The sequence below is a fragment of the Vibrio sp. Y2-5 genome, from assembly GCF_014596725.1.
Classification (GTDB): Bacteria; Pseudomonadota; Gammaproteobacteria; order Enterobacterales; family Vibrionaceae; genus Vibrio.
Window position 1 is genome coordinate 574,947 of record NZ_JACVEG010000002.1, and the last position, 230,686, is coordinate 805,632.

At 42.7% G+C, this 230,686-nt stretch carries 218 protein-coding genes and 6 pseudogenes (2 of these 224 only partly in view); 140 read left to right on the forward strand and 84 right to left on the reverse strand.

Annotated elements, in window-relative coordinates:
• Both HUO09_RS07710 and HUO09_RS07715 read right to left on the reverse strand, forming a co-directional pair.
• Positions 1-814 carry the 5' portion of a DUF3541 domain-containing protein gene (locus HUO09_RS07710; protein WP_188233551.1) on the reverse strand. Its footprint begins 296 nt before the window's first position, so 814 of the gene's 1,110 nt are visible here — the first part of the coding sequence; it begins with the start codon at positions 812-814; its stop codon lies off the left edge, out of view.
• 119 nt (positions 815-933) lie between these two features.
• Positions 934-1,539 (reverse strand): alpha-ketoglutarate-dependent dioxygenase AlkB, encoded by a 606-nt coding sequence (locus HUO09_RS07715; RefSeq protein ID WP_188233552.1) that lies wholly within the window; start codon positions 1,537-1,539, stop codon positions 934-936.
• A gap of 149 nt (positions 1,540-1,688) precedes the next feature.
• Between HUO09_RS07715 and HUO09_RS07720 the strand changes: the two genes are divergently transcribed.
• Positions 1,689-3,047 carry a diguanylate cyclase gene (locus HUO09_RS07720; protein WP_188233553.1) on the forward strand — a complete coding sequence of 453 codons (1,359 nt, stop codon included), beginning with the start codon at positions 1,689-1,691 and terminating at the stop codon, positions 3,045-3,047.
• Positions 3,048-3,357: 310 nt separating this feature from the next.
• Here HUO09_RS07720 and HUO09_RS07725 read toward each other — a convergent pair whose 3' ends face one another.
• On the reverse strand, positions 3,358-4,890 hold the full coding sequence (locus HUO09_RS07725) for a DUF3612 domain-containing protein (protein WP_167410314.1): 1,533 nt from the start codon (positions 4,888-4,890) through the stop codon (positions 3,358-3,360).
• Between the two features lie 226 nt (positions 4,891-5,116).
• On the opposite strand from HUO09_RS07725, the gene HUO09_RS07730 reads away from it, so the two are divergent.
• Positions 5,117-5,695 carry a hypothetical protein gene (locus tag HUO09_RS07730; protein WP_188233554.1) on the forward strand — a complete coding sequence of 193 codons (579 nt, stop codon included), beginning with the start codon at positions 5,117-5,119 and terminating at the stop codon, positions 5,693-5,695.
• 99 nt (positions 5,696-5,794) lie between these two features.
• On the opposite strand, the gene HUO09_RS07735 is transcribed toward HUO09_RS07730, so the two are convergent.
• Positions 5,795-6,811 carry a GGDEF domain-containing protein gene (locus HUO09_RS07735; protein ID WP_167410315.1) on the reverse strand — a complete coding sequence of 339 codons (1,017 nt, stop codon included), beginning with the start codon at positions 6,809-6,811 and terminating at the stop codon, positions 5,795-5,797.
• 199 nt (positions 6,812-7,010) lie between these two features.
• Positions 7,011-7,907 carry a DMT family transporter gene (locus HUO09_RS07740; protein WP_188233555.1) on the reverse strand — a complete coding sequence of 299 codons (897 nt, stop codon included), beginning with the start codon at positions 7,905-7,907 and terminating at the stop codon, positions 7,011-7,013.
• A gap of 118 nt (positions 7,908-8,025) precedes the next feature.
• Here HUO09_RS07740 and HUO09_RS07745 point away from each other — a divergent pair, with 118 nt between their 5' ends.
• Together HUO09_RS07745 and HUO09_RS07750 are read left to right on the forward strand one after the other, a co-directional pair.
• Complete coding sequence (locus HUO09_RS07745; protein ID WP_167410317.1) at positions 8,026-8,511, forward strand: MarR family winged helix-turn-helix transcriptional regulator; 486 nt, start codon at positions 8,026-8,028, stop codon at positions 8,509-8,511.
• 15 nt (positions 8,512-8,526) lie between these two features.
• Positions 8,527-8,889 carry an MmcQ/YjbR family DNA-binding protein gene (locus HUO09_RS07750; RefSeq protein WP_188233556.1) on the forward strand — a complete coding sequence of 121 codons (363 nt, stop codon included), beginning with the start codon at positions 8,527-8,529 and terminating at the stop codon, positions 8,887-8,889.
• Positions 8,890-8,976: 87 nt separating this feature from the next.
• Here HUO09_RS07750 and HUO09_RS07755 read toward each other — a convergent pair whose 3' ends face one another.
• Positions 8,977-9,888: a chemotaxis protein gene (locus HUO09_RS07755; RefSeq protein ID WP_188233557.1), complete on the reverse strand. Its 912-nt coding sequence runs from the start codon at positions 9,886-9,888 to the stop codon at positions 8,977-8,979.
• 172 nt (positions 9,889-10,060) lie between these two features.
• On the opposite strand from HUO09_RS07755, the gene ppiC reads away from it, so the two are divergent.
• A complete protein-coding gene (ppiC, locus tag HUO09_RS07760) occupies positions 10,061-10,339 on the forward strand; it encodes a peptidylprolyl isomerase PpiC (protein ID WP_102962430.1) in 279 nt (92 codons plus the stop codon).
• A gap of 168 nt (positions 10,340-10,507) precedes the next feature.
• Here ppiC and HUO09_RS07765 read toward each other — a convergent pair whose 3' ends face one another.
• Positions 10,508-11,290, reverse strand: coding sequence for a hypothetical protein (locus HUO09_RS07765; protein WP_167410320.1), 783 nt, complete (start codon positions 11,288-11,290; stop codon positions 10,508-10,510).
• Between the two features lie 437 nt (positions 11,291-11,727).
• Here HUO09_RS07765 and HUO09_RS07770 point away from each other — a divergent pair, with 437 nt between their 5' ends.
• The gene (locus HUO09_RS07770) at positions 11,728-12,402 is read left to right on the forward strand and encodes a LuxR C-terminal-related transcriptional regulator (protein ID WP_167410321.1); all 675 of its coding nucleotides are present in this window, start codon (positions 11,728-11,730) and stop codon (positions 12,400-12,402) included.
• A 91-nt stretch (positions 12,403-12,493) separates the two neighbouring features.
• Here HUO09_RS07770 and HUO09_RS07775 read toward each other — a convergent pair whose 3' ends face one another.
• Positions 12,494-12,814 carry a heavy metal-binding domain-containing protein gene (locus HUO09_RS07775; protein WP_167410322.1) on the reverse strand — a complete coding sequence of 107 codons (321 nt, stop codon included), beginning with the start codon at positions 12,812-12,814 and terminating at the stop codon, positions 12,494-12,496.
• Between the two features lie 211 nt (positions 12,815-13,025).
• Between HUO09_RS07775 and HUO09_RS07780 the strand changes: the two genes are divergently transcribed.
• Positions 13,026-13,634 (forward strand): 2OG-Fe(II) oxygenase, encoded by a 609-nt coding sequence (locus HUO09_RS07780; RefSeq protein ID WP_188233558.1) that lies wholly within the window; start codon positions 13,026-13,028, stop codon positions 13,632-13,634.
• 57 nt (positions 13,635-13,691) lie between these two features.
• Here the strand turns inward: HUO09_RS07780 and speG are convergent, their stop codons facing one another.
• Positions 13,692-14,210, reverse strand: a complete 519-nt coding sequence (speG, locus tag HUO09_RS07785) for a spermidine N1-acetyltransferase (protein WP_167410324.1) — start codon at positions 14,208-14,210, stop codon at positions 13,692-13,694.
• A gap of 59 nt (positions 14,211-14,269) precedes the next feature.
• On the reverse strand, positions 14,270-14,665 hold the full coding sequence (locus tag HUO09_RS07790) for a DUF2391 family protein (RefSeq protein WP_167410346.1): 396 nt from the start codon (positions 14,663-14,665) through the stop codon (positions 14,270-14,272).
• Between the two features lie 181 nt (positions 14,666-14,846).
• Here HUO09_RS07790 and HUO09_RS07795 point away from each other — a divergent pair, with 181 nt between their 5' ends.
• The gene (locus tag HUO09_RS07795) at positions 14,847-16,208 is read left to right on the forward strand and encodes a UDP-glucose/GDP-mannose dehydrogenase family protein (protein WP_188233559.1); all 1,362 of its coding nucleotides are present in this window, start codon (positions 14,847-14,849) and stop codon (positions 16,206-16,208) included.
• 26 nt (positions 16,209-16,234) lie between these two features.
• Here HUO09_RS07795 and HUO09_RS07800 read toward each other — a convergent pair whose 3' ends face one another.
• From HUO09_RS07800 to HUO09_RS07810, 3 genes are read right to left on the reverse strand one after another with little or no spacing between them, the layout of a single operon-like run.
• Positions 16,235-17,077, reverse strand: coding sequence for a CsgG/HfaB family protein (locus HUO09_RS07800; protein ID WP_188233560.1), 843 nt, complete (start codon positions 17,075-17,077; stop codon positions 16,235-16,237).
• A 16-nt stretch (positions 17,078-17,093) separates the two neighbouring features.
• Positions 17,094-17,537 (reverse strand): curli assembly protein CsgF, encoded by a 444-nt coding sequence (locus HUO09_RS07805; protein ID WP_188233561.1) that lies wholly within the window; start codon positions 17,535-17,537, stop codon positions 17,094-17,096.
• A gap of 22 nt (positions 17,538-17,559) precedes the next feature.
• Entirely contained in the window at positions 17,560-18,033 is a 474-nt protein-coding gene (locus tag HUO09_RS07810; protein ID WP_223159342.1) for a curli production assembly/transport protein CsgE, read from the reverse strand.
• Between the two features lie 244 nt (positions 18,034-18,277).
• Between HUO09_RS07810 and HUO09_RS07815 the strand changes: the two genes are divergently transcribed.
• The 3 genes from HUO09_RS07815 to HUO09_RS07825 all read left to right on the forward strand — a co-directional run bounded on the left by HUO09_RS07815 (position 18,278) and on the right by HUO09_RS07825 (position 20,157).
• Positions 18,278-18,955, forward strand: a complete 678-nt coding sequence (locus HUO09_RS07815) for a curlin subunit CsgB (protein WP_223159343.1) — start codon at positions 18,278-18,280, stop codon at positions 18,953-18,955.
• 62 nt (positions 18,956-19,017) lie between these two features.
• Positions 19,018-19,791, forward strand: coding sequence for a curlin (locus HUO09_RS07820; RefSeq protein WP_188233562.1), 774 nt, complete (start codon positions 19,018-19,020; stop codon positions 19,789-19,791).
• A gap of 9 nt (positions 19,792-19,800) precedes the next feature.
• Positions 19,801-20,157: a hypothetical protein gene (locus HUO09_RS07825; RefSeq protein ID WP_188233563.1), complete on the forward strand. Its 357-nt coding sequence runs from the start codon at positions 19,801-19,803 to the stop codon at positions 20,155-20,157.
• Positions 20,158-20,589: 432 nt separating this feature from the next.
• Here the strand turns inward: HUO09_RS07825 and malK are convergent, their stop codons facing one another.
• The gene (malK, locus tag HUO09_RS07830; RefSeq protein WP_188233564.1) at positions 20,590-21,714 is read right to left on the reverse strand and encodes a maltose/maltodextrin ABC transporter ATP-binding protein MalK; all 1,125 of its coding nucleotides are present in this window, start codon (positions 21,712-21,714) and stop codon (positions 20,590-20,592) included.
• A gap of 750 nt (positions 21,715-22,464) precedes the next feature.
• Here malK and malE point away from each other — a divergent pair.
• The 3 genes from malE to malG all read left to right on the forward strand — a co-directional run bounded on the left by malE (position 22,465) and on the right by malG (position 26,197).
• The gene (malE, locus tag HUO09_RS07835) at positions 22,465-23,646 is read left to right on the forward strand and encodes a maltose/maltodextrin ABC transporter substrate-binding protein MalE (protein WP_167410331.1); all 1,182 of its coding nucleotides are present in this window, start codon (positions 22,465-22,467) and stop codon (positions 23,644-23,646) included.
• 74 nt (positions 23,647-23,720) lie between these two features.
• Entirely contained in the window at positions 23,721-25,295 is a 1,575-nt protein-coding gene (gene malF / locus HUO09_RS07840; protein ID WP_188233565.1) for a maltose ABC transporter permease MalF, read from the forward strand.
• Positions 25,296-25,306: 11 nt separating this feature from the next.
• Complete coding sequence (malG, locus tag HUO09_RS07845; RefSeq protein WP_188233566.1) at positions 25,307-26,197, forward strand: maltose ABC transporter permease MalG; 891 nt, start codon at positions 25,307-25,309, stop codon at positions 26,195-26,197.
• A gap of 323 nt (positions 26,198-26,520) precedes the next feature.
• On the opposite strand, the gene HUO09_RS07850 is transcribed toward malG, so the two are convergent.
• Positions 26,521-26,772: a hypothetical protein gene (locus tag HUO09_RS07850; RefSeq protein WP_102941821.1), complete on the reverse strand. Its 252-nt coding sequence runs from the start codon at positions 26,770-26,772 to the stop codon at positions 26,521-26,523.
• A 170-nt stretch (positions 26,773-26,942) separates the two neighbouring features.
• Positions 26,943-28,022 carry an alanine racemase gene (gene alr / locus HUO09_RS07855; protein ID WP_167410334.1) on the reverse strand — a complete coding sequence of 360 codons (1,080 nt, stop codon included), beginning with the start codon at positions 28,020-28,022 and terminating at the stop codon, positions 26,943-26,945.
• 898 nt (positions 28,023-28,920) lie between these two features.
• Here alr and dgcN point away from each other — a divergent pair.
• Genes dgcN through HUO09_RS07870 form a run of 3 tightly spaced genes read left to right on the forward strand, consistent with a single transcriptional unit; the run spans position 28,921 to position 31,766 of the window.
• A complete protein-coding gene (gene dgcN / locus HUO09_RS07860; RefSeq protein WP_188233567.1) occupies positions 28,921-29,925 on the forward strand; it encodes an N-acetyltransferase DgcN in 1,005 nt (334 codons plus the stop codon).
• On the forward strand, positions 29,925-30,899 hold the full coding sequence (gene dgcA / locus HUO09_RS07865) for an N-acetyl-D-Glu racemase DgcA (RefSeq protein WP_188233568.1): 975 nt from the start codon (positions 29,925-29,927) through the stop codon (positions 30,897-30,899). The genes dgcN and dgcA overlap by 1 nt, the downstream gene beginning before the upstream one ends.
• A gap of 9 nt (positions 30,900-30,908) precedes the next feature.
• On the forward strand, positions 30,909-31,766 hold the full coding sequence (locus tag HUO09_RS07870) for a D-amino-acid transaminase (protein ID WP_188233569.1): 858 nt from the start codon (positions 30,909-30,911) through the stop codon (positions 31,764-31,766).
• 134 nt (positions 31,767-31,900) lie between these two features.
• Here HUO09_RS07870 and HUO09_RS07875 read toward each other — a convergent pair whose 3' ends face one another.
• Positions 31,901-32,395, reverse strand: a complete 495-nt coding sequence (locus HUO09_RS07875; protein WP_188233570.1) for an acyl-CoA thioesterase — start codon at positions 32,393-32,395, stop codon at positions 31,901-31,903.
• A 263-nt stretch (positions 32,396-32,658) separates the two neighbouring features.
• On the opposite strand from HUO09_RS07875, the gene HUO09_RS07880 reads away from it, so the two are divergent.
• The gene (locus HUO09_RS07880) at positions 32,659-33,882 is read left to right on the forward strand and encodes an MFS transporter (RefSeq protein WP_188233571.1); all 1,224 of its coding nucleotides are present in this window, start codon (positions 32,659-32,661) and stop codon (positions 33,880-33,882) included.
• A gap of 191 nt (positions 33,883-34,073) precedes the next feature.
• Here the strand turns inward: HUO09_RS07880 and HUO09_RS07885 are convergent, their stop codons facing one another.
• Positions 34,074-34,652 carry an isochorismatase family protein gene (locus HUO09_RS07885; protein WP_188233572.1) on the reverse strand — a complete coding sequence of 193 codons (579 nt, stop codon included), beginning with the start codon at positions 34,650-34,652 and terminating at the stop codon, positions 34,074-34,076.
• Between the two features lie 238 nt (positions 34,653-34,890).
• Between HUO09_RS07885 and HUO09_RS07890 the strand changes: the two genes are divergently transcribed.
• The 3 genes from HUO09_RS07890 to HUO09_RS07900 all read left to right on the forward strand — a co-directional run bounded on the left by HUO09_RS07890 (position 34,891) and on the right by HUO09_RS07900 (position 38,823).
• Positions 34,891-35,679 carry a helix-turn-helix domain-containing protein gene (locus HUO09_RS07890; protein WP_188233573.1) on the forward strand — a complete coding sequence of 263 codons (789 nt, stop codon included), beginning with the start codon at positions 34,891-34,893 and terminating at the stop codon, positions 35,677-35,679.
• Between the two features lie 154 nt (positions 35,680-35,833).
• Entirely contained in the window at positions 35,834-37,393 is a 1,560-nt protein-coding gene (locus HUO09_RS07895; protein WP_188233574.1) for a bifunctional UDP-sugar hydrolase/5'-nucleotidase, read from the forward strand.
• A 20-nt stretch (positions 37,394-37,413) separates the two neighbouring features.
• Positions 37,414-38,823 carry a hypothetical protein gene (locus HUO09_RS07900; protein WP_188233575.1) on the forward strand — a complete coding sequence of 470 codons (1,410 nt, stop codon included), beginning with the start codon at positions 37,414-37,416 and terminating at the stop codon, positions 38,821-38,823.
• 61 nt (positions 38,824-38,884) lie between these two features.
• Here the strand turns inward: HUO09_RS07900 and HUO09_RS07905 are convergent, their stop codons facing one another.
• Positions 38,885-39,538, reverse strand: a complete 654-nt coding sequence (locus tag HUO09_RS07905; RefSeq protein WP_188233576.1) for a glutathione S-transferase family protein — start codon at positions 39,536-39,538, stop codon at positions 38,885-38,887.
• Positions 39,539-39,882: 344 nt separating this feature from the next.
• Here HUO09_RS07905 and HUO09_RS07910 point away from each other — a divergent pair, with 344 nt between their 5' ends.
• Entirely contained in the window at positions 39,883-41,421 is a 1,539-nt protein-coding gene (locus HUO09_RS07910; protein WP_188233577.1) for a histidine-type phosphatase, read from the forward strand.
• A 90-nt stretch (positions 41,422-41,511) separates the two neighbouring features.
• Here HUO09_RS07910 and HUO09_RS07915 read toward each other — a convergent pair whose 3' ends face one another.
• The gene (locus tag HUO09_RS07915) at positions 41,512-42,438 is read right to left on the reverse strand and encodes a M14 family metallocarboxypeptidase (RefSeq protein WP_188233578.1); all 927 of its coding nucleotides are present in this window, start codon (positions 42,436-42,438) and stop codon (positions 41,512-41,514) included.
• Positions 42,439-42,558: 120 nt separating this feature from the next.
• Here HUO09_RS07915 and HUO09_RS07920 point away from each other — a divergent pair, with 120 nt between their 5' ends.
• The 3 genes and pseudogenes from HUO09_RS07920 (at position 42,559) to HUO09_RS07930 (ending at position 44,516) form a co-directional block, all read left to right on the forward strand.
• On the forward strand, positions 42,559-43,467 hold the full coding sequence (locus tag HUO09_RS07920) for a DUF808 domain-containing protein (protein WP_188233579.1): 909 nt from the start codon (positions 42,559-42,561) through the stop codon (positions 43,465-43,467).
• A 63-nt stretch (positions 43,468-43,530) separates the two neighbouring features.
• Positions 43,531-43,788, forward strand: a pseudogene (rumB, locus tag HUO09_RS07925) (23S rRNA (uracil(747)-C(5))-methyltransferase); the annotation flags it as partial.
• 284 nt (positions 43,789-44,072) lie between these two features.
• A complete protein-coding gene (locus HUO09_RS07930; RefSeq protein WP_188233580.1) occupies positions 44,073-44,516 on the forward strand; it encodes a murein L,D-transpeptidase family protein in 444 nt (147 codons plus the stop codon).
• A gap of 98 nt (positions 44,517-44,614) precedes the next feature.
• Here HUO09_RS07930 and HUO09_RS07935 read toward each other — a convergent pair whose 3' ends face one another.
• From HUO09_RS07935 to HUO09_RS07950, 4 genes are all read right to left on the reverse strand, one after another.
• Entirely contained in the window at positions 44,615-45,391 is a 777-nt protein-coding gene (locus tag HUO09_RS07935) for a phosphotransferase family protein (protein WP_188233581.1), read from the reverse strand.
• 25 nt (positions 45,392-45,416) lie between these two features.
• Entirely contained in the window at positions 45,417-45,737 is a 321-nt protein-coding gene (locus HUO09_RS07940; protein ID WP_188233582.1) for an antibiotic biosynthesis monooxygenase, read from the reverse strand.
• A 90-nt stretch (positions 45,738-45,827) separates the two neighbouring features.
• On the reverse strand, positions 45,828-46,196 hold the full coding sequence (locus HUO09_RS07945) for a VOC family protein (RefSeq protein ID WP_188233583.1): 369 nt from the start codon (positions 46,194-46,196) through the stop codon (positions 45,828-45,830).
• A 66-nt stretch (positions 46,197-46,262) separates the two neighbouring features.
• The gene (locus tag HUO09_RS07950) at positions 46,263-46,964 is read right to left on the reverse strand and encodes a YafY family protein (protein WP_188233584.1); all 702 of its coding nucleotides are present in this window, start codon (positions 46,962-46,964) and stop codon (positions 46,263-46,265) included.
• 309 nt (positions 46,965-47,273) lie between these two features.
• Between HUO09_RS07950 and HUO09_RS07955 the strand changes: the two genes are divergently transcribed.
• The 4 genes from HUO09_RS07955 (at position 47,274) to HUO09_RS07970 (ending at position 53,593) form a co-directional block, all read left to right on the forward strand.
• Positions 47,274-50,288 (forward strand): NADH-dependent flavin oxidoreductase, encoded by a 3,015-nt coding sequence (locus HUO09_RS07955; protein WP_188233585.1) that lies wholly within the window; start codon positions 47,274-47,276, stop codon positions 50,286-50,288.
• A 74-nt stretch (positions 50,289-50,362) separates the two neighbouring features.
• Complete coding sequence (locus HUO09_RS07960) at positions 50,363-51,310, forward strand: FAD:protein FMN transferase (RefSeq protein ID WP_188233586.1); 948 nt, start codon at positions 50,363-50,365, stop codon at positions 51,308-51,310.
• Positions 51,311-51,555: 245 nt separating this feature from the next.
• Complete coding sequence (locus tag HUO09_RS07965; RefSeq protein ID WP_188233587.1) at positions 51,556-52,530, forward strand: DUF1852 domain-containing protein; 975 nt, start codon at positions 51,556-51,558, stop codon at positions 52,528-52,530.
• A 31-nt stretch (positions 52,531-52,561) separates the two neighbouring features.
• Positions 52,562-53,593, forward strand: coding sequence for a methionine synthase (locus HUO09_RS07970; protein ID WP_188233588.1), 1,032 nt, complete (start codon positions 52,562-52,564; stop codon positions 53,591-53,593).
• Between the two features lie 227 nt (positions 53,594-53,820).
• On the opposite strand, the gene HUO09_RS07975 is transcribed toward HUO09_RS07970, so the two are convergent.
• Positions 53,821-54,441 (reverse strand): hypothetical protein, encoded by a 621-nt coding sequence (locus HUO09_RS07975; RefSeq protein WP_188233589.1) that lies wholly within the window; start codon positions 54,439-54,441, stop codon positions 53,821-53,823.
• Positions 54,442-54,711: 270 nt separating this feature from the next.
• Here HUO09_RS07975 and HUO09_RS07980 point away from each other — a divergent pair, with 270 nt between their 5' ends.
• From HUO09_RS07980 to HUO09_RS07990, 3 genes are all read left to right on the forward strand, one after another.
• Positions 54,712-56,451 carry a hypothetical protein gene (locus HUO09_RS07980; RefSeq protein WP_188233590.1) on the forward strand — a complete coding sequence of 580 codons (1,740 nt, stop codon included), beginning with the start codon at positions 54,712-54,714 and terminating at the stop codon, positions 56,449-56,451.
• The gene (locus tag HUO09_RS07985; protein ID WP_188233591.1) at positions 56,444-57,076 is read left to right on the forward strand and encodes a hypothetical protein; all 633 of its coding nucleotides are present in this window, start codon (positions 56,444-56,446) and stop codon (positions 57,074-57,076) included. The genes HUO09_RS07980 and HUO09_RS07985 overlap by 8 nt, the downstream gene beginning before the upstream one ends.
• A gap of 167 nt (positions 57,077-57,243) precedes the next feature.
• Positions 57,244-57,858: a PolC-type DNA polymerase III gene (locus tag HUO09_RS07990; RefSeq protein ID WP_188233592.1), complete on the forward strand. Its 615-nt coding sequence runs from the start codon at positions 57,244-57,246 to the stop codon at positions 57,856-57,858.
• A gap of 86 nt (positions 57,859-57,944) precedes the next feature.
• On the opposite strand, the gene HUO09_RS07995 is transcribed toward HUO09_RS07990, so the two are convergent.
• The 6 genes from HUO09_RS07995 to HUO09_RS08020 form a co-directional block, all read right to left on the reverse strand.
• A complete protein-coding gene (locus HUO09_RS07995) occupies positions 57,945-58,313 on the reverse strand; it encodes a hypothetical protein (RefSeq protein WP_188233593.1) in 369 nt (122 codons plus the stop codon).
• A gap of 442 nt (positions 58,314-58,755) precedes the next feature.
• Positions 58,756-60,480, reverse strand: coding sequence for a ubiquinone-dependent pyruvate dehydrogenase (gene poxB / locus HUO09_RS08000; RefSeq protein WP_188233594.1), 1,725 nt, complete (start codon positions 60,478-60,480; stop codon positions 58,756-58,758).
• A gap of 765 nt (positions 60,481-61,245) precedes the next feature.
• Positions 61,246-61,989 carry an NUDIX domain-containing protein gene (locus HUO09_RS08005; RefSeq protein WP_188233595.1) on the reverse strand — a complete coding sequence of 248 codons (744 nt, stop codon included), beginning with the start codon at positions 61,987-61,989 and terminating at the stop codon, positions 61,246-61,248.
• A 75-nt stretch (positions 61,990-62,064) separates the two neighbouring features.
• Entirely contained in the window at positions 62,065-63,255 is a 1,191-nt protein-coding gene (locus tag HUO09_RS08010; protein ID WP_188233596.1) for a sugar efflux transporter, read from the reverse strand.
• 160 nt (positions 63,256-63,415) lie between these two features.
• A complete protein-coding gene (locus HUO09_RS08015; RefSeq protein ID WP_188233597.1) occupies positions 63,416-63,724 on the reverse strand; it encodes an NIPSNAP family protein in 309 nt (102 codons plus the stop codon).
• Positions 63,725-64,014: 290 nt separating this feature from the next.
• Positions 64,015-64,305 (reverse strand): DUF1330 domain-containing protein, encoded by a 291-nt coding sequence (locus HUO09_RS08020; protein ID WP_188233598.1) that lies wholly within the window; start codon positions 64,303-64,305, stop codon positions 64,015-64,017.
• 184 nt (positions 64,306-64,489) lie between these two features.
• Here HUO09_RS08020 and HUO09_RS08025 point away from each other — a divergent pair, with 184 nt between their 5' ends.
• On the forward strand, positions 64,490-65,395 hold the full coding sequence (locus HUO09_RS08025) for a LysR family transcriptional regulator (RefSeq protein WP_188233599.1): 906 nt from the start codon (positions 64,490-64,492) through the stop codon (positions 65,393-65,395).
• A gap of 87 nt (positions 65,396-65,482) precedes the next feature.
• Here HUO09_RS08025 and HUO09_RS08030 read toward each other — a convergent pair whose 3' ends face one another.
• The 8 genes from HUO09_RS08030 to HUO09_RS08065 form a co-directional block, all read right to left on the reverse strand.
• A complete protein-coding gene (locus tag HUO09_RS08030) occupies positions 65,483-67,867 on the reverse strand; it encodes an arylsulfatase (RefSeq protein ID WP_188233600.1) in 2,385 nt (794 codons plus the stop codon).
• 9 nt (positions 67,868-67,876) lie between these two features.
• A complete protein-coding gene (locus HUO09_RS08035) occupies positions 67,877-69,148 on the reverse strand; it encodes an anaerobic sulfatase maturase (RefSeq protein ID WP_188233601.1) in 1,272 nt (423 codons plus the stop codon).
• Positions 69,149-69,726: 578 nt separating this feature from the next.
• Positions 69,727-70,728 (reverse strand): succinylglutamate desuccinylase, encoded by a 1,002-nt coding sequence (gene astE / locus HUO09_RS08040; protein ID WP_188233602.1) that lies wholly within the window; start codon positions 70,726-70,728, stop codon positions 69,727-69,729.
• A 17-nt stretch (positions 70,729-70,745) separates the two neighbouring features.
• Complete coding sequence (gene astB, locus HUO09_RS08045; RefSeq protein ID WP_188233603.1) at positions 70,746-72,086, reverse strand: N-succinylarginine dihydrolase; 1,341 nt, start codon at positions 72,084-72,086, stop codon at positions 70,746-70,748.
• A gap of 163 nt (positions 72,087-72,249) precedes the next feature.
• The gene (astA, locus tag HUO09_RS08050; protein ID WP_188233604.1) at positions 72,250-73,305 is read right to left on the reverse strand and encodes an arginine N-succinyltransferase; all 1,056 of its coding nucleotides are present in this window, start codon (positions 73,303-73,305) and stop codon (positions 72,250-72,252) included.
• A gap of 42 nt (positions 73,306-73,347) precedes the next feature.
• On the reverse strand, positions 73,348-74,361 hold the full coding sequence (locus HUO09_RS08055; protein ID WP_167411581.1) for an arginine N-succinyltransferase: 1,014 nt from the start codon (positions 74,359-74,361) through the stop codon (positions 73,348-73,350).
• A 242-nt stretch (positions 74,362-74,603) separates the two neighbouring features.
• On the reverse strand, positions 74,604-75,629 hold the full coding sequence (locus HUO09_RS08060; RefSeq protein WP_188233605.1) for a GlxA family transcriptional regulator: 1,026 nt from the start codon (positions 75,627-75,629) through the stop codon (positions 74,604-74,606).
• 557 nt (positions 75,630-76,186) lie between these two features.
• Positions 76,187-78,103, reverse strand: a complete 1,917-nt coding sequence (locus HUO09_RS08065; RefSeq protein ID WP_188233606.1) for a diguanylate cyclase — start codon at positions 78,101-78,103, stop codon at positions 76,187-76,189.
• Positions 78,104-78,408: 305 nt separating this feature from the next.
• On the opposite strand from HUO09_RS08065, the gene HUO09_RS08070 reads away from it, so the two are divergent.
• On the forward strand, positions 78,409-80,124 hold the full coding sequence (locus HUO09_RS08070; RefSeq protein ID WP_188233607.1) for a GGDEF domain-containing protein: 1,716 nt from the start codon (positions 78,409-78,411) through the stop codon (positions 80,122-80,124).
• 55 nt (positions 80,125-80,179) lie between these two features.
• Here the strand turns inward: HUO09_RS08070 and HUO09_RS08075 are convergent, their stop codons facing one another.
• The 3 genes from HUO09_RS08075 to HUO09_RS08085 form a co-directional block, all read right to left on the reverse strand.
• Positions 80,180-80,491 carry a hypothetical protein gene (locus tag HUO09_RS08075; protein WP_167411585.1) on the reverse strand — a complete coding sequence of 104 codons (312 nt, stop codon included), beginning with the start codon at positions 80,489-80,491 and terminating at the stop codon, positions 80,180-80,182.
• 218 nt (positions 80,492-80,709) lie between these two features.
• Positions 80,710-80,985, reverse strand: a complete 276-nt coding sequence (locus tag HUO09_RS08080) for a D-fructose-6-phosphate amidotransferase (RefSeq protein WP_167411586.1) — start codon at positions 80,983-80,985, stop codon at positions 80,710-80,712.
• A gap of 149 nt (positions 80,986-81,134) precedes the next feature.
• Positions 81,135-82,034 carry a LysR family transcriptional regulator gene (locus HUO09_RS08085; RefSeq protein WP_167411587.1) on the reverse strand — a complete coding sequence of 300 codons (900 nt, stop codon included), beginning with the start codon at positions 82,032-82,034 and terminating at the stop codon, positions 81,135-81,137.
• A 103-nt stretch (positions 82,035-82,137) separates the two neighbouring features.
• Between HUO09_RS08085 and HUO09_RS08090 the strand changes: the two genes are divergently transcribed.
• The 12 genes from HUO09_RS08090 to HUO09_RS08145 all read left to right on the forward strand — a co-directional run bounded on the left by HUO09_RS08090 (position 82,138) and on the right by HUO09_RS08145 (position 97,841).
• Positions 82,138-84,036 carry an alkyl sulfatase dimerization domain-containing protein gene (locus HUO09_RS08090; RefSeq protein WP_167411588.1) on the forward strand — a complete coding sequence of 633 codons (1,899 nt, stop codon included), beginning with the start codon at positions 82,138-82,140 and terminating at the stop codon, positions 84,034-84,036.
• 60 nt (positions 84,037-84,096) lie between these two features.
• Positions 84,097-84,954, forward strand: coding sequence for an alpha/beta fold hydrolase (locus HUO09_RS08095; protein WP_188233608.1), 858 nt, complete (start codon positions 84,097-84,099; stop codon positions 84,952-84,954).
• Between the two features lie 347 nt (positions 84,955-85,301).
• Positions 85,302-85,613, forward strand: a complete 312-nt coding sequence (locus HUO09_RS08100; RefSeq protein WP_188233609.1) for a DUF1840 domain-containing protein — start codon at positions 85,302-85,304, stop codon at positions 85,611-85,613.
• A 365-nt stretch (positions 85,614-85,978) separates the two neighbouring features.
• Positions 85,979-88,141, forward strand: coding sequence for an ATP-dependent endonuclease (locus tag HUO09_RS08105; protein ID WP_188233610.1), 2,163 nt, complete (start codon positions 85,979-85,981; stop codon positions 88,139-88,141).
• Positions 88,142-88,150: 9 nt separating this feature from the next.
• On the forward strand, positions 88,151-90,070 hold the full coding sequence (locus tag HUO09_RS08110; RefSeq protein WP_188233611.1) for a UvrD-helicase domain-containing protein: 1,920 nt from the start codon (positions 88,151-88,153) through the stop codon (positions 90,068-90,070).
• A 639-nt stretch (positions 90,071-90,709) separates the two neighbouring features.
• Positions 90,710-92,269, forward strand: a complete 1,560-nt coding sequence (locus HUO09_RS08115) for a PTS transporter subunit EIIC (RefSeq protein ID WP_188233612.1) — start codon at positions 90,710-90,712, stop codon at positions 92,267-92,269.
• Between the two features lie 57 nt (positions 92,270-92,326).
• Positions 92,327-94,090, forward strand: coding sequence for a sulfatase (locus tag HUO09_RS08120; protein WP_188233613.1), 1,764 nt, complete (start codon positions 92,327-92,329; stop codon positions 94,088-94,090).
• Complete coding sequence (locus tag HUO09_RS08125) at positions 94,090-94,932, forward strand: hypothetical protein (RefSeq protein WP_188233614.1); 843 nt, start codon at positions 94,090-94,092, stop codon at positions 94,930-94,932. Before HUO09_RS08120 ends, HUO09_RS08125 begins: the two co-directional genes overlap by 1 nt.
• 57 nt (positions 94,933-94,989) lie before the next feature.
• A complete protein-coding gene (locus tag HUO09_RS08130; RefSeq protein WP_188233615.1) occupies positions 94,990-95,838 on the forward strand; it encodes a MurR/RpiR family transcriptional regulator in 849 nt (282 codons plus the stop codon).
• A gap of 2 nt (positions 95,839-95,840) precedes the next feature.
• A complete protein-coding gene (locus tag HUO09_RS08135; RefSeq protein ID WP_188233616.1) occupies positions 95,841-96,185 on the forward strand; it encodes a YidH family protein in 345 nt (114 codons plus the stop codon).
• A 5-nt stretch (positions 96,186-96,190) separates the two neighbouring features.
• Complete coding sequence (locus HUO09_RS22580) at positions 96,191-96,514, forward strand: DUF202 domain-containing protein (RefSeq protein ID WP_188233617.1); 324 nt, start codon at positions 96,191-96,193, stop codon at positions 96,512-96,514.
• Between the two features lie 13 nt (positions 96,515-96,527).
• Entirely contained in the window at positions 96,528-97,841 is a 1,314-nt protein-coding gene (locus tag HUO09_RS08145; protein WP_188233618.1) for an anaerobic sulfatase maturase, read from the forward strand.
• Between the two features lie 246 nt (positions 97,842-98,087).
• On the opposite strand, the gene ileS is transcribed toward HUO09_RS08145, so the two are convergent.
• Positions 98,088-101,234, reverse strand: a complete 3,147-nt coding sequence (gene ileS / locus HUO09_RS08150; RefSeq protein ID WP_188233619.1) for an isoleucine--tRNA ligase — start codon at positions 101,232-101,234, stop codon at positions 98,088-98,090.
• 594 nt (positions 101,235-101,828) lie between these two features.
• Here ileS and HUO09_RS08155 point away from each other — a divergent pair.
• Positions 101,829-102,917 carry a Gfo/Idh/MocA family oxidoreductase gene (locus HUO09_RS08155; RefSeq protein ID WP_373563686.1) on the forward strand — a complete coding sequence of 363 codons (1,089 nt, stop codon included), beginning with the start codon at positions 101,829-101,831 and terminating at the stop codon, positions 102,915-102,917.
• A 306-nt stretch (positions 102,918-103,223) separates the two neighbouring features.
• Here HUO09_RS08155 and HUO09_RS08160 read toward each other — a convergent pair whose 3' ends face one another.
• Positions 103,224-104,138 carry a LysR family transcriptional regulator gene (locus HUO09_RS08160; RefSeq protein ID WP_167411593.1) on the reverse strand — a complete coding sequence of 305 codons (915 nt, stop codon included), beginning with the start codon at positions 104,136-104,138 and terminating at the stop codon, positions 103,224-103,226.
• Between the two features lie 141 nt (positions 104,139-104,279).
• Between HUO09_RS08160 and HUO09_RS08165 the strand changes: the two genes are divergently transcribed.
• The 3 genes from HUO09_RS08165 (at position 104,280) to HUO09_RS08175 (ending at position 108,648) form a co-directional block, all read left to right on the forward strand.
• Complete coding sequence (locus HUO09_RS08165) at positions 104,280-105,506, forward strand: anaerobic sulfatase maturase (protein WP_167411594.1); 1,227 nt, start codon at positions 104,280-104,282, stop codon at positions 105,504-105,506.
• 15 nt (positions 105,507-105,521) lie between these two features.
• Positions 105,522-107,894: an arylsulfatase gene (locus tag HUO09_RS08170; protein ID WP_188233621.1), complete on the forward strand. Its 2,373-nt coding sequence runs from the start codon at positions 105,522-105,524 to the stop codon at positions 107,892-107,894.
• Positions 107,895-108,078: 184 nt separating this feature from the next.
• On the forward strand, positions 108,079-108,648 hold the full coding sequence (locus HUO09_RS08175) for an NnrU family protein (protein ID WP_167411596.1): 570 nt from the start codon (positions 108,079-108,081) through the stop codon (positions 108,646-108,648).
• A 404-nt stretch (positions 108,649-109,052) separates the two neighbouring features.
• Here HUO09_RS08175 and HUO09_RS08180 read toward each other — a convergent pair whose 3' ends face one another.
• Positions 109,053-109,532, reverse strand: a complete 480-nt coding sequence (locus HUO09_RS08180) for a hypothetical protein (protein ID WP_167411597.1) — start codon at positions 109,530-109,532, stop codon at positions 109,053-109,055.
• Entirely contained in the window at positions 109,529-109,864 is a 336-nt protein-coding gene (locus HUO09_RS08185; RefSeq protein WP_167411598.1) for a DUF805 domain-containing protein, read from the reverse strand. Before HUO09_RS08185 ends, HUO09_RS08180 begins: the two co-directional genes overlap by 4 nt.
• A 186-nt stretch (positions 109,865-110,050) precedes the next feature.
• Between HUO09_RS08185 and HUO09_RS08190 the strand changes: the two genes are divergently transcribed.
• Positions 110,051-111,088, forward strand: coding sequence for an AraC family transcriptional regulator (locus tag HUO09_RS08190; protein ID WP_167411599.1), 1,038 nt, complete (start codon positions 110,051-110,053; stop codon positions 111,086-111,088).
• Positions 111,089-111,274: 186 nt separating this feature from the next.
• On the opposite strand, the gene HUO09_RS08195 is transcribed toward HUO09_RS08190, so the two are convergent.
• The 8 genes from HUO09_RS08195 to HUO09_RS08230 form a co-directional block, all read right to left on the reverse strand.
• On the reverse strand, positions 111,275-111,526 hold the full coding sequence (locus tag HUO09_RS08195) for a hypothetical protein (RefSeq protein ID WP_167411600.1): 252 nt from the start codon (positions 111,524-111,526) through the stop codon (positions 111,275-111,277).
• A 104-nt stretch (positions 111,527-111,630) separates the two neighbouring features.
• Positions 111,631-111,846 carry a DUF3820 family protein gene (locus HUO09_RS08200; RefSeq protein ID WP_042481593.1) on the reverse strand — a complete coding sequence of 72 codons (216 nt, stop codon included), beginning with the start codon at positions 111,844-111,846 and terminating at the stop codon, positions 111,631-111,633.
• Positions 111,847-111,965: 119 nt separating this feature from the next.
• On the reverse strand, positions 111,966-113,648 hold the full coding sequence (locus HUO09_RS08205) for a BatD family protein (RefSeq protein ID WP_167411601.1): 1,683 nt from the start codon (positions 113,646-113,648) through the stop codon (positions 111,966-111,968).
• A 2-nt stretch (positions 113,649-113,650) separates the two neighbouring features.
• Entirely contained in the window at positions 113,651-115,549 is a 1,899-nt protein-coding gene (locus HUO09_RS08210; protein ID WP_188233622.1) for a VWA domain-containing protein, read from the reverse strand.
• Positions 115,542-116,510 carry a VWA domain-containing protein gene (locus HUO09_RS08215; protein ID WP_188233623.1) on the reverse strand — a complete coding sequence of 323 codons (969 nt, stop codon included), beginning with the start codon at positions 116,508-116,510 and terminating at the stop codon, positions 115,542-115,544. Before HUO09_RS08215 ends, HUO09_RS08210 begins: the two co-directional genes overlap by 8 nt.
• Entirely contained in the window at positions 116,497-116,982 is a 486-nt protein-coding gene (locus HUO09_RS08220; RefSeq protein ID WP_167411604.1) for a DUF4381 domain-containing protein, read from the reverse strand. Before HUO09_RS08220 ends, HUO09_RS08215 begins: the two co-directional genes overlap by 14 nt.
• A gap of 10 nt (positions 116,983-116,992) precedes the next feature.
• Positions 116,993-117,916, reverse strand: coding sequence for a DUF58 domain-containing protein (locus HUO09_RS08225; RefSeq protein WP_188233624.1), 924 nt, complete (start codon positions 117,914-117,916; stop codon positions 116,993-116,995).
• A 10-nt stretch (positions 117,917-117,926) separates the two neighbouring features.
• On the reverse strand, positions 117,927-118,883 hold the full coding sequence (locus HUO09_RS08230) for a MoxR family ATPase (RefSeq protein WP_167411606.1): 957 nt from the start codon (positions 118,881-118,883) through the stop codon (positions 117,927-117,929).
• Positions 118,884-119,196: 313 nt separating this feature from the next.
• On the opposite strand from HUO09_RS08230, the gene HUO09_RS08235 reads away from it, so the two are divergent.
• A complete protein-coding gene (locus HUO09_RS08235) occupies positions 119,197-121,113 on the forward strand; it encodes a methyl-accepting chemotaxis protein (protein WP_188233625.1) in 1,917 nt (638 codons plus the stop codon).
• Positions 121,114-121,186: 73 nt separating this feature from the next.
• The gene (locus tag HUO09_RS08240) at positions 121,187-121,387 is read left to right on the forward strand and encodes a restriction endonuclease subunit S (RefSeq protein ID WP_167413356.1); all 201 of its coding nucleotides are present in this window, start codon (positions 121,187-121,189) and stop codon (positions 121,385-121,387) included.
• A gap of 233 nt (positions 121,388-121,620) precedes the next feature.
• Here the strand turns inward: HUO09_RS08240 and HUO09_RS22585 are convergent, their stop codons facing one another.
• Together HUO09_RS22585 and HUO09_RS22590 are read right to left on the reverse strand one after the other, a co-directional pair.
• Positions 121,621-122,148, reverse strand: a complete 528-nt coding sequence (locus tag HUO09_RS22585; protein ID WP_262926942.1) for a methyl-accepting chemotaxis protein — start codon at positions 122,146-122,148, stop codon at positions 121,621-121,623.
• Between the two features lie 12 nt (positions 122,149-122,160).
• Positions 122,161-122,934 (reverse strand): annotated as a pseudogene (locus HUO09_RS22590) (PAS domain-containing protein); the annotation flags it as partial.
• Positions 122,935-123,216: 282 nt separating this feature from the next.
• On the opposite strand from HUO09_RS22590, the gene HUO09_RS08250 reads away from it, so the two are divergent.
• Entirely contained in the window at positions 123,217-123,693 is a 477-nt protein-coding gene (locus HUO09_RS08250; protein WP_188233788.1) for an N-acetyltransferase, read from the forward strand.
• Positions 123,694-123,770: 77 nt separating this feature from the next.
• Here HUO09_RS08250 and HUO09_RS08255 read toward each other — a convergent pair whose 3' ends face one another.
• Positions 123,771-125,477, reverse strand: coding sequence for a phospho-sugar mutase (locus HUO09_RS08255; protein ID WP_188233626.1), 1,707 nt, complete (start codon positions 125,475-125,477; stop codon positions 123,771-123,773).
• Positions 125,478-125,821: 344 nt separating this feature from the next.
• Between HUO09_RS08255 and coxB the strand changes: the two genes are divergently transcribed.
• Genes coxB through HUO09_RS08275 form a run of 4 tightly spaced genes read left to right on the forward strand, consistent with a single transcriptional unit; the run spans position 125,822 to position 130,152 of the window.
• Positions 125,822-127,000 (forward strand): cytochrome c oxidase subunit II, encoded by a 1,179-nt coding sequence (gene coxB, locus HUO09_RS08260; RefSeq protein ID WP_223159344.1) that lies wholly within the window; start codon positions 125,822-125,824, stop codon positions 126,998-127,000.
• 32 nt (positions 127,001-127,032) lie between these two features.
• Positions 127,033-128,637 carry a cytochrome c oxidase subunit I gene (gene ctaD / locus HUO09_RS08265; protein ID WP_223159345.1) on the forward strand — a complete coding sequence of 535 codons (1,605 nt, stop codon included), beginning with the start codon at positions 127,033-127,035 and terminating at the stop codon, positions 128,635-128,637.
• 22 nt (positions 128,638-128,659) lie between these two features.
• Entirely contained in the window at positions 128,660-129,271 is a 612-nt protein-coding gene (locus tag HUO09_RS08270; protein WP_167413361.1) for a cytochrome c oxidase assembly protein, read from the forward strand.
• On the forward strand, positions 129,268-130,152 hold the full coding sequence (locus tag HUO09_RS08275; RefSeq protein ID WP_167413362.1) for a cytochrome c oxidase subunit 3: 885 nt from the start codon (positions 129,268-129,270) through the stop codon (positions 130,150-130,152). Before HUO09_RS08270 ends, HUO09_RS08275 begins: the two co-directional genes overlap by 4 nt.
• A gap of 16 nt (positions 130,153-130,168) precedes the next feature.
• Here HUO09_RS08275 and HUO09_RS08280 read toward each other — a convergent pair whose 3' ends face one another.
• Positions 130,169-130,393 (reverse strand): DUF2909 domain-containing protein, encoded by a 225-nt coding sequence (locus HUO09_RS08280; protein WP_042481210.1) that lies wholly within the window; start codon positions 130,391-130,393, stop codon positions 130,169-130,171.
• Here HUO09_RS08280 and HUO09_RS08285 point away from each other — a divergent pair.
• The 4 genes from HUO09_RS08285 to cyoE are packed head-to-tail and all read left to right on the forward strand — an operon-like array spanning position 130,392 to position 133,654.
• Entirely contained in the window at positions 130,392-131,129 is a 738-nt protein-coding gene (locus HUO09_RS08285) for an SURF1 family protein (RefSeq protein ID WP_223159346.1), read from the forward strand. The two genes, HUO09_RS08280 and HUO09_RS08285, sit on opposite strands and share 2 nt — an antisense overlap.
• Positions 131,126-131,671, forward strand: coding sequence for a hypothetical protein (locus tag HUO09_RS08290; protein WP_188233629.1), 546 nt, complete (start codon positions 131,126-131,128; stop codon positions 131,669-131,671). Before HUO09_RS08285 ends, HUO09_RS08290 begins: the two co-directional genes overlap by 4 nt.
• An 8-nt stretch (positions 131,672-131,679) precedes the next feature.
• Positions 131,680-132,759: a heme A synthase gene (locus tag HUO09_RS08295; RefSeq protein ID WP_188233630.1), complete on the forward strand. Its 1,080-nt coding sequence runs from the start codon at positions 131,680-131,682 to the stop codon at positions 132,757-132,759.
• Positions 132,752-133,654 (forward strand): heme o synthase, encoded by a 903-nt coding sequence (gene cyoE / locus HUO09_RS08300; protein WP_188233631.1) that lies wholly within the window; start codon positions 132,752-132,754, stop codon positions 133,652-133,654. The genes HUO09_RS08295 and cyoE overlap by 8 nt, the downstream gene beginning before the upstream one ends.
• Positions 133,655-133,671: 17 nt before the next feature.
• Here cyoE and HUO09_RS08305 read toward each other — a convergent pair whose 3' ends face one another.
• On the reverse strand, positions 133,672-134,733 hold the full coding sequence (locus tag HUO09_RS08305; protein ID WP_188233632.1) for an MBL fold metallo-hydrolase: 1,062 nt from the start codon (positions 134,731-134,733) through the stop codon (positions 133,672-133,674).
• Between the two features lie 199 nt (positions 134,734-134,932).
• Between HUO09_RS08305 and HUO09_RS08310 the strand changes: the two genes are divergently transcribed.
• Complete coding sequence (locus HUO09_RS08310; RefSeq protein WP_188233633.1) at positions 134,933-135,541, forward strand: TetR/AcrR family transcriptional regulator; 609 nt, start codon at positions 134,933-134,935, stop codon at positions 135,539-135,541.
• Between the two features lie 177 nt (positions 135,542-135,718).
• On the forward strand, positions 135,719-136,771 hold the full coding sequence (aroG, locus tag HUO09_RS08315; RefSeq protein WP_188233634.1) for a 3-deoxy-7-phosphoheptulonate synthase AroG: 1,053 nt from the start codon (positions 135,719-135,721) through the stop codon (positions 136,769-136,771).
• 43 nt (positions 136,772-136,814) lie between these two features.
• Here the strand turns inward: aroG and HUO09_RS08320 are convergent, their stop codons facing one another.
• The 5 genes from HUO09_RS08320 to HUO09_RS08340 all read right to left on the reverse strand — a co-directional run bounded on the left by HUO09_RS08320 (position 136,815) and on the right by HUO09_RS08340 (position 141,383).
• Positions 136,815-138,140: an MATE family efflux transporter gene (locus tag HUO09_RS08320; protein WP_167411657.1), complete on the reverse strand. Its 1,326-nt coding sequence runs from the start codon at positions 138,138-138,140 to the stop codon at positions 136,815-136,817.
• Positions 138,141-138,287: 147 nt separating this feature from the next.
• The gene (locus HUO09_RS08325) at positions 138,288-139,844 is read right to left on the reverse strand and encodes a PAS domain-containing methyl-accepting chemotaxis protein (protein ID WP_188233635.1); all 1,557 of its coding nucleotides are present in this window, start codon (positions 139,842-139,844) and stop codon (positions 138,288-138,290) included.
• Positions 139,845-140,085: 241 nt separating this feature from the next.
• Entirely contained in the window at positions 140,086-140,469 is a 384-nt protein-coding gene (locus HUO09_RS08330; RefSeq protein ID WP_223159347.1) for a GFA family protein, read from the reverse strand.
• Between the two features lie 9 nt (positions 140,470-140,478).
• The gene (trmY, locus tag HUO09_RS08335; protein ID WP_188233636.1) at positions 140,479-141,075 is read right to left on the reverse strand and encodes a tRNA (pseudouridine(54)-N(1))-methyltransferase TrmY; all 597 of its coding nucleotides are present in this window, start codon (positions 141,073-141,075) and stop codon (positions 140,479-140,481) included.
• A 98-nt stretch (positions 141,076-141,173) separates the two neighbouring features.
• A complete protein-coding gene (locus HUO09_RS08340; RefSeq protein WP_042481174.1) occupies positions 141,174-141,383 on the reverse strand; it encodes a cold-shock protein in 210 nt (69 codons plus the stop codon).
• Between the two features lie 425 nt (positions 141,384-141,808).
• On the opposite strand from HUO09_RS08340, the gene HUO09_RS08345 reads away from it, so the two are divergent.
• Entirely contained in the window at positions 141,809-142,228 is a 420-nt protein-coding gene (locus tag HUO09_RS08345) for a PaaI family thioesterase (RefSeq protein WP_167411659.1), read from the forward strand.
• A 96-nt stretch (positions 142,229-142,324) separates the two neighbouring features.
• Here the strand turns inward: HUO09_RS08345 and HUO09_RS08350 are convergent, their stop codons facing one another.
• The 4 genes from HUO09_RS08350 to HUO09_RS08365 form a co-directional block, all read right to left on the reverse strand.
• A complete protein-coding gene (locus HUO09_RS08350) occupies positions 142,325-145,153 on the reverse strand; it encodes an FAD-binding and (Fe-S)-binding domain-containing protein (RefSeq protein WP_188233637.1) in 2,829 nt (942 codons plus the stop codon).
• Between the two features lie 61 nt (positions 145,154-145,214).
• A complete protein-coding gene (locus tag HUO09_RS08355; protein ID WP_188233638.1) occupies positions 145,215-145,874 on the reverse strand; it encodes a lactate utilization protein in 660 nt (219 codons plus the stop codon).
• Positions 145,874-147,334: a LutB/LldF family L-lactate oxidation iron-sulfur protein gene (locus tag HUO09_RS08360; protein WP_188233639.1), complete on the reverse strand. Its 1,461-nt coding sequence runs from the start codon at positions 147,332-147,334 to the stop codon at positions 145,874-145,876. Before HUO09_RS08360 ends, HUO09_RS08355 begins: the two co-directional genes overlap by 1 nt.
• Positions 147,331-148,089 (reverse strand): (Fe-S)-binding protein, encoded by a 759-nt coding sequence (locus tag HUO09_RS08365; protein WP_188233640.1) that lies wholly within the window; start codon positions 148,087-148,089, stop codon positions 147,331-147,333. Before HUO09_RS08365 ends, HUO09_RS08360 begins: the two co-directional genes overlap by 4 nt.
• Before the next feature lie 120 nt (positions 148,090-148,209).
• Here HUO09_RS08365 and HUO09_RS08370 point away from each other — a divergent pair, with 120 nt between their 5' ends.
• Positions 148,210-149,109 carry a LysR family transcriptional regulator gene (locus tag HUO09_RS08370; protein WP_167411664.1) on the forward strand — a complete coding sequence of 300 codons (900 nt, stop codon included), beginning with the start codon at positions 148,210-148,212 and terminating at the stop codon, positions 149,107-149,109.
• Between the two features lie 144 nt (positions 149,110-149,253).
• Positions 149,254-151,614: a Lon protease family protein gene (locus HUO09_RS08375; protein ID WP_188233641.1), complete on the forward strand. Its 2,361-nt coding sequence runs from the start codon at positions 149,254-149,256 to the stop codon at positions 151,612-151,614.
• A gap of 67 nt (positions 151,615-151,681) precedes the next feature.
• Here the strand turns inward: HUO09_RS08375 and HUO09_RS08380 are convergent, their stop codons facing one another.
• Entirely contained in the window at positions 151,682-152,338 is a 657-nt protein-coding gene (locus HUO09_RS08380) for a DsbA family oxidoreductase (protein WP_188233642.1), read from the reverse strand.
• 312 nt (positions 152,339-152,650) lie between these two features.
• Between HUO09_RS08380 and HUO09_RS08385 the strand changes: the two genes are divergently transcribed.
• The 3 genes from HUO09_RS08385 to HUO09_RS08395 all read left to right on the forward strand — a co-directional run bounded on the left by HUO09_RS08385 (position 152,651) and on the right by HUO09_RS08395 (position 156,975).
• On the forward strand, positions 152,651-154,018 hold the full coding sequence (locus HUO09_RS08385) for an alpha-amylase family protein (RefSeq protein WP_188233643.1): 1,368 nt from the start codon (positions 152,651-152,653) through the stop codon (positions 154,016-154,018).
• Between the two features lie 700 nt (positions 154,019-154,718).
• Positions 154,719-155,951, forward strand: coding sequence for a peptidase T (gene pepT / locus HUO09_RS08390; protein ID WP_188233644.1), 1,233 nt, complete (start codon positions 154,719-154,721; stop codon positions 155,949-155,951).
• Between the two features lie 148 nt (positions 155,952-156,099).
• A complete protein-coding gene (locus tag HUO09_RS08395; protein ID WP_188233645.1) occupies positions 156,100-156,975 on the forward strand; it encodes a mechanosensitive ion channel family protein in 876 nt (291 codons plus the stop codon).
• Between the two features lie 49 nt (positions 156,976-157,024).
• Here HUO09_RS08395 and HUO09_RS08400 read toward each other — a convergent pair whose 3' ends face one another.
• Positions 157,025-157,567: a YaeQ family protein gene (locus tag HUO09_RS08400; RefSeq protein WP_167411670.1), complete on the reverse strand. Its 543-nt coding sequence runs from the start codon at positions 157,565-157,567 to the stop codon at positions 157,025-157,027.
• Between the two features lie 275 nt (positions 157,568-157,842).
• Between HUO09_RS08400 and HUO09_RS08405 the strand changes: the two genes are divergently transcribed.
• Positions 157,843-158,340, forward strand: coding sequence for a hypothetical protein (locus HUO09_RS08405; protein WP_167411671.1), 498 nt, complete (start codon positions 157,843-157,845; stop codon positions 158,338-158,340).
• Between the two features lie 112 nt (positions 158,341-158,452).
• On the opposite strand, the gene HUO09_RS08410 is transcribed toward HUO09_RS08405, so the two are convergent.
• Positions 158,453-158,662: a cold-shock protein gene (locus HUO09_RS08410; RefSeq protein WP_042481129.1), complete on the reverse strand. Its 210-nt coding sequence runs from the start codon at positions 158,660-158,662 to the stop codon at positions 158,453-158,455.
• A gap of 349 nt (positions 158,663-159,011) precedes the next feature.
• On the opposite strand from HUO09_RS08410, the gene HUO09_RS08415 reads away from it, so the two are divergent.
• A complete protein-coding gene (locus HUO09_RS08415; protein ID WP_042481127.1) occupies positions 159,012-159,215 on the forward strand; it encodes an alternative ribosome-rescue factor A in 204 nt (67 codons plus the stop codon).
• A gap of 51 nt (positions 159,216-159,266) precedes the next feature.
• Here the strand turns inward: HUO09_RS08415 and HUO09_RS08420 are convergent, their stop codons facing one another.
• The gene (locus tag HUO09_RS08420) at positions 159,267-160,430 is read right to left on the reverse strand and encodes a threonine/serine exporter family protein (RefSeq protein ID WP_188233646.1); all 1,164 of its coding nucleotides are present in this window, start codon (positions 160,428-160,430) and stop codon (positions 159,267-159,269) included.
• On the opposite strand from HUO09_RS08420, the gene HUO09_RS08425 reads away from it, so the two are divergent.
• The 6 genes from HUO09_RS08425 (at position 160,429) to HUO09_RS08450 (ending at position 164,732) form a co-directional block, all read left to right on the forward strand.
• Entirely contained in the window at positions 160,429-160,665 is a 237-nt protein-coding gene (locus HUO09_RS08425; protein WP_188233647.1) for a hypothetical protein, read from the forward strand. The genes HUO09_RS08420 and HUO09_RS08425 overlap by 2 nt on opposite strands.
• A gap of 233 nt (positions 160,666-160,898) precedes the next feature.
• Positions 160,899-161,267, forward strand: coding sequence for an NADH:ubiquinone oxidoreductase (locus HUO09_RS08430; protein ID WP_167411674.1), 369 nt, complete (start codon positions 160,899-160,901; stop codon positions 161,265-161,267).
• 147 nt (positions 161,268-161,414) lie between these two features.
• Entirely contained in the window at positions 161,415-161,648 is a 234-nt protein-coding gene (locus HUO09_RS08435) for a hypothetical protein (protein ID WP_167411675.1), read from the forward strand.
• A gap of 101 nt (positions 161,649-161,749) precedes the next feature.
• Positions 161,750-162,754: a response regulator gene (locus HUO09_RS08440; RefSeq protein ID WP_167411676.1), complete on the forward strand. Its 1,005-nt coding sequence runs from the start codon at positions 161,750-161,752 to the stop codon at positions 162,752-162,754.
• A complete protein-coding gene (locus tag HUO09_RS08445; protein WP_167411677.1) occupies positions 162,754-163,200 on the forward strand; it encodes a PAS domain-containing protein in 447 nt (148 codons plus the stop codon). Before HUO09_RS08440 ends, HUO09_RS08445 begins: the two co-directional genes overlap by 1 nt.
• A gap of 59 nt (positions 163,201-163,259) precedes the next feature.
• The gene (locus HUO09_RS08450; RefSeq protein WP_188233648.1) at positions 163,260-164,732 is read left to right on the forward strand and encodes an NAD(P)H-hydrate dehydratase; all 1,473 of its coding nucleotides are present in this window, start codon (positions 163,260-163,262) and stop codon (positions 164,730-164,732) included.
• Between the two features lie 22 nt (positions 164,733-164,754).
• On the opposite strand, the gene HUO09_RS08455 is transcribed toward HUO09_RS08450, so the two are convergent.
• A complete protein-coding gene (locus tag HUO09_RS08455; RefSeq protein WP_188233649.1) occupies positions 164,755-165,309 on the reverse strand; it encodes an outer membrane beta-barrel protein in 555 nt (184 codons plus the stop codon).
• A 572-nt stretch (positions 165,310-165,881) separates the two neighbouring features.
• On the opposite strand from HUO09_RS08455, the gene HUO09_RS08460 reads away from it, so the two are divergent.
• Complete coding sequence (locus HUO09_RS08460) at positions 165,882-166,925, forward strand: GMP reductase (protein WP_188233650.1); 1,044 nt, start codon at positions 165,882-165,884, stop codon at positions 166,923-166,925.
• Positions 166,926-167,048: 123 nt separating this feature from the next.
• Here the strand turns inward: HUO09_RS08460 and HUO09_RS08465 are convergent, their stop codons facing one another.
• Entirely contained in the window at positions 167,049-168,080 is a 1,032-nt protein-coding gene (locus HUO09_RS08465) for a tyrosine-type recombinase/integrase (protein ID WP_188233651.1), read from the reverse strand.
• A 298-nt stretch (positions 168,081-168,378) separates the two neighbouring features.
• On the opposite strand from HUO09_RS08465, the pseudogene HUO09_RS08470 reads away from it, so the two are divergent.
• The 4 genes and pseudogenes from HUO09_RS08470 to HUO09_RS08485 all read left to right on the forward strand — a co-directional run.
• A pseudogene (locus HUO09_RS08470) lies at positions 168,379-170,073 on the forward strand (class I SAM-dependent DNA methyltransferase); the annotation flags it as partial.
• Entirely contained in the window at positions 170,066-172,435 is a 2,370-nt protein-coding gene (locus tag HUO09_RS08475; RefSeq protein ID WP_188233653.1) for a sensor histidine kinase, read from the forward strand. The pseudogene HUO09_RS08470 and the gene HUO09_RS08475, both read left to right, overlap by 8 nt.
• Entirely contained in the window at positions 172,425-173,579 is a 1,155-nt protein-coding gene (locus tag HUO09_RS08480; RefSeq protein WP_188233654.1) for a protein-PII uridylyltransferase, read from the forward strand. Before HUO09_RS08475 ends, HUO09_RS08480 begins: the two co-directional genes overlap by 11 nt.
• Positions 173,566-174,300 (forward strand): hypothetical protein, encoded by a 735-nt coding sequence (locus HUO09_RS08485; RefSeq protein WP_188233655.1) that lies wholly within the window; start codon positions 173,566-173,568, stop codon positions 174,298-174,300. Before HUO09_RS08480 ends, HUO09_RS08485 begins: the two co-directional genes overlap by 14 nt.
• On the opposite strand, the gene HUO09_RS08490 is transcribed toward HUO09_RS08485, so the two are convergent.
• On the reverse strand, positions 174,295-174,789 hold the full coding sequence (locus tag HUO09_RS08490; RefSeq protein WP_188233656.1) for a hypothetical protein: 495 nt from the start codon (positions 174,787-174,789) through the stop codon (positions 174,295-174,297). The two genes, HUO09_RS08485 and HUO09_RS08490, sit on opposite strands and share 6 nt — an antisense overlap.
• Positions 174,790-175,416, reverse strand: coding sequence for a phage repressor protein CI (locus HUO09_RS08495; RefSeq protein ID WP_188233657.1), 627 nt, complete (start codon positions 175,414-175,416; stop codon positions 174,790-174,792).
• 89 nt (positions 175,417-175,505) lie between these two features.
• Between HUO09_RS08495 and HUO09_RS08500 the strand changes: the two genes are divergently transcribed.
• The 24 genes from HUO09_RS08500 (at position 175,506) to HUO09_RS08615 (ending at position 190,420) form a co-directional block, all read left to right on the forward strand.
• Complete coding sequence (locus tag HUO09_RS08500) at positions 175,506-175,718, forward strand: hypothetical protein (protein WP_188233658.1); 213 nt, start codon at positions 175,506-175,508, stop codon at positions 175,716-175,718.
• Between the two features lie 113 nt (positions 175,719-175,831).
• Positions 175,832-176,371 (forward strand): phage regulatory CII family protein, encoded by a 540-nt coding sequence (locus HUO09_RS08505; RefSeq protein ID WP_102954709.1) that lies wholly within the window; start codon positions 175,832-175,834, stop codon positions 176,369-176,371.
• A 12-nt stretch (positions 176,372-176,383) separates the two neighbouring features.
• A complete protein-coding gene (locus HUO09_RS08510; protein ID WP_102954710.1) occupies positions 176,384-176,599 on the forward strand; it encodes a hypothetical protein in 216 nt (71 codons plus the stop codon).
• Positions 176,599-176,826, forward strand: a complete 228-nt coding sequence (locus tag HUO09_RS08515) for a hypothetical protein (RefSeq protein WP_188233791.1) — start codon at positions 176,599-176,601, stop codon at positions 176,824-176,826. The genes HUO09_RS08510 and HUO09_RS08515 overlap by 1 nt, the downstream gene beginning before the upstream one ends.
• Before the next feature lie 24 nt (positions 176,827-176,850).
• Entirely contained in the window at positions 176,851-177,123 is a 273-nt protein-coding gene (locus HUO09_RS08520) for a hypothetical protein (protein WP_223159348.1), read from the forward strand.
• 4 nt (positions 177,124-177,127) lie between these two features.
• On the forward strand, positions 177,128-179,206 hold the full coding sequence (locus HUO09_RS08525) for a hypothetical protein (protein ID WP_188233659.1): 2,079 nt from the start codon (positions 177,128-177,130) through the stop codon (positions 179,204-179,206).
• Positions 179,207-179,309: 103 nt separating this feature from the next.
• Positions 179,310-179,543, forward strand: coding sequence for a hypothetical protein (locus tag HUO09_RS08530; protein WP_188233660.1), 234 nt, complete (start codon positions 179,310-179,312; stop codon positions 179,541-179,543).
• Between the two features lie 40 nt (positions 179,544-179,583).
• On the forward strand, positions 179,584-179,817 hold the full coding sequence (locus tag HUO09_RS08535) for an ogr/Delta-like zinc finger family protein (RefSeq protein ID WP_102940124.1): 234 nt from the start codon (positions 179,584-179,586) through the stop codon (positions 179,815-179,817).
• 9 nt (positions 179,818-179,826) lie between these two features.
• Complete coding sequence (locus HUO09_RS08540) at positions 179,827-180,183, forward strand: terminase large subunit domain-containing protein (RefSeq protein ID WP_188233661.1); 357 nt, start codon at positions 179,827-179,829, stop codon at positions 180,181-180,183.
• 19 nt (positions 180,184-180,202) lie between these two features.
• Positions 180,203-180,679 carry a hypothetical protein gene (locus HUO09_RS08545; RefSeq protein ID WP_188233662.1) on the forward strand — a complete coding sequence of 159 codons (477 nt, stop codon included), beginning with the start codon at positions 180,203-180,205 and terminating at the stop codon, positions 180,677-180,679.
• Between the two features lie 128 nt (positions 180,680-180,807).
• The gene (locus tag HUO09_RS08550) at positions 180,808-181,209 is read left to right on the forward strand and encodes a hypothetical protein (RefSeq protein WP_188233663.1); all 402 of its coding nucleotides are present in this window, start codon (positions 180,808-180,810) and stop codon (positions 181,207-181,209) included.
• A gap of 310 nt (positions 181,210-181,519) precedes the next feature.
• Positions 181,520-182,737 (forward strand): DNA circularization N-terminal domain-containing protein, encoded by a 1,218-nt coding sequence (locus tag HUO09_RS08555; RefSeq protein WP_188233664.1) that lies wholly within the window; start codon positions 181,520-181,522, stop codon positions 182,735-182,737.
• A complete protein-coding gene (locus tag HUO09_RS08560) occupies positions 182,734-183,672 on the forward strand; it encodes a phage baseplate assembly protein (RefSeq protein ID WP_188233665.1) in 939 nt (312 codons plus the stop codon). The genes HUO09_RS08555 and HUO09_RS08560 overlap by 4 nt, the downstream gene beginning before the upstream one ends.
• Positions 183,665-184,240 carry a phage baseplate assembly protein gene (locus tag HUO09_RS08565; RefSeq protein ID WP_188233666.1) on the forward strand — a complete coding sequence of 192 codons (576 nt, stop codon included), beginning with the start codon at positions 183,665-183,667 and terminating at the stop codon, positions 184,238-184,240. Before HUO09_RS08560 ends, HUO09_RS08565 begins: the two co-directional genes overlap by 8 nt.
• The gene (locus tag HUO09_RS08570) at positions 184,237-184,623 is read left to right on the forward strand and encodes a phage GP46 family protein (RefSeq protein ID WP_188233667.1); all 387 of its coding nucleotides are present in this window, start codon (positions 184,237-184,239) and stop codon (positions 184,621-184,623) included. Before HUO09_RS08565 ends, HUO09_RS08570 begins: the two co-directional genes overlap by 4 nt.
• Complete coding sequence (locus HUO09_RS08575; RefSeq protein ID WP_188233668.1) at positions 184,620-185,666, forward strand: baseplate J/gp47 family protein; 1,047 nt, start codon at positions 184,620-184,622, stop codon at positions 185,664-185,666. Before HUO09_RS08570 ends, HUO09_RS08575 begins: the two co-directional genes overlap by 4 nt.
• Entirely contained in the window at positions 185,648-186,127 is a 480-nt protein-coding gene (locus tag HUO09_RS08580) for a hypothetical protein (protein ID WP_188233669.1), read from the forward strand. Before HUO09_RS08575 ends, HUO09_RS08580 begins: the two co-directional genes overlap by 19 nt.
• Positions 186,124-187,248 (forward strand): tail fiber protein, encoded by a 1,125-nt coding sequence (locus tag HUO09_RS08585; RefSeq protein WP_188233670.1) that lies wholly within the window; start codon positions 186,124-186,126, stop codon positions 187,246-187,248. The genes HUO09_RS08580 and HUO09_RS08585 overlap by 4 nt, the downstream gene beginning before the upstream one ends.
• Positions 187,248-188,174 carry a hypothetical protein gene (locus HUO09_RS08590; RefSeq protein ID WP_188233671.1) on the forward strand — a complete coding sequence of 309 codons (927 nt, stop codon included), beginning with the start codon at positions 187,248-187,250 and terminating at the stop codon, positions 188,172-188,174. The genes HUO09_RS08585 and HUO09_RS08590 overlap by 1 nt, the downstream gene beginning before the upstream one ends.
• A 115-nt stretch (positions 188,175-188,289) precedes the next feature.
• Positions 188,290-188,706 carry a glycoside hydrolase family protein gene (locus HUO09_RS08595; RefSeq protein WP_188233672.1) on the forward strand — a complete coding sequence of 139 codons (417 nt, stop codon included), beginning with the start codon at positions 188,290-188,292 and terminating at the stop codon, positions 188,704-188,706.
• A 10-nt stretch (positions 188,707-188,716) separates the two neighbouring features.
• Positions 188,717-188,947, forward strand: a complete 231-nt coding sequence (locus HUO09_RS08600; RefSeq protein WP_102969424.1) for a hypothetical protein — start codon at positions 188,717-188,719, stop codon at positions 188,945-188,947.
• Entirely contained in the window at positions 188,938-189,183 is a 246-nt protein-coding gene (locus HUO09_RS08605; protein ID WP_188233673.1) for a hypothetical protein, read from the forward strand. The genes HUO09_RS08600 and HUO09_RS08605 overlap by 10 nt, the downstream gene beginning before the upstream one ends.
• Positions 189,184-189,305: 122 nt before the next feature.
• A complete protein-coding gene (locus HUO09_RS08610) occupies positions 189,306-189,626 on the forward strand; it encodes a tol-pal system YbgF family protein (protein ID WP_188233674.1) in 321 nt (106 codons plus the stop codon).
• Positions 189,626-190,420 (forward strand): hypothetical protein, encoded by a 795-nt coding sequence (locus tag HUO09_RS08615; RefSeq protein ID WP_188233675.1) that lies wholly within the window; start codon positions 189,626-189,628, stop codon positions 190,418-190,420. The genes HUO09_RS08610 and HUO09_RS08615 overlap by 1 nt, the downstream gene beginning before the upstream one ends.
• A gap of 6 nt (positions 190,421-190,426) precedes the next feature.
• On the opposite strand, the gene HUO09_RS08620 is transcribed toward HUO09_RS08615, so the two are convergent.
• A complete protein-coding gene (locus HUO09_RS08620; protein WP_188233676.1) occupies positions 190,427-191,386 on the reverse strand; it encodes a phage portal protein in 960 nt (319 codons plus the stop codon).
• A gap of 10 nt (positions 191,387-191,396) precedes the next feature.
• On the reverse strand, positions 191,397-193,157 hold the full coding sequence (locus tag HUO09_RS08625; RefSeq protein ID WP_188233677.1) for a terminase large subunit domain-containing protein: 1,761 nt from the start codon (positions 193,155-193,157) through the stop codon (positions 191,397-191,399).
• 134 nt (positions 193,158-193,291) lie between these two features.
• On the opposite strand from HUO09_RS08625, the gene HUO09_RS08630 reads away from it, so the two are divergent.
• The 12 genes from HUO09_RS08630 to HUO09_RS08685 all read left to right on the forward strand — a co-directional run bounded on the left by HUO09_RS08630 (position 193,292) and on the right by HUO09_RS08685 (position 201,504).
• Entirely contained in the window at positions 193,292-194,113 is an 822-nt protein-coding gene (locus HUO09_RS08630) for a GPO family capsid scaffolding protein (RefSeq protein WP_188233678.1), read from the forward strand.
• A 42-nt stretch (positions 194,114-194,155) separates the two neighbouring features.
• Positions 194,156-195,193, forward strand: a complete 1,038-nt coding sequence (locus tag HUO09_RS08635) for a phage major capsid protein, P2 family (protein ID WP_188233679.1) — start codon at positions 194,156-194,158, stop codon at positions 195,191-195,193.
• A gap of 109 nt (positions 195,194-195,302) precedes the next feature.
• Entirely contained in the window at positions 195,303-195,752 is a 450-nt protein-coding gene (locus tag HUO09_RS08640) for a head completion/stabilization protein (RefSeq protein ID WP_188233680.1), read from the forward strand.
• A complete protein-coding gene (locus HUO09_RS08645; RefSeq protein ID WP_102954732.1) occupies positions 195,752-196,216 on the forward strand; it encodes a phage tail protein in 465 nt (154 codons plus the stop codon). The genes HUO09_RS08640 and HUO09_RS08645 overlap by 1 nt, the downstream gene beginning before the upstream one ends.
• A complete protein-coding gene (locus HUO09_RS08650; protein ID WP_188233681.1) occupies positions 196,213-196,752 on the forward strand; it encodes a phage virion morphogenesis protein in 540 nt (179 codons plus the stop codon). The genes HUO09_RS08645 and HUO09_RS08650 overlap by 4 nt, the downstream gene beginning before the upstream one ends.
• Positions 196,753-196,956 carry a DUF2635 domain-containing protein gene (locus tag HUO09_RS08655; protein ID WP_188233682.1) on the forward strand — a complete coding sequence of 68 codons (204 nt, stop codon included), beginning with the start codon at positions 196,753-196,755 and terminating at the stop codon, positions 196,954-196,956.
• The gene (locus HUO09_RS08660; RefSeq protein WP_188233683.1) at positions 196,953-198,086 is read left to right on the forward strand and encodes a phage tail sheath subtilisin-like domain-containing protein; all 1,134 of its coding nucleotides are present in this window, start codon (positions 196,953-196,955) and stop codon (positions 198,084-198,086) included. Before HUO09_RS08655 ends, HUO09_RS08660 begins: the two co-directional genes overlap by 4 nt.
• Before the next feature lie 3 nt (positions 198,087-198,089).
• Positions 198,090-198,455: a phage tail tube protein gene (locus tag HUO09_RS08665; RefSeq protein WP_102954736.1), complete on the forward strand. Its 366-nt coding sequence runs from the start codon at positions 198,090-198,092 to the stop codon at positions 198,453-198,455.
• A gap of 10 nt (positions 198,456-198,465) precedes the next feature.
• Complete coding sequence (gene gpM / locus HUO09_RS08670; protein WP_188233684.1) at positions 198,466-199,176, forward strand: phage terminase small subunit; 711 nt, start codon at positions 198,466-198,468, stop codon at positions 199,174-199,176.
• Positions 199,160-199,447 carry a phage tail assembly protein gene (locus HUO09_RS08675; protein ID WP_188233685.1) on the forward strand — a complete coding sequence of 96 codons (288 nt, stop codon included), beginning with the start codon at positions 199,160-199,162 and terminating at the stop codon, positions 199,445-199,447. The genes gpM and HUO09_RS08675 overlap by 17 nt, the downstream gene beginning before the upstream one ends.
• Before the next feature lie 29 nt (positions 199,448-199,476).
• Positions 199,477-199,590, forward strand: a complete 114-nt coding sequence (locus HUO09_RS08680) for a GpE family phage tail protein (protein WP_258006829.1) — start codon at positions 199,477-199,479, stop codon at positions 199,588-199,590.
• 27 nt (positions 199,591-199,617) lie between these two features.
• Positions 199,618-201,504: a hypothetical protein gene (locus HUO09_RS08685; RefSeq protein ID WP_188233686.1), complete on the forward strand. Its 1,887-nt coding sequence runs from the start codon at positions 199,618-199,620 to the stop codon at positions 201,502-201,504.
• 473 nt (positions 201,505-201,977) lie between these two features.
• Here the strand turns inward: HUO09_RS08685 and HUO09_RS08690 are convergent, their stop codons facing one another.
• On the reverse strand, positions 201,978-202,901 hold the full coding sequence (locus HUO09_RS08690; RefSeq protein WP_188233687.1) for a hypothetical protein: 924 nt from the start codon (positions 202,899-202,901) through the stop codon (positions 201,978-201,980).
• 422 nt (positions 202,902-203,323) lie between these two features.
• On the opposite strand from HUO09_RS08690, the gene HUO09_RS08695 reads away from it, so the two are divergent.
• From HUO09_RS08695 to HUO09_RS08715, 5 genes and pseudogenes are all read left to right on the forward strand, one after another.
• Positions 203,324-203,884 carry an SOS response-associated peptidase gene (locus tag HUO09_RS08695; protein WP_188233688.1) on the forward strand — a complete coding sequence of 187 codons (561 nt, stop codon included), beginning with the start codon at positions 203,324-203,326 and terminating at the stop codon, positions 203,882-203,884.
• A gap of 133 nt (positions 203,885-204,017) precedes the next feature.
• A pseudogene (locus HUO09_RS08700) lies at positions 204,018-204,272 on the forward strand (IMP dehydrogenase); the annotation flags it as partial.
• Between the two features lie 476 nt (positions 204,273-204,748).
• Complete coding sequence (locus HUO09_RS08705; RefSeq protein ID WP_188233689.1) at positions 204,749-205,939, forward strand: DNA cytosine methyltransferase; 1,191 nt, start codon at positions 204,749-204,751, stop codon at positions 205,937-205,939.
• Positions 205,940-205,988: 49 nt separating this feature from the next.
• A complete protein-coding gene (locus HUO09_RS08710; protein ID WP_188233690.1) occupies positions 205,989-209,006 on the forward strand; it encodes a sensor histidine kinase in 3,018 nt (1,005 codons plus the stop codon).
• Positions 209,007-210,914 carry a response regulator receiver domain gene (locus tag HUO09_RS08715; protein WP_188233691.1) on the forward strand — a complete coding sequence of 636 codons (1,908 nt, stop codon included), beginning with the start codon at positions 209,007-209,009 and terminating at the stop codon, positions 210,912-210,914.
• A 9-nt stretch (positions 210,915-210,923) separates the two neighbouring features.
• Here the strand turns inward: HUO09_RS08715 and HUO09_RS22540 are convergent, their stop codons facing one another.
• From HUO09_RS22540 to HUO09_RS08725, 3 genes and pseudogenes are all read right to left on the reverse strand, one after another.
• Positions 210,924-211,916 carry an HNH endonuclease gene (locus tag HUO09_RS22540; RefSeq protein ID WP_188233692.1) on the reverse strand — a complete coding sequence of 331 codons (993 nt, stop codon included), beginning with the start codon at positions 211,914-211,916 and terminating at the stop codon, positions 210,924-210,926.
• Positions 211,917-212,045 (reverse strand): annotated as a pseudogene (locus HUO09_RS22290) (bacteriocin); the annotation flags it as partial.
• 275 nt (positions 212,046-212,320) lie between these two features.
• Positions 212,321-212,881: a hypothetical protein gene (locus HUO09_RS08725; RefSeq protein WP_223159349.1), complete on the reverse strand. Its 561-nt coding sequence runs from the start codon at positions 212,879-212,881 to the stop codon at positions 212,321-212,323.
• Positions 212,882-213,129: 248 nt separating this feature from the next.
• Between HUO09_RS08725 and rutR the strand changes: the two genes are divergently transcribed.
• From rutR to ribB, 10 genes and pseudogenes are all read left to right on the forward strand, one after another.
• Entirely contained in the window at positions 213,130-213,813 is a 684-nt protein-coding gene (gene rutR, locus HUO09_RS08730; protein WP_188233693.1) for an HTH-type transcriptional regulator RutR, read from the forward strand.
• A 419-nt stretch (positions 213,814-214,232) separates the two neighbouring features.
• Entirely contained in the window at positions 214,233-215,324 is a 1,092-nt protein-coding gene (gene rutA / locus HUO09_RS08735) for a pyrimidine utilization protein A (RefSeq protein ID WP_188233694.1), read from the forward strand.
• On the forward strand, positions 215,321-216,049 hold the full coding sequence (gene rutB, locus HUO09_RS08740; RefSeq protein ID WP_188233695.1) for a pyrimidine utilization protein B: 729 nt from the start codon (positions 215,321-215,323) through the stop codon (positions 216,047-216,049). The genes rutA and rutB overlap by 4 nt, the downstream gene beginning before the upstream one ends.
• A gap of 14 nt (positions 216,050-216,063) precedes the next feature.
• Entirely contained in the window at positions 216,064-216,453 is a 390-nt protein-coding gene (rutC, locus tag HUO09_RS08745; RefSeq protein ID WP_042481033.1) for a pyrimidine utilization protein C, read from the forward strand.
• Positions 216,454-216,492: 39 nt separating this feature from the next.
• Entirely contained in the window at positions 216,493-217,269 is a 777-nt protein-coding gene (gene rutD, locus HUO09_RS08750; RefSeq protein WP_188233696.1) for a pyrimidine utilization protein D, read from the forward strand.
• 12 nt (positions 217,270-217,281) lie between these two features.
• Positions 217,282-217,872: a malonic semialdehyde reductase gene (locus HUO09_RS08755; protein ID WP_188233697.1), complete on the forward strand. Its 591-nt coding sequence runs from the start codon at positions 217,282-217,284 to the stop codon at positions 217,870-217,872.
• Entirely contained in the window at positions 217,865-218,422 is a 558-nt protein-coding gene (locus HUO09_RS08760; protein WP_188233698.1) for a flavin reductase, read from the forward strand. Before HUO09_RS08755 ends, HUO09_RS08760 begins: the two co-directional genes overlap by 8 nt.
• A 273-nt stretch (positions 218,423-218,695) precedes the next feature.
• Positions 218,696-220,177, forward strand: coding sequence for an NCS1 family nucleobase:cation symporter-1 (locus tag HUO09_RS08765; RefSeq protein WP_188233699.1), 1,482 nt, complete (start codon positions 218,696-218,698; stop codon positions 220,175-220,177).
• A 72-nt stretch (positions 220,178-220,249) separates the two neighbouring features.
• Entirely contained in the window at positions 220,250-221,011 is a 762-nt protein-coding gene (locus tag HUO09_RS08770) for an SDR family NAD(P)-dependent oxidoreductase (protein ID WP_188233700.1), read from the forward strand.
• A gap of 48 nt (positions 221,012-221,059) precedes the next feature.
• A pseudogene (gene ribB / locus HUO09_RS08775) lies at positions 221,060-221,689 on the forward strand (3,4-dihydroxy-2-butanone-4-phosphate synthase); the annotation flags it as partial.
• A gap of 97 nt (positions 221,690-221,786) precedes the next feature.
• On the opposite strand, the gene HUO09_RS08780 reads toward ribB, so the two are convergent.
• Positions 221,787-222,698: a ZIP family metal transporter gene (locus tag HUO09_RS08780; RefSeq protein WP_167411692.1), complete on the reverse strand. Its 912-nt coding sequence runs from the start codon at positions 222,696-222,698 to the stop codon at positions 221,787-221,789.
• Between the two features lie 234 nt (positions 222,699-222,932).
• Here HUO09_RS08780 and HUO09_RS08785 point away from each other — a divergent pair, with 234 nt between their 5' ends.
• From HUO09_RS08785 to HUO09_RS08800, 4 genes are all read left to right on the forward strand, one after another.
• Positions 222,933-223,988 (forward strand): beta-propeller fold lactonase family protein, encoded by a 1,056-nt coding sequence (locus HUO09_RS08785; protein ID WP_188233702.1) that lies wholly within the window; start codon positions 222,933-222,935, stop codon positions 223,986-223,988.
• Positions 223,989-224,117: 129 nt separating this feature from the next.
• Entirely contained in the window at positions 224,118-225,035 is a 918-nt protein-coding gene (locus HUO09_RS08790; RefSeq protein ID WP_188233703.1) for an EamA family transporter, read from the forward strand.
• 378 nt (positions 225,036-225,413) lie between these two features.
• Positions 225,414-226,466 carry an iron ABC transporter permease gene (locus tag HUO09_RS08795; protein WP_167411695.1) on the forward strand — a complete coding sequence of 351 codons (1,053 nt, stop codon included), beginning with the start codon at positions 225,414-225,416 and terminating at the stop codon, positions 226,464-226,466.
• Position 226,467: 1 nt separating this feature from the next.
• Positions 226,468-227,295, forward strand: coding sequence for an ABC transporter ATP-binding protein (locus HUO09_RS08800; RefSeq protein WP_167411696.1), 828 nt, complete (start codon positions 226,468-226,470; stop codon positions 227,293-227,295).
• A 113-nt stretch (positions 227,296-227,408) separates the two neighbouring features.
• On the opposite strand, the gene HUO09_RS08805 is transcribed toward HUO09_RS08800, so the two are convergent.
• On the reverse strand, positions 227,409-228,491 hold the full coding sequence (locus HUO09_RS08805) for an ABC transporter substrate-binding protein (RefSeq protein WP_188233704.1): 1,083 nt from the start codon (positions 228,489-228,491) through the stop codon (positions 227,409-227,411).
• Between the two features lie 331 nt (positions 228,492-228,822).
• Here HUO09_RS08805 and HUO09_RS08810 point away from each other — a divergent pair, with 331 nt between their 5' ends.
• Both HUO09_RS08810 and HUO09_RS08815 read left to right on the forward strand, forming a co-directional pair.
• On the forward strand, positions 228,823-229,668 hold the full coding sequence (locus tag HUO09_RS08810; protein WP_188233705.1) for a DUF6279 family lipoprotein: 846 nt from the start codon (positions 228,823-228,825) through the stop codon (positions 229,666-229,668).
• A 226-nt stretch (positions 229,669-229,894) separates the two neighbouring features.
• Positions 229,895-230,686 carry the 5' end (the start) of a methyl-accepting chemotaxis protein gene (locus tag HUO09_RS08815; protein ID WP_188233706.1) on the forward strand. Its footprint extends 951 nt past the window's final position, so 792 of the gene's 1,743 nt are visible here — the first part of the coding sequence; the start codon lies at positions 229,895-229,897; its stop codon lies off the right edge, out of view.

The window sequence follows — 230,686 nt, forward strand, 5'->3', positions numbered from 1 at the left end:
TATCAATGTTATTGCGAAAATAATCGTAGATCCATTGATGCTCTGCTTCGCTGACAGCGTGTTGATAATACTGTGAATCAGCGAAAATAATGTGTGTCATACCATAAAGCTTATTGCCAAACTGTTGGTTGGTAAGATGTTCATCTTCACTGTCTGGATAGGTGTTTCGGAAAGCTTCAATGAATGACGCTACCACATCTTGTTCACCCAGTTGCTTCAACCAGTACACCTGATTGGCGAGCTGCGCTGCCCAAGCTTTTATCATGCCTTGGTCTGTTGCGTATTTGGTAAAGTCGTATCGGCGAATAATTTCACGCAGTTTCGCATCTTGTTTGTGTTTTAAGCCATACTCATCAGCACGAGCCATAGAGCCCAGAAGACCAACGCCTAAGTAAAGGTATTCGGGGCTATGTTTGGTGACTGTATAGCGCAGCTTGGAGCGTTCGTCAGTTTCATCTGTGTAACCCGCGAGCCTCTTTTGGCTATGCATATAGATCTGTTCAGGTGTGTGTATCTCTTCTGCATAGCGGTTCAGTCGACTTGCCACACGAGCAAGATCACTCCAAATGGCCGCTTGGTATTTGTCGTTGGAAGTCTGGCGATACATTCTCAGTGCATAGTGGCCTTCTTGAAAAGCGGGCAAAGTATAAAGCTGACTCTCGTACGTGTTTCTTATCACATCAGCGTAGTAGAGGTAGCTTTTTTCTTCTTGCTGAGCTTGAAGGGGTTTGGATTCCGTGCAGTAAGATAGAGCAGAGAGTAAGAGTAATGTGGCTCCAAGACTGATCGCAATGTATTTCTTCCGTAATAACATGATGTTGACGCTGTTGAGAAATGATGGCCGCTAGTATCTAAGGTGATTAGCTTATTTGTGTGAGCAATGAGTCAGTTATGTGTGAATTCCTGGCTCAATTTAACGACGCGGCATGAGTGCTAATTGATATGGCGAAAGGTTAAATTAATTCGTTCCTCTTTGTTCTTGGTTGTTTTCGGTACGCTGTGTTGCCAGTAGTGTTGTGTTTCACCGGCCATAATCAATAAAGAACCGTGTCCGAGTTCGACTTCATATTTCTCTTTGGTGGAGAGATGACGCAAAACAAATCGTCGAGATTCACCCAGGGTAAGTGAGGCAATAACTGGATTGGTGCCCAACTCAGTTTCATTGTCCTGATGCCACCCCATAGAGTCTTGACCATTGCGGTATAAATTGACCAACACGGAATTGAAAGTGTGTTCAGCTACAGCTTCGCAAGCCGTTTTAAGTTCTAATAATGTTGGTGTCCACGGATGAGGCTGCATGGACAATCCAGAATAGGTGTAGGGTCTATCTCCATGCCAAGCTTGCAATCGGGGTTGCAGAACTTTTTTACCGAACATTCTGATTTCTTCTTGTTGCCAATCCAGTTCATTTTTCAGAGTGAGAAAACTTTGGTCGGCTTGTGGCTTCGATAGAAAATTGGGTGCATACAAAAGGCGAGCGTTCGGCAGTTCTATCCAATCCAACTCACTTTCGTTTAGAAAAAACTGCGCAAATTCCATAAGTTATATCCATAATATTGGTATAAAGATTGACTTTTATTTGGTCTAGGATTCGCCAATAGTATTACATTTTAGAAACTCGTCGTCGTGTAAACGTACGACATATTAGTACTGTAGTTATCATCACTGCACTGTTGAAGGAACGTTGCATGGGAGCTATCTCAGGCAAGCTATGGATAGTTAGAATTCTACTACTGACATTTCTTTTGATTTTCGTTGGTCTGATTGAATCTTTTAATGTTAGCCAACGAAATTTCATGAGAGAAGGTTTGTATACGCGAGCTAAAGAAGAGCTGTTGTCGATTCGTTTTCGTCTCGAAGCTTCCATTTTGTCCGATATATACGCTGTCAGTGGGATACAGGCCTTGGTTACTTTGCGTCCAGACGCAGATATTGTCGACTGGCCAAATGTTGCTACCAATGTGGTTCGTAAAGGTAAACATGTTCAAGTGGTGGCATTGGCTCCGAACGATATCATCAAATACATATATCCATTAGAAGGTAATCAATCCGCCCTTGGTTTGGACTACAGAACGGTACCGCAACAGTGGGCTTCAATCAACACAGCCAGAGAACAACAAGAGATTTTCATTTCTGGGCCTGTAACCTTGGTACAAGGGGGAAAAGCCATCATTGCCCGGGTTCCAATATTTACTGACCCTCCTGTTAACAGACATTATTGGGGGGTGTGCAGTATTGTTATTAATTGGAATTCTCTGTTTTCCGCGTCGGGCATAGAGACTTTCGGCTACTCATACAACTTTGCCATTCGTGGATATGACAGTTCAGGTGAGCAGGGGGAAGTCTTCTTTGGCGAGCAGAGCACTTTTGATAACGCGTTTGCTAAAGAAGTTGTGTACTTCCCTTACGGGAGTTGGGTCATCGCGGCTTCAGAAAAGAGAGATCTCCTCAAGCAACTCCCTTGGTATCAAAGCAATATTGTTCGCCTACAAGGATATCCGGTGTTGCTGATATTGATTATTCTGGCATTTATTATCTATAGGCTTTATACCATCGCCAATGAACGCGCCATGTTTGACGAGCTGACTAAATTACCCAATCGGCGCTATTTTATGTTCACGCTTCAACATTTTTTTGAGCTGGCTGAACGATCCAAAGGTAAGAATAGTTTCGCTATTTTGAACATTGATCTGGATAAGTTTAAATCCATCAATGATAAATACGGACATGATGCCGGAGACAAGGTTCTTATTGCTTGTGCTGAGCGAATACTATCGGCGCTTCGCGCTTCTGATATCGTATCGCGGGTTGGGGGAGATGAGTTCTTAATACTCCTACCACGCATTAATCGCCCCTCGGATTTGGAAGCTATTAGCAAAAGCATTGAAAAGGTGATTTCTGATTCTCCGGTTATTTATGACAAAACGCTGTTGAACATTCATGCCAGCGTTGGTTTCACTCTCTATCAGTCTAAGTTTGTTGATATAGACGATATGCTTAAAGCAGCAGACGAAGCGATGTACGTCGTCAAGCATGGTTTGGTGTAATCATCCGATTCTTACATCAAATTACGCGCAAGATTACATTGCAATTTGCGAATGTTTGCATTTTGCAATTTCGTTATGATATTGGTTGTAATGAAACGGCGTGTTTTATAGGCAAAATGGGCTATTTCTGTTCAATAAAAAGTTGGCACACTACCTGCATTAGTTAGTGTGATCCTTTTAAGCCAAGGATCACCTAGCCAACTGACGTTGTTAGTGAATTTATTTTGTTCACACATATCTATAGCCAATCACCGACATTGTGATTGGCTTTTTTTTTAGCCTGCGTTTGCATGTCTAAAATGAAATATCATCACAAGTCTTCACCTGAATCTGCGCATTTGGCATAGCAGCTGGGTTTCCGCGGACACACCGCTCCTCGAGAACAGATCAGCCTCGCATCTCCCTCAATGCCTCTCTCTATCCAGTTTATATTGAGGATACGAGCGATAGTTCTTAAATCCTTTTTAATATGTGTCGGAATGAGGGTTGAACCACCTTGGCTAACGCATGAGGATTTCAACTCTTCGGCAATCGAGTTTGCATCACCGCCTTGTGCTGCAATTGCAGGGTTCAAATCAACCCCTGCACAGAGAACTCGAGTATTTCCCGCCGCATCGAGTACATTGATAGATTCGCAACAGTATATTCTTGGTTCGTCTCCCACATTGAGGATAGAGATCTGTGCAGAGCTCCCTTCCTGAGGCTCGGCTAGGCGTCTGAATACTGCCCAGTGCTGACAGGGGTCATGTACTTTACGCATGTTTCCCCAAGGCAATGGGATACCATTTCCTCGATAAACCGCTTTTAGTTTTCCTGGGCCATAAGCATCAAAGTAATGCCAGTGAGGGTATGGAGAAACAACGGTCATGCGTCGCATGGCAACAGATGGCGACACTCCCGCCTTCTTGTGTACGTCTATTTCATAGCCGTTTCTATCTAGAAGCTGGCGATACGGTACTTTCGGACAAAGCAGTGCGCCAGCGAAAAAGCTGGATTCAAAGTCTCGCCATGCCTGAAGAATATCTTGAGAGTTCAGTTCAGAACTGGATTGAGAATTTGGTTGCTCTTCCCAACTGTTTGAGTGCCCGACCGATAACACGTTTTTTAGTCCATCTTTGCTGTGCAGCACATTATGGCCGATATACACCGCTAAGTCGTACTTGAGGCGAGTGGGGTATTTTCGTAACACTTCGTTGAGGTAAATGGTATCTGGCGGCTCAAAAAATGAGGTGACAAGTTGCTTCGCGCTTACCCCAAGTTCATCCACAACATCATGGGGTGTTCTCTTCACCCAGCGAATGTTTAGCCCCAAGCTTTTAGCGATATCAAGCAGATCTTCCACGGCGAGATTAAGACGTTTCTGGCCTATCTCTTCTGCGGCTCTTTCCAAGTCAGGGAAGTGGTTTTGTAGGCTTTCCTGATGGGCACGAATGAGCAAGTGGGCAAACTGTCTGCCAGTAATGCCCGTTTGAGAGAGCATTTCAGGTATCGCGATCTGCAGAATATCGTTGGAAAACAGAAAACTAGGCTCCAATGCCATGCCACTGATCCCACCACGGTTGCCTTTCTCTGGCGTGATGTCGGTTTGCTCGGGTTCATCATCGAGAAACCATGCTGGATCTTTTTGAAAAACTTCCGCGATGACTTTCAACATTTCCACACTTGGAACACGCTTCCCTCTTTCAATCATAGAAAGGTATGAAACGGAAGGTGCGTATTCTGAATTGATGCGAATACAGCGTGCAGAAAGGTCTTCCATTGTTAAGTGGTTGCGTTTTCTCAGGTTTCTCACTTTGGTACCCAAAAAGTGAGACTGTCTAACTAAGCTTTTTGACACGGCCATTTTGTAAAATTCACATTGTAAAATTTTTGTTGTGAAATTGTAGGTAAAATTGCGCTAGTCTACAAATTAACCCAGTCACAAACTTGAATAAAAATTAAACACAAGTTTGAGAAATATGAACTGGGACTATTTTTGAACAAAGACACCCAGTCTATTGGTTATCGCTAGCGAATTGAGTCAATAGCGTCGCCAAGTAGGAAGGGCTTAATCCAATAAGGAAATGACGATGAATATGCTGACATTTGATAAAACTGACATTCAAAAACAACATAAACCATTTATCGCTGAAGCAGTGTTCGCCGTCGAAACCGTCAGTGCGCACCAGTCACGAGAGAAACAAGTGAAAGCAAAACAATTGCTTGACCGTTTGTTCCCTCTGGAGAATGGTTCACACCAAGACGTGACCAGCTACATGATCGATTACAACCATGTACTTGCGTACTTCAAAGATGGTCGTCACAGTGGCTTAAAGCATCCTAAACATTTTGTTGCTTATACTGGCAACAAGGAGCAGCCTTGCTCAATATTGTTCCGTGATGGTAGTGGTAGCCATGTAGAAGTGACGCTAGGCTGTCATCGAGGTACAGGTTGTATTGAGCTGGTGGAGATTGAAGATATTCAACTAGAAACGTGTACAACGTTTATGCAAACCGATGAGACTTCTATTCCAACCGCTGCGATGCGCCACTGGATTAGTTTAGTGAAAGGGGATGAGCGCGGTAAGCCTCAAGCGTGCAGTGAAGATAAAGAATACGTTTCGAAGAGCGGAGAAGAGTACGTGTTGAGTTATAGCTTCAATCTCTAATCACCCAACGCTACTATAGGCCATCAAGCCAGTCTTAAGCGCTGCAAAAACCTCCCGCGGTAACTCGGGAGGTTTTTACTTATTGGATGGTTGGAATATTTAGAAAGGCATCACTCGGTTTCTACCCATTTTTTTCGCTTCATAAAGCTTTCTGTCTGCGCGTTCAACCAATGATTCGACAGTATCTTTTGGCATTTTTTCAGCGACTCCGAATGAAGCTGTAATGCTACTGACTTGCTCGTTTGTTCGGCGATCTTTTACGTTAAGTTTTTCAATCGATGTTCGAAGCATCTCTGCAAACTGACGCGCTACGCGTAAAGATTTGTGAGGGACCAGTAGCGCAAATTCTTCGCCACCGTAACGATAGGCCGTAATGCCTCCCTGACAACTGGTCTGTAGCCGTTTTGCAATGGCACGAATGACTGTATCACCAAACAGATGACCGTATTCATCGTTGAATACTTTGAAATGGTCAATATCCAAAAAGATAAGACTGAGTGCTTGCTCAGACTGCATTAATGACGCTACATCATCATCAAATGCTCTGCGGTTATAAAGACCGGAGAGGCTATCAAATAAAGCTGCTTTGTGTACTTGAGCCAACTGAGATTTCAAACGAGAAATTTCTTGGCTGGCATTGTTTAGCTGCTTATTGAGAAATTGTGTCGAATGACGAATATCTTGTGATTCACTGACCAATTTGCGAATTACGCCCATCACTTCATCAATAGAAAGATTCTCGCTTTGCATGTTTTCTAGGCTGGCAAAACTTCTATCGATGACTTGAGTAAAAGCGCTGGTGTCAGACAAGGTATCATCCATTGAGCTAGAAACTTCATGCACTAGCAACTCAACGTTTTGTCTTAACTCGTGGATACTCGTTTCTGTTTTCGAAGCAATATAATCTTTGTAAAGTTGATCGCCAGTCGCCACTGGGCAAAAACCGAAACTTTCCAGAATGTAATCGAGTTCTTGGTTTAGTTCTGGAATCGTATTATCCGCATAGGTGTACCACAAGGCATAGTTTGATGGCGTCGCAGCAATGCGATGCTTCATCATAAGTGGTACTGCTTTTCTTAAGTTGGAAGTGGCTCTTTTAAACTCGTCTTCGTTCATTTTTGTATTAATAAATGCTTCGAAAGTAATACGCTAAGAGTAGCGGAAATCATCTCTTTGTGCTCTAAAAATAACACCTATTTGAGTCTTTCCGCATAGAATACTTTAAGCATAATTCACAGCGATACAGCTGATGGCTGATTGTTAAGCAATGGATTATCAAACCAATTGCAAAGTTCTGTGAATAGTTGCTTGCGATTTACTTTTGTAGTGAAAGTTGCATGGAGTGGCGCTTTTTCAGTAGAACCATCAATTGAGGTAATAAAGATACAGCGATCATTCCTCCCATAAGACTGTACTGATGCAGCGAATACAGTTCATTCATTAACAATCCGCCACAGACAATACCTGCAATTGGGTTGGCAATGCCACCAAAGGTAAAGTCAACAATCGACATACGTTGTAATAACCATACATACAAGCTATAGCTGAAAGCGGTATTGAGTAATGTTATCCAGACTAACCCACCCAAATTGGTCGTGTTGAAGGTGCTTATCGCATCAATATATGGCTGTGGATTCACTCCTGCGTGAACCAAAGTTACCAGCGTGAGTGCGACTCCACCTAAAAGGAGTTGCCATGTTAATACTGTCCACCAATCAATTTCTCCGCCCAATGTTTTTGTCAGCGATGAGCCATAAATAATGCACGAAATAGCCGCCAACATGGCAATCAACCCGATAGGGCTTAGTGCAATGGATTTAGGGTCAAACAGCAGCCACGCAAGCAACACCAGCAATATGCCGCTCATGAGCTGAACTTTGGATGGCGCCGTGCGGTTAAATAGCCAATGGTATGCCATAGCAAACACAGGTACTGAAATCATTCCGACACCAGCGATAGCGGAAGGTAAGGTTAATGCCATGACAAATATCAGGCTAAAGAAAGCCGCGATATTAACAATACCGATGGTAATCAAAGGCTTCCAGCTTGCTTTAGTCGGAAAAGTCGGTTTTATTGCAAGCAAAATAAGCCCAGCAGGCAAAGCTCGCAGGGCACCGAGTAGCAGAGGAGGCCAACCCGCTAGGGTGTATTGTGTGACAGCGTATGTGGTTCCCCAGAAGAATGCGGGAATCATGGCAAATAAAATATTCATATTAAGTATCTTTATATCAAGATATTTGTGCGGCAAATCTAAAACATAAATTAGTTATTGTAAAGTATCTTTACATTGAAGTATTTTAACGCGATGAAAAAGAAAGAGTTGTAAAACAATGGATGCAATTGATAGGGCGGTATCCCAATGGGATACAGAGAGACCGGATCTCAACACTGTGCCAATGGCTGTGATAGGACGCCTGATGCGCCTGTCCAAAATTCTCGAGGGCCGAATAGCAGAAGTACACAAGAAATATGATTTGAAGATGGGCGAGTTTGATGTTCTGGCGAGTTTGCGCAGAGCGGGTGCACCTTATCGGCTGACGCCCTCGGAATTACTGACATCTATGCTACTGACATCTGGAGCCATGACTAATCGATTGGACAAACTGGAAAGCAAGAATCTTATCCTTCGTCAGCACAGTCAAGCCGATAGACGTAGCGTTGAAGTTGAGCTAACGGAAACCGGTTTAGCATTGGTCGATGAGCTGGTTACTGAGCATGTGAAGGTTCAGGAAGAGCTTGTGGCTGGTTTATCTAAGGCAGAGCAACAACAAATCGGCCAATGTTTGAAGTTGTGGCTTAAAACGTTTGAAGAGTAAAGGATGGGCAAACCGATGGATATACGGCGTTTAGAAGAGTACTTACACAACTTACCGCAGGCTGAAGCATGTAATCCCTTCGGCCCAGATCCTTTGGTTTTTAAGATACGCGATAAGATGTTTGCGTATCTTGCTTTCGATACGGACAAACCCTTCGTTACTTTAAAATGCGAACCTCAAGATGGTGCTTTTCTTACTGACCAGTTTGATGCCATAAAGCCGGGTTATCACATGAATAAACGACATTGGATTTCTGTTGTTTTGGATGGAGATGTGGAGCCAGACATGATGGAAGATTTGTGTCTAAAATCATTCCGTTTGGTCGTCAGTAAGCTAAAAAAATCCGATAGAGAAGCTATTCAGTTGTTGCTGCCTTGAAACCACACAATTGATTTATGAACCATAAAAAATGCAGCTCATCCGCTGCATTTTTTTATCGAACATGAGGTTTTTATCCCCTCGACCTTAAGCCATTTGTGCTTCCAACCGTTTTGCGCCTCGCAACATGGCTTCAATCAGTTCAGTGGCATTAAACTTCTCAAGGGCTTCATGAGCGCCAACCTGACGAGCTCTGTCCACACAAATTTCACTCGACAGTGAAGTGTGTAGGATGATGTATGCATGACTCAGGTCTTTATCATTTTGTACTTCAAACGCTAGCTCATAGCCATCGAGCCCCGGCATCTCAATGTCACTGACGAGAAGATCGATAGCATTGTTTTCGTTCGCCATCTTCTTCATAAATTCAGCAGCTTCATTGCCATTTTTGCACACGTAGTAGGGGATATTAATTCGGTCTAAAGCATCCGACAGTTGTTTGCGGGCAATAGACGAATCATCAACCAGCAAAATATTCAGTGCTTTAAGACGCTCACGCTCTACGTCTGTCAACATTGGCACCTTGGTCGATTCATATTGCGGGTAAATTTTTGACAGCAGTAATTCGACATCAAGCAACTGAACTATGTTGTCTTCGTAGCGTGTAATGCCGGTAACAAACACATTTTTACCTGCAGTACTCGGTGCTGACTCGATAGAGCGCCAGTTACAGTCGATGATTTTTTCAATGCTGCGAACCATAAAAGCAACGACAGTACGCAAACAATCCGTGACGATCAAATAGCTTTTTTCGTATTCGTCTGGGGCTATCGGTCGAAAACCAATTGCTGCCGCCATGTCTATCACGGGTACAGTTAAATTACGAAACGTGACGGTACCTATCACATGGTGGTGTGAATAAGGGATCTGAGTCATAGGCATATAGGGCACAATTTCTCGAACTTTTAATGTTCCAATAGCGAACAACTGCTTTTGCAGGTTCAAAGTGAACATTAACATGCCTTGTGACTGATTTGCCTTGCTTATTGTCTTAGCCATAGTGGTACTACTTCAATAATTCTACTGGTAACTATACTAACGCATATTGTCATATCATCAACGGGTGACATTGATTTAGACGCGGATTTTCTATTTTAGTTTACAAAAAGTGGGGTGCGTGTCCATTTAGCATAGGGTAGACTTCGTGCTTTAGAAATGAGGAGAGAATGAAATGGCAAGAACCGCAGCAGCCCTTCACATTTTGGTTAAGCACAAAGAGCAAGCGGAAGATATCATCCAGCAGCTTAAAAAGGGCGCCAAATTTCAGGTGTTAGCGAAAAAGCACTCTTTATGTCCTTCCGGTAAAAAAGGTGGGGATCTTGGTGAATTTCGTCAGGGACAAATGGTGCCACAGTTTGATAAAGCTTGCTTTCAAGGTGAAGTCCTCACCCCTCAGCTAGTAAAAACTAAATTTGGCTGGCATGTCCTTAAGGTGCTGTATCGCACATAAGGTAAGTATGCATCGCCACTCATAATGATGTTTAGAAGCCCAGAATATTTTAGATAATGTTCTGGGCTTTTTTGGGTTAGTCATACCGTAGTTGTTTGCAAAATTAACCAAACTGTATGCCTAACCAACTCCTGCAAATCTTAGTTTTCAATAACTACAGCGCTTTGATTAAAACTGGTAGTTATATTCAATACGGTGATCGCCGTCAGCAAAATTAACCTTCTCATTCCAGTTTGCAAAGTAACGAATATTGGAGCGAGGAGTAAGCTGGTAAGAAATGGCCAATTCGTGAGTCAGGATATTGTCATCTCCGGCAAAATTTCCGTCCTTATAGGTATCTGAGCCTGACAGTGTGTGCATGTACATCGGGTTGTAGTTGACCCAAATTTTATCGGTTAAAGCTACTTTAGAGTACATACCGACGACAGTAAAAGTCCCTGGTATCTCATAGCCGTCATCTTGCGTATTTTGGACTGTCACACCCGCACCAGCTAGTGGATATAAGTTTAAGAAACCGCCAATTTGAGGAAGTGCTTGAAGAATACTGTAAGAGGCATTTAACGTTTCACTATCAACGTCATAGCTTAAGTCTAGCTGACGACCTTGCCCATTTTGGGTGTTAGCTTGGAAATTTCGCAAGCGGAAAGAATCGATGCTGTCATCTACAGAACCATATAAAGGGTCTTCGTTATCTCGAATACCTAATACATCGCCACCAATACCTTTAAGCTCGAAGACATTCATGGCCGCAACGTTTTCTTTGCCAGAATCGTAGGTTTGCCCCACTTTAAGGTTTAAGCCTTTATCCGTAATACCAACACCACCTTGGGTAAATACCGCAAGTGGATCTGACATATCTTGAACTTCTTTTGTTTGCTCTTCTGCAATTGAACCGAAAGAAATCCCTGAGATAACTAAAGTGAGTAGGGAAAGTGGTAGTGCTTTATTCATAATTAAATACTCATAATTGGGGGAGTAAAATAGTACCAACCATTGTCTTTGAGTAAGTATGCGATGGTATGGCTATTTTTTGAGTCTGTTTTATTAGAACGCCGTGCCTTTTATTATAACCTACATGTGAACTTATTAAATTAGAACGAGTGGGAAAGTTGCTCTTTCCTAATCGGAAAGAGTAGGAAAGAGCAACTTTTAATAATAATTCTTTAGGTTTTTCTAATTTAGAATACCTTTTTATTTTGGAATGTTTTCCTCGGATTAAATAACTCAAATACATTCTTAAAAATAAGACAAAAGATTAACCTCATGAATTTGTTAAAGTAATTCTTAGATTTTAATTATTATTAATCTGGCAGGATTTTGTCCCATTGACTTATTCTCTATCAACGTTAGTTTTACATAAGTCAGGTCTATGGTTAGGAGTTTTTATAATGACAGAAGGAAAAAAACTAAACGTACGATTACTTTCTGATGTCTGTATGCAATCACGTTTACTTAAAGATGCGCTTGAGTCTAAACTTCCAATAAAGATAGAAATTTCTCCTTTTTGCGATATGTGGATGCAGGAAAATAATCCTTCATGTCATGATACTCAGCTAGTCCTTATCGATTACGCGCGTCTCGACGATCATGCACTCTCTGATTATGCCTCATTCAAACACTTGTGCTGTGCAGATGCGCGAGAAGTTGTACTCAACTGCCCTAGTGATATTGAAGCAAAGGATTTGTTTAAATGGCAATGTTTGGCGGGTGTATTTTATGCTGATGATGATATCGATGTATTAGTGAAAGGTATGGGGAAAATTATAAAGGGCGAAATGTGGTTAGCTCGCCGATTGGCTCAAGAGTACATTCTCCATTATCGTTCTGGTAACTCAGTTGTTACGTCTCAAATGTTCTCAAAATTAACTAAACGGGAACAACAAATTATTAAACTTCTTGGTAGTGGTGCATCAAATATTGAGATAGCGGATCAGCTATTTGTAAGCGAGAATACGGTTAAAACGCATCTTCATAATGTATTTAAGAAAATTAATGCGAAGAATCGTCTTCAAGCATTAATTTGGGCTAAGAATAACATTGGAATTGAAGAAGTCAGTCAATAATAAAAACGTTTATTGAATTAAATACAATCTAATTAAAAAGTTTATATTTAATAAGGCAGCTTAGCTGCCTTATTTATACTACAGCTATTGTCTATTCTACAAACACGGCCGTTCCGCTAACGGAAACCATTAGCATGCCGTTCGTTTTTCCAAAAGTTTCGTAATCCAAGTCAATACCGACAACAGCATTAGCTCCAAGCTCCCTAGCGCGCTCTTCAAGTTCGGCTAATGCAATCGTTCGAGCTTTTTGTAACTCATGTTCATAGGTTGCAGAGCGTCCACCAACGATATCTCTAATGCCGGCGAACAAATCTTTAAATATGTTAGCGCCGAGAATGGCTTCGCCTGCAATCACTCCGCAATAACGGACGATACGTTTGCCTTCTACCGTAGGTGTTGTGGTTACTATCATAGAAAACTCCCAATGGATAATCGTGTGATCTGATTTTTGTTATACCACCTTTAGCGTATCAATGCTTATTCAATTAAAGCTGTATTTTAACTTATTGAATTATTTCCTATTAATTTAACAATTAATTTTGTTCTTTAAGATTAATATGTTGATTTGTTGTTATTGAAAAGGCTGGTTATAACGCTTTCTTTTTCTACGTAGTGAAAAACTTATGGCGCTAGAACAGTTGTTAGATTCCATTGCCGAAAAAGGTTGGTATGTCTGGGATGATTTTCTAACCCTTGAACAAGTTAAATTACTCAAGAGTTGCGCTTCAGATGATTGGCTGCGGGCACGTATTGGTAGAAACGAAGATACGCAAAGAGCCACTGAAATTCGTCGCGACAAAATTCAGTGGCTAGACATAGACATGGGACAGCCGGTACAGGACTACCTAGAGCGAATGGAATTTATTCGACGAGAGGTCAATCAAGCTTTATTCCTAGGTTTGTTTGAGTATGAAGCTCATTTTGCCCAATACGAAGTGGGAGATTTTTACAAAAAGCATTTAGATGCTTTTCGTAGCAATGAAAGCCGCAAGCTGACGACGGTTTTCTACATGAATGAAGGTTGGTGTGACGCCAACGGCGGTGAATTGAAAGTGTATGACCTCAACGACCAACTCATTCAAACTATTACCCCTATTGCAGGGCGTTTAGTCGTATTTCTTGCAGAACAATTTCCACATGAAGTACTTCCAGCCCACGCGAAACGCTACAGTATTGCAGGCTGGTTTAGAACCAATGGTGTCAGTGAAAATCGGCTTGATATCCTTAGCTAAAAAAACAGGCGTTCAGCCTGTTTTTTCTTCATAGAAACGACAAAATGACCGTTAATTTCAAGTTTGTTTCAAGTACTGGTGTTGAAGTATATACATGCGTTTTACATCTCGGTATTGACCGTTGATAAAGAACTCTTCGACTAGATGCCCTTCTTCAATAAAGCCACATTGTTCATAAAGGTGAAGCGCTTTTTCATTCTCAATCGCCACGTGCAAGTAAATTTTGTGAAGATTTAGGATAGTGAAAGAGTAATCTAATGCTTTGTTAATTAATGTGTTCGCGTAACCTTTCCCTTGGTGTTCGGGGGTAATAATGATCTGGAATTCAGCACTGCGGTGAATGTAGTCAATTTCGATAATTTCCACCAAACCAATCAGTGATTTGTTTTCGTCTTCAACCACGAAGCGCCTCTCCGCGTTGTCGTGAATGTGCTTGTTATAAAGTTCTTCCAGTTCATCAAAAGACTCATACGGTTCTTCGAACCAATAAGACATGATGTTTCTGTTGTTATTCAAATTGTGGATAAATCTAAGGTCGCCACGTTCTAACGCTCGAAGAGATAAATTCTGTTTCATGTGGATGTCTCATACAGGTGGTACGGATTTATATCATTGTTTTATTACAGTTTAGTCTTCTACTCTTTGTCAAAACTGTCTACGACAATTGCGCCCATAGAGGCGGGCATAGTGATAACGATGATCCGTTTGAATGCCAATATGGTGTCATCGATGATGGGCAATTTGTTTAAGGCAAATAACACCAAGCTGACGACAAAAGCAGCTAGAAGATAGGCGATAGCAATGCGAAAAACAAACACGGATATTCGATGTTTAATATCACGCTGAAACACACTTTGATAGGCGAATACACCCAGAAAGCACAAAGAAAGGCTCATAAGAAACAACAAATTGCTCGTTGGTAACGTAGTACCCAGTTGCCAGGCTTCTTCTGAGAATGAAATGGGAACCGCTAATGCGAAAGCTCCCACACATACTTGGCTGGCATCTTCCATATTGAAGCTAAAATTCATCATTCAAACTCCTTCTGTTTTTATTAACTGTACGCTTTGCTTAGAGTTTGTCTATGGGGTTGTATGTGATAGCAGCAATTTGCATATCTTCCTCTGTCACGGTACTGCCCCCAAAACGTAACGGGTCTGACATCTGCCCATTAAATACTGTTGTAAATGAACAGGAATGGTGGGCAAGTGAATGAAAGTAACCATATTTGGAACGGGATACGTGGGACTGGTGCAGGCCGCAGTGTTGAGTGGGGTTGGACACGACGTGTGTTGCGTAGATGTCGACGCAGATAAAATCAGCAAACTACAAAGAGGTGAAATCACCATTTATGAGCCGGGGCTAGAGCAACTAATCAACAACAACCTTGCTACCGGACATTTATGTTTTACCTCTGCTGCAAAAGAAGGCGTTGAGTTCGCTGACGTTATTTTCATTGCTGTAGGAACGCCACAAGACGAAGACGGTTCAGCAGATCTTCGCTATGTATTGAACGTAGCGAAAACAATCGCCACATGCTCTTGCCACAGAAAAATTGTCATCAATAAATCCACCGTTCCTGTAGGCACAGCTCAGCAAGTGAGCGATGTATTGAGGGAAACGCGAGAAGAATTGGGGCTGTCGCCAATACTATTCTCCGTTGTATCCAATCCCGAATTTCTAAAAGAGGGAAGTGCGGTGTCTGACTGTATGCGTCCAGACCGGATTGTAATTGGGTTAGATGAAATGGACGTGCATTTTGCAGACGTTAAAGATCTGATGCGGGAGTTGTATGCGCCGTTTAATCGCAATCACGAAAAAATTCTGTTCATGACAGTGAAATCGGCGGAACTCACTAAATATGCGGCAAACTGCATGTTAGCAACCAAAATCAGTTTCATGAATGAAATGGCTAACATTGCAGATAAGCTTGGTGCTGATATCGAACAAGTGCGTAAAGGCATAGGTAGTGATGAAAGAATTGGCTATCACTTTATCTATCCCGGTTGTGGATATGGTGGTTCATGTTTTCCTAAAGATGTTCAAGCTTTGATCCGTTCGGCTGAAAACATAGGCTACGAAAGTGGAATTCTAAAAGCAGTGGAAAACACAAACTTTCACCAAAAAAGAAAGCTCTTTGAGCAAATTTGTGCACATTTTGGAGGAGAGAGCAATCTAAAGGGTAGAACGTTTGCTCTTTGGGGATTAGCCTTTAAGCCTAAAACCGATGATATGAGAGAAGCGCCTAGTCGTGTATTAATGGAAGCGTTATGGGCGGCCGGATCTACTGTACAAGCCTATGACCCCAAAGCGATGGAGGAAGCTCAGAGGCTTTATTTTTTACGCAATGACCTTGTGTTAATGGGAACCAAAGAAGCGACATTAAAAGGTGCAGATGCTTTGATTATTTGCACAGAGTGGCAGAATTTTAAAGCGCCCGACTTCAATTTAATATATTCAGAGTTGAGCGAACCAGTCATATTTGATGGAAGGAACCTTTTTGAACCGATAAGAATGGCAGCGAGGGGATTTACATATTGGTCTATTGGTAGGGAAGTTGCTCGCCCAGATTAACATAGGCGAGCATAAATCAGACTGGTTTAGAGAATAGTTGTACTTTCTTGCATATAGCGTTTCAGGATAGGGCTTTCCATTTGCTTTTTGTCCGCTGGTTCCCAGAGACCTTTCTGAATGCCATCGATGATCATATGTATTACAGCGGAATCGATGGCTGACATTACCGCTATGTTGACGGGTTCGTTATTGGTATAACCTGACTCCAATTCAAGCAAATCTTGGTATGCAATGTAACGGAAAGCACTACCACTTAAAGCGTGAGAAAAAATGGTTTTGCTGGTAGTGACGCTGAGTAAAATCTGACCAGTTCGAACATCTACGGCTCGTAGGTTGACGGTCACTTGATCCATGCGATATTCGCCATAAGTTGCAAGTCCGAAATAGCCGATACCATGACCACCACTTTTCAAGTCGGACTCATAGCCAATGATGCCGCCTTCAATGACTAAGTTCGCTGATTTTAACGCAGGTAAATCATCGCCAATGTTTACTGGGGCTTCATCTTTCTTTTGCGCTGCACGAATGATTTTTCGCTCCGTAAGTAAGTTTTGTAAACCTTCACGCTCTAAAGGCAAAAACCATTTAGAATCCAATAAAGAAGAAGTCAGCATAGACGTTCCTCCTTGGGGTACCGCTGTTGCAAAGGTACTTGAAGGGTAGTCTTTGTACTGACCAGTTTGGTCGCGGAAATCATACACGGAAACCATAATCTTCCCTTTAGGAAGAGGTAGGCTAATAAGATCTTTGTATATCGCCCCTCTTGGCGCTAGTGTCGGATATTCTTCCGCATCAGGAGTATCCATAAAATTTGAGCACCCTGTAAGTGAGAGCACGAGAGCCACTGCTAGGCAAAGTCCTTTTTTCATTTTTTATCTTCCTGAACTACAAACCTGTAACTTCGATTGTGGTGGATTCACCAGTCGTCTTATCGAAAACGGTGATGGTTAAAAATCCATCATTATCGGTGATGGTTAATGTGTAATCGTCCGTTTCTAAACTTCCAGGTTCTCCGCTGGAAATTAACTGGCCTAACAGCCGTGATTGTAATGAAGAAAGCAGTGACGATACCGATGATCTATCGTTGTTTGCTCTATCTGGATCTTCATAGTCGTTAATGGCTTCTGCTCTGGCAAACAAGTGTGAAGTGTTCAGTGGGTTGCCACCGAACGTAGGATTTATGGGTTTGTAAGTCAGTTTGGATGCAAATGTTGGAGCCGCTATAAAGTTGCAGATGATTAGGCTGAGACTGATCACTAGTCCTTTCTTGAACCCAAAATTTGATTTTTCAGGTTGAGATTGCCGCTTAGTAACACCCAGAGTTTTCATATTTTTCCCTTATAAGCATTTGTTATAATTCGTCATGTGCGAGATCGAATGTGTCGGAATACATCCGTTGTATTCGCCACTTGGTTAAATAGTCTTGTACTATTCTTACTGCTTTTGCCGCCTGTTCTTTTGACTCTTTCATTTTGGGTGAAAGACTGGTGCGAAAAACCACTTTTTGCGAATGCCAAATGGTCATAATTGTTCCAAACTTGGCCGTCGTTTTTTCAGTTATTGTTAAATTCTCTTCTAAGTTTTCTTCACTCTCGTTGAGTTGTTGTGCGAACTCTGAATAAAACATGCTCCCAATTCGGGTCATCGTCCTATCTAAGATGAGGCCATTGACTTCATCCAGAGAGTCATGCTGAACATCTTCTAGTTGCTGTGTGTCTTCTATGGGAGCTTGAGCTCCTGCATTCTCTTTTGCATGCAAACAAGATGTTTGTAACGAGAAAAGCATGAATAAAACTGTGAGAAAGCTATTAATTCTAAACGTCATGTTCGAATCTTATAGAAATGATTGAGACGAATTAATAATAAGATTTAATTTCCATTAATTGTATAAACCAAAGTATTAGAATTGAACAAATAAAATAGTCTATTTGTATTTGTTGTCACATGAAATTAACAACCAAAAACTTAAAAAATAATTACCAAATTTAATTTAAAGTTGATGGTTTAAAATCTTTGCTACCTCTAACCTAATTAACGAGAACACGGTGTTCTCTCGTGAAGGAGGAATTATGTCCATCCGGAATAATGCCTGCTTCAGTATGCTTGTGATGGGTATCGTTTTGTATTTGGCAATGTCGAACCTAGCTTGGGCGAACAATGATCTACAAGGTCAGAGTTATTATCAGTCTGAGAGTAATCATGGAGGTGAGAGTCGTCACCATGATCACTCTAAAAATAGAAGACATACTCATGCAGGTGAGTTCGGTTACGATTTGGACTTAAGTGAATTCAATGAGTTAGAAGCTATTTCGACCAATGATAATTATGCTGAAGTCGTCTTGGAAAACTCGATATTAGGAAATGTTTATATCGAGCAGGGAAGTCAGATTGCAGGTAACAAAGCGAAAGTAATCCAGTCAGACAGCGTAGGGAGTGAGGCTGGAATTTGGCAATATGGCGGGGATAATACTGCTTTAATTACTCAGACAGGTAAGTTTAATGAAGCTTACATAGCACAGTATGGTTATGGAAATAATGCTTGGATTCATCAAGCTGGAAATAACAATACCGCGGCTATTATCCAGTATGGATATGGCAGTTCTTTGAGTATTAATCAAACAGGCAATAATAACCAAGCCATTATTGTTGATAACGGTGGTTCTAATTATGGCATCAGTCAAAATGGTAATGACTATGTTGCCATAATTGGGGGCTATGGTATCGATGTGTATGTTACTCAAAATTAATCAACAGCACATTTAGATACTTGTCTATTCAAATGTAACAATATGATATAAAGGAAATTGTCATGAAAACTAAATTGGCATTAGTAATTGCAGCAACGTTAACTTCAACAACTGTGTTAGCAAATAATACAGCAGACGTAAATATGTTTATGACTTCAGAATCTGACGTCACGGTATTCCAACAGTCGCCAGATGAAGGGAACACGGCGGACATTAAATCCTTCTTTGTAGAAGACTCTTCTCTGTCAATTTCTCAAGTAGGTGGTGAAAACGACGCTCAAATTTTAGCTGTAGGAGTGGACAACGGAGATTTCAGCATCGATCAAACTGGCGATCTCAACGAAGCTCTAATTAAGACTGAGCCCGTTTTCTTTGATAATTATACAAACGACACTGTTTCTATTACTCAGAATGGTGAGAGCAATAATTCTCAAGTGTTGCTTCAGGGTGGTACAGATGATGCTAATGTTGAACTTAACGTCGTTGGTACACTAAACGAAACTAGTGTTGTGCTGAACAGAGGTCATGGCAGTATTGTTACTGGCGCTGTCGATGGTAATAATAACATGGCTGATGTTTACGTTGATGATAGCTTCGACAATACGATTGCCTTTGAACAAACTGGCGACTCCAACACCATCGATGTTGATGTAACTGGATGGAGTGACAACAACAATCTTGACATCACACAAACCAGTTCAAATGCAACTGCTAATGTAGCTGTCTACTGGGGAAGTACAGAAAACACTATCAACGTTACTCAAACATATGGTGATGTTGCGAATGTAAATGTGGGTGCAAGCACAAATAACGTCGTTACAGTTACTCAATACTAACAGATTACTATGTTAGTACGTTATCTAGCGGCGCTTTGCGCCGCTTTTCTCATTTCATTGAGTGCTATAGCAATGGACAGTTCATCATTGAGCTTTTACGGTGGGGCGCTTCAATTTGAATGCTCTCAGGACGTGCAACGAGTGAAGCTTACCGCGAAAACGGCCAAGCAATTCGCTGCAAAAATCGTGGCAAGTACCGCTTCCGGTAACAAAATGAGTTATGGATTCTCTAATCGCAGTGCTTTGAGTTTGGGCTTTGGTGTTAATGATTTGCCCATTCGTATTGAAGTGATTAGTGAAAGTGAAGGAACTGAATCCTTTACGCTTGAAGCGGGATGTCAATTGAAATCAAATATGTCCTCTTAACATCTAGTAACCATAAATGAGTTTACTCATTCGATATGAGTTGTAACGAAGCTATTTAGCCATTCATTTATGGATATCCCAATAGCACTATTACATTGGATAATCGAGATGAACACACTTGAACATACATTGCAGGGCGTTGGTGCTGGCTTGATAACTCTTTCGGTGTTTCTTGAAATCAATCTGTCAGTTCACGCTTTACATTTGGTAGAGCTAATAAAGTCAGTAATGTAATCGTTGCATCTAACCTTATTAGGTAGTCGTCGACGGATGATAAGACTGATGATGGGGAAGGGTTAAGCGTTAAAGCTAGTAGGTAGTAGGCTTGTTGTATTAAATATTCATTATCCAATTCGCTCTACATGCCAAAATGAAAACGTCCTCTCAATGATTAATTAAGAGGACGCTTAATAAGTCTGTCTTTAATGGACTTTATGCTTCAGGGAGCTCAACGCCTTTTTCTTTAAACAGACGGCGGCACGCTCGGCCATCACTGTGGAACAGGTGACAACGGTGCGCTGGAATACCAATCGACAACACATCGTCCGTTTCAACATCTAGCGTATCTGGCTGACGGTAGATCACATCTGAGTCAGAGCCTTTAAGGTTCATGTAAACCTGCGTTTCATTACCCAGTTTCTCAACCATCATCACTTTACCTTCAATGACCGCATCGCCTTCACTTGCCGTGAGCAAGTGCTCTGGGCGAACCCCTAAAGACATGCGCTCACCACGGTTAACGGTTGTGCCATCTACAGGAATCCAGAATGTCGTGCCATTAGAAAGTTGCACCATTACTCGTTCTTTCTCAACAGCTTCAATGAATACACTCATAAAGTTCATTTTTGGCGAGCCGATGAAGCCTGCGACAAAACGGTTTCTAGGGTAGTGGTAGAGTTCAAGAGGTTGACCTACTTGCGATACATATCCCGCATCAAGCACAACAATTTTGTCTGCCATTGTCATTGCTTCTACTTGGTCATGGGTAACATAAATCATGGTGCAACCCAATTTGCGTTGCAGCTTAGTGATTTCAGAACGCATTTGCACGCGAAGTGCTGCATCTAGGTTTGATAAAGGTTCATCAAGCAGGAACACGTTAGGTTGAGACACCAAAGTACGACCGATCGCCACACGCTGACGTTGACCGCCTGACAGCGCTTTTGGCTGGCGGTCGAGCAAATGTGTCAACTGCAGAATATCCGCAGCATGATCAACACGCTTATGGATCTCTTCTTTACTAGCTTTTGCCAGTTTCAAGCCAAAAGACATGTTGTCATAAAGGTTTAGGTGAGGGTAAAGAGCGTAAGATTGGAACACCATACCCACACCGCGTTTAGAAGGTTCAACATCGTTCATGCGTTGGTCGCCGATGTACAAGTCACCGGACGTGATGTCTTCTAAGCCTGCAATACAGCGAAGTAACGTCGATTTACCACAACCAGATGGACCTACGAATACAACGAATTCGCCTTCTTGAATGTCTAAATCAACATTCTTAGAGATCACTACATCGCCATAAGCTTTACAAACATTTTTTAACGTGACATTCGACATCTAGCTCGTCCTCGATCAACACTTTTTAATTACTATTGCTCATCATTGTACGACATTGTTTTGTGCAATGAACTACTAAGCAATAATAGTAGGAATACGTTTAAGTTTATGATTTCTCGACTTTGAGAAGAATCATTTAAGTGGCTAATAATTTGGTGTAATCCCAATTCGTTTTTAGCCTTTATCGGTAAGAAAAGAAAGGGTGATGTATTTTAGTAATATTTGGGTAAACGCTGCTCGAAATCATACATCACCCTTCATAGCCAAAATCAGACACTTAATTCATGCAAATATGTGTTCCCCCCGGAACGACGAACTTGCGTCGTATACACATTTGCGTAAGCACTCTAACCGGCAATGTAAACACCTAATGTTCGGTGCCAATAAAAGACTCTTACCATCCACTTTGGACGTAGTTAGTCTCTAAGATGTGAAGCAGGATGACATCCTCCTAATCTATTTTTTTGTGGGGGTAGTAGACAGGGATGAGTAGGAGGAGGGGGAATAGGGCGTAGTTAGATCAAGCTCAAATAATTGATGCTTTTGATGTTGAGGTTGCTCACAACAAAACATCTTTTTGTGATCATGCTCTACCAGATGTGGCGATGCAGATCACGAAAATAGTCCATAATAGCTAGGGCGTAGTGCGCAGGAGGATGAGTAGCAGCCTGTTTTTTCTGATGATATATGTCGAAATACGGCAAAACCTCTTGGTTAGCTCTACAACATAAATATTAAAAGGATATGAACATGAAAAACGCCCTAAGTACCGTAGCGCTTAGCACATTAGTAGCTCTTGGCTCGTTTGGCGCTCACGCTGCAATCGAAGAAGGCCAATTGACTATCTGGATCAACGGAGACAAAGGCTACAATGGATTGGCAGAAGTTGGTAAGAAGTTTGAAGAAGATACGGGTATTAAAGTCACTGTTGCTCACCCAGATGCACTTCAAGATAAATTCCCTCAAACTGCTTCAACTGGCGACGGTCCTGATATCGTATTTTGGGCGCACGACCGTTTTGGTGGTTATGCTGAAGCTGGTTTGCTTGCAGAAATTAAACCATCTCAACAAATTAAAGATGGCATTATCGATTTCGCTTGGGATGCAGTTAACTACAACGGCAAGCTGATTGGTTACCCAATCGCAGTAGAATCACTATCTCTTATCTACAACAAAGATCTTGTTCCAAATCCACCAAAATCTTGGGAAGAAGTTGCGGCGTTAAATGCTGAGCTTAAGAAACAAGGTAAGTCTGCAATCATGTGGAACCTAAAAGAACCGTACTTCACTTGGCCTCTAATGGCTGCTGATGGTGGTTACGCGTTTAAGTACACAGCTCAAGGTTACGATGTTAAAGACGCTGGTATCGCGAACAAAGGCGTTTCTGAAGCAATGAATTTTGTTAAAGGTCTTGTTGATAAAGGCGTAATTTCTTCTGATATGGATTACTCAGTTTCTGAAGCTGAATTCAACAAAGGCAATACAGCAATGACTATCAATGGCCCATGGTCATGGGGCAACATTGAGAAGTCTGGTATCAACTACGGTGTGACGACTCTGCCTAAATTTAACGGTCACTCATCTAAGCCATTCGTTGGTGTATTAACAGCAGGTATTAGTACTGCTTCTCCAAACAAAGACCTAGCAGTAGAGTTCCTAGAGAACTACCTACTAACCAACGAAGGTCTACGTAAGATGAATGATGACAAGCCACTGGGTGCAGTTGCATTGAACTCGTTCCAAAAAGAATTGGGTAATGATCCTCGTATTGCAGCAACAATGGATAACGCAATGAACGGTGAAATTATGCCAAATATCCCACAGATGAATGCTTTCTGGGGCGCAGCTAAGAACGCAATCGTCAACATCGTTGATGGTCGTCAAACTGTAGATGCAGCACTTGCAGATGCAGAAAAGCAAATGGTTAAGTAATTTTTTAGTTCTACTTTTGGGGAGGGGGTAACTCCTCCCTACTTTCTCAGTTTATTTCGCTAGCAGGTTGTACTATGCAGTCAGTTCAAGGTTCAGAAGCGATGCCAACACCATCAACACCGTCATCTTCTAATAAGCGCGCACTACTTAAGTGGGCAGCGTTAGGGACTGTTGGTGTGGTTAATGGTTATGCATCCATTCTTATGTATTCGCGCGGTGAGTCTGCCTTTGCGTTACTTACACTCTTTCTTACCGCATTAGCACTTTATATTTTTGGCAGTAAGAAAACTTACGCCCATCGCTATATCTACCCAGGTGTCGCTGGGATGATTCTGTTCATCCTTTTCCCATTGGCGTACACCGTTAACTTGGCTTTCACCAACTATAGCGCTAAGAATCAACTCTCTTTAGAACGTGCTCAGTCTGTATTGATGGATCGAACATTCCAGAGCGGTCAGAGTTACTCATTTGATCTGTATGAGACCGACGCAGGTTTTCAGATCACGATTAAAGATGGTGACACTCAATATGTGACAGAAGCATTTTCATTGAATGCTGCAAGTCGTGAGTTAAACCTTACGCCTGCTGAACAGTCTGTATCAGGTAAAAAAGCACCAATTAAAACCATTATCAGTAACCGCTCTGCTTTGAGTGAGTTCGATCTCCATTTCCCTGATGGTAATGACATTCGCATGAGTGGATTGCGTAAGTTCGCTGCGGTATTACCGCTATACAAAATGCAGGAAGATGGTGTCACTCTAACGAACCAAGAAACAGGTGAAGTACTGCGTCCAAACATGGATGTCGGTTTCTACCAACCTGTAGATGAGAATGGTCAGTTTGTTGGCTCAACGGTATCACCAGGCTTTGTTGTTTCCATCGGTACTCATAACTTTGAACGTGTATGGAAAGATGATGGTATTAAAGAACCCTTTATCAGCATCTTCATTTGGACAGTTATTTTCTCTTTGTTGACTGTCGTGTTCACTCTGCTTATCGGTTTGGTGCTGGCGAGTGTTGTGCAGTGGGAAGCGTTGAAAGGTAGAGCAATTTACCGAGTATTGTTGATTCTTCCATACGCAGTACCAGCATTCATTTCGATTCTGATCTTTAAGGGTTTGTTTAACCAAAGCTTCGGTGAAATCAATATGGTGCTTCAAGCTATGTTTGGTATTAGCCCATCTTGGTTCTCAGATCCGCTGCTCGCAAAAACCATGGTGCTAGTAGTAAACACATGGCTAGGTTTTCCTTACATGATGATTCTTTGTATGGGGCTTCTAAAAGCGATACCAGATGATTTATACGAAGCATCGGCCATTGATGGTTCAAACTTTATGAGCAACTTCACTCGCATCACATTGCCTTTGATGATTAAGCCAATGACGCCGCTTTTGATTGCGAGTTTTGCTTTTAACTTCAATAACTTTGTGATGATTCAGCTCTTGACGCAAGGTGGCCCGAATATGATTGGCACTTCAGAGCCTGCGGGTTATACCGACCTATTGGTAAGCTATACATACCGTATCGCGTTTGAAGGTGGTGGCGGTCAAGATTTCGGTCTGGCAAGTGCAATCGCAACACTGATCTTCTTGTTAGTGGGTGGTTTAGCACTACTCAACCTTCGTTTCACTAAGCTAGAACAAGATTAAGGAGTCGCACAATGGCTATGGTACAAGGTAAAACCTTAAAATACAGAGTGTTGGCGACGCACATCGCGCTGTGGGCATTTCTAGCTTTAATCATCTTCCCATTACTGATGATTGTGGCGATTTCTTTCCGTGAAGGTAACTTCGCAACGGGTAGCTTAATTCCGGAAAATCCGTCACTAGAGCACTGGAAACTGGCGTTAGGTATTGCCGTTGAGAATGCTGACGGTTCAGTCACTCCGCCTCCATTCCCTGTTCTTACATGGTTATGGAACTCAGTGAAAGTGGCAGCCATCAGTTCAGTGTTGATCGTCGCGCTTTCCACCACTTCTGCCTACGCTTTTGCTCGTATGAAGTTCAAAGGCAAGAGCACTATTTTGAAAGCGATGATGATTTTCCAGATGTTCCCTGCGGTATTGGCGCTGGTGGCTCTATACGCATTGTTTGATAAGTTAGGTCAGTACATTCCATTCCTTGGTTTGAACACTCACGGCGGTTTGATTTTCTCTTACTTGGGCGGTATCGCGCTGCATGTGTGGACAATCAAAGGTTACTTTGAAACGATTGACCTTTCATTGGAAGAGGCCGCGGCGCTTGATGGTGCGACACCATGGCAAGCATTCCGTTTAGTACTGTTACCTCTTTCGGTACCGATTTTGGCAGTTGTGTTTATTCTCTCATTTATCGGTGTTGTGGGTGAGGTTCCAGTGGCATCTTTGTTACTTTCTGATGTAGACTCTTACACACTTGCGGTTGGTATGCAGCAGTATTTGTACCCTCAAAACTACTTATGGGGAGACTTTGCGGCAGCGGCAGTGTTATCTGCTTTACCAATTACTATCGTATTCTTGCTTGCGCAGCGTTGGCTAGTCGGAGGACTCACGGCCGGTGGTGTGAAAGGATAACAACGATAAGGGCGACTGTAAGGTCGCCCATTTTGTGTCTGCTTAACAACTTGGTTTGGCCGCTGATCAGTTAAGTTAGATACATAACTTCTGGCGTTACGCATAGCTGGCTGTTAGATCAATTCCTTACTGTAAATGACTAACGGTTTTTGTAACCATGACCTGAGCTCTGCTCAGGTTTTTTTATATCTGCGATAACCGTTTTACTGAGCTTTCATAAATCTTAGTGACGCGTTAGGTCTAATGAAATGACGAACTATCGACCACGCGAACTCGTATGACAAAAGAGATGTGACACTTAGGTAGGAACAATCTGTAGCAGGCTAAAATTCTTTACTGGATGGAGCACAACCAATGTATTGTAATAGTACATACAGGCTTTCTTGTTGCAGAGCGACTTTGCGGAATAGATCAGCGAATGTGTCATCTCCACCAAAGCAAGTGCGAATGTAGTGGTTGATTTCAGAAGGTTGATAACCTTCTACATACATAGTCCGAATCCAATGATATTCAACAGATTTTAAATCGGAGAGGGTGTTTTCACTTAAAGTAATATCACTGATGGACAATGCCATGTATTTGTTCTCGGGTGAGGTTATTCAATTTTCACGCATATTAAATCAGAGAAAAATGAAACTTCTATGACAACAACTCTGGTGGGAGAAAGATCTTAGGGCACTGAATTTAAACGCTTGGTGCAAATAAAAAGAGCGTAATCATAATTACGCTCTTTTTAGTCAATACACTATTTTTCGATGTAGGTTTTGTGCACACGCTTAGTCAGCTTGATGACGAGTTCATACGGAATCGTCCCTATGTGCTTTGAAACCTGCTCAATAGGTAAGTTTTCACCCCAGAATTCGACACAGTCGCCCACTTTATCTTGTGAGTCAGGACCTAAATCTACGGTAATCATATCCATGGATACTCGGCCTGAAATAGGCACGATACGACCATTAATATAAACAGGCGTACCTTCTGGTGCTGTTCTCGGATACCCATCACCATAACCCATAGCAACCACACCAATGTAGGTATCACGCTGTGATGTCCAAGTTTCACCATAACCAACAGGTTGATTGGCTTTGTGTTTACGAACCGCGATAAGCTTTGAGGTTAAAGTCATACCACAATGCAGACCATACGCTTTACCTGTCTCACTTTCATTCGGACTGATGCCATACAGTGCAATGCCTGCACGCATGAAATCTAGGTGAGAATCAGACCAGTACAGAATACCTGCTGAGTTTGCCAAAGTTTTCGGACCTGGGAAATGAGAGGTTTGCGACAAAAACAGATCGATTTGCTTTTGTGTAGATGCAGAAGAAAGATCATCGGCACAGCTAAAGTGACTCATGAACCCAACTGGACCTGACAGCTTACCCGTCGCTTCAATCTGTTCAACATAATCATTCAGTTCACATGGTTGAACACCCAGACGGTGCATACCCGTATCCAGCTTAAGCCATACCATGATGGGCTTCGCTAACGTAGCATTTTTCAGATCGTCCAGCTGTTCTTGGCAGTGAATAGCGGTTTGAAAGCCTTCACGTGAAGCGGTTTCCAAATCGTCCTTACAAAAGCAACCTTCAAGAAGCAGAATAGGTTGTTGAATACCTGCATTTCTTAACTCTTGGGCTTCCTCAATACGAGAAACGGCAAATACGTCTGCCTGCGCCAGAGCCTGTGCTGTCTTTACAGCATTGTGACCGTAAGCATCACCTTTAATAACCGCAACAACTGGCTTGTTTCCACATTTCTTTTTTAGCAAGTCATAGTTATCACTAAGCGCTTTTAGATTGATAAGAGCTTCAGCTGTGATCATTGAATCCGTCCTAATTTTTACCTTGTTTCCATTGCAGCTCAGAAATGGGGCTTACTAAAGAGTAGCTATCATACTGAGTAATGTTTGTTTCTCCAACAGCAAGCCAATGCTCGCAGCAAAAGATTTTATACATTTATTTAATAATAAACAGACCATGCCAAGGTCTGAGTACATTGTAGTCATTACCACTATTTTGGAGTTTTGTGTATGGATAAAACCACTGGTTACCTTTTATTTCTAACAAAGTGGCTTACTGGCCATCCGAAAAGAATAATATTCTTAATGTTTGACTGTTGTTAGATTAAAAAATTTATTTCATTTCTGGTAAAAAAGTAATGTTGATCACTGTTTTGTGCAAAAGAATTTAACCTGATTACTCATGTATTTTAACGAGCAACAATCTAAAGTTATTACAAAATGGGGTGTTTGGGATGTTTTCTCTATGTTTATGAGAAAACATCCGATGTCCGTACACCTTGAATTTAAGGTTAAGTTGTATACAAAATTGTTTATTGTTGCTCTAGATCACAAAATAGAAAAATCTGAAAATATGGTAGTAGTTGGAGTTAAACACCATTGATTTTGTTTGAGTGAATTTTAGATATAACAACTATTTGATCGGTCAGTAAAACAATCTTTCGATTTAGAGCAGAGTTGCTTTCATATATTTCTTAATTTTCATTTGCTTCCGATATTTTCTAAAAAACTGCAAGTTTGCATATTTATGCTTAATATATAAATATTATGAATCAAATGTGCATAAAAATTTACTTTTATAAATAATTTTGAATATGTTTACCCATCTTCCCCTATTGTTGATAAGGATATTAAGCTGTAGGTTGTAAAAGAAGTTGAAATTACTATCTGGTCTAGAATGACCAAAATGGAGTATTGAAAGATGGAACTTAAACAACCTTATTTATTGTTTTTGGGTGATGCTGCAGATTCTCTTGCCGCCAAAGTCGCGCAGGGTATTAAAACTTGGCGCCCTGAGTATTGTGTTGGGCAATTACGTCTTGAGGCGTGTAATGCCGACGTTGGCCTGCAAGACCTATCGGTAGCGCAAGCGAAAGAAGCGGGTGCACAAACGCTCGTTATTGGGGTTGCTAACCGTGGTGGTGTGATTTCTAAAGAGTGGATTTCAGTTCTTATCGAAGCTCTTGAAGCTGGGATGGATATCGCAGCGGGTCTGCACAACAAATTGGCAGACATCCCTGAACTTGTTGAGTGTGCGAAAAAGAACGGTTGTGCACTTTATGATGTTCGTTACCCATCACAAGCTTATCCTGTAGCGAATGGCAAAACGCGTTCTGGTAAAAGAGTCCTGACAGTAGGTACAGACTGCTCTGTTGGTAAAATGTACACCTCACTTGCAATAGAAAAAGAGATGAAAGAGCGTGGCGTTGATGCTGATTTTCGTGCCACCGGCCAGACGGGTATTTTGATTACCGGAGCTGGTGTTAGCGCAGACTGTGTCGTAGCAGACTTTATTGCCGGAGCAATTGAAACCATTACACCGGAAAACGATCCACAACATTGGGACGTTATTGAAGGTCAGGGTTCGCTATTCCATGCTTCTTTTGCAGGTGTCACAACGGGTCTTATTCATGGTTCACAAGCTGATGCTCTGGTACTTTGTCATGAACCGACTCGCGCACATATGCGTGGCTTACCTGATTATCAATTACCTGATCTTAAAGTGTGCATGGAAGCGAACATTGCCACGGCTCGTTTAACTAACCCTGCGGTGAAGTTTGTAGGTGTATCTATCAATACCTCAGGTTTGAGCGAAGTTGATGCAATGGCGTATATGGACAAAGTGGAATCAGAAATAGGTTTACCTGTTGTCGATCCATTCCGCCAAGGTGTTGCTCGTATTGTTGATAAGCTTCTGGAGCTGTAATGAAGGTAAAACTCTACACACAAAGTTGGCCAATTCGTGGCAGTTTTACTATCTCCCGAGGCAGTAAAACTCAAGCTGAAACCATCATTGTTGAGATTGAACACCAAGGTATGACTGGGCGGGGGGAATGCGTTCCTTATGCCCGCTATGGTGAATCCATCGCAAGTGTATTGCAGCAAATCACCGATGTTATTGCAGATATTGAAACTGGTATTACGCGCGAGCAGTTACAACCACTCCTTCCTGCTGGTGCGGCGAGAAATGCGGTGGATTGCGCGCTCTGGGATCTTGAATGTAAACAAGACAAGCAATCTATCTGGGCGAAGGTCGGTTTAGCCGCCGAGCCACTCACCACAGCCTACACGCTTTCGTTAGATACTCCTGAAAATATGGAGAAAACGGCGATTGAAAATTCTGGGCGACCTCTGCTCAAACTCAAGCTGGGTGGGCCAGAAGATTTAGCGCGTGTGCAAGCGGTTCGTCGTGGTGCACCCAATGCAAAAATTATTCTTGATGCCAATGAAGCGTGGACGGTAGAAACCTACAAGCAGCTTATTCCAGAACTGATAAAGCTGGATGTGGCGATGATAGAGCAGCCATTTCATGCTGATGAAGACTCGGTCTTGGCTTCGCTAGAGCGCCCAATTCCTATTTGTGCCGATGAATCTTGTCACGACAGAAACAGTCTGGAGAAGGCCGTTGGTATGTATGACATGATCAACATTAAGCTCGACAAAACCGGCGGTTTAACCGAAGCACTGAAGCTAAAAGATCAAGCTCAATCATTGGGATTGCGAGTCATGGTCGGTTGCATGGTTTCTTCTTCATTAAGTATGGCTCCAGCTTTTGTTGTGGCTCAAGGTGCTGAAGTGGTCGATCTTGATGGCCCGTTGCTGCTTAGTGAAGATATCGAAAACGGATTTGAGTTTGAAAACAATTCTATGATGCCCTTTCAACAAAAGCTGTGGGGGTAGGGAGAAAAAATGGAACGAATCGTATATCTAAATGGTGAATTCGTTGCGGAAAGTGAAGCAAAAGTCTCGGTATTTGACCGTGGTTTTCTCTTTGCTGATGCTGTTTACGAAGTCACTGCTGTATTGGGTGGCAAGCTCATTGACCATCAAGGCCATCTTGCGCGTTTAGAACGCTCGGCAAAAGAGCTCGGTATCAAACTGCCTGTAACAGGGAAGCAACTGATGGATATTCAACAAGAGCTAATAAAAAGAAACGCTTTGGTTGAAGGTGGCATTTATCTGCAATTGACGCGTGGTGATGAAGGTGATCGAGACTTTTCATACAGTGATGACATAGAACCAACCTTGGTGCTATTTACTCAGTCAAGAAGCCTGATCAACAGCCCTAAGGCTCAAACGGGTATTAAAGTGATCTCGTTTGATGATATCCGTTGGCGACGTCGTGATATTAAAACAACTAGCCTATTGCCGGCCTGTTTGGCAAAACAAGCTGCTCATGCTTCGGGTGCTGAGGATGTCTGGTTAATTGAAGATGGTTTTGTTACCGAAGGTGGCTCGAGTAATGCTTATATCGTAACTCAGGAAAATACCTTGGTTACCCGTCCTCTAAGTAACGATATCTTGCATGGAATCACCCGAGCTTCATTGATGAAACTTGCTCAAGAGCTCAACCTAACTATTGAAGAACGTCTATTCACAATCGATGAAGCTTATAAAGCGAAAGAGGCGTTCATCAGTTCTGCAACAACGTTTGTCTGGCCAGTGGTCGCCATTGATGACAAGCCTGTTGGCAGTGGCAAGCCGGGAGAAATCGCTCTAAAACTGCGTGATATCTATATAAAAACAGCACAAGAGCTTGCGGAATAACACATCACTTAACACCGCTACGTGTTCATTTGAACTTTTATGTTTCGGTGAACAATGAAGCAATAATAAATACAGCGTGAGTTTGGCTAGGTAAATAAGTAAAGCAAAACACCCGACAGTAGTCGGGTTTTTTTTTATCCGTTAGCTTTAAGGTATTTCACATGCGCTTCCATCTCTTCACCAATTTCTGTTCGCATGTTCATTAGTCTAATTGCCGAGTTGCGAAGAGCGATATCTTCAGGGGTTTCTGGTACCCATTCAGGAACGGCGGTTGGTTTACCATTTTCGTCAACAGCAACCATGATAACAATGCAGTGTGTGGTTAAACGGTTCTTAAGTTCTTTGGGATCACTGGCTTGTACGTCAATGGCAATGTGCATCGAGGTTTTACCTGTGTAGATAACCTTAGCGCTCACTTCTACGATATTACCGACATGAATCGGGGCAACAAAACGGATGCCGCCAGCATATGCCGTAATACAATATTTACCGCTCCAAGCGGCAGAACAAGCGTACGCTGCTAAGTCGATCCATTTCATCACTGCGCCACCATGAACTTTACCGCCGAAGTTCACATCGCCAGGTTCTGCTAAAAAACGAAGGGTGCTTTCTCTTTTGCCATTACTCATCGGCGATTCCTTTTGCTTTGCCCAAACAACCATACCTTGAAGTGATCCAACCGTATGTTGAAACGCAATTACGATAACCTGAAAGTTAATGAATTGACTACCATTCTTTTACATATTTCAAACAAGCATGATGTGATGGTTAAAAACTCAATATGGGATGTGTAGAGAACACGAGAGTTGAATAGTGAATAAGCCTTTGAGCTTTGCTACTGATCTAATATGCTCCTACAAGAAATAGAAGTCATACAAGGAAAGTAAAATTCATGTCTAACGAATCGCATTCGACAATCTCTGACCCCGCGCTGCTTAGTCCTGACGTAAGTCGTTCCAATTTATGGCGTTTAACATTGGCACAAGCGTTGGCTGGGGCGAATTCAGTAGTTGTATTTGCGACCGGTGCGATTGTCGGAAGTATGCTGGCGCCTTCTCCTTTACTCGCTACATTGCCTATTTCAATTTTCGTTGTGGGTATGGCTTTGTGTGTTTTCCCTGCCGGAGAGTTAGCAAGAAAATACGGACGAAAAGCGGCGTTTATGGCGGGGTCCGTTGCAGGTGTGTTAACAGGTTTGTTGGCGATGGCTGCTATGTTCACCGAATGGTTCTGGTTGTTTTGCCTCTCGACCCTGCTAGGTGGCGCTTACGCTGCCGTTGTTCTCTCTTTTCGTTTTGCCGTAACGGATGGCTTACCGCCAGAGAAACGACCTCAAGCCCTTTCGCTTGTGATGGCTGGTGGTATTGTTGCAGGTGTTATCGGGCCGCAGTTAGTGACACAAACCATGTATCTGTGGCCAGAAAAAATGTTTGCTGCCACTTTCCTTGCACAGGCAGCGGTGGCCGTGATTTCTGGTGTGATCTTATATGGTGTTCAGTCTCCGGCTGTAAAAGAGCTGCATGGTGGAGGAAGACCATTAATGGAAATTGCACTTCAACCGCGCTTTATTTCTGCTGTGGTGTGTGGTGCAGCGTCATACATGATCATGAACTTTCTTATGACGGCAGCCCCGCTCGCGATGCATATGCACGGTCACAGCCATGAGTCGTCAAACTTAGGTATTCAATGGCATGTGATTGCTATGTATGCCCCGAGTTTTTTCACCGGAAAACTCATAGCGCGATTTGGCGCAGTGCGTATTTCCGCAGTAGGCATTGTTTTGACCGGCTTTTCTGCGGTTGTTGGTTTGTTGGGCGTCGATGTCAATCACTTCTGGTGGTTACTCATTTTACTGGGCATTGGATGGAACTTTGGCTTTCTAGGCGCTTCTGCATTGGTATTGGAATGTCATAAACCGGAAGAGAAAAATCGCGTTCAGTCGCTCAATGACTTCATTATTTTTGGTTTGATGGCGATCGGATCTTTTTCATCTGGCGGGCTGTTAAGTGCTTACGGCTGGCAGATGGTGTTGTGGGTATCCTTCGTCCCTTTGATCTTGGCCGCGTTAGCTTTAGCTGCTGCAAAAGTAGGTAAGCTCAAAGCTTCAAAAATATAGTCGGAGCATGACCGCAACGGGTATAGAGAGAAAGGCTCTGTTCGTTTATGGTGTGAAGGAAGAATAGGGTATTGCCTGTACAAAGTGCGCCACAGCAATACCCTTACTCTGCAGTGTCAAAACGAGACACCCTAAATGGTATTAAACGTACAATTTTTGGACATAAAGAAGAAAAATATATGTTGGGATAATTAACCAAGCGTCTCGCCGTTGTTCAGAATTTCTTCGTGGGTTTTAAGTGAAATAACACCTTCTGTCGGTGTTAAGTTGGACCAAATGAAATTGTGGAATTTGATGATGTCACTGGCGCTCATCTCCAGTTTGTCAGCGGTGGTGTGGCAATCGGAAACCACCACAATATTGAAGTCTTCTATTAGCGCGGCGTGAATGGTTGAGTTAACACAGAAATCAGTCGCTAACCCTGTGATATAAAGGGTTCCAACATTTAATGAGTCTAAAATCGCTTTCAAATTCGTCTGATAGAAAGCGCCATTTACGGTCTTCTCTACGTTGTAATCTGCATCACTGATGACAAGCTCTCTAACGATTTCAAAGTCTTCTGTGCCCGGCAACAGGTAGTTTTCTTTGATGCCATTATGCTGAATGAAAATAACGGGCAAGTTTTTAGCGCGGAAAGCATGAGAAAGCTTATTGATTCTTGAAATAACGCCTTCGCTGTCGTGTCTTGGTGTGTGGAAACAGCCTATCTGCATATCAATGATCAACAGGGCTTCGTTGCTCCCATCCCCTTTAGTGGTCGAATCCGTCATGTCACTGTAATCCTTTACTTTCAGCCAAATGAAGGTCGCATTATAACCACTAATTTCTTGGGCATGCAGTCAAATTGATCCCGATAGAGGTCGTTTTCTTCATTTCGCTGAGTAAGGCTTTTGATCTCTGCTTCCATCTCGTTTAAAGTCTTTCACCTGATAAATATCGTTAAAAAGACATCGCTCTTTAAAGAAACATAGCTCGTTAAAGAGAAATAGCTCCGATAAGGAAAGCAGAGTGAAAAAACAGGCGAGAAACCTTCATCCCTCCCTAGCAATTGCTAAGGCGCCTTCAGACGTGTTCATGAACTTTGAAGCGTTTTTGTCAAACACCGAAACGCGCGTGCACAGCCACACTTGGGGGCAGGTTCAGTTAATTGCTGGTGGCATTTTAGAAATGGAAGCGGAAGATACCCGTTTTCTTGCCCCGCCTCATCTCGCAATTTGGGTTCCAGCGGGAACACGACACAAGAGTTTTAACCGCAAGCCTCTGGATTATTGCTCGATTAATATTTCAGCTGAAATGACGCACGCTTTTCCAACCCGAACCAGCTTAATTAAAGTTACTCCGATTGTTACGGCGATTATTGATGACTTCCGCATGCGCGAAATCGGTGTGGCGGAAAGTGTCGAAGACAAACGTCTGTTGCAGGTACTGATTGATCAGCTTGCCACTCGCGAAATGCAGCAGCACTTTTTGCCGTCCAGCCACCACAAATATTTGGCACCAATCTTAGCTACAGTGGAAGAAAATCCGACTGATAACACCAGCTTGCAGCAGTGGGCAGAGCGAGTACACACTACCGAGCGAACGCTTGCCAGATATTGTCAGGCAGAACTCGGTATGAGTTTTACTGAGTGGCGTTTGCGTGTTCGCTATCTTCATTCAATGGATTTATTACGAAGTGGTCATTCGGTCAAAGAGGTCGCCTTAACCTTGGGATACAACCAAGCCAGCCCGTTTATTGCCATGTTTAAGAAATACTCCGGTCAAACGCCGGAGCAATATAAGAATCGGTTGCTGTAAAACCTACCAACACAAAAAGAAACTCCGGGAATTAATTCCTTCTTTCCGTGTACGCGATGTGACGTGACTCAAATGAAGCAAGTATGGTCCTGCCCATAATCTGCTCGACACTAATCATGTCACATTTTGCTTTTCACTTTATACGGAACAGATTATGAAAAATAAAATCTCCCCACCGTTGGTATTGTCATTAGTGGCAACCTTCATTGGTGTATCTAATAACGCATTTGCTGAAATTCGTAATGTAACTTTACTCCACACCAATGATATTGAAAGTGTTTACGAACCTGTGGATGCCTTCTGGAACCCTGATATAGCCCGTATTGGTGGCATTCCTTACTTAGCCACATTAATAAAGGAAGTGCGAGCAAAAGAAGAGACCAGCTTTCTACTCGACGCGGGTGATATCTTTACTGGGTCGCTGGCTAAAAAAACTAAAGGGAAACTCTCGTTTGACCTATACAGTGCAATGGGATACGACGCGATAACACTAGGTAACCATGAGTTTGAATATGGCTGGGAAACGCTCAAACAAAATATGCCAAGAGCGGCTTACCCAGTACTGAACGCAAACATTAAGTTCGAACAAAACAACGCTCCATTTGCACAGCCATATACCATTATTGAACGCAACGGCATTCGTATCGGGGTTATTGGTGTAATGGGTGTGGATGCTTTTTATAACACAATGTGGAAAGGGAACCGCAAAGGCTTAACCGTTGATGACCCTACAGAAGTGACGCAATTCTGGGTTGACAAGATTCGTGACGAAGTGGATATGGTGGTTGTATTAACGCACCAGAACAAAACAGCGCCGATGCAGACGGACAAAGAAGCGGATCCCGAAGTACAACGTGGATTCGATGAAGACTATGCAATGGCAGGTAAGTTAAAGGGTGTTGATGTTATCTTTGGTGGCCATTCTGATCATGGTTTGTGGAAGCCTGTGGTGCATCCTAAAACAGGTACGGTCATTGGATTAACCTTCGGGCAAGGCAAATACCTTGGTTACACCAAATTTGCAGTCGATACAGATAAACGCAGTGTTAATTTGCTGGAAGGAAAATTGATCCCTGTTGAATCCGATAAGTTAAATCGGGATCCAAAGACCAGTCAGCTAATTGATAGTGCAAGATCTCAATACCCTGAACTGAATCAAGAACTAGCGACAATTGATAAAACGGCATTCCGTCGATACTACCGCGAATCAAACGTTGGTAACTTAGTCGCGGATATGATGCGCGAAGCGGGAGACGCAGATTTAAGTATGATCAGTTCAGGCAGCATTCGTGTGGACTTGAACAAAGGCCCTGTTACGATGGAAAACGTGATGGATCTGTTTCCGTTTACTGATAAGTTGTCAGTGGTTGAGTTGACAGGTAAGCAAGTTAAAGAACTACTGGAATATAGCTACAAGTTGCCTTACGGCTTAGCGCAATTCTCTGGTATTGAGGCAAAATATAATGGCAAGAAACCGGAAGGTCAACGCCTATTGTCATTGAAAATTCAAGGTAAGCCAGTGAAAGACACTCAAACCTATAAAGTGGCAACATACTCTTATGCAGCAAGCGGTGGTGATGGTTATAAAGTGTTTGCCGATGGCAAACTGTTATCTGAAAGTGGTTCAATCACACAGACGTTAATTGACCAGTTCAAAGCGAAGAAAAAAGTGACAGTTCCAAAGCTAGGTCGCCAAGTAGACGTGTCTCAATAATCACATGTTTGGGAGGGACGATGCCATTCAGAGAAGAATATAACGGGTGCAAAACCTATGGTTGCCCCAATTGCGGTCAGCAAGACCTCAGTGTTTATTCTCGCTCAAATCGGCTCGGCTATGATGCATGGTACTGCCCTGAATGTGGGGCATTCCCTCCCGTTTTATTGAATCAACCCATCATTGCGCTTGCGAACCAAATTAAAAGTGAGCAATTTGATCTAGAGTTTCTCGACAGTTGTGGTTGCCAGCAGCCACAACTTCATCGTTATGGTTATACAGCATCAGGTAGCCAGAGAATAAAGTGTACCCAGTGCCAGCGCGTTATCACTCAGCCTAATGTTGAGAAGCTGACTAAACAACTGCAGCCTATTATGGACGCACTCATTAGAGGTGTTTCCCCTGAAAACCTTCAAAGAGAATGTAAGCTAAGCAATAAGCTGTTTTCACAACACATCTCAAAGCTCGCACAATTGCTCACTTATTCTGGTCGCCAATGGGAAGCCAATGTCTGTTTTCCTCTGATTCAAACCAGAACATGTGTACAAACTTGCCGTTCTGGTTTTCAACATCTTGATAATTACCAGAGAGATACTCACTTGTGGACGATTTCTAGTGTTGATGCACAGTCGGGTTATGTATTGCTCATCAGTGATAATGCTTTATTCAACCGGTTTTCATCGCAACTAGAAGAATTACAGCTTGACCTTTATAAGTTAGATACAAGAGAGATAAGTGTCGAAGGCGACGAAGATGTATTGAGTAAAGCGGAGAAAACATACAGTAAAATTTTGGCTCGCAGCCAGTTTGACATGCTTGCCTATACTGAGCATTGTCACGCTCTGTCTAAAGAAGCTCTTATTCTCCGCCCTGTATATGCTGCTCATGCTCACTTTCAGAACCTTCGACACAAGACGATTAACTTTCCACCTCAAGCGATTGCTCTTGAACATGAAAGTTTTTTGCGTGGAGCTGCAATAACCGCTTTTTGTGAAGAAGTCAGCAGTGACCAAACAGCATTGTTCTATTGCCATGTGCAAAAGCACGCGCCAAATTCAAAATCTGCTGCGATGGCAAAAACGATGAGTTGGTGGAATGAGCGATGGCATCGGTTGTTTATTGAATATTCGCAACACAATTGGCATGTAGGTGTTGGTGTGTTGACCAATAAGCAGTTTAACGTCGAACAGTTGATTCCAACTCATCCCAATTGGAATCAAACTTTCTGGGACGAGTTTAACCTTTGGTTAAGTCCAGAGTATGCGCGCAGAATAAGCTTAAAACGTCTTCACCAATGGCAAGATATCTATCGCTATCTTTATAATTTTGTCTTCACTGATCGTTTGGGTATAGAGCAGAAGAGAGGTGTTATACCTGCGAAAATTAGCTCAGTGGTTCAACACTTGTGTGATTTAAACCGTCGACAATGATGTAACCAATACTCCGGACAGACGCCGGAGCAATATAAGAATCGGTTGTTGTGACGAGCGGTTATTCCGCGAGTTTTTTCATTGCTTTTTGATAGCTGTCTACGCTTTCAACTTGTTCTATGTACTTTTTAATGTGGTGGTAAGGAGACATATCACAACGTGCACTAGCAAGCTGAAGAGCAAGTACCATCTGGAAATCTGCGCCTGAGAGCTCTTCACCCGCGAACCATTTGTTGTCAGAAAGATGCTGATCAATAAGTTTGAGTTGCGGAATAATTCTTGGGTCGATGAAGTGTTGGTTTAACGCCTGCACAAACTTTTTAATTACAGGTTTAATGAAGAACGGCATTGGTTTGTCGACAGCTTTAGATAAAACCAGTCGCATCACCAATAAAGGCATCATTGAGCCTTCAGCAAAGTGTAGCCAGTAGCGGTAATTTAACAGCGCTTTAGATTCTTTAGGTTTGAACTGTTGCTCGGTGTCGTAGGTATCAATCAGATATTCAATGATTGCGCCAGATTCAGCAATCACCTGTTCACCATCGGTAATGACCGGTGACTTACCCAGCGGATCGATTTGCTTCAGTGACTCTGGTGCGCCGTAGGTTTTAGGGTCGCGTTGGTAAACTTTAATTTGGTAAGGAAGATTCAACGCTTCTAATAACCACGCAATGCGATTAGAGCGGGACTGAACAAGATGGTGCAGGATAATCATAAAGGCCTCTGACGTTACTTATTGATTTATCCTGCTAGTCTCACCAATTGCCAAGCATAGGTCAATTTAAAATACGCTATACATTGGCGTGAGTTATACAATATGTGCGGTATTGGCACTGGTTTGTCACTGCGTACGCACAAAGTTTGAGTGATCTAAAGTAATCGTTGGCTTAAGGTTATTACAACAAACAGGTTCCCCACATTGGAATATCAACAAATCAAAGGGTTATCTGTCGTCGTAACTTATTCAAACTGCAATGAGAATGTCATAAACCGGAACTAATGTGCAGCGAGTTTCTGAAAATGTAACAACCAAATTTGCTCTGAAATTAAGGAAGATTAATGACTCGTTATACTCTGATTGCATCTGCAATTACCGTGGCTTTACTCAGTGGTTGTAGCTCCTCTCACCAAACCGACGAAAGTGATGGATATCAGTACAGCAGCAAAGCTACCTATTCTGCTCAGCAAGATTTAAATAGTTATGAAGCCGCACCGAAAGGTTACCACGTGGTTTACAGCCAGTTGGTTGAACGACATGGTGCTCGTGCTCTATCAAGCCCAAAATACGACGTGCTGAGTAAGCAGGTGTGGGATTTGGCGCAAAAACGCGGACAATTGACGCCGCTTGGTGAAAAGCTTGGTCCAATCATCGATAAAGTGACGGCGGCGAATGAAAATCTGGGGTACGGACTGCTAACGAAAGTGGGTCAAGAAGAGCCTGCCGGTATCGCATCTCGTATGGCGCAGCGTCTAGATTCCATTATGACTAACGACAGCAATAATCCCGTTTGTATTCAAGTGCAGACCTCAGGTCAAGAGCGCGCAAACCAAACTGCACATTACTTTATGCAGTCATTGGCAAACGACGTGGCTTATGTAGAAAACGATGCTAAGCAGTGTTACCAAACACAATCACCGCCAGATGAAATTGATAAGCAGCTGGTGAATAAGTTTGAGCTCTATTTCCATAAAACAAACCCTGCAAAGAGTGCGAAATACCAACCCTACGCAGCAAACTTTGAAGCCTATGTAGCTTTTAAAGATTCAGAGAAGTTAGAAAGCGCTTTTGATGCAATTTCAGAGTTACCAAAAACCAAGTTGTTGGCTCGTCAAATGTTGGAGCGTATTTACACTAAAGAGTTTGTCGACTTCCTTGAAAATGATGTTTCTAACGACAAGAAGTGCGATATAAACGCTGAGAACTGTTTCAAGACCAACACCAAGAAACCTAGTGAAACGAAAGATGACTGGAAGTATGTACAAAACGAGGTAGATGCTGCCTCAATGCTCTACAACATGTTCATCATCGGTCCAGGAATGCTTCGTGAAGCACAGGCTCAAGGTGGAGAGTGGGGTTTAGAGCAGTTTATTACTCCTGAAGAGTCGGCTTGGTTCTCTTATCAGTCAGATGCTGAAGATTTCTATGAGAAAGGCCCAAGCTTTGCGGATGCGAATGGTGTGACATACAACATTGCTAAACCGCTATTGAAAGATATGTTCAATGAAATGGATGCTGTAGCCAACAACAAGCAGGCAATGAATCACGTGGCAAAGGTACGTTTTGCTCACGCTGAACAAATTATGCCTTTAGCTGCTTTATTACATGTGAAAGGCAGTACACAAGCGGCAGATTCGTCGACGTTGTATTCTCAAGAAAATAATGAATGGCGTGGCGGGTGGGTAACACCATATTCGGCAAACATTCAGTGGGATGTGTATAAGAGTGCGAACAAAGGCGGTGAAACCTTGGTGAAGATGCTTTACAACGAGAAGGAAATAGCGTTTAAAGCCGACTGCCAAGTGTTTGACGGTACTCAGTATTTTTACAGTTTAACGGAACTTGAACGCTGTTATAGCAAAGAGCTGTCAGTGAACTAACGTGCTCTAAAGATGATTGAGTGCAGGCACTCATAAGATAAACCCCGCAGAAAGAGATGCTCTTGTGCGGGGTTTATTGTTTTCTACTGATTATGCTTGATGGTTTTCAAGGACATAATCCAGAGCCCCAACTACAGCAGCAACCTGAGCGTCGTTACACTCTTCATCGGTAACCTTCGGGCTGTCTGGGTAGACTTCTGTTGTAGTGCCGTATTGGCAATTGGTAACACCACCACAAAGACCAAGTTTCTTCATTGGGTAAAGAATCACACCGTGCTGAACCACATCTGAGCCGATGATTTGTCCATTCGCATCTGCGGGTGCAATATGTGTTACTTTAGTAACAGATTCAATAACAGCCGCCTGGAACTCAAGTTGAGGCAGCGCAGTGTCACCGACAGTGTAGAAACCATCTGGAATGCTGTCGGCTTCGTAGTCGATACCATCACGCGCTGCTAAAGCAGGGCGGAATTCGCTTTCATCAGTGTCTGTGGTTTCATGCAAATCAATATGAACCAAAACTTCTTGAGGCAGGCTTGCCACTAATGCCATTAGGTTTGCCGACTCTTCTGCTGGGCTGTCAGCATAGAACGAACGGTTTGGATCAATCGCATTTGGGTTCCAACGGTTAATGGTTTCGTACCCCCAAGGACTGACGCAAGGCGCAGCAATAATATTGAAGTGCTGTTCGTAACGCTTGGCTTCGTTTGCCATAAACTTAAGCGCGCCATGCACACCGCTGGTTTCATAGCCGTGTACGCCACCGGTAATCAACACGGTTGGTTTGCTCGCTTGCCAGTTTTTGCTCTTGATTGAGTAAAGTGGGTAGCGCGCTTCGTCATAAGACAAAGCACCGTATTGCTCTACAACAAAATCGTTTTCTAACGCTTTAATTTTTGTCACAACTTCTTGCTGATATTCGCGTTTGATGGTTGTCGTCGCACGCCATTGTAAGCGTTCAGCCTCTCCCCATTTTTGACCTGGGGTTCCGATTGGGTAAGCTTGTGAATTCTTCATTACTTTCCTTGGAATAATTATTCTCATGCCATGGGATGAGCGTTATTAAAGATGTTTCATCATTTCTGACAGGCTGCTATGTTACCTCTTGTTTTATACAAACCCAAAAGAGAATGTCATATGGCTGGAGCTAGCTTACTCACTTTATTAGACGACATCGCAACTGTGCTAGACGATGTTGCAGTGATGTCGAAAGTAGCAGCAAAGAAAACCGCAGGAGTGCTGGGCGACGACTTAGCACTGAACGCTCAACAAGTCTCTGGTGTAGCCGCAGAACGGGAAATTCCAGTTGTTTGGGCTGTCGCAAAAGGCTCATTTCGAAATAAGCTGATATTAGTGCCCGCCGCATTAGTCATCAGTGCTTTTGCTCCTTGGCTTATCATGCCTGCGTTATTGTTGGGCGGTCTGTTTTTATGTTTTGAAGGTTCTGAAAAAGTACTGGAGAAGCTGTTTCATTCTGAGCCGAAGAAAGAACCCGATGAAGCTTTAGAAGAGATCAATAAGCTCACCATTGAAGAGTATGAAAAGACAAAGATAAAAGGGGCGATTCGTACGGACTTCATCTTGTCTGCGGAAATCATTGTTATTGCACTTGGAACTGTTCAAGGTCAGCAAACCGTGACACAAGTGATTGTCGTCAGCTTAATTGCAACGATTATGACCGCAGGCGTGTATGGTTTGGTCGCTGGTATTGTAAAGCTGGATGACCTTGGCTTTTATCTGGAGCGTAAATCACAAGGTAAAGGGCTGTTATCTATACTGGGAAGCGTATTAGTCGCTTTTGCGCCCAAACTAATGAAAGGCTTGACTGTGGTCGGTACCGCTGCAATGTTTTTAGTGGGTGGAGGTATTGTGGTACACAACGTGCCATTTATTCACCATTGGGTTGAGCCTATTATTATGAAGCTGCCGGATCTCACTTTAGTCAATGCTCTGGTACCTGCGTTACTGAATGGGGCTATCGGTGTGGTTGCCGGTTTAGTTGTTGTAGGGGCAATAGAAGTTATCCATAGAGTGCGCGGTAAATAAAAAGAAAGGTGAGTTGAAATTCGTCTTACTTACTCGCAGTGAGCATGATGGTAAGTTCATGGTGCGTTAGATTCCGCTCAGTTTTCTCACTCACATAATTCAGCTCCAAATCTTGTGTTGGTCAATCCATCACGTAGAGGTCTTGGTAACAGTTTGACGGATCAACAGGAAGCGTTCACTCCAAAATATATTGTCTACTCAAGCTGTAATCCGCACACCATGAACGAAGACGTGAAGAACTTACCAAGCTACAAAGTGGTTAAAGTTCAGTGGTTTGATATGTTCCCACCTACTAACCACGCAGAGGTGTTGGCGTTGTGAGAAAGAGTAATCTAGTCAGCTGTATTTAAAATCGCCGCGTTTGTTTGCTTTTCCACTTATAAAAACTGCGATAAATTGGGCAACGTCTGGCTATCATTGATAGAGAATGACGATTAGAAGCGTGGGGCTAACTTAGTTAATAATACCCCACGCTTAACAACAGACACTGACTCAACCTAACGGCAACAATGCAGCGATTACTGATTTTATTCCTCTCACTACTGATAAGCTGCACGGCCTTCGCTCAGGGCAATGTGTTACGTGGGCCGTCTGTCAAAACTCACATGTCCAAAACTGAAGTGGCGAAAGTAGATCTGGTCAAAGTCGATAAGTCCAAACGCCGTATGTATCTCGTATCCCAAGGCGAAGTGATTAAAGAGTATCGCATTGCTTTAGGTAAATCTCCGCGTGGACATAAGCATCAGGAAGGCGATCAACGAACACCTGAAGGGCGCTATTATTTGGATGACATTATGCCAAGTAGCCAATTTTACCGTTCTATGAGTATCAGTTATCCGAATCTAAGAGATAAATTGCGCGCTCAGGATGAGGGGGTTGACCCTGGCGGTGAGATAAAAGTGCATGGCCTAAAAGACGGCTATGATGGAGACCCACAATTCATTCAAAGCTTTGACTGGACAAATGGCTGTATCGCCTTAACCAACGAAGAAATGGACGAGTTTATCAGCCTAGTGAGAATTGGAACGCCAATAGAAATTGAATGGTGATTTAAACCAACTACATATCAGTTCTAAGCTTACCAAGCAAAAACAACCTTGAAGTTTCCATCATTCCTTCGCATCTACAAGGCACTATTAAAGGCTATCTATAACGAGTTTTTAACGAAATCTAGCCATCTAGGTATGTTGGTTCTATACCAGTCAATGTACTTTTCTTTTTCAGGATTATTTCGGCTAACTAAGATGTTCACCACTTCAATGATAATCCAGCACTTTGCGATGATGAGGTGTCGTAGGAGTTCAGTTTCTGGAAGTAAAGCATTATGCCGAGTGTACTGTTCAATAATGAGTTTGTAGTCAGAAATGGTTCCAAGTCCAGTGACCAAAGGTGCCAAATCAATAGCCGGACTGCCGTGCCCAAAACGCTCCCAGTCGAACAACACAAGTTCTCCGTTGTCTCTGGTTCCCCAATTGCCATCATTTGTATCACCAGATATTAAGGTTTTACACTCAAATATGCAGCTCGATAGTGATTGAACTCGTTTTATTGACGATTCTGCGGAGTTAGGAAGGTTCAATATCCTGAGCGCTTCATCGGTAGCATCATCAGTCCATTCATGCTTTTTAACTGGAAACGAAGGAAAATACTCAGACCGATGAAGGCTGGCCAACTGGACAAACAAATCAGGTTGAGCGCGCAGTTCCTGTAACGAGATTCTATTTGGAATATGTTCGATGAAGAGATTATTTCCATCTAACTTTACTAGTGCAGGTGAATTCACGCCTTTCAAATTTTGAGCAGCGGTTTGATAAAAGTGTATTTCTACTTCTGATGCATCTTGTTTTAACACACAATTAATGCCGTCTAGAACCTCTACAGAAACTCTAGCGTTGCCCATTTTTGATAAATCTTTTGCGAGCATAATTCTTCTTCGTTATCGAGATTGGTTATGCCTGCGCTTGTGATGACTGCAGGTAGTCATCACAGACTTCAAGCTTATAGGCCGTCTTGGAACTCAGCAGACAATCATGCATTTTTTGGCGAGATATCTTATAGAGTTCATCAGTAACAACATGATCTTTTTCCCATTGTTCGCGGCTTGGCCATTGAGCATACCCAACGAAAACATTGGGTAGATCTGACTGATGAAGCCGAGAGCCAAAACTACCACAATGCTGATAAATGGCTTTAGTGAAATCTAGCCAAGATTCTCGAAATGCAGCTTCCATTCCCTCTTTAACTTCAAACTCATACACAGCGATGAACATGATTTTTCTCCTTGCCCATTATCCATATGGTTATCTATCTGCATTATGCCGACTGAATGCTTAAGCGACAAATGACTCTAGTAGCAGTCATCATTGATTAGGTACGAAAAGACGTATTCTGTGTCCATCTGGGTCAATCGCAACAGCGCTATGCCCAAAGACTAAGTTTGTTGGCACTTGGAGGAATTTAACGCCCTTCGCTTGCCATTGATTAAATAGCTGATGCAACGTCTCCGAGTCTTTAACTAACAACGAGAGCTCCGTCCCGCCACCAGTAACGGTTGAACTAGGGTCGGCTGTAGCTAACTGCTTTAACGCAATACTTGTCCCAATCTCTAACGGAAAATAAACAAACGTTGGCGATAAAACTTGCCCTTCACAATCAAATACATCGCTATAGAAGGCTTTACTTGTTTCAATATCTTTCACATACAAAACAAACGAATCAAAGGTAAACATACATGCTCCAAACGTAATACAGTAAGATTTGATTGTTAATGTAATGGCTATCAGTGACAGTTTCTGTCAGTAGCGTATTTTCTGATGATTAATCCCTTCTACTCGCTGCCACTCTTTAAGCAATTCAGAACGATGACGTGGGTACTTTTGTTCAAAGGTTAGCCAATGTTCAATTCTATCTACGCGAAAATTGCGAAATGCTTCTCGGGCTTCACACCAAGCGGCCAAAACATAATGTTGTTGAAACATACCAATCAAAATTGGCCAGATTACCCGAGAGCTTGAGTTTCCTTTTAAATCTAGGTAGTCAATCCTGACTTTGTGCTGATGCCGGATAGCCTGTCGAATATTAGACATATCAATGGTCAACTCTGGCGCTTCAATAATTGATGCTACTCGTATGACTTCTTCGCTGTGTTTAACTTTGTGATTCGCTGGCAATACGGCTGAAATTTTTGCAATGGCGTTTTGAGCGGATTCACTGAATTCTCCATTTGCTTGTTTGGAAATCCAATCAGCACCTAGCAAAAGCGCCTCTAGCTCCTCCATTGAAAACATCAGCGGAGGCAAGGTGAATGTTGGCTTCAATATATAACCAAGACCTGCTTCTCCTTCTATTTCTGCACCTTGTGTTTGCAGTGTCGCAATATCACGGTAGATGGTACGCACACTGACATTTAACTTCTGGGATAAGTGTTCAGCGGAAACAGGGTATTTATGACACCGCAGCAATTGCAGTAAATCGAACAGTCGTTGGCTTCTAGACATAAGAGCAAAGTATTCAGTTAAGTGGAATGGTAATAAGAATCGCTGTGGTACCCACTATAACTTTTATCGCTATGTTAGTTGTACTGAAAAATAAGTACAGAGACCACGCTTTACTTGTATGAATACCACTATGCGTAATAGTCATAGATAAAATGTAAACCTTTCATTTTACTCATATCACCAAATCATTATTATTTGTGTGGATATATCACCAACAGCAATGTGTATTGGCGTATTCGTATCTTAGAAGACTGCTGTAACAAAACATTGAGTTTGTGGGTGGAAACTAATCTCTAAAAGGAAAAAATAATGGTTCAGTTAAGCGATGAAATGTTGCTTCGGTCCGGGGCTATGCTAAAGAATCGTATCGTGATGGCACCGATGACGATTCAATCTGCATTTTTTGATGGCGGCGTGACGCAAGAGATGATCACTTATTACGGCGCTCGTTCTGGAGATGCCAGTGCAATTATCGTAGAAAGTGCATTTGTTGAAAATTACGGTCGTGCTTTTCCTGGCGCATTAGGGATTGATACCGATAGCAAAGTGGCTGGCTTAAAACAATTAGCGGATGCGATAAAGGCGAAAGGTTCAAAAGCAATATTGCAGATATATCACGCTGGCCGTATGGCAAACCCAGAATACAACGGTGGTCATCAACCTATTTCTGCAAGCCCTGTTGCTGCACTTCGTGATAACGCAGAAACTCCACTAGAGATGACAGAAGTTCAGATCGAAGAAATGATCGAAAACTTTGGCAATGCTGTTCGCCGTTCAATTCTTGCAGGTTTTGATGGTGTAGAGATCCACGGAGCCAACACTTACCTCATCCAGCAGTTTTTCTCCCCTCACTCAAATCGAAGAAATGATAAATGGGGTGGTTCTGTCGAAAAACGCACAACCTTCCCACTTGCGATTTTAGAAAAAGTTAAACAAGTTGCTCTATCACTTCAAAAACCAGACTTCATTATTGGCTATCGCTTCTCGCCAGAGGAGATAGAAGAGCCGGGAATCCGCTTTACGGATACCATGTACCTTTTGGATAAACTCGCAACCCACGGCTTAGATTACTTCCATTTTTCAATGGGAAGCTGGGCTCGAAATTCAATTGTCGATCCAGAAGATAAAGAACAACTTATAACTAAGTATCGTCACCTTCAGTCAGAAAATGTAGCCAAAATACCAGTAATTGGTGTAGGTGGTGTTGCTCAACGTGCCGATGCAGATAAAGCGCTCTCACAAGGTTACGATATGGTGAGTGTAGGTAAAGGTTATTTGGTAGAACCTACATGGGCAACCAAGGCACTAAATGAAGAGCAGTGTGCGGAATTTGCTGATATCGCTCAACAGGAACAATTGCAAATTCCTACTCCGCTTTGGGAAATCATGGACTACATGATTGTAGACAGTGCAGCTGAAGCATTAAAACACCAACGCATTAAAGAGCTTCAAAACGTCAAAATTGAGTTTAAGCCTGGTGAATATACGGCTTATGGACGAGGTCATAATAGCGACTTACCAGTAACAGTGACGTTTTCTGAAGATAAGATCCTCAATATCACTGTTGATTCCTCTAAGGAGTCTGATGGTATTGCGAACCCAGCATTTGAACGCATTCCTCAACAAATTATCAATGACCAAACTCTGAACATTGATGTTATTTCTGGTGCGACGGTAAGTAGCCAAGCGGTTATTGATGGCGTATCAAATGCTGTTGATCTGGCTGGTGGTAACTCTGAGGCACTTCGTTGTAAAGCGAGAAAAGCTGTTGAATGGTCATCTGAAACCATTGAAGAAACCGTTGATGTTGTGGTTGTTGGCGGCGGCGGCGCTGGTTTGAGCGCAGCTCTTACGGCACTGGATAAAGGTCGCTCTGTCATTCTACTGGAGAAATTCCCTGCAATTGGCGGTAACACAGTTCGTACCGGTGGTTGGGTTAATGCGGCAGAACCTGAATGGCAGAATAACTTCAGCTCTCTACCAGGTGAAAAAGAATACTTGATGAGTCTTGCTGACACGCCGGAATCAGAGTTTGTAGACAGCTATCTTTCTGATTTTAAAGTACTCAAAGAGCAACTGAATCGTTATTTTGCGGATGCGGCGAATGGCAAACAATATCTGTTTGATTCTGTAGAGCTACATCGTATTCAAACATATTTAGGTGGTAAACGTACCGACCTGAACGGCCAATCCATCTATGGTCAATATGACTTAGTGGAAACTCTGACGTCGAAGGCGATGGAGTCAATTAACTGGTTGAGTGAGAAAGGCATCGACTTTGATCGCAGCGTGGTTGAAATTCCTGTGGGTGCATTGTGGCGTCGTGCACACAAACCGAAGCGTCCTAAAGGTGTTGAGTTTGTTGATAAACTGCAAAAACGCATTCAAGAACAAGGTGGCCGAATCATCACAGATACCCGAGCAACGGATCTGATTGTTGAAGATGGTAAAGTGGTCGGTATCAAAGCGACTCAGAGCAATGGTACTAAGCTGCTGCTACGTGTTAATAACGGTGTGGTGCTGGCATCTGGTGGTTTCGGTGCAAACACAAAGATGATCCAAAAATACAATACCTATTGGAAAGACATTGCAGACGACATCAAGACAACTAACTCTCCAGCATTGATTGGTGATGGTATCGCTATTGGTGAGAAAGCGGGTGCAGAATTAGTGGGAATGGGCTTTGTTCAGCTAATGCCTATCGGTGATCCGAAATCAGGTGCCTTGTTGACGGGTTTGATTGTGCCACCTGAAAACTTCGTCTTTGTGAATCAACAAGGTAAACGTTTTATTGATGAGTGTGAAAGTCGAGATGTACTCGCAGAGGCGTTCTTTGATAACGGTGGTGTGATATACATGATTGCCGATGAGAAGATCCGTAAAACAGCAGCCAATACCTCTGATGAAACTATCGAAAGAGAAATCAAAGAGGGCATAATTATTAAAGCGGATACGCTCGAAGAACTGGCTGAGAAAATCGGTGTGCCGTCATCTGAATTGACCGAAACCATCAAGCAATACAACACCTGCGTAGATCAAGGTTTTGATCCTGAGTTTCATAAAAGTGCTTTAGGTTTAAAAGTAGACCAAGCCCCATTTTATGCGACACCACGACAACCATCGGTTCACCATACGATGGGAGGACTGAAAATCGATACTATGGCGCGTGTTATTAGTAAAGAAGGCGAGATAATCCCAGGTTTATACGCAGCGGGTGAAGTCGCTGGTGGTATCCACGCTGGTAACCGATTGGGTGGTAATGCTTTAATTGATATCTTCACTTATGGACGCATTGCGGGTCAGAACGTCGCTGAGCAAGTTTAAGTTCAGTTAGATATCGTAATCAGAGGGAAACAATGTTTCCCTCTGTTTTTTAACGCTAAATCAATAAGGAATATATGAAAAAATACCAAACCAGATTTCAGATGATGGGAACCTTTATTGATCTAGTGATTCATCACCCTGACGGTGAGCAACTCATCAAAGAAGCCTACCTACAGCTGTATCAGTATAATCAGCGATTCACTGTCAATCAGAACGATTCCGAGTTAATGCGCGTCAACCGAAACGCTGGTATTGCTCCAGTCGTCGTACAACCGGATCTGTTTCATCTTATAAAAATAGCGAAAACGATCAGTGTGGATCCAAAAAATCCATTTAATATCGCCATTGGTCCTCTGGTTAAAACATGGAGTATCGGCTTTAAAAATGCCAAAGTGCCCCAAAAAGACGAATTATCAGCCAAGCTTTGTTTAACTGACCCGAACAACATTATTCTGAATGAAGAAGATCACTCCGTTTACCTGACGCAACCCAATATGGAGATTGATTTAGGAGCAATAGCCAAAGGTTACTTTGCTGATGAAGTGAAAAAGAAGCTGGTAAATGCAGGTGTAGAACATGGCTTTATCAACTTAGGGGGGAACGTCTTAACCATAGGTTATTCTCTTAATAACACTAACCAATCATGGAATGTGGGTATTCAAAATCCGTTTGCACAGCGTGGGGAAGTTGTGCGGGTTGTGCCTCTAAAAGGCCATTCTATGGTCACTTCCGGTATTAACGAACGTTTCTTCGAAGATAATGGTCAACGTTATCATCACCTGCTTGATGCTCAGACGGGAATGCCGATATCAACAGATATTGCCAGTGTTACGATTATTTCTAACCGTTCTGTAGACGGTGAAATCTGGAGTACCGCTGGATTTCTAGAGCGCGCTAATGACGCCATCTTGTACTTAAATCAACAAGTCAATATTGAAGCTGTGGTGATCTCTAAAAACGGGCATATTTATATTACCCAAGGCTTGGCTGATGATGGCAAGTGTATTTTTCATTCTGAATAACGCAGACTCAAAACAATAGCCAAGTAAATGCTATTTCGCAGGCGTTATTTCTTCTAAACGCTTCGCGAGTGACCAACCATCCTCATCTTCCACTCTATCCCTCATCCATTCCGAACATGAATTTTTCTCACAATCAACATTAAGTAATAGCGTTATTAAACTTGTAGCACGCCAGTTATAACTAAGTCATGGATTTAACGAAAGATGGTTTTGATTTCATCTAAATCACATTGAAGATAACGCTCATGACTCAGAATTTTACGTTCACAATTAAAAAGACCTGTCTTGATGAAAATTATCATCCATCAGACAAAACTCGTATCACAACTAACTTTGCGAACTTGGCTCGTGGTGAAAACCGTCAGCAGAACTTACGCAATGCATTGAATATGATTGACCGCCGATTTAACGAACTGGCGTCTTGGGATAACCCAACGGGCGATCGTTATTCGGTAGAGCTGGAAATCATCTCTGCCGATATCAAAATGGAAAATGCAGACGAAGCTATTCCATCTATTGAAGTGTTAAAAACTTATGTTGTTGATCGCAAGACGAACCAACGTATTGAAGGCATTGTTGGTAACAACTTCTCGTCTTATGTGCGTGATTACGACTTTAGCGTACGTTTACTGGATCACAACAAAGGCAAATCGCAATTCTCAGTACCAGAGGATTTTGGTGAGTTGCATGGCAGCATATTTAAGTCTTTGATCAAATCAGAGGCTTACCGACAAAACTTCGCCAAACCACCAGTGATTTGTTTGAGCGTTTCAGACAGCAAAGTGTATAACCGCACCAACAACCAGCACCCTGTTCTTGGTGTTGAATACGAGCCGAATGAATCGTCATTAACTGAACAGTACTTCCAGAAAATGGGCTTACAAGTGCGTTATTTCATGCCGAAGAACAGCGTAGCGCCATTCGCATTCTTCTTCTTTGGTGACCTACTAAACGACTACACCAATTTGGAACTGATCAGCACCATCAGCACCATGGAAACCTTCCAAAAGATTTACCGCCCTGAAATCTACTTTGCCAACACAGTAGCAGGGGAGCGTTATCAACCGAATTTGAAGAGTAATGAACACGCATTAACAGACATTGTGTATGACCGAGAAGAGCGCACTCGACTCGCCATTGAACAGGGTAAGTTTGCGGAAGAAGCCTTTATCAAACCCTATCAATCGGTTCTTGAGCAGTGGTCAGCTCAATACGCTTAATCCTTAACGAGACAGAAGAACAGCCAGCATCATGACAAAATTATTCCCAACATCGACGGCAGGTAGCCTGCCAAAACCTATTTGGCTAGCTCAACCAGAAGTACTTTGGTCTCCTTGGAAACTAGAAGGACAAGAGCTGATTGACGGTAAACACGATGCACTGCGCGTAGCATTACAGGAGCAGTTGCTTGCAGGTACCGACATTGTGAGCGACGGCGAACAGACTCGTCAGCACTTTGTGACCACTTTTATTGAAAACTTAAACGGTGTTGATTTTGAAAACCGCCAGACAGTGAAAATCCGTGACCGTTACGAAGCTAGCGTACCAAGCGTTGTGGGTCCCGTTTCACGACAAAAAGCCGTGTTTGTTGAAGATGCAAAATTCCTGCGTTCACAGACAGACAAGCCAATTAAATGGGCACTTCCAGGGCCAATGACCATGGTTGATACGCTGTACGATGCACACTATAAATCTCGCAAAGAGTTAGCGCTTGAGTTCGCTAAAATCCTTAATGAAGAAGCAAAAGAACTTGAAGCGGCAGGTGTAGACATCATTCAGTTTGATGAACCAGCATTCAACGTCTTCTTTGATGAAGTCAACGATTGGGGTATAGAGGCGCTGGAACGTGCAATCGAAGGTCTGAAATGCGAAACCGCCGTGCACATTTGTTATGGCTATGGAATCAAAGCCAATACCGATTGGAAAAAGACTCTGGGCAGCGAATGGCGTCAATACGAAGAAGTATTCCCTAAACTGCAGAAATCGAATATCGACATCATCTCTCTAGAGTGTCATAACTCACATGTACCAATGGAACTGCTTGAACTGGTGCGTGGTAAAAAAGTGATGGTTGGTGCCATTGATGTAGCAACCAACAGTATTGAAACACCTGAAGCTGTTGCAGCAACGCTGCGTGAAGCGCTGAAATATGTTGATGCCGATAAGCTTTACCCATGTACAAACTGCGGTATGGCTCCGCTACCTCGTGAAATCGCACGTGAAAAACTCAGCGCACTCAGCGCCGGTGCTGAGATTGTAAGAAACGAGCTTTTAGCGAAATAACAACGCTTAGTCACTTCGAATTAAGTCAACTCGAAAGGTTATCGGTTATTGAATCGGTAACCTTCTAGAACCTAGATACATAAGCTAATTACTTGCTGAATATCACCGTGTATCTAGCAATGACGTAGGTGACATTCTGAAGAAGTATAATATTTATCGATTTGGTGAATATATTTAGGATCAAAGTTACAACAATAAATAGGCAGTGATTATGAAACCAAAGCGATTTATTGTTTTTTAGCTGTGATTATTGTTTGTTCTGAATGGCTTTTTATTCCGAGAAGGATTGTGCAATCGGAAAGCCCAACTGAGAGAAAACTAGAACACAAAATAGCCTTCTCGGAGAAGTAACGCAGCAATGCGTTATTCGTCGATTCATATTCACCTAAGCCTACATCTCCATGAGCGAGATAAATACCACCAACCACAACGCCTAATTGCTGGTACCTCATGAAATTGAATGCGGCATCTTCGCTATTAAAAGCAAATAAGTAGTCTGATGATTGATTCAAATTACGAATATCGGCTAAGTCCAGATTATTTGGCATTTCTTTTGACAATAATTTGTTGGTTAAATTAATGACAACATCTCTGATGGCTGTTGAATCATTATTAGGGTTATCGAATACTACAAACTCAACATGATGCAATAGACAAATTTTCGATAATTCGGAGCTTTGTTTAGGAGAAAGACCAGATACAAATAGGGCGTCAAAAGGGATGTCAGATAATATCGACTCTGTAAGATCATTTGTCGCAATCGAATACCCATTTTCTAAGGCAACTGTATTTGGTAAAGAGATGGCTATGTGTAACTCATCAGCGACAGATTCGGTTGGTTCAAACATTCTTTACCCCTGTTTGAATGAACATGATAACGGCTTACTTTTGAAACGTAATCTATATATTGGCCATATTACTTTGTCAAAGAGAAGAGGCAAGAGTCACTTTTCTCGTAACTTGATCAAGCTAAAAGTATCAGTTAATCAATTGGTTAAATGAGCCAAAAGTCTTTTTTACGTAATATAAATATGTTAAATGTGTCTTCATGTGGTTCGCTAAGCCATTGAAAAGGAGCAAGCTTGGCGAAATTTAAGCGATGGACATAGGATTGTTATATGCTCAAACTTATCTTATTAGCATTGGCCTTGGTGTGGCTAGTTTTAAGGCAAAAGACTAAAGACAACCCCGAAAAGACAAAAACAATAAAATGTCGAAGATTGCTTGGATACTCATTAACCATGAGTATCATCTGGATAATTATTAAAGGATTTGGCATTCCTCAAAACCAAATCCATGTCGAAGCTGCCTACAAGATTAACAATGGTTCGACGCAAGTCCTCTTTGGTTATTCTGAGAACCGTTTGATACCCGCCCTCCATGCTCCCAGATTCTATACATATAACTTTGCTGATATCTACAAGGTGCATGAGTCTGACAGAAAAGCTCTGCGGGAAAAGCATCCATATGTAACTGACCCTCAAATTTGGGTAAATTATTTTGGTGGTATGCTGATTTTTCTGCTTTTGACATCTTGGTTTACCAGAAGTCTAAAACTCGACGGCAAATGGGCCGAGGCGTTGGAGGCAGATCAAAAGAAGTCCTATCTTGAGTTTGAAGAGTGGGCAGAGGCCAACAAAGTACGAAAACTTCATTCTTTTAAGCTGTTGCGCGAATCTGAAGAGAGACGCAAACGACTCGATGTTGTTAGCGCTCAAAAGCTTGCCATAGTCACCAAAGCGATTAAAGCGCGAGGTATTGATCCTGCTATTTTTTCGGGCTTACAGAAGGTTAAGGAAGCGGGTTTATCTACTTTATATGTTGTCGCAGAACACCTGACTCGTGGTGAGAATGAGTCCGTGGTAATGAAATATGGAGCGGTATATCCAGAAGAGTTTGAAAAGCAACTATTAGAGATAGCCAAGCGCGATGCACAGAAAAAAGCAGACGGAACAAATACAGATACTAAGCTAGATATTGTTCTAAGAACCGCTCGAGAAAACTTATATATATTTCCAACAAGTGCTTTGCAAATATTCTCACGTGAAACCTTTCGCCAAGTACAATCACTAGCAAAATTGGTGGTGGGTGAAGATTACCTTGCAGTCAAAGAATCTGACGCTTTGACTGATACAATAACTAAACAGCAAGCCGTACTTCATGTTCAATACGTATGCTCACTCGAGAGTGATGAATTTAAAGATCTCTCTGATGCTCCCTATCCTGTTGGTTACAGATTTGAAGATAGTAAGAGCCAACTAACCAAAGTGTTTAATGGTAAGAAAGTTTCAAGGACTCCTATTTCAGCATTTTACTTTGGCGTTAAGGCGCATTGGAAATTAATGATAAAAGGAGAGGTTGTAGATTGCGGTGATATTAGGAGCATTCCCGATCCAGGTATCGCCGACTATGCCTTCCCTAGCGTAAAATCATTTGAGGGGGAGAGCTTACTGGACGCTCGCGAAAAATATTTCACCTCAATTGCGCGAACCAACATCTCATCACTGGTATCACAGATACAGGGTAAGCCTGCTAAAAAGGACATTTCCGCTGCAATTGATAAGGCGAAATACCACAAGTACAAAGCCAAGGCCAACGAAACGAAGAAGCTACTCAAAGAACTTGAGGATGCGCTTAGAGATGAGATTAAGTCCGAGACACAGTATGAGGCGGCATCAATATTGACTCAGAAAATCTATGAAAAATATAAGGACGAGATAGACGCGTTGGCCTTCTCCATTATCGACAATGACGTAGACCCAGAAATGACTTTATTTATTTTGGATGAGTTAGCTGAGTTGTTCCCTGAACTTGGCGAGTATGTTTCAGGCCTTGGAGTGGAGGTGTTCAGTGATTAGATTTGTCTCCACCTTTGCTTTATTGATGATAGCTCTACCTGTTAAAGCTGAGTCGAAGCTATATGACATTTTGAAAGAAGGGATTTATGGTGAGGTCGGGTCGCAAATAGCAAGCTTACCCGGTCTCAAACAGCTTCAAGAACTAGAAGAAGCTAAAAAATACAAACTTGTAACCAATAAGCCGCACAAAGGCAGATTGAATTACAAGCCTGAGCAAGAACATAGAAATGCATGGATCTCATTATACGGAACGCAACGAAGTATCAGACTCTTTGGTGATGCCTCTTTACCCGTAGGCCAGCACACGGTATTTGTTACTCCTTCAGACAGAAACTTGATGTACTACAAAGGAAAAGTAGTGATTAAAGAAGGTCATTCTCAAGAACTCACCGTCCCCAAATTCTATGCACGCAACATGCTGTTTGAATTCAACATTACCACTACTCCGAAGAATGCGACGATTAGGGTAATGAATATCAGACCTAAGTATCGATACGGGATGAAACTTCCTTTTAAAGAAGAGGGCTATGATATCGAAATATCTAAACGTGGATATAAAACCATTCGAGATGTGGTCAACTTAAATTCGGAAGGGCAGCATTTTCACTATTCTTTAAAGCGTTAAGATTATAATCAATAGACCTTAGGGAAATGGCGACATTTCATCATTGCGAAATGAAAGGTTACCTGACATAGATGCGGTAACCTTTTTTATTGCATTAAACTCGTCGCCTTTCTTTTTCTATCGCTTTCGAAGATACTCTTGTACAAATTTTTTAGCCGGAAAACCTCATGCCCCAAGCCAATTCTGTGGTCGTACTCGACTTTGAAACCACTGGCCTTTCGCCTAATCTTGGTGATCGTGCAATAGAGATAGGTGCGGTTAAGCTAGTCGATGGTGAGATAGTTGATAGTTTTCAGCAACTCATGAATCCCGGCTTTAGAGTCAGTTCATTCATTGAGAGTTACACTGGCATCACTAACAACATGTTGCGTACAGCACCAAGCTGCGACGAGGTGATGTCATCATTCAGTGAATTTATTGCCGATGAGAACCTGATAGCACATAACGCTTCGTTCGATAAACGTTTTCTAGACGCAGAACTTGAGAGAATCAATTGCGGTTATTCGGGGGAGTTTGCTTGCTCTTTACTTGTGGCAAGACGACTGATTCCAGATGCGCCGTCCCACAAACTTGGCGAGCTTGTTCGCTACAAAAACATCGAAAACAACGGCGTGTTCCACCGAGCCTTAGCCGATGCACAGATGACAGCTAACCTCTGGCTTAGAATGGTTGAAGACCTAGAGCAAGCTGGAATCGTAAAGCCAAGCTTCGAGTTTATGCAAACCGTTAGTAAAACAGCAAAAGGAAAAGTGAACCTGTTACTGGCCAGAAGTCGTGTTTAGTTAAAATCCGCAGAGAGCAAAAAGGCGTTAGCAAATTCACACCTGCTAACGCCTTTATTATTGGTTTAAGATTACACTAATTTTGACTATTCAACGTCGCAATCAGTACAACTTTGTAGTGCTATTTCGTGTTCAAAGACAACGGTATTTTCTTCCGATAGCTCTGCTATTTCGTCCGCAACTTCTTTCTCATCTTCCGCTTCAACTTGATTTTCCAGCTCTTCTTCTGAGTAGCCGTAGAAGTTCAGCAATAAGTAATCACGAGCTTCGTCTTTAGTACAAGTCACGTTCACAGAAAGGTCTGGTTCAACGTCGCCTTGTTCGATGATTACAGCCACTTGCGCTAAAACATCCTCTTTCATCGCAGGCGTTAACCAACCTAGATCTGTGCTCACTGTGGTTTTTTTACAGTTAAAACAAGGGAGTGGATGAAAGTAATATTGAAAATCAGTCATAGGTAATTCTTCTCTGAGTGTTGTATAGCGAGATTATGCGTGTTTTCTAGCAAATTACTATCTTAATAGGCATTGAGGTGTGAATTGGCTCAGCTAGTTTAGGGTAGGGCACAGGAGAGTCTACTCTAGCTATTCAGCGAACTCTAAAAACATGGTTTAAAGGCTTGCTAGTAATAAGCCTATTTGTGGTGAGCTAAAAGATAAATGGACAGATCGCCCAGTTCTACAAAATTAATACGTTCATGTGCTTTATTGGTATCAGCCTGAAACATAACTGTGCGGCTGTAACGTGTGCCGAGATAATGTATCTATGAAGTGTTGTTACTACTCGCATTATTGCACCAACATTTGTTGGTTAACTGATAGCTTGTCACTTTCAGAAATAAAAAAACAGCTGTACAACCAGCTGCTTTTTATTCTTACCGACTGTTTTGTAATGAGTTTAGCGTAACCAGTTGGTTTTACTCAGTTCAATCAGTTCGTCACCACGGCCATTAATAATAGCTTTCATCATATACAGGCTAAAGCCTTTTGCATGTTCTACTTTAATTTGTGGTGGCATAGCCAGTTCTTGCTTGGCTGTGTCGACTTCCAGTACAACTGCTCCTGGATATTCAAGGGTTTCCGTCAGTGCCCCAGGTAATTCTTGAGGATCCGATACATGAATGCCTTTAATACCACAGGCTTCCGCAATACTAGCAAAGCTTGGGTTTTCTAAATCTGTATCATCAGACAGATAGCCACCCGCTTTCATTTCCATAGCGACAAAACCTAACGAACGGTTGTTAAATACCACTATTTTAACTGGAAGATTTAACTGGTTTAGAGATAACAAATCGCCCATCAACATTGAAAAACCACCATCACCACACATCGCGATAACCTGACGGTCACGATTTATAGCTTGCGCTCCCATTGCCTGCGACATCGCATTAGCCATTGAACCATGATTAAATGAACCGATAAGTTTACGTTTACCATTCATTTTCAGATAACGGGCAGCCCAGACAGTTGGAGTACCAACATCACAGGTAAATACGGCATCTTCTTTGGCTTGCTCGCTAATCAAACGTGCCAAATATTGAGGGTGGATCAATCCATGTGAGGTTTTACCTGTTGCCAGAGCGTCTAAGTCTTTACGGGCAGAGGTATAGCTTTTCTGGCAACTTTCCAGGTGTTTGGATGAACGCTTACTGTCGATTAACGGTAACAGAGACGCAATGGTACTTTTCGTATCACCCAGAATGCCGATATCAATATGTGCATGGCGACCTAACGATGCAGGGTTATTATCGATTTGCAGGATTTTTGCTTTTTCCGGATAGAAAGCACGGTATGGGAAGCTTGAACCAATGATCAATAAGGTATCGGCTTCACGCATGGCATGGTAGCCAGAAGCAAATCCGATAAGACCGGTCATTCCCACATCATATGGATTCTCATATTCGATGTGTTCTTTACCACGCAGAGCGTGAACAATAGGGGCCTGAAGAACTTTTGCCAGTTCAATGACCTCATCGTGAGCACCTTTCACACCAGCACCACAAAGTAGGGTGACTTTCTTACTGCCATTCAGTTCTTCTGCAAGTCGTTCGATATCTGTTGCTTGTGGTGCATAAAACGCAGTCTGTGGGACCTGCCATTTAGGTTGAATGCCTTCTGGCATGGATTTAAGTGCGATATCACCCGGCAGAACTAATACCGCAACGTCATTATGCAGAATAGCCTGACGCATCGCAGTTTCAAGGATGTATGGCATCTGCTCTGGGCTGGAAACCAATTCACAAAAAACACTGCATTCCTGGAATAGTTCTTGTGGATGGGTTTCCTGAAAATAATTTGAACCAATTTCAGTGGAAGGAATGTGCGCGGCGATGGCTAACACGGGAACTTTATTGCGATGACAATCGAACAGACCATTAATCAGGTGCAAGTTACCCGGACCACATGAACCAGCACAAACTGCCAGTTTGCCGGTTATGTGCGCTTCTGCTCCTGCAGCAAATGCCGCCACCTCTTCGTGACGAGTGCCCATCCACTCAATTTCGTCAATTTTTCTTAAGCTGTCACTAATTCCGTTGAGTGAATCACCAGTGACTCCCCAGATCCGTTCAACGCCTGCTTGGCGAAGCGTTTCTGTTACGAAGGCTGCTATGGTTGTGCTCATGAGGCTTCTCCAATTTTTTGAGTTGTAATTATTTGAGCGTAACTAACGTTGCAAGATAAGCTTGACGTCTTTTCTTATCTTCCTCTCACTACGAAACTTGTTCAATATACATTTTTTGAATTTTTACAATATTTTTTTATATAACTAAAGTTTTTATACAATTGGAGAATATAGAACGAAAATTATTAAAAAATAGATAAGAGAATTCGAATATAGAAATTAAAAGATATCTAGAAGATTGGTCGTTTTCCTGTAGATATCCGTCCGACAGACGCTTACGGAAACAGTGTTTAAGCGGTAGCATTTATGGGTGTGACTAAAACCCGGTGGTATCACCTTTGAGGGTAGTAAAGAAAAAATTAAAGAGTCTTCTCCTCAAAAATACGCTCGTAAAAATACATTGTGTAGGAATATGGTAGGGACATTAAAGCGGTATGGTTATCTCTCACTCACTGAAACAGCCGTGTATCGTGTGAAGCAGTTGCTGGGTAAGCGGCAAAGTTATAGAGGTGAGAGGAAGTAAGTTAAATTACTGTCCTGTCACTAAACGAACTAATCGCTCGAAAGTTGCAATGGGGCTGCCGTGATCGGCGCTGGCGCATTTATGGACATAAACGTTTTAGAACTGATGTTCTAAAGTACGTCGGTCACATTAGGAAAAATATCTCGAAACCTCTGTATCTTATTTTGTAACCCTTAAAACAAACATCGGCATTACACATATTTAACGCTTATGAAATTCAGAGAAGCACCTCAAAATAACTTTTAACTATTTCTTTTGGCAAAAAACGTTTCATGTTTTTTATAAAGACCAATGTTGTTTACTGGCTCAAATGCTGCCAGACCATCCACATTGTGTAATGCCTCAACCATCTGTCGATTAAAGCTGGCATTACCCTCATCATTCAAGAACTCAGAGATAGAAAGCCACTTTGCTTCGGCAATTTCATCTGTATCACGAATGTTAATGTATTCAGAAACAGCTTGTAACCGACAAATCAAATACATATTCGTCTTGCCAAATTGAAATGGGTGCCTAGTTGTGAGTCCCAGGATTGAACCAAATTCAGTATCAACTCCTGTTTCTTCAAGAACCTCTCGAATGATCGCTGTCTCTATTTTTTCACCGAGTTCTATGTGTCCACCAGGCAGCTTGTAACCATTCATACCATGCTCCTTGATCACTAAGAGTTGACCTCGACTATTTTTAACGATTGCACCAGCTCCAAGCGAATGTGTTGGAATAAAAGGAATAAAAGTCGTAGATTGAGCTTTAAGAATAAGCGTTAATTCGTGCTCAAGACAGTTATGAAAAACAAATCCTAGCTCTGTAGCTTTAGGCACTAGATGGGACAAACCAATAGGCAGCGTTAGCCAGACTAAGTTCTTACTCTCAGACTGTGCAAATGACACAATGTTTGATAATGCCATTTTGAATGTATCAATGTCGGAAGGGACATCTTCTATGTTTATAATAATGCCATTAAATTTATCATTCTCGAATTTCACGATTCCCTCTCTCTGAATGTATTACAGCCCTAACCACGATACTCTAACTCAGGCATGGATGTTCGAAATTGTTCTTTATGAAACATAAACTTTAACTGTTGAGTTAGATTTCTTAGTCACATACGTCATTAAACACAATGCAACACTGGTTGCTACCAAAGAGGAAGACAATGCTACTTTGAAATCTATATACTCAGCGATAACACCAACAAGAGATGTTCCAGCCATCATCCCAATTCTCATAACATTCGTGTAGTAAGCAGATGCAAATCCACCATTCTTAGGGAACATGTCTTGAATGATGGTGATACCTAAACCGACAAAAATTCCATAAAATAGGCCATTAAATACCTGAATTAATATCAAGCCGCTCATCGAAGTTATTACTTGTAATAGTGCGTAGTAAGTAATTGCACATATAAATGCAAAACTCATCAAACGGTACTTTCCGTATTTGTCACATAATGAGCCTGCGATCAACATCACTGGTATCTCAAATGCCGCTGTGACACCAAGAAGAAGGCCAGGGAAATACATTGGGATCCCTACCTCTTGAGTAAGATATAAAGGCATTGCGGTAATATATACATGGTTAGCTAAGTTACCGAAAAGGATTATCCCCCCAAGAAAAAAAGCTAAGGTATGTAACTTACCAGAAGCAGTGTTGGCTTCCTTTGGAATTTCCAAGTTATTGGAATTGAAAGCTGGAAGATATATTAAGGAAAGTAAAATAACCAACACGGCTAATATAGTTACGATGGCAAAGTTTGCTTGATAACCCCAAAAATCTGCAATAACGAAGGCCAAGGCTGGACCAATAATCCATACAACAGATACACCAGAACGCATCTGTGTATTAAGCTTAGTCACATTTTTTCCTGATTGTTCTGCGAAGCGCTTAATCATAGACAATATCAATGGAATACAGGCATTTCCAGGTCCCATGAGTACGACTCCTATTACCAGAGCTTGCCATGGGTGCGTTACATACGAAAAACAAACAGCAGATGAAGCGATACAGATAACTGATAGTATAAAAAGCCAGCGGTCATTCACCCCTCTATCAGATAAAGCTCCAAATAACTGGCTAAAAACCATTCCAGATATTGCGAAACTAACACTATAGTAGGCGATAAAATCAGGGCTAGCACCAATCCCATTGACTAAATAAACACTCATAACTGGCAATATAAATGCATATGCTGTTGCCGTTAGGCTGTTTATAATGAATAACTTTCCTGACACCCCTGATATTAAATCTTTCACATACTATCCTTTACTAAATGTTTCCTACTCTCTATTGCAATTAACACGCTAAAGCATTTAATTTTTTTGGTCAAACATTGATTTTTTAGAACTGCAATAAGTCAAAACTGAAACATTTTGGTGCATAAAAGAGCCTGCTCACTGTTGGCTGGCACAAGAATCACTCAGTAAGAATTGGACGGAAAAAGCTACGTTCATAACTCACTACACAATCCGTTTCTTCTGCATACTTGAATGCAGCTTTACAGTTTTCGTCTGATGCTGATTCATGACGGTATTTTTCATATTCAGATAAGGATGGAAATGAAAACAACGCCATTGCAATATTATTCGCTCCTTCTGACGGTAAAAAATATCCATGATGTATTCCACCAAACTGTTCAACGAGTGGAATCCACATACGTGCATAATGTTCAAATTCAGGGATTTTCTTAGGGTCAATAACGTATCTGACGTAACAAGTGATCACTGGCATCTCCTTCTATTTTTATAGGCTACTCACATCCTGAGTATTAGATAAGTTTGGTCAAAGAATCTGGAATTCAAGCTAAGCAATTGAAGTTAGTAACACCGAGTGGGGCAGTTTCGAGTTAGAAAGTGCCGAATGAAACGTATCTGGATAATTTGGAGTGAGTTGTATCTTGGATGTGTCGGTTAGGCAACACCTGTTACCAAGAGTTGCCTTCCTTAAAATGTTACGTCATATGGTGCTAACCGCCACCAAGGTGCATTACATTATCCTGTAATCATTCACCGAAATCATTCGCTTCCTTCAACAAGTACAAAAGTGCCAGTGGCCGCCTTGGCGCGTAACTTTTTGGCCGTTTGATAACTGTCGCTGTAATAAAAGCTCTTAGCTTCGGCAAAAGAGGAAAACTCAAAAATCATATGCTGTCGGTGAGACTCCCCTTCTAAGTTTTCATATTGTCCAGTCCAAGCCACAATTTTGGGGTTGAATGGTTTTACTGCTTCTTCAGCTGCTTTGCCATACTCTGCATATAAATCGGCGTCAATGACTGTAAGATGTGCAATAAGGTATCCTTTAGGCATTCTATTTCTCCTAACTGTTTTGAGTGTTTACAACGATAAAAAGAGATACGTGTAAATATGTTTCTTCATTACTATGCGTCTCAGTGAAAACTATTTATAGATGACAGATAAGGCTAGAATATTGGTGTTTTTTTTATGAATAAAGTATTGTAAAAATAACTAAACGTTATGTTTTTTGGTAACAATGAAGAATCTCAATATATTGACTATTTTTTGTCGAGTGGCAGAAATGGCCAATTTTACCCGCGCCGCGGAAATGCTAGGTATCCCCAAGGGGCGAGTCTCCGTAGTGGTTCGCGATTTAGAAAAAGAACTTGGGGTGGCATTATTTCACCGTACCACTCGTAGCGTTAAATTGACTGAGGATGGTCAAGCATTCTATGAGCGCGCTGCAAATCTTTTAGTCGAAGCTCAAGAATTAGAAATGATGTTTGTTACCAAAGAATCTGGTTTGGAGGGCAAGCTAAGAGTCGACATGTCAACAGAGCTGGCACGAAGTGTTGTAATTCCAGCTCTCCCTCAGCTACTTTCTTCTAATCCCGGGCTTGAACTGGAGCTTTCCTGTACCGATCGCCGAGTGGATCTGGCACGTGAAGGCTTCGATTGTGCCATTCGTTTTGGGCCTGTTGTCGATGAGACACTAGTGGCAATACCGTTAGGACAACTGCGTATGATTAATGCTGGCAGTCCTGACTATTTGCTCAAGCACGGTACACCTCACACACTAAGTGACCTCATAACCCAGAGACATAAAATGGTTTATTACAGCCCTGTCTTTGGTGGCGAACAAGTTGGTTGGGAATATCCGGACAAAGACGGTTATAAGTTGCTTGATTTACCGGGGGCGGTACAGGTAAACAACGTTCAAGCGTACCATGAATGCGGACTGGCCGGAATTGGACTAATTCAGGCAGGGCAACCCGCTCTTAAGGCTCAAATTGAAAAGGGTAGGTTAGTTGAGGTGTTACCAAATCTGCGTCCCGAACCTCTTACCGCCTCCTTAGTAGTTGCCCATCGGCGGAATCTATCGAAACGAGTTCGTTTTTTTAAAACATGGCTTGAAGGGATACTCGATCCCTATTTCGTTTAGAGAGTATCTTCTACTCAACACCCAGATAACATGTTCGAGTAGGCATAAAAATGCCAACCGGTCTGGTTGGCATTTTTAATTACGGGTCTATTTGATAATAGGCTGAGTAGGCGCCGTTTCTACGTCCACTTTCTCAATGACACCGTTAAATTGATACGGTAGTTTCTTGCGATAAGTAGGCATGACTGGAGCTCCTAGATCAACACCGATATCCAGCGTTTCAGTTGCAGAAAAGCGCACAGGAACCGCTTTTTCTACTTTACCTGAACCTACCTTTTTATCGTTGATGTAAAGATCAACCGTACCACCAGTCAAGTCTTTCAGGAATCTGAACGGTTGTTGTTTGTAAACCGCAGACAGTTTCACTTTTCCTGATGGAATTTTGCTATCAGATTTAATCGACGAATAGCTCTTACCAAAGAAGTTATAGCCATAAACCAATTTGCCATTGTCCGCATAGAAAGAAAGGCCACCAGAACCACCACCAATTGCCATCAGTACACCATCGGCTTTTTGGTTTTTATCAACGGTAACATAGGCATCGATCCTATGATCTCGTTGATAGAATTTAGGCGCTGATCCTTCAGGAACACGAGTAACATTTGCTGTATAGCTGAACTGCGTTTTACCTCTGGTGATAGAAGGACGGTCAGGTGTACTCGCTCGCTCAGTAAAGCGGTCATCAAGTGGGTACACTTCATTAATTTTCGCTTGTTTATCGAATTCTTTAATCAATTCTTTCAATTTTTCTGGATTTTTCTTCGACAGATCGACCGCTTCAGAGAAATCTTCTTTGACGTTATACAGTTCCCATTTCGAATCTTTGAAACCCAGAGAACTGCTTAGCTGCCAAGGTACACCATGGAATGATGCCGCTACCCAGCCATCTTTATAAATCGCACGGTGACCACCTGTTTCAAAATATTGAACCATGCGGTGTGACTTAGCTTCTGGGTGATTAAATGTGTAAATCATACTGGTGCCTGCCATCGGTTTTTGTTTCACACCGTTAACAGAAGTTGGCGCTGGTATGTTTGCGGCTTGCAGAATCGTAGGCGTAATATCCACCACGTGGTGGAATTGACTTTGAATAGTACCCGTATTTTTAATTTTAGCAGGCCATGAAACCACGAGGCCGTTACGTGTTCCACCAAAATGAGAAGGTACACGCTTCATCCATTGGAAAGGAGTGGTACCCGCCCATGCCCAGCCCACTGGATAATGGTTTTCATGCAATTCGCTACCCAGTTCGTCAATAACTTTCAACTGATCTTCTACGGTATCGGGCACACCGTTTTGCGTCATCATGTTATTGGTAGTACCGGTTATTGAACCCTCTGCACTCGATCCATTATCCCCAGCGATATACATGATCATGGTGTTGTCGCTGTCTGGCATTGATTCAATCTTATCCAACAGACGTCCCACTTCGTAGTCAGTGTAAGCAAGGAAGGCGGCGAAGACTTCCATATGACGGGCATACAGTCTCTTCTGGTCGGCACTTAAGGTATCCCAAGCTTCTATCTCTTTTGGTCTTGGCGTTAACTTAGTATTTTGTGGAATCATTCCCATCGCTTTTTGGCGAGCAAATACCTCTTCACGGTATTTATCCCACCCCATATCAAACTTACCTTTGAATTTTTCAATCCACTCTTTAGGGGCGTGAAGTGGCGCATGTACTGCACCTGGTGCGAAATAAGTGAAATAAGGTTTGTCAGGGTTCATCGATTTTTGTTGGTCAATCCAGGCAATCGCTTTATCGACTAAATCTTCGTTGAGTTGGTACCCATCTTCAGGTTTTTTGGTTAGCTCAATAGGAGTGGTGTCATTGAATAACTGAGGTTCCCACTGGCTAGTTTCACCGCCTTGAAAACCATAGAAATGTTGAAAGCCTAAGCCCGTTGGCCATTGCTCAAATGGGCCAGCTGACGAAGTTTCCCAGTCAGGAGTATTGTGCCATTTACCAAAAGCACTGGTGCTGTAGCCATTGTCTTTCAACACTTCTGCAATACTTGCAACCGACTTAGGCCAAATTGAGTTATATCCTGGGAAGCCTGTTGACAACTCGGAGATGGTACCAAAACCCACTTGATGGTGGTTACGGCCAGTTAGCAATGCTGCGCGAGTTGGCGAGCTGATACCTGTCGTGTGGAAGTTATTATAAGTCACGCCGCGGGATGCTAGCTTGTCGATATTCGGTGTTGGAACCAAACCACCAAAGGTACCCGCTTGACCAAAACCTAAATCATCAAGCAAGATAACAACAACGTTGGGTGCCCCTTCTGGAGCTTTAATAGGTTGTGGGTAATCAGACTTTGATTGATCGAAGGTCGTACCAATTTTACCATTAAACTGGGCAGACTGCTGAATAGGTAATACTGTTCTGTCGATGTTTTTTGCTGGCTCAGCGTAACTTGCTGATGAAATCAGAAAGCTCGTTATCGCCACAATCGGTTTAATTTTAGTCTTCATTGAGACTCCTTAAGCACTCAGACGTTGTTGCAGTAAGCTCTGACTATTCACTACTTTTGCGTAGAATTTTTTTAAGCCAGAGCATAAATAATTTAGTCCACTTTCACCTTGTGATGTTTTGGTAAAGCGATTTTTAGGGCATTCGCCATAACAAAGAGAGAGGAAAAAACACTGACGGCAATCAGAAGGAAGGTTGCTGGCTTTTGATTTACCAAAATTTTGTTGTTTATTGGAGAAAACAAGATCCCCCATATGCACTTCAGTAATATTGCCAAGTTTGTATTCGGGGTAGACAAAATGGTCGCAGGAAAAAACGTCTCCATTATGTTCAATTGCGACTGCCTTACCACAGAACTCGGCAGAAACACATTTTTGCGCGCCAAATCCAAACATTTGCGAAATAACATTTTCAAACTGATCAATAAATACAGTACCGAAATCCTGTCGAATCCATTCATCCCAAATCGTGGTCAAGAATGTCCCCCATTGAGTTGAGCCAACAGACCAAGAAGTGAGGTAACTACTCTCGTTTTCAGGTGAAAGGCTAATATCACCAATTTGGATCAGGTCTTTGGTTTTCCATTTATTAGGGGCGACATTGGTAAAGTTCTTCGGTTCAACGCAAGGAATAAACTGAATAACTTGGGGTTGAACTTCGTCGCGAAGAAAACGATACACCTCAAGAGGGAAGGCTCCGTTGTCCTGATTGATTACGCAAAGAGCATTGAAAGTAATCTGATGTTTTTTCAACAATTCGATAGCATTCATCACTTTGTCAAACGATGACTTACCCGCTCGATTGACTCGGTGAATGTCGTGAAGGTGTTTAGGACCATCAATGGAGATGCCGACTAAGAAATTATGTTGTTTAAGAAACTGGCACCAGTTTTCGTTAAGCAAAATACCGTTGGTTTGTAAGTCATTGAGTATGGCTTGATCAGGCTTTTTAAATTGGTCTTGCAGGGCGACAACTTTTTCGAAAAAAGATAACCCCATTAAAGTAGGTTCACCGCCTTGCCATGTGAAAACAACCTCTTCACCTGTTTGAGCTTCAATGTATTGTTGGATATACAAAGCGAGCATTTCATCACTCATACCTGCATGAGATGGCTGCTCTAATAAAGATTCTTTGTGCAAATAAAAACAGTAGCTGCAGTCTAAATTGCAACGCGAAGCCGATGGTTTGGATACTGCATGGAAGCGATACACATCGTTGTCTAATTTTGGGAGTTGTAACTTTGGTGAATCAATATGACTTAACGGTACTGTTTCTAAGGTCATAACCGCTCTCATTTACTTATATTTCAGGATATTAGATAGTTGTTAAACATAGAAGGTTTATCCAATTAAATCAAAAGCGATTGTGTGAAATGTGTGTAAAATGACCATCATTCACACGTACATTATTCGCTGTCGGAAAAGAAAACAAAACCGACCTATCGCCAACAACTCCCCTAATATGGTTTAAAAAACACGAACGTAAGCGAACAGTCACAAAAAGTGTTCGATGAGTATGGGAACTCGGTTAGTAAGGAGGCGATTAAAGTGTGGAATAAATTTTTAGAGAATCTTTTTATTGAGACTCAAAATGGCTTTCAACCGACGTGTTGTTTACGCTGAATTCAAATTGATTTTGGCCTTTTCTGTTGGCTACTCATTCCCGAGTAATAAATAAGTTTGGTCAAAGAGTCTGGAACTCAAGCTAAGAAATTGAAGCAAGTAAAAGTGATGGGGTAGTGTTGAACTTGTAATGCTTGGCAGTGTAAGAAGGTAAGGCACAAATAACTAAGCGTAACCTGCCATCTCGTATTCACACTGAATTAAATACGACAAATTGCGCTTAGATGAAGTGGGAATAGTTAGGCTATCCAGTCTTTTAAAGCGGTTTGAGTGAGCATGAGACCTGCTCTCAAACCCGGACGGACGCCGCTATTCGGAAAAATCAGCCACTCTTGGTCTTGTTCCACTCGGTACTGCTTATCGCCGTCGGTAGCAAGCAAACAGCCTTTTTCGAATGCTGTGAAGTTATGCACGCTTTCGGCAAAGTTGAGTTCAAACGCTTCGGTCAGTTTGGTGAGTTCTTGGCTAACTTTATAAACAGGCATTTCTGGTGCACTGTTGTCAGGGCAAGAAGTGCCTGTGGTAAGGGCGATTAAGCCTTCTTTGATACCAATAAACTGCGAAAGATCATTTTCGCCAAATGGCAGTGCTTTGCCCAGTTCTAAAGTACAGCTTTGAGCACCACAAGTCTGGCTACTGAAGTAGCTGAACGTTGCTGAAGGAGCATGGTTGATCACCAGTGCCTCTAAGCCCACATAACACAGCCATTCGATCATTTCAGGTTGATACTTGCCAGATTCTACATAAGGAAGCAGGCCGAATCGCACATGGAATGACGGCTTTCTTGCGGTATGCAGGTCAAAGTGAACACGCTGAGTATTGGGTTGTTGTTCAAAGAACGAGATCACTTGCTGTTCAATGATTTGTGCGCGACGAGTTTCTTCACACGCTTCATAATTGGCATGTTTACCACTGAATAAGCGGTTCATGTCCACTTCTAGGTAGCGGTCACCTGTGCGCATAGCTTCAAGATTGCCAAGAATGACTAACAGGCGAACATTCAAAGAACGTCTCTCTGCCAGAAAATCTTGAACCAACTCAGAAACGATTTCGATGGGCGCGGTTTCGTTACCGTGAATGCCTGCGGAGATAACCACACTTTTCGATTGTGGGCTATCTGAGAACTCTAGAGGTTCGAAAGCGATAACACCTTGCGCCGGACAACTCCAACGCAAAGCGGTTGTTTCACCTAATGAAGGGGAAAAGGCTTCCCCTGAAAGTGTCTGTTTTAAAAAATCCATTTCCAATAAATCCTTGCTTAGCGTTGGAATGGGTAGATTGAACCAAGGTTCATGATTTGAGTCAGCTCATCCAGTGCAGTGCGGTTTTCAACCAGTAGCTGTGGATCTGCCAAATCAGCTTCCGTCAGGCGATCACGGTAGTGTTTATTCACCCACTGAGTCAGTGAACCATAAAGCGCATCATTCATTATTGCATGCGGGTTCGCTGCTTTAAGCTCTTGTTCGTTAAGAACAACACGCAAACGCAGACAAGCTGGGCCACCACCATTACACATACTTTCGCGTAGGTCGAATACTTTCACTTCGTTGATTGGACCACCGCTTTTGGTTAGCTCTGTCAGGTATGTCCAAACGCGCTCGTTCTTACGTGATTCTTCTGGAACCACAATTACCATACTGCCGTCAGCTTTGGTTAGAAGCTGGCTGTTGAATAGGTATGTGCCCACTGCGTCTTGCACTGATACTTTGTTCGTCGGTACTTCGATTGGCGTGAATTCACATTCAAATTGGCCTAGCTTGCGGCGAATTTCATCAAACACAGGCGCTTGATTGAGGAACGCTTCTTGGTGATGGAAAAGAACGGGGCCGTTACTTACTGCAATCACGTCGTTGTGGAATACGCCTTGGTCAATCACATCTGGGTTTTGCTGTAGGAATACGGTTTGTGATTCGTCTAACTGATGCAGACGAGCCACTGCTTCGCTTGCTTCACGCGTTTGGCGAGCAGGGAAGATTTTAGGTTCAACCTGACCACCAAATGCTTGGCGACCATACACGAACACTTCAACGCCTTTATCGCCATAGCTGCGACATAAGCGGTTGTGGTTCGCTGCACCTTCATCGCCGAATAGCATTTGTTGTGGTAGCGCGGCATGGTGGGCAAAGTGTTGATTATCAGCAAAAATCGCTTTTAACGCGTTGCTGGTGGTTTGGTCTTCAATGGAACGGTGGAACTTGTTGTTTAGGTTCGCCACAGTGAAGTGAACTTTACCATCCGCAGTATCCGCAGAAGGAGAAACGGTCGCCGCGTTGGCTACCCACATTGAAGAGGCTGAACTGACATTCGCAAGCAGTTGCGGTGCTTTTTCCGCGGCTTGAGCAATTACTTCTGCATCGGTACCTGAGAAACCTAAAGTACGCAGAGTGTGAACGCATGGACGCTCCTGCGGAGGAAGCACACCTTGCTTGAAACCTGAATCCGCAAGGTTTTTCATCTTCGCTAAACCTTGCAGCGCTGCGAGTTTTGGGTTTGCTACTGCGTTTTTGTTCGATGTAGACGCAACGTTACCAAACGAAAGGCCTGCGTAGTTGTGAGTTAAACCGACAAGACCGTCAAAGTTAACTTCATAAGCTGACATAATTTTAGACTCCTATCAGCCTACTCACTTGGAAGAGTAGGCGAGGTAAACAGTTTGGGCAGGGTACGTTGTTATTGTTTGTCTACCCCAGCGACTTAATCGATAAATTTCTAATAAGTGTACCGATTAAGGCGCGAGGGTATTTTCTGCCATGAATATTCAATTACTCGGATTGAGCGAGCTCTTCGCGACACTCTTCTTTTGCAAACAGTGGCGCAACTCGAATCAAGTCGCCATTCGTAACATTTAATATCTCTGCTTGTGCCGGAGACAGGGTAATTTCTGTTTCTGTACAAGGCTGACAACCAATGATGGCTCGATAATTACGGTAATCAAGGTTGCCAACAAGTAGGGTTGATTCTGTTTCGTGATAGGAATCTGAAATCAATACTTTACGAGTTTCACTTTCACGAACCATACGAAGATCTTTGGTGTACGCTTCGAGCGTAGGGCCTGCATCAAAAATGTCGATGTAGCCTTCATAACGCATGCCTTCACTTTCAAGGATCTTACGTGCAGGAAGCGTGCTCTCGTGCACTTCTGCAATGACCGCTTTTGCTTCGTCGGTTAAGAAATCAACATACATCGGGTGTTTAGGCATTAACTCTGCGATAAACGCTTTTTGACCAATACCTGTCAGGTAATCTGCTTCGCTAAAGTCGATAGAGAAGAAGTGACGACCTAAACTTTCCCAGAATGGCGAGTTACCGTTCTCGTCAGACACACCGCGCATCTCAGCGATCAGTTTGTCTGCAAATTTGTCTGTAAAGGTAGACATAAATAGCATGCGACTTTTCGACAGCAAGTGACCGTTCTTATTTTTCCGGTAATCAGGGTCTAAGAACAGTGTACAAAGTTCACTGTAACCTGTGTGGTCATTGCTGAGGAAAAGCGTTGGCATTTGGGTATACACATTAAGTTCCTTTGACGCATGTACCAAAGTGCCAACACGGAAATCATACCAAGGTTCTGTCAGACCAATCGCGACTTCTACGCCACTGATACCAACCACTTGTTTGCTTTCCGTATCTTCCAATACAAATAGATAGCCTTGATCGTGAATAGGTGCTTTCCCTTCCCATGTCTCGATCATACGCTCAATACGTGCTGCCAATCGCGCTTCATTGTTTGGTAGTGACGTAAAACCTACACCGGTTTTGGTCGCCAGTTTTAATAAAGCTTGCTTGTCATCCCTAGTGACTGGGCGAATTACCATCATAGTTTAAATTCCTTGTTATTTTTCCTGAAAAGAGAGAAGAGACTACAGGGCTAAAAACCACACCTTCTGGTGCTGAGTCAGACCCACTTCTTCCATCAATTCTTTAGTAATGATCAGTCGATCCTCTGTTTGGTTCCCCTCTGCGATAAACGCACAGAAGCCTTTGGCTCCTTGGTAACCAACCAAGTATTGCTTTGTGTCAGCGTGAAGAGGTTCACCGACCAGTGACCCGGTTTTCATATTCAAACAAATAGGCAACGCATTGTGCGGAGCCGTCAAAATAGGGCCAGCATCGAAGATTTCCACATACTTGTCTGGCTCAAAACCTTGGTCATTTAAGAGCTGATATTGAATTTCAGCATCTTGATGAACTTGTCCCATAACCGCTTGTGCTTCTTCGTCAATAAGAGGCACGTAAAGCGGATAGTGAGGCATCAGTTCTGCAACAAACGCTTTGTCGCGAGTGCCGTTGTAGTATTCGACTTGGTTGTAGTCCATGCCGAAAAATTTTCGACCAACGTGTTCCCAAAAAGGGGCGCGGCCTTGGGTGTCTGCAATACCCGGCAGCACCGCCATCCATTCATTCGCGAATCGGTTAGGGTTCGCGTTCATGAACATCAAACGTCCTAGCGTGATTAACGCCGGGGAAGGCGTGTGGTGCTGCGATGGATCAATATAAAAAGAGCACAGTTGAGAGTGGTCACTTAAGTCATGATTCAGCGTCAATGCGTGAATACGGCTGTGAACATTTAACTCTCGTGAGGAGTGGATAATGATGTCGTTGCGAAACGAATAGAACGCCTGACGATATCCCGCTAACGCGTTGATGGCTCCTGTGCCCAACAAATGCCCGGTGTCGGTCTCTTCCAATACAAAGAAGTAAGATTCTTCGCCCGGACAAAAAACGTCTTGTTCGAATGAGTAAATGGACTGCTCGATTTTCTGCAATAGGTGTTCGCGCTTCGCTGGCAGAGTACACACCATTGGGCCGCTATCTATCGCAAGCTTTTCTATGTTGCTTAAATCAGTCAGTGTGACAGGACGTAATACAATCATGGGTTTAACCTTATTTTGTATCTATCAACGCTTTTAGTACTTACTCAATTGAGCAAGGCCAGTATCCGAGTTCTTACTCCGTACTCTTCGGCTCTGATAAAGGGAAACGTCATTGTGTTTGCCTCTGTGAACAGTTCCATCATTGTCAGAATACGCGACGAGTTACGACATTACGTTCGTAAAAACGACCAGTTTTTATATATTTTCACCTTTCATTAACAATTGTGAGGTCGCTTTTTACATTAATTCTTGGTTGCATATAAACGTTTCGACCTCTCTTCTCTGGGTGTGATTTCAAAATACGCTTTATAAGCAGACGAAAAATGCGGACCACTTGAGAACCCACAAGTCAGGCCGATTTGTACCACTGACAAATTGGTGGTCTGTAACAGATCTCGTGCTTTCTTTAATCTCAATTGCAGGTAGTAACGAGCCGGCATGGTGTCGAGATATCGTTTGAAAAGCCGCTCTAGCTGGCGTCTCGATACATGCACTAAATCGGCGATCATGTCTGCTGACAGTGGTTCTTCCAGATTGCTTTCCATTAGTGAGATGGCTTTTTCGAGCCGTGGAGGTAACTCGATGTTTTCCAGTCCGCCATTAGCCAGCTCATTACCTGAAGTGACATTTCGTTGTTGTGACGACGGTTTGTCTCTGTCTAGGTACAACTCATCAGCGACGGAGTGCGCGGCCACTTGGCTTTCATGTTTGGCAAGATAAACCATTAACAAATCGAGGCAGTCGGAATAACTTGCGCAGCTTGCCAACTTGGCGGACTGACAAAAGTGTTCGTATTGAACAGTAAGGTCTGGATATTTTGTTTTTATTTCATCTTCCCAGCGCCAGTGAACCGCCCATGATGCATCGAGCCCAATACCACTTTCCAGCAGCCAAAAACAGCCTGCCTGTACACTGATAATGAACGTGTTTTCTTGCTGATAGTAGTGTAGCAGCGCGAGTTGAGTGCTTTTGGATAAGGGGGATTCTGGTCGTTGTTCGCTGGCAATGATAAGCAAATCGTATTGGGGGATGTCTGCGAGGCTTGCTTGCGTCACCAAGGTGATAGGTGGGCTTGCCATCGATTGCGGAAAACCACTGATTTCGATGTTTGCTCCTGCCTTTTCTCCCACATAAAGAAGTTGAAATTTCTCTTCACCCAGAATTTTGTTCACCTGTGCAAAAGGCTCAGTGATTGCTCCCAAAGTAAGCAAAGAGCAATCACTTGGGATAAAAATTCCAATTCTGTGCTGTGAAGAAGTTTTTGGCATACTTATGTCAGCGCATCCTGCTAGATGTAAGCACTCCGTTTGTCCGTAGACTCGATCGCTTACATTCGAAATTCAGGTCAACAACTACCAATAATAAAAATGAATATTTGGGTTACTAACGAATAAATAATCATAAAGATGTTTTAAAGATGAAAATATATTCAATAGATATGGGAAATATTAATAAATAATGTTGTTGACCATTTTGTTTGTTGAGTGATTTTACCGCATAAAATTATTAAAGGCATAATTAAAAAATAACAAATGAAACAAATAGGAAACAAGTTAAGGGGGTTGTTTTTCTTTAACTTTATGAAATTTAAGTAAATTTTTTATTTTTCTTTTTCTTGTATGTGCTGATTTTGGGACGTTTTAGTAGGGTGGCATTTAACTGACTATAAATATGATAAATGTGAATTAATATTTAATCTTATTCAATCATTCATGGATAATTCATTCAATTCCATTCTACGTTTTAACTCCAAAAATAAAACACCCACCAGTCGGTGAGCGTTAGGATATTAAAGCAGAACACACAGTCTCTAGTGAGACGAAATTTAAGCTAGCTCTTTGAAGACTTCTACCCGGTTTCGGCCGAGATGTTTCGCTCTATACAGTGCTTTGTCGGCCCGTTCGAGTATCTTATCGGTGTCGGTATCCAGCATGTTAATGGTGGTAATTCCCATGCTGGCGGTACAATGTATGACGCTGTGATCTAACACGACTGGGCACTCTTCTATCCGCTTGCGTATGCGGTTAGTAAAGTGCACCGACATTTCGGCGGTGGTTCCGGTTAATATCAGGCCAAACTCTTCACCGCCTAAACGCCCTACAGAGTCAACTTTGCGAATTTCGTCCATAAGAATATTGGCAACCGATACCAGTACTTTGTCTCCGCCAGCATGGCCGTATGTGTCGTTAATCGCCTTAAAGTTGTCTAGATCGATAAAAATAACCGTGACAGCGTCACATTGTTTGCGATGGTATCTTTCCATCTCAGTAGCGAGCCGCTCCATAAATACTCTACGTGTTGGCAGTTGGGTTAATGCGTCTGTGGTCGCCAATTTATGCAGTTCTTTTTCTAAGCGAATACGATCAGTGATATCTCGTGAAGACGCATAGAAATAACGACCGTCAGCGGCCTTTATCCACTTGGCATTAAGTTCTACATCAATAATGGTTCCATCTTTTCTTCGATGTCGCGTTTCGTATTTCTTGGCTTCAGTGCCGAAGGTCGCCATCGTCTCGAAAATTTCATCGGGTTTCAATTTGGCTTCCCAGTCGCGCACATTTAACTTTGCCGTCTCTTCTTCGCTGTAACCAAGTAATTCTGCAAAGGAATGACTAAAAGCAACGATGTTCCCTTTTTTGTCGAGAATGTGTATGCCATCACTGGCCATTTCCATATAAAGTTTGTTCTTTTGGTTGAGGTTGTTAATTCGCAAATTAAGATCCATCAGTTTCTCAATATAGTTTCCACGATTCGCGTAATCGGTGAAAAATTTGCTTAACACACTGGCAAAGATGAAACCAAAGACAATGGTAATAAATAAGGTGATTCCTGAACTATATAAAAAACTCTTATGAGACATCGATGCCTGCAAGTGTGAGTAAGTACTATTAAGAGAAAGAATCAAAATCAGTTGCTGATCGTTTGGCAGGTTGAGTTTTCTCGAGTAAATATTCGAATTCTGATAGGTGGCGTTGTTCACTAATTCCTCAAAATCAGGAATATCTTTATAAATATTGTCATTTTTACTGTAACGGCTCCAATTTCTGCTTTTGTCATAGTGAAGTAGGATTTCACCGTTACTATCGACAAGTATCGATTGGTATAAAGGTGCATTGGCAAAGGTATCGAAAAGTGGTTTGGTAAAATAGTTAATAATTAAAATACCAGAGAAAGTGTTCTTATAAGAGAGGGGCATCACTGCTCGTACTGTCGGCTTATACGGTATTTCAACCCGTCCATTATCTTCATTCAAGTCAAAATGTGAAAACCAGATTTGTTCGGGCTGCTTGCCTACAGAGTCATAAAAAAAGTAACGATGGGACTTATTTTGCAGTTTATTTTCTGCAACAATTTTGGCTTCGTCACCAAACTTATCTCTGTCAATTCTGACGATTTCCATTCCGTTTTTGTCGATAAAACGGATCTTCATTATATCCTGCTGGCTTATGGCGATAGAAAGTGCCAATTGTTCAAACTCCTTTTTATCCTTCAGTTGGCTATTTAGAAACTGATTGAAAAATTGGCTGGATCGTATCGCTCTCACTGTGTTTTCTGAGTTAGAGAAGAAGTTGGTGAGTAAATTCTCTCTTTCTTTAGTTTTCTGATTGGCGTTGGTCAGAGCTATAGTTTCTGTCTGATCAGAGAATATCAGCTCTCTTGTTAGAAACTCGGTTACAACAATGATTGTCCCAAACGATATTAGGATAAAAATGAGTTTTGGAAGGCTTTTATGTAACCGCATTTATCATTTCCTTTGCCCCTCGTTCTTTAAAGATAGACAGAAATTAAATGGTTGTTTATTTGAAATGTGTTTTATCTTATACGAAATATGTAAACCTTGTCGAACCACTCATCTATTTAGAAAATTCAACTTAACGCAGGTTTGTAACTATGTGTTAGATTCCACTTTTTTTATTACCCCTATGATCTTTCACTTAATATTCAATTAGCGAATGCTTTTCTTATCAAATATCTGATATTGTTTCATTAGCGTTAGCTAAAGCTCTAGATATAGCCCAGCACAATGAAAACTCCACTGGAGAGAAAATGAAGTTAAAGCCTCAGTTTATGTTAGTTACTGCTCTGGTGTTTATTGTCACCGCAGGCGCGGTTTCTTGGCTAGTTAGAACACTTGCTGAGGGAATCATTGAGCAGTGGGCTCCGCGTTATATAACCAAACAAACTCTTTACGATAAGAGCCGCACACTTCAACCTATTCTGCGGGAACTGGCGCTTTCCCGTCAGCTTGCCACTTCCAATACCATTAAGCAGTGGGCACATTCTCCTCAAAATGAATCTTTGCAAACTATTGCGCTCGATGAATTAGAAAATTATCGCCAGAACTTTCAAGACAAGAGTTACTTTGTCGCTTTATTGAGTAATGGGCATTATTACCACAACAATGCGCAAAATGAATTTCGGGGTAAAGAATTTCGCTATGTATTAGATGAAAGTAAGCAAGAGGACAGCTGGTTTTACAATCTAATTGAACAAAAACGCGACATTCATATCAACGTAAACCCTGACGTTGAGCTTGGAATTACTAAGTTGTGGATTGATGTTCTTATTAAAGATGGTGACGAAATTCTTGGCATGGTTGGGACAGGGTTAGACCTTACGACTTTCTTAAATAGCGTAGTAGAAGAAGTTGAACCCGGCATACACAGCTTCTTTATTGATCATGTGGGGGCAATTCAGCTTCATAGAGACAAAGCCATGATTGACTTTGGCTCGGTGACAAAAACAAAAGGCACGCATAAGACGATTGATCTGATTTTTGACAATAAAAATGACTTAGAAAGCATTTACCAATCGATGCGTGAGTTAGAGTCTGGTGACAAACAAGTAGCAACAACTTTTGTAGATTTACAGGGATCTCGTCAATTGGTGGGCTTGGTTTACCTACCTGAAATTGACTGGTATGAAATAACACTAATTGATTTGAATATCTTCCTTCCTATCTCTCACTTCACCAAGATCGTATTAGTGTTTATTGGAACACTATTGATTGCACTGACGCTTATGAATTTGGTGCTAACGCGTTTGGTTTTGAATCCAATCAGTGAACTGGACAAAGCGTTGGCTTTATTTGAGAAAGGTAAGAATCCGAAGTCTGAAATTACAATACGTAGAAGAGGCGAGCTGGGGAGGGTGACCTACCACTTTATTCAAATGGCTGAATCAGCCTTACAGTCTAAGAGAGATCTGGAGCGCAAGGTACATGAAAGAACCGCTGAACTTGAACGGCTTACTCAAATAGATCCGTTAACTGAATTGTATAACCGTCGAGGTATGGCTGAGCAAATTGAAGCAAGCTTAAATCGGGCTGAACGTGAAGATCTTCCATTGGGGTTATTATGGATTGATATCGACTGGTTTAAAGATATCAATGATACCTATGGCCATGCCGCAGGAGATGAATCACTCAAAGCAATAGCGGAAGTGATTAAACAAACCATCCGTTCCTATGACATGGCGGCCCGTTGGGGAGGCGATGAGTTTCTTGTGCTTTTGGTGAACGTTGATGCAAACGAGCTTGTTCAATTGGCTGGGCGCTTATGTTCGCAAATCTCACGTCATCAGTTTTCCAATCGTTTTTCAATCAGTGTGAGTATCGGTGGAGCTATGTACGTCAAAGGACAAAACATCGACACCTGGTTACAAAATGCCGACCAAGCGTTATATAAAGCAAAAGATAACGGAAGAAACGGCTTTTATATTAATCAAGTTAAAGCAATAGATAACAATGAAAGTAGCGTTTAAAACGAATTAGACAGTAAACGAAGTCGTTTAGTTTTCATGCCAACAGATTTGTAAACTAAGGCCATGCTCGTTTTTTCGCGCCACCATTGGCTTTGATCATATCCATGGTTTTTTTCGATTGCTCTTCAATTGACTTCAAGCTTTTTGTTACAGAGTTTTGGAATTCCGCTTTGCCCGATTCAAACTGATCAGTTGGCGGTGTTGAAGGGGATTTCAACTGATGCACAAGTTGCACTAATTGTTTATTTTGACCTTCGAGCGCTTTGACTTGAGCCGTGAGAGCTTTGAGTAATCCACTTTGTTCACGGATTTTGGATTCAATGCTGTTAAAAGCCTGAAGGATTTGCCCTATATTTTGTTCTGCCATCAAGATATCCATATTCGATGTACCAACATAGTTCAAGTATAGGCAAAGCTTTTTGTTTTATGAGTGAATTATTAGTTCATGTTAACAGTTTTGTTAATTACTACTGGAGGCAAACGACAGACATTCTACCGAAACGCAACCCTACGGTTGTTGAAGCCAGCGATGCTCACTGTTCGGTAGAATGTGCACGAGAACTCATTCGTTTCTATAGAGTTGAGCTAGAAATGCTCACTTTTACTTTTTGATAAAATATAGTCTTCAAGCGCCTGAACTATTTCTGGACGATTAATGTATTTGCCAATGAAGTATGGCGGTATAAAGAATATCAAGAGGTAAAAAGATTCATCAATGAATTGATTTGCAATCACCACTTCATGATTGAAATAAGCGAATATCGCTAGGGCATCGAGCAAGATATAGAGCCCACATAACACTACGGACATAATGAGTATCAGCCCGAGAAAATTTCTCAAAATCACTTTAGATGTTGTCATTTTTAATCCCTCAAAAATTGGACAAGATCTAACGTACTCCTATTTACCCGGTTGGTTACTTGATATGAATCAAGTTTCTCTTTCTGTTCGCGTAAATTAAGTTTGCCAAAGTGGTATCACCGTTTGAATCAGCGGGGTTGTGTGCCATCTCATTTCTCTTGCGACGAGAAGACCGATTGTATTAGCTCATGCAAATACAGGGTGAATGGTTCCTTACTGTGACTTTGTTTAACAAAAGATGAGAGTAAATAATCTATATCTTCACCTAATTTTACGATTTTCACCTTTGAACTATCGTAGATAAAGTCGGGTAGAAAAGAGACTGATGGCACCGTTTGAATAATTTCGTACGCCGTCGCTAGTGAGTCAACGTAAGCGACTTTTGTTGGCTCCAGTTCTAGCTTTTCCAGTAGGCGATATCGATGTTCATTCCAGGACGATAACCTAGATATAATCAACAAGTTATCGAGCACATCATCTAACTGATTAATTACAACATCAGGGTGGCAAGCCAAATAAACATGATATTTGCAAATATAGCGCTGAGCGATTCCTTTGTCGGTTTCAAAATCATTAAAGTGAACGCCAATATCTATGTCTCCGGACTCAATGCCTTTAAGGGTATATTTTCCCCAACGCTGAATATGAAAAGTAGCTTTAGGAAAATGTTTCATTAACACAGTGGTTAATCTTGCTGCGGAGTATTGATAAATATAGGAATTGAGTGCAATCACAATAGGTTGCGCATATTGAGAGAAATCCGTTCGGGAAGTCGAAGCTTGTTTCAACACATTGGCAATTTGGTTAAAGTGCAGTTCCACCTGTGGGGCGATTTGCTGAATTAAAGGTGTGAGCTCCATACCTTGGGCACTGCGAATAAAAATAGGGTCATTTAACTTTTCACGTAACTTAGTTATGTCGCGGCTAACGGCACTTTCAGACTTATTAAGAATGTCTCCGACTTTCTTAAGGTTCGGATTGTGATAGAGCAAGATCATGGTTTTCATTAGATCTAACGGTAGGTCCAAATAACGGTTCTTTAAGTCCATGTCTTACACCTTCTTGCAATATACGCAAGGTAATCTTAACTTTAGTTATGATTTTTACAAGGGCACAATCATATAAAATTGAACCAGACACAAGGTTATAAATATGAAAGTGAAAGCTCTGACTCTAGCGCTAGCCTCTATCATGGCGTTAACAGCAACATCATCATTTGCAGCTAATGACGTTGATTTCAACTCTCCCTACATGAATGCGAAAGATACGCCACTAACCCACCTTCCAGAAAACGGTAATAACGCAAAAGTAAATCAAGAAACGGCCGCATACTGGAATCTAGACGTGAACAGCACGCAGCGTGCTTCTTACGATGACCCAATTACAATAAACGTTGCTGATGGTATCTGGACTTTTGCCACACGTTCAATTTTGAATGTCAGTGTGGTTGAAGCGCCTAAAGGACTGATAGTTTTTGATACTGGTGACAATGGGCATGATGCAGCAGAGTTCTATGCGATGTTGCGTAAAGAAACAGATAAGCCTATTGCTGCAATCGTATATTCGCACGAGCACTATGTCTTTGGGGCACGTTATTTTGTTGAACAAGAAGCAGCCCGTGGAAACAACAATATAACCATAATCGGTCACCCTAATACCAATTCCTCTATCGCTAAAAATGGCGGTGCCGCATCCATTCACCCAGAAACCAGTGGCATAACAATTGGTCGTAGTATTGAGCAGTTTAATGCGTATGCAACACCAGAGAAAGGTGACAATGCGGCTTACAAGAACACCATCATGCCAGACCAAAGTGGTTTCGTGCCAGTAAACTTATCGCCAACTTATGATGGTGAAACTATCAATGTCGCAGGCCTAGATATTGTGTTCTACATGGAAGGGATCGCTACTGATACTGCCAATCAGCTAATGTCTTATATTCCAAGTAAAAAAGCCGTAGTGAACAACGTTCTTTGGGGATGGTTCCCGAATATCTACAGTGCTCGTGGTGGACGTTACCGCAATCCAAATGAGTGGATGAATGCAGTAGAAAAAATCAAAGAACTCAAACCAGAAATCGTAATGTCAACGCATTCAACTTCAATGGTTGGTAATGACAAAATTAATAAGCGCCTGAAAGATTACCATGATGGTTTAGCGTTTGTACTTGACCAATCATTGAAACATATTGCATTAGGTCAAGGTCCAGACGAGCTTCGTTATAGCGTAAAATTGCCTAAATACTTGGAAGAATCGCCAATTCTTGTACAAAACTACGGTGAAGTATCCATCATGGCGCCACGCATTTACACGGCGTTATTCGGACAATTTGATCGTAATGCAGCACATTTGAATAAGTTGCACCCACAAGACGAAGCGACACGCATGGTCTCTGCAATGGGCGGCGAAGAGAAAGTTTACAATCTAGCGAAGACAGCTTTCGATAACGGTGACTATTTATGGTCGGCGCAACTTTCTGATTTTCTGGTCAAGATCAACCCGACTCAAGAGAACAAAGAGTTAAAAGCTGATGCTCTAGAACAGATGGGTTACCGTGCAACGTCAACTAACTCTCGTTCTTTCTATATGGCACAAGCGGCGGAACTTCGTGGAGAAGTGAATATCATTAAGAACGTTCCAGCATTACCTGCAGCTATCATGAAAAATATCAACGACTACGTTGACTACTACCGTATTCGTATCAACCCTGAGCGTTCAGGTGATACTGAGGCAACCATTAAATTCGATTTTGGTGACAACCATGTATACGGACTTGAAATCAGCCGAGCGGTAGTCAATTACCTTGATAATGCTGAAATGAGTAAAGCTAAATCAGATGTCACGGTACAAATGAAACCAGAAGTTTGGGCTGAAATATACAACAACCTTGCGACTTTTGATGATCTGCTAAAAGCAGGCAAAATTAAAGTCACTCAAGGTGATAACGCTACAGCTTCTCAGCTAATGGGATTGTTTGACCCTATTTATGATTGGAAAAACGATAAAGGCTTACAAGATTTAGCAAAAATGCTTGGTCAATCTGAAAAATAATTCGTTGTCACTTTTTCAGTAGTCGCCACCGGCGACTACTGATTATAAGAAGGAAAAAATATGAATACAGATATGTCACATCTAGGTCGTGAATTCCAAGTAACAAATGGTGACATTACCATTCAGGCTTATGACGAAGGTCAAGGTGAACCTATTGTTTTCGTTCATGGTTTCCCTGACTCAGCGAATGCTTGGCGTCACCAAGTTGAGCCATTTGTCAGTGCTGGCTACCGTGTCATTACTTTGGACATGCGTGGCTACGGTAAAACGTCCAAGCCAATGGAAAAAGAGCATTATCACATCACGATGCTTGCTTCAGATGTGAAAGCGGTTCTCGATCACCTAAATATAGAGAAAGCTCATATTGTGGGTCATGACTGGGGTGCGGTTGTATCTTGGGCGTTTGCGGGCATTTACCCACAAGCAACAAAATCTCTGACTGCAATTTCGGTTGGTCATCCGCTGGTACTACTCAGTATGCCTGATATCCAACAGCGTGAAATGTCGTGGTATTTCTTCTTTTTCCAATTGCCAATGGCGCAAGACTTACTTGCTGCTGAAGATTGGAAACTATTCAAAGAGTGGACGCGAAACCACCCTGAATGGGAACACTGGAAAGAAACCTTTAAAGAAGGTAAAGATATCGTTCCAGCGATTAACTGGTATCGCAACGCATTGAACCTAGAAAGCCCGATGAACGCTGAAGACCTTGGTCTAGTTCAAGCACCTTGTTTCGGTATTTGGTCAGAACATGACTATTATTTAGGTGAGAAGCAAATGAAGGACTCTGTGCATTTCATTGGTGAAAATGCCAGCTTTGAATTTGCTCGAATCAATGACGCGACTCACTGGGTACAGCTTGATAAGCCAGATGAAATCAACGAACTTGTACTCAACTTTACTGCTAAGCATCGCTAGAGCGCAGATGTTTTAAAGTGTTAATCAAGCCAGTAGTTCCCCCCTGCTGGCTTTTTTGTGTCATGCAATTTGCCCGAATGGGAACAGAGTACTCTGACATCTTCGGCTTTAAGTCTGTTAGACGACTCATTCAGAACGTCGAGAAATCATATCCCTTTAAGGTTTTTACCACGCGAAATACACCTTCAATTCTTAGCGCCGGCATAACTGAAGCAATTGCTCCTGTTCGCCATCTGGTCATCTATTCTTGTCAAACTAGAAAAATGAAGAGTTGTCTTATTAGTCTTGGGGGACAATACTGATTCGATATCGTTTGGTTTAGCACGTACGCTACAAGAGGATTTATTATGTTAGTAACATTTAGCTGTAAAAATCATGCAAATGTCACCATGTTCGGTGAAATTGCCCAGGAAATGATAAAAATGATGGGGCATAGTGGAACTGTACCAGGTGCAATTCTGGCTCCAAATGTTCCAGAGGCATTAGCTCAGCTAAAGAGTGCGCTTGAACAAGAAAATCGACTGGATCTTAATAGCGCTGAACCGGATGACGAAGATGATAGCTCAGAGTACACCGTCTCGATGATTAACAGAGCTTATCCCTTGCTTGAGTTATTAAATACAGCTATTGAGGGGAAACATAACGTTATGTGGGAGTAGCATTAACTCACTCATCAGAAGTTCTTCCTTCTCCAGAGTATCCAATGAAGTGGTTTCAGTAACTCGTTTATGCCCCTTTCCTTGTTAGAGTAAAGGCTCTTTCACATTCTGTTAATTGAACCTTGCCTTATCAATATTAATGAAACGATAGACGATTACTCAATCAGTTTTGCTGTCGTTCATTCCATTATACGCAGAGTCGTCACACAGTTTGCTGATATACATTGAGTTGCTTACTAAAGGCGAGCAGAATAGGAGGAGAAGCAACTATATGTTGTAAATTATTGCTCTCATTGACGTTTATCCGTTCAGAATTACAGGACTATGTTTTTGAAAGCCCCTGCTCTGTTTTTAGGTTTTGTTATATGAAAATATCCTCTTTCGCTTTGAAAAACTACCGAAGACTAGCCGACGTCAACTTGGTGCTCGATGATAAAACAACTGTCCTTGTAGGAGCTAATAATAGTGGAAAAACATCCTGTATAGGGGCGCTACATACCTTCCTGAAAAGCCCAGATAATCTAAAAGTTCGAGATATATCGAAGCGTAATTGGAAGGAAATCCAAAAGCTAGGCAAACAAATCGAACAAGAATTCCCTACTAGCGAGAAAATGCAGGAATTATCGGATGTTCTTACCAGTCTACTGCCGAGTTTAGACATAGAGATCACTGCGGAAGTGAATGAGGCATACAAGGTTCGTGACATCCTACCAGATCTGGAATGGCGTGGTGGTGCGTTATTTGTTCGCATAACTTACGAAGCAACCGATATTTCTAAACTGTGTCGTGAGTTTGTTGATATGAGAGGCGTTGTATCCAAATATACAGGTAAGGTAAGTTTGTGGCCCAAAGATCTATGTGATTTCTTGGAGAAAGGTCGTAACCTCAGTAAATTCATTAAGCAAAATCATTACATTTTGAGTAAGGGAGTCGAGCCTACTTCGAAAGAGGTTTTGCAGCCCCTAAAATCTGACGCTTTGAAAAAGTTAATCAGAGTCGATGTGCAATCTGAGCAACGCGGCTCAGGTGATGAAGATAAAACGGATCAAAAAGGACCATATTCGGAAAAGCAGCGGCTCAATAAGCTACTTCGAGGATATTACGATCGTATCTTGAACCCCGAAGATTTTCCTGAGCCAGAAGATCTTGAGGTCTTGGGTCATCAGCAAAACCTAGAAGAGGGGTTTACCAGTAGGTTGAACGATCAGTTCAATGCTCCCTTCGAAGAACTGAAGAACATGGGATATCCCGGTATCGGCGGCAATCCTACTGTTGAAATTGCCGCGAAAATTAGCGGCACGGATGCTTTACAAAAATCCTCATCGGTCCGATATCGTTTTGATACAAATGAAGAAGAGTTTCTTCCCGAAAGCTACTTAGGCCTTGGCTACCAAAATCTTATATATCTGACCTTTAGGCTTCTAGAGTTTCGTGACAAATGGATGCGCGTAGGAAAGTCGGCTTCATCTGAGGATAAAGTCGAGGATCAGATAGAACCAATCCATTTAGTTTTACTCGAAGAGCCGGAAGTTAATCTTCACGCTCAAGTTCAGCGAGTGTTTGTATCGAAAGCTTATGATACTTTGCGGAACCACCCCGATTTGCGCGACAAGGCAACCAAAAAAGATAAGTCTGAATACCAGACACAGCTCGTGATTAGTACCCACTCTAGTCATATTATCAACGATATTGATTTCAAAGATTTACGTTACTTCCGACGAAATGATGCGAATAAGTCCATCAAAATGGATCATACATCAATCGCAAACATGTCAGAACTTTTTGCGAAGGCAAAAGATGAACTTTTATTTGTTAGAAAACACTTGAAGCTCACTCATTGTGACATCTTCTTTGCCGATGGCGTTATTTTTGTTGAAGGCCAAGCTGAGCGCCTTCTTGTGCCTGAATTTATTTCCAAGAGTTTCCCGAAGTTGTCGAGTCGGTACATCTCTATGCTTGAGGTGAACGGTGCGCACACGCACAAGTACAGAAATTTAGTCGAGAAGCTTGGATTAGCAACTCTAGTGCTGACAGATCTTGATTCTGTTGATAGTGAAGGGAAGTCTTGTTTCCCGCAACAGAAGTCAGTTCAAAAAACTAATAATGATACCTTGAAGAAATGGCATCCAAAGAAAGAAGCGCTAGATGACTTGGTGACCTTACCTCAAGCGGAACATGCTACAACAAGTGGAGATGCACCGCTTTATGTTGCCTATCAAAAACCAACACAGATTTCTGGAGAAAAGATTTTATCCCGAACTTTTGAAGATGCGTTAATTTTGGCGAATTTCGAGGATGATTATTTCCAGAACATTAAAAAGCTCAAAGATGCGAAAACTGATTTTGAAAATGGCACGGAACCGTTGTCGAAGTCACTTTTTGACTATGTGCAAGGCTTAAAGAAGGGTGACTTTGCCTTCAATTGCCTCTTTCATCTCGCGGATAATGAGGCGAATAGCTTCAATCCTCCAGAATATATGAGCGATGGTCTTACGTGGTTGCAAGATCAACTGTCACCAAAAGCGTAGGGGAAAATTATGTCAGAGCAATTTTACTTGGCTGGAACCAAACCTATCGATCATGATAATAAAGTTGATGAAGCTATCCGTGAGTGTCTAAGTATTGGTTCGGGGAAAAGCTTCATCACCTTCGCAGGGGCGGGGTCAGGCAAAACCTACTCCCTTAAAAAGGCTCTAGAATTCCTGAAAGTTCAATATTCTGATGACTTTATTCTTAAGGGAAAGCAAATTGCTGTTGTGACCTTTACGAACAACGCAGCCGATGAAATAAAAGATCGGATTGAACAAAGCCCAATCTTTGCGGTTTCGACGATTCATAGTTTTTGCTGGTCCGCTATTGCTGGTTTCAATGAGGATATTCGCAAGTGGTACTTGGAAAAAATCCCCACTGATTTAGAAGATCTTGAAGAAAAAGAACGGAAAGGTCGACCAGGCAAGGCTTCTGATGCTCGAAAAAGAGATATCATTCGTTTGACTAAAAAAATGGAATGGCTAGCAGAGCCACGATCTTTTATTTACGACCCAAATGGAGTCAACTCCTCCCCGAATTCGCTGTCGCATGCAGATGTCTTAAAAATTTTCTCAACTTTTTTGATTAATAAGCCGATGATGGCTGAAGTCATAGTAAATAAGTTCCCTTTTATATTTCTCGACGAAAGTCAGGATACCAACAAAGATGTAGTCAGTGCATTTTTTGAGCTGCAAGATACCAAATCGGATAAAGTTGTCATCGGCTTGTTTGGAGATACGATGCAGCGCATCTTTGGCGGGGGTGAACCTGAACTAGGCAACACAAAGCCAAGCGATTGGATCACTTTCAATAAGGAAATGAACCATCGGTCAGCACGACGTATCGTGGGGCTAGGCAATCAAATACGTAATGCAGGTGATGAACGGAAACAGTATGCCCAAGAAGGAGCAGCAGAAGGTTACGTACGATATTTCTTATTAAAGCAAGGTGTTTCAGATAAAGATGACATCGAATTGGAAATTCGTGAGACTATGGCGGAAGTTACGGGGGATGCTGACTGGATAGATATTCAATCAAAAGAAACCGCTATCCTACTTCTGGAACATAAGATGGCTGGTCGTCGGCTTGGCTTTGATACTCTTTGGGACAAGCTTTCAAAATCAGGCAAAATTAAAGATCGGATTTCTGAAGGTGAAAATACAGAGCTGAATTTTTTTGCTGGCATTGTTTTTCCTATTGCTGAGGCGAGTTTGAAGAAAAACCGAGCTGAATTAATGTCTATCTTAAGGGAAACGAAGTCGCCACTTTTGGAAGCCAGTGTGCTTGATTCTCACAAGGATGATCCGCTAGCGCTTGCCCGAGCAGCAGAACATGCGTTTAGAAGTGTGATTTCAAATGTTGAGGTTAGCTTTCGTGAAGTTCTAGAAGTGCTTGCTGAGCATAACCTCCTAAGAATTCCGGCGAAATTGCAGTCTTTTGTAGCTACCACTGAAGAACGCGTGGTTGAATCAAAGCTAGATCCAGCTGAAGCCATACTGGAGGTAGAACCTGAAGAGTGGGATGACAGCGAGATTTCTGCTTGGGCTGAAGCCTTAGAGACTGATTTCTTTCAAATTCGGAACTATAAAGAATACATTGAGGAGAACTCAATCTTTCGCACCCATCAAGGCGTGAAGGGTAACGAATTCGATCGTGTTATGGTTATCATGGATGATGATGAAGCCGGCGGGTTCTTATTTTCCTACGAGCAGTATTTTGGCGTAAAGGAACTTTCTCAAAGTAGCAAGAAAAAGCAGGATGCGGGTGAAGAAACTGGTTTGGATCGCACTCGACGGTTGTTCTATGTTACATCTACACGAGCGAAAAGTAGTCTTGCCCATGTGATATACACTTCCGATGTAAACAAACTAAAGACAAATCTTCTTGAAAGAAAATTTGCTCGAGAAGGTGAGATTATTGAGCTTTAAGGAAACAAGTCTCGCGAATGGGAGCCAATCATGCGTTTTTGTTTCTAGGGTTTTAACTTACTTTTACTAATCTTATATTGGTGAGCTACCACAAATAACTTAGCTCACTTCTGTCCAGAACCTTCACAGTTGGCACTTCGTAACTCAGAAGTGCTCCTTTCTGTATTTAGAATAATTTATACCAGCTTGTACTGTGCCATTATTTGACCAAATTGATCTAATGTCCAAAGCATGACCATTACATTTCATAAACGAATGTATTTTCCATCATATTGTCATCCTTGAGGTTAAGCCGTTTGGGCAGACGCAGTAGCGTTAAACGGAAGGTGCGTAGTGTATAAGCGAAGAGAACTATTATCGCAACTCAACTTCTAGCTGCCTCTAACAAGTTAACGGAGAGAGCTTGGTGTTCAACTTTCTGTATCAACTATTGATTTTAATTCATTGTTTTTAAAGAAAATTAATTAAAACATTTTTCCCATCTATGATTGAAATTAATCGGGGTAGATACGTGCCTATTGAACAATTAATAAAAATAAAATGTAGCAATGATCACTTTTCTAATTTATAAATGTAGCAAGTGCTACTTTGTGGCGTTAAATTATTAAAAGAAAAACATAACGAAGCAAAAGGTCTTATATGAAAAACTCAAAATTGTTCTCAAAAGCGCAGAACTTAGGGAAAGCATTTATGCTTCCTATTGCTGTTCTGCCCGCCGCAGGTCTCCTTCTAGGGATTGGCGGTGTATTTTCGAATCCACATACAATTGAAATGTATCCATTATTGGATATCCAATTTCTTCAGTCACTGTTTGTACTAATGAGAAGCGCAGGTTCAATAGTATTTGGTAATTTGTCACTGTTGTTCTGTGTAGGTGTTGCGGTTGGCCTAGCAAAATCAGATAAAGGAACTGCTGGTTTAGCCGCGGTATTAGCATATTTGATCATGAACGTGACAATAAATGCAATGCTAAGTATTACGGGGACACTAGCTGCATCCCACCTAAAAGAAGCAGGGCAAGCTGTAGTGCTAGGTACTCAGACTTTACAAACCGGAGTTTTAGGCGGAATTTTATGCGGTATATTAGTAGCAGTACTTCATGGTAAGTATTACAAAATTGAACTGCATTCTTTGCTAGCATTTTTTAGCGGCTCACGTTTTGTTCCCATTGTCGCTTCTTTTGCATCTATTTTCCTAGGCGTGTTTTTATACTTTTTTTGGCCATTTTTTCAGCAAGGAATTTCAGGTTTAGGGGCGTTAGTTGAGACTACAGGTTATGCGGGTACCTTTGCATTTGGCGCAATCCTTAAAACATTGCTTCCTTTAGGTCTTCACCATATCTTTTACATGCCATTTTGGTTCACGAGCGTTGGTGGTGAAGCGGTTGTTAATGGTGAATTGGTTCAAGGCACGCAGAACATCTTCTTTGCTCAGTTAGCGGATCCAAATACGGTTAAATACACTGAAGGTGTGTCCCGATTCATGTCAGGCCGATTTGCTGACTTTATGTTTGGTATGCCTGGTGCTGCCCTAGCTATGTACCATTGCGCTAAACCTGAAAATCGTAAGAAAGTTGCAGGTATTTTATTATCTGGTGCATTAACTTCTTTCATTACAGGCATCACTGAACCATTAGAATTCATCTTCCTTTTCACTGCACCACTGCTATATGTATTCCATGTTATAGGCGTTGGTCTGGCGTTTATGCTTTGTCACATGCTTGATATTACTGTAGGTATGACATTCTCTGGTGGCGCAATAGACTTTACTTTGTTCGGCATTATGCAAGGCAATGATAAGACCAACTATCTATTGATGTTCCCCGTAGGTGCCTTCATGTTCGCATACTACTACTTTGTATTTAGAACATTAATTACATGGAAAGATCTTAATACTCCAGGACGCAGAGATGATGCAGAAGATGAAACTCCTGAAGGCAATAGCTCAGTGAGTGGCGATGAAAAGTTAAAAGGTATTATTCAAGCATTTGGTGGTAAAGATAACATTCTAGATTTGGATTGTTGTGCAACACGACTACGTGTCAACGTAAAAGACGTTAGCCTTGTGCAGGATGATAAGTTTAAAACCTATGGCGCGTTGGCGACAGTAATCCAAGATAACGGCATTCAAGTTATCTTTGGACCGCAGGTTACAGTAATTAAAAACCAACTTGATGAATATATGGTTCAGGGCGCGTAACGAGAAGGATGGTGCATATTGCGCCATCCTTTTCATTGAGATGTGAAAGGGTAAAAAATGAAAGCTGTTGTATTAATGTTTGATACGTTAACTCGTCATCATCTATCAACATATGGTGGTGATGCAATTACACCGAATTTTGAGCGTTTAGCGAATAAAACTGTTCAATTTGATAAGTTTTTCGTTGGTAGCATGCCCTGTATGCCGGCAAGAAGAGATATGCATACTGGCCGATACAATTTTCTTCACCGTAGCTGGGGACCTATCGAACCTTTTGATTTCTCAATGCCTGAGTATTTATCGAAAAATAAAATTCACACTCATTTAGTTACTGACCACAAGCATTACTGGCGAGACGGTGGGGCAACTTATCATACTCGTTATACAACTTTTGAGTTTGTTCGAGGTCAGGAAGGTGATGCTTGGAAAGGCCATGTTGAAAAGCCGGATGTTGCCTATGATGCGGAAGGTCAGGAGCAACAAGTTGTCGTAGAACGACGTAAGAAACGCATAGCTCAGGACATGATTAACCGTGAGTATATGAAGACCGAGTTAGAGCATACCCTTAGTAGGACAATAGAAGGGGGATTATCCTTTATTCGGACCAACTTGAATCAAGATAATTGGTTCTTACAGCTTGAGTGTTTTGACCCTCATGAACCTTTCTTTGTACCGGAAAAATATCTGCAGATGTATGGATGTACTCAATCAGACTTTAATGGTTGGATGTACTACAACGCTAATACTGACTCTGTAGAGAAACAGAAACTAATTAAAAAATTCTACAAAGCACTATTAACAATGTGTGATGACTACCTTGGTAAAGTCTTGGATGTCTTTGATGAGCACAATCTTTGGGACGATACCATGCTAATGGTATGCACTGATCACGGCTTCTTGTTGGGAGAGCACGATTGGTGGGGTAAAAACATCATGCCTTTGTACGAAGAAGTAGCACACACACCATTTTTCTATTGGGATCCACGTCTGAAGTTGCAAGGTACGAAAACGGACTTCTTAGGTCAGTTAATTGATATCCCTGCTACTTTACTGGATTTCTTTGGTCATGAAGTTCCCCCACATATGCATGGCCGTTCTTTTTATACTGCTTTACGTAATAACCAGCCAATTCGATCACATGCATTATATGGTTATTATGGAGCTCACCTTAATATTACTGATGGTCAATATGTCTATATGCGTTCTCCCAAAGAACGCAAAAATACTCAGTATGAGTACACTTTGATGCCGACCGCGATTGACAGTCGATTTACGACTGAACAATTAAAAGGGGCAAGTTTGAGTGAAGGGTTCGCTTTTACAGACTATACGCCGGTACTAAAGGTCCCAACTACGGTTAACTACACCAATTCCTATCGATTTGGTGACAAGCTATTTGATATTAATTTAGACCCTTATCAAGTGAATCCCTTAGATAACGATGAGATAGAGTTATTGTTACTTGAGAAGATCAAGCTCATGTTGACTGAGAATGAGGCTCCTGAGGAGTTGTATAAACGCTATGCATTAGAAAGTATTACGCCTTACACCGTTCGTGAGGAAAAAGCGCAATTTGAACGATACCAATTATCTGCTTATCAGAATTATACTTTGAGTCATCATTGCGTTGCTGAAGGTTTAGAAGTCCTAGGGCACATTACGGGTAGCCCGGAGAAGGATAAGGCAAACTTATTAGCGTTAGTGAATGAAAATGAACAAATCACACCAGAATGTGTTTACGGTCTGGCGAGAATTTTGTATCAGGGTGAGTCGCTTAAAAAGGCGATCTATCAGTTAAATCTAGCGATGAGATATGATTAATGTCAACGACTTACTGCATAGAAAATGAGTATTTACGTGTAAATATTAGTCAGCTAGGTGCTGAGATCGTGTCTATCTGGTCTAAAACTCGAGCTGAGGAACTCTTGTGGCAAGGGGAAGAGTGGCAAGGTCGAGCTCCCATTCTGTTTCCAATCGTTGGTAACCTCCCTAAGGGGCAATATAAAGCAAAAGGTCAAACCTATGAATTGCCCAGACATGGATTTGCGCGTAGTTCACTGTTTGAATTACGCGATTCGTGTCCACATAGTTTGACTTTAGGTTTACAGGATAGTGAACAAAGTCTGTTCAATTATCCGTATTCATTTGATTTATCAGTTACTTACCATTTGGAAGAAAAGACGGTTAATGTCTCTTTTAGTGTTGCTAATTATAAGGAAAATGAACTGATATTTTCGCTTGGTTTTCATCCCGCATTTTCAGCCAGCGATGATTTGGATTTGATATTTGAAGATTCACCCAAAAGTTATTGTTATGGAAATCAAGGGTTTGTTGACTTTTCATCCCAACCTCAGATAGACATGAGTACATCTCTTCCATTATCAAAAGTAGATTTTTCCCGTGGTGCTATTTATATGCGCAACACTAAGTCTCAGCAAATAACTCTTAAAGATGGAACAAGAAAATTAGGTATAGCACTGCCAGACGTACCTTATGTTGTAGTCTGGAAAAATCCTGGTAGCGAATTTATTTGCATCGAACCTTGCTTTGGTATTACCTCACCATCAGATGATGACGTTTTATCATTGAGCGACAAACCCGGTGTTGTAAGGCTCGAATTCGGAGAAAATTTCACTACGATGAGTCAAATTAAGGTGATGTAGTAAACGCTACATTTGTTGTGGTAGGATAGTCGCATTGTAACTTAATGATATTTATTTATGCCTCCATCTCCTTTATTACTGCAACTAAAAAATGCTCGATTTTCAATGACTAAAGCCGAGTCTCTTATTGTGGACAAAATCATAGAAAATCCAAGCTATTTTGTCAGGGCGTCGGCTCGTGAGTTTTCTTCATCAACCGGTGTAAGTGATGCTTCTGTTATTCGTTTTTGTCAGAAATACAGTTCATTGGGTTATCAAGAGTTTAAAGATCAGTTACACAAAGAATTAATAATGTCTACTCAGGGAGAGAAACAGGCTATTTCTCCGGATATTTATGTAGAAGATGACTTAGAGAGCACTATAGATAAAGTGGAATCAATCATTAACTATAGCGTTCGCGATACAAAAGCTTTATTGGCAACCGAAGCCTTACAAAAAGCGGTTGTTGCAATAGAAAAAGCGAATCGTTTGTTCTTTATTGGGCTTGGTGGTTCTGGTTTATCTGCTATTGAAGCTGGTTATAAGTTCAACCGTATTGGCTTTGACGCAAATAGCTTTAATGAAAAGCATACAATGTATTACAAAATTCAGTACACCAAACCTGATGACTTGGTTGTTGTGATCTCTCACTCCGGAGAAAGTGAAGATCTAGTAAAAGCGGCAGAAACAGTTCAGCAGAACGGCGCTACTATTGTCGCTATTACGCAAAGTAGTAACTCTACTATTGGTAAACTTGCCCATATCGTTATCCAAAATAGTTCGCAGGGCGAGCTTTACCAAGGGGATTCAATAGGTACACGTATTTCTCAAATGTATCTACTTGATATTTTATATACTGAAGCACTAAAACATTGTTTTGAAAACGTTAAGTTTTCCAAAATTAATATCAGGAGTAAGATTAATTAATTATGAGTTGGAAGAAAAATGGTATTGACCCAGATTATCGTTTCTCATTAGCCAATGAGAGAACCTATCTTGCCTGGATTCGTACTGCGATTGCTATCTTAGCTGGCGCCATTGCCATTGACCAATTGTCATTAGATATAGCGACACCCGAGTTAAGGATTGCATTATCCGTTATCTTGTGTGGTTTTTCGGCGGTTATTGCTGGGTGGGCGTATTCAAGATGGGCTCATAATGAACGAGCGATGCGTAGTGAACTACCCCTTGATTACCCATGGATAATGAAAGTAGTCAGTGTCATTTTTGGCTTAATTTCCCTAATCTTAATGTTATTCATTGTCGTGGGTTAGTGATTATGGAAAAGCCTGGCTTGCAATACGAACGAACGCTACTGTCATGGTGGCGAACGTTGCTATCAATGATAGTTATTGTTGCTGCGATCGGGCGTATTGGCTTACTGTCGTCCAACTCTATACTCGTAATTACCGCCGCCTTACTGCTTTCTAGTTCAATATTGCTCAGCCTATTCACCACAATAGATTTAAGCCGGAATATTAAAGGAATACCATCACTAGTATATGGACCTTTTATTATTCAAAAGAGATGTCTTAGTGGGGTCTTAGTATTTGCGGCATTATTTTATGCAGTCACGATCTGCTTACGCTTATTATCGAATTAAGTTTGAGGTACTAATGCAAACCGTTAATCAATGCCATGTTATGAGTAAGCCAAGTAGCTCCAAGTGTAATTTGGACTGCAGTTACTGTTTTTATCTGGAAAAAGAAAAATTATATCCAGACCAAAGCCAGTGGAAGATGACTGAAGAGACGTTAGATCTTTACGTAAAACAGTATATCGAAGCACAACATGGAGCAGAGGTTCAATTCGTTTGGCAAGGTGGTGAACCAACATTAATGGGTATTGGCTTTTATAAGAAAGTCATTGAGCTTTGTAATAAATATAGTGCTGGAAAAAGGATCACTCATTCATTTCAGACAAACGGTATTTTGCTAAATGATGAATGGTGTGAGTTCTTTGCTGAACATCAGTTTTTAATTGGTTTATCTATTGATGGTCCAAAGACTCTCCATGATCATTACAGGCTGAACCGTGCACAAAGAGGCTCCTTTGATAAGGTTCTGGCAGCCGCAGAGCTATTGCAAAAACACAAAGTAGATTTTACTACTTTGACTGTAGTCAGTGATGCGAACGCAGATTGTGCTCTGGAGGTGTACCAGTTTTTAAAACGGATGGGTTCTACCTATATGCAATTCATTCCGCTAGTTGAGCGTGAAATGGAAGGCGTTTCTGAAGATGGATTAAGTTTTGTATCTCCGGAAGTCAAAGAAGCTCGCGTGACTTCCTGGTCGGTTTTGCCACTAAAATATGGGCGATTCTTAACCACCATTTTTGATGAGTGGGTGAAAAAGGATGTTGGTAAAGTTTTCGTTCAAACTTTTGATAATACGATCTCTTCTTGGTGTGGCGAACAACCTGGTATTTGTATTTTTTCCGAGACTTGCGGACACGCGTTTGCGTTGGAGGCGAATGGCGATTTATACAATTGTGACCATTTTGTGTATCCCGAGCATAAACTGGGAAACATCCACGACATATCAATAGATGAAATGAATAATAGCGTTCAAGCTATTGAATTTGGTTTGGATAAGAAATCATTACTAACGCCAGATTGCAAAAATTGTGAGTTTCTGTTCGCCTGTAATGGTGGGTGTCCAAAGCATCGATTTAATGTTTCCCCATCTGGTTTTCCTCAACATAATTACTTCTGCCAAGGATATAAGCATTATTTTCGTCATGTTACTGAGACTATGGGGCAAATCCGAGAGTTGATTTTTAATCGCCACCCAGTAAACGATATAATGATTTTAAAAAGTCTTCAGGATTCTAATTCAGAACGTCTGGTACAAAAGGTCGAGCGTAACAGTCCTTGTCCATGTCGCAGTGGTAAAAAATACAAAAAATGCTGTGGGAATGGGTTGCTGTGAGTTGAACCAAAAATATTGAAAACACATCTAAGTAAGTTTTGTCCAGAGGTTTGCTGATGGGGCGTGTAACACAGAAATGAGCCCCAACGAACTGACCACCTAGCCAGTACAGCAGTAGACCAAATTAATCTAATCTGTACTTTGGGTGCTTATACAGAACCTTTCCCTAGTTCTACCCCGAAACTCTCTATCGATTCATTGAAAGGTGGCGTTATTGTAAACGCCACACTTTTCCGGTTGTAGACGCTAGTCAACTTTGATTTTTGCGACTGAAATACTGACTGCTCCCATCTCAAGAAAGTACTGTTCACCTGTATTTGTAGGTAACTGAAAATCCACATGTGTAGCTAAAGTCTCTGCCTGCAAGTATCTTAAGTACTTTTCTATCCAATTTCTTACGTGATCTGATGTGTTCATAGACACCGAAATCTTATCCGTCACACCAAAACCGGAGGACTTTCTCAGTTTCTGAATACGGCTCACAACTTCTCGAATCATCCCTTCTGCAACTAACTCTTCTGTGAGGTTAGGTTCAAACTCCATTGAGATATAACGGTTAGAAACCGCGTTTACCTCCTCCTTCGCCTTTCTGTAGATGACAATGTCTTCTTCTGAAAAACGTTGTCCATCAATTTCCAGAAACCCAACTTGCTGAAGTTGATCAATATCAGTCGGTGCAAGCTTAGCAATCAGATTGGCATAGTGTTTCATTTGCTTACCCAGACGTTTTCCCAGTACTGGAAAGTTTGCCTTCGCGTAAAGGTCGATAAATTTTCCTTCCTCTGTACTAAAACTTAAGGACTTAAAGTTAAGCTCCGCTTTTATGTAATCAGACAAACGTCGAATGTCATCCAGCACTGTTTTATCTCGGTGCAGCACCGTTGCCTGGCTCAAAGGTGTTTTTAGCTTTACTTTAATATCATTTCTCATTTGTCGGCCCATGATGATCAAATGTTGAAAACTCTGAACACTTGTCTCGAGATTGGGCACCCTGAGCTCCTCGATTGTTTGAGGATAACGACGCAAATGCACCGACAATGGCCGCTGAGCATTCTCGTCATACTCCTTAAGCTGTTGATAAATGAACTCCGACAAGAAAGGGGCAAACGGCGCCATTAACGTCGTAAACGTGTCTAGACAATAATAAAGGGTGGCGTAAGCGCTCTCCTTGTCCTTATTCATTTCAGGTTGCCAGTAACGCGAACGGTTCAGGCGAATATACCAGTTGGTTAAATCTTCCAAAAACTCAAACAAAGGTGGTACCACTTCATACAAATGGTACGCCTGCATTTCAGCGTTCACTCTTTCTTTCAAACTTTCCAAACGAGAAACAATCCACTGATCAAGTACGTTGTTTCTCGGCGCGGAGCCTTCGACTTTCCATCCGTCGATATCAGCATAGGTTTTAAAGAACTTAAATCCGTTATACCAAGGGAGCAGTACCTGTCTCACCATTTCCTGAACGCCTTTATCAGAAAATTTCTGTTCCTCGGCTTTTACCAGACCAGAATTGATCAGGTACAATCGCAACGCATCGGCACCGTACTGTTCCATTAGGATATCGGGAGCTGTGTAGTTTTTTAGCCGTTTAGACATTTTCTTACCGTCTTCCGCCATCACAATGCCGTTAACAATGACATTGGTGAAAGCGGGTTTTCCGAACAGGCACTCGCTCAACACTTGTAAGGTGTAGAACCATCCTCGAGTCTGATCTACCCCTTCAGCGATAAACGATGCAGGAAAACTTGCTTCAAACTCTTGCTTGTTCTCGAATGGATAATGAACCTGCGCATAGGGCATTGAGCCTGACTCAAACCAACAATCAAAGACTTCCGATATCCTACGATACACACCATCCTCTCCGGCTAAAGTAAAAGTTAAATGGTCGATATGATCCCTATGCAAGTCTTCAATTTGAGCCCCGGTTAAAGACGTCAGCTCTTCGATAGATCCGACACAGTATGGTTTTTCTGTAACATCATTTATCCAGATAGGCAGTGGCGTCCCCCAGTATCGATTTCTTGAAACCGCCCAATCAATCGCATTTTCCAGCCATTTGCCCATTCGACCCTGCTGGATATGTTCTGGCACCCATTTGATCTGGTGGTTGTTTTCAACCAGTTTGCCTCTCAGTTGGGTTACACCGATATACCATGAAGGCACCGTTCGATAGATGATTGGCGTATCAGAGCGAGGGCAAAAGGGATAACTGTGCATTAACGTGTCATGCCGATACAACAGCCCTCGTTCGTTAATGGCCTGAATTATCGATTTATCAGCATCTTTCACATAAATGTTGGCAAAATCACTCACTTCCCCAGTAAAGCGACCTCGGCTATCCAGTGGACATACACTAGCCTCGACACCGTTTTCACGGCATACTCGTTGATCTTCCTCACCAAAAGCGGGGGCGATATGGACAATACCGGTACCACTTTCCTGCGATACAAAAGTATCCGCGAGGACTTTAAACGCACCTTTAGCTTTGTGCTGTACAAAGTAAGGAAAGATAGGCGTATAGGATTTACCCGCAAGATCTGAACCCTTAGTGGTAGAGAGCACTTCGACTGAATGTCCTTTAGAAAAACGCTCTAATAACTCTTTAGCAATCCAAAACTTTTTACCTACGGACTGGTCGAATACCTTAACGTAATCAAAGTCAGGATTTACGCAGAGAGCAAGATTTGAAGGTAAGGTCCAAGGTGTTGTCGTCCATGCTGCGAGATAACCATCTTCGTCTTCTAGTTTAAACAGTACCGAAATTGCGGGGTCTTGCACATCTTTGTAGTTCGATGTTGCCTCAAAGTTTGATAACACGGTTTCGAGTTCTGTTGAGTAGGCGACAACCTTTTCCCCCTGATAAACCAAACCTTGATCCCACAGCTGCTTAAACACCCACCATACGGATTCCATATACCAGGGTTCCAGAGTTCGATAGTCATTATCGAAATCTACCCAACGGCCTAGGCGGGTTATTGTTTTCTCCCACTCCTGTGTATACCGTTGAACGATACCACGGCATTCGTCGTTATATTTAGCGATACCAAACTTCTCTACCGCTTCCTTAGCCGACATCCCCAATGATTTGTCTATCTCATGCTCGATAGGAAGACCATGACAATCCCAGCCAAATCGCCTTTCAACGTAATGTCCAAGCATGGTTTGATAGCGAGGGATGATGTCTTTGATAGTGGAAGCAACTAAATGGCCGTGGTGGGGTAACCCTGTAGCAAAAGGAGGACCATCGTAAAATACGAACTTAGGTTTATCTTTTGACTGCTCCAGAGATGCCTGGAATACGCTGTGCGTTTCCCAGAATTGCAACATGTCATGTTCAGCATCCACAAAAGAAAAACTTGTTGATGGAGATGCCTGTTTTTGTTTAGAACTCATATTTACCTCTTAACTTAAGAGCCTAAGAGGTAAGTACAAAAAACCCGCCTCTTAGGCGGGTCTTAAAATTTAGTTGCACTAACTATCCCACCATTTCTTGAGAAATGATGATAATAATTCGTTGGAAGTTAGGCTTCATATTCATAAATACAGAGTTGCACTTACCGCTTTGTTTGTCAATCAGTGGAGAAGTGAATGGGGCCACATTCATGTCTGTTTAGCGCATGGTTTGCAATACCAGAGGTGATCCGAACAGTCAGATTGTGTTTTAGTTTGTAACTCGGTTTCTGTCCACCTTCGAGTCAGGCTGATCTGACTCATATGTGCCTCTGTCTGAGTTTGCGCAAAAAACTAGAAAGTAATTTAATCTGATAGAGTTTGATCTGTAGTTTAACTATTCTGGTTGTAATCAAATGACCAACCAGTCGATCCTGCAGCTTGTTAACAAACTGAAATGCCCAGTAGTGTAAGAGCTTCTTACACAGACGAGCCAACGTATTTTTGCCACAAGAGACATTATCGACCCTAGATTTTGGAAATATCTTCTATTGGCATTTTACCGAACAATATTTAGGGGGAAGGATGAAAGTGGGCGTGATAGGTTTAGGGGGTATTTTTGAGGTTGCTTATTATCCGGCACTTCAGCAGTTACAACCTTCTGATTTGACCTTATATGGATTTGACTCTGATCCAGCGCGTCAATTCAAAGGCATGATTCACTGTGCGAATTTGGAAGATCTGTTAGCACAGTCATTAGACACCGTGCTGATATTAACCCCACCTGAACTTCATTTAGACATGATCAAAACCTGTCTGTCTGAGTGTCAGTGTCCCCGTATCTTAGTGGAGAAGCCTCTCGTGGCAAGTTTAGCACAAGTGGCAGAACTCAAGCTTTTGCTTAATTGCCCTAAGCGCGCACGGCGTCTACTAGCATTAGATCATTGGATGTGCCGTGATGGGGTACAGCGTCTTTTCACCTCTGGCTTAGATAATTGTGATAATTCGACGCTGAATTGGCGGCCATCGCAGCCTATTGATGACTCGATACAACCGATAAATGTGGCTCAAATTACGAAAGTAGAAGCTTTTTTACTGGAGCAAAGTGGCTTTAACGACCAAGGTGAGCCAGTCGCACTTAATTTTGCCACTGGAGAAATAGATAGACGCCAGTTTCAGCATCCAGACGGTGTGATTTTAGACATCGGTACACACGTTCTTGCCATGATAAGGGAGCTGCTAGCAGGATTGGGTGTGACGGATGCACCACTTAGCCTACAAGTCGATTTGGCTGAAGATCGGCTAAGCCAACCCATTGCTGTTGGTGATGTGACCACTGCGGAAGGTCATGCGATTTTATCCGGTTTTTGCGGTTCTATCCCAATTAGCTTAGAACTCAATAAGTATGCGGGACCTTTAGGCGGTCAAAAAGGCTTTAACCTTTATCTCAATGATGGACGTGTGATCAGTTTGGATCGCAGTGGTGATGATGATGTCGTCATATTGCTTAACCAGCAGCAAAGTCTTCAGTGGCGACAGAAAGGAGCTTTGTATCTGCATTGTGTGAGATATGTTGTTTTAAATCAGGATTTCGCAGGTGATTCGTTCAAGGTCATCACACAACGCCGACTAGAAGAAGTGGAAAGCCTCTTGTTGCTGCAACAGAGCTTGCGTGGTGTTCATTAGCTCTATCTGCGTTACCGTGCAACCACCGAGCCAAACGTAAAGAGCTTTGATTTCGCTTAGCGATATCAATCAAAATAGAAACGCTGCATTCTTAATGTCAGAAAGACGGGCTTATCCAGCTTCGTGCTACGGACTGTCGGCTAAACAGAAACTGCCCCATTTCGTTTACGATATTTTCTATGTATACATTTTGGATTTCAGTCAGGCTTAGTTTTAGTCGCTAATAAGGTGCAAAGCCAAGTATTAGCTTGCAACCGAATGAACAGCGCAAACCTTAAGTAAGGAACGTGTATAGTTGTTGGATATTTAGTGTTGAGGCATATCCCTCATTATTTTCGAAATGACATTGTGAAACCAAGTCATTACTGGGTCATTTCTGTGTGTTTTATCATAGATAAACGCGAACTCCTTATTTTGCAACGTCATAAATGCTTCATCATCGGAACTAACATAGGTTAGCTTGTCGCTGAGTTGATTGGCTAAATAAATCGAACAAGGGAACAGTAGGTCGGTTGATTCCAAAGTATTAATAATGACATTGACATGAGTTGTTTTTAATTTTACTTGAAAATCTATTCCATTATTTAACAATAATTTTGAAAGTTGATCCTGACGTTCATTCCAGTGTTTTTGCAGATGAATGGCGAGAGGGTAAGAGGCTATCGTTTTCATTGTTACTGGCTGATTAATGATGGGGTGATCTTTCCTACAAACCATCACGGACATGTCTCTCCCCATTTTTCTTTGAACCAGGTTTTTATTCAAATCTAGTGGAAAGTAATGGATGCCACAGTGAATCAACTGATTATTGATACGTTCAGGCGTTAACTCGTTCCAGTCTTCAATAGCTAATTCGATATTAGGAGCATGTTCCGCTAGGTATTGGATAATTGCTGGCGCTAACCAATGAGCAATATAACCATTCATAGCTATGGATAGTTTCAACTCCGCTGTTGATGGATCAAATGCGAGTTCTTCAGATAAACTATTTATTTCATTCACAATGTTGTTTACTTTTGCGCGCAGAGACATTGCTTTAGGCGTTAATTCCATTTTGCCATTCTTACGAGTAAGCAATTCATCTTCAAAGATCTCTCTTAGGTTCCTCAATGTTCGGCTAATGGCAGAAGAGCTTGTCGACATTTGCTTTGCGGTATCACTAATGCTCCGAGTCTCCAACAATAATGAGAGTGGTTTTAACAAGTTATAGTTAAATTTCATTAAAAAGCCCTGAATGCTGCATCTTGAGGTTACTTGGATATAGTATCAAAAGTGATAAGTTGCGTGTATCAAAGTTAACCATTGCAACCAAATGAATATGAGCTAAGCTAAACTGACCATGTTCAGACAATCGGCATATTTATGAAAGGCTTACATACGACGGTAAAAGTTGTTGGTTCAAAATGTAACTATGACTGTCAATATTGTTTCTATTTAGAAAAAGAATCTCTTCTCAACTCACACAAATCGATGAGCCTAGATACCCTTGAGGCTTATGTTAAAAATTATATTAGTAGCCAGAGTACGCCAGAAGTTGAATTTGCATGGCATGGTGGAGAGCCTACGTTAGCGGGGCTTGGCTTCTTCGAGAAGGCTGTCGAGTTCCAACGAAAATACGCTGGCGATAAAATTATTAAAAATACCCTTCAAACTAATGGTTCAAGATTAGATGAAAAATGGTGTCGATTCTTCAGAGAAAACAACTTCCTTGTTGGATTAAGTCTTGATGGTCCGGAGTGGCTTCAAGGTAAATACCGAACGAAACAAGGCAAAAGCGCCTTCGATGAAATAATGAAAGCTTTGAAGCTACTCCAAAAAATGAATGTTGAGTTCAATGTGCTGGCATGTGTAAGCAAAGAATATTGTCAGCATGCAGAGGCGATTTACGCATTTTTTCGTAAGCATAAAGTTAAGCACATTCAATTTTCACCGCTGGTGGAGTCGGTTCCCACAGACGTTGAGCAGTCGCGTGGGCAGCATTTTGGAAGCAACTTGATTTTTTCAACCGCTAAGCTGGATGAGAATAGATATAACCCGGTTTCTTGGGCGGTTGATGCAAAAGCGTACGGTCAGTTTCTGGTTGATATTTTTAATCTTTGGATTGCTAAAGACGTCGGTAAAGTCTTCATTGCTAATTTTGAGCAAGCATTGACCCAACACATTGGTAATCCATCCCCTAATTGTATTCATGCGAAAAACTGTGGATCGTCATACGCTGTTGAAGCGAACGGTGATGTTTACTTCTGTGATCATGTAGCCTACCCAGAATCCAAAATCGGAAATGTCGTCACAACAGATCTCAAAGAGATTAGAGATGACAATAAAAACGTATTTAACAAAGAATCTCGTTTGTCTCAGCGATGTAAAAATTGTCAATTTTTGCAACTTTGTAATGGTGGATGCCCAAAACACCGTTATCTGTCCGATACTGGAGAGTATGAAAACGTACTTTGTGAAGGTTATTACTTCTTCTTCAATTCAATACACAAGTATTTGCAGGCTATGACAACACTACTCGCAAACGGTTATCCAGCGAGTTACGTCATGCAAGCACTAGATGGCCCATTAATCCTAACAACGTCAAAGTAGAAGGTAGAAAATAAAATGGCTTTATTAAAAACGACGGTCACCCTCACCGGTGCACTGGCTCCGTGCTTAGTTGCCGCCGCAGGAGCACCTGACAGAACACAGCTTCCAATTCCTGATATTAAGCCAAAAACTTACACAGAATTAGATGTCAGGGATGTACAACGTCCAGAACCAACATCACGTGTAAAAGCGCCAGAGGGCGCGCCCAATGTCTTGGTTATCTTGTTAGATGATGTTGGCTTTAGCCAATCATCACTGTTTGGTGGGGCTATTGAAATGCCAACGCTTAATGCTTTGGCTAAACAAGGTTTGATGTATAACCAATTTCACACCACTGGTGTTAGCTCTGCAACTCGTACCGCTTTACTGACAGGGCGCAATCATCACCAAAACAATATGGGTTCGATTGCTGAAACTGGAACGGCATTTCCAGGCAATACTGGTGTAAGGCCTAACTACATTGCGGCTTTACCAAAGATCCTAAAATACAATGGTTATAGTACGGCAATGTTTGGTAAGAACCATGAGATCCCACCTTGGGAAACAGGCCCTGCGGGTGACCAAACCCTATGGCCAAAACAAGTTGGCTTCGATAAGTTTTATGGTTTCTTTGGCGGTGAAACTGATCAATTCCAACCGGTCTTGATTGATGGCAATACACGCATTAAAACGCCACGTAAAGAAAACTACCACTTTACTGCCGATATGACCGATAAGACCATTGAGTGGTTAAACTTGGAACACAGTTACAACTCAGATAAACCTTTCTTTGCTTATTACGCTCCTGGAGCGATGCATGCACCGCATCAGGCTCCACGAGAGTGGATTGATAAGTTTAAAGGTAAGTTTTCTATGGGCTGGGATAAGTTAAGACAAGAGACCTTCGAGCGTCAGAAAGCCAATGGGATTATTCCGAAAGACACAGTACTACCACCAATGCCTGACTTCGTTCCGCGTTGGGATTCACTGACTAAAGATGAAAAGCGTGTGTTTGAACGTCAAATGGAGGTTTTTGCTGGGTTTTTAGCTCACACGGATTATGAGGTTGGGCGAGTCATTGATACGCTTAAGAAAAATGGTGAGTTCGACAACACGCTTATTTTCTACATCGTAGGAGATAATGGAGCGAGTGCGGAAGGGAATAGGAACGGTAGTTTGAACTCACTTGCTTTTTATAACGGCATTGAAGAAGACCCTTCTTATGCACTTAAGAACATTGATAAACTCGGTGGACCAGATAGCTTTGGCCATTATGCTTCAGGTTGGGCTGTCGCGGGTGATTCCCCATTTGTTTGGACGAAAGGTATGGCGTCGGACTATGGCGGTACACGAAATGGGATGGTTGTAAGTTGGCCTAATGGCATTAAAAAGAATGGTCAAACCATTCGTAGCCAATGGTCTCATGTTGTCGATGTCGCACCAACAGTATTAGAAGCAGCTAAGCTTCCAGAACCAAAGGAAGTCGAAGGTGTTAAACAAATACCAATGGTGGGTGCGAGTTTTGCTCAGACATTTACTGATCCAAAAGCAGAAACTAAGCATAAAATCCAATATTTTGAGCTTGCAGGTAACCGTGCAATTTACAAAGATGGTTGGTTAGCGAGGGTGACACATTGGGCATTAACAGAAACATCAGCGAAGTTCACAACCTTGCAAAAGGATGAGTGGGAGTTGTTTGATACCACTAAAGACTGGTCGCTATCTAAAGATTTAGCGAAAGAGCAGCCTAAAAAATTGGAAGAGATGAAGAAACTCTTCGATAAAGAAGCAGAAGAGAATCATGTGTACCCAATTGATGATCGAACTCTCGAGCGTATGAACGCCGAAGTTGCTGGCCGCCCAGATGCGATGTTTGGTAAGAAAAGCCTAACTTTGTACGAAGGTGCTAAAGGTATACCTGAAAACTCTTTCTTGAATATCAAAAATAAATCGTTTGATTTAGTAGCGAACGTTTCTACAGATGACGTAAAAAGCACCAATGGTGTTATTATCGCTCAAGGTGGTAATTTTGCTGGTTGGACTTTGTATGTAAAAAATGGTGTTCCAGTATTTGAATACAACTGGTTAGCGTATGAATACACCAAAGTGACCGGCGATAAGTTGAAGAAAGGTGACAATGAGATCAAAGTGGAGTTCCGCTATGATGAAGATGGTGTTGGCGGTAAAGGCAACGCTGCTGGTCAAGGTAAAGGCGGCAACGTTTATATCTACGTGAATGGTAAGCTAGCGGAGAAAAAACTCATCCCGAATACCATCTCTCGTTTATTCTCACTCGATGACGGTGTTGGTATTGGTGAAGATGAAGGTGGCGCAGTTAGTAAAGACTACCAAGCTCCATTTGATTTCAACCAAAAAATAGAAAAAGTAACGACTTCTATTGTTGAATAATGCGGCGTTGAGAGGCACTTTCAATGATTAATTTAGGTTAGTGTAATTCATAAAGCCATATCTTAGATATGGCTTTTTTTCTCGTTGGAATTCAATTGTAGCGGTTGATTGAATGCGGTCACCTACTTGTCATGTACTCGCTTAGATAGTTGCTACGTCAATTATTAAGTAATGGGGAAAATAAATGTTTAGCTTACTGCTTGGTTTAGTTTTGTTTCTTGGTATTCACTCGATTTCAATCATCGCGCCGCTATATCGAGAGAAGTTAGTATCGAAAAATGAGAAAGTGTACAAGGCTGCTTATTCTTTGCTGTCTTTTCTTGGTATCTATCTTATTGTCATAGGTTTCGGTTCATTAAGGGCGAATCCGAGCGTTATTTATGTTGGAGACCAATCATTAAGGCCGCTAGTTTATCTTTTTATGCTAGTTGGATTTGTCCTCTTTCTTGCTCCCTATTTTCCTGGAAAAATTAAAGCAACCACGAAAAATCCACAGTTATTATCGGTGGTTTTTTGGGCATTTTCCCATTTGTTAATTACCGTCAGCGTAGCCGATATGCTGTTGTTTGGTTCTTTTTTAGTGTGGGCCACCGTTGATCTGATTTCGATGAGGAAACGCCAGCCGAGAGTCGTTTCGCCTTTGAAGGCATCTTGGGTAAATGACGTGGCGGTAATAGTGCTTGGAACGGTTGTTTATGCCATCTTTGCTATGTTTTTACATGGTTACTTATTCGGTGTTCCCTTAATGAGTTAATCGTATCTACCCACCTTTGGGTCAGTGCATTTTAGGTCGATTCACATTTGCATCTTTATCAGTTAGAGCAAGTGGCTATCAGAGGTTTCTATTTCGTACATACTGTTTTGGTGTCATGTGCGCAATTTGCTTGCGCACGGTTTGCGTTGTGTCAGTTTCTACGGAAACCGACCAGATTGCCTGAACATAGCCAGCTAACATCCTTTGTGGTTTGAAAATCTCAAATTCTAAATTCAAACGGATTATCCTTCTTAACCTCAACTTAAATAAGAAAGTTGTATAGATTCGCTTTCATAGTCTTAAGTTGAGGTGCAAGCAGGCTCAAATTATGGTTATGGTGTTACGAAACCTAGCGACAATGCACTTGTTAGAGCCGAATAAAATCTCATACCAAGTGATAAAGGCTAATTGCAAACGACATTCGGCTTATCCCTTAGAAACCAAGAAACCCACTTTCTTCTGGAATTTAAGATGAATTCCTCGTCAGGGCTAATGCCTCGGGCTATAAGGCCATCAGCGTCTTTGTCATCTTCTTTTGCAGTGAAATGCCACTCTTCACTGTTGACACGTTCGCCTTGAATCAAGGCATCATTTAGGCGCTGGCTTACTACGACAATAGTTAACCCCTTCGTTTTACTAATGCCCAAATCTGGGTCAGAAAAACGCCCCACAGCAATAGGTACTTTGACCGTACAAGCTCTATCACTTTTATCCGTATATTTATAATCTGCTTCACCGACTCGACCGTTAAGCCAAAGGAGTCTACCTTCCGTCATGCTGTCGACAGTCAGCGTCCCAAACGTATCAGTTGGTGTTAAAGTTGAGGCATTGCTATGTACTGATATAAAAGACAAAAGCAAACTCAGGATAATGAAATATCTCATGCAAAGGACTCCCCATCGTTGACTGTATGAGTCGATTGCACCAGCAAATATACCAACCAGAACGGCCCAACTACTGGAATAAAAAACACCAGTCCCCAATAGCCCGATTTATTGATATCGTGCAGTCTACGAACAGTTGCAGAAAGGGTCGGGATGAAACTAAAAATGCTATAACTCACATCGAGCCAGGTCGCCGTATTTGTACTAATGTCTGCCCAAATACATCCAATAGTCACCAGTGTATGTACGAACATAAACATCCAGAATTCTTCGCGTGAAGAATGACCTTGAAAGTCAAAGCTTCGTTTCCAAGCGAGAAAATAAAATTGCATCTGTGTCACCTCAATAATTGATTGATGGTGAGAGTTTGTTCAACATAAGAAGAAAATACGTCTCAAAACCTGTTTTAGGTCGTCCTTAAACGGGTTTTTGTCTATGGTAGAGTTTCAACTAGATTTCATTGGGTTACCCTAAAGGTGACCCGGTTTAAGTATCCATCTATTACTTTAGGACCTGTTATGTTAGCGATACCGGTGCCATTCATTGTCTCGATGTTATTGGGGTTATTAGCGGTAACACTTAATATTAGATTTTCTCAACAGGCTAAAGTCGCTAGTATTTTTTTGGGATTATGCGCAACGACTACCGCAATGGTTGGTTTACGCTGGACATTTGAACTTCAAATTTTCACCATCATGCAACCCATTCTGGCGTCTACCATACCTATTGCCGCGTGGTATGCGTTTGCACATGCAAATCGTGGGTTAGGCTTGCTACCCATTAAGCATTTTATAGCACCATTACTTGTTATGGTTAGCTCACTGACTCAACCTTGGCTGGCGCTTCCGATCGATGAAATTCTTACCTTAATTTATGTCTTTTACGGCGTTGCATTAATCCGTTTTTCGTCAAATGAAACGGCAATGATTAATGTTTCGCTTGGAACTTGGGAAGGCGTTAAAAAAGCAGAGAATATTGCGGGATGGATGTTACTGTTTTCTGCACTTGTGGACACATTCATGTCGCTGGATCTCACTCTCAATCAAGGCAAACTGGCTCTGTATATACTGACGGCTGCCCATCTCATTCTTTTACCTGTGTTGTCAGTAGCGGTAGTTGTGGTAGGTATCAATACGCCTATCTCAACTGAATCAAAATCAGCCACATTGAACAGTAAAAGTGATAACTCGGAGAGTTCTGAATTACTCACAAACGAGCAGGCTCAAGCCATAGCCTCTATGTTAGATCTTAAAATTCGCCAAGAATCACTTTACCTAGATCCTGAACTCACTCTTTCCAAATTGACACGAAAGCTCGGTGTACCAGCAAAGCAAATTTCTATTGCGGTCAATCAGGTACACAAACAGAATATTTCTAAATTGATCAATGAATATCGTATAGACCACGCCAAACACTCTTTGACTACGTCACAAGATACTATTACTCAAATATTCATGAATTCTGGTTTTCAGACGAAGTCTAACTTCAATAGAGAGTTTTTAAGGATTACGGGAATGACTCCCAGTGAGTATCGGAAAAGTAGCGCCCAATGCTAACACCACCGGTATGAAACGGTTGCTGGTTTACATAACAGAAGTAGTAGCAACATTAATAACCCAATCTAAATCACGCAATAAAGTCTTGTGAATACCGCGGTATAGAAGCTTGATGAGTAACCATATTGCTAATTCTCAGTAAGCCAGCGCAAACCCCTTAACAGTGTGAGTCACGAGTTGAAATCGTTAAATATCGACGGTATCGAGATACCAGTTAGTGGCATAAATGACTAGAATCACGAGAGTAACGAGAAAGACTAATATCATTGCCATCTTTTTCATGTAGCCTGACCTATCAAATACAACGCCTTCTTCTTCTCTCACTCGCGCTTCTTCATCAAAATGCCATTTAATAGCTAAGTAGCCTCCAATACCTAATACAATAAGCTTAAAAGCTCCCGCAAAGTATGGAAAAAAGTTAGCCCAACTGCTGTTCATTATTTATCTCCGTCAAATTGAATATCGATTTTGCGGTAGCATAACCAAAGGTTCATGTTTAGTGCTTACCCAAACAGACTCTAAAGCTACAGTTACTCGTGAACTTACATACGCTTTAAGGGTTTCACCACACTGTCTAGCCCTTCAATTTTTAGCGCCAGACATAACTGGAGTAATTGCCCGAGTTCGCCCGCTGGCCATCCTTTCTTGTCAAACCACAACAAATATTCTTCTGGTAGGTCAATCAACACTCGTCCTGCGTATTTGCCAAAAGGCATTTGAATACGGGCAAGCTTAATGAGGTTTTCTTTTTCTAACATGAATGGATAGCCGATCTGTGTACGTTATTTTTGAGTATTGTGCCATCTTTCAATGGCACATTGCTCTTTTTCTTTTTTTGGTTCAGCCACCTTTCATAAAGATGGCCGAAGTTCATCGATTAGAGTTTGGCGAGGGTTACGGGTTTAGCTTTACTCCGCTTTGCCTGTTGTTTTTGAATACGTTCAACTAGCTTTTCAAGTTCGTCCGTTTTGATTTCTTGAGGAGTCGAAGAGTAGAGTGCCTGATTGATCTCATTCAGCGCTTTATTGATCGCTACCTGTTCTTCCTCTTCTAGTACTACAGTGTTTAGCCAAGCTTTTATCGCCGCACTCATAGCAATACCATCAACTTTGCCAGACAAACTATTCTTAACTGCCTGATACTCGGTTGAGGTTGTTGCTTCTTTAGTGGCCGTTTGGTTTGGTGTTGACGATCTAAAGCGCCATGCAAGCACACAAGTGATCACCCAAAGTACTGCAAACAATGCGGCTAGATAAGGCCAGAAACCTGCATCTTGAACTGTGATGGTTTCCACTTTGGGTGTGGGTTGTTCGGGAGTCGGTGCCGCAACCAGTGGGGTATCATTTTGTTTTACGTTTAAGGTTAGCCCTGAAACTTTACTCGCTTGTTGTTGTTTCGTGGTGGTGTTCCACCAATCCACTGTGATTTCAGGCAAAGCAATATCGCCACTTTTACGTGGAATGAGTACCTGTTTCACTGTCATCACCACGTCTCCGTTCTCCAGAGTTGTGAATTGAGGTTTCTCATCGTAAACGCTTAACGAAGCAGGGTAGTTAAGCTTAATATTTGGCAACTGTTCTTGAGTTAGCCCTGAAACTTGCAGGTTCACTTCTCGGGTAATAGATTCACCAACCTGAGTTTTATAGGTACTACCGGATATCTCGTTCCCTTGGCTGTCAGTCCATTTTTGAGTCAGGCTTAACTTACTCGTCGGTAGCCAAATACCCTGATAATTGGACGGTTTTGGATTGACGGTAATCGAGTATGTTTTCGGCTTGGTTTCAATAGGAACCAGTCGGGTGCCACTACTATAGTTGTTGCCATAAACAATGGTGCCTTTAAAAACGGGCTCGTTGAGTTGATATGTCCCGGCCTCTTTTGCGGTGATACGAAAATCCTGATCAACGACAGTGACTTCAACTCCGTCTAATACCGTTTGATATTGATTTGCTTCACTGGCAGCCTTGAGCTCAAGTCCTTCAGCGGCTGGTGGAGATACGGTTGGGTTTTGCAAACGGCGAGGATCCGCTTTGATGATTAAGCGAGCTTTCAGCAATGCACTTTCATTGGGGTAGAGCTCAGTGGTTGATAGTTGTGTTTGTACCTCAACCAGATCTTTCACTTCTGGCGCTTGCTCATCTTGTGCTACCTGAATTGCAATAGGCTGAGTTTTTTGTCCGTTTATTTCAAAGCTTGGAATGGTAACAATACCAATGTGCGTTGCCGCGAGGGATATCGTCCATTCGCTTTTGTTGCTGCGGGTACCGTTAATGATATTAATTGAAGACCCAAAACTTGGGCGGCCCAACAGGAAATCACTGCTCAATACATTGAAATCAATATCGTCTGACGAGGCTTTTTGATCGCTCACTACACGCAACTGGAAAACTTCGTTTTTAACCACTTTGTTCTTACTGACACTGGCATAAAAGGATGCCGCCTGAACAGAAAAACTATTCAAACTAAAAGCTGTAAGAACTAAGAATAGAGCAAGTCGACCTAAGTGAGCGATGTATTTAAATCGCGGGAAATTGGCGAATGGAGAATGTAATACGTTCATCGTTACCACTTTTTACCATCAGTTTGTGGAGGCTGCTTACCGTTAGCCTGAAGAATCAATTGAGCTCGCAATAGCTGACTTGGGTCGCGGGCACTTTCAACTTGTTCCAGCTTTCTGAGTTCTGGGTCTATGTTTTCAGTTGTCGTTGATGTTGTCGCTGTCAGTTTTTCATCAGGCTGCGAATCTTGTTCAGGTTGCTCGTCTTGCTTGCTGCCTTGGGCTTTGGCTTGAGCATCAGTTTGCTGATCAGTTTCTTTACCTTTGTTGGCATTTTCGTCAGCATCTTTGCTTTCCTGTTCAGAATCTTTGCTCTGTTTGCCCTGCGAATTATTATCTTGAGCGCTTTGTTGTTTCTGAGCTTGCGACTGTTGCGGATCACTTTGTTGTGACGATTGTGAATCAGGTTGCTTTGATGAGTCATTTTGCGATTGACCGGAATCCGATCTCGATTGAGACTGCTGTTGCTGTTGCTGTTGCTGTTGCTGTTGCTGTTGCTGTTGCTGTTGCTGTTGCTGTTGCTGTTGCTGTTGCTGTTGCTGTTGCTTCTGGGCTTTTTCAACAACTTCAAGGTTGTGTTTAGCATCTTGGTTATTTGGATCTTGTTGCAACACCTGTTGATATAACTCTTTGGCTTTTTCCAAGTCACCATTTTGAGCATACGCATTGGCAAGATTGTATTGTGTTCTCGAAGACGGGTTTTCCACTTTTGAAAAGCTCTCTATTGCGCCTTTAAAATCTTTGTTCTGATAGCGAGCCACACCTTGCCATTCAGGATCGATAAATTGCTCGCTGGCACTTTGATAATCTTTATTATTAAAGGCTTCCATCGCTTGCTGATTACTGTTCTTCCAAGGCGAACCACTATCCAGCCAAGATGCGGCGCTTGCATCTGGCGACATGACACTGAATCCCGTGGTGATGACTAAAACAAAAATCAGCCCACGTCGGAAAAGTAATAACGCGGGTATAACTAATAGAGGGAGCAGCCAGTAGCCATTGTTGACGTTTTCAGTCAGCGTTTTTTTCTCGTTTTTCTTACTCACATCTTGTTGCAACCCTTGCTCAGACAAGATGCGTGCGACATCTTGACCATTCGCTTGATAGGGGGTGAAAACCCCATTAACACTTCTTGCCAGTGATTGCATTGTCTCGAAGTTGGTTTTTGCAACCACTGTTTGCCCATTGTCGGTTTTCAAAAGTGAACCATCGCTAAGGGTAATTGGTGCTCCCGCAGCACTTCCGATACCGAGTATCACGAGCTTAAAGTGAGTGCCCGAAAGTTCGCTTTCGATATCGGATTGTTCCTGCTCATCAAGATCATCGGTAAGCAGAATAAGCTCACCGCGAGCCAGTCCCGCGTTTTTTAACATCTCAATAGCCAGTTTCACACCAGATGCGGCGTTCGCTCCCTGATAAGGCATTATGTCTGGGGATAAGTTAGGCAGTAAATTGGCTATGGTTGCACTATCGCTCGTCAGTGGGCTGACGGTGTAAGCGTCACCAGCATAAGCGACTAGGCCTGTACTGCCTTCATTCCAACCCTTGAGTAGATCGAGCGCTTTGTATCGTGCTTGAGTCAAACGATTAGGTTTTATATCCGTTGCGTACAGTGAAAGAGACATATCCATCACCAGAATGCGCGCGTTGCTATTGGTGTAGCTTGGGCGAGTCTGTTTCTCGAAACTTGGTCCCGCTAAAGCAATCACGGCAACAAACCAGCTAAGCGCTATTAATGAGACAACTGATTTGGTGCTGTTGCGGTTTTCAATTCCGAGCGCACTGGCGATATGAATTGCGATAAGCCCTTGGCTTTGTTTATGGGTTGAAAGCCAAAATACGATTGCGGCTAGTGGAATGAGTGCTAAAAGCCATAAAGGCGCAAGGAACTCGAAATCAGACATGGTTTCTCCTTACGATAAACAGAATGACAGACAAGAGCAGGGCGACAGCTAGGGGATAACCAAACCACTCACTTTGTGGACGCCAAGTCTGTGTTGCCTGACTGATGGGTTCTAGTGCATTGATAGTGTCGTAAATGGTTGCGAGTTCTTTTTCATCACGAGCCCGGAAATATTGACCACCAGTGATCTTGGCAATCTCCATCAAACTCTTTTCATCCAAGTCTTGAGCGGTGTTAACTTTGCGGGTGAGGAAGAACTCTTTCACCATCATTTCGCCTGCACCAACGCCTACCGTGTAGATTGTGGCATTGTATTTCTTGGCAATTTTGGCCGCTTCAATTGGATCAAGTACGCCAGAGGTATTGCTACCATCGCTGAGCAGAATCATCACACGCTGGGGTGCGTCGCTATCTATAAAGGTTTTGGTCGCAAGACCAATGCCTTCCCCAATGGCGGTTTTTGTACCAATCAATCTTAGTACGGATTGATTTAATTGCTGACTGATCGTCTGACGGTCCAAAGTGAGCGGAGTCTGCAAATAGGCGTGATCAGCAAAAAAGATCAATCCGAGTCTGTCACCTTCACGCTTGCTGATAAAATCGCTAAGGACTTTTTTAACCGCCGTGAGCCTGTCAATGTAATCGCCATCGGATTTCATATCCTCTTGGCTCATTGAGTATGAGAGATCGACAACCAGCATCATGTCTCGATGTTTTGGTGATGTGGTTACAGGGTCGCCATACCAGACTGGGCGACAAACAGCTGCAATCAGGCATAGCCATATCAATATTGCCAATAGTTTGCCCAACCATTGTTTGGGTGGAGCGACGGTGTTTTGTTGAGGTAAGTAGGGCAACTGTATGGCTGCCCTTTCTTTTACTGGAGGTAAAATGCGATTAATTACTAGCGGTAGTGGCAAGAGAACAATTAGCCACCACCATACGAATTCAATATTTGCCAACGCTCAATTTTCTCCTTTTTTGCGGCGGCAACGCTGCGTTCACCCATTGATAGCAATCCGCTACCAAATCTTGTGCATTTTCGACTCTTTGTTTTTGATACAAAGCCTTCTGCCAAGTTTCCTCATTCTTAGTGAAAAGAGGGGCATCAACTTGGGAATCCAAAAATGCATACCAATCTGGACCGGTTAAATGAGCAACTTGCTCACGCGGGTAATAACATAACGCTGCTTGACGAACTAACTCAATCGCTGATGATGGAGTTTGATGCCCTAGTGCTGGATTAAGCAAACGCAAAGCGGTCTTTTTCGGCGCCATACGCTTCTTTTTAGCACGGACAATTAAAGCGATACTTATCAGTACCACGACAATGGCTAATAGACTTGCCCACCATCCCCAAGAAAGTGGTAGCCATGAAGGTACTTCAGGTAAATGCAAATCGCTAAGATTGAGTAAATTTGATGATTCTTGCATATCTTTAAAATTATCCAGATAGTTGTTGTAGCAAAGATATATCGCTAGAAAGAGAGCGGTAGTCCATTTCCATAGATTGGCTCAATGATTCTAATTCTAATTTTCGAGAATCAAAGGCATTTTTAATGCTTAGACGATCAGATTTGGACGAAAAGTTAAGCCAGCGCGCATTTTTGCCATCACTGACTCTCTCAATTCCTCGAAATTTGGTCTCACCTTGTTCAAGGGGATCAAAAATATGGACTAATTTCACACGATTGTGCTTACGTAACTGGTTGAATAATGGTCTAAACGAATCCTCATAATTGACAAAGTCGCTGATCATTATCACCTCACTGCCTTTAGGGCAGAGACGGTTTAATGTCATTAAAACGGCTTGCATGGAACTGGGTGTTGATACTCCTGTCAGTGCTTGTTGTTGGCACTCAACCAACTGGGCAATGATTTGTAATGGTCCTTTGTTTCTGCTGGTTGGTTTGATTTCAACGAGGTTTGAACCTGTGTCTATTATCGCACCAATGCGATCTTTCTCAGCAACGGATAACCAACTGAGCAAACTTGCTATATGTGCGGCTTGCACGGATTTGAGTAACAGAGAAGAACCAAACTGCATGGTGGCGCTTAAATCCACATAAAGAATCACGGGTTTTTCCCGTTCTTCAGAAAACAACTTGGTGTGAGGTTTCCCTGTGCGTGCAGTTACTCGCCAATCAATGGCACGAATGTCATCACCCGGCTGATATTGGCGAACTTCGGCGAAATCCATACCGCGTCCAAGTTGTTTGCTCTGGTGCTGACCTAACAATTGCGACCATAAACTTTTGGCGGGTGGTAACCATTTCACCGTATGCTGCTTGTAGGGCAGCAGCTCTTCCAAACAAAGATGAACGCCATCAGCGTATGCGGGTAAAAGCGGTTTTATAGACTGAGCCATAATTACTGCCTTACGCGCTGCCAACCAAAGCAAGTAAGTGCGTAATTACTTGGTTCGGATGTACGCCTTCGGCTTGTGCCTGGTAGGTTAGCAATAAACGGTGGCGCAGAACTGGAAACGCCATTGCTTGCACGTCTTCAGGGCTCACGTAGTCTCGCCCGTGAAGCCAAGCGCGAGCGCGTGCACATCGGTCAAGAGCAATGGTGGCACGGGGGCTCACACCCATTTCTAACCATTGTGCGAGTTTTGAATCGTATTGTTCAGGCTTGCGGGTCGCCATTACCAAACGCACTAGGTATTTCTCAATGGTTTCCGCCATATGAATGTTTAGAACTTCTTGGCGTGCTGCAAATATCTGCTCTTGGGTTAGCTTCGGCAAATTCGCCGACGTTTGACCTTTCGCCTCACCACGGTTTAGGCGGAGAATCTCTAGTTCATGCTCGGCGTCTGGATAATCGACATTCAAATGCAGAAGGAAACGGTCAAGCTGTGCTTCTGGTAGCGGATACGTACCTTCTTGCTCAATCGGGTTTTGCGTTGCCATCACCAGAAACAGTTCAGGTAATCGATAGGTTTTTCTGCCCGCAGTAATTTGCTTTTCTGCCATGGCTTCGAGCATCGCAGCCTGAACTTTGGCTGGTGCGCGGTTAATTTCATCGGCAAGGACGAGTGAGTTAAATATAGGCCCGGCTTGGAAGGTGAACTCACCCGTTTCAGGGCGAAAAATGTCTGTCCCTGTTAAGTCTGCGGGTAGCAAGTCTGGCGTGAACTGAATGCGGTGGAAATCACCTTCAATGCAGTCTGCTAACGATTTAACCGCGCGAGTTTTTGCCAGACCCGGAGGCCCTTCAACCAGAATATGACCGTCTGCTAATAACGCGACCAGTAGTTGCTCAACGAGAGCTGATTGACCAATAACCTGTTGGTTTAAATGCTGCTGTAGCGAATGAAAGGTTTCTGACTGCATGAAATCCTAATCTCCTTGATAATCTTGTTGTTAGTGAGTCTAAAACTCAAAAAGTTCCTTGCGAGACAAGATATTCGTTTGTTTGGATAAATATTGACCAAACGGGTGAATTGTAAGATGTTGCTTGATATTCAATACATGGAGTCTGTTTCAACTTTTCTAAACCTTTTCAAAGAAATAAATCCATGTATCAACATTCTGTTTATTTGAATGATAAATTTGATGAATTAATTGCCGTTTCACCATAAAGAATTATGCTTTAAAGTCGATATAACGTTCGTTAAAACAAATCGCCAAAATAGGTAAAGAATTGATGCTCAAATTTAGTAATGTCAGTATTAAGGCAAAGGTCGTCGCAGGTATTACCTTTGCGGTATTAGCCTCAACAATTATTGTCGGGGTAATGGCACAACGTCAGGCAAGAGATGTACTAGAGCACCGACTGGTGGATATAGAACTGCCATCGATGTTGAAACAGATCAGTAGCTCGATCAATAGCGAAGTAACGCATTTATTGTTGGCTGCGGAACAGATCACTCACAGTGAATTTATTAAGAAAGCGATCGCCACCAAGAGTATCGATTCTGGTGATGAAGCTATGTTGGTTAAGCAATTAAACAACATCCGCACTCAGTTCAAGCTGAATGATGCGTCTGTGGCGAACCGTAAAACTGCTTATTACTGGAACCAAAATGGTTTTCTTCGTGAGCTGAACAAGCAGCAAGACGGCTGGTTTTATGGTTTTTTGAATTCTGGTCATTCAACCATGGTGAGCATGTTTCAGGAACCGACAGGCGAAGTGAAGATGTTTGCCAACTACCAAGATGTAAACGGCGATATGATGTCTGGCTTGTCTAAGTCGATGGATGACATGGTGAAACTGCTCAATGGTTATAAAATTGAGAAAACGGGTTACGTGTTCCTTACCGACGCGAAAGGTGAAGTACAAATTCACCGTGAAAAGTCGAAAGCCAAGTCTAACCTGAACCAGTTGTTCGGTGCTGAAACGAATAAGTTGCTGAACAAATCAGACTTTAACCTGATTACTGCCCAACACGATGGCGTTGATGTATTTGTGGCAAGTTACTACGTGAAGTCTATGGACTGGTTTGTTGTTGGTACTGTGCCAGTTAATGAAGTGTTTGCTGACTTAAACGATGTTGCTCAACGTATGTTGATTACCACTATTATTGTTGCAGCTATCTTTATCGCAATGGGCTTGATTTTGGCGAGCAGTATTGCAAACCCAATTCGTCAAATTGCTATTCGCTTTACCGATTTGGGTAAAGGTGATGGTGACCTTTCGCAGCGAATTGAGATTGAAGGTAACGATGAAATTGCTCAGCTTTCTTCGGGCTTTAACGGATTTATCGAGAAGATCCATCAGTCGATGAAAGAAGTTGCGTCAACCAGTCATTCTCTGCAAGAAGCGGCAGAAACGGTATCAACCAAAGCGCATACCACACATGACAACAGCCAACAGCAACGTGACCAAACTATTCAGGTGGTAACGGCCATTAACCAAATGGGCGCCACCATTAGCGAAATCGCTTCAAACGCAGCAACAGCAGCGGAAACTGCGAACCAAGCGACGTCGAATACGGAAGTGGGTCGTACGGTGGTGAATCAGGCGAAAGATGCAATTGCTCGTTTAGCAAATGACATTGAAAACATCGGTCAGGTGGTTAGCCAGTTGGCGTCAACCACTCAAAATATCGGCTCTATATTGGATGTTATCCGCGACATTTCTGACCAAACTAACTTACTAGCCTTAAACGCAGCTATAGAAGCGGCGCGTGCTGGTGAGCAGGGTAGAGGCTTTGCGGTTGTTGCCGATGAAGTTCGTAATCTGGCAAGTCGTACTGCTGCATCGACAGAAGAAATTCAGAAAATGATTAACCAGCTTCAGAGTGACGCTAAAGATGCCGTTTCTGCGATGGAAGCCGGTAAGTCGGTGACACTAGAAGGTGTCTCTTCTTCTGATGAAGCGGTTCAAGTACTGATCGGTATTTCTGAGCGTATTCACGATATTTCAGACCGAAATACTCAAGTGGCAACGGCAACAGAAGAGCAGTCAACCGTGGTTCATACTATCAACATGAACATTGAAGAAATTAACGCTATCAATGAGATCACAACGGGTACTGCGGAGGAGCTTGCTGGCGCCAGCCAAGAGCTTCGTGAGCTATCTGCACGACTAGATAAAATGGTTGGTAGCTTTAAGCTCTAGTATCCTGCTGGGGAGTTGGGTAAACTTCTCCCCAGTATTTGATATTTAGAACTTTGAAGTTTAGGTAAGAAGAATGAGCGATTTTGAAAAAGAACTAGAGCAGATGACTCAAGAAGCAGGTAACGAACCAGAGGTTTCATTACCAAGTATTGAAGAGCAGAAGGCGATAGTCGCAGAACTTAAGCGTTTAGAAGCGGAAGGTAAGCTAACTCCAGAAATTCTGGAGCAGCACTTCGGTAAATTTAACGCGAAAAACGAAGCACCTATTCACTAAACTTGCTTCCTCACCATTCCACATTGATGGATGGGTAAAAATTCCAATAAAAAGGTCTAGCGAAATGCTAGACCTTTTGCTTTTAGGGGGATGCAGAGTGCCCCTTGACGTTATTGAATTTCTGTTATTACGAAGTTGACAAACAGCTTGCTCGTTGTATGGAACAATAAACAAAAAATGGCTCATAAGAGCCATTTTTATGCGGACACAATGGCGTTGCTTACCAACAAATGTTAAAGCTGCTGATTAAACTGACGAACCGCGTCAACAACACGAATAGCGCCTTGTTCTACTTGTTCTATCACTTGTCCTGCTTGGGTTGATAGGTCCAGAGCCTCACCAGCTTGAGATTGGCATGCATTAATCAGTTCAACCGCTTTTGCGGTCAGGTTCATATTTTCATCCACGACAGTGACAATTTCTTCTGTCGTGGTATTGGTTCTTGAAGCAAGCTGTCGGACTTCATCTGCCACTACGGCAAATCCGCGGCCTTGCTCTCCTGCGCGAGCTGCTTCAATTGCTGCATTGAGAGCCAACAGGTTAGTTTGATCAGCGATACCGCTAATGTTGCCAACCAAATCGCTAATATTTTTAGAGTGCTCATTCAGTGCTTCAATATCTTTGCTTGCCTGCTTCATTTGTTGCACCAAATTATCCATCTTAGCGATGATATTGGTAATCATCTCTTGCCCTTGTATTGTCTGCTGCCCCGTTTCTTCAGATACCTTGAAAGCGATTTGAGCAGCTTCCTGCGCAGCCATCTCCTGATGAACTTGTTCGGTGATCACCGTGGCAAATTTCACCACTTTATAAAGTTGTCCGGAGTCATCATGAATCGGGTTGTAAGAGGCTTCTAGCCAAACAACGTGACCATAACTATCTATACGTTTGAAACGATCTGAAACGAACTGTCCACGTCCGAGTTTTTTCCAAAAATCTGCGTATTCTTTTGAGTTTACCTCTGTATCTTCACAGAATATTCGATGGTGTTTACCAACAAGTTGTTCGTTGCTGTATCCCATTGTTTTCAGGAAGTTTTCATTTGCACGCAAAACGTTGCCATCAATAGAAAACTCAATTACTGCCATTGAACGGTTTATCGCTTTGAGCATGTCTTCATGCTCACGAGATGTGGATATTGTTCGTGTCAATTCCGTCGCGTAGACAGCGAATCGGAGCAAATTTCTTTGCGTGTCAAAGATTGGTTGCAAAATGATACGCAGCCACGCCTCTTGGCGGTTCGCTTTGGCAATTTGAAATGCTCCATTCCAATGCTTTTTCCCATCTAACGCACTTTTTAATGCCTTGAAGTGTGTTGACTGCTTCGCTTTTTCCGGAACTAAAGTTGTTAGATGACTGCCTGAAACCGTCGAAGACTTGATACCCAGTTCTTGTTCAAAGTTGGCGTTAACAGAAAGAATGTTTCCTTGAGGATCAAGCGTTAATCTCAACATATCTTCATCGAGGCTTTCCCGAACTTGCTCAAGCGAATAGAGATTTTCTTTTAGTTTTTGGTTTTCTTGTTGAAGTGACTTATTAAAAAACATAGTAACCTTAGCTGTGTTTAAGCGCCGATCTCTAGTGGGGGGAGTTACCTAGAGATTCTCTAGGCAAATAATCATTATTCTTATTATCAAGTATTATTATTTTGTCTAATACCTGAGTCTGTCAAAGTTAATTTTGGATTTACTGGTCTTATGTGTTTCTCACTCATAAGTTTAAAATCACTGGGTTTCATTCAGGTTTTGATTGAAGAAAGATATACCGTTTTTAAAGGTGTGGTGACGTCGTTCACATGACAACAGGAGACAAAATTGATTATTCGCTTGATGCAAGAAAGAGATTTACCTGCAGCGGCATTGGTTCATCAATCCACTTTTACAAGACAGGGGCATTCATTTGAATGGTTGCAATGCAATTTAAGAGCGTTTCCACGATATTTGATCTATGTTACCAAGTTTGATGAACAACCAGAGTCCAAGATTGCTGGCTACATTATTTGGGTTCAGAAAAGCGGTTTTAGACCCGAAGCAGTATTGGAGCTAGAGCAACTGGCCGTGTTCCCCGAATATCAGGGTCAAGGCGTTGCCAAAACACTCATTTTGCAATCCTTGCCTTTGGTTAAGCAGCAGTTGGCAAAGAAAAATTCGGTACTCAAGCATATATTGGTCACTACAAGAGCGGACAATTACGCTCAACAGTTATACAAAAAGACATTGGGCGCTGAAGTAGAAAGTATCATTTCGAATTTGTATTCAGCAGATGAAGTGTTGATGATTGCTCGAAACGTTGGCAAAAATATCTAGATGTTATTGGGTGAGCTAAATGAAAAGAGACAAAAACGAGCTCGTCTTCGTCTCTTGATTAAGGAGTATTACCGCAGTTATTTCAAGCTGTTCTGATGCTCACTGATGAGAAGTGACATCTGTTCTTCTGCTCTTTCCAGAGCACTTTCGAAACTTTCATTTTTAGCGAAGCTGCCAATCACTTCGTAATAGCATTTGAGTTTCGGCTCTGTACCTGAAGGTCGAACAATAACGCGTGAGCCACCTTCCAAGTGGTAGATCAGTACATCACTGCTAGGCAGGTTGATTGTCTGCGTTTTTCCATTGCTGTCTGTGCGAACAGAGTGTTTTAAATCCTCGGTTACTAAGATTTTCTTACCTGCAATTTTTTTCGGTGGGTCAGCTCGAAGCAACTCACCCACAGGCGGATAATCCGGGTCAAGAGCAATACTGCGCTGAGCATTAATATACATACCATGCTCGCGGTAAATTGCTTCCAGTTGGTCCCAAATGGTTTTGCCTTGGCTATATAGTTCTGCGGTGAGTTGTGCAAAAGCGACCAAAGCGGATAAACCATCTTTGTCCCAAACTGTATTACCTACTGTGTAGCCAAGCGCCTCTTCATAAGCAAACAGGAACTGGTGTTCATCGCTTTGCTCTTGCATTGCAATGTTAGTAAGCCATTTAAAGCCAGTCAGTGTTTGGTAGTACTTCGCACCATGCGCTTTGGCGACTTTGCTTAACAGGCTGGAAGAGACAATGGTATTCCCAACTAGCTGCGTTTTTGCATCGGTTTTGCTAAGTAAATAATGGCCGAAGAGTGTGCCTACTTGGTCACCCGTGAGCATCTGATAACGTCCATCGGGTTTGCGTACAGCAACAGCGAAGCGGTCAGCATCAGGATCGTTTGCGCAAGCCAGTTCTGCTGAGATTGAGTCAGCGAGCTCAATCACCATGTCCATTGCGCCCGCTTCTTCTGGGTTAGGGAAGTTAACGGTTGGGAAAGTGCCGTCTGGTTCGCGTTGTGCTTTTACGCTCATCACTTTTTTAAAGCCAGCATCATGGAGAAGATCTTCCGCCATGTTCGCGCCGACACCATGCATTGCGGTGTAAGCAATAGAAATGCTGCTTGGGTCAGTATGATGAGCAAGCAGAGGATTGTTGTTAATCGCTGCACGGTAAGTTTGGTAATAATCGTCACGTAACCAAACCAGCAGACCTTGACGCTCAGCTTCGGAATGGGGCATGAGTGGGATAACGTGAGTAGCTGCAATATCAATCTCTTGTGCGATACCAGAATCGTGCGGTGGAATGATTTGAGCACCGTTTTCCCAGTAGACTTTAAATCCGTTGTACTCAGGCGGATTGTGGCTCGCTGTTACAACAACTGCCGCTGCCGCGTTAAAGTGTTTTACACCAAATGCCACAATTGGCGTGGCAGCCACTTTATGGGTTAAGTAAACTTTAATACCTAAAGCTGTCAAAACAGCGGCTGTGTCATGCGCAAAAGATTTGGAATCTGTACGGCCGTCATAGCCGATCACCACACCGCGTTGCTTAGCATTGTCGACGTGTTTCACTAGGTATTCACCAAGACCTAAAGCGGTTTGTTGAATCACCAAACGGTTCATTCGGTTTGGACCACAACCTACTTTTCCGCGCAGACCTGCCGTACCGAATTCAAGTCGGCATTTAAAGCGGTCTTCTAACTCTTCATATTGTTTATGGTCAATCAGATATTGCAGCTCTTCCCGAGTTTTAGGATCAGGGTCTGCTGATAACCATTGTGTGACTTTTTCCATCATGATTGCCACCTTATGTATTAATTTGATTACGCAGAATAATTGATATCTATTCTCATTTATGAGTACGCAATCGCTAAAACTTGCATTAAACCTCAAGTCGACGGAGCTATACCGTCATTTCAAATATCTTCATGAGTTTCAAAACTATTCTAGGACAGTTTTTGATAACCCACTTTCATCAAACTGTTTTGATAATTTCTTGAACAAATCTGAAACCCTAACTAGCCTTTACTTAATATTTGAAATAACAAAAAATTAACAAATGTAACAATTGAGTCAAATTTGCTGTTTGTGTCGATTCACGTTCCATGTGTTGAAGTACAGCTAAGCAGAGGAGAGAGCTCTTGAGAAGATTTGTAACCGACCTGTGGCTGCCAATGGTTGGGCTGTTAATCAGCTTTTCGCCACAGGTTTTTTCTGCAGAACGAGCATTAAACATGACACCGGGCGTTACCGAAATCAGTGGTAAGGTGTATGAGCTGCACATGCTTATTTTCTATATTTGTGTAGCGATAGCTCTCGTGGTCTTTGGTGCCATGTTCTATGCCATTTTCAAGCACCGAAAATCGAAGGGAGCGGTGGCCGCTCATTTTCACGAAAGTACCAAAGTCGAAATTATTTGGACGATTATCCCAATCATCATCTTGGTCGCTATGGCGATTCCCGCAACGAAAACCTTAGTTGCGATGGAAGATACTTCTCAATCTGACCTTACTATCAAAATCACTGGTTCACAATGGAAGTGGCATTACAGCTATTTTGAACAAGACGTGGAATTTTTCAGTCTTTTGGCGACGTCACAAAAGCAAATTCAGGGCGAAGAAACCAAAGGTGCTCACTATCTGCTTGAAGTGGATCAGCCTTTGGTTCTGCCGACACAACGTAAAGTACGCTTTTTGCTGACCTCTGACGATGTGATCCACTCTTGGTGGGTTCCGGCCTTTGCCGTCAAAAAAGATACCATTCCGGGCTATATCAATGAAGCGTGGACACGCATTGATGAACCGGGCGTTTATCGTGGTCAATGTGCTGAGCTGTGTGGTCGAGCTCATGGCTTTATGCCAATTGTGGTTCAGGCGATGGAGCCAGAGAAATACGATCAATGGCTTGCGGATAAAAAAGCCGAAATTGCCGCTGCCAGACAGGAAGCGAAAAAAGCACTGCAAAGTTCAATGTCGTTGGATGAGCTTATGGCTATGGGCGAGAAAATTTACATGGATCGCTGTTCTGTCTGCCATCAGCCGACAGGTTTAGGCATACCGGGAGCGTTTCCTGCCATTAAAGGTAGCCCAGTGGCAACAGGGGATGTCAATCAACACATTGCAACGGTCGTCAATGGACGTTCGGGAACGGCAATGCAAGCCTTTGGTAACCAGTTAAGTGACCAAGAACTGGCTGCGGTGATCAGTTATCAACGTAACGCTTGGGGCAACGACACCGGCGATGCGGTTCAAGCTTCCGATATTAATGCGTTTAAGTCGCAAGGCGCTGAAACTTCTGGTCAATCGAGCAATGGAGGATAAGGACAATGATTCACAAGGAAAAATCGGCTCCAATGGCGGACGCTGATATCTCGAATCCAGATACCGGCTCTATTGATCATGACGAGCATGAACATCATGCGCCAAAAGGTCTAGCAAGATGGATCTATTCAACCAACCATAAAGATATCGGAACCTTGTATCTTTGGTTCAGCTTCACCATGTTTTTGATTGGTGGCGCGATGGCGATGGTCATTCGCGCGGAGTTGTTCCAACCGGGGTTACAGCTCGTCGAGCCCGAGTTCTTTAACCAAATGACCACGGTTCACGGTTTGATTATGGTGTTCGGTGCGGTAATGCCAGCGTTTACGGGGCTTGCAAACTGGATGGTGCCTTTAATGATTGGTGCGCCAGATATGGCTTTGCCAAGGATGAACAACCTCAGCTTCTGGATTTTGCCGTTTGCTTTTTTAATCCTTCTTGCATCGCTGTTTACTGAAGGCGGTGGTCCTAACTTTGGTTGGACATTCTACGCGCCACTCTCGACAACCTACGGCCCTGACAGTACTGCTTTGTTTGTGTTCTCCGTTCACATCATGGGGATCAGCTCGATTATGGGCGCGATTAACGTCATTGTGACCATAGTCAACATGCGAGCGCCGGGTATGACATGGTTTAAGCTACCGTTGTTCGTCTGGACGTGGCTGATTACAGCATTCCTTTTGATTGCCGTTATGCCAGTTTTAGCTGGTGCAGTAACCATGGTGTTGACAGACAAGTACTTCGGCACCAGCTTCTTTGATGCGGCAGGCGGTGGCGACCCTGTGATGTTCCAGCATATTTTTTGGTTCTTCGGCCACCCTGAAGTGTACATCATGATTTTGCCTTCCTTCGGCATTATCTCTGCCATCGTGCCTGCGTTTAGTGGGAAGAAACTGTTCGGTTATCACTCCATGGTTTACGCAACCAGCAGTATCGCCTTGCTTTCATTTTTGGTTTGGGCGCACCACATGTTTACCACAGGTATGCCGGTGTTTGCCGAGTTGTTCTTTATGTATTGCACCATGCTGATCGCCGTACCTACAGGGGTAAAAGTATTCAACTGGGTTGCGACCATGTGGCGAGGATCGCTTACTTTTGAAACCCCGATGTTGTTCGCGATTGCCTTTATTGTGCTGTTTACCATCGGTGGATTTTCTGGGCTGATGCTGGCCATTGTGCCTGCGGATTTCCAGTATCACGACACCTACTTTGTGGTGGCGCATTTCCACTATGTTCTGGTTTCTGGTGCCGTGTTCTCGATTATGGCGGCGGCCTATTACTGGCTGCCAAAATGGACGGGGCATATGTACGATGAGCGCCTCAGTCTATGGCATTTCTGGTGTTCTGTTATCTCTGTCAATGTGCTGTTTTTTCCGATGCACTTCTTGGGTTTGGCGGGAATGCCAAGACGTATTCCTGACTACGCAATTCAGTTCGCCGATGTGAACCAGATTGTTTCGATTGGTGGCTTTGCCTTTGGTTTATCGCAGTTGGTCTTTTTGTGGGTTGTGATCAAGTGCGTGCGGGGAGGAAAACCTGCTCCCGCTAAACCTTGGGAACGAGCTGAAGGACTGGAATGGACGGTTCCAAGCCCTGCGCCGCACCACACATTTTCTACACCACCCAAAGTGGAATAGTAGGGTGGATTAGGAGCGTGAAATGGAAAACGAATCCCTTAAAAGCAAGAACCGTCAACTGATAGTCAAACTCACCATTGGTACTGTGTTGATGTTCGGGTTTGGTTTTGCACTGGTGCCGTTGTACGACGTGATGTGTAAAACGTTAGGCATTAACGGCAAAACTAACGAAGTGGCGGCAGTTCAGCCGACAACTATGGTGGTAGACGAATCTCGAACAATTCGCGTTCAGTTTATGGCACATGTCAGTAACGGTATGCCTTGGAAATTTGAACCTAAAGTTTCGCACATGGACGTGCATCCTGGGCAGGTAATACAGACAGCGTTTCTGGCTAACAACTTTTCGAGTGATGAAATCGTTGGTCAAGCCGTTCCATCTATATCTCCGGGGCAAGGAGCCAGTTACTTCAATAAAATTGAGTGTTTCTGTTTTCATCAGCAGCCATTGTCGGCCAAGGCTGATGCTGAGATGCCGCTGATTTTTTATATCGAACCTGATATCCCAGACTCCATTCATACCCTGACGCTCTCCTATACCTTGTACAACATAACGGAAAAAGCACAGCCTCAACTGGTCAAAACAAGCCAAAGTGCTCACGTGAACGGCGCACCAACGCAAGGAGCAAATCTATGAGTACTAAACACGATTCTTACTATGTTCCGGCTCAAAGCCGTTGGCCGATTATCGGCGCAATAGCCTTGTTTTTGGTCGCGGTGGGGGCAGGTTTGACAGTGCAACATGTTGGTACTGGCGGTGCAGGAAGTGTCTTTGGCAAAGCCATTTTGATCATCGGTTTTGTTGTTCTACTCAGCATGTTGGCAGGATGGTTTAGTAATGTAATTGGCGAATCGTTGGCAGGACTCTATTCCAAACAAATCGCTCGTTCATTTCGTCAGGGAATGAGCTGGTTTATCTTCTCGGAAGTGATGTTCTTTGGTGCATTTTTTGGTGCTCTGTTCTATGCGCGAATGGTGGCTGTCCCTTGGTTAGGGGGAGCCAGCAACAATGCTATGACCAACGAATTGTTGTGGCCGGGCTTTGAAGCGATATGGCCACTGATTACTACGCCAGCAGGGGAGACAGTGCAAGCCATGCCTTGGCAGGGTATCCCTCTTAAAAATACCGTTATCCTGTTGATGTCTTCGATTACCTTACACATGGCCCACCTCAGTTTAGAGAAAAATCACCGTATGGCGCTGATTGTGTGGCTTGAGATTACTATCGTTCTTGCTGGATTTTTCTTGTATTTCCAAGGGGTGGAATATGCCCACGCTTATCATGAAATGGGATTGACCCTGCAATCCGGCGTGTATGGCAACACCTTCTTCATGCTCACGGGGTTTCACGGCTTACATGTTTGTCTCGGCACACTGTTTTTAATTGTGCTGCTGGCGCGCATCGCCAAAGACCACTTCACCCCCAAAGATCACTTCGCGTTCCAAGCGGGTAGCTGGTATTGGCACTTTGTTGATGTGGTGTGGTTGTGTCTGTTTGTCTTTGTTTATGTCTTATAAGAAAGGAGTTAACGCTTTAATAAGGTGTGTGGTTGGGGTGAAGCCAGCCGCTGAGGAGAGCAAAAATGAGCAAGATAACGACGAAAGCTGAAAATATAAGACGTCGTCCAAGGTAATAGCTCATCGGGCGCTCATCGTCATCATTGGGTTCTCTAACCATCTGAATTAAGGCGCGAGCAAGGTTGAATATGATGAACAGCAGAAACAGAACCAAAATGATTTTTACAACAAGTGGCAGCATGTCTGATCCTCTAAAGAGTCGAGTGTTGTCTAAGAAAGTAATCTTAGGTGTTGTTTTAACTGTGGTTGTGTTTCTGTTATTGGTCAAATTGGGTTTTTGGCAATTGTCGCGTGGCGAAGAAAAACAGGCGCTTGAGCAGGAGTTGCTACTTCGTCAGCAGATGGAACCCATCTCATTGGGCATGGCATTAGAAAGGTATCCAGTCTCCGATTTGACGGGTTTGAAGGTGCGAGTTTCTTTCTCACCAGTCAGCAACATGACGTTTCTGCTCGACAACCAAACCTATCACGGAAAAGTAGGCTATCTGGCTTACCAACTGGCAAAAGAGCGAAACGGGCATTGGATGTTGATTGAAAGAGGCTTTGTTGCCGCAACCAACGATAGACGCATCTTGCCTGAGGTTAACTGGCTTATTGAGCCTCAAGAGTTAGTCGGACGTCTGTACCAAAAATCCCACAATCCACTGAGTTCGGAACTAAGCATCGAAAACCAGACACCGCACCGTATTCAGAACATCAACATTGAGCAGCTTTCTCAGTGGTTTGGAGAACCCATTTTGCCAGCTCTGTTTCAACCACAGGAAAAGAACTGGCCATACGCGCAGCCGTGGGTTCCGTTTCCTCTCAGTGCAGAAAAGCATTTTGGTTATGCCGTTCAGTGGTTCGCCATGGCAGCCGTGTTGTTAATCATTGTTTTTCTTATCTGTGTCAGAGCTTTTAAAGCAAGGAGGCCATGATGAATTCGAAGACCAAAGGGCGTTTGATGTTATTAGCGATAGTGCTTTTCTTTGCGCTTCCTGCCGTAGTGGCAAAGACGGTCTTAAGCAATCACTGGTATCAGTCAGGTGTGACCAACAAGGGTGTGTTGATTGAACCAAGAATTACTCTGAACTCTTTAGGCTTAGTGACTTCAACGCAGAATAAGCTCTGGCGCGTAGGGTATGTGGTTCCTAAACAGTGTGATGAGCAGTGCCAGCAGCACATCTATATGTTGATGCAAAGCCATACTGCATTGGGTAAAGAGCAGGGCAGAGTGGAGCCGGTATTACTGATTGAACCTGAAAGTGACATCCAAAGTGTTGAGCACATCTCCGTTGAGAAACTGGCGGTCAATCAGGCTTTCATGGCGGCTATTGAGAGCTCTGAAATTGTGATTGTCGATCCGCTTGGTCAACTCGTTATGCATTACCCCAAAACGGATCCTTCGCAACTGGTTATGCAAAGTAAAAGTGTGCTGGCGGATTTACGTAAGTTACTCAAACTCTCTCGCGTCGGGTGAGGTGGACAATGACCAATTCCAATACTGGTTTAATTCGATTAGTTAAGTTTGCGCTGTTGTTAACGCTGACCGTGATTGCATTGGGTGCTTATACGCGCTTATCTGATGCAGGATTGGGGTGTCCTGACTGGCCGGGTTGTTACGGTCATTTCACGGTTCCGCAATCTTCCCATGCGCTGGAAAAGGCAGAACTGTTATACCCTCATCTCGATGTGGAACCACATAAAGCCTGGCCGGAAATGATTCATCGTTATTTTGCTGGCACTCTTGGGTTAGTGGTGTTTTTGATTACGTTTCTTTGTATTAAAACTCGACCTGTGGCTATAACCCTGCCTCTGATTATTGCTGCTGTGGTGATTTTTCAGGCGTTGCTTGGCATGTGGACGGTAACCATGATGCTACTGCCGCTGGTGGTGATGGGGCATTTGCTGGGGGGATTCACCTTGCTTGCTAGTTTGTGGTTACTGTTGTGGCAGTTACAACGGACATCAGCCTCTGAAAACAGTGATCTCACAAGTTCATCAACACTGTCTACCTCTTTGAACCTTAAGCTGGGTGCGGCGATCACTATGACGGTGGTTATTGGGCAAATTATGCTTGGTGGCTGGACATCGTCTAACTACGCGGCGTTGATGTGCAGCAGTCTGCCAATATGTGAAGGGAACTGGCTCTCTTATCTGGATTTCAAAACAGCTTTTACTTTGATTCATCACGGACATGACAGTTATGAATTCGGAGTACTGGAGTATGGCCCAAGGCTAACTATCCATGTTTCACATCGTGTTGGCGCTATCTTGACCATCTTGGCAGTGTCAGCGTTAGCGTTTCGTTTATGGAAAACCGGTTTGCTTTCTCTGTCGAAAATGCTGTTAGGTGCGCTTTGGGTTCAGGTTGTTCTCGGCGTCAGCAATGTGGTTTTCAATCTGCCTTTAACGATTGCGGTTATGCACAATTTGGGCGCAGCACTGCTCATGATTGCGGTACTCAAATGTAACTATCGTTTGTGGTCTTCTCAGCCTGTGAGCCAAGCAATCATTGACGCTAAATCCAATTCTAAAGTTACAACAAGGAGTGTTTCCCATGAATAAGTCGGTCATTGTCGCATCTGGTATCGCCGTATCTCCTTCTCGTTGGAGAATCTATTGGACTCTGACCAAACCTAAAGTGGTCGCGTTAATGTTGCTTACTGCTTTGGTCGGAATGTGTTTAGCCCAGCCAGATGCACTTCCTTTGCAAGTGGTAGTGTTGGGGTTGTCTGGTATTGCCATGATGGCAGGCTCTGCTGCAGCGTTCAATCATCTGATTGACAGAAGAATTGATGCGATTATGGCGAGAACGTATCGTCGTCCGCTGCCTTCTGGAGAGATTCAGGCTTATAAAGTGTTTGCATTTGCAACAGCGATTGGAATTGCGGGATTTGCCGTGCTCTATGCTGGGGTAAATGCTCTGACCGCTTGGCTGACATTTGCCAGTTTGTTGGGTTATGCGTTGGTTTATACCGTGTATCTTAAACGGGCAACACCGCAGAATATTGTGATTGCTGGTTTGGCTGGCGCGATGCCGCCACTATTAGGCTGGACAGCAATAACCAATGAACTGCACGGCCATGCTTGGTTATTGGTGATGATCATCTTTATCTGGACGCCACCGCACTTCTGGGCTTTGGCGATTCATCGTAAAGAAGACTATGCCAAAGCGGATATTCCCATGCTACCAGTGACACACGGCGTCGAATACACCAAAACGTCGATTCTGCTCTATACGGTACTACTGGCAATCGTCTGTTTACTACCAGTATTGGTGGGCATGAGCGGGGTGCTTTATTTTGTTGCATCCACTATTTTGAGCTTAGGTTTTATTTATTCAGCATGGGTTCTGAAATATCGCTCAGATGAGCAGTCAGCCATCAGCACTTTCAAATACTCTATTTATCATTTGATGATGTTGTTTATTGCGCTGCTGCTCGATCACTACTTCGTTTAAGTGGTGAAAAGAGAAGTTTATGAGGCAGAGTTAAAACAGTTTTGCACTGATGGCTCTGCTTCCATTTCCACTTCAAGTTGTTCCCACCATCTCACCGATTGAAATGATTCGTTTAACGACATACGTTGACCAATAACAGGCGTGACCAGAGTAACACCCAAGGATCTCGCGAGATTCGATGCTTTTTCCAGAGGCTCATACCAACGGTGCATAGACAAATCAAAAGTACTGTTATGAATCGGCATCATCATTTTGCCTTTCAGATCGATGTGCGCCTGCAAGCTTTGGCGAGGAAACATATGCACTTCAGACCAAAGTTTGTTGTATGCGCCAGTCTCAATCATGGTTAAATCGAAAGGGCCGTATTTATTGCCTATCTCTTTAAATCCGCTGAAATAGCCGGAGTCGCCACTAAAGAAAATCGATTTTTTACTGCTACGAATAACCCAACTTCCCCATAGGGTATGATTGCGATCTGTTAAGCCTCGACCAGAGAAGTGCTGAGTGGGTGTGAAAGCAAATTCAATAGAACCTCGGTTTGCACTGTCCCACCAACGAAACTCCTGAATCTTGCTGGCTGGTATGCCCCATTTTTGCAGTAAAGCGCCCACTTTTGAGGGAACGAGAAAATGGTCAACTTTCTTTGCCAAGCTTTTTACTGCAGCTTTGTCTAAGTGATCGTAATGGTCATGGCTGATCAACACCACATCAATGGTTGGCAGATCCTGAATTGAGATGGGTGGCTGATGGAAACGCTTTGGCCCTGCCCATTGCACTGGTGAAGCGCGGTCACTGAAGACAGGGTCGGTAAGGATCCACTGGCCATCGAGTTTCATCAAAATCGAAGAGTGACCAAGTCGGTAAACCACATCATCGTTTTCAACTTCAAGTTGTTCGTTAGTGATACTTTGCACCGGAATTGGCTTTTTTGGCACTGTATCCTCGTGTTTCTCAGTCAGATAAGCCCAAGAGATAGCTAAGAAATCGCGAATGCTGTTTTTGTTATCCACTTCGTGGTTAGCAAATTTGCCATCAAGTGCTGCTGTATCTGAGACTTGATTGTTTTCAACTGTATTCATTGTCTTTCTCCTGTAGCCAAGTGAAAAGTTTCCTTACTTCTGAGCTCTATGATCGAATAGAGATATGAAACGTTTGTGACGTTTCTTAGAACTTTTAAAGTAAACTATACGGTGTAGTTTACGTATTTTTGATGAAAAGTAAACTGAGTAGTGTAATATTGGCGTCAGAATATTTTTAACACATACGCAGAACACAGTGATGAAGAAAACTCGAAGTGAACTAAAACGTGAAGCAATATTGTTGGCAGCAAAAGAAGCTTTCCGAGAGTTTGGGGCACAGAACACCAGCATGGATAAGATTGCGGCATTAGCGCAGGTGTCCAAGCGCACCGTGTATAACCACTTTTCGTCAAAAGAAGTGCTGATCATGACATTGTTGGCAGACTTATGGAGTGCGACAGCTAACCTTGTCGATTCAGAGCAATTAATGTCACTGCCTATGGAAGAGCAACTAAAACAACTGCTTTACAGCGAAATAGAAATTTTGTCCTCAAATGAGTATATCGATCTCGCGCGAGTGGTACTCGGCTATTATCTTTATCGTCCTGATGAGTTGCTTGAACAGTCCGAGCAAATGGCACAAAAGGAAAGTCAAATTCTTAGCTGGATTAAACATCAAATATCGTTGAAAAACCTAGATGTTCAGGATGTTGAGCTAGCGAATAGTCAGCTGCACAGTCTGGTAAAAGGTAGTTGTTTCTGGCCGCAAGTCATGGGTATCAAAGTGAGTTTGTCAGACCAAGAAAAGCGCTATTTAGCAAAGCAACACACACAATTTTTTATCAGTCATTACGGGTGTAAAAAATAAATTACACTGTTTCTATTTTGTAAATATTTTCCGCATATTGCATTTTATTTAAAATAATGGTTGCGCACGTCGGCCTAGGTAGATTAAGTTACGGACTGAGGAAACGAGACTGCCAAAGGATTTGCTATTCACCGTTCAATAGCACCAGCAGCAAAGCAAAATAGGAAGAAGTAAGCGATGTATCAAACCGACGATGTAAATATTAAACGAATTAAAGAATTATTACCCCCAGTTGCAATGTTAGAAAAATTTCCAGCGACTGATGTTGCTTCTTCAACAACGTTTCAAGCGCGCCAAGCAATCCACAACATTTTGAATGACGAAGACGACAGACTGCTCGTTATTGTTGGTCCATGTTCTATCCACGATACAGAAGCGGCGATCGAGTACGGTAAACGTTTGAAAAAACTGCGTGATGAATTAAGTGGTCAGCTTGAAGTTGTGATGCGTGTTTACTTTGAAAAACCGCGTACAACAGTGGGTTGGAAAGGTCTGATTAACGACCCATACCTTAACGATACTTACAAAATTAATGACGGTTTACGCATGGCTCGCAAGCTATTGCTTGATCTGACAGACATGGGTATGCCTACTGCGAGTGAATTCTTGGATATGATCACTCCGCAATATGTGGGTGATTTAATTAGTTGGGGCGCTATCGGTGCTCGTACGACTGAATCACAAGTACACCGCGAACTGGCTTCTGGTATTTCATGTCCGGTTGGTTTTAAAAATGGTACTGATGGCAATATTAAAATTGCTTCTGATGCGATTCGCTCAGCAGAGTCATCACACCACTTCCTATCAGTAACTAAATTTGGTCACTCAGCGATTGTTGAAACTGCGGGTAACCCGAATTGCCACATCATTCTTCGCGGTGGTAAAGAGCCAAACTACAGTGCTGAACATGTTAGTGACATCAAGAACCAACTAGAAGCGTCTGGTCTGCGTCAAAAAGTGATGATTGACTTCAGCCATGCTAATAGCTCGAAACAGTACCAACGTCAGCTCGTGGTTAGCGATGATGTGAGTGCGCAAATCGCTGGTGGTGAGAACGCAATTTTCGGCGTTATGATTGAGTCACACCTTGTTGAAGGTCGCCAAGACTTAGTCGATGGTCAGGCACCAAATTACGGTCAGTCAATCACTGATGCATGTATTGGTTGGGAAGATACAGAGACTGTATTGCGCCAACTGGCTGATGCAGTAGAAAAACGTCGTAAAGGCTAATGTATAGATGAAGAAAAGGCTCTCATTTGAGAGCCTTTTTTGATCAGGAGGTTTGAAGCGTATAGTTTTGTTCTATTTTCTTGAGCGTTCTTTGATAGACCCACCAAGCGGTGCTACCCGCCAATAAGTTACCAATGAAGGCGCCGATAAACAGACCTTGTAGTCCACCAAACTCAGAACCTATCCATAAACACGGCAAGAAGAAAATAAACAGCCTTAATGCTGAAATCGTTAAAGCGATATAAGACTTACCCAACGCGTTCGACACTGACACCATCAGCATACAAACTCCTAGCGAACCTAAACTTAGCGGCACAATCATTAAATGCCAGTTCAAGATGGTTTCGACGCTCGCTTCGCTGGTCATCAGTGATGCAAGAGGAGTGGATAGCACGATAGTAATCAGCGCAATAGCAAGCTGGGAAATCAGGATAAATCGAATGGCGATAGTTACCAGCTTTCTGATATCCGCAAGCTTTCCAGCGCCTAACATTCTGCCGATCATCGGTGGCATAGACATGGTTAACGCCAAAACGGCAACGATGGCAAAAAACTCAAAACGTGAACCCAGAGCCCATGCCGCAACCGCTGTCGCGCCAAAGCTTGCTAATAGCTTAGTGGCCAGCATAGAGGAGAGCGGTGGTAATAGTTGGCTCAGCATAGCTGGCCCCATGATATGTCCAATGGATTTAACGCTGGAGATAATTTCCAGATCATGCCATTCATAGCTCAGCCAATGTTTGTTATAAACTTTTGGCAAAACAACGGCTACACCGATGCCAAACGCCAAAATGGTCGCAATTGCAGCGCCATTAATGCCGAGATCGAATACAAAGATAAACAGGGGATCCAATACTAGATTTAGTACGCTGGTAACCATCATCATGGTACCTGGAAGCATAGTATTTCCGTTGGCACGACAGACACTGTAAAGAAAATACAGAACTGCGCCCGTCCAAGCGCTGATAGCCCACCAAATCCAATAGACATCAATAATCGAATAGATGGTTTCAGGTGCATCAAGTAAGGAAAGGATAGGGTAACGAAGTAAGTAGATGATCAGGCCGAAGACGGCAACACAGCCGCTACCCATAGCTAATACTAAACCACCCAACTGTTTAGCGTATCGTGTTTTTTCTGCACCTAAAGCCTTGGAAATGACAGCCGTGGTTGCAATGCCCAGCCCGACCTGAACACCGATAATGACCATTTGCAACGGCATAGTGAAACCTTGTGTTGCAAGCGGTAAAACACCAAGTTGGCCGATAAACGCACTATCGACTAACTGAAAGCTCATTAGTGACAGGACGCCAAAAAGCATCGGCCAAGTCATTTGAAATAGCTGATTAGATAATGATGGAGGATTCATTAGTGAATTATGATCTTAGTTGTTTTGAGAATGTTAATGACGTTTATTATGAGCTAATGCCGCCGCTATTGGTACCTTGAAAAGCCAACTAATGGTCAGATAAAGAAAAAGCGCCTCATGTGAGACGCTTTTCAAAGTATCCAAAGCTTATAAACGTCGGAATTGTTTAACCAGTACACCTTGTGAATTGAGGTTAGTTACCAGTGCTTTGCACTGTTCATGGGTATCATTCGCTAGCAATAAAGTCGCGCTTGAGCCATCACTGATAGACTGCACACTCATGTTCATGCTTTCTGTTACCCGCACCATTTCATCTACTGCTGTCGCTATATATTCATTTTTTTGCGCAATATCAGCCATTTGTGACAACAGGGCTTTTAATTTATCGCCCGATTCATTTGCACTGTTTACACAACTTTGAGAAAGCGAGTTACCTTGGCTGATTGCTTCCACCGCTTCATGCGTACTGCTCTGAATGGTTTGCACAATATTTTGTATTTCACTGCTGGATTCTGAACTGCGTTGCGCCAGTTTACGTACTTCGTCTGCAACCACGGCAAAGCCGCGGCCTTGTTCTCCTGCCCGAGCCGCTTCGATGGCAGCGTTTAGTGCTAGTAAATTGGTTTGATCGGAAACGTTTTGTATGACTTCTATCACCTGACCAATGGTTGCACTTTGAGCTGAGAGTTTTTCGATGACAGTGGTAGCAGAGTCCAGTTGTTTGGCTAACTGAACAATAGAATTCACCGTATCTTCTACGGAGTCCATACCTTCATTTGCAGCTGTCTGAGCATTGTTTGCTGCGGCAGATGCTGCTTGCGCGTTGTTTGCAATTTCATTGGCTGTTGAGCTCATTTCAGTAATAGCGGTAGCCACTTGCTCAGTTTCGCGCGTTTGACCATCTAAGTTGTCAGCGGTGTGGTTGCAGTTTACAGACGATACTTTTGCCGCTTCAGACAACTGGAAATTCGAGTCCTGAATTCGACCAACCACAGCGTTGAGTTCAGATTGACGCATCTTCAGTGCGAGCTGAATTTCTGAAATATCATCAACACGCTTGTTATAAACAAGTTCCATTAATGGGTTATCAAACACTTTGCGTGCTGTTTCGGTCACTCTTTCTAGACGGCGAGTCAAGGCGTAGCTGGTCACGATACTCAATAGCAGCATCATTGGGACACCAGCACCTGACAAGAAATGATCAACAGCGGCTGCAATGACTGCCGCGCCAAGAAATCCTACCGTCATACGCTGCCATAAACGCGTTCTAGGTAACTTGAGCTGCCAAGGCGTTTTGTTAGCGCGGATCTGTGCATAGACCTTTTCCGCATTATCTACATGTTCGCGGTTAGGAGATAAGCGAACGGATTGATACTCGACCGTTTTGCCGTTTTCAATGATTGGAGATGCAAAAGCATCTACCCAGTAATGATCGCCTGATTTGGTTCGGTTTTTTACAATACCCATCCAAGAGTGGCCTTTCTTTAAATGTGACCACATGTCCTGAAATGCAGCTTCTGGCATGTCCGGATGGCGAACCACGTTGTGAGGCTGACCAACCATTTCTTCTAGGCTGTATCCGGCAACTTCACAAAACTCTTCGCTGGCATAAGTAATATGACTATTTGGTTGAGTGATAGAGAGTAAATTGTAATGAGGAGGGTAAAGGACTTCTTTTTGTGTTACTGGTTGATTATTACGCATTGTGTTGAGCACCCTAAAATAATTAAAAATGTACACCTAGCGTTTGACGAGATTTGTAGTTTAAAAGACGTCGCGTACTGATTATGTTGTAGGGTTTATGATTGTTATTTGCTCGATTTATACTGACGTCACATCAGAAATGCAATCAGACAATAATATGCTGTGTTAAAACGGGATATTTCTCACTAAATTTGTGGTACTAGTCTGACATAGGATTATGCCAGACCGTTTGAACGTCATCTTAGTCAAGATAGGTCCAGCTATCTGCACCATCAAAATATCGGATTTTGATATTGTTGAGCAGAGCTGGATTGAACATGCGGTAGTTAACAGCGAGCCGATCGCTGTTAGATTTGCTCGCAGAAGAATAATGCGTAATACAGCCACATTTCTTGCAATGGTGGAACAGAATTTCTTTATCACTCCAACTGTAGCTTTCCACTCCACTCTCTTTTACTGTGATAGTGACTTGCGGTTGTTTGAAGTATCCCCAAATTGAAGCGTAACGCGAGCAAATAGAACAGTTACATTCAGTGGCCGTTTTTGATGGGTAGGGAATGGTTAATGTGACATTCCCGCAGTGGCAACGGCCAGTAAGCATTTCTTCAGTGTCAGAGTGCGACATTGTTTACCTTTATTCACGCATATCAAGTTCGTTGTGAATAATCGTAATACATTGGGAAGCAAATAGCATTTTTGGACCTAAGCTGAGTTTTTCAACGCCTAACCGTTTCAGTGAGTTACCAGTTTTCTTCGGCATTGGAATATGGTCAGTCAACAGGAAGCAAGGATTTGGACCAATGTCGATGGTGCGAATGGATTCGCCTTTCTTATCCATCATGTACATAGAATGTGTATCAGCCAGCTTAGTGACCAAGGCTTCGAAACTGATTGTCTGAACAGTGAGCCCCGGCTGAACTTCGCGAATCTGCTCTTTGGTCATGCCGAGAGATTTATCCAATGCTTTGACCAACAGAGCAATTAAAGCTGCTTCGTGGAAACCGCCAACATCACTGATGGTATTGGCATCAATCGTGATGGTGCGTGAGTAATCTTGGGTACTTTCCAGCACGAGGTGAATAACGGCGTCTTCACGGTGCGACTGAGCGGTGAAAATCGCGTTCATAATACCGTGTGCAAGAATTTCCGCATGGGCTTTGCCACCCACTTCAGCTTGCAGTTTTTGACTATCGGTTGGGGCTGAACGTGCTCTAAGAACAAAAGTACGCATTGGGTTCCTCTAATGTGTAGCGAAATTAGGAGACAACAGAAACACAAAAGGCCGCATATAGCGACCTTTTCACGTCAATCCGAAGATTGTAAGCAAGCTTAGATAACAGTTACGTTAGCAGCTTGTGGGCCTTTTTGGCCGTTTTCTACAGTGAAAGAAACCTTTTGGCCTTCTTTCAGAGTTTTAAAACCTTCTGCAGTGATTGCACGGAAGTGTACGAATACGTCTGCGCCGCCGTTATCTTGAGCGATGAAACCAAAACCTTTAGTTTCGTTAAACCATTTAACGGTACCAGTAGTGTTAGACATGATGTCTCCAAATCTTAAAAAATTAATCTATTTAGCCAAAAGAAGGCGCTTATTACTTAGGTGACGTTTGAACAAAATGCTTCTACATATAACTGGCTAAACGCTAGTACCGGAAGGTTTCCTTCGCACAACCTATCGAGCGTGAATCGATTGGACGCGCGCATAATAACGCAACTACCCGTAATACACTAGCGAATATTTCAAATTAAGTGAAAGCACGCACACTCAAACGAAAACAAAGTAAGTTTAGACCATAATTATGTAACTTTTGTGGATCTGTAAAGTTATTGGGTCACGTTTTAGTCGATTGATTGAAGCTGATGCCAAAAAATTTGTAGTAAACAATGATTACTTAAACCCGTAAGAAGAATAAATAGCATATGCTATTTAAGATTTACATTGTAAACGTTTGGGAACTTATTGTTATGACGCATTTTCACAAAACACATGTCATGTGCGCGGTGTGTGGTAAAGAAGAAAATAACTATTACTCTTTGGGCGCTGAGTTCACGATTAAAGAGGATCATACTGTTCAGAGTGTTTTTACCGTTTTGCCTCGGCATCAGGGCTACTTTGGTTTATTGCATGGTGGAATAGCAAGCTCATTGCTTGATGCTGCGATGACACACTGTTTGCTGAGTCAACAAATAACGGCGTTAACCGCTCAACTAGATGTGCGTTATCACCATCCGATAAAAGTCGGTGACCAGATCAACATCATTGGCGAGCTGTTAACTGTAAAACGAGGCATCTATTTCTTAAAAGCGTATTTGAATGTAGGGCAGGAAACACGAGTGTCTGCAAATGGAAAATTTATTGCTTCAAAGCTCGCAGAAATTGATTGAAAGAGAAGCTAACCAAATAAAGGGTTAGCTTCTAAATAGTCAACGTCGTTTCTATTCGTTAGTTGCTATTCGTTAGTTTCTTGTCGTTCGTTTCTATTAATGTGGTCGGGAAACTTCATCCACCAGATAAAGAATCGACTGATAAGTGATTCCACTGTGATGTGATAAACCTATTTCACAGGTTCGGCTATTACTGAAACCTCTTGTGCAGCCTTCAGGTACTTGCTCTTTGAGTGGATGAACCGCAGCAGCATTGAGTTCTGGGGTAGTAAAACCTTTGTCGCCCGCCCAACCACAACATTCAATGTGCTCCGGTATAACGACATTGCTCACGCAAGCTCTCGCAAGATTCGCCATCTCATTAGTCAGTCCCATACGTCTCGAGCTGCATGTAACATGCAACATCACTGTTTCTTGTTTTGGTGTGATGTTGAGATGTTCCAGCAAGTGTTGGCTTACAAACCCAGAAGGCTCGTATATTTTTAGCGGTTTTGTGAAAAGTTCGATACTGCGTTTCGCACATGGACTGGTATCCATCAACACTGGGTAACGACCAAACTGGCTGGCTTTCCACAATACTTCCTCTAATTGAAGTGCTTTATCGTTGGCGATATCACGCATACCTTTGCTGTCATAGGGCATTCCACAACATTGCTGATTAATATCTTCAGGGAGAATCACCTCGTATCCGGCTTTATTGAGAATGGAAAGAGTGACTTCCGTTAAAGGGCGCTGATCTGTAGCATCGGTTTGTTGCCCCATGCTACGACTGGCACACGATGGAAGATAAACCACTTTCTTATCGCGTTGTGGAAGATCATTAGCCGCTTTCTCAAGTGGGTATCGGTTTGCTTGTGGCATTTCTGCAAGCCAAACAGGCGTTTTCCCCTGAGTCAGTTTTCGAGTTCCTTCGACGATACGCTTGACCGATGTTTCGCCAAGGATTCCAGAAGCGAGCTTATTCATTTTTAACGCTGAGCGTGTCATTGCAGTTGTGGCGGAAAAGTGTTCTGCCGTCCAACGAGCTATCGGTGTGAATTTTTCGTATTTTGCGCTGCGCAGTTTTTTAACCAGATCGCCGGTATTGATTCCAACGGGACATCGTTCGGCGCACAATCCGGTTGCGGCACAAGTATCTAGCCCTTGGTATTCGAACACTTTATTTAATTCGTCAGCTGATGCTTGTTCTCCGTTCTTGCGTCGACGTTGAAGCTCTCGGTAGAGAACAATGCGTTGACGTGGCGACAACGTCAGCGTTCGAGAAGGGCAAACCGGTTCGCAGAACCCACACTCTATACAGCGGTCTACGAGATCATCTGCCGCTGGCATCAATTTCAAGTTATCTAAATGCGCTTTAGGGTTGCTGTTGATAATCACCCCAGGATTCAACAAGCCATTTGGATCAAATAAGGCTTTGATTTTCTGCATCAATTCATAGCCTTCTTTACCCCATTCGAGTTCAACATACGGAGCCATATTTCGCCCCGTACCGTGTTCCGCTTTTAATGAACCTTGGTATTTCACTGCAACTAAATCTGCCACGTCATCCATAAAGGCTCCGTATCGCTCGATTTCCTGCTGCTGTTCAAATCCCTGTGTAAAGACAAAATGCAAGTTGCCTTCCAGCGCATGGCCGAAAATGATCGCTTCTTGATAATGGTATTTATCAAATAGTTTTTGCAGGTCACGAATACCGTTAGCAAGATTTTCAATCGGGAAGGCGACGTCTTCGATAATAACGGTAGTTCCCACCTCTCTTACCGCTCCAACCGCAGGGAACATGCCTTTGCGAATTCCCCAAAGCGTTGAGACAGTATTGGCGTCGGAAGTGAAAGGAACCGATTCGATGATGTTGAAGTTTTTTAGCAACTCCATCACTTCACCGCATTGGTGCAGCAATGCTTTATGGTGACTCGCGTGCGATTCAATAAGTAGCGCTGCGGCTTCTAAATCGAGAGACTTGATGAAATCAGGCATACCCGCTTTATCAGCGACTGAACGCATGGCTCTGCCATCCATCATTTCCACCGCAGCAACGGGAGATTGTTTTAATCTGGTTACGGCTTGGCTTGCTTGTTCAATATTTTCAAATACCAGCAATGCTGAGGCTTTATAGCTGTGTTCCACTACAGTGTTATAGGTAATTTCGGCGATAAAGCCGAGTGTGCCTTCAGAACCAATAAATAGGTGCTTAAGAATATCAATCGGGTCATCATAATCAACCAGCGCATTGAGGGCGTAACCTGTCGTGTTTTTTAAGCGATATTTGTGTTTGATTCGAGCGCTCAGTTCTTTGTTCGCCAGCGTCTCTTTTCTTAACGTTTCTAAACCAGATACTAGGTCGCTTCTTTGTTGCTTAAAGGTTTCTACGCTGTTTGAATCACTGGTGTCCAACACAAGACCATCTGCAAACACCACCTTCATATTGTCGACCGTTTGGTAAGAGTTTTGTGCAGTACCGCAGCACATGCCGCTCGCATTGTTCGCCGCAATTCCGCCAATTTTGCATGTATTTATAGACGCGGGATCTGGGCCTATCTTTCGTTGGAAAGGCGCAAGGTATTTGTTGGCATCAGCGCCAATTACTCCCGGCTGCAAACGAATTTTATCGCCTTGCTCTAAGATCTGATGCTTGCGCCAGTCATCGGTTAGAGTAATAAGCACAGAGTCTGAAACCGCTTGGCCAGATAAGCTGGTTCCCGCAGCGCGAAAGGTGAAGGGTAAAGCCAATTTCTCACAACTTTTAATCGCAAAAACGACTTCTTCAAGACTATTCAGACGCAGCACTACTTGTGGAATAAGCCGGTAAAAGCTTGCGTCTGTGCCGTATGCCAATCTTTGGGCTTCCTGAGTGATAATGCGTTCTTCATCGATTTGAGTCTTCAGAACATCTATCAGCTGTTGATACTGAGTTTTGATTGTCATTTTCGTTATCTCGTTCCCGTTCCCGCGATTAGTTGCCTTTCATCCATTATTTATCTTTCGTCTATTTATCTTTAAGAATGAGGACGATAAGTTCACTTGGCCCATGTGCGCCATACGCTAAGGTTTGTTGAATATCAGCCGTTTTGGAAGGACCCGATATCAAAAGTGCGTTAGTCGGCATGTTTGCCATCCAGTTTTGTTCTGTCATCACTTCTAGAAAGTGATTGTGTAAGGTCGAGGCGTGCATCACTGCAATATGACATGGCGGAACCAGAGATAATGTTCTTGGCTCGTGTTCACTTGGCCATAAGACGAGAGCCCCTGTGTCAGCAATGCCTGCGAGTACATGCGTGACACCAACGTCCACTTCATGAAACAGCGCCGTTTTCCAGTTTTCAATTTCATTCTGATATTCAATAACATCTAACGCTTTTAAGCCTTGTCTGAAATCGTTAATCCATTCGCCTTTAGTGCCGATGGCTGCTCGCTGCCATCCTTTATCCATCGCTAATGTTTTTAGAGTCGCGCCAATTTCTGAGCTGTCTAGTTGCATAACCTCTGCATGGCTTGCGTTGAGGGCTTGGCAAAATCGCGCCATTTTTTCTTGCTCAGTTTTACTCTTGTCGAATCCCCACGGTTCGAAGGCTATCTCCGCGCTTTGAACTGGAACAGCGTTGGCATTTTTGAGTTTTTTTAAGATGTTATCGCGTGCCGTATTCATTATTTGCCCTCACTACTTTTGTTCTTGGTGCTTCGGTTTTCCAAGCTTTGCTTCTCCTTGAGCAATTGATGCAAGGTTTTGTTCGCAGGTTTTGGTGCGGTTCGGCACTGTGTCCACGCGCCAAGCTTGTTCGGGATAAGTGCTTGTATCTTGGTGGTAAGCCCTGTCGCTGAGTGGTAAAAACTAGGGTGAGTTGCTGCAAAGGCAAAGCTTGTCATCGCGATACTTTCTAGATTGCTGTGAGCGGCATTTTGTCCGTCCATGACCTCGTTACCTGATTTCGCTTCATGCTTTGCTTCTTTGCGCAGGCGTTGCAGCAGTTCAGGTATTGGAATTCTCACTGGGCAAACCTCACCGCACGCACCGCATAAGCTGGATGCGGTAACCAAATCTTGTGTGGCTTCTAAACCTAAGAGATGAGGTGAAATGATTTTGCCGATCGGACCTGGATACACAGTTCCATAAGCGTGCCCACCAATTTTGGTATAAACCGGGCAGTGGTTCATACAGGCTCCACAGCGGATGCATTGCAGCGTCTTGCGCATTTCTTCATCCTGATAAGCCTGACTACGACCGTTATCAAGTAAGACCAAATGCACTTCTCGTGGGCCGTCTTTTTCGCCTTTTTTGCGCGGCGAAGTGATCATATTGAAATAAGTGGTGATCGCCTGACCAGTTGCCGAGCGAGTTAAAGCACTGTAAAGCGGCGGAACATCGGCAAGGTATTCAACAACCTTTTCAATGCCGGTAATGGCAATGTGAACGTTAGGAATGGTGGTCGACATCCGACCGTTACCTTCGTTTTCAACCAAGCACAGCGTACCTGTTTCAGCCACGGCGAAATTAACCCCTGAGAGACCAATATCGGCATCGTGAAACTTTTGACGAAGGCGGGTGCGCCCCGTTTGAATCAGTTCATCAACATCGAGAGTCGGCGTGAAACCATCGAGATTCTTCTCGAAAGTATCACTCACTTCCTGCTTATTCTTATGAATTGCCGGCATGATGATGTGAGAAGGTTTGTCGCCGTCAAGCTGGACAATGTATTCCCCCATATCACTTTCTAAACATTCAATACCGAGTTTTGCCATTTCATGGTTCATCTCGATCTCTTCGCTGACCATCGACTTACCTTTGACGATCATTCTCGCCTGATGGCGTTGTGCTATTTCAGCAATGATGCCATTGGCTTGTTCTGGGTTTTCTGCCCAGTGGACTTGAATACCGTTTTGGGTGCATTTTTGTTCAAGTTGTTCCAGTAATGTCGGTAACTTACTCAGGCAGCGCTGTCGGATAGATTCCGCTAAATCACGAATCGCTTTCTCTTCTTTTACATCCGAAAACGCCGTTTTACGCTTATCTCTCAGATAGTCCATGGCGCCACGGAAATTGGCGCGTAGTTGAGGATCATTTAACGCTGTTTTGGCCTGAATATGAAATTGCTTAGGAGTCTGACTCATGATTGTGCTCCTTTGGTGCGCTCTAATAAGAAACTTGCTAGGTGGCGGCCTTGTAGGGCTTTGCCTTGGTATTGCAAAGCGCCGTTGATATTGAGCAAACATCCCCAATCGGCACTGATTAAAGTATCGGCTTCGGTTTGGCTAATGTGATGGGTTTTATCTTCAACCATGGCTTGAGAAATATTGGGGTGACGGACTGAAAAGGTACCGCCGAATCCACAGCATTCGCTTTCATAGTCCTGCATGCGAAGCTCTACACTCTCAAGCTGATTAAGCAGTTCTGTGGCCGTGACATGGACATTCATTTCACGACGAGCAGCACAGGAGGTATGCATCACCACGGACGTTGGTTCGCCAGTATCCGTCAGCTTGACACGGCAGACATTGACTAAGAATTCGGTCAGTTCGAACACTCTGTCACAGAAGTCGTTAACCTGATCTTGCTGCGAATCTTCTATGAATAAGCGTCGGTAATGATGATGCATCATGCCGCCACAAGAGCCCGATAACACAATCACTGGATAAGGTTCAGGAAACAGCGCGATCTGGCTCAATGCCACTTTCTTGGCTTGGTCATCATAGCCAGAGGTGTAGGCGGGCTGACCGCAGCAGGTCTGTTTTTCAACGAAGATAACTTCAAGACCTTGTTGTTCAAGGAGAGTCATCGCATCAAGCCCTGCTTGAGGGTCAAACAAGTCCACCAGACACGTGGCATAGAAATACACTTTTTGTGGTTTTGCAGGGTAGATACGCATTGCTTCTCCTAACGGGAGTTATTGTAATTATCGTGTTAATTAAATGTGAATCTAGCGCTTTCCTTTTTTTTAATATAGGGAAATAATGAAATTCATTATTTCCAAAAGTGACATAATTTGATGCGTGCAGACGATTTAATCTTGTTTTCCCAAGTGGTTGAATTTGGCAGTTTTAGCAAAGTGGCTGAACAAAATAACCTGACAAATTCGGTAGTTAGCAAAAGAATTGCGCGTTTGGAAGAAGAGCTGAGTGTGCAGCTATTATATCGAACAACGCGTAAATTGACCTTGACTGAAGCGGGTAAGGCTTTGATGTCGAGTGCGAAAAATGTGAAGCAAGCCACTCAGGAAGCGCTGGATGCCGTTGCGGGATTTGGCGAGAACGTCAGTGGGCACATTAAAATGTCCGTTCCTTCTATTTCGGGTGATCTGATACTGGCCGATGCAGTGGCGGAATTCTGCAATATGCATCCGGGGTTAACAGTAGATATGTCGCTCGACAATCGCTTTGTGGATTTAGTGGAAGGCGGTTATGACTTGGTTATCCGCACGGGTTATCTGGACGATTCCAGTTTGATTGCGCGTCATATACTGGATTCGCAATGGGTAGTGTGTGCATCTCCTTCGTACATAGCACGGAACGGTAAACCACTTAAGCCTGAAGATTTGGTCAATCATAATTGTCTGCAATACGCGTATCAGACCACTGGGGCGAGTGACTGGGAGTTTAAGGGCAGCAAAGGCAACTATATCGTTAAAGTCTCTGGCACTTTTTCAACCGATAATGCGACCGCACTGCGTAAAGCAGCGCTTGGAGGCCATGGTATTGCTTATGTGCCGAGGTGCTTGGTCTATCATGATTTTCGTAATGGCGAATTGATTGATATATTTCCTGAGCAGGTGGGCAAAAAGCTTGGTATCTACGCGGTATACCCGTTTACGCGCCAACCGCCGAACAAAGTTCGCTTGTTGATAGAACATATCCGTACTCGCTACTTAGCGATATCTCATTATTTCTAGTCGCTGAACGAATTGTGTTTTTAACTCAATTGATGATTATTTGTCCACTTAACCATTAAGAGGGGCTAAATCACTAAAAAGTCAAAGCTTTACGGCTAAACTTGATATACAAAAGAAGAAATATAAAACCAAAGGAGTGGAGCTATGGCTATTCAACAACTGAACGCAGAACAGCTTTACCATGTAGCAAAGTTAGAACAATTGCCTTGCAAGTCCACCAAAGAACTCCCCCCACTTGATGAAATCGTTGGTCAGGAACGTGCGCAAAAAGCGGTTGAGTTTGCCATGTCGATCAAAGAGAAAGGCTATAACATCTACGCGATTGGTCGTAATGGATTAGGCAAGCGTACTATGATCATGCGTTATCTCAGTCGCCATAAACATGAGACAGATAATCTATATGATTGGTGTTACGTTGCAAACTTCGATGACATTCGTACTCCACGAGTTTTAAAGCTACCACGTGGCGTAGGCAGCGCATTTCGCCAAGACATTGAAAAATTAATGGCCAAGCTGACGAACGGTATGCCGTTGGCTTTTGACAATGAGCTATACATTGGGCGTGCTGAAAAGCTGAAAAATCAGCTCGATCAAAAGCAACAAAGTGAACTTGAAAACATTACGAAATATGCCAAAGAAAAAGGCATAAGCCTAACCATCACCAACCAAGGTGAATACCAGTTCGTTGCTTTGAATGGTGAAGAGCTGCACACCGAAGAATCCTTCGATGCACTGACCAAAAAAGAGCAGGAGCATTTCAGCCAGACCATCGATGAACTAGAGGTTTCGCTACGCAACATGGTGCGTCACTTAACCGAATGGGAAGAGTCGTATACGGAAAAAATCAAAAAGCTGAACGATGACGTAACGCTCGATGTGGTTGCTCATTTCATTAAACAATTGAAGCAAGATTATTCGCAGTATGCCGAGATCAAAAGCTATCTGACAGATCTGCAAAAAGACATTTTGGAAAACGTAGATATCTTTTTGGAAGGCGCAGGAGAGCAGGGTGATATCGCAACGGCAGCGTTAGATAAGAAACTGCCGCGTCGCTATAAAGTGAACGTGTTGGTGAGCCGTTGTACTGATGATTTCCCAATTGTGGTTGAGGAAAACCCGAACTATCACTCTTTGTTTGGGTACATTGAAACCGCAACCTATAAAGGCACCGTATTTACCGATTTTTCATTAATTCGCGCAGGTAGTTTGCATAAAGCGAACGGTGGCGTATTGATGATGGATGCCGTGAAGGTACTAGAACAACCTTACGTATGGGATGGCCTGAAACGCGCGCTACGCTCGCGTCAAATCAGTTTTACATCGCTGGAAAAAGAAGTAACGCTAACGGGTACAGTGTCTCTTGACCCTGAACCGATACCACTGGATGTGAAAATTATTCTGTTTGGTGATTACCGCACTTATGAATTGCTGGCTCATTATGATCCAGAGTTTAGTGAGTTGTTCCGTGTTACGGCTGATTTCGAAGATGAGATGAAGCGTACCGATGATACAGAGCTTCACTATGCGCGTTTTATTTCCAGTATTGTCCATGACAGCAACTTGTTACATTGTGACCGCAAAGCTATCGCGAGAATCATTGAACACAGTTCGCGAATGGCAGGCGATCAGTCAAAGCTATCTCTTCATTCTGCTCATATTGCTAACTTATTGCGTGAGTCAAACTACGTCGCCAAGCAAGCGAACTCGAACATGATTCGCCAAAGTCACGTAGAAGAGGCGCTAAGTAATCAGCAAATGCGCGTAAATCGTTTGCAAGAAAGCGTGATGGAAACTTTCTCAAACGGTACCACGCTTATTCAGACCGAAGGCTCTGCTGTGGGGCAGGTCAATGCTTTATCTGTTCTGGCTACTAAAGATCATATGTTTGGCGCACCAAACCGTATCACAGCAACAACGTCTTACGGTGAGGGAGACATCATTGATATTGAACGTAGTGTAGATCTCGGAGGAAGTATTCACTCGAAAGGGGTGATGATCCTTTCTGCTTATCTGAATTCGGTGTTTGGACGCACGGCTCGAGTGCCGTTAACCACTACCATCACGTTTGAGCAATCCTACGGTGGTGTTGACGGTGACAGCGCGAGTATGGCGGAGTTTTGTGCAATTGTGTCAGCGTTTTCCAAGCAGCCAAATCGCCAAGATATTGCGATTACTGGTTCCATGAACCAATTTGGTGAATCACAACCTATCGGTGGCGTGAACGAGAAAATAGAAGGTTTCTTTGATGTGTGCGGCATTAAAGGACGCAGTCATTCTCAAGGGGTGATCATTCCTCAGGCCAACAAGCACAATCTGATGTTAAGACCGGATGTTGTCAGAGCGGTAGAAAAAGGTGAGTTCAATATCTGGGCGATAAGCCATGTATCTGAAGCGATTGAAATTTTTACTGGTAAAAAAGTGGGTATCGCAACGGAAGATGGTAGTTATCCGGTGGACAGTATTTACGGTCTAGCTCAAGCCAAATTGAATGCTTTAAGAAAGTAGCAGAGTAAGTTGGTTAACCTGAATATAAAGGCCTTCGATTGAAGGCCTTTATCATATGAATTTCTCACTAATGAATCGATGCTGTGTTTTGAGAAATACTTTTCAATAGTTCTACCAGTCGTTCTGTAGTTTGAGCGCCGGACACAAGATGTTTCTGATCGATAATAATGGCAGGGACTGCATGAATACCAGCCTGAAGCCATTGCTGTTCAGTACTTGCCACCGCTTTTGCCCATGATTCATCATGCAATACTTGTCGGCATTCGGCTTCATTCAACCCGGCATCTACCGCTATTTGTATTAACACATTATCATCATCAACCCGTTTTTCTTGGCAGAAATACGCATCGAACAATGCAAGTTCGAGTTCACTTTGTTTGTGATGCTGATTCGCCCACATTAATAGCTGATGAGCTTTTCGCGTGTTGTAGATTCGCATCTCTTCATAGAAGTTGAAATGGAATCCCACTTCTGCTCCTAATTGAGTCAGGGTTTGTCTGGCTTCAATACTCGCTTCTTTAGTCGTGCCATATTTGCGTGCGAGATGATCTCGGAGGTTTTCTCCGCCTTCAGGCATCGTTGGATTGAGCTCGAACGGATGCCAGTGTATTTCCGCTTGAATCTCATTCGATATCAACTTCAAAGCTGCTTGCAGGCGCTTATAACCAATAATGCACCAAGGGCAGACTACATCAGAGACGATATCGATTCTTATGGACCGCATATAATCCTCCATAGTGAGCGAATTGATCACTTATTTATGACAACAAATCCTGATGTCTCGTAAATGAAAACGACGTTACACAGTTAAGTTAAGTATAGGCGTCTATACTGTGCTGAGGTTAAGGATAACCCAACCCAGATTAAATATGTCGATCTACGCCTTTAGTCTCCACCGTTATTTCAGATTCAGAGGTGGATTTCAAATAGATTGAATATTTTATACTCGGTTAAATATCAGGGCTGTTAGCCCTAGCAAGCCGCGCATTCATTTTTAGTTTTCATTCGGCTTGTTGAGTAACAAGGAGTATTTACAATGAGTCTTCATCAGCCAACTGACGTTATATTACACGCATTTGACTGGCCATATGCCCTCGTAGCTGAACGTGCTTCAGCAATATTCGAAGCAGGGTATAAAGCCGTATTGATTTCCCCTCCAATGAAATCCGCGAAAAGCGACCACGGAACAGAGTGGTGGCAACGCTACCAACCACAAGATTACAGAGTCATCGACAATCAACTCGGTGATACTCAGTCATTTAAAGATATGACCAATGCTTTGAAAGCCTTTGGAGTACATGTCTACGCTGATGTTGTCTTCAACCACATGGCCAATGAGTCGAGAAAGCGCCTCGATCTTCAATATCCGAGTGAAGAAGATATGAAACAGTATCGAAAATCTTCTCGCTACTATCAAAAACAAGTGTTGTTCGGTGATTTATCTGAACCTTTGTTTAAAGAAGAAGATTTTGTTGAAGCCTTTGGTATCAAAGACTGGAAAGATAGATGGCAGGTGCAAAATGGTCGTATTACTGGTGGGCCGCATGATCAAGGGCTACCAACCCTAAGAGATTGTCCGCATGTGATAGAGATGCAGCAGACTTATCTAAAAGCACTGAAAGCATTAGGTGTGAAAGGATTCAGGATAGATGCAGCAAAGCACATGTCTATTGAGCATTTGAAGAAAGTCTGGACCGATGAAATCACCCAAGATGTGCATATCTTCGGCGAGATCATTACTGATGGCGGAGCAACCAAAGAAGAATACCAGTTGTTCCTAGAACCTTATTTGGCTGAAACCCAACTAAGTGCTTACGATTTCCCTCTATTTCAGACGGTATTCAATGCACTGCAAAAATCAGGCAGCTTGAAAGCGCTCATTGACCCTTACTGTTTTGGTGACGCTCTTTCTAAGGAACGGGCTATAACCTTTACCGTTACTCATGATATTCCAAACAACGATGTGTTTAAGAACCTAGTCATGGATGAAGCCTTAGAAAGTTTGGCATATAGCTATATTTTAGGGCGTGATGGTGGTGTGCCGTTGATTTACACTGATCTGGATACCAGCCGCATTAAAAGCAAATCGGGTCAGCCTCGTTGGCTTAACGCATGGAACGATCCGAAAATCATCGCGCAAATTGAGTTTCACAATCGTATGCACGGGTTGCCGATGGTGATGCTTGAAGCAAGTGATGATTTACTGGTGTTCAGTCGTGATGAGAAAGGGATCGTTATCATCAATAAATCCGCAAGGCCACAAACAGTGGAGCTTAATTGGAATCATGCGTTACAAGATTTGTTAAGCGATCAAGTATTTGCCAGCAATGGTACGACAGTCGTCGTTGAAGCGTCGCCATTAACTAGTTATATGCTGTGTAAGCCGTGTTCGGAAACGATATAACCTCAAAATTGAAACAAAAAAATGCCGCATTCAAACGGGATGCGGCAATACTATTTAAGCTAGCAGTAGTTTAATAGGGGGTAACTTACTTAACATGAAAAAGTATCTGGTCATCATGCATCTAGTTGGTTAAAAGTCTGCTTGGTTTCTGCCAGCGTTATGTCAGGATTTATCTACGCTTTTACGTAAGCCTTTATTCTCGCTAGACCATCAAATAAAAAATCCCCAGTTGAGCACACTGGGGATTTTTTATTTTTTGAGCCTTTAGGTATTTTATGAAACCTCGTTAGAAGTTTGACGTTGTCAGCATTTAATATTTTCTAGGGGGGAAAATAAAGGAGACATGGTTAAAGTTAGTTGTACAAAACTTAAACAGCAAAGTTGTGAATGATTTTCCTTTAAGCTTTTTAGTGGTTTGTGATGTTAATTCCAACTAGATGTAGTGAATGAAACAGAATATTTTATTTATGACACATCAAATATGCTCAACCACATCCTTCTGCTTTGCGTTATTTCTCGTGGCTAGGCTAATCTCCCAGCCTAAAACGCTTAAGTTACCAAAAACTGATTTACAGCAATTCTTACTTTCAAATAAGACGTACTATGGAATGCAATAAGCTGCGTATTACTTAATGTCGGGATACGCGTTGCAGCTCAGAGTTTTCTATTGCTGCGTAATAAATTGAAAGCGGAACTTGTTATGGAAAATCTTATTCAACGTTTTTTAAGTTATGTCACTTACGATACTCAATCAAAACCCAAAAACCATCACTGCCCAAGTTCTGCGGGGCAAAAAGTGTTTGCCCAAGCTCTTTATGAGGAATTGCTTGAACTAGGCTTGAGTGACGTCTCTATCGATAGTCACAGTTATGTGATGGCGAGACTGAAATCAAATGTCGATTACCCAGTACCAGCTATTGGTTTTATTGCTCACATGGATACAGCGCCTGATGCTTCAGGTAAACATGTGGTTCCACAGATTGTAGAAAACTACCAAGGTGGCGATATTGCGCTCGGTAAAGGCGATGAAGTTCTTTCGCCAATTCAGTATCCTGAACTGCACCAATTGCATGGTAAAAACCTGATCACTACCGACGGCAACACGCTTTTAGGTGCAGACAACAAAGCAGGAATTGCTGAGATCATCACAGCTGTCGAAATGCTGCTTGCTGATCCATCCATTCCCCACGGCGATATCTGTATCGCTTTTACACCAGATGAAGAAATCGGCCGTGGTGCTAACCATTTTGATGTGGAAAAGTTTGGTGCTGAGTGGGCTTATACCATTGATGGTGGTCCTGTCGGAGAGCTGGAATATGAAAACTTTCATGCAGCTACTGCAGAAATCACTTGTCACGGTGTCAGTGTTCACCCTGGTACAGCAAAAGGCAAAATGGTGAATGCAATGCATATTGCTTCCCGCTTCGTTGTTGCGATGCCGGAACAAGAGACGCCACAAAATACCGAAGGCTATGAAGGTTTCTACCATCTCTCTTCCGCTTCAATGGGTATCGCCAAATCACAGTTAAGCTACATTCTTCGTGACTTTGAGCGAGAGGGTTTAGCGGCTCGCAAAGCATTCATGCAACAAAAAGTGGATGAACTGAATAAACAGCTATCAAAAGGCAGTGTTGAACTGGAAATTTACGACAGCTACGCCAACATGAAAGAGATGGTAGAACCTCATCCACATATTATCGAATTGGCAAAAATCTCGATGGAACATTGCGGTGTTGAACCTCTAATTAAACCAATTCGTGGTGGAACCGATGGCGCTCGGCTTTCTTTCATGGGATTACCTTGCCCGAATATATTCACGGGTGGCTATAATTTCCACGGTATCCACGAGTTTATAACTATTGAGGGTATGGAACAGGCGGTTAATGTGATCGTGACCCTAGCTGAGAAAACTGCACGGCACTATAAACAATAAACTGCTTTATCAACGATTTCGGTCGGTTATACTTATTTGAGCGTTGGCAATGATGTGTTTGCCAACGCTTTTTTATATCAATACCGACAGAACTTAGTCTTCATAGGTATTTCAGTAAGTTGATCGGTTGTTTGCAGTAGGAAGAATTATGGAAAAATTTAATGCGGTGGTAGATTTTCTATTCGCGCACAAAATGTTGTTATCCACGCTAATTTTGGTTGTTATATGGCTGGTGCGCCGAGTAGTTCTTTCATATATCCGTGGTGACGTTGCATTTATTAGTGAGAAGCAAAGGAAATGGATGTCGCGTACCAAAAACGGCGCTTTCACTATTATCGTGCTTCTGTTGTTCATGCTTTGGCAGTCAGAGATCAGTGAGTTTGCGTTATCTGTAACGGCTATCGCTGTTGCTATCGTTGTGGCATCAAAGGAAATCATCCTGTGTTTTACAGGTTCTATTCAGCGCGCGAGTTCTCGATCATTTCGCATTGGAGATTGGATTGAAGTGGGTTCAATCAGTGGTGAAGTGATTGAACACAATATGATGGCGACCGTTATTCAAGAGATCGCGTTGCAAAAATCCAATTATCATTACACGGGTAAAACGGCGACCTTACCAAACAGCATGTTCTTTCAGTATCCGGTAAAGAACTTGAACTTTATGAAGCGCTACGTGTTTCATGACATTACTATTGTGGTGCCTGAGTTTGTGAATCTTTTCCCTTTGGTTCCGCAAATACATGAACGGATAGAGGCTCACTTTGCTCACTTTATGGATGTTGCAAGACGCTATAACGCTGTTATCGAAAAACATGCTGGTGTTGACTTGCCGGGCGCAGATCCGCATGTGGAAATCACCAGTACTGCTACTGGTGAGCAAATTGTTCATATAAAAATATTCTGTCCAACTGAACGCGCTACTTATTTGGAGCAGTTAATAAGAGAAGACTTTATGGAACTCTATGAGCAGAAATATCCAAGAGTACCGGTTGAAATGATGGCACAAGCCCATATCCAGATGTGATTGCTATAAAGGTCTGTTTATACAGACCTTTTTCTATTCTAGTACAGAATCACTCAGGAAGGTTTTGTAAAAATTCAAAGGCAATTTCATGGCTTCCCATATCACCTTCGACAAATAGAGATTGCCCTGTAACCATAACGGAAAGGTCGGCCGTTCTAGACGGTGAAGCTGAGATAAGGTCGATGGCTTCAGGATCGAAGCGAACCACTTCCACAGGAAGGTAACCGAATTTACCTTTGTGTTGATTCCACCAAATGTCAGAACGTATTTGATAAGTGTAAACCTTCACCACATCTGCAACACGCGTCGCTTTTTTTACACGGTCCACGTCTGGCTCGCCCAGTTCGATCCACAATTCTGAACGACCTTCTAGATTTTGTTGCCATATATCAGGTTCAGTGGTTGTTGATATGCCTTTGGTGAACTGCAAATCAGGGTGCGCATTTAAACAAAATGCCATGATTCTAGCCATCATGCGTTCATTGGTTTCGGAAGGGTGCAAAGCAACGGTTAAGTTTAGCGAGTCGTAGTAGTCACGATTTAAGTCAGTTAAGGCAATTCGAAACTTATAGATTGTTGGTTTAAGGGCCATATTTTGTTTGTGTTTCCGTCAAATCAGGTTAAGCACAGCAGAACTGCCACCATGCCTTAAATTATCTATGGGCAGTATAAAGTAAGTAATTGAGTTAGCGAAAACTATTCGTTCTCTAAGAGGTTTATTTCTATTCTCTTATGCTTAGTTAATGTGTGATCTATGCAGGACTTTTGCTCTTGAATGGCTTTTATTTTTGGATGTAAGTCATATGTTAACTAAAGTTTACAGGTTGTTAATTTTCATTCGCAACGTCACTAAATAAGGGAATAACAATGAAATATACAATCATACTAACAACGGCAGCGGTACTGGCTTTATCAGCTTGCCAATCGACTAAATCACCAGAAGAAGAGGCTATGCTCTCTAACCTTTGCACTACAGGAGATGCAACAGGTGATATGGTCACTATGGAGAAGTTTAGTGAAGCAGTTATGCAGTGTGGTGGATACGAAGTATTTACAGACAGCATGCTAATTGGCAAAAAATTTAGTTTTGCCTTTAGTAAAAAATCTGGCCCCCGAGAGCTAACATTTAATCCTGATGGAAGTGCTCAGTATCACAAAATAAAGAAAGGGGTATTAGAGAGCGTAAACTGGACGATTACAGATAAAGGAAATCTGCTTCTAACTTGGGAAGATGGCTATAAATGGGAATGGGCTTTAATGTCGGAAAATGGTGGTTTTATGGCTGTTAAAGCTTATGGCTCCGCGGTAGATGGTACTGATGAAGATATATTTTCTATGGTTGTAGCCGTTTCATCCGACTCATGACTTTATAGGTCAGCATGTTTAAAGAAAGAACATCTCTATTCTTCTTAAAAGAAGGCATAAACAAAATAGCCAGCATTACGCTGGCTATTAAACAAGTATGTAGCAATTAAAATTAGATTACTTTAATGCTTTCTGCTTGTGGGCCTTTTTGACCTTGAGTTACAACGAACTCAACTTTTTGGCCTTCTGCTAGAGTGCGGAAGCCTTCGCTTTGAATTGCGCTGAAGTGTGCGAAAACGTCAGGACCGTTTTCTTGCTTGATGAAACCAAAACCTTTTGTTTCGTTGAACCATTTAACGGTACCAGTAACAGGTGTAGACATATTAATTATCCTAAAACATATTTCTTTAAAGCCGATTAGGGCGCTGATAGCGTGGAAAAATAAATTGCTATTGCGTACGACACGACGGGGGAGTTACGAGTAATCCAACGAAACAATGTGTAAACAAAGAACTTCTTTCTAGCTAAGGACGAGTCTAGGCAATTGAATTCACTTGTCAATCGGAACTTGAGGTCTAACGAATCAGTGAAACAAGTTTCAACCAATTTTTTGCACTAAACACCATTTCTTTGCAATTTGAATAACTTTTTGATTGATAACGATTCGACGATTTTATTGACACAGCCAATATTGAGCGCAAAATACACACAACTTTTAAAAGGAGAGTGAGATGAGTAAATCAATCAAAAAATCTCTACCAAACGAAGTTGTTGATACTGAATTTGGTCGAGGTGTTATTAAAGACAACGCATTAAAAGCGGTAGTCACCAGTCAATTATTTAGACAAAGAGTTGAGAAAGCGAAAAAAGGTAAGGGAAGCTTCAACCGCAAAATGAAGCACAAGGGTAAAGAGCCCTATTCAAAAGCTGCTTAATCGCTGTTTTCGAATAGGGCTCTTTTATTACGCTTGTTAACGGCTGAATAGCTATCTGTCTATTTGAGGTGAATAGATGGAGTATGCCGTGATTTGGCCTGCAACAATCGCTGAGAACATGAATAGCGCCGATAAACCGATACTTGGTATCGGAAGAATGGACTGTTCGAATACCGATTGACTAGCGCTAATCAGCACTCGGCTTCCCGGTACTAAGATGATGATACCTTGGACGATATATATCGAACCCGTAAGCTCCATTTTCTTTGCCAGCCAAGTGCCATACAGTGTAATCAGTACAGTCGTTATCCACGTTCCCACAACCCAACCAGCGTCAAAGCCTAGGTAAAATGGCCCCCACATGCCTAATACCGCTACGGGTAAACCAAGCAGAATGTCTTTTGGTCTCGCATTGAAAATAATACCAATTGAGACAGACAGAAGAAACAAGCCAAAGATATGCAGTAACATCGGCACTTCGTTCTTGTAGATGGTTGCAACCGCTTGTCCCCAAATGGCTTCACCAATGTTCAGTCCGATCACAATCCCTACAAATAGCTTTATCAGAGTTAAAGCACTCTGTCCGAGTAAACTGGTGCCAGAAACTAAGTCATTAAAGGCTAAACATTCAAGCGAGTTAGCAATAGATAAGCCGGGGACAAATAAAATTACTGCCGCGACACAGAGTGCCCAGACAGGGATTGGCAAGCCAGTACTGGCTAAAAACGCCACAAATATGCCTGTAAGCATTGAGGCAAGAAACTCCGCCGCAATCGCTCTTCTTGAATGACAGATAAGCTGGCTCAACCAAACAACAAGCCCCAACACTACCGATATAGCGACAGCTTCGAGTGTACTGCCTACCAACATTAAATACGCTGGTGGTATCCCCATGTTCGCTAGAGCGATAATCCATTTTGGATAACCAACAGGCTCTGGCAGTGGTTCACTGCTTGGTTGATTAATTCGGATGATGGTGTTTGCCAGAAGACTCAGGTTAATTGATGCGGGTTTATGACGCTTCATTACCACAGCGTTGTTGTCGTCAGGAAATTGGTAATTAATGGCGGTTGGTGTCGCTTGGATCATTACATCGACACCGTGTTTTTTTGCGTAATATTGGGTGTATTTTTCTACTTTGTACGGTGCACATCCACTACGGTGTAACGTGTCACCAATTTCTACAATTTTGTTAATTCTGTGTTGAGACAACATGGTTTTTGAAAGCTGGAATGAAAGTGGCGTAAAGGTATCAGAGCGTTGCCTAATTGGCGAGAGGTTAGTGATTGTTACAAATAAAAATATAGTGTTTTTAAATTCTATTGAGCCTTTTATTGATATAGCTTATGAGCGCTTAATATTTATTGCTGGAATTAAGTGGCAAATACAAAACTCCGCTATTTGGTTACATTTTGTAATACTTTTTTTGAAAATATTTCCAGTTAAATAAATGTTAATGAATAAGTCTTTTTTCATTCCTTTTCTCGTAAATTCTAGTGCTTATCATTGTTAATAAATATGATGATTTAACGCTTATTTAACAATCTAAATAGTTGTTTAATAAGTATAAGTTTTGTTGATTTTTTAACCTTGAAATAAATAAAAGATGAGCGAAAATGACTGAAAAATTAATTTCCAAAATTGAAAGGATTCATCGCTGTCACTTAACGAGGTAGGCATGTTATGAAACTATTATTGATATTAATGACGTCACTTTCTGCGGGTGTCGCTTCTGCAGCCCATATTCATTCGTTTCTTTTAGGTATGTCTGTTGCTGCTTTGGCTGTAGGCAGCTGTTATTGGTTTGCGTTTAGAAGTACTCGAGTACCTGAGCTGGCTGTTTTCTTATTGGTGTGTGGTTTGCTAGCTAAGCTGACGGTTACTGTGATTGGTGTAATGTGGGGGTTATCAGCGCAACTGATTACGTCGCCTCTCGTGTTCGCACTGTCGTATTTGTTCTTCTCTATTACCGTAACCTACTTGTGGTTCAGTTATCGAGAAAGCATTACAGAGTTACCAAAGAAGTTTCGTAACCGTATGGTGCATTTGTAAAAGCACACTAGATTCTGCATAACCGATTAGATTCTTTGAAGGGGCCGACTGGCCCCTTTTTGCTGCGTGTTGTACGACTATAGTCCTAAAGTGCCCCGTTGTTTTTCCTTATATACTTGTATGTAAATGATGTATGAAGGAATTGTTATGGATATTGCACTGTTTTGGATTGAAAAAAGTATCTTAGTGGCGGGTGTCATCTTTGTTCTCACCAGCATTACGCAATATGGTCGCCGCAGTCACGACTGGAAAGGCATCGCCACTATGTTCTATAAGCGCGTTCCTATGTCGATTTCCGAATATAAATGGTACCGAATAGGCATTGCCCTACTGGTGTGTGCCGTTTTGATACGTATTATTGTGCTTACTCTTTGGCCGTAATCTCTAAATTAATCAATAACTAGTCATCTATTTTTAGCCTTAATCACATTTTTAGGTATACACTTTAGAGAGTCTTATCAAATTAAAGGGAAGGTGATGATATGTCGTTTCCTGTACTCATCTGTGATGATTCAGCTCTTGCTCGAAAGCAGATGGCGCGTTCCCTACCTGCGGCTCTGAATGCAAATATTACGTTTGCTGAGCATGGGCTAGATGCGTTGCAAATCCTGCAGCAACAAACATTCAATCTCATGTTTCTCGATCTGACCATGCCTGAGCTGGATGGCTTTGGCACGTTAGAGGAAATGAAGAGTAGAGGCATCTCTACTCCTGTTGTGGTGGTGTCGGGCGATATTCAGCCCAAAGCGAAAGAACGTGTAATGGCTTTGGGGGCGAAAGCTTTCATTCAAAAGCCAATCGATATCAATGTCCTTAAAGACGTATTGAAAACGCTTGTTGAGCCAGTTTCGGCTCCTAAAATAGTTACTCCGGTTTCGATTGAACTACCCGCACTTCGCCGACGCGATATCTATATGGAAGTGGCTAACGTGGCCATTGGCCGTGCTGCGGATGCACTGGCAAGACACTTTGATGTATTTGTGCGTTTGCCTTTACCCAATGTAAATATCTTTGAAGTTACTGAGCTGCATATGGCACTTCGCGATCTCGCGGATAATGCGCATGTATCGGGCGTATGCCAAGGATTCAGTGGCGAAGGTATCGCTGGTGAAGCGTTAGTGCTTCTTAGTGATACCAGTGTTTCTGATTTGAAAAAACTCATGAAAGTGCCCGCAGAGAGCGAAGACCTAGAAGAGTTGGAACTACTGATGGATGTGTCCAATATCTTAGTAGGTTCATTTCTCAATGGACTTGGAGCTCAGGCGGAAGTGCGTTTTTTCCAAAGCTCGCCAGTACTGCTTGGTCAACACATTACAATTGATTCCGTGATTAGCTCCACGGCGGGATCGTTCAGTAAAACGATGACGTTTGAGGTCAGTTATACGATAGAAGACACTTCGATTCGATGTGATCTACTATTTATGTTTGTTGACGAGTCACTACCGTTACTTGATAGCAAACTTGCCTACTTGATGGAGGATTTCTAATGTTGTCTCTTCCAGCAGAATTTGAACAGTTTCATTGGATGGTCGACATGGTGCAAAACGTCGACATGGGATTAATTGTGATCGATCGCGATTACAACGTTCAGGTGTGGAATGGTTTTATGACACACCATAGTGGCAAAATGGCTCAGGAAGTGATTGGGAAATCTTTGTTTGAGGTATTCCCTGAGATTCCACAAGATTGGTTTCGCCTAAAAACTAAACCCGTTTACGATCTAGGTTGTCGAAGCTTCATCACATGGCAGCAACGTCCGTATTTGTTTAAGTGTCGCAACGTTCGCCCTGTGACACAGCAGGCGGATTTTATGTATCAGAACATAACGTTAAACCCAATGCGTACACCAACGGGTGCGATAAATTCACTGTTTCTTTCTATTCAAGATACAACCGCAGAAGCGTTGGTGGTGCTAAAAGCGCACCAGAGTTGAGCGAGTTTTCGTTAAACATTTGATTGATATCAGCATTGGGAGAGCAGAGAGGGATTGCTATGCCTATACCCAGCGTTTTCTACACCGCACAACAAGTAAAGCAAGGGGAAGTTCTAGCTGCAAAATCAACTGGACTGGAAATGTTCAGTTTGATGGAAAGAGCAGGGCAAGCCGCTTTTACTATCGCGTTTGCCCAATACCCAGGGACGCATCATTGGCTTGTGTGCTGTGGCGGTGGTAATAACGGTGGTGACGGTTACATCGTTGCCTGTTTGGCTAAGTCGATGGGCGTTCATGTGACCCTATGGCAGCATGGCGATCCAGAAAATCTCAAAGGGGATGCCCTTTCTGCTTACTATCACTGGTTAGATCATGGTGGCGAGGTTTATCCATTTGATGACGTGATTCCCGACGATGTTGATCTCATCATTGATGGATTACTTGGAACAGGTCTATCCGGTACGGTTCGTGAACGAATCCATGATCTTATCCAACTGATAAACGCCACTCACGTTCCCGTTGTAGCTATAGACGTTCCTTCAGGTTTATGTGCCAATACTGGTGCGGTTCTTGGCACTGCAGTAAAAGCCAATCACACCATTAGCTTTATTGGTCTTAAACAAGGCTTAGTGACGGGGCAGGCGCGTAACTATGTTGGTCAGCTACATTTTGCGGGATTAGGTGTCGAAGAAAGTTTTGAACAGCAAAACACACCAACACTAAGATCGATATCTCCAAAATCTATCAAATCGATATTGGCTCAAAGAGAAGCGTGTGCTCACAAAGGTCTATACGGCAAAGCTCTGTTGATTGGTGGTAATGAAGGTATGGGTGGCGCCATGATTTTGGCCGCTCAAGCCTGCGCCAGAGTGGGTTGCGGTTTAACGGCTTCACTACTTCATTCCTCAAATGTTTCTTCAATCTTGGTATCTGTACCTGAAGTGATGAGCGCGGGTTGGGATGATGAACAGAGAATTCAACAACGAATTGAATGGAGCAACGTTGTCGCTATTGGTCCCGGACTCGGCAGAGAGTCAAAGTCAGAGCGGCTATTCTGTCAAATACAGGATCTATCTATAAACAAAGTTGTTGATGCTGATGCTCTTTACTTTCTAGCAAAAAATGCCAATTTTGACGATAACCGAATCATTACTCCTCACCCAGCGGAAGCGGCGAGGCTACTTGGTGTGGAAGTTGAGATGATCGAAGCCGACCGATTCAAAGCCATTAAAGATCTACAGAAGAAGTTTGGCGGTGTTGTGGTGCTAAAAGGTGCAGGAACGTTAGTGAGTGATGGTAACGAGATATACGTTTGTTTAGCGGGCAATCCGGGTATGGCGAGCGGTGGCATGGGAGATGTATTAACCGGTGTAATTACATCACTTCTCGCGCAGGGCTTAAGCTGTTTCGAGGCTGCAAAACTGGGCGTTATCATTCACAGCAAAGCAGCGGATCTCAACGCCAAAGAAAAAGGCGAACGAGGAATGCTAGCCAGCGATTTGCTTAGCCATTTACGCAGCTTGGTTAATTGATCAAGTCACTTAACGACTTGGCTTACAAACTAAATTTCGCGCCCAGAGTAAACGAAGTTGCAGAGTATTCGTTCTGTAAGTCTTGATATTTAAGTTCGACACTCAGCTCCAACTTCTCAACATACATAGGCTGAATTTTGGCACCGATGCCTATGTATGGATTAATGCCCGAATGATCTTGACTGGTTTCTGGCACAACGCTGGTATTCGTTTCTTCTATGTTTGTTTGCCCAACACCACCCCTAGCATACACACTGGAGAAGCTATTAATAGGCTGCTCTATTGTCGCACCCGCAAAAAAACTACGGTACTTAACCTGTTGTGAATCGCCGTTCTTGTCATAAAACGTTGCACCGTCAGACATTGTATCGGTGTAGCCGAAATCCACACCCACAAAAGGTGACAAGAAATAGCTGTAACCAAGCGTCGTTGTCCAAGCGCTTTCTGTAGAATTGCTGTTATCGATATAGTTAAAGCCGCTATCGGCGTAAAACTGATGTCTGCTCTCTGCTGCTAGAGTTGGTAAAGCCAAAAACAAAAAGATTAAACCAACACAAGTTTGTCCTAAATATTTCATCTTTGTTCTCCACTGCTATCTGAAGATACTCTGGTGTCTTATAGAATTTTTGACACTCTGTATTATTCGCTTTTATACATCGGCTTGTTATAAATATAAGCAAGTTATGAACCGATAATTGTTTTTATCTTTAGTGAAAGCAAAAAGCTGTGATCGAGCGTTAATTGAGTGAAAAATGAACGAAAGTTAAGGCAAGGGATTTTCAAAGTAAGGTGATTAATCTCACGTTATTGAAATGGCGTACTATTGTTAAGCCAATAGACAATCGTTTGCAATGCGTCGTTAATTTGACCATGAAAAGCTAATTTATTGATATTTAAGTTATTGTTGAATATTGATTTTAAAGAGAAGGGTTATCAAGGTGGGGGATATGAAATCTTCGACAGGGTAACACAAAAAAAATGCAAATATCAGACTTGCCGGAAAGAAATCACAACCTATAATGCTGAAAACCGGAGCGTCTGCCAACGCTCCGGTTTTTTTGTGTCCGAAAAGTGACTACGTCTGCCAACGTGTTCACTACGCACTCTGCAAAAGAGACACAAACTGTGAATTAATCAAGGAATTACACAATGCGTATCGAACAAGAACTTAAGTTAGGTTTCAAAGATGTACTGTTTCGCCCGAAACGTTCAACCCTAAAAAGCCGTTCTCAAGTAAATTTAACCCGCGAGTTTACCTTCAAGCATAGTGGTCGTCAATGGTCTGGAGTACCTGTTATTGCTGCAAACATGGACTCTGTCGGTAGCTTTAAAATGGCGGAAGCGCTCGCTAAGCACAACGTTATGACAGCTATTCATAAACACTACAGTGTTGAGCAATGGGCTGAGTTTGTTCAAAACGCAGAATCCCAGACGTTGAGAAACGTGATGGTATCAACGGGCACATCGGATAATGATTTCCAAAAAACGAAAGACATTATGGCGATGAGTGAAGAACTTATTTTCATCTGCATTGACATCGCAAACGGCTACTCAGAACACCTTGTTGATTACGTTCAAAAAGTACGTGAAGCATTTCCAAGCAAAGTGATTGTTGCTGGTAACGTAGTGACTGGCGACATGGTTGAAGAGCTGATCCTTGCTGGCGCGGATATCGTAAAAGTAGGTATTGGTCCGGGTTCTGTATGTACAACTCGCGTGAAAACTGGTGTTGGTTACCCTCAACTGTCTGCAATCATTGAATGTGCTGACGCGGCTCACGGCCTAGGTGGTCGCATTATTGGTGATGGCGGCTGTACATGTCCGGGTGATGTGGCAAAAGCATTTGGTGGCGGCGCAGACTTCGTTATGCTTGGCGGTATGTTAGCAGGTCACGAAGAAGCTGGCGGCGAGCTCGTTGAGAAGAACGGCGAAACTTACATGAAGTTTTACGGAATGTCTTCTAAGAGCGCGATGGACAAGCACTCTGGTGGTGTTGCTGGTTACCGTGCAGCTGAAGGAAAAACCGTATTAATTCCATTCCGTGGTCCGGTTGAAAACACCATTCAAGATGTGCTTGGTGGCGTACGTTCAACTTGTACATACGTAGGCGCAGCCTCGCTTAAAGAGCTAACTAAGCGCACAACTTTCATCCGCGTACAAGAGCAAGAGAACAACGTTTACGGTAAAGAGTAAACTTGCAACTTTTCGGAAAATCCGAGTAATTAAGGGCCGCTTTTTGCGGCTCTTTTTTTGTCTCAAAATCAGCAAATGGCGACAAAGTGGCGACACTCACGAAAAAAAAATTTGTGGCGACAGTTATAAACCCGCCAAAGGGTTTTTGGTGATCGCTTCAGAAAGGTGGTCAGGAGCAAAGTGGGCATAACGCATCGTCATGCTGATATCGGCATGACCAAGAATGTCTCTGAGTACCAGAATGTTCCCGCCGTTCATCATAAAGTGGCTGGCAAAGGTATGGCGAAGAATGTGAGAAGCTTGCCCTGTAGGAATATCTAACCCAAGTTTGTTCTTCAATATGTAGCAGAATGGTGTATAGCACTGCTTAAACAACTTACCGCTGGTTGGTTTATAGATTTCATCATACAAGCTCTCTGATATCGGCACAGAGCGATTCTTCTTCGTTTTGGTATTAGTGAATGTGACTTTGTATTTTGAAAGTTGCGAGCCGCGCATTTGGGCTGCTTCATTCCAACGGGCGCCAGTTGATAGGCACAGCTTGACGATCTTCTGCATATCTTCAATTTCATGCTGACTAACCAAGTCAATCAGCAGTGGAAGTTTTTCTTTCGGTAAGAACGCCATTGCCCGTTCATGTTCTTTGAACGGTTTTATCTCTTCCAAAGGATGGGGCAGGCTCCATTCTCCCAGTTCTTTCAGTTTCCCGAATACTGCTTTGAATCGAGCAAGTTCAGAATTGAGCGTTGCAATACTAGGCGCACCTTTATTCCAACGAGCAGAAACAAAAGGCAATGAACCACTCATGCGTCTGGCACGAAAATCCGCATAGATTTTGGAATTGAACTGGCTTGCTAATGGGTTGCCCATTGCTTCAGCCATGTGCTGAAACTTTTGGTAGATAACAAGACCGTTCGCCAGTGTTTTACCGTAAAGCTCAAACCACAGTTCGATAACGTCACTTAAACGACGGTTATCAGGTTTGTCACCCAACCAAGGTTTCTCTTCCACCTCTCGCATGGTGAACTTTTCAAAAGCTGCTGCTTCACCTTTGGTTACGAAAGCCTTACGCACGCGCTTACCTCTACGACCGTTTGGGTAGCATTCACATAGCCAAGGTTTCTTTGAACCATCTTTTAAGTTGCGGATAGACATGGATAAACCACAATATAACTGTATATAAATACAGTATTGATCGTAAGAATACGCTTAACAATGTTTAATATCGCATTTAAAGCACATGCCACTAATTTGGGATTTATGATTACATTTGACATGTAATTTGATAATCACTTTGTGAGTGATGTTGGATATCTATTTGATTTTAAAAGGTATGCATATGAGATGCTCTCGATGGGAGTCGGATAAATGTATTCATTTGATGAACTACATAGGTTAATATCCTATGTAAGAAATCTTATAAGTTGACCACTTAGATGAGCGAGTACATGAACTAATGCTTAACCCACATTCTTTAACTAAAAAAAGAGAGCTGGGTGCTTATTACACACCACCTGAACTTAGCCAAGTTTTAACAGACTGGGCTATTGTGCGTTCTGACGAGGATATTCTAGAACCTAGTTTTGGGGGCTGTGGATTTTTTGATAGCAGTATAAAAACACTAAGACGTCTTGGGTGCCCGTCACCAGAGAAACAATTGTATGGAGTGGATATCGATCAGCATGCATTTGGCATCTTAAGTGAAAAATTTGGGCATATGGTTGAAACTGTTAATCGTTTTATTCAAAAGGATTTTATTGCGGTTCAACCAAGCGATTTTTCAGTTCAAGAGTTTGATGTTGTTCTAGGTAACCCACCTTATGTTTCAATGCATAATATGACAGAGAAACAAAGAGAATCCTGTGAGAAGGTACTACACGACTCACCATTCTCGGGTGTGACTATGGGGCGCAATGCAAGTCTTTGGGCTTTTTTCCTATTGCATTCATTAAGCTTTCTTAAAGATGGTGGCAGAGTTGCGTGGGTGCTTCCAAGTAGCTTATTGCACGCTGATTACGCTAAAAAGTTATTAGAAATACATCAACACCATTTTCATAGTGTAAAAGTTTTAAAACTTGCTGAACGATTCTTTAAAGAGGAAGGTGCTAAAGAAACCTCAGTTATTTTAATTGCAGAAAATTTTAGTACTGAACCATTAGAAAACACTCATTTTTCTGTAGCTTCAGTAGATAACGTTGTTGAACTTAAGCAAGCCATTGACGGCCAATTACAAGCCACAAAAGCTGGTATTGATGGGTATAAGTTAGAGCTAGTGAGTCAAGAAGCACAGACCACTTACTATGAGCTATTAACCTCTGAGTGTTCCAAACCAATAGGGCACTATGCTGATATCAAAATCGGCATGGTAACTGGCGCTAATAAATACTTTATTGTTGATAAGAAGACTATCCAAAAATTTAGTTTGCCAGATGATGTATTAATACCCGCAATTGGAAAATTTTCATACTTATCAGGCATTAGTCATGATAAGAAAAGGCATAAGAAACTTCAGGAAGAAGGTTATCGTTCTTATTTGGTTTGCCCTTCTGAGAAACACATGGAAGATGCTGGCAATCCTGTAGTTGCTTATCTAAACCAAATAACGGAACAAGAACGAGTCAAAAACAAAACCTTTGCAAAACGCCCTCACTGGTTTGCTCCTGGGTACGGTATTGATGGAATAGTCGCAGATTGTTTTATGTCCTACATGATCCATCTTGGTCCTCGAATGGTTGTCAATGTGGCTAAACTAAATTGCACTAACTCCATCCATAAAGTGATCTTTCGTGAAAAAATGTCAGCAAAAGCTAAGCAAGCATTTGCTTTAACGTTACTTTCTACTTATTCGCAGTTTTCGGCAGAGGTGGAAGGGCGAGCTTATAGTTCTGGTGTGCTCAAAATTGAACCATCAGCTGGCAGAAATATAAAAGTATTATTTACACCAGAGTGTGTTGAAGACTTAATAACAATTAAAGTTGAAGTTGAAAGAGAAATCCAAAGAGACAACCATGATAGGGTTGCCGAGTTAGTTGATGCTGTTCTAGTTAACCATGGATTGATAACGGTAGAACAATGTCGTTGGCTAGCAGAAGGTGTTAGAGCTCTTCGTCATGAGCGTTATAAAGGGGTAAGAGAGTTTGATGTCTAATGAAGAAGAACTAAAAAAAGAATTACTTCAGCTAATCTCAGAAGCAAATGATGATACAAGTGGAGTATTACTAAAAGATAAAATTGATTATGGCCGCTTGTTAGAATTGTCGTCCGCAATTTCAAAATTTGACCAAGAAAATGTACGCTTTACTGTAGATGCAAAAATCGTTGAGCGTTTAGGCGAGCAATTGGTAGCAAAAAAGACCACAGCATTAAGTGAGTTGATTAAGAATGCGTATGATGCTGATGCAAGTAGAGTTACTGTTGAATTTGTCGATACGGGTTATCCAGAGGGAACAATAAAGATTACTGATAACGGACAAGGAATGAACTTTGAAGAATTAGTCAGTGGCTTTATGACAATTAGTACTTCTGACAAAGTATATAATCCTACATCAAATAAGTACTTGAGAGCACGAGCTGGCAAAAAAGGGATTGGTCGTTTTTCAGCTCAAAAAATAGGAAAAAAATTAAAGCTCATTACTAAAAAAGAATCCGCTGATTGTTATCTTTGTTTAAATGTTGATTGGAATTCATTTGAATCTGGCGCATATCTAAATTCTATATCAAATAGAGTTTCATACGAAACTTGTTATGATTTTTCTGAGGGAACAATATTAGAAATATCTGATGTAAGAGAGGCTTGGACTGAAAGTAATATTAAAACAACATATAGTTATATTTCTAGCATTCTTAATATACCAACTAAGAAAAAATCAGACCCAGGGTTTAGCGTTCATTTTAAATATTTTGATTCTGAAAGTAATGGTCAAACTACGTTATTTGAAGTGAATGAAGATACGGAGTTTCATGATAACGCTGATTTGAAAGCAATTGCTAAAATGGATAGTAATGGTCAATTGGTAATTACTATTGATGGTTATTCTGATGAACGTTTTACAGAAACTATTAAAACAACCGAAGGGTTTAATGATCTACTTTTAAAAAGTGATTATGTTGTTGAACTTCTATATTATTCTAGGGAAAAAGGCTCGTCTGATACTAGGCAACTGCGTCAGTACTTACAAAATAATGGTGGTATTAAATTATTTAGAAATGGATTTAATGTCGCACCTTATGGCACTCGTAGTAATGATTGGTTAGGTCTCGATGATTCCTACCAGAAACGTACAATCTTACCACCTCACTCAAATACCAACTTTATTGGTAAAGTTTCTGTAACTGATCCTGTAGGCACATTGTTCGAGGAAACTTCTTCGAGGGAAGGGTTGATAGAAAATGACGCTTTTACAATATTAACAGATACAACCTACCAGATTGCCATAATAATTGCGTCTCATGTTGGTTCAATAAGAAATAAAAAGGTTACTTCGTCGCAAAAAGGCTTTACGAGTGAACGTCAGAAACGAGAAGAGAAGCTTAAAGAACAATTAGAAGAGATGAAGAAAAAGTTAGAAGCCCACAGAGCTGCAGAAGAAGCAGCTAGATCTGCTTTTGATGATGACTCTTCAACTCACTCTAACGATGGAGATGAATCTAAATCAAGTGAGGATGAATACTCCAGCGCCTATGGATTTAATACTGAAGACTTTATTGAACAGTTGGAAAAAGTTGAAGAAACTCTAGATGAATATATAGATGAACAGCTAATGTATCGAGTATTGTCTTCTACTGGTTTAGCTATATCTGAGTTCACACATGAAATACATATGTGTTTAACTAACTTGAATCTCAATAGCCAAGTATTAAAGAGTATGTCTAGTACCGTCCCAGAAGTAGGCATTGTCAGCGACCAACTTGAAGAAAATTTGAGTATGTTAAATGCGTACACTGAGTTTTTTGATAGTTCAATGAGAAGCAATTCGAATAGAGAAAAAAATTATTATGATATTCGAACGTTAGTTAAGAAATTCGTTGCTGCGATGGAACCAACGACCAAGCGTAGAGGTTATGAATTTAAAACCCATTTTGATTCTTGGGGTATATGGACAAAGAAAGTTCATATTTCTGAAATTATGTCCATATTTATAAATTTGTTTACTAACGCATGCAAAGCTATTGATAGGCAAGGCGAGAAAAATGGTAAGTTATTGATTAGTGTATGTAAAAACACTGATCATATGACAATTCGTTTTGAAGATAATGGTGATGGAATTCCTAAAAACAAATGGGCTGAAGTGTTTGCTCCACTTTACACAACGGCTATGCCAAGTAAAGCCTTCCAATCAGAAGATAATTATAAAAGAGGGATGGGATTAGGGTTATCTATCACCGAAGAAATTATTACTGAAATGAAAGGTGAAATAGCAGTGTCGGAACCTTCCGATGGATATAGAACGTGCTTAAAAATTACTTTACCAACAGCCGATGAGTCAGAGTTGCCAGAAGATGCCTATTAATTATTTATATATTGATGATGAAGAAAGCAAGACACTTCAACTACTAATAGAAAGTATTGAATTTGAATCTCAAGATAAGATAAAAATTCAACACACGCAGGTTATGGAATCCATGAAGGCGTTAGTGGGTTATATTCAGGAACAAGAAGGGAAGTTTCAAGGGTTAATAATTGACCAAGATTTAAAAGCTGAAAGTAGTGAAGGGCACAAAGCAGACTATTTTGGAACGGCTTTAGCACAACAATTAAGAACAGAGATGGCAGTCACTAATCTTAATTCTATGCCAATTGTATTACTTTCAAATGAAGAAGTAATCGTTGAGTCATTTTTACCAGACGATGCATCAAAAAACCTATTTGATTTTGTAATCAAGAAAAAAGAAATCGCTATACCTGAAATCAAGGCAAGAGTATCTAAGATGCTTATTGCTTTAGTAGAAGCATACAATTTAGCCAGAGGCTATCGTAAGCCCCTTGGAGTTGATTTAGATAAAGTTGAAGTTCAAGGCCTCCTGCAGTGTAACTCGGTGGTATTTAAATTTGTTGATTCTAGGTTTATAGATTTTCTATCTTCAAAGGCTAGTGACCCTCATGCACTTGTAGGTTCTATCTACTCATCATTAATTCAGTCTGCAGGTATTCTCGTAACTGAAGTAATGCTTAAAACAAAACTAGGTGTGTCTAATGATTCAGAAGGGTGGGAAGTTCTTAAAAAAGAGTTTGAGCCATATCTATATTTGGGGCCATTTTCAGGTTTAAAAGAACGTTGGTGGTTTGCTGGTATCGACAACTGGTGGTTTGACATTCACGAAGAAGACGTATTGCAGTCACTAACTTGTGAAGAACGTGTTGCTATATTAATTGAACATTTTGGTATATCAGGACTAGAACCTATTGCAACTAGATATCCAAATGGCGACCAGAGTATGAATCTTTGGGTAAACTGCGTGGTTTCCGGAGTACCGCTTGATCCTTATGATGCTTTAAGAGTTAGAGATTCAGATTCAAAAATTTGGGAGCAGCCTAAGTATATTGATTTAATTACATATTTGAATGGAGAAACAGATAAATATGTAATACATGCCGATGATAAGAAAAAAATAAGGAATTTACTAAAGAGGCTTAACCCTGATGTTAACGGCTGAGCAATTATCGGATGATTTAGTTCAACTAGGCGAGTTTTTAGAATCCAAAAAGGTTATAAAATCAGCTAACCCTTTAGTAGATGCTGGCGCCTTACTAATCAGGAGCGGTGGAAAACGTTGCTTAATAAAAGGGTTGGAATTGGAGCCAGTTGAAGGTGACTACATCCGAGGTAAAGAGTGGGACTCCGAATTAAATATAATTATGACTATTGATATCTCAGTTAAAGATAAATTTTGTTTTGAGGATGTTGTTAAAATAATTGTTAATTTAGAGTATGAAACCTTACATGTTAATGATGCGCGATTGTGTCGAGGGGCTTGGCATTTTGATTATCACGTAGACATGGATGGCACGGGGCAGGAAGAACAATATAGATATATTCATCCACATTATCACGTTCATCATGGTGGAAACAAAGTTAAAAAGCTTGATTCATATGGAGATATGATTGTTCTGAAAAGTCCTCGGCTTATGCATCACCCATTGGATGCGTTTCTCGCCATTGATCTAATACTGTCTAATTTTCTGGATCTCACACTATGGAAACAATTGAGAGCAAACACTCAATATAGATTGGCATTGAAAGAATCCCAGTTGAATTGGTGGAAACCTTACTATGAAAAACTAGGGAATTATTGGGAAACTATGGGTAATTCAACGTTGAAAGACTCAAAGCAAAATTTGTCAGCAATGCGAGACTTAAATCCCCATCTACTATAGCTGCACCGAAACTTGCCAATTCATCGATTTAGCTCTTTTTAGTAACTCAGGGACGGAAGACATAAATACTGTCCCTGTGATTTTATTTATTAGAGCGACCTTATGCCGTGTTTTCAGCTGTTCTGCTGCACTTAGTTCCCCTTCAGTAAACGCAAAAAAATATCCTGAAAAGTCTTCTTTAACTGAGCTTTTTGAAGTGGTTTTTATCTCAATAAAATTCATTTGAGACAGGTGAGATTGAATTGATTCAACAGAGCTGAAATCTACTGAAACCCCTTTTGGCAATTCTATAGCATCAAAACTAGTTCGTTTAATATCGATGCCTGTCCGCTTGAGCTCGTTGAGTAAGTTATTTAGAAGCTGTCCTTTAGGTCTTTCAATCCATGTACTGTTCTGACTTATGGCAAAAGACTCACCCTCAGCCCCTTTAGTATTGGAAAGTCTATCTGCGTGTGCCTTTCGTTTCAGGAGAGCGTCTAGAATCTCCAATCAAACCCTCTCCATCACCAAAGCAACTCTACCAACAACTTTCACATCGCCTTCATCAACGGTAATCGTTGAGCCATTAAAGCTAATCGCTAACTTCTTGCCCGGTAAGCGTTGGATTTCGTTTAGGGAGAGGAGACCGTCCATATCTACTAGGTAGGTTCCTGCAACTGCCTGTTGCACGTCCTTATCAATGATGAATGTTGAGTCACCTTCATCAATGGCAATCGCGTTCTCTACAGCAGCTTCTTGTAGGAGTGCTTTATCGAATGTGAGAGTTCGCAATCTCGATAGTTCGCCATTGAGAATTTTAAATGTGTCGATATCGAAAAGATATTTCGCTTCTGGACTTTTTGACTGCTCTTCTGTCATTTGTCTATTCGGATATGGCTCACCCTCACCAAGCGTTAACCATCTTACTGAAACGCCTGTATGTATATGAACTCTAATCACTATTTCAAAAGGACAAAGGTTGCGCTTATGCCACGTTGATAAAGTGGAAGTAGGCACATTTAGAATTAGACCTAAAGCACTTAAATTCTTAACTTCTAATGCTTTACATAGTCTCTCAGTCACATTTTTCCCACCTTCGTAATCAAAAGGCAGTAATTGGTCTTGTTTTTCTCGCATATACGATCAATAATTCTCGCATTCGGACGGTATGAGCGCCAACTCTATGATCCGATATTCAACATTCAATGACTTACAAGGATAGCACCATGCTTTCATTCCAAATAGTAATAAATACTCCTTTTATGACTTACGAGCAGTATTCGCAGCTTTCTGGTATGCCAAAACGCACCATCATGGATTGGGTGGCAGAAGGCAAACTTCCTATTAAAACCAAAGAGAAAGCGAAAGAAACACCCATGATCAACATGGTTGCTCTACATGAAATCGCAACGCGCGAAGCGATGCAGATGCTGGGGTAATACTCATGCGATTTTCCTCCTTAATTCCCACCAAAGAATATTGTCCGTTGTGGCTCAATGTTCTTGGTTGGGCATTCATTTTCGTTCCGTTTTTCTTCAATTGAGTATTCGTTATGGAAGATTTGAACTCAATGTGCGTTTTACGTGGCTCGAAACAAAAGGCATTTAACGACGCGTGTTGCGCATTTGCGAACTCAGAGAACATGACAGCTATCGCCAAGGCTCTCGATATGAACCCAACGATGCTGCGAAACAAGCTCAACCCTGAACAGCCGCATGTGCTGACCTGCGTTGAGTTGGTTCTCATCACTAAAGCGAGTGGCAACTACTCCATTCTTAATAGCCTTTTGCTTGGTCTCGGTGTGGTGACTGCGCAAATTCCGCAGGATGCGAGCGTGGAAACGTTCATCAAACGTGCTCTGGAAAACTCGATTCACTCTGGCGATTTGTCGCGTATGGCGCTCGACCATGCAAACAAAACCAGCCTCAACCGTACCAGCAAGCAAAGCATTATCAGAAAGGCTCAGGCAAGTATCAGTAATTTGGTGCTGCTGATTTCTGATCTCGAAAGTCGCACCACGGGTGTCACGCCGTTCCTAAGTATGAGCGTCGATTTTGTGGCAAACGGTGCACCCATCCCCGGTTTTTCTTAGAAGGTGAAAGCTATGGCTAACAACGCAAAAGTAACGATTGAAATCAACACGCTTGATGAAGCGCTTCATTGGGAAAACCACGCGGTGCTGACCCTAAACAAAATCAAGCAAAACCCAGTAGAAGGGCAGGCAGACCTGCAAAGTTCTCTGGTTCGTACATGGACAGATGTGCACCGCCAAGCGCGCAAGGCAGTTGGGCAGTTCATCAAGCAAGAAGAGGCTGCGTGATGGAGTTTGTAGCCGTTCGTTTGTTTGGTGATGGTGCGATGAAGCGTCACAAGAAAACGCTAGAGCCAGAAACAACGGCTCTGGGGGATTTCGATAACGCTGAAGATGCCATCGCACAAGCTTGTCACCAGTTGAACTGTAACCACATTCGCCACGGCATTTTGAGCGAGGGCGAAGGTCAAGGTGGTTTCATTGTTATGGATATTCAGGAGCTGGCAGAGGTTTAACTCTGCCGCTTGCGTGAGGTGTTTATGACTGAAGATATCGATTATTGCCCAAGTACTTCAATCAAGAATTTGCCTGTTACTTCTCCTGCACATTTGCCGTGCCCTGATATGGCAGGAATGGAAAACCCTGACCCGCAAAAGCGTCAGCGTTCTTTGTTCTTGCTCGGCAAGCTGCGCGAGAAACATGGAATTAAAAAGCATAAGTCAGCGGCATCAAACTCAGCTTGTCTTGAATATGTGTGTACCGAAGAAGGTTGTATCGAACCTTGGGGAACCGTGAATAACGCAGTGGCTTAGTAAAATGGAAACCAAAGACTTACTCTATATCGCTGGGGCAGTGATGCCCCACGACAAAATCAAACGAAATGATGCCAGCTATAACGCTGGTTTTTTAGTATCCAAAATTTATACCGACCAAGAACAGGCGATTTTGGATGCAGGTTTTATCAAGAAAATACCGATTTATGATCGCGTTCTTGGCAAAAAATCCAAGCGTCAGTTGGATGTTGAGATAAGAACCGATGCTTTTAAAAGGCTGAATTTCCGCTCAGAACACGACCGCGAAGCGGCGGCGAGAATCGCCGGAGAGCATAGGCTAGTCAAAGGGCGCAAAAGTCCGACAGAAAATTATCGGCACAGGAAAGAGCGCCAAATGCAGTCTTTAAGGCTGTTAGGAAAGGTACTGCGCCCGAAAACTGAGCTTGAAAGTCCTGAGTCTTACTTCAACCATGATGTGCTCTACGACACTACAGCGCGTTCTAAGCCACAGATTCTGAACCAGAATGGTAAACGGGCGAGGGGCGAACCTAAGAAAATTCCTATTTCAATGAACTTGATGCATCGAGAGTGGGACAACACTTTCAAGTTTCAGGCGATAACCGAAACGCCAGCCAGTGCCGCGCCAGATGCAAATACTGGTGAGCGTTTTACTGAGAAGTTATCAAGTCGTTCGGTGCGTAAGATTTTTGAAGCCGCTGCGTACACGTCTGCTTGTCACGGAGGGTTTACCACGTTCCTGACTCTGACTTTCACCAAAGAGCAACGCTTAGCTCTGTTTGGTGGCATGACCGATGGCGAGAATTATGTCTCGGCTGGTCCTCATCATCCAATTGGCTATAAGCGAAACATGATTACGACCAGAGCTAAGCAAGGCGAGAAGAAAGTGGGCAACCCTATTGTTGATATCGCAGGCGAGTACTGGACGGTTCCCAACAAAGATAGACCGATTCCAAAAGTGATGAACCAGGGCGGTTTGATTGCAGGGGATTACTGCGACATCAAATCCAAACCAGAGCATACCTTCACGATGGAAAAGACGTTAGAAACTACGATAGGCAATGAAGCATCGAGATTTTTAGATGCGGTGAAGAAGCTCTATCTACGTGGTTGGGTAGCCGACCACACTCGTCAAACTGATCCAGAAACAGGTGCGCCTTACAGCGACTTAACCAAATTGAAAGTGCCGAAGCATGTGAAAGCCGGAGAGTTTGGACCAACTCAAGAACCTGCTGATTTTCACTACATTTGGGTAGCGGAATGCCCAGAGAATGAAGATGGTGAACCGAACCCGCACATTCACGTTCTGCTGCGTTGGTCTGTTCCTCATTATCTGTTCAGCGCCTGGGCAAAACGTCTTGAGAAAATTTGGGGGCATGGCTTCGCGAACTTGGAGCGAATTCGTAAACCGGAAGCTGCCGGTTCATACATCATCAAAGCCGTTGGCTATGCGGCCAAAGGGGATGATGCCAGCCAAGGGCTTATCAAAGGCAATCGATACGGTGTGGCGAAATGTTCACGCGCACTAGATTGGAAGTGTTTAGCTTCCTTTGATGCCGACAATATGACGGCGATTATCAAAGAGCTTGGTTACAAACTTGAGCAGTGGAAGAAACCCATTCGACGCAGAGTGAATAAGTTACATGCAGCGAAAGAGCAAACCATAAAAGCTCAGGCGATAGCGAAGCAGCAAGCTAAACCGGAAGAACATCGCAAGAAGCTGCAACAAAGAATCATCCGTTTGGAAAAAGAAGCAGAGAAGCTGAACAAAACCATACGTTCTCGCGGTGTGCATATCAGTACTACCAATCGCTTTTGTATTACGTTCGAAGGGGAAGATGCGGCAAGCAAAGTGGATAAGTTCATGTTTTGGGCAGCAGGCGCTCGCGGCTGGCCAATGCAGTGCCGTGATTTTAGTTGTGACGACATCAAACAAGAGGCAGATGTTATCTACGCTGAACAGTTCATTCGCTTCCAAGATAAGCGCAGTTATTGGGGTGCTGTCCTGAAAGAAAACCGAATGATTCAAGATGTGGACGACGCGGAAATTAGTTACTGGCATAGCGTGAGAGAAGAGGCGATGCGGCATATGCCAATGGGCTAATTGCATCGAGTTTGAGTGTAATTTCTCAAATAACAAAATCACCTGTACAAATGGGGATAAAAATACTGTATGTTTATACAGTTAAATTTGTATGGGTACGGCTATGTCATTAGAAAGAGAGAATATTTTCCTAGATGCGATGGGCTTTATCATTGATGCAGTAGCACTGAGCACTGTGGGTGATAGCCGAGCAGATATAGGAATTTATTTAATGAGTCTGCTGGTTGCAGACCAGAAAAAAGAATTGCAGCCTGAAAAACTGGAAGCCATCAGACAGTTGATTGAACTCTCTGACGAGCTAGAAAGCCCAGCTTTTTCGATATGTTCTAAGTCTTAAGAGAAGGCAGGCTGGTAACTAGAAGTGAGGATTATTCAATATGCTAATTACTTGCCCTGTCTGCGAAAGCAAAGCCCGTATCGCAACATCAAAAGCGATGAGTAAAGATACCCGCGAAGCATACTGCCAATGCCTGAACCTAAACTGCGGCCGCGCGTTTACCACTTTGACCACCGTGAACCGAATCATCGAGCCTACGGGAGCGAAACCAGACCCGTTACTACAGCCAGAACTGTGCCGTGGTGATGTGGACCAGATGGATATGTTTGGGTGAGGTGTAATCATGGATAAAGAATCAGCAGGTTTATATTTTGGTGGCAAAGCTCTTGCCGATGCTCTAATTACAAAAGAAGACCAGATATTTTTAACATCCACAGTGCAAGAGAGTGAACGCATACAGCAACACATCGCTGCTATTGCGAGCCCACTAGGACTTTCTTTATCTGGCAATCCATTCGTTCTACCAAACGGTGCACGAATGACTTTTTTGATTGCCAACAACCAGACGTCGAGCGGGTACTCTGGTAACGCTTATGTGATTAACTGTTTTGATGAAGACAACTTCTCTTATATCAGCAATCTTGTTGCATCATGGACAATGTTGAAACAGCATAAAGCGGCATTCATTTCGATTAGTTAAAAGGATGGTTCGGTAGACAATGAGCAAAATTCAGTTTCTGACAGATGAAACAACCATCCTGCGCCTAGCAATGGAAAGATGTAGTAAAGGGCCGTCACCGCTGCCTACATCAGATTTTCCCGTTATGAACTGTAAGTTTGCATCGTTACTGCTCGCCTATCATATTTTTCATTTATCTAAGAATGTGGAAATTATCTATGTCGTTGGCTTTGGAAAAAATATGGTATCGCATGTGTGGTTGGAAATTGAAGACCTTGTGTTTGATATTACTGGCGACCAATTCAACATGATTGAAGATGAACAACTCTATGAAGAGATAATCGTAAATAGACCATATCCCAACGTTCATATTGAAAAGTGTTCACAAACCTACCTATACAAGTTGTTTGAACGAGCGGAACGGATGCATCTTGATCCTGAGTTCTCCACGTTCAAAACCAGTTTTATAAGAAAGCTGGAATCTTCTTACGAATTCCTAAAACCCCACCTAGCGTAAAATTACTACGAGAAGCTTACCAATTCTCAATAACAACTTATTAACAATAGTCTTAAAAGTAATACAGCTAATAAATTGAAAAGTATTAGCCTTAGAAGTTGTTCTTCCAAATAATTAAGGGATTATCTATGAAAATAATATTTCTTTATATCGTAATGTATTTTTCAGTCATCAATAGTGTGTCAGCCGCAGAAAGTAAGAATGTGTTTTGCGATTTTGGTGATAATGCTAACGACGTAACAGTGAATTTGACATTTGGAGAAAAATTAGTAACCGGAGCTATAAAAATTAATCGAGATTATGAAAGTGTAAACTCAGAATATACAGTCGCACGCGATGGTGAGTATACTTCTTATCTGTGGAGTCATGATGTGATAGATCATGGCACAAACAAAGTTATAGGTAAGAGTGACAAGATCAGTCAGTTTAGAGGTCCATACTACTATGAAGGTGGAACGACTGTATTTTTCGATAACCCTGATGTTAAACACGAAGGTCGTATAAAAATACAGCCTTGTAGATTGCAGTAATAATTAAATAGGCTCAAAACTAATATAGTTTGGCCATTAACAAATTAAAAACGATCAAAAACGAATGATCGCGATCTCGACGCTCTTCTAAATCTCCTATCTAAAATAGCCCTGAGTTCAGTATCTATCAGGGCTGTGCTCAAATAACCCTACCTTAATTTTTTGCGTTTCAAATTGCGCAAAATTGCAGTGCTGAATTTTAGCGCGGAGGGAGGGGTGAGTCCGAACGAGGCCTGCGCGCTCCATTCCTGCCTGAAATTTTCCGCCTACTGCATTCTTTCTAATTTATTGCGGATGAAGTGAGACTTTCATGTGGGAACGACAGTACGAGCACGGTCGATGGAATGGGCATCAGCTCAACATCCTAGCCACTGCCATTGATGGTGGTCAGCGCTTGCACGTCAGTGAAATTCCTTACGCTGAACTGCCGCACATCCGAGTGATGGGCAGCAAAGCACGTACGATTAAATTAGAAGTGGTGTTTGTGGGTAGCAGCTCGCTTGCTGACTCCAACGCTTTTATCGCTAATCTTGAAGAATCACCGACCGGAGAGCTTGAGCATCCTTGGCTCGGTGAGCTGCCTTTGGTGTTTGATACCTTCTCACAAAGCATCAGCACCAAGCGCGGTATTGTTACGCTCAGTCTGTCCTTCGTTCGCGCCAGCACTGAACCAAACATCAACGTACCGAGCATCGTTCGCACCAAGCAATTGGCGACGGTTGTTGAAAACACTTCGGCTTCCTCGTTCGCCAATGATGTCAGTAAAATGAGCGTGGCAGAGATTAACCAGACTCAAAGTGATTTCACCAAAGCTTTAGATACCCTCACCGATATTACGCACCGAATGAACAGCGATGTTGATCAGGCACAGAGTAGCTTGGCCAACAACCAGTTCATAGATACTTACCGCACCATCAACACTGCGTATGCGGCGGTTACTCGTTTAGGTAATCAACCTGACTCCTTTCTGGCGGCATTCAACGCAGCCGTTGATATGGTGACCAATGCTCTGCAGTCGGAAAAGGAATCTGAAAGTGAAGCGATTGATAACTCGCGTAACGCTCAACAGCAATTACTCAAGCAAGTGAACAATGATGCGGTCACGCCACACTACAACATCCAAATGGTAACGGGTGCGATTAAGGCCAGCAAAGACCTCACATCACTTGAGAAAGAAGAAAGCTTTGATGTCACAACGGCCAACAAGCAACCGGACATCATTCGAGGTGATCTGACGGCACTGATTGAAAGTTTAGATGAACGCATTGATGAAATTACACAGGTTTCAACGGTGGAAAGCTTAGAGCTATACGATGCTTTATTGGCGCTGAAAAGCAATGTGCAAACTCAACTGGATAAAGTCATCAAGGGCACGACTGCGCACCGAGTGATTGAGCAACCTCGTTTTAAACCTGCCTTGAGCATTGCCCATGAGCAATACACTGACGAGCACCTAATCACAGCCATTAATGCGTTGCAGCACCCATTGTTCATGCGTGGCGACATTGCCGTGAGGGATGCACAATGAACAAGCTAACGCTGCGAATCAACGGCACTGCGGTACCGTTTTATACCGCCACATTAAACTACTCGCTTGAGCAACTGGCGCACACTTTTAGCTGCTCTATTCCAGCCATGAATATTGTTGAGCCTCTGCCGGTTGAGTTCTACCTCAACGATAAGCTCATCCTGACCGGGCAAATTGATGGTGTGGATGCGTCCACCGATTCAAGCAGCAAAACCGTGAGCATTTCAGGTCGCTCAAAGAGCGCCAACATGATTGATTCGCGCATCACTATGGACGCCCTTTACGACCAGCCGATTGATAAGTTGCTACGTAAGCTGGCCGCGCCCTTCAATCTCAATGTGCAGTGCCTGGTTAAATCCTTAGAGCCAATAGCCGAGTTTCAAATCAATGCTGAGTCGCCAGTGGAAAACGTGGCGCAGGTAATACGTGAACAAGGTTTCGTGTTGGTTGAGCGTAATGGCGTGCTGACCATCGAACACGCGGCGCACGCAACGATTCAAGGTATTGGCTTGGAAGTGGGCAACAACATTGAACAACTCAATATCTCGCGTAAGTTCGACAAGCAGTTTCACACCATTGAAGTGCAAGGCGCATGGGATGAAGCTAGCGCCACTGTCACTTCAAACAATATTGAACGCTCTCGAACGCTTGTCCTCATCAGTGATCAGCTACAGACCGAGGAGGCGTGTTTATCTCGCGCCAACTACGAGCGCAATTCAGCGATTGCCCAAAGCCTGACGGCATCATCAAGCATTGCCGACATTTTCCCAGAGCTCGCCATTGACGGTATCAATCGAGTGATTCGGGTGATCGACAAAAAGCAAGACTTCAACGAAATGCTAGTGATTAAAGCTTTGGGATTATCGGTGTCCGAAAGCTCTGCAGTTACCTCAATTCAACTGGCTCGCCCATTTAAGGAGCAAAGCAATGTCTAAAGCGCTGCTTTCCCGCTTGATGGGACGAATCAAAAACATTGTGGGTACGGGTACCGTCACAGGCGCAGAGACACAGTGGCTACAAATCAAAACCGCGACAGGCCGAACCAATGACCGCATTCGTCGCGTACATAACTACGGCTTTATGAGTCGCCCTTTAGTAGGTGCCAAAACTTACAACCTGTTTATTGGTGGTGTCACCGCGCGCGGTATTACCGTGAACGTAGAAGATGAGCGTTACCAGATGGAGCTGCTGCCGGGTGAAGTGGCCATGCTGGATGACAAAGGCAATTTGGTTCATTTCACGGCTAGCGGTATCAAAATTCAGTCTGCAGCAAAAATTGAAATGGTCGCACCAAGTGAAGTGAGCGTGACGGCGCCCAAAGTCAATGTTACCGCGGCAAGCTCAACGTTCTCAGGCAATGTGGACATCGGAGGTAACTTGAATGTGGTTGGTAGTGTGGGAGGTGCATCCGGCAAGTTTGCAGGCGTTACGGTCGAGACGCACGACCACGATTACATCGATGACAACACAATCAGAATTACAAAGGGACCTAACAAGCAATGAACCATTTCACACTGAGCGCCATTACGTCCCCCATTGCGACAAAAGATGGCATGAAACACGCCATCTTACAGAGTATCCATAACCACGGCGAAGCCACGCAAAACGACCGCGCTCGTATGGAAAAGAATGACCGTGGCGGCAGTTGGAGTGATGAGTTCCTGAGTATGGTCGGCTCCCGTGACTGGACACTGCGTCGAGACAAACTCACGCCACAAACATTGAGTCTTGCAAAACGCTTTTATGAAGAAGCGTTGGCGTGGTTGGAGAGTCAGGGTTACGCGAAATCGATAGTTGTCAGAGTCTGGGAAAGTAAACCCACCGTAATGAGCCGAGTGGCTATCGTCACTTTGATTGATGGCACCCAATTTGAGGTCGAACTATGAGTACGCAAGTCAGCTTACAAACACTCATTAACCGGGCAAAAGCCACACTGATTGCGAAAACAGGGCAAAACAACCCTGCCATTGATGCACTGGCCTGCGCGATTGCGGGTGTCAGTTACGGCCAATACGGCTATCAAGACCAGTTGTTTCGTCAGCTTCACCCTGAAACCTGCTCTGAGGCTTGGTTGTATCTGCATGCCAACCGCCATGATACGCCGCGACTGTTACCGACCTTCGCAACGGGCAGCGTTCAGTTTGTTGAGTTAGGCGGCACAGTGGTCATCCCCAAAGGGCGATTACTCACCGATGCGGCAGGTAATGAGTATGAGACAACCGATGAGCAATACAGTAACGCACCGGTGAATGTCATTGCCTTGGTTTCCGGTACCGCCAGCAATTTACCTGCAGGCAGCGTGCTGACACTTTCTGAAGGGCTGGATGGTATCGACCCTAACCAGATTGAAAGCTTGGGTATTTCAGGCGGTTCCGACATTGAAGCGCTTGAACACTGGCGAGCTCGCGTGATTGTCGCCTATGAGAAAAATGACCTGATTGGTAAAGCCGATGATTACGAAGTGTGGGCGACCTCTGCTCATTCCGATGTCGATTATGCCTGGGCGTTAGATAACACACCCGAGCGCGGCATGGTGGAAGTGTATGTCGGAAGTCGTGCCAATGATCCAACGGTGAGCGCTGAAGTCATCAATCTGGTTCAACAAACCTTTGAAGATAATCGATTAGCCGGTTGTCACCCGATGGCGCTCGTACCTGAACATGCGCAGCTCGATATCGAGATTCAGGGCATTGAAGACTTAAACATCCGCGCCGATGTGGTGGCCGCTCTGCAAACTCTGGTTCAGAACAAGATGGGCAAGATTGATGACACCACAGGTGCGCCTGAATCCATAACGCCCACAGAAATCGTGTTAACCGTATCATCGGTCACCACTAACTTCATTGTGAAGTCGCCAACCGACACCGTGACCATCGCTAGTAATCAAATTCACGTATTAGGAGCCGTCACATGGACACCTCCAGCGTAATTATTGACTACAGCGAAGCTGACTTTGCCGATTCGCTTCGGGCACTGTTACCCAAAGGCAAATACTGGCAGGAAGCGGAGAACGTTGAGCTGACCAATGTTATCGAAGCGCTGGCCATCGACTTCAAAACCACCCATGACGATGTGCAGCTGTCATTGCTCACCGATTTCAAACAAGCCTTGTTTGGTTGGAAAATTAGCGATTATCAGGCGCTACTCTATGAGGTGGCCGGGAACAATTCGGGCGTCGTTTCTGATGCGAGCGCCACGCCGAATCTGATTTATGTCTCGCTGGGAAATGAGTATCGAGGTTCAAGCAAGAAAGCTTGGACAGAGTTTGAAAAGAAACGACTGCCACACACAGAAATTACATGGACGTATCAATCACGGCTGGATGTGCATCACCAGTTGGCGAACTGCCGACACATTCGCAACTTACACACTTATGAGGTGACTCAATGAGCTTAATCATTACCGATGCCGGAATTGCTGCCGCGATTCGCGCCGGTGATTTGGGTATTGAATACAAAATTACGCACATCAGTATTGGCTCTGAAGGCTACGTTCCTGAGCCTGCTCAGACTGAGCTGCGTAACGAGCTGCAAAAGAAAGCCATCACACGAGGCGCGTTAGTCGCTCCTGGTCAACTGCATTTTGAAACCGTCTGGGATGGTGTTGAGGAGTTTGAAGGCAAAGAACTCGGTTACTGGCTGGAAGATGGAACTCTGTTTGCGGTCGATAGCCGAGACGGTGACATCATTACCTATAAGCGTAAAAACACGGTAGTCACTGAAGCCTGTGAGCTGAACCTTTCTGCATCCACTATCAGCAACATTACCGTTGAACTGCTTGGTTCACCATACGCCACTGAAACCGTGGCGGGTATTGCGAAAGTAGCGACCAGTGAGCAGGTTGAAACGGGTACCAATGACAGCGCCTTTCTCACCGTGAAGAAGTTTCTCTATGCCCTCGATGTCACTCAGGTCATCGATAAGCTGGTGAATAATCTCTGGCTAAAACTGGCCGCTAGAATCTTTCCTGTCGGTGCAGCGATTCCTTGGTATACCGACACGGCTCCTAGTGGCTTTGCCATGATGAAAGGACAAGCGTTCAATAAAGCAACCTATCCACAATTAGCAGCCGTTTTCCCTACTGGTGTTCTGCCTGATATGCGTGGTCGTGCCGCTGTAGGCAAACTTGACGGTGAGACGGTAGGCGCATTCGAGCGAGGGGAAATTAAATCTCATAACCATTCTGGCTCTGTAACGTCTACTGACCTTGGCACGAAAACCACGAGCACAAACTGGCATGACCATAATTTAAAAACCAACACAAACCCTTGGGGTGATGCGTTCGCCGCTTCTTGGATTGGAGACAACAACTGGCTGATGCAAGGGTTTAAAGGCGCCATTGGTAACGTTGCGACTCAATATGCCAATGCGAGAAATTCTATAGATTCTGAAGCGCACAACCACACAGTCGCCATCGGTGCTCATGGTCATGGGTTAGCGATTAATGCCAATGGCGGTTCAAGAAACACCGTGGATAACATCAAAGTAAACTGGATTGTGAGGCTCGCATAATGACAACATTTTTTACTACGTCCCAAACTGTCAATGTCTCTCGCCTGACCAATGATGGATGGTGGATTGAAAATACAACAGAGCATGTAGCAAAAGGGACAGCCCTGGGGAGTGACTTTACTGTCAACATCTATACGCCTTCAGCCGATGGTATGACCGCTCGCTATGACCGGAGCAATGATACGTGGTCGGTTGAAATCGAAGATATGACGAAGAAACCCTACTTCGACAAGAATGGCGGTAAACACTATTTAGATAACCCCGCGGGTGAATATCCGAAGGGAGCCATTTTGGAAGTCCCGCCGGAGTATGATGGTGAGACGCAAACTGTTTTATACAAAGACGGAAAATGGAAAGTCTATTCTATTCAGATAGGAGAAGCGTTTTATGGTGAGTATGGTGATGAGTTTGTTGTTTCAGATTACAACTTTGAGCTGCCTGAAAATCACACATTTACCAAGCCGCCTTCACTACGCTCGGATAAATATGTCGTAAAGCTTGTTAACGGTGAATGGCAGCAACTTTTAGACCACCGAGGTCAAATTGCTTTTGCCAAAAATCGTGATAACGACAAAGACTATCAGATTAGAGACTTGGAAGAGCTACCTGATACCCATACTCTTTTAGAGCCGAAGGCTTTTGAGTCGTGGGTCAATGGTGGCTGGCAGTATGATATTGAGCGTCATCGGCCGTTTAAAGTGGCAGAAGAGAAATCATGGCGCGATGCTGAACTCATCAAGGTGCTTAATCGCATTGATCAGTACGAGAAAGACCAAGGATATCCACTTGAGTTAAGAACCTCACCCATTCAAAGTGAAGACGACTATATGAGGCTGTTACAAGATAGAAAAGTTCTGAGTGATTATCCTGAGTCAGAGCACTTCCCGTTCGGGCCCCGTCCTCCTCTTTCAGGTTTAACCCGATAAATTGGACCCAGCTTCGTGCTGGGTTTTCTACATCTACCATCTAGAAACCGCTTAGATATCAGACGGATTAGCACAGCGATACACTGGCTTTAGTTACACAAACTAAGGCTTAATCATGAAAGCACTCGCCACCAAACTGATTAAAAAACACGAAGGGCTCCGCTTGAAGCCCTATCGCTGCAGCAGTCAGAAAATCACCATCGGCTACGGTCGAAACCTGCAAGATAACGGCATCACTTTAGAAGAAGCAGAAACCATGCTTCAACACGACCTTGGTACTGCCATCAAAGATGCGCAAGCACTGCCATTCTTTGCCTCCCTTAATGAAGCTCGCCAAGCGGTCATTGTCGATATGGTTTTTAACCTCGGCTTACCACGCTTTGGCATGTTCAAAAAAATGATTGCCGCGATTGAGCGTGAACACTGGCATGTTGCCGCTAATGAAATGCTCAATAGCCGCTGGGCACGACAAGTCGGTAAACGCGCCAATACGCTCAGTGAAATGATGCGTCTCGGCACAGAAATTAACTAAGGAGTCATCCATGAGTTTTCTAACAAACATTCTCGGCAAAACCCTATGGGAAGTGCTCAAAGGTCTTTTCTTTCAAGTTGCATGGAAAGTGATTCTAGAGCGCTTCGCTTCTCGCTTGGTGATTTGGGGACTGGAGAAAATCAAAAACCTATCGACCAATGACGTGACCCAAGAAACGGTAAACGACATCATCCTGTCTCTGAAAGGTAAAAAACTGAAAGAGGTAGAGCAATGGGAATGACACTAGATCCAGGTTGGGTTAATGCTGTTCTGGCCTTTGGTACTTTTGTCACGCTTATCTTAAGTTTGCTCATTGGCTACCTGTTTCGCCTATCCAAAGAACTGGGTGAATACAAAACCCACGTAGCTGAAACCTACGCCACCAAAGATGATGTCAAAGAACTTGGTGACCGTATCGAGAGAAGCATGGTGAAAGAGTTCGATAGGATTCATTCACTACTCAAAAATGCCGCCTGAAATGGGCGGCATCTTTTTGTCTTTCATCACAACTTCAATATAAGACATGGAATTCCATAAAAACCAGATCATAATAAAATAAGTAAACCAAAGTTGCATATGGACACATCAAAGGAGTGATTGTGAAGAAGTTAATATTGGTTTTAGCAACTACCTTATTGGTGGCTTGTTCTTCTCAAGTACAACAGGGCTCTATTTCTTTAGCATATTCAAATTTCGAAGACCGTGATTATGAAGATACATTGAAGTACATAAACCAAGCTGAGAAAGTAAGAAATACAACGCCAGAAATGCATGCTGAACTTACTTATTTGAAAGCGCTGACCTATCAAAAAATGGGCAGATATGATGAAGAAGAAGCATTATATCGATACCTAGTAGAACAGCACCCAAGATCTCAATATGGCTACCTGGCTAAAGAACAACTTGCGAAGAAAATGTAATGAGAGAAGACGTTCTCAATAAATTGATAGAAGACATATATACAAAAATAGGCCGTAACGTTGTTCTGTACCAAAAATTGGAGCTTCTCTTAAAGGATCTAAGCTCCAAAAATGTTTGTGGCTATCTAAGTGAGTTAACTAATAAAAAATACGGCCTCGATGGTATATCTAGAACAAAAACATTAGGGGGCCTAATTAAAGATTATCCATTAAGACTCGAGACTGAACATGAAGTAGAAACTTCAACTCCAGACGATAAAGACGAGGCATATATTTCATTTAAATTTGAAAGAGTTGCTTCTGAAGAGTACATAACAAGAAAAAAGAATGAGTTATCTAAATTAGTAAAAAATCGAAATTCTTTAATACATCACGTCTTACTTGAGCATGACCTAAAAACTGTTGAAGGATGCAAAGCTCTAGCCAAAATTTTAGATCAGCAAGCTGAAGAAGTTCGCCATGAAATTGAAGATTTTCGTCTAAGTTATAGAGCTATTTCTCAATCGGTTGATATGCTTATTGTTATTCAGTACCCAATTCTTATTCATCTAGTAGATATAACCAATAAGTATTCCAGAGAAGATGGTTGGACGTTGCTTAGTACATCAGCGAATATTCTTAAGCAGCGCTTCCCCAAAGACTATTTAGAACTAAAGGCGTCGATAGGAAATCGGTCATTGAAATCTTTTTTGATAGAAACACCTTTGTTTATTCTAGGTGAAGAAAGTTTGTCATCTGGTGGTACGCGCTGCGTTATTAAAGTTCGTCCAAAACTTTCAGTTACAGTTGGTTAATTATTATCACTCCAAACTCTCATACTTATTTGCGGTGATCACATCCATTCCCACAAACTCATTCAATTCACTGAGCGAATCAATCAACGGTAACAGCTCATTCTTAAAGAAAATGCGGTCGATTTTGTTTAGGTCGCTGCTTGATGTAATTCCTTCGCGTTTAACACTCATTAGCTCCAAAGGAACGCGGTGGAGGGAAAGCACATCGTTGGTCGTTTGGTTCATCACATCCTTGAAAGAGTCTTTGGCTTCCACTTGTCCGATCGGTTTCAGCTCTGGCGCTTTGGTGTCTTTACCCTTGGCATTCACAAACAGGTTTTTAAACGCCATACCTTCTTTGGCTTGCAGCTTATTGCGGATGTCATTTTCCGTTTCTTTGGTCATGCTGGGCTCGTTCATATACAGCAAGTAACCTGCGTGTGAACCATTGCGGTAGTACTGGCGACGGAATAGGGTGGCATCATCATTCAGCCAGATTGAAGTTAGTCCACTCACATGCTGAGGTAAACCATAAAGCTCCTGCGCCACATCGTATTCAGCTAAGTGAAAAATCTGACCATTTCGGAAATTCACCCGACCTTCGTCATCGTATGCGCGTGGTTTGTAGGTATAACCTAAGTCTTCACGCCTGCGCATGTAGAGTGCAGGAATATGCTTGATGCGAAGCACTTGCCCTAACAAATTTCGCACAACGTGAAAGTAGCCATTACCGAAGGTTAAGTAGTCTTGAATGAAACGCTTTAGGTCACGGCGAGACAAAACCTCTGCTACAGTGACAGCATAGGTGAGGGTATTACGCTTAAACTCAATTGCACTTGAATGCATCGGGTTCACGCGCAGCGCTTTGGCGAGTGTGTCTAGGGCAATCGGTGGCTCATACAAACCATCCATCAACGCGACTTCAAGGTAATTCAGAATATCGCTATTCATTACGCTGACAGGGTTAGAAAATTCAATCTCAATCACTTTGCATCTCCTAGAAGAACGACACGGTCGTATCGTCTTCGCAATGAATATCAATCGGCTCCCAATGCATCACATGCATAGAAGCCCAAGCAAGGTCAGCGTGAGAGCCAACCTTGCTGCGGTTAGAAATAAAGGTTACTTGGTTGCTCGCTTTGGTGGTCTGCTGGCGAATCATCAGGAATGAGTGGACCAAATCATCCCACTCACCATCAAATTGTAGGCGCCCATCATTGATGATTTCTCGCGCCTTATAGACCATCATTCGTTTCACTTCGGGCGAGTAATCCAGTTCAATCAAACTTGGGTAAAATTTGCGAACCAGTTCCGCCACGGCAGAACCAACACCACTCACATCAATCGCCAGATGGACCACGTTGTACTTTTCGGTGATGCCTTTAATGGCTTGCGCTTGCTGCTCATAGCTAGAGCCTTTAAGTCGCACTCGCTCAATCAAACGGAACACGCCACCTTTGCGTTTGGGTTTCAGGGCAACCACTAAGCCTGCATCGTCAGAGCCTTCACCCTGACCGCCGCCTCGTGGGTCATAGCCGACCAACACCTCTGCGCTGCCAACAGGCCGCGCCTTGTTGTGATCGACATCCTTCCACAATGACGAATCCGTTTTACACGCCAGCAGTGCTTTAAGAGAGAATATCGATGCAGAGTCATCAAGGAACACGCAACGCAGCAAGTTATCGAAGACGGTTTTGTCGGGATACTTGCGGCGCAATTTATCCATGTTGAAAAAGGTGGCGCCTTTGGCAATTGCATCATCAATGGTGATGATTTGACGGAAAATACCATCTTCACCCAATGAGCCGTTCTTCAGTGCCGCATGGCTGACATCGATACCCAGCTCCTTTTTACCCTGCCATTTTGGATAGGCTTCATGGGCAACGGTCGAAGGCGTCGACAAATAAGTGGTGCGGTATTTGTCGTGAATCGACATACCGCCTGCGTAGTCGTCCAGTTCCCCGAACTTAGGTATCCAGAACACTTCATCAAAGTAAACGTGGCCGTTAAAGCCTTGCGAGGTTCGAGCATTAGTCGAGAGAAAATAGAAAGTCGCGCCGTTAGACAATTGCAGTTCATCTTTGCCTTTTAGGTCAACATCACCAATCTCTAACGCAAAACGGCGAATGTAGTTTTTGAAAATTTCAGACTGTTTTCGCGACGCAGATAAAAACACCTGGTTATCGCCATTAAGCACCGCATCCTCAAAAGCTTCATAAGCGAAGTAATACGTTAAACCAATCTGGCGAGATTTGAGGTAGAAGCGGAATTCATTGAGTTCGCTGTTGCACTTATGCCGGTGGATCTCTTTTTGGTATTCGAAGAAGGTTTTCTCACGGAACTCGTCCAAAACTTGCTTGGTGATGTGCGAAACATCGTTCTTCACCTTGTTTGGCTTACGCCCGCGCTTTCGCTCTCCATCACTGCGTCCACTTGGACGGTGGCGCTTTTCGTCCGCTTCATCGCGTTTACGTTTTTGCTCAAGCAGAAACTCCAACTCTTTCAACTGCTCATCATGCTTTTGGTCAAGCCACAGCAAGTACGCGATACGCTGGCGAATCATCAGCTCTACGGGCGCATCGTCGCGCAACTCTTTCCAGTTGAACTTGTTAATCCACAATTGAATGGTGCGACCTGCCACACCCACGGCTTCGGAAATTTCAGCAGGTTTGAACTGACGTAGAAACAGCCCAAGCGCTTTGGATTGGTCTGCGGTGTACATCGGTGCATTTTGCTCGATAGCGAGATTCGTTTTCATGCTTGCATAGTGCAACAGCGCCCGCCATTCCTCAGCTAGCAAGGTTTCTAAATCACCTATCTAGAATCTTCATAAATACAAAAAGTTAAGGTCATTGGTTAGATTGGAATCATCGAACTTAGGAGCGTTTAGGCATGTTTCAATCACAACCCATTTGTATTTTGCAGGCAGGCACGACCGTCGACGGACGTGTGATTGAGCAACACATCATTGATGAAATTGCGCAGAGCTATAACCCTGAAACATACACAGCTCGAATCAACCAAGATCACTTAAGCAATAGCGTTAAATTCGGTTCGGTTTTGTCAGTAGAAAAGCGTGAAGACAAACTCTTTGCGGTGGTGAAACCAAACTCCAATTTATTGCAACAAGTAGAGAAAGGGCAGCTGTTGCATACATCTTGTGAGTTCATCGAAAAGTTCTCGGATACAGGTAAAGCCTACTTAACCGGATTGGCTTTAACCGATAAACCCGCCTCACTCGGCACAACCCAAATTCATCTATCGAGTAAAGACGATGGCAAGGTGCAGGTGCTTTCTAACTTCACCTTAAAGCCTGAGCAGTTCTCAATAGAAAGCGAAGACGCAGACGTCTCGCTATTCCAGAAATTCAAAAACTGGCTCAACGGTGAAAAGCCGACTGAGCAGCTTTCCCAACAAGAGGAAGAAGACGAAATGAGTAAAGAAACCGAAGAGCTGTTGAAGCAAAGCATTGAGCAGACCAACAAGCTAAGTGAACAGCTTGGACAACTGGTCGAAACGCTAAGCAGCAAAGAGACACCGAAAGAGCCTGTTGTTACTGACCCGCCAAAACAGCCAGAAGCGAACCCGCTTGAAGATGAAGTGAAAAAGCTGTCGTCACAAATGGAAGAGCTAACCACCAAGCTCAGCACCATTACTGACGAACAGGAGCGCAAACTGGCGGGTCAAGATACTGAAACTGAAGACTACCTATAAGCGCTTAGGTTTCTCACTCATTCAATTTGTATAGGTAAAGTCATGCAACTACATACGAAGAAAAAGCTAAGTGCTTACGTTCAAGCGGTAGCGAAACAAAACGGCGTGGAAGACGCCACAGAGATGTTTAATGTCTCGCCAACGGGTACGCAGCGCATCATCGCGGCCATTCGTGAAAGTAACTGGTTCCTTAGCCGTATCAACATCGTCACAGTGAAAAACCAGATTGGTGAAGCGATTGGTTTAGGCGTCAGTGGCATGATTGCCAGCCGCACGGACACATCCGGCGATGGTGAGCGTAAACCAAAAGACTACCACGGCATGAAAGCCATGCCGTATGCCTGTGTTCAAACCAACTTTGACACTGCTATTCGCTACGCCAAGCTTGATGCTTGGGCGCATATGAAGAACTTCAACACCATTGTGTCGAAGCACACTCGTGAGCAGATTGACGCCAACAAAATCACGGTCGGTTGGTACGGTAAATCGGCGGAGCCGAATACGAATGCAGCCGCAAACCCGAACGGTGAAGACGTTAACAAAGGCTGGTTCCAAGCCATGCGCGACCACAACACCGAGCGTTTGATTACCGAAGGCGTAGAAGCCTCTGGTGTTATCAAAATTGGTGAAGGCGGTGATTTCAACAACCTCGACCTTGCGGTTCTGAACTTGAAAAACCTGCTGCACCCAGCATGTGAAAACGACTCCGATCTGATTGCGATTGTCGGCTCAGACTTGCTGGCTTACGAGAAAGCGAAGTTCTATGACTCGCACGGCAACACACCAAGCGAGAAAAGCAAAATCCAAGAACGTCAAGTGATTGGTACTTACGGTGGTTTGCCTGCGGTATCCGTTCCGGGCTTCCCTTCAACGGGAATCATGGTCACAAGCTACGATAACCTGTCTATCTACATTCAGGAAGATTCAGTTCGTCGCACGGTTGGTCAGAAGAATGACAAGAAAGACCAAATGGAAAACTTTGAGTCAATGAATATGGCTTACGTTATCGAGCAGCTAGAAAAAGTAGCAGCAGTGGAATTCGACAACGTGAAGATTCTGATCAATGGCGAATGGGTGTAATCACCCTTAACTAACACCCCACCAATGCAGGCGCTTTCACGTTGTCAATCAAGCTCAGGCTTAGGTTGTTATACGTGCAATGTCTGCCTGCATTCCCTCAAGGTGATTTATGGAATACGTAGGTAATAAAAACGAAACGTACACCTCCGTGCTGGCAGCAACGGACAACTTCCCTGAACTCAAAATTTCAGAGTTTCAGTCTCTGTTTAATTTCCTTAGCAATGAAACAGAGGCAGGCATTCTGCAACAGGCGAAAGTATCGCGCATCAAAGTGCATCGTGAACTCGTGGACACCATTGCCCAGTACGACGACTTAACCGCGCTGTCGGTCGATAAGTTTGGTGATGAAGAATCCGGCACCACGCTTTACACCCAAGCGGTGTTTGCATTAACCGCCAGTGAGCTGATTGGCATCAAGCTAAGTACAGATTCCACAGCCGAAGCGGCAGAAAGGCAAGAGGCTCTGAACAGCAAAAAATACCACTGCGAAGTGCAGTACCGCCAAGCGGTCGACATGCTCATTCATGGTAAAGAAACCTACTGCTTTGAGGTGGTGTAATGAAAGCACTTCAAAGCCTGACGGACTTGTTCAAAAAGCACATTGTGGATGCAAAGAACTTCGCAGTGTGGGCGGAAGATGGCGCTCTGTTTTGTGGCCAAGATGAATTCGTCGATGGGTTTGAAATTGAATACACCGCCATCGTGTACATGCAGGACGTTAAAGTGCAGCCGCACATTCTAATGATGCACCTTGTTTCTTGGCTCAACACTTACGACCCGTATCGCCAGGAAAAAGGTTTAGCGTTCCCAAGCTTCGCGACAGAGCTACTCGATAAAGGTCACTGTGATATCAAAATCAAAATCGACCTTCGGGAAAGCTTCTCACTGGAAGAAAGTCCACAAGGTGATTGGAAGCAAAACGGAGAGCGATACGAATGCGTCAGCGAGTTCCAAGCCCGAGCAAATGAAGACGACCTTGGCGAACTGATCTTATTCGTGGGGCATTTGGATGACTTGCCATGAGCGAGTTAACTCTAAGAACGCCAGATCAGTTAACCCAAGTGGTTGAGCGTTTGGTGTTAACTGCGACTGAAAAGCTGGATTTGAACCGCCGTATGGCGAATCACGCACGGCAGTTCTTTCGCGCTCAAATTCGGGCGCAACGAGACATCGACAACAACCCGTATCAAAGCCGCACAAGGCGCAAGCGTGTGGATCTGAAAGACGGTACCACAGCTAAGAACACCGTAAACAACAAGAACATGTTGATGGGGATATCCAAAGCCCTGCGAACCAAAGCAGACGACAAAAGCTTTGAAGTCGGTCTTTCTGGTGTGGCTGGACGAATCGGACAAGAGCACAACCAAGGCAGTCAATTGTCATTCACCACCAAAGTAAATGGCTTTTTTGATAGCAAGACCGGACGTTGGCAAGGCGGTCGTCGGGTAAAACAAAACTACACCATGCCACAACGTACATTCATCGGTTGGACGCCAGCGTTAGAGCGCGAGCTTCTGGCCATGGCAGCAGAACACTTTACAACAGACGTGGAAAGTTAAATGGCAACCATCAAAATCAAACCACTTAACGGGCTAATCGTGCGCGATCCAGAAACCCGTGAACCTCTCAAGGTAGAGGGTGAAGAAAAACCGCGTAACCCTTACTGGCTGCGTCGTCTTAAAGAAAAATCGGTTGAGTTGGTCGGCACTAATGTGACCAAAACAGCTAAGAAAACCGTAGCCACCAAGGAGGCTGACCAATGATTAGCTTTAGCGAAGTACCTAGCAGTGCTTATGTTCCGGGCATGTATGTCGAAATCGACAACAGCCTGGCGAACAGCGCGGAAGACCAACAGCTTTGTTTGGTGATCGGTAATGCGGTCGCAGACGCACCAACAGCACCCAATACCGTTGTGTTATGCATGGACGAAACCAAAGCAGCAACTCTGTTTGGTGCAACGTCTGACATCATAGACACCATCACTTACTTTCGTAAGCAAGATGAGAGCATGCCTATCTACGCAATCAGCGTATTGAATGGCGATACCATGTCAGCGTTAGCTGCCCTTGGTGATGTGCAGTACCACCACATCATCTGCTCGCTCAATGACGAAACCTCCATTCGTGATTTGGGTGAGTTCTTGGAAAAGCGTTATGAAGCTCTGCAGCAAATCCCCGGTGTCGCTTACGTGCCAAAACAAGGCACCAACGCTGAGCTCATCACCTTTGCTAACAAAAGCAACTGCCCACTAATTAGCTTTATGCCAATTAACGCCTTAGGTAACTCTGCAAACGTTGCGCTATCCGATGCGGCGGCAATTGGCGCTTGGGCTGGTCAAATTGCGCCATCACTGGCCAATGACCCGTGTCGCCCTTTGCAAACGTTAAAAATGGATGGTGTTTACTCGATTGCTGAAACCGAGTTCGACTGGGCAGAGCGTAACTTAATGCTGCACGAAGGCATGGGGACATACACGGTCAACACTGCCAAAGAAGTATTGGTAGAACGTGCGGTCACGGCCTACACCGAAAACGCAGCAGGCATTGCCGATAACAGCTATCTCGACATCATGACGCCAGCGACAGCGATGTATTTTCGTCAGAAACAACGCTCTCGTATCTTGAGCAAATATGCACGTCACAAAGTAGCGAAGGACGGAACTCGCTTTGCTCCTGGTCAAGTGATTGTCACGCCAAGCATGTTCAAAACGGAACTGTTGGCGCTGTACAAAGAACTCGAATACGCGGGCATTGTGCAGGACTTTGACGGTTATAAAAAGTCGCTCATCGTTGAGCTGGACGATTCCAATAAACAACGCATCAACTATCAAGACTCACCGCAGTTCGTGAACGGCTTGATTATCGTTGCAGGCAAAATTCAATTTAGGAAGTAAGCCATGGGAACAAAAATCACTAGCCGTGCGGTATTAAACGCAGGCTCACTCGGTCGCCTCCCTATCAAAGAAGGAGCAGAAATCGGTTTTGGTAACCTCAAGCGTGAAGCCGTTATGGGTGATGATGGCGTATTGGGGCACACCGAAGTATACGAAGGCGCGCCGTATATCAAATGCACCATTGTTCACGCTAAAACCACCGATGAAGATGCCATCAAAGCCTTTGTGGATGAAAGCATCACAATCGAAACCAACAGTGGCAAAAACTACACCCTGACAGATGCGTGGACGGTTGACCCACTGACACTGAATGTCAAAGACGGTCAGTTAGAAGTGCTGTTTAACGGCTATGAAATGATCCCTCAATAAGGAGCTTGGCATGCTATCTATTTTGAAAAAACGTCAGGCTCAACAACGACAACAAGAGGCGCCCAAGCCGCAAGTTGTGGACGTGGCCAAAAGCGTAGCAGAGGGTTTAACAGTGAGTTCAATCATTGCGGATAAACCTTGGGAAGAAACCCAGCTCATGCTCAAGAAAGATTTGGAGTACGTAAGAACCTTAGCCGGCTCTCAAGAGAAAGACCCGTACAAAGAAGAGCTGGTGAATAAGTACCGACCTGTTGTTGAAAAGTTATTAGAGTCACACAGCAATCTCGAAAACCTCGATGTGATCTGGTGGTTCTATCAGTGGCAAATTGACCTTGGGAAACTGCCTGAAGTGCATGACCAATTGCGTGAAGCAATCGACAAAGGTTTAGAAACCCCGCAAAACTGGAAAGTGAACGGTCAAACAGGCTACTGCGATATTGTGTTCAAGTACTCTTCTACAGCTCACGACCAGAAACAGGAGTTCAACCGTGACTATCTGATTCAAGCTGTGAGTGATTTGCAACAAGGTAAGCTGGCAACTAATGCACCACTAAAAGTAAAAATGTTCAAACTAGTTGGTGATTGGCACTACGAGAACGGCGAGAAAGAGCAAGCCTATGCCATGTATGAATTAGTAATGAAGCTTGACCCAAGTAAAGGTGGCCGCAAAGGCAGACTTAACGAACTGAAGGAAGAACTGGGCTATGGCGACAGCAATTAAGAACCAAGCGGAAACACGTACAGCAACACTGGCAACGCCCATCATTAAAGACGATGTGGAAATCAGAACTGTTGAAATCCAGAAGCCGAACTCTGGCAACCTTCGTGGTTTAAGTTTGATTGATGTGTGCGAAATGAAGTTTGAGGCGGGTGAAGTTTTGCTGCCTCGCATTTCATCCCTTAACGAGCGTGATGTGCTGAACCTAGCACCAGAGAACTGGGCGCCATTGCTCACAACTATCGCCTCTTTTTTCGTGAACACGGAACACTGATAGAGCGAGTAGAAGATTTTTATGCCGATATCGCCGTTGCCTTTCACTGGCCTCCTAGCGAAATAGACGCACTCAGCTACGACGATTTATTACTGTTCCGCGAACTCGCACGGCAGAGAACCCAACAAGAAGAGAGCGATTAGCTCTCTTTTTGCATTAAGGACACTGATATGAAAATGAACCTGTCTGTGGTGATGGGGATGAAAGACAAAGTTTCCGCACCACTGAAAGGCATGGCGAGTGAGTCAGACCACTACGCCAAAGCCATCAAGAAAATTCAGAAAGCCCAAGCGGATGACTCTGCGGCGATGGGTATGATTGGCTCATTCCAGAACACCAAAAAGGCAATGAACCAAAATACTATTTCCATTGCCGCCGCCAGTGAAAAGCTTAAAGAACTGCAAGCCAAAGCGACCGCAGCGGGTAAACCGACTGCAGCGCTAACAGAGAAAATTGCCAAGCAGCAAGAACGGGTCAACAAGCTCACCAATGAGCAAGACACTTATAAAAAACACTTAATCAAACTAGGCGGTGAGCTGAAGAAAACGGGCGTCAAAGTTCACGACCTAGATGGTGAAAACAAACGTCTTGAGAAAAGCTACAAAAAGCACGGAGCTGAAGTCACCAAGCTCAGTAAGAAGTACGCGATCTTAAAAGGCGCAATGTCACCACTGCAAAAACTAAACAGCAAAATACGCTTACCCAGTGTAGCTGGTGCGGCTGTTGGTAAAGGCACAGCGTTACTTGGTGGATTGAGCCTTGCAGGACTGGCTGCGGAGGTGAATAGCAGTGCCGCCGAAATGGACAAGCTCGCTAAGAAGTCCGCAAACCTACAACTGCCGATTAGCGAACTACAGGCCATGCAATCGCAAGCAGAACATGCAGGTGTCAGTTCCGACAGCCTTTCCGCATCGATGACGCGCTTCACCCGCCGCTTGGGTGTATTACAACAAACGGGCAAAGGCGCATTAGGTAGCTATCTTAAGCAGAGTAAGAACGGGCTGTTTAAAGATTTAAAAGGTGCTGAAAACAACCAACAAGCCTATCAAATGCTTCTTGAATCTTTCTCTAAACTGAAAACAGCGCAAGAACAAATGGCGTTTGCCGATGCCGCCTTTGGTGACAGTGGCCGTGAAATGCTCATCATGCTCCGTGAAGGTACACAAGGCTTAACGGCGGCACGAAAAGAACTCAATGACTTAGGCGGTGGCGCAACTGCAGAAGATGCCGCCAAAGCGGAAGCCTATAACGATGCTGTGCAGCGAATCTCTGAAAGTATTCGCTCCATCAAGTTTGCAGCACTTGCTCCCATTATGGAAAAAGCCACCAAGCTATTTACCGAGTTCACCAACAAATTCAAAAACGCCCAGTGGCGTACTGAGTTTATGGATAAGGTGATTCAAACAGTCAACGGGCTTTATCAAGGGTTAGAATTCCTAGGCAAAGGGCTGATTTTTGTTACGCAGAACTTCAAAGGCATTATTGCTGCCCTCGCCATTTTCAAAGTCGCGTTGATTGGTATTAACGCCGTGATCATGGCAAACCCTATCGGCATGATGGTCGCCGCTATTGGTGCAGCGATTATCGCGATCACTTACTTAGTCGATAAGTTCGTGGGTTTAGACAAAGTGATTAACTGGGTAAAAGAGCAATTCAACAGCCTATGGAACGGCATTAAAAAGCTCATCAATATGCTGCCAGATTCGCTCATCCCCGACGGCTGGAAAACGGGCATTAGCGAAGCAGGGAGCGAAGTTGATAACCTCGCGAACAAACTCGAAAACATTAAAGACAAGAACGCCACGTTGGGCATCACAACCAATGAAACCCACAACCAAACCGAGCGCAAGAAAACCTATGCCGACTATCAAAATAGCAGCCTGAAAACGCCAAGTACCTACGATCAATATCAACCTCTAAAGAACCAAACGTTAAACAGCAAATCGGAAGTGTCGCTGACCATTAAATCAGAGAAACCCGTGACGGTTGACAAAGCCAAGAGCGAGAAGGGCATGGATTTGAATCTGGATTTGGGTGATATGGGTTTTAGTTATTAAATGAACATAAGAGCAGGCTTCGCAATTTGTTCTTTGCTTTATGTTTCAATTCTAATCTTAATAAAACATACTTACATTTATGTATATAGCATTTTGCATTTAATAGAGTTCTTCGTTGTTATCAACGACGATATTAAAAATGGCTTCGACGAAATCGTTCTATAGAGCTTTTTCTCTTTACGCACCACGGGGCATCACTACCACTGAAAAGTTAAAATATGGATAGCAAATTGCAAGTTTAGCTAACCTTTAAATAAAATAAGTCTGTAACGGTAGATAATACTAAAGTTCCGAAGGAAACAGCCTTTAAGGAAATATATGTTAATAGAGAAGGTCTTTTGAACAGAATGGTTTTTAATCAAGAGTATATTCTGTGTTTGACCTTGATATTGTCCTTATTTTTATCATGCATCGATTTTGAAGTGGCTCCCCCCATTCTCTTGTAAGTAATTGATTATACCGGTGTGACAATATTAATCAGACATACTTAACAAATAACGCTGGATAGATAGTTTTTCGGGGACATGATAATGAAAGCCATCATTTACGTTAACCCATGTTCCATTTCGATCATACACACGTAAAGTTGGCAGCACTTTTGATTCTTCGCAACGCGCTGAAAAGGTAGATGATAGCAGTAAATGCGCTAATAGAGCTGGCTGTGTAAAGAGTAGGTTGGGACTCCAGTAAGGAACTTCAAATGTTTCACAGTGCTCTAGCTCTTCAAAATGTTCTAGACAAGAAACATTGTTTATTAACTTGAGTGGGTGGCATGTGAGTAAAACAGATAACGATTGGAAGCCGGATAATCCAATAACACCATAGCTATTTATTTGATTATCACCATTTCGCTCGAATTCTATAGATGTATATTTAAACCATTCCGATGAAAGACCATTCGCACAAGCGTAAAAATCAGTTCTATTTTTAATCACATCAAATGGCTTAACTTTAGTGCTATCCAACTGAGGTAAATAATCAAATATATTTAGTTTAGAACAAAATTCATTTAGGTATACTCTGAGAAGCTGAAATCTTGTTTCCGCTGCTAAAGCGTGCTCTTCTTCGTTTATTAGTGGTCCTAACTGATGAAAAATATCGTGGCTAGTCAATATGGCAGCGAATTTGTCACCATTTGAGCTATTTTTGTTGATCAAAATGGCTATTAGCTGTTCTATAGTATCAACATATGTTTTTAAATATCGCTCTGATACTTTCTTCTTTTCAGTCTTTACATAAACCAAACCAGTCCATATTAGTGATGCAGTAGCTACTATTGAAGCAAGCATCATTAAAATAAGTTGATGTATATTATTTACTTGACCATTCCATCTATTGAATACGATCATTATTAGGATGTACACAATTATTGTTAATGTAATTGTCTTTTGGAACATTTTATCTCCGTATGCGTAGGTGACTAAGTCTGAATATTTAACAATAGAAACTATTTAGTAAATAAGAACTACGACATATCTAACATATTAATGTTTTTTATTCCGTATTTGGACTGGAATTGTGAGCATTCTATATATATTTTTCAAATTCAGTGCATTAAAACTAGCGTTTATCCCAAAATGGTGGACTCACTGCCAGATTAAAGTTGGGTATTGAAATTAGGAAGGAGTGTGGGAAAACATCCGAACGGTATTAACCCAGAGCGAAAAGCGCATATTAGAAAAAACGGGCTCGCTAAAGCCCGACCATTAAGTAATACAAGATGGCAAAATGACAAGAAATGAATAAAAAGTCAGGGAAGTCTACGACCTTTAAAAACTCTCCTAAACTGTTAATTACATAAAAGAATGGAGGTTGCGAAATGTGTGGCAGGTTAAATGTAATTGATGATCCTCTCTGTAAGATTGTTTGCGAGAAGCTTGGCATCAAGTTCAAAACCTCAACCAATACCGACCTCCGTCCCACTCAAGATGTCGCCACTGTTGGTGTTCAACATGGCGAACTCATGCAACTTGATTTGCCTTGGGGCATCAAACCCGATTGGGCAAAGCGCATCATCATTAACGCACAAGCCGAAACCGTTTCAGTAAAACCCACGTTCGCGCAAGCGTTCGAATACAACCGAGTGATTGTTCCCTGTACTGGCTGGTATGAATGGCGGGAAGAGCAGGGCAAGAAGGTGAAGTATTTGTTCAGCCAAGGTGAGAAAGACGTTCTCTATATGGCAGGCATCGCACTTGAAGGCGGCTCAAAGCTAGTGACGTTAACCACCAAACCAAATCAACAATGCAGTGAGTATCACCACCGTATGCCGTTGTTAATCCCGAGCGACGCCATCGTGACGTGGATAAGCGGAACAGGACACGATGCTCACCAACTTCTAAGCCATGAGTTTGATGAAAGGCTCTTAATACGCGCCTGAAAAAGTGGCGACAAATATGGCGACAGCCGCCAGATTATGGCGACAAATAACGTGAAATATCGCTATTTTTACTGTTTTTATATACAGTTAAATATTTATAATATATTGAATATTAACAATAATGTGTTTTTGTATTAAGTTCTACGGAATGTCTTCTAAGAGCGCGATGGATAAGCACTCTGGTGGTGTTGCTGGTTACCGTGCAGCTGAAGGAAAAACCGTATTAATTCCGTTCCGTGGTCCGGTTGAAAATACCATTCAAGATGTGCTTGGTGGCGTGCGTTCAACGTGTACATACGTAGGTGCAGCCTCGCTTAAAGAGCTAACGAAGCGCACAACTTTCATCCGCGTACAAGAGCAAGAGAACAACGTTTACGGTAAAGAGTAAACTTCCAACTCTTCGAAAAATAGAATTATTGAGAGCCGCTTTTTGCGGCTCTTTTTTTGCCTCAAAATCAGCAAATGGAGACAAAGTGGCGACAGATATAAAACAGAGCAAAACCATAAGAAATAGAAGCATCCAACATTGCTAATGTTCAAACGCGAATAGATATATCTACTGAGCGCTACGATATTTGCTTTCCACTACGTAAATAAATGCCTTTAACTTGCCTCAATCTTATTTATTTTGTTGTCATTGTTTAGTGAGCGATAACAGCATTTGTTTTTTTGGAGTTGTGTTATGAGGGGTATATGTGGTGTTCATTTGCTCGCGGTATTACTTGGGATGGACTGTCATAAAACGTACATTATTGGAAAGCAAGTATTGAAATTGGTCGATTTCTCGCCTGACGAGCTTCTGAAAATAGCTTTTTTTAGATAACTGAGTAGAATGTTTCCTCTTCTGATTCACGGGTATTTTGAATGACAGTTAAGACCATTAAAGCAATAGATTTATTCGCCGGTGCGGGCGGCTTCACTTGTGCGGCGCATGATGTCGGAGTGAATGTTATTGCTGCGATCGAGTTTGATAAAGCTGCATCAGATACTTACCGTGAAAACTTCATTGAACGTGAAAAACGCGAAATTCTTTTGCGAGCTGGTCCTGTCGATGGAGATATCAACAACGTTAACCCCAAAAAGCTAAGAAAAGACCTAAAACTAAGACCTAGAGAGTTAGATTTAATTCTTGGTGGTCCTCCTTGCCAGGGTTTTTCCACGCATAGAATCAAAAACGCTGGCGTTAACGATCCAAGAAACCAGCTTCTATTACGCTATTTTGAATTCGTTAATGAATTTAAGCCAAAAGTGTTCTTAGTAGAGAACGTGGCTGGTTTATTGTGGAAGCGTCATAAAGACTTCCTAGATAAGTTCATTGGTCTTGCTGAAAGTGCTGATTACGTCATTAAGTTTAAAGATGTACTAAACGCAAAAGACTATGGTGTGCCTCAGAATAGAAAACGAGTTTTTATATTAGGTGTTAGAAAAGGCTTAGATAAAAAGCGTGACTTTCCTTTCCCGCCTGAACCAACACATTTTTCTCCGAGTTCTAAGCTTTTTCCTAAATGGGTACCAGCATCGAGCGTATTTGAAAAGATGCCAGAAGAGCTTTACGAAAAGTATTGGAAACAATATTTTAAAGATAAGTCCAAGTGGACTTATGATGAAACAATGCAAAATTTGGCGTCTCTACCGTATGGTAAGCCTTTTAAGAATCCAGACCCATGTGATGTAAGCATGAAACCTACGGCAAAGATGAAGCAAAGATTTATGGACACTCCGTTTAATGGCAGCAGAGAAGATGCTGGTGAAGAACACCGGCTGAAATGTCATTCAGGTGATTATAAAGGTCACAAAGATGTTTATGGCCGCATAATGATTCATCTGCCAAGTAATACCATTACCACAGGATGTAATAACCCATCTAAAGGTCGCTTTGTGCACCCCTGGTTGCATCATGGTATGACATTGCGTCATGCTGCTAGACTTCAAACATTTCCGGATAGCTTTAATTTCGTAGGAAGCACTACTGATATGGCTAGGCAGATAGGGAATGCTGTTCCGCCAGAGTTAGGAAAAATTCTCATTAGTGATATATGCAGTAGATTGAAGTAAATAAAGTGCCTACAATGTTAGGCACTTTTTTTATAAATAACTATCTGATATGACAGACAAACCAACAAAGAGATCTGTTTCTTTTAAGGCTCAAGCCAGAACGATAGATCACCTCGGCAAAGGTCAGATTGCAGATGCTCCAACTGCTGTAAGTGAACTTTGGAAGAACTCATACGACGCGTATGCGCGCAACGTAGCACTACACTTATTCGACGGTGATATTAAGTGTGGTGCAATCATTGATAATGGCTGCGGTATGACTTATGACCAACTGATTAATAGCTGGCTTACCGTAGGCACTGCATCGAAAACTCAAAAGAAATTACTTCCTGAAAAAGATAGATTTGGTCTTGAGGATAGATATACGCAAGGTGAAAAGGGAATTGGTAGGTTATCTACAGCGTTTCTAGCTCCAGTGACGTTAATTGTAACCAAAAAGATGAATACCCGATTTTCTGCAGTTCTAATTGATTGGCGTTTATTTGAAAATACTTATCTAGGCTTGAACGATATTAAAGTGCCTATGGAAGAGTTTGACCGCTTAGATCAACTACCATCAATATGTGCTGACCTACAGAAAGAAATGATACTTAACTTAGCACTAAACCCTGAATCAGAAGAAGAGAAATATCTACGCCGTATGTGGGAGCTCTTTACTGTCGATGAAGAAGAAGCTTTTGAATTACGCCACAATCCAAACAGCAAAGACATTTTTATTTCAACTGAAGAAAAAGTTAAAACTCTTTGTAATAACTTCATATTCAATCCAGAAATTACAGATAGCTGGCGACCACTATTAGATAAGGTTGAAAAATTAGATGGCGCAACACATGGAACTGCTTTGTACTTATTAGATCTTGGTAGAGATTTAGAACTCCTTACTAATCGCGGAGATATGAGTAGAGAGTCGACAGAATATCAAGATGTTAAAAAAGACCTAGTTGATACCCTTCGAGCTTTTGTTGACCCATTTAATCCAAACCGCTCAATTAACAATGAATTCCATTATGAAATATGTGGGTATGATTGTTTAGGCTATACATTAGGAGAAGAGAACCCAATTCTTAACTATGACGATGTTTTTGGTTACGAACAGTTTACAGGTTTAGAACATCGAGTCGAAGGCTATATGGATGAAAAAGGTTGGTTTCGTGGAGAAGTTACTGCATTTGGAAAGACGTTCCCAGATGTTGTAATTCCATGTAGATCACCGGGTATGGAAGCTTATACTAAAACCGGAGCATTTTGTTTGAAGTTTGGTACATTCGAATTTGAAATTTCAAAGTCAACGCATGACGTTGAACAGCATTCACTTCTGCGAGAACAAACTGAAAAATATGCTGGTTTTATGATTTTTCGCGATGGCCTAAGAGTTTTACCATATGGTAGAACAAATAATGACTTTTTCGGTATAGATGAACGCCGTAACAAAAATGCTGGTCGTTATTATTGGGCAACAAGACGTATGTTCGGTCAAATAGACCTCGATCAAAAAATGAATAAGCGTTTAGTAGATAAAGCTGGTCGTGAAGGCTTTGTTAAAAACCAAGCTGCTAGAGAATTAAAAGCACTATTCATGAACCTTCTTATCCAAGTTACTGATAGTTACTTTGGTACTAAATCTGATGAACGTAAATCAGTTTTAGAACAGTTAAGTAAAGAAAAGAGAAGGCTGACAAAGGCGAGGAATTTATCAGCTAGAGCTACAAGGGAAGCATTTAATAATGCACTCGAAACTAATCTCCCTAAGTTAAATATACAAGTAGAAAATGCACGTAATATTCATAAGGAACTTGAAAATGGCATAGAAATATCATTGCATCATTTAGATGAATTGGTATTGCAGATCAATAAACTGGACTCTCTCCGTCCAGATCTAAAGACACCTAATAAACCTGCGAGCTTGAGCGACTATCAAGAGGATCAATATCGTAGTTATAGAGATTTATTTAGTGAGCTAAGTGAATTGCTTCAAACATGCCGAGAACGCTTGAATAAAATTGAATCACTTAGTCAGCAACGTAGTCCAATGGAAAGCGCACAAACTAAATATGATGTGAGTGATTCTGCTATAACAAAACAAGTCAATCGTTATGCAAATTCAATCGCAACCAACCTAGAGCGCCTTCAATCCACTTGGAAGCAAGAAGTAAAAATGGACCGGGATTCGTTTAGGAATAAAGCTATTAGTATTTTAGACTCGGTAACTAATGCTAGTGATACTGAGTTTGTTCTAAATGAGCTTGATAAAATATATCGAGAATTATCGGATGATATTGCATCAAAATATGAAGGATTTTTGTTTGCCTTGGATAAGTTGGAACAGGGTATTGATATTGAATCTGCATTTAATCTTGCTGAAGAAGAAAGAGAAAATGCAGAACGTGAAATTAACCAAATTCGAAATCTAGCTCAATTAGGCATTAGTTTTGAAATTTTAGCTCATGAGTTAAGTGCGCAAGATAAAGCCGTTACTCGTTCTCTAAACTCTATGAGTTCTTCGGCAAAAAATGAAATTGGTTTTAAAAACGCTATGCGTGCACATAATCAGTTCACCGACTATTTACGTTTCTTATCACCTTTAAAACTATCAGGCTATCAAGCAAGAGATGATATTACTGGTCGTGAAATAGTTAAAAATATTTTGAGCTTTTTCACAGACCAATTTGAAAGACAAAATGTGCATCTCAAAATTAGTGATTCTTTTAAGAACATGAAAATAGTGGATGTTCAATCTCGTATTATCCCTGTATTTGTTAACTTGATTAACAATGCTTTGTATTGGGTTGGGATGGCAGAAGAAGAGCGTGTCATAAAAATAGATATCATCAATGATTTAGTTGTAATCGCAAATAACGGACCAGCAATAGACCAAGATGATGTTAAGAATCTATTCCAGCTTTTTTATAGCCGTCGTCCTAGTGGGAATGGTGTGGGCTTATATCTATCAAGACAGAACTTAGCTGTTGCTCGCCACAAAATCTGGTATGCGGAAAATCCAGAGGAAATGCTTATTAGAAACGGTGCCAACTTTGTTATTCAGTTTCGTGGAATGGAAGTGAAATAGATGCCAGAATTATATAGAAATAAAATTGTTGAAGCATTTCGTGATAATGCTATTAGGTCAGTGTTACTTATCGATGATGAGTATTTGCCTTTTGAGAAATTGGTATCTGCGCATACTTCATTCCAAGAAGATATAAAGTCAATTTCTAATGATCCTCAAGCTGGTATTGAAAAAGTAGAGACTGTGTATCAAGCAAAGCTAAGTCAACTACGGACTATGTTAGAGCAAGCAAGTGGTAGCCTGATGAGATCAGAAGTGGCTAAGGGTTTTGTAAGCTTCTTTCATAACAAAAAGCTTATCTGCGATGTTGAAGATGGAACAGAAATGCTGGATAGGGATAAAGTTCGAAAGAGCGACCTTATTGTATTAGATTATTATTTGCAAAATACCGATGTGACCGCAAATCCTGCAGAGTTTTCGCTGAAACTGATTGATGAGCTAAGCGAAAGCAAGCACATGAATATAGTCGTTGTCTATACAAAAGAGGATCTTGATAGCGTATGGTTTGAAGTTGCGACTACATTGAGAGGAAGCCATGAAAACAATGAAGCTGATTTTTTTTCTAATCAAGCATTGACCAGAGCGTGGCAAAACAATCACACAGATTGGGAAGATGAGTGGGAGCATATTGGATCAAAAGACGTTTATGATAAGTTTTTAAAATCAGAACACGATATAGCTGCATTAACGCAAGATCTTCAGGAAGTGTGTGATGAAAAAGGATTAGATTCGCCGAAGACCAAGCACGTTGAATGGCTCTTAGAACAGTCTATCAGAGGCTACAATAAGAATAGTTGTCCTATTTCTAATTTTGAAATTCATGGTCAACGCAAAAAGTGGTTACAGGCTGGCGACGTTTTTGTAGTTTTTTGTAGTAAAGATACTGTTGATGGCGATACTGTTCGAGATACTTCTCCTGAAGAAGTTTGGGCACTAATACAGGAAACCTTGATCGATTGGTATCCAAGCTTTTACCGTGTTGTTACTTCAGAGATTCAAAATCAGATTGAAGACGCCAATTTGTCGATGGAGAAAGTTCTTTCGGCTGGAACAACCGAACAAATTGCAGCTTTATGGGGCGTGTTACGAGTAGAGGATTCTCAAAGAGAGCGTGCTAGTAAAGAATTATTGAATCAATTACTTACAGATGTAGTAGATAAGATTCAAAATAGTTCAGAGTTGCTTGAATTTATAAAACAAACTGCGAATAGTGTTGATGAACAACTGCCTCTGTTTGTTAGCGAAAAGAATGATAGAAATAAATACCATAGTTATCTACAGAAAATGGTCTCAGCAGCTAGTAAAAATCTTAAAGTACCAGCCGAACAAATAGATCAAAAATTTCGTGGTCATGTGGTACATGCATTTAACGAGCAACTTAGTATTGAAAAAGAATTACCCGATCATATTTCTACTGGGGTTATTTTAAAAGATGTTGTTGAAGGGTCTTATTATTTATGTATTGCGCCGAGTTGTAACACCGTACCGAATCAAACTACTGGAAAAGTAGCGGATCGAATGAAACCTCACAGACCCATGCGCTTTATAAGAATGGCTGACGTTAGTGATAAATTGTTGGATAAGCTAAAAGTTGCCCATCAATCAGATGTTATATTTTTAACTGACGAGAATAATAGATTAGCTCTTGGAGTATACGAAAGTAATGATGTTCCAACGATCGAACAAGGTGTTGTAGTTCACCATGACACAGCTCTAATTGCTAAGGGTGAAACTAAAGATGTACAATTTTTGACTACTAACCCGGCTACATCTTTGTTGGAGGTGGAAACTAGGAAGTTTAAACTTGTGGCTAAGTTACGACCCGGATTTGCATCTAGATACCAAAATTATCAAATTCAATATGAAGCTCGTATTGGCGTTGATTTAGTGAGTGCTAATATGAAATAAAGAAAGCGGCTATAAGCCGCTTTCTTTTTCTTCAATCTTCGTCAGCAAGTTTAACGTTAGCTCTTCACGACCTTTACCGCTATGCAGTCTTCTATGGCAGTTAGGGCAAACACCGGCACAGTTTTCTGGCTTATCTTTCCCGTGATCGACAAGTCTAACCAAGTGATGGACTTCTAAGAATGGTTTACCTTCTTCGGTTTCAAACGGTGCTGGCTCGTTACAGCATTCACAGATACCAGCTGCACGCCTAAGTACCCAGGCTTTGACTTTCGGGCATCTTGCAAAGGTTATAGTTTGAGTTATCGACGTAGAAGGTTTGGCATTTCCTTCAGGCTTTTCCATGGTTTTGCTATCGGTCGAATCACGTACTTCAGCTTCAAATGCGGCTTTCCCTTCACATGGCTTGTTCTCTAACTCAGAAATAAATTGCTCGATGAGTTTTACTTGTTGAGCTGTAATATTGCGCTTAGGTTTTAAACCCGTTGCCCAAGAACGCCCAAGTAGTTCAAACACATACGATATGTTTTGCATTCTGAACTCATACGCTTTCGCGCCACGTTTGAATTTACGGCTTAAATCTCTGTATACCTGAGCTTTATTAAACTTTGTGCCTTCATGCTCTAACTTAAGCATGTTGATGTACTGGTTTACCGATTCTTTTAACTCAGAATCTGACCATGGCATACCGTCTTTTAGGCGTATTTCAAAGCCTAGTTCTTCAAGAACAGTGAAACATGGGCTTTCTATACCACCAGTGAAATGGGTTGCTAGCACTTCCATTTGAAGTAGCTTGCTCACAGCCAAACCAAAAATGGTTTTTGGTGGATATGGCTGATCGTTGATGATTAAGTCGTAAGTAGTCGAATGAGAGTACGACGGTATAGTCTTATCCGCTTTTAAAAACTGTTCTACTGAATCGAGTATGTCTTGGCTAGTTAATGGTTCAGCTAAAGTTTTAAGGCGAGCTATTCGCCCATTACTATCAAACTCTACTTGAGCCACCTAAACCCTCTCCATCACCAATGCAACTCTACCCACAACCTTCACATCACCCTCATCAACGGTAATCGTTGAGCCATTAAAGCTAATAGCTAGCTTCTTGACCGATAAGCGTTGGATTTCGTTTAGGGAGTTTGTGACGTTCATATTCTGTTAATAGCTCCACGTGAAATCGAACGATAGAAGCCTTATACGTATCGTTCGTTCATACACTCAATGGTTTACAGAATAGCATCATGTATTCATATCAAGTAATAAATAATATTCCTTTTTTGACTTATGGACAGTTCTCTCAGGATAGGTTGTACAAATAAACTAATTAAGCTGGTTACCACTCTTTTCGAGTTAGCGGGTTAACCATTTATTAATGGGGTACACCAGCTTATCTATCGAACTTCAGTCGCTCGTTATTCCTTACTTCGAAGGATTCCCCAAAACTTCCTCTGCAATTTCAACAGCGTGTTTGAGTTTGTTCCATTGCTCCTGTTCTTGAGGATATTGCCTTCTTCCTTCGATGCGAAGCCGCATTGTGGGCTCAAACGTAATTGCTCAAGGGAGATGTATTTTGTAGCTTCTTGAATACGTGATTTTAAGTATTCTTTCGGTTCAAGTTCTGGGGATTTAGAGGTAACTATACCTAGAACAATGAACAGGTCATTTCTGGTGACGTATTTGAGAGGTTCAAAACCACCAGAGCGCTCATCGTTATATTCTAGGAACAAGCCATCAACTTTAAGTTGTCCAAAAATGGTTTCCGCTGATGCTTCATATCCACCTGAGCCAAAATAGGTTGATCGAAAGTTTCCGCGACAAATATGCATGGTGATAAGCATATCCTCTGGTTTGTTTCTAATGGATTCGTTCAGCAGGTATTCAAAAATGGCGAGTAGCTTTTCAGTGTTGTAACCAAGCTCATTTAGGCTCTTTATCCCTTCATCAGAAAAAGAAGGACGTCCATGAGGTGTCATTAAGTTGCAAGTAATGGCATCCCTTATCGTAAAAGGCTGGATGGCACATTGATAGGTTTAAATTAAGTCGTTGATGAATTTTCCTTTATTATTTTGGTCATGTTGTATATGAATTTATTTCACTGTGGCTGATGTAAGACTAATGCCGTGTTTTAACGTTTATTCGTTACATATCAAAAACACATTTTGATTCGAAGATGCTAGTATGGCTCTCATTGAGCAGTATTGAGAAGGTGTCAGGAAGACGTATGGCTAAAGCAGGCATATCGCTAAAAGGAACGAAAGTAAGTACGTTAAAGAAGAGTCGCACAGCCATAGAACCCGGTGTTCGTAGGCGGAAGAAGTTTGACGATAAAAGACAGTTTATTCTGGAAACGGCTCTCGCTGTGTTCTCGCAGTATGGCTTTCACGGAACAACGATTGAACAAATCGCAAACAGTGCTGAAATCTCTAAAACCAATCTGTTTTACTACTTCAAAAGTAAAGAAGAGCTTTACTTAACCATCTTGGAAAACATCCTTAACGACTGGCTTACCCCAATTGCTGGTTTTGATGAAGTGGATGATCCGAAAACCGCGATAGAAAACTATATCCGTCTTAAGTTAGAACTCTCTAGAGATCAGCCACAAGCTTCACGTCTGTTCTGCTTGGAGATCATTCAAGGTGCTCCGATTCTCAAAAATTACTTAAATGGTGATTTGAAAAACATCATTGAGGAGAAATCTAAAGTCATCGAACGTTGGATAAGCCAAGGTAAGATTAAGCCCGTTGATCCAACCCAACTGATTTTTACTATCTGGTCGACTACGCAGCACTACGCAGATTTTAGTGTGCAGGTTAAGGCGATTACGGGTAAAGACCTGACCAATAAGAAATTTTTTGAAGATACCTGTCAGTCTATCCAAAATATTATCTTTAATGGCATTGCTTAACGCTTGAGTAAGCGCTTTTTATTCTTGCTGTTTTAGCTTCGATAGGTCACCAAAGGGTGGCCTTTTTCCTGTCTATTAGCCACACTTTTTAGATCTTGCCCTTAATCTGAAGGGGAGAACCAAGAACACATGTTCTTTTCCTTTTTTTTGTCATTTCACTGGCCATCTCTGTTCCTGAATTTACTCGTTTACCTGCCATTTTCTGTTCGCCTTTGTGTGTCTTTTGAGTGTTTTTTGTGCACTTGATTAGTGCTTTTGCACCATTCCAGTTGTTCCAAAACAGACCAAATGGTCTGGTTTTGTGTTGGTTTTTGACTTATCTATTTGTTTAATAACGAAAATAAATTATTGGCACAAACTTTGATTTAGATCAAAGCGAGGAAGCAAATATATGCATGGTTAATTACAAGGAGTTTTATATGCAGATTGGTGTTTTCATTCCTATTGGAAATAACGGCTGGTTGATCTCGGAAAATGCACCTCAATACATGCCGACTTTTGACCTGAACAAAGAGATTGTGCTGAGGGCAGAGCATTACGGATTAGATTTTGCTCTATCGATGATCAAGCTGCGTGGTTTTGGTGGCAAGACTGAGTTTTGGGAACACAACCTAGAGTCATTCAGTTTAATGGCGGGTCTTGCTGCGGTAACGTCAAAAATTCAATTGTTCGCGACTTCGGCAACCTTAACGCTGCCACCGGCGATTGTTGCTCGTATGGCTTCCACCATTGATTCAATCTCTCACGGTCGTTTTGGCGTTAACTTGGTAACAGGCTGGCAAAAACCGGAATACACCCAAATGGGTTTGTGGCCGGGCGATGAGTTCTTCTCTTCTCGCTATGATTACCTTTCAGAATACGCGCAAGTATTACGCGACCTTTGGGATACCGGATCTTCAGATTTCAAAGGTGACTATTTCACCATGGAAGATTGCCGCGTGAGCCCTAAACCTCAGGAAAAAATGAAGATCATCTGTGCAGGTTCCAGCGATGCGGGTATGGCATTTTCAGCTAAATATGCCGATCACAACTTCATCTTTGGTAAGGGTGTCAATACGCCTAAAGCGTTCGCTCCACAAGCAAGTCGTCTGCTTGAAGCAACTGAAAAAACAGGTCGTGATGTGAGTTCTTTCGTTCTGTTTATGATCATTGCAGACGAAACGGATGAAGCTGCACGTGCGAAATGGGAACACTACAAAGCCGGGAAAGATGATGCTGCTCTGGAATGGCTGGGTGTTCAAGCTGCGCAAGATACTACGTCAGGTAGCGATACTAACGTGCGTCAAATGTCGGACCCGACTTCAGCGGTCAATATCAACATGGGTACTTTGGTTGGGTCTTACGAAACCGTTGCCCGTTTGTTGGACGAAGTGGATGAAGTGGAAGGTACAGGCGGCGTATTGCTGACTTTTGATGAGTTTGTTGAAGGTGTAACTGCGTTTGGTGAACGAATTCAGCCTCTGATGAAAACCCGTCAACACATCACGGTTCAAGGAGAATATGCAGCATGACCAAGCAGTCTATTTCTGGCTACTCACTGAACACGAGTAAATCCGCGCAGGCAATACTCAACACCGAGCCTGAAAAGCTTGCCATCAAACCGAGTGAAACGGCTCTGATTGTGGTGGATATGCAGAATGCGTATGCAAGTAAAGAAGGCTATTTGGATCTAGCAGGCTTTGATGTGTCCGGTTCGGGGTCTGTTATTGAAAACATTAACAAGGCCATTGATGTCTCACGCAAAGCCGGAATCCAAGTGGTTTTTCTGCAAAATGGTTGGGATAGCAATTATGTCGAAGCAGGTGGCGAAGGTTCGCCAAACTGGCATAAATCGAATGCGTTAAAAACCATGCGTAGGAAGCCAGAGCTTTCTGGCCGCTTCTTGTCAAAAGGTGGTTGGGACTACGAACTTGTCGATGAAATCAAACCGCAGCAAGAGGACTGGATTATTCCAAAAACTCGCTACAGCGGCTTCTTTAATACCAACTTAGACACCATGTTGCGCTCTCGCGGAATCCGCAATCTCGTCTTTACCGGCATTGCAACCAACGTCTGTGTTGAATCGACATTACGTGATGGTTTTCATCTTGAATATTTTGGCGTCGCACTCTCCGATGCCACTCATCAGGCTGGGCCGAGATCTGCTCATGAATCCGCGTTACTAAACATCCAAACCTTTTTTGGCTGGGTGACAACAGTAGAAGACTATTCAAACGCTTTGGAAAATTTTGGCTAAATAAGGAGATTACTATGCCTAAACAAACTGTACTTCCCGCAGGAACAGGAAAACCGCTTGCCCCTTATGTCCCAGGCTCTATGGCAGATGGTGTGTTGTATGTTTCCGGAACACTGCCTTTTGACAGTGAGAATAACGTGGTTTTTCCCGGAGATGCAGCAGCGCAAGCTCGTCACGTGCTCAGTACAATTCGCAGTGTTGTGGAAGAAGCTGGTGGCACAATGGACGACGTTACCTTCAACATGATCATGATTAAAAACTGGGCGGACTACGCCGCGATTAACGCTGTGTATGCAGATTTCTTTCCGGGTGAGAAACCGGCTCGCTACTGCATTCAATGTGGCTTAGTGAAAGAAGAAGCCTTGATCGAAATAGCTTCTATTGCACATGTTGGTAAAGCATAAGTTGCTTCGTCTCAACACATTGAAAGGGTAGAGCAGCCTATGTATTACGAAATTCATGACGATGGTCAGGACAACAAAGAGACGGTGATTCTCTCTTCTGGTTTGGGTGGTTCGCACAGCTATTGGCATCATCAGTTACCTCTGTTGAAAAGTCGCTTCCGAGTGATTGTGTATGACCACTTAGGCACAGGTCAAAGCCAAGGTGACATTCCGCAAGGTTACAGCATTGCGGATATGGCTCACGAAGTGGTGGAGTTACTGGATCGCACCGACAGCGAACGTGTTCATTTCATTGGTCATGCGCTCGGTGGTTTAGTGGGGTTGCAACTGGCGGCTGAGTTTCCGAGCAGAATATCAAGTTTGTTGCTGATTAACGCTTGGGATAAAACCGACGAACACACCAAGCTGTGCTTTGAAATCAGAAAGTCGCTGCTGCGAAATTCTGGTATAGAGATGTTTTTCAAAGCGCAACCACTGTTTTTGTATCCCGCGGAATGGATGAAAAACAATGCTGCTTTGTTGAAGGAAGAAGCGGATAAGGTTCTTTCTTCGCCTTTCAATGAAAGCAACTTACTGAGAAGAATCGCGGCGGTGGAAAATTTCGATATCTCTGAAAACATCGATTCTATTCGTTGTGTGACAGGCGTTATCGCAAGCTGCGATGATTTACTGGTGCCATATTCCCGCTCAGAAACGTTACACAAAATGCTCAGCCACTCTTTGTTTTATTTACTAGAGAAAGGGGGGCACGCCTGTAATGTCTCTGACCCGGAAACGTTTAATAAAACGATGCTTGATTTTTATAACGAGATTTAAGGAGAAATCCGAATGAACGAGACGATGGATTCGTCAGCGTTAAAGCAGTTGTTTACAGAAGCGAGAACGCACAACGGCTGGTTGGATAAGAAAGTCAGCCAAGCGCAGATTGAACAATTGTATCAACTCACCAGCTTAGGGCCGACGTCGGCAAACTGTTCTCCTGCACGCTTTGTTTTTATTACCACAGAAGAGGGCAAGCAACGTTTAGCGCCGACATTATCAAGCGGTAATTTAGATAAAACAATGACCGCTCCTGTGACAGTGCTAGTGGCTTATGACCGCAAATTTTATGACGAATTGCCGACTCTATTTCCTCACGGTGATGCGAAAAGCTGGTTTACTTCAAGCGAGGAACTGGCTCAAGAAACTGCGATGAGAAACAGCTCTATGCAAGCGGCTTACATGATTATGGCGGCGCGGGCGATGGGGCTCGATACGGGGCCACTTTCGGGCTTTGATGCTAAAGCAGTCGATGAAGCGTTTTTTTCAGGTACAAGCTGGAGCGTCAATTTAATCATCAATATCGGCTATGGAGACGCTTCTAAGTTGTATGGTCGTCTACCTCGCTTACCGTTAGAAGAGGCGTGTTTGTATGTCTAATTTAGCTCTCAATATTCCTTTTGCTTTGGCAAAAGAAAATGAACTCAACTTTACCCCGTTTACTGACACCGACGATAAAGGCGTGAAACTTTACCGAGACGGAATGTCAGGGCTTGGTGCGTCTGTCAATGTCATTACGACTATGGTTGACGGCGCTCCGGTTGGATTTACAGCCACAGCGGTAACCAGTGTGACCGATGCACCGCCGACACTGTTGGTGTGCTTAAACCGCACGTCTTCAGTTTTCGCTTTGTTTGATAAGGCAGAGTTTCTGTGTGTAAACACATTGGCAGCAGGGCAGGAAACGGTATCGGGTGTGTTTGCCAGCAAACTCAATCAAGCAGAACGTTTCGATTCAGTGGAATGGCAACAGTATGTCACAGGTTCGCCAGCGTTAAATGCTGCTTCAACAGTTTTTGATTGCCGCATTTCATCCCGTACATCGGTAGGAACTCACGATGTGTTTTTCTGTGAAGTTCTTGGAATTGGCCAAACGGAACAAGCGTCAAATTTGGTCTACTTCAATCGCCAGTATCACAGCCTTGTTTAACAGGCTTACTTATATAAACGACTTAGGGAAGGAGTTCAGCAATGACGATTTCTATGGATACGTATTACCTATACGGTTTTTGTTTTAACAATCAATAAATGCATTAGTTATCAAAGGGCAATAGTTCTCACAAGACAAAATAGTTATCAACTTCACGTTTCATGTTTTCCAGAATTAAACGAGTGGTTTAGTGGTTCATTTGATTTATTTGGATAGGTAGCAACATAAAGCCGAAGGGAAATAATCAATCTCAATTAGGAAGAGGGGATTCAAATGAAAACGGAAATAAAGCAAGTGGGGGATTTCTACGAATTAGAAGTCGGTGAAGACCTCATCTCTAGCAAAAATTTCAACAGTGATTTAGCACCAACCAAGATCAAAGAGCGAACGTGGAACAAGTTCAACATCGCGGCTTTGTGGGTCGGTATTTCCATTTGTGTGCCGACGTATACTTTGGGCGGCATATTAACAAACTACTTTGGTTTATCTGTGGTTGAGGCACTACTCACCATTCTTATTGCCAACATTATTGTACTAGTGCCTTTAACGCTGAACGCTTTCGCAGGAACGAAATATGGTTTGCCATTCCCTGTCGTACTTCGTTCTTCGTTCGGCATCATGGGCTCAAACGTTCCATGTGTGATTCGCGGTTTTGTCGCTTGTGGTTGGTTTGGTATTCAAACCATGTTTGGCGGTTTAGCTATTCATCTGTTCCTATCAGAAGTTTCTCCAGGATGGGCTTCTTTAGGTGGCGTGGGTGAAGTGATTGGCTTCTTTATCTTCTGGGCGCTGAATATTGGTGTTGTACTTAAAGGTGCAAACTCAATCAAGTGGCTGGAAACATTGTCAGCACCGTTATTGTTGATTGTGTCGCTTGGCCTGCTTTTCTGGGCGAGTGATAAAGTGTCTTACACGGAACTGCTTTCGACGCCAGCCAATCGCCCTGAAGGTGAAGGCTTTGCTAAGTACTTTATGTCTGGTTTAACCGCAATGGTCGGCTTCTGGGCAACATTGTCACTCAACATTCCAGATTTCAGCCGTTATGCAAAATCGCAAAAAGATCAGATAGTAGGCCAAATCATGGGGCTTCCGCTTACCATGTTCTTGTTTGCTTCACTTGGTGTGGTCATGACGGCCGCTTCTGAAACAATGTTTGGTCAAACCATCTCAGATCCAATCACTCTTATCGGTCAGATTGACAGCCCGTTTTTAGTGGCTGTTGCAATGGTGATGATTGTGATTGCTACGCTATCGACCAATACTGCCGCGAATATTGTGTCTCCGACTAACGACTTCCAAAACATTTCACCGCAGCATATTGACCACACCAGAGGCGTACTGCTTACGGGTGCAATCGGTATTTTGTTGATGGGATGGGAGCTATTGAAAAAAGTAGGCTTGGTGGAATCAGATCTGAGCGTAGAAGCCTATATTTCTAACTGGCTATTGGGTTACTCAAGCCTGCTTGGTCCGATTGCTGGCATCATGATTGTAGATTATTTCCTAATTAAGAAGCAGAAATTGGATGTGCTTGCGCTCTATAAGGAAGATGCGTATCCGGCATTTAACTGGGCTGGTTTCGTCGCGTTGTTGGTGCCAGTCTCCTTTACAATGATGGCGATTTTCTTCAACGTAATGACGTGGTTCTATGACTATGGCTGGTTTACAGGTGCTTTCAGTGGTGCCATCTTGTACTACGTTATTTGTAAGTTCACACCTCAGTTGGTGATGAAAACGTCGCTGGAAAAAGCGTAAACCGTCGTTTGAAGGGTATGGGGGCATTCCCTATACCCTTAATTGACTCAAGATTTAAGGGATAAAATTGATATGGGCAAAGTGGTATTTATAACTGGAGCAACGTCGGGTTTTGGACGAGCAGCCGCGCGGAAATTTGCGTCTGAGGGCTGGGCGTTAGTCATCACAGGCAGACGAGAAGAGCGTTTGCAAGAGCTGGCGGCAGAGTTGTCTGAAACCGTTCCAGTACATTACCAAACACTCGATGTACGTAGTAAAGAAGAAGTGGACGCTCTGGTTAAGTCGTTACCCGAATCTTTCAAACAAGTAACCTGCTTGGTGAATAATGCGGGTCTTGCTTTATCTCCAAACCCTGCACAAACCGTCGATATTCAAGACTGGCACACCATGATTGATACCAACATCACAGGGCTAGTCAATGTGACTCATGCGCTGCTTCCCACATTGATTGAAGTGGGCAAAGGCGCGTCGATTATTAACGTTGGTTCTATTGCAGGTCAGTGGCCTTATCCGGGGAGCCACGTTTACGGAGCAAGCAAAGCTTTTGTGAAACAGTTCAGTTATAACTTGCGTTGCGATCTTTTAGGTACAGGTGTACGAGTGACAGACTTGGCTCCGGGAATTGCGGAAACAGAGTTTACTCTGGTCAGAACCAAAGGCGATCAAGCAGCGTCTGATGCGCTTTATGCAGGCACTCAAGCGTTAACCGCCGAAGATATCGCAGACACTATGTTCTATCTAGCGACACTTCCTGCACATATGTGTGTAAACCGCTTGGAAGTGATGCCAACGGCACAGGCTTGGAATCCTTTCGCTATTCACAGAGAAAGTTGAATTTCCATTTACGAACTCATATCAACGTATTTTTAAAAGGAATTAAAAATGGAATTGAGTGCAATTGAAGCGATCATCGAAGACATCAGTCAAGGAAAAATGGTGATCTTAATGGACGATGAAAACCGAGAAAATGAGGGCGATATTATTGTCGCCGCTGAGAAGATAACGCCTGAAATTGTTAACTTTATGGTTACTGAAGCTCGTGGTTTGTTATGTCTGACAATTACTGAACAGATGGCGCAGCAGCTAGAATTGCCTCTGATGGTGAAAAACAATACAGAGCAGTTTGGCACCAATTTTACGGTTTCAATTGAAGCCGCAAAAGGCGTGACAACGGGTATTTCAGTACACGATAGAGCGGTTACGATTCAGACCGCTGTCTCGCCAAAAGCAACGTCCAAAGATGTGGTTTCTCCGGGGCATGTTTTTCCGGTTGTCGCGCGCGAAGGTGGGGTATTAGTACGTCCCGGTCACACCGAAGCAGGGTGTGATTTGGCAAGACTGGCTGGTTTGGCACCATCTTGCGCGATTATCGAAGTATTGAACACAGACGGTACCATGGCTCGCCGACCAGACTTAGAAGTCTTCGCCAAAAAGCACAAGATCAAACTAGGGACTATCGCTGATCTCATCGCTTACCGACTAAAACAAGAAACACCGCAGGAGCTCGTTGCTTAGCGTTAGCTGCTTAACGTTAGCCTCTTGTGTGGAGGGTTTAGGAACCACAGTGTTGTGATTCCTAAATAGCAGTGATTATCTCTGAGAGCAACAATTACCCTAGAGTGGTATCCAATATCATCATCAATGCAAAACCTATCATCAAACCAATGGTCGCTAAGGTTTGATGACCGTTTCTGTGTGTGTCTGGAATGACTTCATGTGACACAACAAATAGCATTGCGCCACCGGCTAAGCCTAAGCCAATAGGATAAGCAATCAATAATCCACCAGCTAAACTCACGCCAAGCAAAGCACCAATCGGTTCAAGTAGGCCAGTCAGCGCTGCGACTAAAACGGATAATCTCGCATTGAATCCCGCCGCTCTCAGAGTTACGGCTACGGCTAAACCTTCGGGAATGTCTTGCAGAGCAATGGCGGTGGTCAGTGGAATACCTACAGAAAGGTCACCCTGCGCATACCCGACACCGATCGCCATCCCTTCAGGGAAGTTGTGCAGCGCTATGGCAAATACAAATAGCCAAGCGCGGCTGCATCTGTCGTGCCCCGGACCACACGGTCCTGTTTCCATATGTTCATGAGGAGTGAAAACATCCAAACCTAGCATCAGTGCAACGCCGATAGCCATGCCGAGAATCACGATCATGCCACCGAGAAATCCATTATCAAAAAACGCAGTGCCAGCTTCAATACCGGGTAATAAAAGTGAAAAGGCAGAAGCGGCGAGCATCATTCCGGCTGCGAATCCGAGCATGCAGTCAGAAAGCTTTTGTGGAATATCACGAATGAACAGGGCTGGTAACGTGCCGACTGCCGTGGCGAGAAAAGCAATGCCGCCACCAACGAGAGCATATTGCCCGTTTAGCTGTCTTTCACCAGTTAAGGCGTGGAATAGGAAAAAGGCGATTAAAAGCAAAGAGACGATCAGTCCACCCGCCATGACTGGGTGCTGGTTTGAGTGTCCTCTTAACACTTCAGCCCATGACTGTTCTTGAGTGTGGTTCATAGAGTCAATCCTAGAGATTTAGTAATAGAAATATACGGTTGTTGCATGCTCACATGTACCTTTACCCAATGTAGCAAATATACCTAGTGGCAAATTTCAACTTTATCCTGCTCTTTTAACTGGGATATAGTTTTAACTGGGATATAGTGGTAGCCCATACGGTTTACGTTGCTTACATAAATCGAGTAGTCTGGGTTTATCTTCTTATTATTTAACGCTTAATTAGGACCAATAATGACACAGTTTGTTTATTTGTCTAACGCATTATCAGGGACAATTTCACGCTATAAACTCCATCAGGGTGAGCTTACATTGCTTGGCGAAACAAAGGTAGGTTACATGGTGATGCCAATGGCAGTAAGCCCTTGTCAAAACTACCTTTATGCTGCCATTCATAGCGAACCGTTTCACTTAAAGCAGATGAGAATTGATCCGCAGACAGGCGATCTTACTCTTGAAGGTGAATCACCCGTTAACGAGGGTCTGGTCAGTTTAACCACGGACAAAAACAATCAGTGGCTGTTAGCATCATCATTCGATCAACATAATGTTATCGCTAAATCTATGAACGAAACTGGGCATTTAACCGAAAACACGGTAACTATTGAGCACAGCAGTGCTTGCCATACTTGTCTGTTTAGTCCAGATGACAAATGGATGGTGGCGACAGAATTCGGAGTAGACAAAATACTGGTTTACCCGCGACCGAACTCAGATGGAAAGGTTGATGAAGCTGTAGCGAGTTATCAATTTGCCAAAGACGCTGGCCCTCGGCATATTGCGTTTTCGCCGTGTGGCGCATTTCTCTATGTAGTGACGGAAATGGACGCGACCGTTGTTACATTAACGTTTGATTCTGAGACTGGCCAATTGGCATTCGTTGCAGAATCACCAGCGATACCAAGAGAAGCATTAGGGTTGGAAAGGGGACTTCCGCCAGCACAAAAAGTGGCTAATGATGTGCCAAGAGTTTGGGCAGCAGATATCCATATCACAAAGAATGGTCGGTTCATTTATGTATCAGAGCGGACATTAAGTGTGATCACATGCCTTGAAGTTGATAAAGAGACGCACATCCCTCATTACAGACATCACCATGAGGTTGAAAAGCAACCTCGCAGCTTTATCATCTCACCGGATGATCAATACATTTTAGCCAGTGGTGAATTGGCTGATGAGCTGGGCGCTTACTCTATCGATGAGAATACAGGAGCACTGTGCAAAGTGTCTGCCGCACCTTGCGGTGAAGGGGCTGGCTGGGTTTCGATGACGGATTGTCGCTTGTCTTAGTTCACACTTTGAGGCACTCTGCTGTTTCAGTTTGGTTAAAATTTGTTTATGCATATGTACTGAAATCGCTTATATGAAGAGCCGGTAGAATGTATCAGTGATGCGTGAGTAGCGTTATAAGGATAATGGATGTCGATACGTGATCGGTTCTTAGCTCTTGCCATTGTTTTGGTGTGGGGTGTTAACTTCGTGGTTATCAAAGTTGGCTTGCAAGGAATGCCGCCTCTTCTTTTAGCTGGGTTACGTTTTGCGTTTGTCGCTTTGCCCGCCATTTTCTTTATTAAGCGTCCGCAAGTGCCTTTGAAGTGGCTGGTGGCTTACGGTTTAACCATCAATTTTCTGCAATTCTCGTTGCTTTTCTGGGCGTTAAAAGTAGGTATGGCGGCAGGTTTAGCCTCTTTGCTTTTACAAGCACAAGCGTTCATTACTCTCGGTTTTGGCGTTTTGCTGTTGAAAGAGAAAGTACGCATTCACAATATGGTTGCGGTGTCTGTTGCTGGCGCGGGGATATATCTTCTCGCGGCAGCTCAAGGACATGATTCAACGTCATTAACCTTATTCACATTGGTTTTGATTATCGGTGCGGCAGCATTTTGGGCTTTGGGTAATATCGTGAATAAAGTCATCATGCAACGATACCCTGTGCCGACCATGTCGCTTATCGTATGGAGTGCACTCGTCCCAATGGTTTCATTCTTCATTTCCTCATATGTGATTGAAGGACCTGAGCTTATTGTTGAGTCGTTGGTCAATATTCAATGGCATAACATCTTCTCCATTATTTACTTATCACTATTGGCGACAATTCTAGGATACGGCGGTTGGAGTTACTTACTCAGCCGTTATGAAACATCAATGGTTGCACCGCTTTCTCTGCTTGTCCCTGTATTTGGGTTGCTAAGCGCATGGGTACTGCTTGGTGAAAGCCTAAGTTTGTATCAAATAATTGGCGTGGTCGTTATCGCAATGGGGTTAGTGATCAACGTATTTGGCAAAAATTGGTTTGGTGTGAAAAGAGTAGACAAAGCGCCAGCGCTTGATAAATAAGAGCAAATCAACAGTTTCGAAAGTGAGGGTCGTTAATTCGACTCTCTACGTTTAAAGGTAACCCCCAAGCACATCGTATTCTCAGGATGTTGTCCTCGCTTAGTGTCGGCAAGCATTTTTGCAGCTTGTTGTTTCATTTCTATACCCTCATTTCTTTATCGAGATAGCAGACCGACAGTACTTAGTTATTGCTCAACAGAACAACTTGAGTTGCCACGACTTTGATTGCAAATAGAACTATAAATACTAGCAATTATCATTTACATAGTGTTACCATCTGACCCTAAAATTAACTCGGATCTTGTCTGTTAATGACGGTGAAAGCCAATATTAATAAGGTCTGGAGATTAAGCGATATTCTAAGTTTGGTGAGTTGAGATGCTATCGGATGTAGTACAGCAGGCCGTAGAGGCGCAGCGAAAAAGCGAAAAGCGTCGCGGAATGATATTAACCAGTTTTGGCGCATTACTCGCCGCTTCTTTTGTTCTTGATATTATGACTGGCCCTTCAATGATTGACGCAAGTTCAGTCATTTATGCATTACTTCAGTGGATAGGATTACCATTCCAAATAGATAGTTCTACGCAAGTCATTGTTAGCAATTTGCGGTTACCTATCGCCCTGATGGCGATTTTTGTTGGCGGTTCATTAGGTATGGGTGGTGCAGAAATGCAAACCTTGCTGAACAACTCTATGGCAAGCCCATACACTTTGGGTATGGCTGCGGCTGCGGGGTTTGGTGCTGCATTAATGCTTTACACTGGCTCTCTGGGTATTGATAGCAACCTCGCTGTGCCGATTGGCGCATTTGCATTTTGTATGCTTTCTGCGTGTTTTCTGTTTGCACTGGCTTCTGTTCGACATATTGGTTCTGGGCAGTTGATCCTTGCGGGTATCGCGTTACTGTTTTTATTCCAATCTTTACTATCACTGGTGCAGTTCATCTCTTCGCCTGAGTTGAGCCAACAAATTCTGTTTTGGTTATTTGGTAGCCTTTCAAAGGCCACATGGACGAACCTAGCGATCACCGCGACAGTGGTAATGGTAAGCTTTTTCTTGCTACTGCAAGACTCATGGAAATTAACCGCACTTAAACTTGGTGAAGAACGCGCAAAAAGCCTTGGCGTTAACATTATAAAACTACGATTAAAAACCTTGCTGATTGTTGCTGTGATGACCGCGACGGTAACCAGTTTCGTTGGCATCATCGGCTTTATCGGTATTGTTTCACCCAATATCGCCAAAATATTGGTTGGTGAAGACCAGCGTTTCTTCCTTCCACTTTCATTCTTAATCGGGGCATTTTTGTTGTCGACGGCTTCTGTTTTATCAAAAGTGATCGTACCGGGGGCGCTATTCCCAATCGGCATCGTGACTGCCATTATCGGTGTGCCTTTCTTCTTCTGGCTCATCATTGCGAAGAGAAGATAATATGTTTGAAGTAAGCCAGTTATCACAAGTACACGATCTAGTGCAAGAACGTAACCTATTACAGGTCAACAATTTAAACGTACAATTAGGCGATTTGGTGTTGGCGAGAGACATCAGTTTTACGCTGCAACCGGGACAGGTGAACGTTATTCTTGGACCCAACGGTACGGGTAAAAGTACGCTATTAAAAACGCTGTTTGGTGATATCAAAACCGTAAGTGGAGAGATTCAATACGGTAAGGAGATGTTATCTAACAAGTCTCTTATTGAATGGCGAACTAAGTTTGGTTACATGCCGCAAGATATTCACCTTGATGTGAATATGACCGTTATCGAAGTGGTGCTGTTAGGCAGGCTTGATGCACTCAGTATGCGAATTGAAACCAAAATGCTGGAAGAAGCATTAAGTATTTTGAAAAGCATCGGACTAGAGCATCTTGCCAGCCGTGATGTTAGAACCCTTAGTGGTGGTCAGTGTCAGATGATCTTGTTTGCGCAAGCACTGATGCGTTGCCCTGAAATACTGATGCTGGATGAGCCAGTAAGTGCGTTAGACCTGCACTACCAACACGTATTGTTAAACCATTTGGTCACTCAAACCAAAACACAAAATTACACTACGTTAATGGTGCTGCATGACCTAAACTTAGCGGCGCAATACGCTGATAACCTTCTGATATTAAAGCAGGGTGAGTTGAGAGCCTTTGGTAGCCCGAAGGCGCTGTTAACCAGCGAACTGATTCACGAACTGTACCATGTGGAAGCAGATGTTCTTACCGATGAACATGGTACACCTTTCGTCCGCACTCGCAGACCTAGCGCTGCGTAACACAAAGAATTCACACGTACGTTTCTGATATGAGTCAGATATAAAAAGGCCAGAACAGATGTTCTGGCCTTATCTCTTCGTAACGCCAACGCAGAGTCGATGGCTGAAACAATTTATAATTTAGTAACGAACGTACCTTCAGGCATTACTGGTAGGTAGTTCTTGTAGAAATCCAAGTAAGCTTGGTTTGGATCAAGGTCTGCGAACAGTTCTGGGTACATGGCTTTTGCGTAGAACTGGATCATAGCACCATCAAGAATGGTACGGCATGCACCGTGGTAGGCTGCATACATACGGTTGTTTTTCACTGCTTTGATTGATGACCAGCCAATACGTTGCTTAAAACCTTCGAGACGTTGTTTTGCAATATCTTCCTGAACACCTTGCCCCATGATCATTGAATCTGCGCCACTGCCTGTTTCGTAGCCCGTTATAACGATAACGTCTGGGTTCGCTGCAATGATTTGCTCTGGGTTGAGTTTGCCCCACCATTCAACGTAAGGTGCAGAGATGTTGTCACCGCCAGCCATTGTTGAAATTGCACCCCACATGTTTTTACCGAATGTGTAGCCTACTTCGTTCACACCAGCTGCACCATATTCTGTATAGACTTTTGGTCTTGGTAAGTTTGCTTTTTCTAAACGTGCAGTGATCATTTCGATGTTCTGCTTGTATTCATTCGCAATTTTCGTTGCACGCTCTTCCTGGCCAGTGATGACACCGATGATCTCAGTACTTTTGATGTGACGCTCTAGAGTTTGAGCGTTGTAATCAACAACAACAATTGGAATTCCTGCGCTTTCAAGGCGCTCGATATCACTGCCTAAACCCTTATATTGCCAGTCAGCCAGCATGATGAGATCTGGATTCAGGCTAATGACTTTTTCTACAGAGAATGTGTTGGTATCAACACGGCCGATACCTGCAATATTGTCTAGTGAAGGGCGGTGCTTAACGTTCATTTCCCAGTTTGCAGGACGTGCTTGCCAAATGTATTTCGACATACCCACAACGTTGTCATAGGCAGCTTCCGTACCAATGGCCATGTAATCTTCTGGATAAAAGCCAACGATGACGCGTTTTGCAGGCGCATCGAAGGTAACTTCACGATCAAGCACGTCCGTAATTGTGGTTGTTTGTGCAAAGCTGTAAGAAGCAAACAGCAAAGTAGAAAGGCTAAACAGTTTCTGAATCATTTATGGAACCTACTTTTGTCCTTGTTGAAAAGATGGTGATGAATCGAGTTCGCATTTGTAGCGAAGAAGGTGATTATATTTCCAAAGTAAATGCATATGCAAACTATTATCATTTATTTTACGAGTGAAATGTCTTTGTCATTGACTCTCTGCGGGTGAGAGTCTAAAAATCAGACTATTGAGTTCAACTCTGTGACTTTCATATGGCATCGACCACACAATAAGAAAACCTCATGCCGCAGTGAGCATCTGTTTTTAGAACAGCTATGTTTTAGATGTGATGCTTTTAAAAGTGACTTGGCGGCAAAAAAGGACGACTAGGGACTTGGTTATGAAGAGAAGGATAACTCTGCTGTTGATGTCGGTACTACTCATAGCGGGGTGTAGTACTAAATTTGTTTACCGTCATATTGACTGGTTTGTGCTGGAGTACCTTGATGATTACGTCACTTTGACTGACCAACAAGAAGGCTTGGTGAAAACACAAATTAATGCCCTTAGCCAATGGCATCAAACTGAAGAGCTAAGTAACTATATTGTTCAGTTTGATCAATTGCTTGAGCTCAATCCTAAAATTCTCACAATGGATCAGCTTCAACGGCACAGAGAGTGGATTAATACTCACTACCAGAACTTGGTGACGCAAATTTTTCCGAGTATTTATCCGCTGGCTACTGCTTTGTCAGACAAGCAAGTGAATGAATTTATGCAAGGCTTGGAGAAACGGCATCAAAAATACGCCGACAAATATGCGGATTTGAATGAGAGTGAAACACGAACTAAATATGAAGAACGAATAATCGATCGTATGGAACAATGGTTAGGTTCTCTAACCGAAGAACAGAAGCAACTCGCTGTGCAATGGGCGAAGGCTTTGCAAATAACGACTTATGATTGGATAGCTTTTCAAAACGCACAGCGAAACGAAATTCAATCACTGTTGAATCAACGCTATAACCAAACTGAATTTAATCAGAAATTGCACAAGCTTCTTTATTCGCAAGAGGAGTTTTACAGCCCTGTGTTCAGAGCAAAGCTGCACTATAACGAACAGACGTCTAACCAATACATACTCAGTATCGTTCATCTCTCTACACCGAATCAGATCGAACATTTCAGAGAAACCATCTATGAATGGCGGAGTTTAGCCGACGAACTCTATTCGGCCAGATTTTGACTTAGCACTTTACTCCAATAAATCGCTCGTAGAGGGGCGGATAGTCAGTTTGTTATATTCATTCCAGTTATGGGTTGAGAGTATTATTAATTAATATTCTCAATTGGTGATACAATCGTCGGGCAAATGTAACAACAAGTAAATTTTGTCTAGCGCATAAATATCCTAATCCGTTGATTATTTAGAAAACGGTGCTAGTCATTTTGTAGTAGGGATACAGATATACATGAAAAACTTTTCTTTTAAAAACAAAATAATAGCTCTCATCGCTAGCATTATCGCTGTCACCATTTTTGTGTCATATATGAGTGTCAACCATTTCATCAGTGGTTATATCTATGAGTCAGACACGGCAAGAATCAAACACAATATTGATTTGGTTACCGCTCAACTAGAAGGGGCATTACAAGAAAAGTTAACTCTGACGAAAAGTCTCAATTTCAGCATGATGGATATTGCTGATACTAAAGAGTCGACAGGTTTTGCAAGCATTGTACTGGTAACAAACGGCTATGCTTTCGATGATACGGCTAACTCGCTTGATGAAGAACAGACTGATGCCTATTTGAAATTGGCCGAACAGTTAACCGAAGAGCCGTCGATGAGTGGTGTTGAGATGGTGGATGGTAAACCAACCGTTAATATCGCACTGAAGAAATTTGATGGTTCGGCAAACTTCTTTACTCTCGACATTAGTAATTTGAAAAACATTATTGAAGCGTATTCATTGCCGGGCAGTTATATGGAACTGATATCGGCAAACCAAATTACGATTTTCTCGGATAAATCCAGCGACAACGTTATTCCAGTTTCAAAACAATTTACGATTGATGGGCAAACTTGGTCGCTCAATGGTTATATCGACCTAGATAATATCCAGACGAATACAGACAGCCTGAACTGGAAAATTACTCTGGCGCTGATAATTTCAGCGGTAATCATTATTTGTCTGAGTGTGGCGATGTTGCATTTCGCATTTAAACCGCTGCTGCGTTTGAAAGAACTGGTGGCCGACCTT

What these genes read in the sequence shown, in the direction of transcription:
- HUO09_RS08270 (WP_167413361.1), top strand. Translation starts at nt 128,660, where the DNA reads ATGGAAAACGAATCCCTTAAAAGCAAGAACCGTCAACTGATAGTCAAA.
- HUO09_RS08475 (WP_188233653.1), top strand. Translation starts at nt 170,066, where the DNA reads ATGTCTAATGAAGAAGAACTAAAAAAAGAATTACTTCAGCTAATCTCA.
- HUO09_RS08145 (WP_188233618.1), top strand. Translation starts at nt 96,528, where the DNA reads ATGCAAACCGTTAATCAATGCCATGTTATGAGTAAGCCAAGTAGCTCC.
- astB (WP_188233603.1), bottom strand. Translation starts at nt 72,086, where the DNA reads ATGTCAGCTTATGAAGTTAACTTTGACGGTCTTGTCGGTTTAACTCAC.
- HUO09_RS08505 (WP_102954709.1), top strand. Translation starts at nt 175,832, where the DNA reads ATGGAAGATTTGAACTCAATGTGCGTTTTACGTGGCTCGAAACAAAAG.
- HUO09_RS08640 (WP_188233680.1), top strand. Translation starts at nt 195,303, where the DNA reads ATGGAATACGTAGGTAATAAAAACGAAACGTACACCTCCGTGCTGGCA.
- HUO09_RS08395 (WP_188233645.1), top strand. Translation starts at nt 156,100, where the DNA reads ATGGAAAAATTTAATGCGGTGGTAGATTTTCTATTCGCGCACAAAATG.
- HUO09_RS08305 (WP_188233632.1), bottom strand. Translation starts at nt 134,733, where the DNA reads ATGAATACAGTTGAAAACAATCAAGTCTCAGATACAGCAGCACTTGAT.
- HUO09_RS08485 (WP_188233655.1), top strand. Translation starts at nt 173,566, where the DNA reads ATGTTAACGGCTGAGCAATTATCGGATGATTTAGTTCAACTAGGCGAG.
- rutR (WP_188233693.1), top strand. Translation starts at nt 213,130, where the DNA reads ATGGCTAAAGCAGGCATATCGCTAAAAGGAACGAAAGTAAGTACGTTA.
- HUO09_RS08065 (WP_188233606.1), bottom strand. Translation starts at nt 78,103, where the DNA reads ATGCGGTTACATAAAAGCCTTCCAAAACTCATTTTTATCCTAATATCG.
- malF (WP_188233565.1), top strand. Translation starts at nt 23,721, where the DNA reads ATGCAGTCAGTTCAAGGTTCAGAAGCGATGCCAACACCATCAACACCG.
- HUO09_RS08060 (WP_188233605.1), bottom strand. Translation starts at nt 75,629, where the DNA reads ATGCCAAAAACTTCTTCACAGCACAGAATTGGAATTTTTATCCCAAGT.
- HUO09_RS08175 (WP_167411596.1), top strand. Translation starts at nt 108,079, where the DNA reads ATGTTTAGCTTACTGCTTGGTTTAGTTTTGTTTCTTGGTATTCACTCG.
- HUO09_RS08770 (WP_188233700.1), top strand. Translation starts at nt 220,250, where the DNA reads ATGGGCAAAGTGGTATTTATAACTGGAGCAACGTCGGGTTTTGGACGA.
- HUO09_RS07745 (WP_167410317.1), top strand. Translation starts at nt 8,026, where the DNA reads ATGGATGCAATTGATAGGGCGGTATCCCAATGGGATACAGAGAGACCG.
- HUO09_RS08655 (WP_188233682.1), top strand. Translation starts at nt 196,753, where the DNA reads ATGGCAACCATCAAAATCAAACCACTTAACGGGCTAATCGTGCGCGAT.
- rutC (WP_042481033.1), top strand. Translation starts at nt 216,064, where the DNA reads ATGCCTAAACAAACTGTACTTCCCGCAGGAACAGGAAAACCGCTTGCC.
- rutD (WP_188233696.1), top strand. Translation starts at nt 216,493, where the DNA reads ATGTATTACGAAATTCATGACGATGGTCAGGACAACAAAGAGACGGTG.
- HUO09_RS08095 (WP_188233608.1), top strand. Translation starts at nt 84,097, where the DNA reads ATGAATACAGATATGTCACATCTAGGTCGTGAATTCCAAGTAACAAAT.
- HUO09_RS08205 (WP_167411601.1), bottom strand. Translation starts at nt 113,648, where the DNA reads ATGAACGTATTACATTCTCCATTCGCCAATTTCCCGCGATTTAAATAC.
- astA (WP_188233604.1), bottom strand. Translation starts at nt 73,305, where the DNA reads ATGATGGTAATTCGCCCAGTCACTAGGGATGACAAGCAAGCTTTATTA.
- HUO09_RS22585 (WP_262926942.1), bottom strand. Translation starts at nt 122,148, where the DNA reads ATGGCTGCGCAGGAAGCTGCTCAAATCGCTTTCAAGGTATCTGAAGAA.
- HUO09_RS08230 (WP_167411606.1), bottom strand. Translation starts at nt 118,883, where the DNA reads ATGCAGTCAGAAACCTTTCATTCGCTACAGCAGCATTTAAACCAACAG.
- HUO09_RS07765 (WP_167410320.1), bottom strand. Translation starts at nt 11,290, where the DNA reads ATGAATAAAGCACTACCACTTTCCCTACTCACTTTAGTTATCTCAGGG.
- HUO09_RS08025 (WP_188233599.1), top strand. Translation starts at nt 64,490, where the DNA reads ATGAAGAATCTCAATATATTGACTATTTTTTGTCGAGTGGCAGAAATG.
- poxB (WP_188233594.1), bottom strand. Translation starts at nt 60,480, where the DNA reads ATGAGCACAACCATAGCAGCCTTCGTAACAGAAACGCTTCGCCAAGCA.
- HUO09_RS08185 (WP_167411598.1), bottom strand. Translation starts at nt 109,864, where the DNA reads ATGCAATTTTATTTTCTCGCTTGGAAACGAAGCTTTGACTTTCAAGGT.
- malE (WP_167410331.1), top strand. Translation starts at nt 22,465, where the DNA reads ATGAAAAACGCCCTAAGTACCGTAGCGCTTAGCACATTAGTAGCTCTT.
- HUO09_RS07995 (WP_188233593.1), bottom strand. Translation starts at nt 58,313, where the DNA reads ATGACTGATTTTCAATATTACTTTCATCCACTCCCTTGTTTTAACTGT.
- HUO09_RS08035 (WP_188233601.1), bottom strand. Translation starts at nt 69,148, where the DNA reads ATGACCTTAGAAACAGTACCGTTAAGTCATATTGATTCACCAAAGTTA.
- HUO09_RS08330 (WP_223159347.1), bottom strand. Translation starts at nt 140,469, where the DNA reads ATGTCGCACTCTGACACTGAAGAAATGCTTACTGGCCGTTGCCACTGC.
- HUO09_RS08530 (WP_188233660.1), top strand. Translation starts at nt 179,310, where the DNA reads ATGTCATTAGAAAGAGAGAATATTTTCCTAGATGCGATGGGCTTTATC.
- HUO09_RS08210 (WP_188233622.1), bottom strand. Translation starts at nt 115,549, where the DNA reads ATGTCTGATTTCGAGTTCCTTGCGCCTTTATGGCTTTTAGCACTCATT.
- HUO09_RS07795 (WP_188233559.1), top strand. Translation starts at nt 14,847, where the DNA reads ATGAAAGTAACCATATTTGGAACGGGATACGTGGGACTGGTGCAGGCC.
- HUO09_RS08405 (WP_167411671.1), top strand. Translation starts at nt 157,843, where the DNA reads ATGAAATATACAATCATACTAACAACGGCAGCGGTACTGGCTTTATCA.
- HUO09_RS08125 (WP_188233614.1), top strand. Translation starts at nt 94,090, where the DNA reads ATGTCAACGACTTACTGCATAGAAAATGAGTATTTACGTGTAAATATT.
- HUO09_RS08085 (WP_167411587.1), bottom strand. Translation starts at nt 82,034, where the DNA reads ATGGACTTAAAGAACCGTTATTTGGACCTACCGTTAGATCTAATGAAA.
- HUO09_RS07735 (WP_167410315.1), bottom strand. Translation starts at nt 6,811, where the DNA reads ATGAACGAAGACGAGTTTAAAAGAGCCACTTCCAACTTAAGAAAAGCA.
- HUO09_RS08170 (WP_188233621.1), top strand. Translation starts at nt 105,522, where the DNA reads ATGGCTTTATTAAAAACGACGGTCACCCTCACCGGTGCACTGGCTCCG.
- HUO09_RS08480 (WP_188233654.1), top strand. Translation starts at nt 172,425, where the DNA reads ATGCCTATTAATTATTTATATATTGATGATGAAGAAAGCAAGACACTT.
- HUO09_RS08660 (WP_188233683.1), top strand. Translation starts at nt 196,953, where the DNA reads ATGATTAGCTTTAGCGAAGTACCTAGCAGTGCTTATGTTCCGGGCATG.
- HUO09_RS08755 (WP_188233697.1), top strand. Translation starts at nt 217,282, where the DNA reads ATGAACGAGACGATGGATTCGTCAGCGTTAAAGCAGTTGTTTACAGAA.
- HUO09_RS07820 (WP_188233562.1), top strand. Translation starts at nt 19,018, where the DNA reads ATGAAAACTAAATTGGCATTAGTAATTGCAGCAACGTTAACTTCAACA.
- dgcN (WP_188233567.1), top strand. Translation starts at nt 28,921, where the DNA reads ATGGAACTTAAACAACCTTATTTATTGTTTTTGGGTGATGCTGCAGAT.
- HUO09_RS08580 (WP_188233669.1), top strand. Translation starts at nt 185,648, where the DNA reads ATGGACACCTCCAGCGTAATTATTGACTACAGCGAAGCTGACTTTGCC.
- malG (WP_188233566.1), top strand. Translation starts at nt 25,307, where the DNA reads ATGGCTATGGTACAAGGTAAAACCTTAAAATACAGAGTGTTGGCGACG.
- HUO09_RS08515 (WP_188233791.1), top strand. Translation starts at nt 176,599, where the DNA reads ATGGAGTTTGTAGCCGTTCGTTTGTTTGGTGATGGTGCGATGAAGCGT.
- HUO09_RS07900 (WP_188233575.1), top strand. Translation starts at nt 37,414, where the DNA reads ATGCCATTCAGAGAAGAATATAACGGGTGCAAAACCTATGGTTGCCCC.
- HUO09_RS08430 (WP_167411674.1), top strand. Translation starts at nt 160,899, where the DNA reads ATGAAACTATTATTGATATTAATGACGTCACTTTCTGCGGGTGTCGCT.
- HUO09_RS08540 (WP_188233661.1), top strand. Translation starts at nt 179,827, where the DNA reads ATGGATAAAGAATCAGCAGGTTTATATTTTGGTGGCAAAGCTCTTGCC.
- rutA (WP_188233694.1), top strand. Translation starts at nt 214,233, where the DNA reads ATGCAGATTGGTGTTTTCATTCCTATTGGAAATAACGGCTGGTTGATC.
- alr (WP_167410334.1), bottom strand. Translation starts at nt 28,022, where the DNA reads ATGATCACAGCTGAAGCTCTTATCAATCTAAAAGCGCTTAGTGATAAC.
- HUO09_RS08785 (WP_188233702.1), top strand. Translation starts at nt 222,933, where the DNA reads ATGACACAGTTTGTTTATTTGTCTAACGCATTATCAGGGACAATTTCA.
- HUO09_RS08180 (WP_167411597.1), bottom strand. Translation starts at nt 109,532, where the DNA reads ATGAGATATTTCATTATCCTGAGTTTGCTTTTGTCTTTTATATCAGTA.
- HUO09_RS08555 (WP_188233664.1), top strand. Translation starts at nt 181,520, where the DNA reads ATGTGGGAACGACAGTACGAGCACGGTCGATGGAATGGGCATCAGCTC.
- HUO09_RS08690 (WP_188233687.1), bottom strand. Translation starts at nt 202,901, where the DNA reads ATGTTCCAAAAGACAATTACATTAACAATAATTGTGTACATCCTAATA.
- HUO09_RS07775 (WP_167410322.1), bottom strand. Translation starts at nt 12,814, where the DNA reads ATGATAGTAACCACAACACCTACGGTAGAAGGCAAACGTATCGTCCGT.
- HUO09_RS08710 (WP_188233690.1), top strand. Translation starts at nt 205,989, where the DNA reads ATGACAGACAAACCAACAAAGAGATCTGTTTCTTTTAAGGCTCAAGCC.
- HUO09_RS07945 (WP_188233583.1), bottom strand. Translation starts at nt 46,196, where the DNA reads ATGTTTACCTTTGATTCGTTTGTTTTGTATGTGAAAGATATTGAAACA.
- HUO09_RS08510 (WP_102954710.1), top strand. Translation starts at nt 176,384, where the DNA reads ATGGCTAACAACGCAAAAGTAACGATTGAAATCAACACGCTTGATGAA.
- HUO09_RS07880 (WP_188233571.1), top strand. Translation starts at nt 32,659, where the DNA reads ATGTCTAACGAATCGCATTCGACAATCTCTGACCCCGCGCTGCTTAGT.
- HUO09_RS07730 (WP_188233554.1), top strand. Translation starts at nt 5,117, where the DNA reads ATGAATATGCTGACATTTGATAAAACTGACATTCAAAAACAACATAAA.
- HUO09_RS08240 (WP_167413356.1), top strand. Translation starts at nt 121,187, where the DNA reads ATGAGCGATTTTGAAAAAGAACTAGAGCAGATGACTCAAGAAGCAGGT.
- HUO09_RS07815 (WP_223159343.1), top strand. Translation starts at nt 18,278, where the DNA reads ATGTCCATCCGGAATAATGCCTGCTTCAGTATGCTTGTGATGGGTATC.
- dgcA (WP_188233568.1), top strand. Translation starts at nt 29,925, where the DNA reads ATGAAGGTAAAACTCTACACACAAAGTTGGCCAATTCGTGGCAGTTTT.
- HUO09_RS08600 (WP_102969424.1), top strand. Translation starts at nt 188,717, where the DNA reads ATGAGTTTTCTAACAAACATTCTCGGCAAAACCCTATGGGAAGTGCTC.
- HUO09_RS08635 (WP_188233679.1), top strand. Translation starts at nt 194,156, where the DNA reads ATGCAACTACATACGAAGAAAAAGCTAAGTGCTTACGTTCAAGCGGTA.
- HUO09_RS08450 (WP_188233648.1), top strand. Translation starts at nt 163,260, where the DNA reads ATGCCTATACCCAGCGTTTTCTACACCGCACAACAAGTAAAGCAAGGG.
- HUO09_RS07800 (WP_188233560.1), bottom strand. Translation starts at nt 17,077, where the DNA reads ATGAAAAAAGGACTTTGCCTAGCAGTGGCTCTCGTGCTCTCACTTACA.
- ctaD (WP_223159345.1), top strand. Translation starts at nt 127,033, where the DNA reads ATGGCGGACGCTGATATCTCGAATCCAGATACCGGCTCTATTGATCAT.
- HUO09_RS07940 (WP_188233582.1), bottom strand. Translation starts at nt 45,737, where the DNA reads ATGTTCATCGCTGTGTATGAGTTTGAAGTTAAAGAGGGAATGGAAGCT.
- HUO09_RS07715 (WP_188233552.1), bottom strand. Translation starts at nt 1,539, where the DNA reads ATGGAATTTGCGCAGTTTTTTCTAAACGAAAGTGAGTTGGATTGGATA.
- HUO09_RS08280 (WP_042481210.1), bottom strand. Translation starts at nt 130,393, where the DNA reads ATGCTGCCACTTGTTGTAAAAATCATTTTGGTTCTGTTTCTGCTGTTC.
- HUO09_RS08805 (WP_188233704.1), bottom strand. Translation starts at nt 228,491, where the DNA reads ATGATTCAGAAACTGTTTAGCCTTTCTACTTTGCTGTTTGCTTCTTAC.
- HUO09_RS08360 (WP_188233639.1), bottom strand. Translation starts at nt 147,334, where the DNA reads ATGAGTCAGACTCCTAAGCAATTTCATATTCAGGCCAAAACAGCGTTA.
- HUO09_RS08460 (WP_188233650.1), top strand. Translation starts at nt 165,882, where the DNA reads ATGCGTATCGAACAAGAACTTAAGTTAGGTTTCAAAGATGTACTGTTT.
- HUO09_RS08385 (WP_188233643.1), top strand. Translation starts at nt 152,651, where the DNA reads ATGAGTCTTCATCAGCCAACTGACGTTATATTACACGCATTTGACTGG.
- HUO09_RS07885 (WP_188233572.1), bottom strand. Translation starts at nt 34,652, where the DNA reads ATGACGGATTCGACCACTAAAGGGGATGGGAGCAACGAAGCCCTGTTG.
- HUO09_RS08420 (WP_188233646.1), bottom strand. Translation starts at nt 160,430, where the DNA reads ATGTTGTCTCAACACAGAATTAACAAAATTGTAGAAATTGGTGACACG.
- HUO09_RS08665 (WP_102954736.1), top strand. Translation starts at nt 198,090, where the DNA reads ATGGGAACAAAAATCACTAGCCGTGCGGTATTAAACGCAGGCTCACTC.
- HUO09_RS07960 (WP_188233586.1), top strand. Translation starts at nt 50,363, where the DNA reads ATGAAAAAATACCAAACCAGATTTCAGATGATGGGAACCTTTATTGAT.
- HUO09_RS08630 (WP_188233678.1), top strand. Translation starts at nt 193,292, where the DNA reads ATGTTTCAATCACAACCCATTTGTATTTTGCAGGCAGGCACGACCGTC.
- HUO09_RS08285 (WP_223159346.1), top strand. Translation starts at nt 130,392, where the DNA reads ATGTCTGATCCTCTAAAGAGTCGAGTGTTGTCTAAGAAAGTAATCTTA.
- HUO09_RS08070 (WP_188233607.1), top strand. Translation starts at nt 78,409, where the DNA reads ATGAAGTTAAAGCCTCAGTTTATGTTAGTTACTGCTCTGGTGTTTATT.
- HUO09_RS08310 (WP_188233633.1), top strand. Translation starts at nt 134,933, where the DNA reads ATGAAGAAAACTCGAAGTGAACTAAAACGTGAAGCAATATTGTTGGCA.
- HUO09_RS08790 (WP_188233703.1), top strand. Translation starts at nt 224,118, where the DNA reads ATGTCGATACGTGATCGGTTCTTAGCTCTTGCCATTGTTTTGGTGTGG.
- HUO09_RS07875 (WP_188233570.1), bottom strand. Translation starts at nt 32,395, where the DNA reads ATGAGTAATGGCAAAAGAGAAAGCACCCTTCGTTTTTTAGCAGAACCT.
- HUO09_RS08320 (WP_167411657.1), bottom strand. Translation starts at nt 138,140, where the DNA reads ATGAATCCTCCATCATTATCTAATCAGCTATTTCAAATGACTTGGCCG.
- HUO09_RS08235 (WP_188233625.1), top strand. Translation starts at nt 119,197, where the DNA reads ATGCTCAAATTTAGTAATGTCAGTATTAAGGCAAAGGTCGTCGCAGGT.
- HUO09_RS08550 (WP_188233663.1), top strand. Translation starts at nt 180,808, where the DNA reads ATGAAAATAATATTTCTTTATATCGTAATGTATTTTTCAGTCATCAAT.
- HUO09_RS07870 (WP_188233569.1), top strand. Translation starts at nt 30,909, where the DNA reads ATGGAACGAATCGTATATCTAAATGGTGAATTCGTTGCGGAAAGTGAA.
- HUO09_RS08255 (WP_188233626.1), bottom strand. Translation starts at nt 125,477, where the DNA reads ATGATGGAAAAAGTCACACAATGGTTATCAGCAGACCCTGATCCTAAA.
- HUO09_RS07990 (WP_188233592.1), top strand. Translation starts at nt 57,244, where the DNA reads ATGCCCCAAGCCAATTCTGTGGTCGTACTCGACTTTGAAACCACTGGC.
- HUO09_RS08645 (WP_102954732.1), top strand. Translation starts at nt 195,752, where the DNA reads ATGAAAGCACTTCAAAGCCTGACGGACTTGTTCAAAAAGCACATTGTG.
- HUO09_RS08605 (WP_188233673.1), top strand. Translation starts at nt 188,938, where the DNA reads ATGGGAATGACACTAGATCCAGGTTGGGTTAATGCTGTTCTGGCCTTT.
- HUO09_RS08575 (WP_188233668.1), top strand. Translation starts at nt 184,620, where the DNA reads ATGAGTACGCAAGTCAGCTTACAAACACTCATTAACCGGGCAAAAGCC.
- trmY (WP_188233636.1), bottom strand. Translation starts at nt 141,075, where the DNA reads ATGCGTACTTTTGTTCTTAGAGCACGTTCAGCCCCAACCGATAGTCAA.
- HUO09_RS07720 (WP_188233553.1), top strand. Translation starts at nt 1,689, where the DNA reads ATGGGAGCTATCTCAGGCAAGCTATGGATAGTTAGAATTCTACTACTG.
- HUO09_RS08525 (WP_188233659.1), top strand. Translation starts at nt 177,128, where the DNA reads ATGGAAACCAAAGACTTACTCTATATCGCTGGGGCAGTGATGCCCCAC.
- HUO09_RS08810 (WP_188233705.1), top strand. Translation starts at nt 228,823, where the DNA reads ATGAAGAGAAGGATAACTCTGCTGTTGATGTCGGTACTACTCATAGCG.
- HUO09_RS08425 (WP_188233647.1), top strand. Translation starts at nt 160,429, where the DNA reads ATGGTTTTTGAAAGCTGGAATGAAAGTGGCGTAAAGGTATCAGAGCGT.
- HUO09_RS08495 (WP_188233657.1), bottom strand. Translation starts at nt 175,416, where the DNA reads ATGCGAGAAAAACAAGACCAATTACTGCCTTTTGATTACGAAGGTGGG.
- HUO09_RS07970 (WP_188233588.1), top strand. Translation starts at nt 52,562, where the DNA reads ATGACAAAATTATTCCCAACATCGACGGCAGGTAGCCTGCCAAAACCT.
- HUO09_RS08705 (WP_188233689.1), top strand. Translation starts at nt 204,749, where the DNA reads ATGACAGTTAAGACCATTAAAGCAATAGATTTATTCGCCGGTGCGGGC.
- HUO09_RS08625 (WP_188233677.1), bottom strand. Translation starts at nt 193,157, where the DNA reads ATGAAAACGAATCTCGCTATCGAGCAAAATGCACCGATGTACACCGCA.
- HUO09_RS08535 (WP_102940124.1), top strand. Translation starts at nt 179,584, where the DNA reads ATGCTAATTACTTGCCCTGTCTGCGAAAGCAAAGCCCGTATCGCAACA.
- HUO09_RS07955 (WP_188233585.1), top strand. Translation starts at nt 47,274, where the DNA reads ATGGTTCAGTTAAGCGATGAAATGTTGCTTCGGTCCGGGGCTATGCTA.
- HUO09_RS08160 (WP_167411593.1), bottom strand. Translation starts at nt 104,138, where the DNA reads ATGAAATTTAACTATAACTTGTTAAAACCACTCTCATTATTGTTGGAG.
- HUO09_RS08715 (WP_188233691.1), top strand. Translation starts at nt 209,007, where the DNA reads ATGCCAGAATTATATAGAAATAAAATTGTTGAAGCATTTCGTGATAAT.
- astE (WP_188233602.1), bottom strand. Translation starts at nt 70,728, where the DNA reads ATGGATTTTTTAAAACAGACACTTTCAGGGGAAGCCTTTTCCCCTTCA.
- malK (WP_188233564.1), bottom strand. Translation starts at nt 21,714, where the DNA reads ATGTCGAATGTCACGTTAAAAAATGTTTGTAAAGCTTATGGCGATGTA.
- HUO09_RS08695 (WP_188233688.1), top strand. Translation starts at nt 203,324, where the DNA reads ATGTGTGGCAGGTTAAATGTAATTGATGATCCTCTCTGTAAGATTGTT.
- HUO09_RS08795 (WP_167411695.1), top strand. Translation starts at nt 225,414, where the DNA reads ATGCTATCGGATGTAGTACAGCAGGCCGTAGAGGCGCAGCGAAAAAGC.
- HUO09_RS08675 (WP_188233685.1), top strand. Translation starts at nt 199,160, where the DNA reads ATGGCGACAGCAATTAAGAACCAAGCGGAAACACGTACAGCAACACTG.
- HUO09_RS08500 (WP_188233658.1), top strand. Translation starts at nt 175,506, where the DNA reads ATGCTTTCATTCCAAATAGTAATAAATACTCCTTTTATGACTTACGAG.
- HUO09_RS07920 (WP_188233579.1), top strand. Translation starts at nt 42,559, where the DNA reads ATGGCTGGAGCTAGCTTACTCACTTTATTAGACGACATCGCAACTGTG.
- HUO09_RS08725 (WP_223159349.1), bottom strand. Translation starts at nt 212,881, where the DNA reads ATGACACCTCATGGACGTCCTTCTTTTTCTGATGAAGGGATAAAGAGC.
- HUO09_RS08350 (WP_188233637.1), bottom strand. Translation starts at nt 145,153, where the DNA reads ATGACAATCAAAACTCAGTATCAACAGCTGATAGATGTTCTGAAGACT.
- HUO09_RS08220 (WP_167411604.1), bottom strand. Translation starts at nt 116,982, where the DNA reads ATGCAAGAATCATCAAATTTACTCAATCTTAGCGATTTGCATTTACCT.
- HUO09_RS08115 (WP_188233612.1), top strand. Translation starts at nt 90,710, where the DNA reads ATGAAAAACTCAAAATTGTTCTCAAAAGCGCAGAACTTAGGGAAAGCA.
- HUO09_RS08370 (WP_167411664.1), top strand. Translation starts at nt 148,210, where the DNA reads ATGCGTGCAGACGATTTAATCTTGTTTTCCCAAGTGGTTGAATTTGGC.
- HUO09_RS08435 (WP_167411675.1), top strand. Translation starts at nt 161,415, where the DNA reads ATGGATATTGCACTGTTTTGGATTGAAAAAAGTATCTTAGTGGCGGGT.
- HUO09_RS08570 (WP_188233667.1), top strand. Translation starts at nt 184,237, where the DNA reads ATGAACCATTTCACACTGAGCGCCATTACGTCCCCCATTGCGACAAAA.
- HUO09_RS08225 (WP_188233624.1), bottom strand. Translation starts at nt 117,916, where the DNA reads ATGGCTCAGTCTATAAAACCGCTTTTACCCGCATACGCTGATGGCGTT.
- HUO09_RS08105 (WP_188233610.1), top strand. Translation starts at nt 85,979, where the DNA reads ATGAAAATATCCTCTTTCGCTTTGAAAAACTACCGAAGACTAGCCGAC.
- HUO09_RS08465 (WP_188233651.1), bottom strand. Translation starts at nt 168,080, where the DNA reads ATGTCTATCCGCAACTTAAAAGATGGTTCAAAGAAACCTTGGCTATGT.
- HUO09_RS08080 (WP_167411586.1), bottom strand. Translation starts at nt 80,985, where the DNA reads ATGACAACATCTAAAGTGATTTTGAGAAATTTTCTCGGGCTGATACTC.
- HUO09_RS08020 (WP_188233598.1), bottom strand. Translation starts at nt 64,305, where the DNA reads ATGCCTAAAGGATACCTTATTGCACATCTTACAGTCATTGACGCCGAT.
- HUO09_RS08585 (WP_188233670.1), top strand. Translation starts at nt 186,124, where the DNA reads ATGAGCTTAATCATTACCGATGCCGGAATTGCTGCCGCGATTCGCGCC.
- HUO09_RS07810 (WP_223159342.1), bottom strand. Translation starts at nt 18,033, where the DNA reads ATGACGTTTAGAATTAATAGCTTTCTCACAGTTTTATTCATGCTTTTC.
- HUO09_RS08365 (WP_188233640.1), bottom strand. Translation starts at nt 148,089, where the DNA reads ATGCGTATCTACCCTGCAAAACCACAAAAAGTGTATTTCTATGCCACG.
- HUO09_RS08120 (WP_188233613.1), top strand. Translation starts at nt 92,327, where the DNA reads ATGAAAGCTGTTGTATTAATGTTTGATACGTTAACTCGTCATCATCTA.
- HUO09_RS07725 (WP_167410314.1), bottom strand. Translation starts at nt 4,890, where the DNA reads ATGGCCGTGTCAAAAAGCTTAGTTAGACAGTCTCACTTTTTGGGTACC.
- HUO09_RS07780 (WP_188233558.1), top strand. Translation starts at nt 13,026, where the DNA reads ATGGCGCTAGAACAGTTGTTAGATTCCATTGCCGAAAAAGGTTGGTAT.
- speG (WP_167410324.1), bottom strand. Translation starts at nt 14,210, where the DNA reads ATGAAACAGAATTTATCTCTTCGAGCGTTAGAACGTGGCGACCTTAGA.
- HUO09_RS08565 (WP_188233666.1), top strand. Translation starts at nt 183,665, where the DNA reads ATGTCTAAAGCGCTGCTTTCCCGCTTGATGGGACGAATCAAAAACATT.
- HUO09_RS07915 (WP_188233578.1), bottom strand. Translation starts at nt 42,438, where the DNA reads ATGAAGAATTCACAAGCTTACCCAATCGGAACCCCAGGTCAAAAATGG.
- HUO09_RS08800 (WP_167411696.1), top strand. Translation starts at nt 226,468, where the DNA reads ATGTTTGAAGTAAGCCAGTTATCACAAGTACACGATCTAGTGCAAGAA.
- HUO09_RS08190 (WP_167411599.1), top strand. Translation starts at nt 110,051, where the DNA reads ATGTTAGCGATACCGGTGCCATTCATTGTCTCGATGTTATTGGGGTTA.
- HUO09_RS08135 (WP_188233616.1), top strand. Translation starts at nt 95,841, where the DNA reads ATGAGTTGGAAGAAAAATGGTATTGACCCAGATTATCGTTTCTCATTA.
- cyoE (WP_188233631.1), top strand. Translation starts at nt 132,752, where the DNA reads ATGAATAAGTCGGTCATTGTCGCATCTGGTATCGCCGTATCTCCTTCT.
- HUO09_RS07750 (WP_188233556.1), top strand. Translation starts at nt 8,527, where the DNA reads ATGGATATACGGCGTTTAGAAGAGTACTTACACAACTTACCGCAGGCT.
- ppiC (WP_102962430.1), top strand. Translation starts at nt 10,061, where the DNA reads ATGGCAAGAACCGCAGCAGCCCTTCACATTTTGGTTAAGCACAAAGAG.
- HUO09_RS08415 (WP_042481127.1), top strand. Translation starts at nt 159,012, where the DNA reads ATGAGTAAATCAATCAAAAAATCTCTACCAAACGAAGTTGTTGATACT.
- HUO09_RS08290 (WP_188233629.1), top strand. Translation starts at nt 131,126, where the DNA reads ATGATGAATTCGAAGACCAAAGGGCGTTTGATGTTATTAGCGATAGTG.
- HUO09_RS08250 (WP_188233788.1), top strand. Translation starts at nt 123,217, where the DNA reads ATGCAAGAAAGAGATTTACCTGCAGCGGCATTGGTTCATCAATCCACT.
- HUO09_RS08440 (WP_167411676.1), top strand. Translation starts at nt 161,750, where the DNA reads ATGTCGTTTCCTGTACTCATCTGTGATGATTCAGCTCTTGCTCGAAAG.
- HUO09_RS08615 (WP_188233675.1), top strand. Translation starts at nt 189,626, where the DNA reads ATGAGAGAAGACGTTCTCAATAAATTGATAGAAGACATATATACAAAA.
- HUO09_RS08110 (WP_188233611.1), top strand. Translation starts at nt 88,151, where the DNA reads ATGTCAGAGCAATTTTACTTGGCTGGAACCAAACCTATCGATCATGAT.
- HUO09_RS07965 (WP_188233587.1), top strand. Translation starts at nt 51,556, where the DNA reads ATGACTCAGAATTTTACGTTCACAATTAAAAAGACCTGTCTTGATGAA.
- rutB (WP_188233695.1), top strand. Translation starts at nt 215,321, where the DNA reads ATGACCAAGCAGTCTATTTCTGGCTACTCACTGAACACGAGTAAATCC.
- HUO09_RS07905 (WP_188233576.1), bottom strand. Translation starts at nt 39,538, where the DNA reads ATGATTATCCTGCACCATCTTGTTCAGTCCCGCTCTAATCGCATTGCG.
- aroG (WP_188233634.1), top strand. Translation starts at nt 135,719, where the DNA reads ATGTATCAAACCGACGATGTAAATATTAAACGAATTAAAGAATTATTA.
- HUO09_RS08130 (WP_188233615.1), top strand. Translation starts at nt 94,990, where the DNA reads ATGCCTCCATCTCCTTTATTACTGCAACTAAAAAATGCTCGATTTTCA.
- HUO09_RS07910 (WP_188233577.1), top strand. Translation starts at nt 39,883, where the DNA reads ATGACTCGTTATACTCTGATTGCATCTGCAATTACCGTGGCTTTACTC.
- HUO09_RS08595 (WP_188233672.1), top strand. Translation starts at nt 188,290, where the DNA reads ATGAAAGCACTCGCCACCAAACTGATTAAAAAACACGAAGGGCTCCGC.
- HUO09_RS08760 (WP_188233698.1), top strand. Translation starts at nt 217,865, where the DNA reads ATGTCTAATTTAGCTCTCAATATTCCTTTTGCTTTGGCAAAAGAAAAT.
- HUO09_RS08295 (WP_188233630.1), top strand. Translation starts at nt 131,680, where the DNA reads ATGACCAATTCCAATACTGGTTTAATTCGATTAGTTAAGTTTGCGCTG.
- HUO09_RS07975 (WP_188233589.1), bottom strand. Translation starts at nt 54,441, where the DNA reads ATGTTTGAACCAACCGAATCTGTCGCTGATGAGTTACACATAGCCATC.
- HUO09_RS08100 (WP_188233609.1), top strand. Translation starts at nt 85,302, where the DNA reads ATGTTAGTAACATTTAGCTGTAAAAATCATGCAAATGTCACCATGTTC.
- HUO09_RS08455 (WP_188233649.1), bottom strand. Translation starts at nt 165,309, where the DNA reads ATGAAATATTTAGGACAAACTTGTGTTGGTTTAATCTTTTTGTTTTTG.
- HUO09_RS08200 (WP_042481593.1), bottom strand. Translation starts at nt 111,846, where the DNA reads ATGTTAGAAAAAGAAAACCTCATTAAGCTTGCCCGTATTCAAATGCCT.
- HUO09_RS08165 (WP_167411594.1), top strand. Translation starts at nt 104,280, where the DNA reads ATGAAAGGCTTACATACGACGGTAAAAGTTGTTGGTTCAAAATGTAAC.
- ileS (WP_188233619.1), bottom strand. Translation starts at nt 101,234, where the DNA reads ATGAGTTCTAAACAAAAACAGGCATCTCCATCAACAAGTTTTTCTTTT.
- HUO09_RS08445 (WP_167411677.1), top strand. Translation starts at nt 162,754, where the DNA reads ATGTTGTCTCTTCCAGCAGAATTTGAACAGTTTCATTGGATGGTCGAC.
- HUO09_RS08650 (WP_188233681.1), top strand. Translation starts at nt 196,213, where the DNA reads ATGAGCGAGTTAACTCTAAGAACGCCAGATCAGTTAACCCAAGTGGTT.
- HUO09_RS07755 (WP_188233557.1), bottom strand. Translation starts at nt 9,888, where the DNA reads ATGGCTAAGACAATAAGCAAGGCAAATCAGTCACAAGGCATGTTAATG.
- HUO09_RS08075 (WP_167411585.1), bottom strand. Translation starts at nt 80,491, where the DNA reads ATGGCAGAACAAAATATAGGGCAAATCCTTCAGGCTTTTAACAGCATT.
- HUO09_RS07930 (WP_188233580.1), top strand. Translation starts at nt 44,073, where the DNA reads ATGTCCAAAACTGAAGTGGCGAAAGTAGATCTGGTCAAAGTCGATAAG.
- HUO09_RS07825 (WP_188233563.1), top strand. Translation starts at nt 19,801, where the DNA reads ATGTTAGTACGTTATCTAGCGGCGCTTTGCGCCGCTTTTCTCATTTCA.
- HUO09_RS07980 (WP_188233590.1), top strand. Translation starts at nt 54,712, where the DNA reads ATGCTCAAACTTATCTTATTAGCATTGGCCTTGGTGTGGCTAGTTTTA.
- HUO09_RS22580 (WP_188233617.1), top strand. Translation starts at nt 96,191, where the DNA reads ATGGAAAAGCCTGGCTTGCAATACGAACGAACGCTACTGTCATGGTGG.
- HUO09_RS07790 (WP_167410346.1), bottom strand. Translation starts at nt 14,665, where the DNA reads ATGAATTTTAGCTTCAATATGGAAGATGCCAGCCAAGTATGTGTGGGA.
- HUO09_RS08780 (WP_167411692.1), bottom strand. Translation starts at nt 222,698, where the DNA reads ATGAACCACACTCAAGAACAGTCATGGGCTGAAGTGTTAAGAGGACAC.
- HUO09_RS08375 (WP_188233641.1), top strand. Translation starts at nt 149,254, where the DNA reads ATGGCTATTCAACAACTGAACGCAGAACAGCTTTACCATGTAGCAAAG.
- HUO09_RS08345 (WP_167411659.1), top strand. Translation starts at nt 141,809, where the DNA reads ATGACGCATTTTCACAAAACACATGTCATGTGCGCGGTGTGTGGTAAA.
- HUO09_RS08560 (WP_188233665.1), top strand. Translation starts at nt 182,734, where the DNA reads ATGAACAAGCTAACGCTGCGAATCAACGGCACTGCGGTACCGTTTTAT.
- HUO09_RS08545 (WP_188233662.1), top strand. Translation starts at nt 180,203, where the DNA reads ATGAGCAAAATTCAGTTTCTGACAGATGAAACAACCATCCTGCGCCTA.
- HUO09_RS08340 (WP_042481174.1), bottom strand. Translation starts at nt 141,383, where the DNA reads ATGTCTAACACTACTGGTACCGTTAAATGGTTTAACGAAACTAAAGGT.
- HUO09_RS08090 (WP_167411588.1), top strand. Translation starts at nt 82,138, where the DNA reads ATGAAAGTGAAAGCTCTGACTCTAGCGCTAGCCTCTATCATGGCGTTA.
- HUO09_RS08275 (WP_167413362.1), top strand. Translation starts at nt 129,268, where the DNA reads ATGAGTACTAAACACGATTCTTACTATGTTCCGGCTCAAAGCCGTTGG.
- HUO09_RS08325 (WP_188233635.1), bottom strand. Translation starts at nt 139,844, where the DNA reads ATGCGTAATAATCAACCAGTAACACAAAAAGAAGTCCTTTACCCTCCT.
- HUO09_RS08590 (WP_188233671.1), top strand. Translation starts at nt 187,248, where the DNA reads ATGACAACATTTTTTACTACGTCCCAAACTGTCAATGTCTCTCGCCTG.
- HUO09_RS08195 (WP_167411600.1), bottom strand. Translation starts at nt 111,526, where the DNA reads ATGAACAGCAGTTGGGCTAACTTTTTTCCATACTTTGCGGGAGCTTTT.
- gpM (WP_188233684.1), top strand. Translation starts at nt 198,466, where the DNA reads ATGCTATCTATTTTGAAAAAACGTCAGGCTCAACAACGACAACAAGAG.
- HUO09_RS08355 (WP_188233638.1), bottom strand. Translation starts at nt 145,874, where the DNA reads ATGAATACGGCACGCGATAACATCTTAAAAAAACTCAAAAATGCCAAC.
- HUO09_RS07850 (WP_102941821.1), bottom strand. Translation starts at nt 26,772, where the DNA reads ATGGCATTGTCCATCAGTGATATTACTTTAAGTGAAAACACCCTCTCC.
- HUO09_RS07805 (WP_188233561.1), bottom strand. Translation starts at nt 17,537, where the DNA reads ATGAAAACTCTGGGTGTTACTAAGCGGCAATCTCAACCTGAAAAATCA.
- pepT (WP_188233644.1), top strand. Translation starts at nt 154,719, where the DNA reads ATGGAAAATCTTATTCAACGTTTTTTAAGTTATGTCACTTACGATACT.
- HUO09_RS08055 (WP_167411581.1), bottom strand. Translation starts at nt 74,361, where the DNA reads ATGATTGTATTACGTCCTGTCACACTGACTGATTTAAGCAACATAGAA.
- HUO09_RS08380 (WP_188233642.1), bottom strand. Translation starts at nt 152,338, where the DNA reads ATGCGGTCCATAAGAATCGATATCGTCTCTGATGTAGTCTGCCCTTGG.
- HUO09_RS07740 (WP_188233555.1), bottom strand. Translation starts at nt 7,907, where the DNA reads ATGAATATTTTATTTGCCATGATTCCCGCATTCTTCTGGGGAACCACA.
- HUO09_RS08410 (WP_042481129.1), bottom strand. Translation starts at nt 158,662, where the DNA reads ATGTCTACACCTGTTACTGGTACCGTTAAATGGTTCAACGAAACAAAA.
- HUO09_RS08520 (WP_223159348.1), top strand. Translation starts at nt 176,851, where the DNA reads ATGACTGAAGATATCGATTATTGCCCAAGTACTTCAATCAAGAATTTG.
- HUO09_RS07950 (WP_188233584.1), bottom strand. Translation starts at nt 46,964, where the DNA reads ATGTCTAGAAGCCAACGACTGTTCGATTTACTGCAATTGCTGCGGTGT.
- HUO09_RS08030 (WP_188233600.1), bottom strand. Translation starts at nt 67,867, where the DNA reads ATGAAGACTAAAATTAAACCGATTGTGGCGATAACGAGCTTTCTGATT.
- HUO09_RS08765 (WP_188233699.1), top strand. Translation starts at nt 218,696, where the DNA reads ATGAAAACGGAAATAAAGCAAGTGGGGGATTTCTACGAATTAGAAGTC.
- HUO09_RS08685 (WP_188233686.1), top strand. Translation starts at nt 199,618, where the DNA reads ATGAAAATGAACCTGTCTGTGGTGATGGGGATGAAAGACAAAGTTTCC.
- HUO09_RS07935 (WP_188233581.1), bottom strand. Translation starts at nt 45,391, where the DNA reads ATGCTCGCAAAAGATTTATCAAAAATGGGCAACGCTAGAGTTTCTGTA.
- HUO09_RS07770 (WP_167410321.1), top strand. Translation starts at nt 11,728, where the DNA reads ATGACAGAAGGAAAAAAACTAAACGTACGATTACTTTCTGATGTCTGT.
- HUO09_RS07895 (WP_188233574.1), top strand. Translation starts at nt 35,834, where the DNA reads ATGAAAAATAAAATCTCCCCACCGTTGGTATTGTCATTAGTGGCAACC.
- HUO09_RS08400 (WP_167411670.1), bottom strand. Translation starts at nt 157,567, where the DNA reads ATGGCCCTTAAACCAACAATCTATAAGTTTCGAATTGCCTTAACTGAC.